The following is a 230686-nucleotide window of genomic DNA, read 5'->3' as shown; positions in this document are numbered from 1 at the left end:
CGCCGACTCGACAGAGAGGGCGGATATGCAGGAATCATTGTGGACCAGGGGCCCAACAATAATTAATTGACCGTCTTAACCTTAACGGCACAAGGGCCTTTTCGGCCTTCGCCAACTTCATACTCTACGGCATCGCCTTCATCAAGAGTATAACCTTCGGTTTCGGAGTGGTGAACGAATAAATCCTTACCCCCTTCATCAGGCTCAATAAACCCAAATCCTTTTTCATCATTAAACCACTTAATTTTTCCCGTAGGCATCTTATACTTTCTGTTATTGTATTACTGTTAGTTAAAATTCTGACCTATGTTCATCAGGTATCTCACAAACCTCAAGAAGCAATTACGTGAATTTTTGTTAGGCTCCAAACTCTGATTAGCTGGTGATTTCTCCATATTTCAACTGTTCCACTGGATCGCGAAATGCCTCGGCAAGGATCTCATTTGGCTCCTCAAAGCTATGACCCCCTTTAGACATATTAAGATTCCGAATCGCTTTTCCAGCGGCCCCTTCCATTCGATTCATTGAAAATAGTTAAAAGCGCCCACCTTACTGTAAAAATTCCACTAGTAACTGAACCGTCTTTTCGGGTTGCTCCTGCTGAACCCAGTGACCAGCTCCAGGAATCAGGTGAACGCCCCGCATATCCGTACAAGCATCCTCCTGCATCTGCTCAAGCGCACCAGGGTTTTGATAAGTCCCCCAATCACTGGCACCGGAAATAAAGATGGAAGGTTGTTCAATTTTTCGTCCGGCATAGAGCTGCATCTCTGGAGCCCCTAAACTTCCAGATCGGTACCAATTGAGCCCTCCTTGAAATCCATTGCGCTGATACTCATCGGTGTAGACTTGTAGTGCCTCATCAGGTAACCACTGATTGGATACTATTTCTTGTTGTGACGGGCTATACTTGGCCACCGTTTCAGCCATACCCTCTTCAAGGTCCATAATATAATAAGTAGGCATCTTAGCCATTTCGGGAGCCGTGCGCGATTTCAGGCGGTATGGTTTGTTTTCTTTCCAATCGGCACTCTTGTGGTGGTAATAGGCACGCATAAAAGCATGGAGCCCCTGCGGAGCCTGCCACATGTTTTCGTTGGCTTCACGTGTGCGATAATAAGCCTGGTAATGCTTTCGTGGTCTGGGAAGCTTGGCCAGCTCCTCAAAGAGATCATAGCCTGGTTCTTTCTCCTTCGGAGCATTCGCAGTATTAAAAGGAATTGAACCCGTTCCGCTGAACGGTGCACTCATCAAGGCAACCTTGGTAAATACGTCGGGTCGGGTCACCGCGCACCAGGCAGCGATAGGAGATCCAAAATCGTGGCCAACGACTGTCACTTGTCTATGCCCCATGGCATAGACCAAGCCCAGTGCATCTCGCACTACATTGAGGCGACGAAAAGAATAAAGATCCCCATCATAGTTCCTATCCCAACCGGTCGTTCGACCGTATCCTCGCTGATCAGGAGCAAATACGTGGTAACCGGCTTCAGCCAGAGGCACCATGATTTTTCTCCAACTGCAGGCCAGTTCAGGAAAGCCATGAAGCAGTAGAATGCCCGGCCTATTCTCTCCCTCATAGCCAGCTTCTAAAACATGCATTCGCAGACCATTGATATCCTCAACAAAGCGAGATCGAATTCCATCTGGAAGAAGCCCGGATTCGTAGGGCCCTATATCATCAGGAGTAGAGGGTGACGTTTGCGCTTCTGCTTTAGAGGTCGATTTCAAAGCAGCTCCAATCGTAACAACTGAGGGCAAGGATGCCATACTCAACATCGCTTTTCTACGTGTGATCTTTTCGGGCATGATTTCTTATACAAGATTCTAGCGCTTTCCCGCCATCGTATTTTCGTACCAAAGAATATTTCGCGACCAGTGACCAGCAATGAGCATGTCGAGGTCGCCATCGCCATCCATATCGACGGCACGCGTGTCATAAGAACCTTGGTTGGCTTCGATGAGGTGTTTCACAAAGAAGCCGCGTCCGTCGTTTTCGTACCAAACAGCGGTACTTTCTTCATGACGTCCACAGGTGCCAATGTCGATATCACCATCTTGATCCAGGTCTTCGACAAACAGGCTGTGCGGTCCGTAGTGTTCGGTATCGACTTCGACCTTCTTAAAATCCGGTCCCATAAATAATAGCACGCCATAACCATGCCCTCTCGATGCCACCAAGTCCATCACACCGTCCTTGTTCACATCCGCCGGTAGGATGTTACTGGCGCCTGGCTCGACGTCAGACAAGAGATGCTTCTTCCAGGGAACGCTGCCATAGGCCGGTTGCTCCCACCAGGCAAACCATTCACCGCCAGCAAAACCTTCACCACCCTTGGCGCCCGCCATAATATCGGGTCGGGCATCACCGTTCACGTCACCGAAACCCATGTAATGATTTCCTCCTGGTGCATCTTTATCGGCAAACACGTGACGTACCCACTCTCCGGATTCAGCTGGCGCTTCAAACCAGCAGATAGAATCGTGGATCGGCGTGGCGCCTTCCTTCTGAAAAGAGTTAGCGATCAAATCCAAAAACCCGTCCTGGTTTACGTCACCCGTGATCAAACAGTGAGTGCCAAGAATTTCGTCATCTATCGTATGGTATTTCCAGGGCTTTCCCGAGAAGGGATCGTCTGGACACTCCAACCAGAAGGTCGTATTGTTCGATCCTACAAAATCCTCGTCCCCATCTCCATCTACATCGAGCAAGCAGGAGTGAATGCATTGAGCGCGAGGCTTACGTGCAGCGAGCCCTTCCTCAAACGGATGAATTACCTGCTGCGTCCAATCTGGGCCCTTCATCAACACAACCTTCCCGTCAAAGGTACCAATAACATCCATCTGACCGTCGCCATCAAAGTCGTGCGCTACCACAGAGTCGGTTTGCTTACTTTTCACTTGATCCACGATGGTGTGTTTCTTCCAAGTATACCCTGATTCAGTATGCGAACGGTCTCCAGGTATCGCTTCCCACAACTTAACGTTGTCATAATAAATCGCACCCGTTTGTCCTCTCGCTTTCAGATTGACCGACGTCTTGGTCACATCGAAACGCCAGTGTTTAGCCACGAGCGGGGGCAGTCCATCCATGCGCGCCACCACGCGATCGCCGATTGCTTCTATCAATACCGTATACCACTGATCTTTTTCGATTTCCCATTCCGAATGATCCAAAGTCTCATCTTTGTCGCCTTCGATCTGCGAGTGTCGGTCTTTTTGTAAAAGGGTCCCCTTATTCGTAGAAGGAATCAGGCGAACTATGTGTCCGGTTCCTTCCGCGGTCGTACTGTTGTTAAACCCGATGTGAGCGGCTGTTAGACCGCCAGTGATTTTGAAATCGATTTGAAGTATACAATCTCGTGCCGGTACATTCAGGCGCATACTCGGGGTTGTGCCTTTGTGATGTTCCCGGCTAGCTTGAAACTCAGGCGTCGAGGACATTCCTTTATAATAACCATCCTCTACTTCCCACTGAGTGCCATGTAAGGCGGCCCATTCTGGCTTGGCAGATCCGGAGCTGAAATCGTCCGCAAAGAGAAGAGAACCTTTCCGAGCCAGAGCTGGTTCGAGTGCGAAGGAGCTGAGAGCGAAGAGCAGAGAGCTGAGAGTGCTGAAAAAGAAGAAAAAGGAGCGGAGAATTTGTAGTCTTTTCATTATTTAAATCATTGTCGTCCTCCTACTCTTCCTCGTCCTTAATTTCCATAGATGAAAGTAGGAGATCGCAAAGCGACAAGTAAGAGGACGAGGAGGAATTCTTATTAAACATCACGAAATGCATCACTGAGCACAACCAACTCTACAAGATCTTGCAGGCCGTTACCTCGATCTTTCAGCTCCTCGCAAATCTGATTAACGGTTGCGCGGTCACCAAAGTGAAGTTTGCGCCCCAGTGCATACGTGAGTAGTTTCTCAGTTAAACAATGGGCGAACTGATCCGTTCGATCCAGAAGGATGTCCTTAAGCTCAGCCATATTTGTAAATTGTTCGCCCGATGGAAGTTCACCAGAGGATTCGATCTTCTTCGTGCGACGACCGCTGTTGTCATGATACACCGTACGGTAGCGTCCAATCGGATCATAGTTCTCCATAGCAAAACCCAAAGGATCAATTTTGCGATGACACTCATAACAGGTCTCCACTTTGCGATGTTTTTGGAGTTGTTCACGAATGGTAGTTGCTCCCCGGATATCCGGCTCAAGGGGATCCACATCTGGTGGCGGTGGTGATGGAGGGGTTCCTAAAATGTTCTCCAGTATCCAAATACCTCGAATCACAGGTGATGTTTCAACCCCATTGGAAGTTGCAGTTAGAATACTGGCATGACCCAGAATGCCGCCTCTCATGTTTCGGTCATCAAATCGGACTTTTCGAAAATGATCTCCCTGAACGTCCTGAAACCCATAGAGCTCCGCAATATAGCGATTCACGAAGCCATAGTCAGAATCGAGGAATTCTTCAATCGGCCGATTATTGGACAGAACGTGATGAAAATAGAGGCGTGTTTCTTCCTTCATCAAAGGTTCAAGGTAGCGCTCGTGATAAACCTTAAACTTTCCGGTATCTGGAGGCATTTCACCAAGCTTATTTAAGTGCAGCCAACTATCGGTAAACTGATCAGCCATGGCTCGAGCCTTTGGATCTTTCAGCATGCGAGCAACCTGGTTTCTCAACTCATCCGGGTCGCTCAATACCCCTTTTGCAGCCGCCGCAAACAAAGCTTGGTCTGGCATGGAGCTCCATAAAAAATAAGACAAACGTGAGGCCAAAGAGAACGGATCCATCTTTTGCGCCAGATCCTGCTCTGCGAACTCCACCCCTTCTCCCACGGGTGCCTGGATATAAACAAAATTCGGCGATGCGAGGATCGCCGTAAGCATTGCTTTCAGTGCCTCTTCTGGCGACTTCCCTGCTTCAAGCTGCTGATTATGAAAGGAGACATAACGCTCACGCTCCCTGGCCAAAAGCGGTCTTCTAAATGCTCGTGACCCAAAACGCCTGACTACTTCCTCCGGATCAACTCGCTTGGGAGATATAGACTGTTTTCCAAAAATAGTTTGATGACTACGAGGTGGCCAAACCTCGGTCTCCGGACCATGGATCTCCATTCCATAGAAACGAATCCTCGGCCCTTCATAAACATCGGACAAATAAATCTCCTGATTCTCACTCGGCTGAGCAGCTACCCCATCCCGCCAATTGGAAGGCACAACATCCAAATGATGCTTTTCCGTGAGGTGCGAAAGAATCCGCTTAAAAGGCTGCGGTCCGTTTGGGTAGCGAATGATTGGGACAAACCCTTTATCCATCCACACACGGAATTCGCACGTTTCCACCTCGTGATCCTTCAATAGCACGGTCGCCAAAATACGATCTGAGCTATTGTACTTACGCCCGGGATACGCGACCCTCGGATCCGTAGCGAGCAACTGCATCTTAATAGGCTCCTCCGGATCATAATTCATCATAGTCGAGTCATAGCCATTGATCCGATTAACCCCCTCAGCGGTAATACGAATGGTGTAAAAGCCATCAGCAGGCACACCTTTAAACCTGGAAGCATAAAGCCGGTCTGATTTAGCATCCCCATGACCAAAGTCGATATACTCACCATCCACATTGACCATGAACCAGATTTGAGGACGGAAGTGATAGGTTCGGGCTGTAAAATCATCTGGCACGAGGTACACAGGATCCATCTCAGCAGACTTCCCAAAGTTAACGGCCTTTTCTACCGTCTTGGCGGCAGCATCCAAGTACCGCTCTAACAAGTAATCTGAAAGAACCAAGGTTCCACCCAGATTCTCAAATCCGTCTTCCCTCTCATCAACTGGGAATGTTTCAGTCGGATCAAAGGATTCTACGTTCACATTCATCAAATCTCTAATCGTATTCAGATACTCGTGACGATTCATGCGACGAAGCCCGGTGACTTCCTGGGCCTCCTTTAATACAATAGATTGCTCGAGCCTTTCGGTGATCCAGCTCACCATTTCTTTTACATGCTGAGAATCGGGCTGCGGCTGCTCCTCGGGTGGCATCTCGCCAAGATTGAGCATATCGAGCACCTCTTCCCAGCTCCAAACCGTGTCACGGTCTTCAAAATCGAGACCCAGCGCGTCGAAGCGACGATCGCCCTTCTGTTTCTTTTCACCATGACAGGAGACACAGTGTTCCTGGATGAAGTGGAGTGGTTCGAGAGCGGAGGAGCTCTGAGCGAAGAGGAAGGAGCTAAGAGCTAAGAGCAGAGAGCGGAGAGTAAGAGACATTATCTGGTGTGACCTACAGCAATACGGCTCCCTCGGCGATGGAGCCCTACCTTAACTATAAATTCGTGTAGATTCGTGTTCATTCGTGATTAATTCCTACTTTCTTTTAAAATCAACTCAACCCATCCAAGGTACCTGTGCTGGTTCCGAATTGGTCCAGCTCCATACCAAACTTCTGCAGCATGGAAACATAAAGATTGCAGGCCGGAGTTTGTTTGTCGCCTACCTTGGGATAGTCCTTGTGCTCACCATGAGTGAAACCTCCACCGGCAAGAATGAGTGGCAAGTCACGATTGGAGTGAGAACTTGCGTTCCCCATTCCACTTCCAAAAAGCACCATGGTTTTATCAAGAAGTGATGCTTCCCCTTCCACCTGAGTCTTTTTTAAGTCTGAAATGAATCGGGCCACCTGTTTCGCGTGGAAGGTCTCAATAATGGTCAGCTCCTTTAAGCGAGTGGGATCCATACCATGATGGGTAAGTGCGTGGTACCCTTGAGTAACTCCAGGAAGTCCCGAATCTCCACTCCATCCATTGATCGAATAACTTATCACCCGAGTGGAGTCGGTCATCAATGCGAGCTTCATCAGGTCATAGTAGAGAGGAACTTCTTCATAAAAATCATTCGGCATCGGATTCGGAAAACGATAGTCGACCTGAGGTTTGGGTTTGTTCAACCAGGCCTCAGACATCTGCAAACGTTTCTCAACATCCCGGACCGAAGTGAAATATTCATCGAGCTTTTCGACGTCATTTGCACTCAATCTTTTTTGGAGGTCTTTGGCGTCGTCGCGAACTACATCCAGAATACTACTATTGAGTCTGTAAGAACGAGCAAGGCGGCGTTTGTGAGCTTCATTCGTTTCCTGAAAGAGAGCGTCGAAAACTTGCTGAAGATCCTCCATCGATGGGATACTGACACCATTCCGTGTCCAGGAGAGTCCGTTATCACCTCCACCTACCTTGAGCTGCATTGAAGGGTAGCGGGTAGCCGAGCCGACAAACTCGGCCGCCTTCTGGTCCATTGAAATATTCCCCTCGGGCATCGACTTGGCCATGTCTGCTCGAATTCCAGACAAAAAGGTGTGGGTCGCTTCATGCCCACCTTTAATACCAGGATGATCCAGATGAGAGAACAGGGTAAAATCATTCCTTACTCCCTCCAGCGGTTTAAGCAGGTAGGGTAATTTGTAATTCCGCCCCACTTCGTCGGGAAAAAACCCTTGAGGATGCATGCCATAGTTCAGCCCGATGCAAACCATGCGCTTGGGCTCTACGGGGGTTCCTGAAGCGGCAAAAACAGCCCCAGGTTTAGCCAGCGACTCGAGAAAAGGCAGTGCGACCAGTGCACCCGAACCTCGCAAAAAGGCACGGCGACTGAATTGAGTCTCAGGAACGTTTGGGGATTTCATAGCAGGTAGACTGAAATTCTGACAAGAAAGCTATAGCCTTCAAAATCGGTTCGACAACTGAATAAATTAAAGTGACCCTCAAGAAGAGTTTCGCCTCTACCCCACATGTATCCTCGAATTCTTCATTATATTCCTCTAATCGTCTGCCTTTGGGTCTGTCCGCTCGGAGTAAGAGCCCAAGCAGGAGAACAGCCTAACGTACTCTTTATTGCTGTGGACGATCTAAACGACTGGGTCGGCTACATGGGTGGTTACCCCGGAAAGGCACATACGCCCAACTTCGATCGGCTGGCAGTACGAGGAACCGCATTTCACAATGCTCACACGGCTTCCCCGGTTTGTTGTCCAAGTCGGGCGGCAGTGATGAGTGGTCAACTACCAAGTACCAGCGGCATCTATGGAAACAAGCAATGGTGGAAACCCAATCCGCCAGATCTGGTAACCATACCTGGACATTTCAAGGCTCACGGATACACCACGGCCGGAGCAGGAAAAATATTTCACCACACTTACGGCAATAATCCTCCGGAGAACTGGGATGAGTTCCAACCATTGGCCTTTCATGACAATGCCTTCGCCTATGAAGACCTGGAGCGATACGGATTAGCAGAGGCAGTTCAGACACCCGATGAGTTTCCTTTCTCCGGCGTAACTCTCTACTCCAAAGAAGTGGATTGGGGAGCCTTGGAAAAGCCGGAAGCCGAATTCGATGACGCCAGAGCAGCTCAATTCTGCGTCGATTTTCTGAAAGAGAAACAAGAGAAACCCTTCTTTCTCGCCTGTGGTATTTTTCGTCCACACATGCCTTGGTATTTTCCGAAGGAATACCTGGATCTGTATCCCCTGGATGAGATCATCGTACCCGATGATCTTCCGGAAGATCTCGACGACCTTCCCGAGGCCGGTAAGAAACTGGCCCTACGCAAGTAAGTAGACATGAAAAAAACCCGTGACGCAGGACAATGGACCACCGCAATCCAACATTACCTGGCAAGCATCAGTTTCGCCGATGCCCAAGTAGGCAGAGTACTCGATGCATTGAACGAAAGTCCTCACGCTAATAACACTATCATCGTGTTGTGGTCGGATCATGGCTGGCATCTCGGAGAGAAACAACACTGGCACAAGAGAACCCTGTGGGAGGAGGGCACTCGGATCCCTATGATTGTAGCCGCGCCCCAAGTAGGCGATGCCGGACAGGTTTGCAAGCAACCAGCAAGCACCGTAGACCTCTTTCCCACGCTCATTGAGCTGTGCAACTTGAACACACCCGATCAAACCTTGGACGGTCTGAGTCTGGTTCCCTGTTTGAAAAACCCAAACAAACGTCGCGCCCAAGCCGCTATCACGGTCGATGAATTCAAGCACAAGTCAGCCAGAGACCAAAAGGTAGTGCTCGATCGCCGAGCGAGCAGGAATCTAGATTTGAGAAAGAGTTCCGAGGAACGCAGTGATGACTACCAAGGCAATGCCGCCACATCTACTAGCGCAGCGCTGAATAACAGACCGGGCACGCAGTGTTCACGAGCCTGCGAGAAGGCCTGACACCGGAACAAGACTAAGACGAAGAGTAAGAACCTCACCTACAGCCAAATAATTAAGTAGGAGGTTCAGCAGAGCTGAACAAGTAGGACGATGAGGACGATTATTTCCTACACCAGCACGTCCTTAATCACATGGCCGTGGACGTCTGTTATACGACGATCAAGTCCATTGTAATACCAGCTGAGTTGTTCGTAATCGAGGCCAAGGATATGGAGGACCGTTGAATAGTATTCCCAAATGGAAGTCGGATTAATTTCAGCTCTACGACCAAAGTCGTCAGTTGCACCATAACTGGTTCCTCCTTTAACACCGCCCCCCATCATCCAAAGGGTAAAGCCATCAGGATTGTGATCACGGCCAAGCGTTCCATTCTGGCGTGTTGGCATACGACCAAACTCGGTTGTCCAAAGCACTAAGGTATCTTCCATCATCCCACGTTGCTTGAGGTCCGATAACAACGCTGCCGTTGGTTGATCAAAAACCGGCATATGGCGTTGATAATCTGCCTCGAGGGTCTTGTGTGCATCCCAGTTGAGAAGTCCATCCACACCACTGGCCCTGGAGGCGCAATAGAGGTTCACATAACGAACCCCGCGCTCTAAAAGCCTTCTGGCCAACAAACAATTTTGCGCATACGAGGCCTTCAGGCTGTTTTGTGAATCGGTGCCATACAATTGATGAATGTGTTGAGGCTCACTTTTGAAATCACTCACCTCAGGTGCGGACAATTGCATACGTGCAGCCAACTCATAGGCATTCATTCGAGCCTGAAGATCACTCTCTTCGGGTCGCAAGTTGGCGTGTTGCTCATTTAGAAACTTGAGTGTCTCACGTGTTTGCTTTTCTTCAGCATCGCTCACCTGATCTGGTTGCCGAAGATTACGAATTGGCCGATGGGCAGCCATAGTAATTGCCTGATGTTTAGCGGGTAAAAAACCATTGCTCCAGTTGGCCTTTCCATTGGGTGGTTCGCCCCGAATATCAGGTATAGCCACATAGGTGGGCAAATCATCAGCCATACTCCCCAGCGCGTAACTGACCCAAGCCCCTGCACTAGGAAAGCCCTCCGTGGGATGTCCGGTATTTACGAATACACAACCAGGGCCGTGCGTATTGGTCTTAGAAGTCATTCCGTGAAAGAATGCAATGTCGTCCACATGCTCGGCCATGTGCGGCAACATGGTGGAAATCATTTTACCACTCTGGCCTGCAGGTTTGAAATCCCATGGACTTCTCATGAGTGGACCATTCTTACCTTGAAAGGAAACCATGTTTTCTTCACCGGGAAGTGGCTTACCATCGTATTTCTCCAGCACAGGTTTGTGTTCCCACAAATCCATATGCGAAGCAGCACCCGGACAAAATATTTGGAGCACTCGTTTCGCTCGTGGTTTTATGTGAGTCATACCCACACCAGGTTTCCAATCCGATTGTGCCTGTAAATTTTCACCCCCCAACAAATGACTTAAGCCGACGCCCATGAGCCCAGTGGTAACGTTTCCTAAAAAGCGCCGGCGAGAATATTCGTTCAGGTGTTGATGCATGGTGATTGTTTAATCCAAATAAATAAGTTCGCTCGAATTTAAAATGGCCCGCGAAAGGGAACGTAAACCGTGATCAGCCACGAGTTGCTTCAATTGTGATACTTCCTCCGATCGAGGAGCTCGCTGATAAACGATTTCATACAGCCCTTCAATTTGCGCTTCCGGAGTTTGCCCCATCGACGAAGCTCGGTCGGCTAGATCAACCGCCATATCCATCGTGAAGGAATGATTCATCATGGTCAGGGCCTGTAAAGGTGTAGTTGTCAGCACACGACGCGGAGTAGATAGCGTGCAATCTGCCTGATCAAAATCAGTCATCAAGTCGACAACGGATGCTCGAGCATTTTGATGATAAACGGCCCGGCGATAGGTTTCATCCGAATGTTGGTCCAACGGCTCGTAAGTGGATACGTTGTCACGCATATAGTAGTAGAGACGAAATCCTTCTCCTCCCATAGATGTATCCAGATTCCCCGACACTGCGAGAATCGTATCACGAATCTCCTCCGCAGAAAGTCGGCGTGGTGGAAAGCGCCACAAAAGCCGGCTATCAGCATCCAATGCGGCGCCATCTTCGCGCCAATCCGAAGTCTGCCTATAGACTTTAGAAGTCATAATCTCCTTATGTAGCTCCTTGAGTTGCCAATTGTTCTCTTTTAACGTGTTCGCCAAATAGTCGAGTAACTCTGGATGAGTCGGCCTTCCTCCCATATACCCGAAATCATTAGGTGTATCTACGATTCCGGTACCAAAATGATAGTGCCACAGGCGATTAACCAGAACGCGTGGCGTCAGGGGATTATCCGAGCTTGTAATCCATTCTGCCAAAGCGACTCGACGGTTCGCTTCATCTGTCTCCGTTTCCAGCTTAAAACCAGGCGTCACTTCGCTTAGCGTAGAGATACTTGCTGGTTGAACAGTGACACCCTGTTTCTGAGGACTACCCCCGATAAACACATGAAATGGACCCGCTGAGTCTTTTTTGTTACGTGTTCCCATCCAGGCCTTCGGAAGCGCAGGCACGTTCTTAATTTCACGATTTAGCCGTGATATTTCAGAATTTAATCCCGCTATTCGGGCTGACTCTACTTCTGACTTTCCCAGATCTATCAGCCGAACCTCCATATGATCTCGGAAAACTCGCTGAATAAAAGAAGAAGGATTGGACGGCATTTTAGGAACAGGTCTCCGGTCACGTCCATTTGCCACTTCCGTCCAGAATTCTCCGTCAACGGAAGTTTCAATCCTGTAATCCGCGACAAAGGCGAATTTGAAAATGGTTGGATCATCTTCTATCCGAGCACTGGAAAAAGTTATGCGATCAATCAAAGTGGGCTCGGCCAGCTCGATGGTAAATCTGTCATCCATCGATATAAAGCGCTGATCAAATTTTCCATCATTGGTATGCTGGGGTCCATAAGCATTGGGAAAGTCTTCAATTTCTCGCCCCTTTCCATGTGCCACTCCTCCACTGCTAGCGAGTGCCACATTGAGAGGCTTATCTTCAGAGGACCAAACTTCAAACTCATCAATACGCCAGTTAACATTCGAATCTGGATCCATATCCTGTGCTTCACAAATGAGTCGAATGAACTTGGCTTCGATAGGCGAGAATCGTTCTTCTGTGCCTGTTCGATTTGCATGAGGCCTTGACCATTGGCTTTCAAAAGCGGCCAAGTTTTTTAAAGAACGCTGAAATATCGTTTGATTTAAAGAGGAGAGTTCATCCTCTACCGCATCTTTCGCCTGATTCAACGGTTTTAGAGTTTGTGCTCGCTCCTGCTTGGCTTCCTGGCTGGCCCAGGGCACAACGCCATGACGAACGCCGGCGAATGTAGCATAGAGCTGATAGTAGTCTGCCTGAGAGATGGGATCAAACTTGTGATCGTGGCAGCGAGCACAGGTTAGAGTCATACCCAGAAAAGCTTCCCCTGTGGCATTGATAATTTCGTCCAAGGTGTTGGCGCGAATCTGGGCCGCCTGCGCAGCATCCTGATTGTTTACACTGTCGTAAGGACCGGCTACCAGAAAGGCACTTCCGATTTCTATGTCCGGATCTCCTTTCCCAATAATATCTCCCGCTATATGTTCACGGATCAACAGATCGAACGGTTTATCCTCATTCAGCGACCGAATCACATAATCACGGAAAGGCCACAGGTCGTCGATGATCCAATTCTGTTCATACCCAACACTTTCTCCAAATCGAACAATATCCAACCAATGCCTTCCCCAACGTTCTCCGTAATGCTTGGATGCCAACAATCGATCGATGAGTTTTTCGTAAGCTTCAGGATCGGAGTCGTTGACAAAACGATTCACCTCTTCGGGCATTGGCGGCAATCCTATCAAATCGTACGTCGCTCTTCGAATTAAAGTCCTTCGGTCGGCCTCTGCATTCATCACCAACCCATTTTCCTTCAGCCCAGCTTCAATGTATTCATCAATAGAATACTTAGAGGATTCCTTTAATGGCTGATAAGCCCACCAGGACTTATCTGCTTTGGAAGCTTCTTTAAGAACCAGACCTTCGGGCCATTCTGCACCTTCATTAATCCACTCAGCCAAAAGACTTGCCTCAGCTTCGGTCAGTGCTTCTCCATCCTCAGGCATCTCCGGCGGATCCCCTTCAAAGGGAACTGTAATCCAATAAAGCATACTTCCTTCAGCATCCCCTGGAATCAGTATATCATCCCCAACTGCCAGGATATCCTCTTTGGTCGTCATGGAAAAATCCCCCTTTAGAATATTGGGATTATGACAACCGAGGCATTTGGCTTCCAGAACGGGGACAACATCCTTCTCAAAATCAACGCCATTTAGACTGGATAGCCCAGCAGACAACACTACTACCAATGTAGCGAAAACGGAGAATCGATTGGGGTTAAACGAAGGCATAAAGAGATACGTCTCTAGTCCCCAATAGGTAACGCCTTAAATTCCCTTTCTACAAGGTCAATTCTGCAAGAGCTTAAACTCAGCGATATTTCTCGATCATTTGCTTCTGCGCTTTGACGGCAGCTTTTTCATATCGATCGAACGGAACTCCAGAAACTTCTTCGATCGTGCGCTTAAAGAGCTCTTGTCCCGTTTCACTTTTGCTCGCATTGGCGACGTTGGTTCTGAGCGCATTCAAAAACTTATCCGTGTAACGCATGTAGGCATCGAGCATGATAAAGCGTGCGCCGCCCGGGCTCTTATAGTTGATCCAAACCCGGGCATCCTTTCTTTTAGCCTCTCCTTCTCGTTTTTCACCCTTGTTCCAATTAAGAAGGTCCAGATCTTCACCCAGCACATTTCTAGTAAGATTGAATCGCTGAAGCACATACAAAGAGTAAATTTCCTTCGTTCCATGCCGCTTGGTCGTAATAACATCGGAAAGAAAGCGAGCAAGCACTTGGTCAAACCACTCACGGTCTTTTACTCTGAATCGATTCTTTATAACTGCCTCGTGCATCTCGCGGTAGAACCCACCACGAAAACGTGTGTCACGACGTGCAACCCAACTGAAGGGATCATAGATATGGACCAGGTTTTTAACGAAGGTCTGATTAAGACGTAGCACTTGCTCCTCCCGAGGCTCATCGGAACGAATCAAAACCGGATAGGTCAAATTCACATCCTTAAAGGCTCTAGAAGGGACATCATTACTCAAACCTTCGGAAAAATGATAACCTCTATTCGTATCCAGATTGAGGCCTTGAAACTTTTCTATATTTACGGGATTTCCGATAGTCCTATTCCCTGTAGGAGCTCTCATATAAGAGACTTTCCAATGGGTGGTTACACGGCGCTCCCAAATGCCTTTCTCTTCATTGAAATGAATATCCTTCGCATATTTATTCTGGGGCTTGTCAGGCAGCATGCGATTCAATTCGTCAACATCCCACACGATCATCGCATCGATTTTATAAAAGGGTTCTGTATGCAAACGGTGAAGAATCGATTTCTCTTTCACCATCCACCGCGTGTGATCGACGTCGAATTTCTTAATACCAAAAGATTTTGAGAGTTCATCCAACTCCTTCTCAAAGGCTAATCCATCTTCAAGGCGGAATTGCAAATGCTGTATCTCATGAATCAGCAACTTCTTATGGTAACCCAGTAACAGATCATTAAACGTATCGGCAAAATCCAACACCACGGGATTGTTTCCAATGTACTTTTCGCCTGTAAAACCATCAATTACATCAATCGGCGTTTCGTAGATCACGAAAGCTTCAAGCTCATAGGTTTGGCCATCAAACTCCAATCCTCCATCCTGCGCAAAGACAGACATCGCGGAGGAAAATATACAGAGCACAACAACAATTCTAAGGTAACGAGATAATAGCATAGCCCTCCAATTGAGGAAAAATACTCAGAAAGCTCAACTCAGAAAATCAATCCGGTTAAAATGCACTGCTTTTCAAGGAGTCATAATCCACTCTAAGCCGCTTGTTTACTGTACTTATAACCCGACTACATCAGGTTTAATCCAAAACCGGTATCATCCTTCCACGAACTGGCAATCCAACCACTTGTCGGCGACTGAGGTTTTCCTTGAGCATATCGGCAAAGGTAATCTGGCTACCTTTTGGGGTCAGTCGTTTGGCTTCGGTAAAAGCCGAAAACAGATCTCCACCCTGGGCTAAGATTTCGATCGTCGCTACCTTGTAAGTCTGGGAGAGCTTCAGAGAATACTTTTCCATCTCAACCGTATAAACACGATTTGCTGTGGAACGCTGTTTATGATAACGAACTTTAGGGCCTGACAACTGAAGTAACCCACGCTCCAAAGTCAGCGATTGTTCCAGTACATCCATGATCTGTGCTCCGGTCATTTCCAAGACCACCACCTCATCCTGAAAAGGAAAGGAATCCATCAAGTCCGCCAAAGGCACATCTCCCTGAGGCAAATCTTTCCTAAGCGCACCAGCATTGATAAAACCTATCTCAGCCTCCAATTCATCTCGCAGAATATCGGCGTAGAGATTTCCAAGATCGGACTCTTCGTTGTAAGCCCTAGATAATCGCTCCTGAGCATAAAATACGGTTTCCTCAAGCTCCGGAAACTGAGCTCTGTAGTGAGCTAGCTTTTCAACAATCACAGGATGCGGCTCAAGTTCGTTACTCACTACCGGAATCAGTCTGCCTTCGTGCGAAACAATCTCTTTAAATTCGGTATCAAATGACAGTTTAAGCTGTCCTAGCCTGGTTCCCTGCCCATAGGTCTGCATAATGAGCGTTCCCGTCTTCTTATGGACTACAGCTTCTTCGGTTCCCGCATCAGCATGGCCACCAAAGAGAACATCGATTCCCTTCACAGCACCTGCCATCCGATAATCGGCCTCGATCCCTCGGTGAATTTCTGGGTGCGCTTCATCATCCGTTTGCATAGGCGCGGTCTTCCCCTGGTGAGTAAGAGCTAACACGATGTCAACTTGAGGGCGCAATTCATCCACCCAAGCTTGCACGACGGGAATCGGATCACGAACATCCACCCCAGCTACATGAGAAGGAATGATCGCCGTCCCCGCATCCTGTCCCATAATTCCCACTACACCGATACGAAACCCGTCCCGTTCCACAATCGTGTAGGGCTGGGCATACCTTCGCCCCGTATCGGCATAAAACATATTGGCCCCCAGCACAGGGAAAGGAAGTCGGTTCTTCTGCTCTGCAAAACTCTCCCATCCATACTCAAACTCGTGATTGCCAATCGCCATGGCATCGTAGCCCATGGTGATCATCATTTCCATAGGCACCGCTCCCTCCGTCAATTTTGAGAGAATCCCGGTAAAAATGTCTCCTGAATCAAACAGGAATACTAATTCCTCTTCTTCCCGGATATTATTTACCAAGGTTGCAATTTGAGGAGCACCACCAATCAGTTCGATATCATCACGCCAATAGGCTGGTATTGGATCGAACGCACTTTCAAAGTCATTGGTGAACAGTAAGGTTACTTCTCGTTTTTCAGCTAACAACGTAGCGCCAAAACAAACCAAATACCCGAGTAGAAAAACCTTTAGTAGGCGAGAATTCATAGCCCACTTCTATTAGGGTGCCTTACAAAAGCTCAACCCTTATCAGGAAGCCTTCTCTACTCTTGGCTTTTCCGCAGCCTCCCGGTTCCCCTCCAGGACGAAGAACACATAGGCATCTTCCTTCGTTGGATCCATTTTCATGGGGTTAATGGAGTGAGGTCTCCAATGATGCGTCTTATAAAAGTAACACCCTTGAGCCATCCAATTCATGAATCTGTAGTACCAACTTCGATTTACATCCAGGATTTCAAAATCCCCCTTTTCGTTGGGACGGTGAGTCGCATAATTCAAATGCGCGTAGAATGTAATGTTTGTCAGATAGGATGGAATCCAAACGAAGAAAAAGACGGGTGGGGAAAATAGCAGTAACATAAACAAGGCCCGCAAATAGCGATTAATCGGAAGCGTAAGATCCACCATCGCCCAGATACGTTTGGTCTCTTTGGTTTTTCCCCAAAGATTGAAGAAATTATGGGTCATAGCTTTGCGCATCGTCACCTTCATATTACGAATAAAGCCACAATAAGTTACACCGTGAGACGGATGCGGATCCAAATCAGGATCATCCGGATACTGATGATGAATAATGTGTGTCACCCACCAACCTGCTACTCCTGGCAACTGTTGCAGCCCGCACAATTCCCCTACGAATCTGTTCAACCACTTGGGCTTGAGATTACCATGACAGGCGTTGTGCATCCACGCACCAGATTGAACTCCCAAGTAAGCACCCAACGGTATTCCCAGCAGATACCACCAATGGAAGGGCATAAAAAAGAAGAATAACCCGGTGCAAATAGCTCCTCCCAAAGCGATCACTTTAAAGTCGGGCAAAATGACCGGAACAATTGCCAGAAACCAAAGCCAGGCATAGGATCCAGAGAATAGGCCTGTATAGAAAGCCAGAGCCGTACAGGCGACCGAGTAAAAGATCAGGTTGATCACATAATACTTCAAAAAGAAGTATTTATCAGCACGAAATTGTTTATACATGTGAGTGTCTCCACATGACAACCTCTGCTAACGCGCCTGAAAGTTGCGCGTAGCATAAAAGCAAAGGCGGATGATTAAGTTGATAGGAATGAGCATTTTACGGAATATCCGTATCCAGAAAACACTAGTAATTAGCCTAAAATGCCAAGAATCGTCAGTCGGGAAAAACAGCCCGCATCTCTGCGTTGCCTTATCTTATGTCTTCCCATTGCCTTGATTACTTTGAAGTCTTGCCAGAAAGCCACAGTCCAGTAGACCCAAATACTGAAGCAGAAATCCGGATTCCTTACCAACTAGAAGTCATGAAATTGAGACAAGCCAACAACGAAGACGCGGATATAATTATCAGTCTCATTGATGAAACGTACCGGAAGCATGGAGACAAAATCTGGTTGGAAGGTTACGATAGCGACCTTTTGGATATTGAAGATAACTATTTTAATAATGGAGGACATTTTGTCGTCCTGGAAAAGGATGGCACAATCATTGGCACCCATGCGACTCAACCGATCAATCTGCCAGAGGGTCTGCTAACCTTTCGTCGATTGTATCTAAAGCCCGAATACCACGGAACAGAAGCAAGCCACACCCTGTTCAAGTGGGCAATGGATTGGGCCATCGAAACCCAATTCAAACGGGTTGAATTCTGGTCTGACACACGCTATAACCGTGCCCACAACTTCTTTAAAAAATATGGTTTTGCGAAAACGGGTGCCATTCAGCACTTGGAAGATGCCCCAGACCCTTATTCAGAGTATCAGTTTTTTCTCGATCTACCTTCAGGCAAATAACTCAAGCTGACGCTCATCCATTTTTCCTGGCTCCTCGAAACGAACCCCCACTCCCATTAAGCGAACGGATTCCGGATTTCGATCAAAGGCCTCTTCAATCATCGGAACCATAATGTCTCGAGACACCGCCCTGGCAGAACATTCCTTGGTAGTCGTTTTGAAGTCGGAGAACTTAAGCTTCACAAACGCTTTGGCGATGCGTTCCTTCCCGGACATTTTTTGCAGGTCACTTTCCAGTTCGTCAAGAAGACCCGCCAATTCATCAATACAAGCTTCCTTCGTAGTCAGATCCTCCGCAAAGGTGGTCTCCGTACTCATAGACTTGCGGATCCTCGATGCTTCAACCGGTCGATGATCCTCTCCCCGGCATAATCGATACAATTCCGTGCCCCAAGTCGGCCCAAAATGCCTGTGCAGTTCTCCAAGATCAACTTCCTGTAACTCTCCACACGTTTCAAAACCCAAGGCCTTCAATCGTTTAGCCGACTTTGGGCCCACGCCGTAAATCTTGCTCACCGGCAACGATTTCATGAACCCCTCAATTTCTTCCGGCAATACGGCAAATTGACCGTTTGGTTTTTTCCAATCACTGGCAATCTTGGCCAACATCTTATTGCAGGAGATACCCGCGCTCGCAGTCAGTTGAGTGGTTTCGTAAATCTTTTTTCGAATCTCCTTCGCAAGTGTCCAAGCATATTCTGTGCGATGACTCACATCTAGATAGGCCTCATCAAGTGACAGGGGTTCAATAAGTTCCGTGTATTCCCTGAAAATATCCCGAATTTTGGCCGACTCCTCACGATAGACGGAAAACCGGATTGGTTTAATCACTAAATGCGGACAAAGCTTCAGGGCCTTATAGACAGGCATCGCAGAACGGCACCCGAACTTTCGTGCTTCATAGTTACAGGTCGTCAGAACACTTCTTCCCCCACTACCTCCTACTCCGACTGGTTTATCGGCCACCGAAGGATTATCGCGGCACTCTACAGCCGCATAGAAACAATCCATATCGATATGGATTATTTTGCGATTCGACTCTGAAGATTCCTGATTCAAGTGGTTCTTGCTCTTTTCCATCAAGCCTGTCAGCCATCCAACTCTGCACAAGAAATTCCGAATCATCCATTCGACATGAATCCATTCCTAAATTTATCGGCACCCATGAAGACGGCTTCAGCTCTTTTCATTGGCTCCATCCTATTACTCGAGGTCGGCTGCGGTGGTTCCAAAGAAACCACGACTGAAGCAGCTGAAGTACCTGCTTCAACGACTCAACCTGTAACGGCCCCAGCAAAAAGTGCTGATACTGGAAAAATGGCGATTCCCTTTGAAATCGCTATTCAGGCAGCTCTCGAAGGACACGTGGAAACCGTTCAACAAGCTTTGGAAACAGGAACCGATCCCAATCAAGTAGACGAGACTGGTCGCAATTTACTCATGCTCGCAGCCTTCAACGGCCATACACCCATTGCCCAATATTTAATAGATCAAGGATCCAAGATCGACACGCAGGATTCAGCCGGACGAACAGCACTCATGTTTGCCTCTACTGGTCTTAATGTTCCGACCGTTCAACTATTATTGAATCACAAGGCCAAAGTAAACGAAGTAGATTCCGAGGAACATTGGTCCGCTCTCATGTTTGCAGCAGCTGAAGGACACAAGGAGGTGGTTGAATTGTTACTCCAACACGAAGCCGACCTTTCCCTGCAAGATATAGACGGATCGACTGCAGAATCATTTGCCCGCGATAATGGGCACCTGGAAGTCGCGGAATTACTAAAGGCAAGATCTGAAAATCCTTAAAATTCTGCACAAAAGAATTAGGGTTTAATACCTAGAACAAAAGACTGGCCACAAGGGGATGATTTCCCATGGTAGCTGTTTCCTTTTAACTTTTACAATGATCCTCTCAGTTCTACGCTCAACGCGCCGTTCTGTACAGCTTTCAAGCTACGTGCTTCTAGTCGGCATCTGACCTGCCAGTTGGTTATCCAGAGAATCTACGACGAACCCCTCCGCCCGGAGCCCCTTTTCTATAAAGCTGCGGATTTTGACTTCGTCTTCTACCAATAGGACTTTCATTCGCCCCAGTAAGAGTCATGAACCAATTATCTTCAAGTTTTGTTCCATGACGGTTTTGTCATCAATCCTATCCCATGAAGCTCATAGAAGGTTGGAAAACAATAATGCCCTATACGACCCAATTTCAACAACGGAGAAAAGGCGGGCTTAATTCAATTCCTATTGACCTTAATCAATGATCTTTTTCTGACGGATCCTAAATTCTCCGATCCGTTCAGGCCTTCGAATTAGCATTCATAATATTTCCCACACACAAACGGTTTAAGCTTAACAGCAGTCATAAGGATGATAACTGTTTACCATCATGACTACAAAACAACTGTTTAAGAGCGTCCTCATTTTCTCTTTCGCCCTTAGCGGATTCGCACAAAAAGAAAGCGTCAACTCGGGGATTAATACATCTTACCTTAAAAAGGACCTGGTTGTTGAAGAATGGGTAGAACGCCTGCAAGCGGAAGGTCGCGAGGTATTCGACAACCGAGAAGCAATCGTCAAACGTCTCAACCTCAAACCAGGCATGGACATTGTCGACATCGGCGCCGGCACCGGAGCCCACCTCCCTTACTTCTCCAAAGCGGTTGGCAAAAACGGGAAAGTCTTTGCTGTAGATATCGTCCAAAAATTTCTCGACCACATTAATGAACAGGCTGAACAGAACAACTGGAAGAATGTAGAATCTGTCCTGTGCGGCGAACGCTCGATCAAACTCCCGAAAAACTCGGTGGATGTAGCCTTCATCTGCAACGTCTACCACCACTTTGAATATCCACTCGATTCGATTACCTCCACCCACAAGGCACTTCGCAAAGGAGGCCGTTTAGTACTCATTGATTTTAAGCGCATTCCCGGAGAGAGCTCTGAATGGATACTCGGACACATGCGAGCGGGCCAAGAAGTCTTTGAAGAAGAAATTATTTCTGCGGGTTTTAAGAAATCCGAAGAAGTCACGGATTTCCTCGAGGACAACTACATGGTCATCTTCGAAAAGATCGATTAGCTTGGGCGGTATAGAAAAAAGCGATTATCATCTGGTAGTCATTGGCGGGGGTGCCGCTGGATATTTTGCCGCGATAAGAGCAGCGGAATTATGTGATCCGTCTGAGCCTGTGCTCATTCTGGAAAAGGCACCCCAGGTATTGGGCAAAGTTCGTATTTCTGGTGGTGGCCGTTGCAACGTTACACAAGCCTGTTTTGACCCTCGGACTTTCGCTACCCACTATCCTCGGGGAGAAAAAGCACTCATCGGGCCACTCCATCGATGGGATGCCCAGAAAACGATCGATTGGTTTGAGGACCACGGAGTTCATACCAAGACAGAAAAGGACGGGCGCATGTTTCCAACAAGCGATAACTCTCAAACCATTATAGATTGTCTGTGCGAAACTGCCGAACAGCTTGGCATTGAAACCAGGACTAGAACGAATGTTGCGGAGATTTCCTATCAGGCAGATGCCCCCTACTCATTCAGCATACGCTGCGCAGAAGGTACGTCCATTCGGTCAAAGAACTTACTGATTGCAACAGGAGGAACCCGATCTGCGGCTTCTGAGTCACTCCTCAAGTTTTCTGGTCATACCATCCACCCGGCGGTTCCATCCCTTTTCACCTTTAACATCCCAAAGAATAGCTTGAGCGAACTGGCAGGGATTTCTGTAAAGCATGCAAGTGTTACCATTCCCTCGGTTAAGCTAAACAGTCATGGCCCTCTGCTCATCACTCATTGGGGGTTAAGCGGGCCAGCCATTCTCAAACTGTCTGCCTGGGGCGCACGCAAACTTCACTCAGTCGATTATACCTTTACGGTTTTTGTAAATTGGCTACCGAATGAAGATCTTGAGGCTTCCTTTGCTAAACTTCGCACCTCTGCCGGAAAACGATCACTACTGTCTCGATCCCCCTTCCCCGAATTACCCAAGCGTTTATGGGAGAAACTGATTGAGCGAGGAGAGATAGACGGCACATCTACCTGGTCACAGATATCCAAAAACCAACTAACACGACTGCATGAAACCCTGACCCATTGCGCCTTCAATGTTTCTGGCAAAAGCATGAACAAGGAAGAGTTCGTTACCTGCGGTGGAGTGGAACTCAATGAAGTCAGCCTGAGGACGATGGAAAGCCGCCGGATTCCTGGCCTCTATTTTGCAGGGGAAGTCCTCAACATTGATGGCATCACCGGTGGATTCAATTTCCAGAATGCCTGGACTACCGGATATCTAGCAGGATCGGCTATCGGCGAAACAAGTAGCCAATTTTGATTGCTGCGCTCGGAAAGATTCCCTTATTTACAGCTATACACCCCAAAAGCCTTTCCTAACGTATCCCGTGATCTCTCACTCCCTAAGAAAATTGAGACTTCTAGCCGCGGTTATTTTGACCGTCCCTATAGCTTCGCTTTGCGCCAATAAAGCGATCCTGCAGTCATTTAATAATGATATAGCGCCCTTGCTCGACAACTATTGTTATGACTGCCATGGATTCGGGATCAGTGAAGGCAATGTAGTTCTGGATGAATTCACCGCCGATAGCATAAGAGACCACGATCTCTGGCTTCGTGTCCTGAAAAATACACGAGCCCATGTCATGCCGCCGTTAGAGGAAGCGCAACCGACCCAAGAGGAAAGGCAAAAGCTAGCCGATTGGATCAAAGCAAAACCATTCAATATCGATCCGCAAAACCAGGACCCCGGACAAATGACGGTCCAACGGCTCAACCGTATTGAATACCAGAATACAGTCAACGACCTCCTGAACATAGACTACAACACACTGGACATTTTCCCTACTGATGATTCAGGAGAAGGCTTCGACAACATTGGTGATGTCTTAACCATTTCTCCGATGCTCCTGGAAAAATACCTGGACGCCGCTAACAACATCATTACCGAAACAGTCCCGACCCAATCTACCATAACACCTGAGCAATCCTGGTCCGAAGAATCACTGGTTAAGCTATTCTCGCCAGGTCTTCCCGAAGATGAAGACGAAGATAACCTTCAACTATCATTCTATTCACCCTCCACCAGGACAGCGAACTTTGAGATAGAAAACGCCGGCGATTATCAATTGATCATACGAATCAAGCCCAAGAGTTTCTCCTCATTCCGAGGGTTCGATTACAATGAATGTCACTTTACTTTCTCAGTCGACGAGGAAGCAATCTTCGAGGAGAATTACGTTTATACTTCGGGCAAGATCCACGAGTTTGCTTTCGATAGTACCTTCGATCCAGGTACACACACTTTCAGCACTTCGGTAGAACCACTCACGGATCTAGAAAAAGTTAAATCCCTCAAAATGGAAATTGAGGAAATTATTCTGCGTGGCCCGAGTGACCCGAAATACCAGGTAAAGCCTCCCAACTACGATAAGTTTTTCGCAGAAGGCGTGCCCGAGAGCAGTTGGAAACGCAAAAGCTATACGCGAGATATTCTGAGTGATTTTGCGACGAGAGCCTTCAGAAAGAAAGTAGATAGCAGCACAGTCAGTCGCCTGGCGAAACTAGCTGAGTCGGTTTCTTCTCAAGAAGGTAAAAGTTACGAAGACGGAATAGCCCAAGCCATGGTGGCCATTATGGCGGCCCCGAGTTTCATTTTTAGAGAAGAAGGCACGCTCCGAAAGCGCCGTGGAGAAACCCACCCACTCATTGATGAATACGCCCTGGCATCTCGCCTCTCCTATTTCCTCTGGTCCACCATGCCAGACGAGGAGTTATTCGAGCTGGCCGAAAAAAAGGAACTCCGGAAAAACCTGGAGGCACAGGTTGAGCGAATGATGGCCGACGAAAGATTAAACCAATTCATAGAAAACTTTGGAGGTCAGTGGTTGCACTCTCGAGACATCATGGGAGTCAACATCAGCGATTATGACGTATGGTTAAGGGAGAAAAACGATCCTGAACTCAGGGCAGCACGAGCCGAGTATCAAATCGTTCGAAATGTGCCAGAAGCCAGACGAACAGCTGAAGAGCAAGCTAGCTATGACCGCACTCGGGCCATTATCGTCGCCAGCAACGATGAAGAGCGCCCCGATTGGAGTGGCGGTCTAAAACGGGCGATGCAAGCGGAGACAGAACAGTTTTTCGAATACATCATTAAAGAGGATCGCAGCGTTCTGGAGCTTCTCGACAGCGACTACACCTTCGTCAACGAGCTACTCGCAAAACACTATGGTATCGAAGGCGTAGAAGGCTCAAAAACCAGAAAAGTTCAATTACCTCCAGACAGTCCCCGTGGAGGGGTACTCACCCAAGGGACTATTCTTGCATTTACTTCCAATCCAACTCGGACATCGCCCGTTAAGCGCGGAGTATTTATTCTGGAGAACATTCTCGGCACACCGCCCGCACCTCCTCCACCCGACGTGCCTGCTTTAGAAGATGCGGAAAACGAAGGAGAAGGCTCAGAAAAGACGCTTAGAAATATCCTCGCCATCCACCGGGAAGAACCGCTCTGTAGTTCCTGCCACAACCGTATGGACCCACTTGGATTAGCTTTGGAGAACTTCAATGCGATGGGCATGTGGCGCGATCAGGAGCTGGCAATGCCCATTGATAGCGAAGGAATCCTCATCACAGGAGAGTCATTTTCCACCATTCAAGAACTAAAACACATCCTTGCCACGGAGCGAAAACGTGATTTTTATTACTGCATAAGTGAAAAGCTGCTGACATATGCATTAGGTCGTAGCACAGAATATTATGACACCGAAACTCTGGATCATTTAGTAAACGAATTAGAAAAAAATGACGGCCGCCCTTCTGCCCTGTTGATGGCGATCGTCAAATCTGTTCCCTTTCAAAAAAGAAGACACCCTAATTTCAAACCCGAGTAAGTTATGCCACGCTCATCTTCACAATCCTACAACCTTAGTCGCCGGCACTTTCTTAAAGGCCTAGGCGCTGCCATCGCTCTTCCCACTTTTCAATCGGCCCTACCCGGCAATTTGCTGGCCAGCAAAACAGCACACCCCATGGCCACCACCGCGACAGGCGCACCTCTGCGAACAGCCTTTGTTACCTTCCCGAATGGAGCCATTCCAGCCTCATGGTGGCCAGAAGACTCTGAGAATGATTTTCAACTGAGTTCTACTCTTTCACCTTTAGAGTCCCAGAAAAATTCCTTGCAGGTCATTCAGGGTCTCGACCACCAGCACGCTACCGGAGCCAAAGATGGCGCAGGAGATCATGCTCGTGGAAATAGTGTTTTCCTGACCGGCGTTCGATTGAAAAAGAGTTCTACCGATATAAGGGCGGGCGTATCCATCGATCAGGCTATTGCCAATGAAGTCGGAGGCGAAACGCGTTTTCCCTCCATGGAGCTATCCTGCGATAAAGCTCGAGCTTCAGGTAGCTGTGATTCCGGCTACTCTTGCGCCTATCAGTACAACGTTTCCTGGAAAACCCCAACGACTCCAATGGCTCCAGAATCAAATCCAAGAAAGGTATTTGAACGACTTTTCGGAGAAGGCTCCCACGGAGAACGTGCTGCCAACGCACAGCGGCGTATGATCAATCGCCGGTCTATCCTCGACTTTGTCATGGACGATGCCAGACGCATGCAAAAGCGCCTCGGCCACCACGATCAGGATAAACTCGACCAATACCTGACCGGAGTTCGAGAAGTAGAACAACGCATTGAGCAAATGGAGCGCCTGGGGCCCAATATTGACCCAGGGGTAGCCACTCCTGAAGGCGTCCCATACAGCCACGGTGAGCACATCAATATCATGTATGAAATGATGCTCCTGGCCTTCCAAACAGACTCTACCCGCATCGCTACCTTAATCCTGGCACACGATGGCGACAATCGATCCCACGAGGAAATCGGAATTACCGAGGGGCACCACGAACTGACTCACCACAGAAACAAACAAGACCGAATCGATAAGGTAGCCAAGATTGACCATTGGTATGTGGAGCAATTCGCAAATTTCCTGAGCCGCCTGAACGAAGCCAACGACGTCGACGGTAATTCCATCCTTCACAACTCAATGATTTTGTACGGAAGTGGAAATGCGGATGGCAATAGGCACACGCACCACAATCTTCCCATCATACTAGCCGGACAAGGTGGAGGTGAATTGACCCCAGGGCGCTATGTGAAGAACGGGTCCGTTCCCGCAACCAATATGTTTCTGGGAATGGCAGATAAAATGGGTGTTCAAAATTTGCCTTCCTTCGGAGATTCGACTGGACGCCTAAGCAACATCTAGCGATTTTTTGCCACCATGGCACTCGAATTAAAACTCAAAGAAGGAGATAAAGCTCCTAGCTTCAAAACAGCAACCAGTGGCGGTGGCTCCATTTCATTAAATAATCTAGCGGGCAAACCGGTCGTCCTTTACTTTTATCCGAAGGATGACACTCCAGGCTGCACTAAACAGGCCTGTGGGATTCGAGATGCTTGGAAAGACTTCCAGGCAAGCGGAGCAGAAATATTCGGCGTCAGCGTCGATTCAGTACAAAAGCACGATAAATTTATCAAAAAATACGAGTTGCCATTCACTCTTTTGTCAGATGGTGAGAAAAAGATCGTCGAAGCCTACGGTGTGTGGGGAGAGAAGAAATTCATGGGGCGTGAGTATATGGGCACTCATCGCGTAACCTTCCTCATCGATGGATCAGGCGTAATTCGCAAAATCTGGCCAAAAGTGAAGCCAGAAGCACACGCAGCTGAGGTACTGCAGGCCATCGCAGAATTATAGAAAATCCCCAAGGAGCCACGGCCATGAAGCCTACATGAAGGCCGCTGACAAGAATCAGTTCGAGCAACATAAAAATTCCTAAGGATTGTCAGCCGTGCTCGTATTTAGCACGTTGCCAAAATGCCCCAATTTTCTGATTGGCAAAATCCAGCCGACCCACACCCAGAACTTGTCTATGGTGACAATGTCATCGCCACTTCTGAGCCGCATGCAACGCAAGCAGGCTTAGAGGTATTTCGCAAAGGCGGAAATGCAATAGACGCTGCGCTGGCCGCAGCCATTACGCTCACGGTAACTGAACCTTGTTCCAATGGAATTGGAAGCGATGGATTCTCAATCATCGCCAAAGATGGAAAGCTTCATGGCCTCAATGCTTCAGGGAAGTCTCCCAAGAGTTGGGATCGTGACTATTTCAAACAATTCGACTCGATGCCTAAGCATGGCTGGGATACCGTGACCACACCCGGAGCAGTAAGTCAGTGGGTAGAACTTCACAAACGTTTTGGCAGTGGCTCTTTCCAGGGATTATTTGAATCGGCTATCGAGCATGCTCGAAATGGATTTCCTTTGGGCGCTAAAGTTGCCATAAGATTTTGTGCAGCTCGTAAAACCTTTGCCGTGTTCCCTGAATTCCAAAGCACATTTCTTCCTGAAGGATTTGAGCCGCAAGCTGGATCCGTATTCAAAAACCCCGCACAAGCAGATACGCTCCAAGAAATCGCTGATACATACGGTGAATCATTCTATCGCGGCTCCTTAGCAAAAAAAATCTCCGCTCATGCAAGTGCCACCGGTGGTTGGCTCAGCGAAGATGACCTTGAGTCCCATGAAGCATTCTGGACTGACCCGATATCGATTGATTACCGAGGATTCCGCATCCACGAAATCCCACCGAACGGACAAGGATTGGTTGCCCTAATCGCCTTTGGTATACTCCAGGAATTTCCTCTAGGAAAATGGGATCCCAATTCATCCGATTCGATCCATGTACAAATCGAAGCAATAAAGGTAGGCTTCGCCGAAGGCTTCCAACATATCTGCGATCCGGAATCGTGGAACCCCAATGCCTTCCAGGTGCTTGATTCAGACTACCTCAAGAACCGTGCCCAATCCATATCCATGAAATTTGCGAGCAGTCCGGAACCTACTCATTTCCAGGACCATGGTACGGTTTACCTGTCGGCGGCTGATAAAGACGGGACAATGATCTCACTCATCCAGTCCAACTACATGGGTTTCGGTTCTGGTATTGTGGTACCGGGTACAGGAATTTCCCTTCAGAACCGCGGCGGTGGATTTTCACTTACCCCTGGTCATCCTAACGAGCTGGCTCCAGGAAAACGCCCCTTCCACACCATCATTCCCGCCATGGTCACTAAAGGCAAGGATCCACTTTTTTCCTTCGGCGTAATGGGTGGACACATGCAACCTCAAGGTCATGTCCAGGTCCTGAGCCGTATCCTGGATAACGAATGGAATCCACAAGCTTCCTCAAATGCTCCGCGCTGGATAGTTACCCCCGATTTTGAGATCGTCTTCGAAGAAGGGTTCGATCCTCAGATCATTGAGGAGCTCAAACACCGGGGTCACCGAGTAACCAGCAGTGATGATCCAACCCTCTACGGAGGACACCAAGGTGTCTTCAAACTTTCATCCGGCTATTGTGGCAGCAGCGACCACCGAAAGGATGGGTACGCGGGAATAGTATAAATCTTCCTCTTACTTTATTTGTTTCGAGAACGAGGATGAGGAGGACCTTTAAGTTTCATTCTTCCTCTATCAGCCCCAAACTACGCCGTCTCCGGCATGAAGGTCGGCATTACAATGCCTTTGATCTCAGGAGCCTCGCCCAATACTTGCCCCACATGCATTTCACAATTTCTAGCTCCAAGTGCATACATGGCACCGACTAATTCACGATTGTTAGCCGGGAGAAGAAATACAGGGCTTTTTCCCTTATGGTTGTTCAACTCAGTTTGAATGAGCGCTGTGGCGATCTGAGGAGATTGAGCCAGGCCTGGTCCAAGCATATTACTCCCTGGATGGGCAACCGAGACCAAAGCTCCTACCACCGTGCCAGATGCATCCTCGGCCACCGTTGAGTGCCAGATACCTCGTTTGTTTTCGATAAAATAAGCCCAGTCACCCTGCCTGGAAGTTTGCCAGATTTCACCTTCCAGGGTATTAATTGTAGATTCATCCCCTGCTCTTGCCTCGCGAATTGAGATTCCTGGAACGGAATCCACTTCCACCCCTGATTCAGGTACCTTGATCATCACATCCTGATAAATAGCAAATGGAGCCATTCCCTGGCGCGTGTACAAAGAATAAGAGTCTAAATTGAATGCACTGGAAACTAAACGAACCGGTAGATCCCGATCTTTGGCAATATCCATTATGGCGATCAGCAATGCCTTCGCCACACCCTTCCGACCAATAGCTGGGTGCGTATTCATGATACCCAGCGAGACGTGGGTTTTCCTGGGATGGTAGAAACAGGACCCCAGGATGGTTTCATCGCCCGTGAGTGCGACCAGGCAACAGCCAGGATCAATATCCCCATAGACATCTGTAAAAATGCGGCAGTCTTTCCACTTTCCTCGAAAAATTCGATTATGCCCATGGGTCTCATACCAATGATTGGTGGATTCGTATATGAGCTCGGCCACCTTATCAGCTTCCTCGGGCTGCATAGCACGTATGGTAAAACCAGGTCCTGTTCTTTCGTTTTTCATGTAAATTGGGGAAAGTAACAGCGAAACCCTAGTCGAAGGCCCTGACAACTCTTTGTCATGGTTATTCTGTTACAATTTGGTGTATGATTAAAACTAAGGTCTTTTCCCTGGGGAAATTTTCTGATCTTATCATCTGGAATTAGTCTTCTTTCTACTATCGCGGTTCATAAAACGCTTTGTCTTATTACCCCAAGGCACCGTAGTTTTACCTAATTACCAACCTAATCGACTCAATCAAATGACTCTAACTACCAGATCGCAGCTCTCAGCCTTGATGTTCGTCCAATTTTTCATCTGGGGATGCTGGTATGCATTCATCGGAGCCTACATCAGTGCTATTGGTTTCACCCCGGGTCAACAGGGTGCCGTCTTTTCAACAGTCGCTCTAGGTGGCATCATTTCGCCATTTTTTATTGGTATGATCGCGGACCGGTTTTTCTCAGCCCAACGGGTGCTGGCGGTCCTTCATTTAGTGGGTGGTATTCTCCTCTGGATCGTCGCAGGCGTTACGGATCCTACAACGTTCTATTGGATTCTCCTCGCTCACACGATTTGCTTCATGCCTACCCTTGCCTTGGTTAATACGATCTCGTTCCACCAAATGACTGATACAGGGAAAGAGTTTCCAGGTATTCGCGTTCTAGGAACGATTGGCTGGATTGCCGCTGGAATTCTTATCGGAACGCTCGATATGGAAGTCTCCGCCAATATCTTCAAAATTGCTGCTGTAGTTTCAATTGCCTTGGCCATCTACTCTCTATTTCTTCCCAATACTCCACCGCAGGCGAAAGGAAAATCAGTATCCATTCGCGACGTGTTGGGACTCGACTCCCTTGTTTTACTGAAGGACCGCTCCTACGCCGTCTTCATCGTAAGTTCCCTCCTGATCTGCATCCCACTCACATTTTACTATGGGCAAACCTCTGCTTTCATGGAGGAACTGGCGATCAAAAACACGGGTACTAAAATGACATTTGGCCAAATGTCTGAAATTTTCTTCCTGCTCGTCATGCCCTTCTTTTTTGTCCGCTTGGGCATCAAAAAGATGCTACTCATCGGAATGCTAGCGTGGACGATTCGATATGTTCTCTTCGCCTATGCGGACGCAGGATCGATGGTATGGATGCTATACGCCGGTATCATTCTTCACGGCATTTGCTTCGATTTCTTTTTCGTATCGGGTCAAATCTATGTCGACAAGTGCGCTCCCGAGGAAATACGAGCTTCCGCACAGGGCTTCATAAGCTTTGTAACCTATGGAGTAGGTATGTTCATAGGCTCCTATGTGATGGGTGCAGCCTTGCAATCCAGCACGCTCGAAATCGGCGGAATCGACTGGAAAAAATTCTGGTTCATCCCAGCAGTGATGGCCTTAGTCGTAATGATCTTCTTCGCATTGGTGTTCAAGGAGCCAAAGGCTTCCGAGGAAGAAGCATCCGCTTAAGATTAGAATAGCATGACCAGGGCGTAATGCGCCTTGTAACAGTTACGCAATTTTTCGATCAGGAGATTTGCCAGGTTCGGGGTAGCTAATCTATAACCCTATCCCGTGAAACCCTGGAAATTTTATCTTCTCTTAGTTGTGTCTTTTGCTTCGTTGCTTTCTGGGCACGAAGAAGAGGCCTTCGAGTCCTCGGTAACTTCCGGTCCCACACCCTGGACGAACTTGGAGTTCCAAAACGATCCAGACAACTTTCAGTTTGCCATCGTAACTGACCGCACTGGAAGCCCGAGAGCCGGGATATTCGAAGATGCCGTCATGAAATTGAACTGGCTAATGCCTGAGTTTGTCATGTCGGTTGGAGACCTGATTCGTGGTGGTGGAGCGAACGAAGCAGAGATCGAACAAGAGTGGGTCGAATTCGATGAAATGGTCGAGCCACTTAAAATGCCGTTCTTCTACCTGGCTGGAAATCATGACATCCGAGCCAAGCATAAGGACAACGCCGCTACCTCCGAAGAAATGACCAGCCAGTGGAACAAGCGCCTAGGGCCCACCTATTATTACTATGTCTACAAGGATGTGCTATTCCTCGCCATATTTTCCAATGATGGATTGGAACAGCATATCGACCTGGAACAAATCGAATTCTTCAAGCAAGTGCTCGAAGAGCATCAAGACGTGCGTTGGACCATGGTTTTTATCCATCACCCGCTTTGGACTTATCCCCATAAGACGAACTTTGAAAAGGTGGAAAACATCCTCGAAAACCGAAAGCACACTATCTTTGCTGGCCATCAACATTTCTACCGTCACTTCGAGCGCAAAAACACAAACTATTACACCTTGGCTACTACCGGCGGCGGGAGCCCTTTACTGGGAAACAGCTTTGGTCAATTTGATCATGTAACCTGGGTCACGATGACGGACGAAGGTCCTGTTTTAGCCAACCTACGACTCGATGGTATCTTGCCACACGATGTGTCCAATACCGCCTCCGCTACTTGGGGTAGCCAATTGGTGCAAAGCTCGTTGGTTGAGAGCAGCGTATTTCTTAAAGGCAATAATCCGGTAAAGCAGGGAATTGCTTACCTGCGAATCAAAAACCCCTCAGAGCATGAATTAAAAGTCGATGGTCGCTTCTTCCACAATCATCTGGTTAATGTAAAACCGGAAACCATTTCTCGAGTCCTGGCTCCAGGTTCCGAAACAACCATCGAAATCGCACTCGAAGCTTCGCACCCATTTTCGGTATCCGATGGCGTAGTCCTGGAAATGGATAGCACCTTTCGCTACGACCTTGAAAAATTCCCTGAGCTGGAGATCTCAAAGACTATCGGCTTTAAAATCGAGAATAGCGTATTCAATGCCACCCAAATCAAGCAGGCCGTATTCTCAAACCAACAGAAGGTCACTTTTCAAGAACCACCGCCGAATACAGTTATTCGATACACTACAGATGGTTCCAAGCCATCCTCGAAATCCCCTATCTATAAAACTCCCATTCAGTTAAAGAAGTCGACCACGGTAAACGCGCAGCTGTTTACACCCGAAGGTTTCAAAAGCCAGATTGACTCGGCTGTATTCAAAAAGATCAAACCTGGTAAAGGATTGCTCTGCGATGTCTACGAATACGACGAATCAAAAGGCCGATGGAATGTGGTCCCGGACTACAGCTCCATGACTCCCCTGACAACCAAGGTCATACACGATCTTCATCCATTAAAGGCCGCCGACAAGAAAGAGGTATTTGGCTTGGTTTATCGGGGACAAATCAAACTGCCCGAATCTGGCAACTACACTTTCACCACCGTATCTGACGACGGCATCATATTATTCATAGATAACGAAGCGGTTGTTACCGATGAAGTGAAACACCCTGTTCGAGTCTCCTCGAGCGAGCCCGGGTGGTTCGACAAGGGAAAGCACGCTATCGAAATCCATTACTTCCAACACGCGCGAGAGTATGCTTTGGAACTGCACTATTCCGTCAATGGGAGTGAGAAAAAGCCGATCCCCTTCAAGTGGTTTAGCTTTGAGTGAGGAGATAGCTGAAGAATGAAGTCCTACTGCAAGAAATGAATTTAGAACAAATCGATCATCTAGCGATTAGCTGTCAGGATCCTGAACGATCGAAAGACTGGTACACGCAGGTGTTAGGATTTGAACACATTTATCAAGGTGAATGGAACGGCGTTCCCATTTTCCTCAAACTCGGTTCTACAGCCATAGCGCTTTTCCCAGAATCGCACACGTCACGACTCCAGCCCAACACCGCCAAGGGCATCAGTCACTTTGCACTGCGCGCAGAGAGTCAAAGTGATTTTAAGACGGCTCAAAAAGAACTCAGGGATCGCGACATTGCTTTCGATTTCCAGGATCACGATATCTCTCATTCCATCTATTTTAATGATCCGGATGGACATCGTTTGGAGATAAAGACTTACGACACGATGTAGCGAACTAGACGTGCTCCCATTACAGAAGCTCCGTCGTCTCTTCCAAGATCTGCCTGATCGCTACTTTTTCTTGCTTGGTAATGTGCTCGTAGCCTTCGTATTCAGAATCTGGATCCAGGATATTCCTTAATTCAGAAGCAAGGTATTCGAGCGCTTCAGCAGGCAGCTGTTGAAAGGCATCCGAGTAGACCATGTAACTGAAAGGGATCTCAAACAAACGTCCCGCCAAACGAAGATCGTAGAGCGAACGCCCTTTACTATCTTTAGGTCCATTCCCATCGAAGTATCGTGCATAGGGAGAATTCTTAATCGAGATACGTGGTAGCTCGGCTTCGTCTTTAAAAAACATATAGCGTAGCAACTTGTCACCCACGGATTTAATTTGCCGTTTAGTGGAGTCAGACAGACGTTCGGTCCGCCCCAGTAATTCATCAAACTTACGCTGACTATAGAGAGCGGTCTGAGTTTGCAGTGACAAGTGAGCCAAAAGACGATGAAGCTCTGATTGATGCTCGAGAATGAGCATAGGCACCAGATCGCTCCCCTCGCCCGGATAATCAATATCGCGAATATCTGACAGATCGAATACACGCCCTTCGTCCGCACCGCGATCGGTTTCATTGAAGATGAGATTGCCGCGATTGGTATCTTTGGTTCCGGTTATAAACCATCCGCCATGTCGATCTTCCAAAGGGGTCGTATGATCTACCACGGTAGTTCCGGCCTTGAAGATGGGTTGCCCTTCGCTGTCGGGGAAAACCGAGCGCACTAATGGCGCTGGAATATCGCGAGTAAAGGAGCCCCCATGACAGCGCAAACAACGATGCGTCTCATGAAGCAGCTCAGGCTTAGTGCCTGCACCAGAGATGGAGTAGAAATTATTCCCTGTGGTCGGACTGGAGGCACTGACTTCCAGAAAATCACCTCCGGGCACCCAACCTACATAGATATCTTTGTTGAAATAAATAGCCCGTGGGTTTTCCGGCCGAATTTTGCCAGTTTGAAAACTCGTCTTTGAATAAACCAGCACCTGCGACTCAGCTGGTATATCGAAGGTCTTAAGAAAGTCTTCCAGAAATCCGGATTGGCCTTTGTATTGCCAGCCTTCTGCTCCGCTCTCAAAAAACTTGGCCACCTCATCCACAAGAGGCGCGTCATAGTAATTAATCGGCTGCGATTCGTAGATTGGTCCCGCAAAGAGCACGGACTGCATCAATAGAACTAGAACAACAAGTAGGCGCATGAGGTATAAAAACTGGATAAATCAAAGGCGTTAGGCATTTCCTTCAAGCCGAATTGTGCTTTTAGGAACGCTTTCAAGTTTACGGATAAAACCCATGGGGTCTTTGATTTGAATCAAGGAGCCTTGCGATTAGTGCCCTCTAACTGGTTCAAAGCCCGGGTAATCACTCGGACCACGTATTTTCCCTTCGCATAGAGCTCTTCTCGAGGCTCTAAGGCTGCGTGCATAGCCGCCAGCGCTGGACGAGCCTGATCATCCATTTCGTCGAGCACGATAGCAGCATGCAGACGCTCCCATTGCTCACCGTTCTTTAATTCCTTTGCGAGCACAGGTAGAGCGCTCTTTTCCTGCCCCATCCTTCCTAGCGCACGGGCAGCTGCAATGCGTACCACCGAAGAATCATCTTTCAGCGCCTTTTTCATTAAAGAAGCTTTTGAGGATGCGGGTTTGCCAATGTTGCCAATACCTACAGCTCCCCAATAACGCACCGCAGCATCTTTATCCTTCATGGCTTCAACCAAATCTGGTAGCGCCTGCTCGCCGCTGGATGCAGCCGCGGCCGCATCAGCGACACGATTGGACAAAGTCGTATCCTTGGTTTCACGCAAAATCGCGTAGCGACTGCCGTATTCCTTTTCCCGTTCGACCAGGATCGGCTCAGCAAGCAAGCCGGTATCCTTAGTGTCCTTCACCCACTTCAGATGGGCTTTACGCATACGGGTCAATACCGACTCGTAGCGAGGATCATCGGCCAGATTTTCCATTTCATGCGGATCAACCCGAGTATCGTAGAGTTCCTCTACCGGTTTGGTAGGCGAAAAGAAATACTCGGCAGCTAGGGGGAGCGTTCCCGCTTCATGTCCCTTGCGAAGATCGGCCATCGTAGCCCCTTTCTCCGGCGTATTCATATACTGATAGAAAGTCTTTAATGGCTCGTAGTTTCGGATGTATTTGAAGTTGTGATCCCGAGCCATGCGAATGATGTCATAACGCTCATCCATACGATCACGGGCACCATAGACATAATCTCTGGGCTTCGTTGGATTATTTCCTAAAAATGGTTTTCCCTGCATCACATCTGGAACCGCTACGCCGGCCAGGTTCAAAACCGTGGGTCCAAAGTCAATGGAACTCACTAAGCGATCGATCACTGTCGATGGAGTCCCCTGCCCTCCAACGCGATATTTTTCCGGAATACGAACGATGAGCGGGATATGGGTACCCGAGTCGTAAAGCCAACGCTTAGCTCGTGGGAGCCCGACTCCATGATCCGTCCAATACATGATGATGGTGTCTTCGTAGAGACCATCTTCCTTAAGCTGATCCATGAGGTCACCAGCCCAGGCATCCATCGCGGTAATGAGCTCATAGTTGCGTTTCCAATCCTCACGTGCTGCGGGGGTTTCAGGATAATAGGGAGGAAATGTAGTCAGTTCGTAAGCGTCCTGACGTTGATCAGGAGTGAGATCCTTGGTGACTTCCTTGTATTTAGCTTCTCCAGCAATACCACTCTCGTGGCAGCCCGTAAAATTGAAGACCGCGAAAAAGGGCTGGTCTTTGTCTTTCCGGTTACGCCAGTGCGCACGGCTATTCGATTCATCCCAGGCATCTTTTGGGGTATCAAACTGGTAGTCTTGTTTGGAGTTGTTGGTAGTGTAATAACCAGCCTGACGCAGATAGGTAGGAAAAGGAACGATATCGTCCGGCATCATCGAAGGTGACCGCATATGCTGCGTACCAATCGAGGTCTGGTACATCCCCGTAATGATTCCACTGCGACAGGGAGCACAAACACCAGCTGTCGTAAATACATGCGTATAGCGCATACCTTCAGTTGCTAGCTTGTCGATTCGGGGCGTAATGGCATGCGGGTCTCCGTAACAACCAAAGTGAGCATTAATGTCCTCCGCACTGATCCAAATAATATTGGGGCGATCCGCCGCGCTCAGCAGCGACGACAGTGAAAGAAAAACCAGAGAAAGGGTAAGTAGCTGTTTCATAGTAATTAGGGTAGAATCTATAGTCCAATGGAGCCTTCATTCTGATACAAGTTCCAAAAAGCATAAGGAATCGTCCTCGTCCTCTTACTTACTTTACTAGAGATGGGTGAATACGCCACACGTTTTAAAGGACGAGGAGGAGGACGAGGACGATTTCGTGAGGTGTACTTTACTCTTTTAACTTTTCATTTATTGAGCCTACTCTCCCTCTATGAATCGCGGAACTCACGATAGTCTGGCAGACAGCAGGAACGACGAAATTTTAATCAGCGTCAATGGGGAGCTTTTCCCAAGGGATGAAGCTAAAATCTCTGTCTTCGATAGTGGCTACCTGGTGGGTGATGGCGTCTGGGAAGGCCTCCGACTGCACGAAGGAGTATTTGTATTTCTTGAGGAGCATTTAAACAGGCTCTTTGCAGGAGCCAAGATGTGTTTTCTCGATATCGGCAAAACGAAAGAGGAACTCACCCATTTGCTCCACGAAGTCATAGAGGCCAATAAGATGGATGACGGCATTCATGTGCGCCTGATGATCACACGAGGAAATAAGATAACGCCATCACAGGATCCAAGGCTCACGGTTTCACCTCCAAACATCGTTATCATTCCAGAGCACAAGACGGCGAATCCCGAAGTAAGCAAACAAGGCGTTCGGCTATTCACTTCAGCGATACGTCGCGGTTCCCCCGACTACCTTGATCCGCGATTGAATTGCCACAGCAAGCTTCACGAAGTCATTGCCTTGAGCCAGGCTCTCAAAGCAGGCGCAGACGAAGCTCTGATGCTCGACATCAATGGATTCGTTTCCACCTGCAACGCCACGAATTTTTTCATCGTGCGAAATAACGAGGTATGGACCTCAACCGGCAACTATTGCATGAATGGAATTACACGGAGCAAAGTCATTCAGGTCTGCAAAGAAAAAGGCATACCCATAAAGGAAAGAGATTTTTCCCTACACGATGTCTACAGTGCCGAGGAAGTCTTTGTCACAGGTACCTTCGGCGGTCTCACTCCAGTCACGGATGTGGATGGTCAAACCATAGAATCCGAATCGACTCCCGGCCCAATGACCCAAACGCTTTCTCTGCTGTATAAAGAGTGTATTCAGAATTACGTACAATCTGTAAAAGGATGACCACAACGACTCCCATACGCATTTCACTCTGGTCCGGACCGCGCAATGTATCCACCGCGCTCATGTATGCCTTTGCTCAACGCAATGACACACAGGTATTCGATGAACCTCTTTACGCTCACTACCTTTCCAAAACCGATGCGGATAGCTTTCATCCGGGAGCTACAGATATTCTTCAAGCTCAGGAGAATGACGGCACTAAGGTCGTCCATAATTTGCTCCTGGGTGAATCAGAATCTCCCGTCGTTTTTTTTAAAAACATGGCCCACCATTTGGTGAAGCTCGATTGGGATTTCTTGAAACACCTTTCCAACGTACTACTCATCCGGGATCCGCGGGACATGTTGCACTCCTACTCAAGAACAATTGAAGATTTCGACATCAAAGACACCGGCTATCCTCAGTTAAAAGAAGTTTGCGAAAAACTCCTTGAGAACGGAAAGGAACCTTTCGTGATTGATTCCTGTATTCTACTGGAAGATCCAGAAAAGGAGCTATCGCTGCTTTGCGAGTTCATCGGGATCGACTTCGACTCCCAAATGCTGTCCTGGGAGGTCGGCCCCAAAGCATTTGAAGGCGTTTGGGCACCTCATTGGTATGATAACATTCATCGATCTTCCTCATTTAAGCCCTATAAACCTAAGAAGGAACCTTTCCCAGAAAGGCTGGGTCCTCTGCTTGAACGCTGCCAGCCTTACTACGATTACTTGATGCAATTCGCCAGAAAGTGATTCGAAATCGATCGTCGACCTATTGGATCTTCCTCTTGTTCCGGTTCTGCTTCGAAGCCTGGTCTTTTTTTCATCGCTTCGCTTGTATATGTGTCACTACGTTCGGTAGTCGCTTCGCTCGGAACTCTTCCTCTAAAAGCGTATTCAACACAGCGCTTGTTGGTGTCGATACGCTCGAAACGGCGATAGCGCCCTACTATTCTCAGATATCAGTAGCCACGGTGGAGACACCGTGGATGGAGTTCGGTAAGTTCGCATTTCAACAGTAACTCCAACCAAATCTGCACGAGAATTCTCTCAGTTTCAAAAAAACAGGCTGGAAGCCTATTCTACTGTATTGGCAGCTGCGGTGAAAACACGGAGGAAAGTACAGAATTCACCTTGAGCTTTGAATGGGATAAGCCTTCACTCGCATTTAATACTATTCAATCCAACTATTTACCCAACTTCGTGTCCTCTAGTTTCCAAGATCAGGTCATTATCGTAACCGGCTCTACACGCGGCATCGGCCGTGGCATTGCCGAACTCCTTCTGGAACGAGGAGCCACCGTCGCGCTTCATGGCCGAGATCTGGATCAAGTCACGCAGTTGTGTTCTGAGCTCAATCCCGATCGTGCGCTCCCCTTCGCTGCCGACCTTTCTCAACCAGAACAGGCAGGAGAGCTGATACAAGCCGTCGTATCGGCTGCAGACAAATTGGATGGCCTGGTCAATAATGCAGGGGCAGGACGCGCTGTCGCCTTCCGAGGCATCAAGCTCGAGGATTGGCGTGCCACTCAGCAATTGAATTTAGAATCTGCCTTTGTCGCCTGCCAGGAAGCCTACAAGGTCATGCGGAAGGCCTGTTCTGGCAGCATCGTCAATATGGGCTCTCTCGCCGCGCACGGTCCGGGGCGTATGATGGGCGCAGACTACGCAGCCTCCAAGGCCGGCATCGTTAGTTTGACTCGCAGTTTTGCTCTGGAAGCCGCCCGTTTTGGAATTCGCTGCAATGCCGTATCTCCCGGGATTGTTGAAACCGAAATGTCTGAAGGTCTAACAGCCGAGAACGTGGCCAAGCTCGGCATTCCGCTCAATCGCCTGGCTACTCCGAATGATGTAGCTAAAGTCACCGCCTTTCTCTTATCAGACGACGCATCTTATTTAACCGGCCAAGTCATCCATGTGGATGGCGGCCAATTTATGTATGGCTGAAGAAAACAACAATCGCCGACGCGTCGTTGTGTCTGGCATGGGCATCGCTTCCTCGTTGGGAATCGACGAATCAACTGTCTGGGACAATCTGCTAAAAGGGAATACCGGTATCGGTCCTCTCAGAGCAATCGATACCACCGATTACAAAGTGGGTATAGGTGCAGAAGTTCCAGAAGGACTGGTTGAAGATAAACTCAAAGGCCTCAAACGACGTCCGATTGATCGGACCTTGGATTTGGGAATCGTGGCTTCACACACCGCTTTGATTCAAGCCGGTCTCCTTGAAGAAGAAGGCCCTTACGAAAACCAACAGGAAGTATCTGTCATTTTTGGGACCGGAGAAGGAAGCGCTCAAAGTCACCACACAGCCTTCAGCGCCTTTTTTGAAAAAGGCCCACGAGGATTACGCCCCACGACCGTTCCACGCTGCATGTATAACGCAGTATCGGCGGGGATTTCTCTGCAATTCAAACTGACCGGAACCAATTACATGGTGGTCTCCGCCTGCACCTCAGCAACCAATGCGATTGGAACAGCCTTTCGTATGATTCGGGATGGCTATGCCGACCGTGTGCTTTGTGGCGGATCCGATGGATTCTTTGACCCTTTCTTCTTTGGAGTCTGGAACAACATTCCAGCCCTTTCACGCATTGAAGATCCGAAGCAGGCTTGCCGCCCCTTTGCAGAAGACCGGGCGGGCACCGTTTTAGGTGAAGGCGCTGGAGCCTTGGTTCTAGAAGCACGGGATCTTGCCCTGGAGCGAGGCGCAAGTATCCGTGGAGAGATCTTAGGCTACGGGGAATCTTCAGATGCCACTCACTTGACGAGCCCCAATGCGGAGGGTCAGGCCAAAGCCATGCGTATGGCACTCAATGAAGCTGGAGTTAATCCGTCGGAACTCAGCCATATCAATGCCCACGGAACAGCCACTAACAGCAACGATGCCTGCGAGAGCAAGTCTATTGGCATGGTTTTGGGCGATTCAACAGACCGAGTGCCAGTGGTAGCCAACAAAAGCTTTTTCGGGCATACCCTGGGCGCATCAGGTGCACTTGAAACCATCGTTACGCTGATGGCACTGGAACAAGAAACCATTCCACCCAATTTAAATCTCGATAAAACGGACCCGGAATGTTCGGTCAACCTGGCCGGTCCTACTCCGACCAGCATCTCTAAAGGACCTGCCATGAAAAACAGTTTTGGATTTGGCGGAGGCAACGGAGTCCTTATAATCGGCCCCAAAAATTAAGTATTTATATGAGCGATTCAGAAAAAGAAGCTACCATCATTGGTAAACTAAAAGGCATCATGGAAGACACGGCGACGGAAGAGCGTGATCTGACTGACTTCGGTCGAAGTACTACTATCGAATCCCTGGGCCTTGACTCACTCACCATTTTGGACCTGCTCTACGATATCGAGCAAGAGACCGGAATCGAACTAGCAGCCAAAGATGTGGTCACCGTCACCAACATCGGTGAGATAACTGACCTGCTCGTCGAGAAAGGCGCTTGATCCGGCCTGATACTTTTGGCGTTTCTCAAACATATACGGCATTGCATCGAATTCGGACTCGCTCGAGTCCTGCTCTTCTTCTTCGACTACCTACCCATAAGTTTCACTCGTGGATTGGCTAGAGGAGCTGCCACGCTCTGGTGGTGGGTGGATGCAAGACGAAGAAAGGTAGCCGTCCAGAATATACTAAGAAGTGGAGTCGAAACCGACCCGGCCAAGGCCAGGAAGATCGCTAAGACTTCCATACAAACTTTCAGTATCCTCGTACTCGAATCACTCAAGTCATCAAACATTCTCGAGGACGACACCTGGCGCGACTACATCACACTAAAGATCGAACCCGATGTCATGGAGGTTCTGAAAAACCCAGACCAAGGCCTGATCCTTGCGGCTGGCCACTTCGGCAATTGGGAAATCGCAGCTCACCTGATCTCACAATTCAAACCGGTAGCTGGAATTACGCGTCCCATGAACAATCCACTCATGGAGAAACTCATCAAAAGTCGAAAAGGACGCTACCGCTTTCGCCCCATCCCTAAACGGGAAAGCAACCCTGGCAGGTTAATCGAAGTCTTGGACGATAAGGAAATTCTGGCACTTCTATTTGACCAACATGCCGGGAAACAAGGAGTCATGGTCGACTTCTTTGGTCACCCCGCTTCTACCCACAAGACCATTGCCATGATGCACCTGGTAACGAAGACCCCCGTAGTCTACGCCCATTGCATTCGAACCGGCCCCATGCAATTTGAAATCAAAACCTCCACCTTGATTCAGCAAGCACTTAGCGGGAACAAACAGGAAGATGTCATGGCCATTCTTAATCGCCTGAATAAAGAGCTAGAGAACAGTATACGCCAGGCTCCCGAACAATACCTGTGGGCACACCGGAGGTGGAGGGACGAGTAATCAGTCCAATAGCTGATTCGCATACCTTCCTCTTCCTCTTCCTCTTCCTCTTCCTCTAAAACCGTATTCAATTCGGCGCTTGTTGGTAACCCACAAGTAGCGACGGTGGTTCACAACCAAAGGGAAAAGGCCTAACAACACCGTCGAATATTCAAGAGGCTCAGACAACCCATCCACGGTGTATCCACCGCGGCTACTTTTTGCCTGGAGCTATTTGGGCAAAAGCCCCTAATAAAACTCCAATGCCTTCCGATACTCGGCCATCGCGTCTTCTTCCAATACGCCCGAGTGACGTGCAATTTCATCCTCCACGCGCTTCACTAAGTAATCCACTTCAGTAGGCTTTGGGTTTAGGGGCTTACCTTGGACCTTGAAATGCTTGGGCGCGCTATGGGCAAAGCGAGAGCGGCCTTCCTCAATCACTCGAACGGCAAACCAGCTCGTATTACTGAGCGGGAAACTTTTTTCGAATGAGCCATCTCTTCCTATATCGATGAAGGGTGTCACTTCGCCATTTTGAATCACCTCTACAGTTCCATGTTTAGAACTAGAAGTCTCATAACGTCCTGAAACAACCACCGAAGAGCCATTCCACTCAAAGCGACTTTCCAACATGGGCCCGGTGGTCACGAAGCTATTGCCTTCGGTCAGTCCTTGCAGCCATTTGTCATAACTAAATTCACCGGCCACCTTCACGTAGACCCGTCCATACCCCAAAGGAACTGGATGCACCCCGGAAGCAGTTCCCGCTGTCGGCTTCATATCAAACCCACAATTGAGTAAGGCGTAGTAGTTTTTAAAACCGAAATTAATCCAGCCATCTTCAGTGAATCCCCCTTCCTCCATTTCGATGTCCATGTATTCACCTGCATATTCCGAATACCAGTTCTTAAACTGAAACTGAGTACGCCAGATATGATTATTGGTAAGTTCAAATAAGCCGACCTTCATCACCGGCACCAACATCATTGACCAAGGCCAGTTGTGCTTATCGAGTTCGAGAATCCCTCCTTGTCGTCTTGCCTCTTCAGCCACAGGAGTCGCTGGAGGAACCGCCAGTTCAAACGCCTCTTTGTGATTTAAAATAAACACTGCGCCCAGGGGATGACGGGTGCCGCTTACAGTGAAGATTTCATACTCCGTGTTCACTGGCCATATGACATGAGTGGAATCCACTTTCATCAACTCTGGGGCTGGAATGGAATCTGGGTTCTTTATACTCTCGGCCGGAGTGCTTTGAGTGTCGGTTACCCAGGCAGTCAGCGGAAATGCCACATTAAGATCCTCAACCAACATCAGAGTCGGAAGTTCCTCAACCGTTCTATGAACATGAGTTTCACCACTATACCAACCACGTTCGGCCATATTAATCCATCGCTTGAGCCTCAGAGAAACAACCAACGGCTCGCCAGGTTCTACGGTAATAGTTTTAGAAACCGAACAGTATTCTTTACCACGCTCAGCGGTAAGGGTGTATTCACCAGGTACTAAATCCACGACAAAGGAATGGGGCGAAAGGCTTGTATGAACTTCGACACTCCCATTCGGTCGAATCTTGGAATAGGGAACTGCGTCTCCATTCCTATTTCTCGATTTTGCGTGAAAAAACTCACCCACCGCAGATTCGATGTACAATCGAGCGGGTAACATTTCACGCGTATCAGCGTCTACAATACGTCCTCGTACAGAAACCGTTTCCTGTGCCTGCAGGCAACAGAACAAACCATAGAACGAGAAAGTAGCGAACCAGGGGAATCTTCGCTTCATAAAAGCAATGTATGAAAATTCGCATTCCAAATGCGATACTAAAATAGAGTAGCACAGGCATCCTTGCCTGTGTTTTACCAACGACGTCTGGATAGAGTCCTAAAACTTCGCACCGCCATGCAAGTTCAATTACATTTAGATACTTTTCCAGCGGTACCATTTCAATACACAGGCAAGATGCCTGTGCTACCTTACTTCTTCACATCCATTAAATTGGGCAAATTCTTCAAGGGCCTTTTCCAAAGCAGAATCAAAGGCCGTTTGATCCTTCAAATGTGATTCATAATGCAACTGTTGGACCATCAAGGTCTTTGTCTTCCGGTCCGCTTTCATATCAATGCGGGCGACCAATTCGCTTCCCCAGAAAATTGGACATACGAAATAGCCGAATACACGCTTAGCTGCTGGCACGTAACATTCGATCGTGTATTCAAAATCAAAAAGCAACTTCATCCTTTCACGCTGAATCACCATATTATCAAAAGGAGACAGGATGCGGATCTGCTTGGAAACCCGAAGCTTCGATAATTGATTCAGAGTATCTGGCAGCGCGTAATAAACCTCATCTGGAATCCCTCTTACCTTCAAAGAAATGACCTCATCAGCCTCAAGCATATCTTGGATCACAAAATGGATAGTTTTTCGGTCTGCCAACTGAAGGTGCTTATTAATTTCTGACTCACGAGCTAATCCCATGGCAGTCAACGTTCGTCGGATCTGGTGTCTCGCACAGTCCTCAGGATCAGGCATCGAAAGATCCAGACCCTCCGGCAGTACCCGTTCGGTCAGATCAAAGACTCGTTGGAAATTTCGCCGAGAGGAGATCATGAGATCACCTTGGCTATACAAAATATCCAGGGCCAATTTGGCCGGCTTCAATGGTCCCCATCCTCCAGAGCTCTTCTTTCCATCATGGTCAAAATCCTTCGAAGAAAGCGGACCTTCCTTACGAATACGTTTCATGACATTTTTAATGTGAGTTTTAGCCAATTCGAAACGCTTTCGCTGCCACTTATTAGTCGGTGGCTTTCGCTCATCCTCCATCTTGGGGAGGTAGTATCGATAGTCCTCAATCGGCATATAGGCGACTGCATGTGCCCATTGTTCGAATACAGATCTATCTTTAGCCAATAGATCATTTAAATAATCCGTCTGGTAACTCTCCTGCCTGGACCAAAAAACATGGTGATGCGCCCGTTCAATCACCGAGATGGTATCGATTTGAACATAGCCCAGGTGCTTCACCGTTTTTAAGGCCGCCTGCCTACCTCGACCTTTACCATTACCGTTAAGAGAGCTGGCGATGGCTAGGCGACGAGCCTGAGCTTTGGTAATAGATTCCATCGCTTAATTAAAGTAGCACAGGCATCTTGCCTGTGTTTTTTCAAAGACACTCAACACAATTAAACGGTTCGATTCAATCTGTGACCATCGAGGAGCAATAAACAGGCGAGACGCCTGTTCTACTCTAACCCTCAAACTCAACTCCACTCCAGAACTCATAATCCATCTCCTTGTCATCATATTTCTCCATCAGCCGCTTTAACTCACTTTGCAGGTGTTTCAAGGTCTCAGCATACTCCTTATCCTCGATCAGATTATTCATCTCGTAGGGATCATTCTCCAGGTCATAAAGCTCATCGTAAAACGGTTCTTTGTAGTAGTGGATGTATTTCCAGCGATCGTTGCGAACCGCTTTCCACCAACAGGCTTGGCCAGGTAGATCGGTTTCCGACCAGAATTCAAAGAGCAAGGCCTCACGGGGTTCTTCCAATTGTCCGCCTTGAAACACGGGCAAGAAATCCTGCCCCTGCATGTCCTCCGGAACCGGGACGCCTGCCAATCTTAAAAAGGTCGGAGCCACATCTATATTTAGCACGCCTACCTCTGATCGAGTTCCCGCTTTGATCAAAGGCGGGTAACGAACCAGAAACGGCACACGAATCGATTCTTCATAGGCCAATCGCTTTTCGGTGAGTCCATGTTCTCCAAAGAAGAAACCATTGTCTCCCAAAAAGATAATCATGGTCTCATCCAATATGCCTTCCTCCTCCAGAGCCCGGTAGATCTCTCCCACTCCGTCGTCGATATCCACGGTCATGCGAGCAATGTTGCGAATGTCTTCATCCGTAGGCGGACGTTGAGCGAAGCCTTTGAGAGAAGGTTGAACCTCAAAACCAGGTTGTGCACTCAATCTACGTTGGATGGGTTGATCTTTGTAAAGCTCACGATTCCGCTCGGCAGCGAGTAAATCCTCATCGCCGTAACTGGTGTGCACGGATCGATGCCACAGTGAGATACTGAAGGCTTCGTCTTTGTTTTCACGAATGAAGCGAACTGCTTCCATCGAATCAATATCCGTGGCATGCCCCATATACTGAATCCACTCACCATCCACATTGACAGAGGGATTCATTTTATAATCCCGATTCACGCCCGAGCAAAACCACCGATCAAAGCCCGGATGCACCGATTTGTCTCCATTGCGACCCGTGGTCCATTTTCCAATAAACGCAGTTTTGTAACCAGCTTCCTGCAACAGCATCGGATAAGTTCTCAAAAGCTTGGTATGTCCCTTAGGAGCCTGGTTTTTATAACTCCCATTCGTATGGGCATACTGCCCTGTCATCAGACTCCCACGACTGGGACCACAGAGAGGTGTCACAACAAAGGCGTTGTCCATTAGCATACCCTCACGAGCCAAACGATCGATATGAGGGGTTTCGACAAAGGGGTGACCAGTAATGCCAAGGCCATCCCAACGAAGCTCATCGATAAAAATGACGATCATATTGGGGCGATCGTCTGCGAGAGCGTAATGACCACAGGTGAATGCCAGGATTAGGAACCAAGTATGAGAAGCGATTTTTCGAAACATAGGGGTAGTATTTTTTTTTAAACCGCAGATCTACACAGATTCACACAAATTTTCAAACACCAGAATGGAAGTATTCATGAATCTTTCTCTTCCTCCTACTCTTTCTCTTCCTCGAAAACACCCAGGTGAGACGTTTGTGCTACCTTATCTTCTTCCGCGTCTACCGTAGCCGCGACTTCTTCCCTTTTTCTTAGGTGCCCCGTCCTTTCCGGATCGAAGCAGGGAGATTTGGTCACGCAACAATGCAGCACGCTCAAATTCCAGACTATCGGCCGCCTCAAGCATTTCCTGCTCCATTTCCGCAATGACCTGTTTGCGTTCATCCCCACCCAATGCTTCTGCGACCAGCCCGGTATCTTCCTCTTTGGTTTGGTAAACCAAACTGGATTGCACAGGACGCACCACACTTTTGGGGGTGATGCCATGTTCCTCGTTGTAGGCTTCCTGTTTATCTCGTCGATAGGCCGTTACTGCGATCGTCTTCTTTAGAGAATCGTTCAGCTTATCGGCATAGAGCAATACCCGGCCCTTTTCATGACGGGCAGCCCGGCCAGCCGTTTGAACCAGACTGGTGAAGTTTCTCAAAAAGCCTTCTTTGTCTGCATCTAGAATCGCGACCAACGCTACCTCGGGTAAATCCAGTCCCTCGCGTAATAGGTTCACGCCAACCAGAACATCAAAATCTCCCGCACGCAGTCTGCGAAGGATTTCCACACGCTCAATCGCATCAATATCACTGTGCAGGTATTCTACACGGATTTCAGCCTCTCTAAGAAAGGTCGTCAGATCTTCGGACATGCGCTTGGTCAAGGTTGTCACGAGCACCCGTTCTTCCTGATCAACTGCATTCTTAATCTCCCCGATCAAATGCTCCACCTGCCCTTTGGTTGGTAGTATTTCCATCGTCGGATCCAACAGTCCGGTGGGCCGAATTATCTGTTCAGCGACTACCGCCGAATTTTCCATCTCGAAGGGTCGTGGTGTCGCGGAGACAAACATCACTTGCTTGGCCAACTCCATGAATTCCTCAATATTCATCGGGCGATTATCCAACGCAGAGGGTAAACGAAATCCATGCTCAACCAGGGTAGTTTTCCGAGAACGATCTCCCTGATACATTCCACCAATCTGTGGGAGCGTCGCGTGACTCTCGTCCAACATGATCAGCAGGTCATCCGGAAAGAAATCAATTAGACAGAAAGGTCGTTCTCCGGGCTTCCTACCACTGAACCAGCGAGAATAATTTTCAATTCCACTGCAAAACCCAAGTTCTTGTAATTGCTCCAGGTCGTAGTCGGTTCGCATGCGGACACGTTGCGCCTCCAGAAGCAGCCCACGAGATTCGAAGTAAGCAACCCGTTCTTCCAACTCCTGTTTAATACCGTCAATGGATCCCTCAACTTTTCCTTTGGTCGTCAGGTATTGATTGGCCGGGCACAAATCAAAGTGATTGAGCGAAGCCCCTGTGTCACCCGTCAAGGGATCTAGCTCCTTGATGCTATCGATCTCATCCCCCCAGAACTCAACACGAATGGATGTCTCCATGTAGGCTGGAAAGATATCCACTACATCGCCACGCACACGAAAATTCCCTCGAGACAAGTCTACGTCATTTCGATTATACTGAATGTCTACCAGGCGATGCAGGAGTGGATCACGCCCGATGTCTGAACCAATGCGCAATGGAATCATGAGCTCCTGATAATCTTCAGGTGATCCCAGGCCATAAATGCAAGACACACTGGCTACCACCAACACATCCCTCCGACTGATCAACGAGCTAGTCGCAGCAATCCGCAGGCGCTCGATCTCGTCGTTAATGGAGGAATCTTTCTCGATATAGGTATCAGTTGCCGGCACATAGGCCTCCGGCTGATAATAGTCGTAGTAGCTGACAAAGTACTCGACGGCATTGTCCGGGAAAAAGTTTTTAAACTCCGAGTAGAGCTGAGCCGCCAAGGTCTTATTATGCGACATGATGAGCGTCGGCCGCTGAATCTGCTCAATCACATTGGCCATCGTAAAGGTCTTCCCCGATCCCGTAACGCCCAACAAAGTCTGAAAACGGTTCCCGTCCTGAATCGACTTCACCAACTGATCGATTGCCTCTGGTTGGTCTCCACGAGGGGTGTATTCAGCTGCTAACTTAAACTTTTCGGAGGATGACATTTTTAACCCACGGAAGGCACTGATTTACACTGATACTGAGGAAGCGGAGTAATAAATGAACAACCAAATGCGCAGATGATACAATTTAGATACGCTCCTATAATTTATTCAGAGCAATTCACGAAGTTATAGATCAGTGCTTATCAGTGTTATCAGTGGTTTATTCAATTCCTTGTATAGTTCTCATCCTTCAGACGAAGACGTGTCATTATTAAAGATGTCTTTATCCAACTGCCCTTCCCACTTTCCAACGATCGTGGTTACCATGGCATCACCGGTGATATTGACGGAGGTTCTCAGCATATCGAGTAAGCGATCAATACCCCAAATGATGGCGATCGCATCGACTGGAAGGCCGATTTGTATAAGCACAATGGAAAGCATGATGAGTCCGGCACTGGGAACACCAGCCGTCCCGACTGAGGCCAGCGTGGCCGTTACAATCACGGTCATCAGATTTCCAAAGGTCAGGTCAATACCGTAGGCTTGAGCAATAAAGATGGTGGCAACTCCCTGCATGACAGCCGTGCCATCCATATTAATGGTGGCACCCAGTGGAACCGTAAACGAGGCAATTGAGTTATTCACTCCCAAATCCTTTTCCGCTGTTTCCAGAGTCACTGGAATCGTGGCATTGCTACTCGCAGTACTGAAGGCAAAGATCTGTGCTTCGCGCATCTTTTTCAGGAAGGTAAAAGGACTCAACCCAGTCAGGAATTTTAGTAGTAAAGGATAGGTCAATGAGGCGTGAATGAGCAGTACACCGACTACGAGGAAGAAATACTTAGCCAGCGGCCAAATCGCATCAAAGCCCTGAGTAGCGAAAGTACGGCTAACCAAACAAAAGACCCCATAAGGAGCCAGCTCGATCAGAATGAGAACCAGCTTCATCACCACCTCATTCAAATCCTTAAATATGGAAAGCACGCGTTGCCCTTTTTTCCCCGACATCGTCAGCGCGATCCCGAAGAGCACAGCGAATACAATGATCTGGAGCATATTGCCCTGAGCCATCGCTTGGAAGGGATTGCTGGGAAACAAATTAATAATCACCTCTTTGAGTGGAGGCGCTTTGGCAGGCGTGAAAGTGACTACTGATTCATCCTCGGCATTGTCCTCGAGCTGAAACGGCGGCACGACTTGCAATTGATTAGTCGCCACCTCATTGATCACCGCTTTTACCGCAACCAGTTCACTTTCCAGATCGTCGACTTGCAGCTCAACCGCAGATCTTACGGGCGCTTTCTTTTCGATGAACTTATCCGGATCGATCCCTTTACCAGGATTAACAATCAAGGAACAACACAGGGCCAAAGTAATGGCGACCGCTGTTGTAAACAGGTACAATCCGACCGCCTTAATTCCGACAGTCCCTACCCTTCGTGCATCGTCCAAGGCAGCCGTTCCGCAAATCAGCGATACCAGCACCAAGGGAACCACCAGCATCTTGAGCGCATTAATAAAGATGGTGCCGATGATGGCGAACAGCCCTTCCACCAGGTAGTTCTCCACCATAACATTCCCAGAGAGAAACGCATTGATAAGACTACCAAGAGCAATACCGGTAAACATCCCAATGAGGATTTTGGCAGTTAGACTAAGTTTCTTTTTATCGAACATAGAGGCGAGATTGATATGAAAGCTAAGGAGTTAACCACGAATGGACACCAATGAACACGAATAATTTGGAAAATCGGAATTCTTTTCTGTGTTAATCTGAGTGGATCTGCGTTTAAAAAGATGACTGAATTTCTCAAACTCAAATCCCAAGAAATTCTCCAGGATAAGATCGGGTGACTCAGCCTTTAACGCCTCTGCTGGATGGGTCGTGGAAAGTGCGATTGCTTTCATACCGCCTGCTTTAGCAGCTTGAAGTCCCGCATAGGCATCTTCGAAAACGGCACAGTTTCCAACCTCGAGACCAAGCTTGGAGGCACCAGTTAGAAAGACCTCGGGGTTTGGTTTCCCTTGGGTCACATCTTCCGCACAGACTATGGCTTGAAAGTAAGGACCAAACCCGACCATCTCGAGAATCGTCTCGACGTTCTTTCTCGGGGTCGACGAACCAACCGCGCAGCCAATACCTACTGCATTTAAATTTTGAAGGAACGCCTCAATTCCAGGAATACGGTCGACTCCCTTCTCGGCTACAATCTCCCGGTAAAGTGCTTCCTTCCGATTTCCCAGACGCTCGATCTCTTCAGAATCATTCGTCCATCCGAGAATCTCAGGAATGATCACTTGATTCTTACGACCAAACCCTTTTTTGAAATGCCCTTCTGGCAGTGGTTTCCCTACTTCGTCGCCCAGTAGGTCCCAGCTCTCTTCATGAGCCTTCGAAGAATCAATCACTACCCCATCCCAATCGAACAATGCACCTAGTTTCATTCCAACGAACGATTGGTCACCGAATTGGCAGGTCAACGTGAAAAGCCATCGATATACTTTTTGCCGAGCTGGTGCTCAGCGTTCCCAGGATACCAGTATCTATATGTAGGAAGGTAGCTTGCTGACGATTATTTACAGTAGACAAAGCAAAAGTCTAAGCTTTGTTCTGCAGAAAACCCTTAGTGCTTCGCGCCGTCTTTGAGTAGCTCTGGGAATTTTGCCTGGAAACGTTTCAGACGCGGAACGGAGACTCCACGAATATATGGATGGTTGGGGTGCTTTCTCTCGTAATCCTGATGGTAGTCTTCGCCAAGCCAGAATTTGCGGAAGGGATACACCTCAGCAGCCACCTTATTCCCACCGAGAGCCTTGTTTATCGCGGCGATCTTTTCCTCAATGATCTGCTTCTGTTCCTCATTCTGATAAAAGAGAATGGATCGATACTGAGAACCACGATCCGGACCCTGGCCATTGACCTGAGTCACGTTTTGAGAGCCAAAATAAACATCCACCAGCTGACTGAAACTGACCACTTCAGGGTCGTAGATAATCTCTACCGCTTCGGCATGTCCCGTGCGCCCCGTGTTACTGGATTCGTAAGTGGGGTTTTTCGTGTGTCCACCGCTATAGCCGGAAATGGATTCATCCACTCCTCGCACACTTTCGTAAACCGCTTCCACACACCAGAAACAACCACTGGCAAAATAAGCCCGGGCTTTTCCATTCTTATCAAGTGGCACTTCAATCGGATCCAGCTCCGTCTGCGGAACAATACTGGAATCGGCCGTCGTTTGATTCACGGGCTGACAAGCGGCCTGCAAGCTAAACAAGGATACGCAAAGAATAAAAAAGAGATATGGTTTCATAAATAAACTGAGCTGAAATTATGAGTATATAGGTTGAGACGTAGAACCCGGCTTGTCATTCCAAAATATTTTGAAACAACAAAATCTATATTTGTTCCTTTTCAAAGTGCTTCACCCTTGCTCTCCAGGTCCTACAAGCTCACATTGAATTAGTATCCGAGCGCGCCTCAACTTCATCCTATAACACCGGGAATTTGGAAGCCCATCCAGCTTTCTTGTCCCTCATTACAGAAAGGCGCCGTACATGCGTACTGCACTCATTGCTATTCTCTCCTTGGTCGGACTTCTAGGTTCTGCCCTTATTATCGCCAAACCTTGGGTGACCATCCGTCACGCCAAACCTATCATTGTAAAAGGCTATGCCGAAAAATTAGTCCACGCCGATGCTGGCAGCTTGATGGCTTTGGTCACCGCCACCGGACCCACCAATGCAGAAGCCTATGAAAAGGCAGGAGAGAAACTGCAAAAGGTAATCGCGGTTACTCACACAAACCTGGTCAACCAGGTCGAGATCGTCGAATTACAAACCTCCGTTCGCGAAATCCTTAAAACCAACGAGAAAGGACAGAAGATGAATGTCATCGATTACTATGCAGCCACTCGCAAGATTCGTATCAATACGGTCGATGTAGAAGCCCTTCAAAAACTGGGACGCGCGCTTTACGATCTTAATTCCGAAGGTATTCGAATCACTCTGGCGGGTCCTGACTTCTTTGTATCCAATCTAGATCCAATTAAACTCGACCTTGTTGAAAGCGCGACCACCAATGGCAAACAGCGGGCCAAGCTCATGGCCAAAAGTTCCGGCGAAACCCTTGGAGCCCTTACCTCCGCCCAGCAAGGAGTCATTCAAATCACCAAAAAGAATTCCAGCGCCACCTCCAGCTACGGCATCTACGAAACGGAGACGATCGAGAAGGTGGTTAAGATGGTCGTGACCCTGGAGTATGAGATCGGAGGGTAGAATTTTATAAAGTAACAACCAATAGACACGAATGTACACGAACATTAGGATCAGGAATAAAATTAGCTTAAGTTGTTTGGTTGTTATTGGTGTCAATTGTCCGGCCTTCTCATTTTATTCGTGAAGTGTCCATTGGCGGTGTGTCGAAAGCTCGGTAGTGGTTAATGCCTTTTCTAAAATACTGCTCCAACCATAAACACTGACTAGGTGACCAAATATAATCTTTAAGACGATATAGGAAATTCGGAAACTGCAAAAAAACCTTAACACTTGTAAGGACGGCTCGGAATCTGCTGAGTAGAGACTATGTCTCGATCTTCGTCTCCACCTACACTCATCCTGGGAGCAATGCCGTCGGAAGTACGGCTCATAAACGAGCGGCTGACCCGCCGCAGTGAGGGTAAGCTAGAGTGCTTCCCCTACTACCAAGGGAAGATTGGGAAGCAGAAAGTCGTAGTCGCCGTCACAGGCGTCGGTGTCACGAACGGAGCAATGGTTGCCGCCCTGTTCATCCATCACTTCCAACCGACCGAATTGATCGTCTCAGGCACCGGATCTCTCTTCAACCCGCGTATCCGAACCGGCGATACTCTTATTTCAAAAAAGACGATTCACCACGCGGCCGGCACACTGACTGCCAAGGGCATGATCTACCGTAAGGTTCGTGGGCCGCTACCCAACCAGATGACCCACTGGGCCTACCCACCCGATCCTAAACTTTTCAAATTAGCCAAAGCAGCGGTCAAAAGCTACGAGCCCGAGTCCGTCACCGTTGATGGCAAAACTTACACGCCTTCTGTATTTCCCGGTGTGGTTTCGGCCAGCGATCTATTTGGTGTGTCCCAGGCCAAGATCAACGACATGCGCAAGAAGCTGAATCCAGACATTATGGAAATGGAGAGCGCGGCGATCGCCCAGGTCTGCCATCAGCTAGGCACACCACACGTCGTATTTCGCGCCGGAAGCAATCGCACCCAGGTGAATCCTGGAGACGCCTATCGAAAAGTCGGACAAACCGCAGCCTCGGCAGCCGCACGCTGGACCATTCACTTTGTAAACTACCTCGGAGAACTTCGCTCGGCTAAATGAAGCTCTTCACTCGAGGAGATTGGGAGGGTTTCTTTGCCGCCTTCATTAATAACCTGGTACAGCTGCTCATCCTGGCTCCGCTTTGTATGGTGGTGCTTGGATTCTCACCCAAGCTCATCTTCGGCACTATCCTTCCGGGCGTAGCGATCTCGTTCCTGGTTGGGAATCTTTTTTACGCCTGGCAGGCGTTGAAATTGGCTCAAAAGGAAGGACGCGATGACGTGTGTGCCCTGCCCTACGGAATCAGCACACCGGGCCTGTTTGCCCATATCTTCCTCGTCATGCTACCGGCCAAGCTCCTGGCCATTGAACAAGGACTTCCCGATCCGGAGCGCGTGGCCTGGCAAGCAGGACTGGTCGCCACCTTTGCAGGCGGACTGGTTGAGTTCTCCATGTCATTCTTTGCCGCTCGTATCCGGAGCATCACTCCTCGAGCAGCCATGCTGGCCACACTCGGTGGGGTTGGACTTGGATTTCTGGGGCTCGGGTTTTTGTTTCAATCCTTTGCCTCACCCATTGTTGGCATGACGACCATCGCCCTCGTCTTCCTCGCCTACTTCGGAAAAGTTCAATTCATAGGAAGACTACCGGCCACTTTCATTGTCCTGGTGGTAGGGACTGCTCTTTGTTGGCTGACTGGACTGGCACCAGTCGTCAATTCCGATGTATCACCTTGGGCAGAGGTCGGTTTCCATTTTCCCAAGGCCGTGTTACTGGATCTGATACCAGCCCTGGCGGAAGGTCATATTCTCCCTTACCTGTCGGTCATCATTCCTATCAGCTTTCTGGGGGTGCTCGCTTCCCTGCAAAATATTGAGTCAGCGGCAGCGGCCGGAGACGACTATCCGGTACGACCGAGCTTGATCACCAATGGTCTTGGAACCATTGCAGCGTCATTTTGTGGATCCCCATTTCCCACCTCGATCTACATCGGCCATCCCGCCTGGAAATCACTCGGCGCTCGAGCGGGTTACTCCGTTCTCAATGGAGTTTTTCTGACCCTGGTTTGCCTGACTGGCACCATGTCGGTTTTGACCTGGGCGATTCCTGCTGAAGCGGGTCTGGCGATCATACTCTGGATCGGCATCATCATAACAAGTCAGGCTTTTGAAGTCACCGATCGGAAACATATGGTTGCCGTTGTGATGGGGTTGATGCCCGGATTGGCCGCCTGGACGATGTTGGTGATAAAGGCATCGATGAATTCCGTATCGGCAGTCGTTGAAAAAGGGCCGGCCATCACCGAAGTCATTCTGAATCAAACGCGCAGCTCTGGAGCATTCATCGGAGGTGGCTTTGCTCTCGAACAGGGGTTTCTTTACTCGGCCATGATCTGGGCGGCCATAGTGGTCTATATCGTAGATCGCGAATTTAAGCGGGCCGCATTCTGGAGCCTGACAGGAGCCGTCCTCTCCATTCTAGGCCTCATGCATTCCTACCAATTAACTGGGAATGATTCCATTATCCATCTTCCACTTATTCAGTTGCTTTCAGGAGACGCTCCAGAGTTATCCACTTTGTTCCCTGCCTGGGAGTATGCCGTCGGTTACTCACTGGTCAGTTTTATTCTGCTCCTGACTCCTTGGCTAACAAGGGCGGAACTTCAGGCAGATCAATGAAACAGAGTCGCTGAATCCCAGTTGAAGGTATTTTTCTATAACTGAACATTATTTTTTACCAATAACGTAACCACTGCCGAATAAATGACACCCCGACAATGGACACTACCGAGCAACGCGACACCCCTCCAATGAACACGAATGAAAACGGGAATACAGGTATGCGAGGGCTTAAGGAATTCGTGTCTATTCGTGTCCATTCGTGGTTAATTTCTATCCTCTAAGTTTCCTCAATGACTGAACCCGAACCCACCAAGAACGCCGCTCCCAGAACAATCCTATTTGGACTGAATGATGTGCTACCGGCACCGAAGGCATTCCTCGCTGCCATGCAGCAGGTGCTTGCCATGTTCGTTGGAACTATCACGCCCCCCACCATCGTGGCATCCGCTTTGGAGATGCCGTTTGAGCAGAAGGCTTATTTAATTAGTATGTCTCTGCTTTGCAGCGGGCTCGGAACACTGGTGCAAGTCGCTGCGTTTGGACGAATCGGCTCGGGACTCCTTTCAATGACTGGAACCAGCTTCGCCTTTGTCACTCCGCTGATTCACGCAGGCGAGATAGGTGGACTGCCGTTGATGTTTGGTATGGCTCTGCTCTTGTCACCGGTCGAAGTCATCCTGGCTATCTTTTTACCCAAACTGAAAAAGATCATCACACCGTTGGTCACAGGTATAGTGGTACTGCTCATCGGGCTCTTGCTGATACCAACGACCATTTACGGTCTGATTCCATCTGATGGCAGTTCCTTCCACCCAATCACCAATTTAGCCATCGCAGCTGGCGTGTTATTGGTCGTCTTGGGCTTCAGCTCTATTCAAATTCCATGGGCCCGTATGTCAGCGGCGTTATTGGCTCTGCTTTCTGGATACCTCATTTGCATGTTCCTGGGCCTGGTTCAAATCCCTGAAACACACTCCAGCTGGATTGCGATACCCGTTCCCTTCAAATACGGCCTAGCCTTTGATTGGACGCTCATCCTGCCTTTCGCATTTATTTACATGGTCACGACCATTGAGAGTGTGGGTGACTTTACCGCCTGTTCAGAAATCTCAGGAGAACCCACCAGTGGCCCGCTCTATTGGAAACGCATTCGTGGGGGAGTTATGGCCGACGGGATCAACAGCGCGGTGGCGGCGTGCCTGAATTGTTTCCCTAATACCACTTTTTCCCAAAACAATGGTATCATCCAACTCACGGGTATCGCCTCCCGTCAGGTAGGATTTTACGCAGGCGGTATACTCATCTTTTTTGGGTTAGTACCTGGGATAGGCAATTGGCTAGCCAGCGTGCCCCCTCCGGTCATGAGCGGATTAACCATTCTACTATTTGGACTCATCGCTACCGCAGGGATCCGCATCCTGGTTCGCACTCCACTCGACAACCGAAGCATAACCATCCTCGCCGTTTCCTTAGGGGTAGGTGTCATTGTCGGATTTGATTCCAATGTGCTGGCCCCATTGCCCGATGCAGTGGAACGAATTTTCTCTTCTGGAATCACCAGCGGCGGTGTGACCGCGATTGTCTTAAACGCTGTTTTGACAAAACCGAAATAAATGGGCATCTACAAAACAGAATATAAACAACGAAGCTTCCTCCCTTCAACATTGTTCGGCATGTTTTTCTCACTTCGTTCGTTGAGGTGTCGTCACTTTCGTTCCTTGGTAGTGAGGACGCAATTGCCCTACCACACTCGAACGATCAATGATGGTAGGGCAAGAGCTTCCAGCTCTGCCGCCTCGGAATACTCAAAATCGTAGGAGATACTTGCCAGCCAAGACCAAGGCTCCGAATATAAATCACATGGAACTAAGTTCTCTAAACGAATTGGATCAAACGGCTCTCACCAAAGCCCTCGCCGATATCTTTGAACACTCACCCTGGATTCCCAAGGAAACATGGTCTGCGCGCCCATTTGACTCCATCGAGGATTTGCATGATAAGCTCTGCAAGACCTTGGATGCCTCCGATTCCCCCCACAAACTGGACCTCATTCGGGCTCACCCGGACTTGGCTGGAAAGCTGGCTATATCGGGCGAGCTGACCGATTTCTCCACCGCCGAACAAGCCTCCGCTCAACTGGACCAGCTAACAGTCGAGCAATTTGAACGCATGTCCAGACTCAACCAGCAGTATAAAGACAAATTTGGATTCCCGTTTATCATCTGCGTTAAAGAGCACACTCAGTCTAGCATCTTCGAACACTTTGAAGAACGCGTAGACAATGATGCCAATGCGGAACAGGAAGCCGCCCTTTACCAAATCAAGCGGATAGCCTGGCACCGTTTGAATGATTTAATCCAATAACCCACATTCACTGTGAGCGGAAAATTAAGTACCCACGTATTAGATACAAAAAACGGGACTCCAGCTGAAGGAGTTATAATCGATCTATTTGAACTGATTGAAGGAAAAGAAGTTCATATCAAATCGACCCAAACCAACGCCGATGGAAGAACCGACGAACTCTTGCTGGATGGAGAAGCGATGCGCGCAGGTGATTTCAAACTCATCTTCCATATTGGTGATTATTTCTACGATTCAGCCGATGAGGCACCGTTCTTAAGTTCCGTCCCCGTTCAGTTTCGCATCAACGATGCCGGAGCCGGCTATCACGTCCCCCTACTCGCGTCACCCTGGAGCTATAGCATGTATCGAGGCAGTTGATTGCCCCAATTGATTCAAAAAATCGAGATGTGATGAGAAACAAGGTGCAGTTCTCAAGCAAGTGCGGGAGCGTAGATAACTACGTGACCAAGCGGCTGAGGACCGGAACGCAGTTTATCGCGCATGTCGATTTTAGCCTACAAAAGTGCTCATCTAAAAAGTTCACTACGGGAGGGAATATGAAAAACAATAACAGATTTGGTATCTCATTGTATTTAAACATTATACCTCTTGCACTTTTGAAGGCGTTTGAAACGGTTGGGTGATGGCAGAATTCGACACAGTCATTCTCAGCGGTAAACTCGTAACGCCCGACGGAGAGATTGAAAAGGATCTAGGCATTCTCGATGGCAAGATTGCTACCATAGAATCAGGACTGTCTGGCCAAGGTGCCACGGAGATCGATGCAAGCGCTGACATTGTCATACCAGGAATCATCGATAGCCATGTCCACATCAACGAACCAGGCAATACAGATTGGGAGGGTTTTGATACGGGCTCGAAAGCAGCCTTGGCTGGCGGAGTTACCTGTCTTTTCGACATGCCCCTCAATTCGATTCCGACAACGGTCGACTTGGATGGCTTGCAGAAAAAGTTGGAAAGAGCTCAGGCTAACTGTCGCTGTGACTTCGCGCTCTATGGAGGATTAATTCCGGGCAACCAGGATCAACTCGAAGCCCTGTACAAGGCAGGTGTCATCGCATTCAAAGGATTCATGTCAAACAGCGGACTGGAAGAATTTCCCTGTGTTGATGCGGAGGAACTGAAGAAAGGTATGGAGACAATCGCCAAGCTTCCTGGCATGCGATTGGCGCTACATGCGGAAGATAATGAGCTCACCGGACGACTGGGTCAGCAGTGTGTCGATTCAGGTCAAACAAGCTACCAGGACTTCCTCGACTCACGCCCTATCGAAGCTGAGCTCTTAGCTATTCAGTGCGCCATTGAGATTTCAAAAGAAACAAATTGCCCCATTCATATTGTCCACGTCAGTTGTGCAGAAGGAATTGACCTGATTACCGAGGCGAAAGAACAAGACGTAGATATCACGGTAGAAACCTGCCCTCATTACTTTGCCTTGAATAGTTCCATCTTAGAAACCGTTGGACCTCTGGCCAAGTGTGCACCTCCCTTGCGTAATGCATCTGCCGTGGAGGCTTTACGCTTCAAGTTGCGTAAGGGTGAGTTCGATACCATTGGTTCAGATCACTCTCCGTGTCCTGAAAGCATGAAAAACGGGAATACCTTTTTTGATGCCTGGGGCGGAATTTCCAGCCTACAGCATGCAGCTGTGATCAGCTATAGTATATTAAAGGATGACCTGAACCTAAGCCTGAGCGACATCTCTAAACTTCTAAGTTCAAATCCAGCCGCACGATTCAATCTCCCCAACAAAGGAAGCATCGCCCTTGGCAAGGATGCCGACTTAGCGATCATTGATTTCAATGATAGCCAAGCCATCAGAAGAGAACAGCTTCACTATAAAAATCCGCACTCCCCTTACCTGGGAATGACTTTCCCCATGCAAGTGAAGCAGACAATGGTTAGAGGGCGATCGGTATACGACCAAGGGACTTTCAGCGAAGAGCTCAGAGGGCAATTTACACGTTCTGAGAAATAAATGTACCTGGGTTTCTTCAGTCATTCTTTCACCAGGAGATCCTAGGGAAATTAAATATAAACTCTATATCTGAGCAATAAAAGGTTGGGCAAGAGCGTCCCCGCTCTGCCGTTACGTAAGCCACAGATATGCGGCGGAGCAAGGATGCTCCTGCCCTACCCATCCTAGTTAAACGACACTTCTCGAATGCATTTGATATTGAACAGATTCTCAAAGCTCATGAAGGCTGTATTAAGTTAAGAACCCTCTCCCATACTTGAGAAGTGACAAGTCATCACCTTCGTGTCAGATTCAGTGATATGGATAGGCGACAATTTCTTAAAGCAAGTAGTCTTGGACTAGCTGCAAGTGCGATCAACCCTTTGCCAGGATTCTCTAAAGGTCCCAATGAGAAGCGCATCTACAACGCAGTGAAGTGGACCATGATCAAAGGCGACATGCCAGTCCTCGACAAATTTCAGATGTCCATAGAAGCTGGCTTCGACGGCATGTCTCTTATGGGGCATGACTGGGTCACCGCGAAAGAGGTCTTAAAAGCTCAGGACAAAACGGGGCTACCCGTGCACAACGTCAATGACGCCTACCACTGGAAGGTTCGTCTCAGCGATCCAGACCCAAGTGTGCGCAAACAAGCCAAACAAGATATGCAAGACACCATCCGTTTTGCGAATGATGTGGGGGCCGATTCCATTCTACTGGTGGTTGGAAAGGTGACCGATCCAGTAAATGAAAACCATGACCAGGTATGGGAGCGATCCACTGAAGCGATCAGCGATACCTTACCCCTAGCCTCTCGATTGGGCGTACGCATTCTTTTCGAAAACGTAGGCAATGATTTCTGTTACCAGCCAGATCTTTGGAATAAATACATCGATCAATTTGAAAGCCCTTGGGTGGGAGCCTTCTACGATATTGGAAACCACCACAGTCGCGGAGGTGCCGCCGAATGGCTTAGAGCGGTGGGTCATCGCATTGTGAAGCTCGACGTGAAAGGTCACTCCACCGAACGAAAGAAGAATTGTGATCTATTTGATGGCAATGTCCCCTGGGATAAGGTCCGAGAAGAGATCCAGCGCATCAACTTTACCGGCTGGGCAACAGCAGAGGTATCCGGTGGAGGACTTGACCGGTTAACCCAAGTGGTTGAGCGCATGAATAAGGCGCTGGGGATTAGCTAACTCTTCCTCCTGATCTTACTCTCGTTGCCAATGTAAAGTGGAACAGGCTTCCAGCCTGTTTGTTTTCAAGGAAACACCCCGCACAGCACAGCTACTCCTTATCCATCGATCTCAATCGAAATACACAGGCAAGATGCCTATGCTACTCGTCCTTCTTCTTGTTCAGAAATCCACCTAGCAAACCTTCAGCTGCTTTCTTGAGCCCTTCACTACTGGTATCATCGCCCAGATCGATTCCCAATTCTTCTCCGGCTTTTTCAAGCAACTTCTTCTTTCCCGCTTGCTTGAGAGCGTTTTGCAGGAAGTCGGTATCCATCTTGATACTCGGTGAATCAATCGGACCACGAATATGGATGGGTAATTCCATTCCATTGAGATTTACCTGAGAACCAGCCACCATCAGATTGACATCTTTGAAAGTCGCTTCCCCGAGTAAGTCGGAATCCACGGCATTGAGATCGCCCGTAATTTTGAAATCAATCGATCCACCTCCTAGAAGCGGCTTTCCATCGGCTTGCACCGTTTCGGCTAGTGCGCTGGTGGGAATGTTTTTGTACGCAAAATCGAGGTCGTTTTTATCGCGCCCCGCAGCCAAGCCAAGTGACAGGGCAGCTTTGATAATACCATCTTGTGAATTAATAGAAATAGACGGGCTATCTTGCACCAAATGCGGGTGTGTCGACAGATTGTTGCCTTCAATATCGATAAGACGACCCTCAAGTTGCTTGGCTTCCACACCAAAAGCTTCAAAATTCCGAATGAGAACCAAAGGGCTATCCTGAGTGAGCATGTCCGCTTTTACATTGGCATGACCGACCGCACGAATACGACTCGCCAGCTCCTCTTCCCATTTGCCAGGCGTTTTTAGAATGTCTTGCTTGGCCGATGAAATACGATCAAGCCAACGACGGACTTGAGCCAAGCGTTCTTTCCAGACTTTTCCATTCTCGATCACACTATCCAGATCTTTGAAGTCCGGCATTTCCAACACTGGTTTCTGATCACTGTCGTAGCGTGGGCCTACATGTTTTCCAGGTGATGACCTTGATTCTCCAGAGGTCGCAGTATCCACCACCAACTTATCCATTGAAAAGCGCTTACGAAGAATATCAGCCGCGCTGACATCGGCCACGATCCGTTTGGCCCGCATGATATCTGTTTCCAAATTATTGGGGTCAGCAAAGGCAATCCCCAGGAGCTCGAGCTTTCCTTCGTCGAGGTTCAGATTAACGCTCTCCAGGTCCACAGTAGCTCCATTCGCATTAGACAATCCGTCCCGAGCCATGGATGCGATCACTGCATCGGAAAATAGTATGGTTGCACCGTAAAGAATACAGCCAAACACCACGACGATAATGAGACCGAGCACCCGAATCGGGTACCCAACCTTACGTGCCAAGAAATCGTCATAGCTCTTCTTACTTTTCTTTCCGACAAAGATAAACTCCATGGTTTTGACCCAGGCCTTTTTCTGGGAAGGCCCTTCACGCTCACTTTCGCGCTTGGCCATCTTGTTGCGATACCCCTTGAGCCCACGGGAGAATAGATAGCCAAAGGCGATACCCACAAATAGCCCCAATAATTGACCTCCTGGTACGACGTAGTAATCCAACCCGAAATACGCCGTGACGGGTCCGTTGTACAAGGAACTGAAGAGACCTTGAGTTGGCCCCTCGATCAGAAAACGCCCCAGACTAAAGGCGACGGGCAAAGTCAGGAGGTAAATCAGCTTACTGAGCAACCCAATCAATCCAGCAAGGAACAAGTTGGCATTTAAGATCAATAGCAGGAATGACCAGAAGAGGATGAGTCCAGGCGAGTGATCTAACCCAGGGGTAAACCCAATAAAGGCCCCTAACGATGCAGCTGCATACACCTGAAAAGGTGTGGTGTTACCACGGACTAGTTTACCGATTTTGCGCGTAAAAATCAGAGACCCGTCGAAGCGAGCTTTGTTCGAAAATTGAAAGCCCTCTTACAAATCAATACCGGGCGTGGCTTCTTAAGGAAATAATTTGGCCAATTCCTCCCGGCTGGCCTGACGCCCATATTCGCAGAGTTCAAAGGCGATGGCGTGCTTGATGGCTTTGCCTTTCTTCTCACCGAAGCGTTCGACGAGTTCACTACGCCATTTATTCGCTACGCGAGAATAGCGTCTCTTGAAATTGGATTTCATCTCCTTGACCTTCTCCTGCTTTTCAGCTTCGGAGTCCCACAGATTTTCTTCCGAACCCAAGGCCCCTCCTTCAAGAAACTGCGACTCCATAATAGACAAGGCATCTACGGTCTGATCGATGACCGGATCCAGATTCACCACGACATCTGCCGTTGACGGATTCGGTTTCTGAAAGCGATCTGTGTAGTAGAGAAAAATCGGGTTCTTATCGAGCGGTTTCACATTCGGCACGATAAATGGAACGGCAACCATGAAAGCGGCATCCTGCACGAGCACCGCCGTATACCGGTGGTCTGGGTGATAGTCGTTGGGGCGGTGACTCAAAACAATATCGGCATCCCACTCACGGATCAGGCGAATGATGGTTTTGCGATTTTCCAAAGTCGGCATCAGCTCGCCATCATGAATGTCAAGCACCTCGGACGATGCTCCTACGGCCTCAGCGACCTTGCTTACTTCGTGGGTGCGTCGAATAGCCAAAGGACCACCTGCTTCTCTCCAGTGTCCGATATCACCATTAGTCAAAGATACAAATTTGACCTCGGCCTTGTCTCCCCAGAGAGCGGAGACACCCGCCATGCGGAGTTCAGGATCATCCGGGTGAGCACCGAAACAGATGACACGGAGTGGTTTGTCCGATTGGGCAAAGAGTCCGACTGAAAACGTTAAACCAACAAGAAGAACGAAACGAAGAGTTTTAGGGTAGATCATAACAGAATAAAGGATTTTGAATCTTCATCCTGGGCCTCCTATTTCTCGCTAGCGAACCAAAAATTGGCAATAATACTAATATAAGTTAACCACGAATGGACACTAATGTACACGAATAATTCCTAAAGTAGTTCTGCGCTTTATTTCCTATAATTCGTGTCCATTAGTGGTTAACTTCTTTAAAATCTTACTCTAAAGAATACGGTTACCGCTGATATGTTTTTATAGCTTTCTTCGCTTTTGATTTCAGGAGCTTATCAGCGGATCGATCGGCACTATAGGTTTTCAAAGCATCCAGGGTGCGCTTAGAAGGAGGTAGGTTTAGAATATCCCCCTCTTCCAAGTAATTAATCAACCAGGTCAAGGCAGCGTTATGGTTGCAGGGATTGGTTTTATCTCTGAGTAGCTTTTCGATCTGTTGTTCTTCTTCGGCGTTCATTCACCTTCACCGTTGAAACTTTGCAGCTATCTGTAAAGTGTCTTCGAACATGCACATCTTTGCCTGCCAATTTGACATCCTCTGGGAAAACCGTCCGGGAAACCTGGACAAGGTTCGCGCGCTTCTATCTGAACACACGATTCCAGAAGGTTCATTGATTGTCCTACCTGAAATGTTCGCCAGTGGATTCAGCATGAATGTGGACCGGGTGAAGGAAAACGAACCTTCAGATGCAGAAACTTTCATGGCCAATCTGGCTGCCCATTACAAAAGCTGTGTTATCGGCGGACTAGTATTCAAACACGAATCTGGGAAAGGCCTGAATTGCCTATCCGTGTTCGGACCTGATGGAAACAAGATCGGCGGCTATCAAAAAAACCACTGCTTCAGTTACTCTGGAGAAACGGATCATTATATTTCCGGCGAGGAGATCTTCACCTTCGAGTGGCAGGGATTTACCATCTGCCCCACCATCTGTTACGACCTGCGCTTCCCCGAGCTCTACCGCCGTGGAGTCAAAGCAGGAGCCAACCTCTTCACCGTCATCGCCAGCTGGCCATCCACGCGCACCCATCATTGGGATACTCTACTCCAAGCAAGAGCCATTGAAAACCAGGCGATTGTGGTGGGGAACAATCGCGTCGGAGCTGACCCCAAGTTTCAATATATCGGCCACAGTCAAATCATTGACCACCAGGGAGAAATTCTTGAAATAAATGAAGGCGATGAAACCTGCGTTTCAGCCGAAGTATCCATCGATTCCCTACAAGCCTGGCGAGATGACTTCCGCGCGTTGGATGATATGAAGACTTAAGAAGCAATCATTGCCTATGACTACCCAAAACTCCTTTTTCGCCATCCTAGTCCTGCTCATTCTACAAGGGTGTGCAGATCAGGACACCTGGTACCGCGGCAACACCCATGCGCACACTGAGCTTTGTGGTCATGCAGACTCTACTCCAGAGCATGTCACGAAAACCTATCACGATTTAGGTTATCATTTCCTCATCTTAAGCGAGCACAACAAGTTCATTGATCCAGCCACGGTGGCAATGCCGGCAAATAAACGGAAAGACTTCATTCTTATTCCCGGACAGGAAATCACAGGTGAACGTGTCCATACGACGGCCATGAATATCGACGGACTGGTCGCTTGGAAAGATGAAGGAGTGTCAGTCTCGGAAGTTATTGAAAATCACATCCAACGAACCGAAGCTGCCGGAGGAACCGCCATTCTCAATCACCCACATGGAGGATCCAACCTCAAGGCACCTGACATTCTACCAGCGAAGAATGTCCATATGATGGAGGTATACAATGCCAGCACCCGGCGGAACAACATCTACAAACGAAAAGGCATGGGCTACCCCCGGACTGCGGAACCGCTGTGGGATGAGCTACTTACTAAAGGTATGCATATCTATGGCGTGGGATCTGACGATGCACACATCCTTCAAACCATTGGTCCCAATCAATCCAATCCAGGATTAGGCTGGGTTATGGTGCGCGCTAAGGACCTGACTCCAGATGCCATCACCGAAGCAATGCGCTCGGGGGATTTCTATGCCAGCAATGGAGTCTATCTAAAAACCTATGAGAAAACCCCCGACTCTTATACGATCGAGGTCGATGAGGAGAAGACGCAAATCATGCTCGCGAATCTACCCGCCTGGAGTGGTCTAAAAACGGACAATGGAACGGAAGGCTACCGCATTGATTTCTTCGGACCCAATCGCCAGGTATTGCAGACGGAACACGGAACCCAGAGCAGCTATCAGATCGATTGGAAACAAGCTTATGTTCGCGCCCGCGTCACCTTGACTCAAAAGAACGCCGATGATGGCTATGAAGAACACTACGCCTGGGGCCAACCCGTGTTTATCCGTTCGTTCAGCATGCCAGTAGAGACCGCCAATTAATCAGGTCCATCCCAACGATGGCAAGGTATCAGCGAAGCATCCTTTGATGCTCTTACAAGGTTAGAGAGAGCTGTTCCGGACTTTAGATGATATGAGGCTTAGTAGATCTGATGAGAGTTACTGGGTACCACTCAAAATCATTACGAAGATCAATTCACTTCGCTGATCGCCAAGCTTTGATAGGTATCGTCGAGGGCGTAGCGTAGGACCCATGCTTTTTGTGCCTGAGAGGAAATTCCCGATATTTCATTAAGCGCCCGACGCAGTCGATTGATGGACGCATCAGAAACCCCGGGCATAGTAAGGAGGGCCGTACAGGCAATTTCGTACACAGCCGCACAGGCCGCTTCATTGCCATCGTTAAACAGCGGCACACCTTTAGCGATGGCGAGTTCGATGAGGACTCGTGGTTGATCAGATGGATTAAATTCTTGCAACTGAGAGACATCTAACGATCCGGCATCAGCGTGTTTGACCGATTCAACCTCCAAGCGAAAAGCCCCCGGCGTCTTATCCGAAAGAGTAAATCCGATGGAACTAATCGAGCTTGGATCAAGCAAGACGCTGCGCAACACGCGACCAAAGGATTGCGCATAGAAATCAGAGAGCGGAATAAATACGTCGGTCCATTCATTCCTGAGCGTGGTAAAGGGGGCCCGAAAGGAGCCTCCTCGCATTTGGTCGCCCGCCCTTAGATCAAGATAGTAAGTACGTCCGTCTCCTCGCACACAGAGTGCAATGCCACCCGCGTTTTGTAGAGAAAGCCGGCTGGGGCGACTGCGTATTGATACGAAGCCGCCATTGTTTCGCAGAGACAGCTCGCCTGTAAAAAGTAGATTCCCCGTATCTGTTTGATCGATACGACTCCGGGAGACACCGCCCATTACCGTATCATTCACTACGGCCCAGTCTTCAATAAACCTGGGGTCTTCAAAGGAAGCAATCGTGTCAGCAGCAACCATATATGAAAGCGGATTAAAGATGGCTAAGAGAGCGAGCACAAACGCCATATCGAGTCGCCAACCAGCAATGCCACTGACGCTCGCGGTAAAAGGCTTATCGTTTCGGCTTGCAGTTAATAGATTCATCATGCAATAAAAACTACCTCATCTTACACCCAAAAACCTGTAAATCAAGGGGCGAAGAAACTAGAACAGAAAAAATCGAACTTCCGATGATTTAAAAATTGTTCACTAGCATCCTATCACACTAACAGCAGAACAATTAAACGAGATACAACAGTCGCTTGCGCTCAAGGTAACCAAGGAAACAAAGGTTTATTCTTCTTTTTGTGATTTTTGTGTTCTTTTGCGGCTGCCTCTTTTCTGTTTTTAGTTTTCTAGTTCATACTCCACTACCGCGAGGATTTCTTGGTTCATCTTCATAATATGCTGACAAGCCGTAAGCTCTAAACTTACATTAACGGATAAAAAACCCAGAGGCTCTATGAGGGCAGCCTTGAACTCCGGATCGTGGATATCCTTCGTAATCCACTTTCCGAGCGCTGGATCCCAGTTGAAATATTTTATGGCATTGGGCCTGACGAATTCCTCATTTAAATTTTTGTGTATCCTTAAGCGTTCCACTAATAACACCTTTTCTACAGCATAATACTCAACGAGCCTTGCTTTCAATTCACGATTGGAAAAACCCAGGTCCGTGTTTTTCATCGTCTCGTAAGCTTAGGTATTAGGATTAAAAGCAAAATGACTACCCCACAACCTCAGCTGTTCTTGAAGCTGATCTTGTATTACTGAATCGGCCTCAAAGAAGGCATGTATTCCCGAAAAGGCTTCGAGTTGCTTTTCGATCATTTCAATGCCAAACTCCAGTGGCTCGGCTTCCTGGTTCAGGTTGTCGACGAGTTCTTATAAGAGGTAGCGCTCTTCGATGCGGTCCAAACGGCCCTAGTTCCAATTCTGAATCTGCAGTGCAATCAGGATACCGATGACGATCAGGAGGATCTCACCAATGGCATAAGCGATGTAAGTTCTAAACTTTCCTGGTTGAAAGAAGGAGCGGCGGAGTTTTCTAAAAATAAAGAGCATTAGTTCGAGACCAGGGGCGAGAGGACTAGAGTTCGTTGAGGAGGTTTAGAATTTTCACGGTTTTGCCTTTGGCATCTTGGAGACGGTTACGCTGATTGTCCTGCAAAGCGTATACGGTCCGGAAATAAGCATACACATCTTTTTCGGCAATCAAGGCAGGGAATTCTTCGTCGTTCAGACGATACGATTCTGGTGTTTTAAGAATAGGATGGTCTCCTCTGAGAACTGCCATCGTGCCAAGACGCCTACGGATATTCATCACTTCCCCAGTTATATTAGCATCTTGCTGCAGATCTTGATTGATGACGTAGTAGCTGACATGTTTCTCAAAATCAATAAACAGCTCCATCAATGTTCCATCTTGCAGCAAGCTGATTGAGCCATCATCCGTTGCACTGTTATAAGTACCCATGGCCGGCCGAGACGTGATGGGAGTCCACGTTTTTGAGGCCAAGTCTTGTAACGCTTCTAGGGACAAATGACTGCTATCGGCAGCAGCCACATCAAGAAATAGACCGAGGTCTTCCATACTGGAATCAACGACCGCAAGGGTTCCGTCCAACCGTTCTAAATTGGTTTTAAAATCGGCTTTTAAGTTCTCGATTAACTCCAGTCGTTGTCGGTCCAACTTCCGCGCTTCCTTCCAATCCCCGATCTGCACAGCGATTAGAATACCGATCACAATGAGCAATATCTCGCCGACGGCATAAGCGATGTAGGTTTTTAACTTCCCTGGCTGGAAAAATGAACGGCGGAGTTGGCGGAGGATAAAGAGCATGAGTCTTAGTGTTCAGTAATCGGTGATCATCGGTAGGTTAAATCAGAATTTGAACAGTCGCTTGCGCTCAATGAAACGGAGGTAACAAAGATTACAGGGTGAAGTTTTTGGCGTCTTAAAAATTTAGGATTCATTAGCGTGATTACGTGTCCATCGTAGCTTTAGCGTAGTTGGAGCGGTTAAGAAATAATCATTGCGTTTTGCTCATAGAGTTCTCTTGATCCAACTGTTTAAGGTGAGCCAGGATGGCTTTCCTCCAAAAGGAAAAATCTTCCTGGTCCGGGTTTAATATTCTTCTGTATTTGAGAATGCGCATTTCACGCGCTTCCCAAACTCTCCGTGCGCCAGGATTCTCATGGAGAAAACCAGCAAAATCGACTACCGAAATATTACTTTGCATGTCATCATTCGACATTTGTTCCGCGATGGAATATCCAAAGAAAGTGGGATCATTCAGCAAAACAAAGAGCTGCAAATATTAACTTTGGTTTACAAATGCTCACGAACAGTAAACTTAAAAACGCCCAACTTCGAAGGCTTAAATCGTTCAAGGTATCGACATTAAATAAAACGAGATTCTTTATACTCGCCGTGTCTTAGAAAAATCTTTTCAACCACATATCTACCAGCCGAGAAACCATTCTGTTTACATCGGATCTGACAAACCTGCTAGAAATGTCTTCTCAGGAGAACCAATAAACACTTCCGTAGCACAACCCTTTTAATCAATCACATCGATTAACCCCACAACGCAAATGCAACAGATCCTAAGTCGCAGACAATTTACTAAAACCGCAGCCGCATCCATGGCGGCCCCATTCATTTTGCCAAATCTCGGAATCGGTGCTTCCCATGCAGCCCAAAAGCCCAACCTGGCCTGGGTCGGACTCGGAGGACAAGGCATCGGTAATCTTCGAAACTTTATTGGTGCCTGCAATATCGTAGGGCTCTGCGATGTGGATCTTCGCAATGACCCTAGCCGCACTCCTATACATATCGATGGCAAACCGGTGAATTTCATCGATGGATGCAAACAACTTTATCCAGGTGCAAAAATTTATCAGGACTTCCGCAAGATGTTCATTGAGATGGGTGACAAAATCGATGCGGTGGGTATCGCCACTCACGACAGCTCTCACTTTGCCGCCGCTCACCTGGCCATGTCGATGGGCAAGCATGTATTTATTCAAAAGCCACTTGCTCATTCGGTGACGGAATTGCGCACGCTACAACAACTGACCAATCAGAATAACCTGATTACCCAAATGGGTAATCAAGGCCACTCCTTCGAAGGAGCCCGCCTGATTAAGGAATGGTATCAAGCCGGACTGATTGGTGATGTAGAAGAAGTCATTTGTTGGACCAATCGTCCGGAAAAAGGTTTTGGCTTTAAGGGACTCACTTCAAAGAGCTTTCCTCCCAAAGTGAAAGTCCCCAAGGACATCGACTGGGACGCCTGGAAAGGACCCGTTGAAAAAGAAGTAGGCTATAGCGACGACCTGCATCCTTTCACCTGGCGTGCCTGGTGGGACTTCGGTTGCGGTGGCCTAGGCGACATTGGCTGCCACACGATTGATACACCTTACTGGGCACTGGATTTAGGCTACCCAACTCGGATTGATGTCGATGTGGAGCGAGTCGATCCACTGGTAACTCCTAACGGCTCCATCGTTTCATACGAATTCCCCAAACGCGGTAGTCAGCCTCCAGTAAGACTTCGCTGGTTCGAAGGCCCTACGGTACCTATCAAGCCTCAGTTACTCGGCGAAAAGAAGATGCCGGTGGATGGCATGATCATGATCGGAAACAAAGGAGCCATCTACCATCCTGGAATGCGCCCCAACAGCCCGCAACTTCTCCCCGACTCCATGTGGCAGGAATACCGGAAGAATCCGAGTAAGCGGGTTCCCAAAACCATTCCGCGTGTGGATGGAATTTTTGCAGATTGGGTGAATGGCCTAAACACGGGTGAACAACCGTGTTCAAATTTCAACTACGCGGCACCATTGACCGAAGTTATTGTTCTGGGAACGATGGCGATTCGCACCGGCCAGTCAGTTGTTTGGGATCCGATGAAAATGAAGATCACCAATGACAATTCTGAAGCCGCTAAGTTGGTCGATGTAAAAGCTCGCAAAGGATGGCGAGCACAGGATTTGACTGCAAAGACAGCTGGGAAATTTGTGAAATCATAACAGGAAGCTTTGACTAGTTTGACTAGTCCATTCACATTTCTTGCTTCTACACATGGACCCCACGAATAAGCATCTCACCACGGAAGGATCCCAAAAGAATCGTTCCATCTGGTTTCATCTGCATTTCTGGATTGGATGGATTGCTGCTATCCCTATTGCGCTCATTTGTTTAACTGGAGGCATCTTAATTTTTGAACAGGAAATTTTCCAGTTGGAACAAAAAGAATTGTTCCAACTGGAAGTTACTGAAGATCCGCTCTCGGTTGCGGAAGTTATAGATGCCTATCGAACAGCTGATCCTCCGTTGCGGGTCAACCACCTAGGGATTCCCAGATCTCCAGAACATGCTTATAGTGCCTATACCTCAGGTGGACGTGTGTTCTTGAACCCTTACACAGGAGAACTCATCCGCTTAAATGATGGGTTTTCGATCAGTCATCTAATGATTGATATTCACAGACATTTGGCCGCAGGAAAAATCGGTCAGCAATTAGCAGCGATCAGCTCCTTAATCCTCGCCTTAACCTGTATAATTGGCCTGGTCCTTTGGTGGCCACTACGAGGACGCACGTTCGTCCGTGCCTGGAAACGAGGCCAGGCCCTCGACTGGCACAATGCCTTGGGATTAGTCGCACTGGTTCCGCTCATCATCATGGGGATAACGGGCCTCACTTTTACCTAGGGTCGCCATGTCTGGCCGTTATTAGACAAGATGCAGGATACTCCTAGCCAACCCCCACGGCCCACCGTGACCGCACCGGCAGGGGTCGAGAAACTCCCGATCGATCCTTTAGTTGAAAAAGTAAAATCACTGATGGCCGATGTTCGGTGGACGGGTTTCCAACCTTCCAACCGTGAAAGCGCCGCTCATGCCTTCTTCTTCAGCGAGGGTTCGAACAACAACATACAACTCTACATGAACCCTTACACGGGTGAAGAATTGGAACGTCGAGACGGCAGCATAAAAGCGAAAGGCATGGTTGCCTGGTATCGACGCAACTTTGGGAGACTACATACCTTTGGAACCTATGGAACGATTCCTCAATTCATCTGGGGATTATTGTCCATTGGCGGAACCGTGTTGGTGGTTACCGGTTTGTGGGTTTCAGTGAAGCGTTGGAGGCGGGTAAAACGAAGAGCCAGTTAGCCTCCAGGTTTAGGAGCTGGTCCAATTCACTGATTAAAATCCTAGGATCAAACAAGTCTTCTGGACGTTCTTCAAACAATCGACTATTCGGTTATTAATGAATCGCAGATCTTTTCTTCAATCTTCCCTGGCTGCCCTACCCCTTGCCGGATTGGCTACCGTCGGAAATGCCGCCTCCCATGCTTCATCGAGGCGCTCCAATCCGATAGCACTTTCCACCTATTCACTCTGGCGGTTCCGCAATGACGAACTGCGAGACCTTCATAAGTGTATCGATATCGCAGCCGAGTATGGATTTGATGGTGTAGAACTTCTCCTTTACCAATTTGAGCAAAACGATCTGCTCTCCAATTCCTACATGCAGTCGCTCAAACGGCATGCCTTTCGTCAAGGCCTTCCGTTGTGCGCCATGTCCACACACCAGGGGTTTGTTTCCCCGGACAAGGAAGAGCGACAACGCAATATAGATCTGACCATTGGACAGATCGAGATTTGTGGACGACTCGGTATACCAGCCATGCGAGTAAACACCGGCCGCTGGGGTACATCTGGAAGTTTCAACGAACTGATGGCCGATAAGGGTATCGAGCCTCCGTTACCAGGTTACACTGAGGACGATGCATTTCCCTGGGTCATTGAAGCTTTTGAAAAATGTCTACCCACTGCAGAAAAACACGGCGTAGTCATGGGACTGGAAAATCACTGGGGACTCGGCCTGACAGCCAAAGGTGTATTGCGCATAGTCGACGCCATCGATTCTCCCTGGCTGCAAGTCACCCTCGATACCGGAAACTTTTTGGAAAATCGAACCGCACAACTCGAGGTCATGGCCGAACGCGCATTCTTCGTTCAGGCCAAGACCTACTACGGTGGTGGTCAATGGTATGAGTTGGATATCGATTATCCGGCAGTCGCCAAGATGTTACATAAAAACAATTACCATGGCTGGATCTCCCTGGAATTTGAAGGCATGGAAGATTACCGCACGGCCATTCCTAAAAGTTTGAAGCTATTACGAGATGCGTTTACGTACTAAGAAGATCAGAATGGCAGAGCGAGGACGCTCTTGCCCTACCTTTCTCATACAAGATGGTAGGGAGACGGCATCCCTGCCGCGCCGAACGAATACCCAAATATTTAACCCCGAAACTTTGTTACCCTAGGAAAAACAACATGAATAACCTCAACAGAAGAAACTTCATGAAAGGAGCTGCCGTAGTGGCGGCTTCTGTCAGTCTCCCCAAATTCGCCATTGGCAGTGCAGGTGCATCGGCCAACAGCAAACTCAATGTTGCCGTGATCGGAGCTGGCGGACGCGGACGTGCCTCAATCAATGCTCTGGTCGATGAGAACCTCGTCGCATTTTGCGATGTGGATGAGAAAAATGGTGCCAGCACTTATAAGGATTTTCCTATGATTCCTCAGTATCAGGATTTCCGCGAAATGTTGGACAAGCAGGACAAAGAAATCGATGCCGTTGTAATTGCCACCCCAGACCATACTCATTTCGTGGCCACTTATTCGGCGATGGCCATGGGGAAACATGTCCTAACAGAAAAGCCCCTCGTTCACAACGTCTGGCAGGCTCGCACCCTTCGTAAAGCAGCCAACTACTACGATGTCGTCACCCAAATGGGAAACCAGGGGCATGCCACAGAAGGCATCCGCTACGTCAAAGAATGGTATCAGGCCGGGGCTATTGGAGACATTGAGGAAGTGATCATTTACAACCGAGGTCCGTTGTTTGGTCCGGACAAGTCCTTTCGTCTACCTTCCACATTACCTCCTGAACCAGAAGCAGAACCAACACACCTGAATTGGGATCTTTGGAAAGGTCCCACAGCAAGCGACATCAAATACAATAATATTTACCTGCCCAAATCCTGGCGCAGCTTTTTCCAATTCGGCAACGGTCAGTTAGGAGATTGGATCTGCCATACCTTCGATGCCCCCTTCTGGGCACTGGAGCTCGGGATGCCCAGCTCAATCAAGGTCAGGGACATAGAAAACCCCTATCCTGGGATCGTAGCGCAGAGCTCTGTTGTGGAATGGACTTTTCCTCGCAAGGGCAAGTCCCCGCTCAAAGTGTCCTGGTATGAAGGCCGCAAGCCACTCACCAATCCCACCAATGGCGAACGAGAATGGGACGACGACTTCAACATGGCGATGGTCGGTAATAAAGGAGTCATTGCTCACAATAACCGCCCCAACAGCCCCCGCCTGTATCCAGAAGAATATTGGCAAGATTTCCGCAAAAACCTGCCGCCCAAGACATTCGAACGTATCAAGGGCAATCAGGTGGACGAATGGGTTCGGGCGATCAAGCACGAAGGCCCTAAACCGGGATCCAATTTTGATTACGCCAGCCGCCTGACAGAAGTTGGCCTACTGGGCGTTCTCGCTCAGAAAACAGGCAAAAGCTTCGAATGGGATGCCGAGAAAATGGAGGTGTCCGATCAGCCGGAGCTCAACACATTTATCAAGGAACCGGTGCGTCGAGGCTGGGAGATGGGTGACGAGCTTTGGAAACAAAGCTAATTTAGCTAAACCAAACTCAATTTTGTCCTGTGTTCACAGGATATCCATCATCCGGTCATAGCTATTAAGATATCCCGAAAAAATCCTCTTTCCCAATCCAAGCACTTTACATACACCTCTTATCTATGAAGTTAAAAAGCCTCGCGCTCATTACCCTAACCACGCTGGTAAGCACTTTTGCATTCGCCGATTCATTGCCACTCAAATTCAAAAAAGGCGAACACCTCGTCCTTCTTGGAAATGGCCTCGGCGAGCGGATGATTCACTTTCCCTATTTTGAAACCGATTTGCAGCGTCGTTTCCCTAAGGACGAACTCATCGTTCGGAACCTCTGCTTCCCCGGGGATACACCGGGATTTCGAGCACACTCCTCACGCGAGACCCAATGGGCCTTCCCCGGTGCTGAGAAATTTCACCCAGACAAAACTTTCCACGACGGTCGTGGGTTCTATCCCATGCCAGACGAGTGGCTAACTACGGTGGCTGCGGACACGATACTGGCATTCTTTGGCTACAATGAGTCGTTCGATGGCTTTGAAGGACTCGACAATTTCTACAACGAGTTGGACGCTTGGATTACCCATACCAACGAGCAGGCATACAATGGAAAGTCGGCGCCACGCATCATTCTGGTTTCGCCTATCGCATTTGAGGATCGCTCGGCCGATTTCGACCTACCCACGGGCAATCAAGAAAACCGACGCCTAGCGGCTTACACCGAGACCATGCGTCAGGTAGCTCATGACCGAGGCATAGGATTCATTGATCTCTATGGGCCATCCAGTGAGTGGTATCGTTATTCCGATGAACCACTCACCATCAACGGCTTTCTACTAAATGACCGAGGACACCAGCTCCTCGCTGAAGAATTACTGGCTGCATTGTCCGGCGAAAGGGATTCCAAAACCTTGTCTCGCACCGCTCGCGAAAAAGCATACGAAGCAGTCCAAGAGAAGAACTGGTACTGGTATAACGATTACCGCATGCTCAACGATGTGCACGTGCACGGTCGACGCCACAAACCTTACGGTAACGTTAATTACCCAGAGGAAATCCTCAAACTCCGCGAGATGACCTCTCTGCGGGATCAGAAGATTCACGCCGTCGTTCAAGGTAACGAACGCGACCTGGTCATTGACGACAAAAAGACCAGAGACCTGGTCAATGTAGAAACCAACTACACCCTGCCGATTGAATTTCTCGATGATGTGGCAGTGATGGATGAATTTACAGTCGCCGACGGATATAAGATCTCCCAGTTCGCCTCCCACTCAAGTTTCCCTGACCTGAAGAACCCGGTCCAAATGGCGTTCGATAATAAAGGACGTCTCTGGGTATCTGTCATGCCCTCCTACCCGCACTGGGAACCCGGTGACCCTCTTCCGAACGACAAAATCCTGATATTTGAAGATACAAACAACGACGGCGTAGCCGACAAACAAATCGTATTTGCAGAAAACCTACACTTGCCGATGGGATTTGAAATCGCCCAAGACGGCGTTTACGTCACGCAGGAACCCAACTTAATCAAACTCATCGATGATGACGGAGATGACAGAGCCGACCGCTCAGAGATTATGGTTGCGGGTTTCGATTCCGCTGACACCCATCACGCCATCTCAGCCTACACCAGTGATCCTTCCGGCGCATTCTATATGTGCGAAGGTCGTTTCCTTCACTCACAGGTAGAAACTCCCTACGGTCCTGAACGCATGACCGATGGTGGCGCCTGGCGCTTCGATCCTCACTCCTGGAAACTTGATCGGTTCATGCAGACAGATGTAAACAACCCCTGGGGAATCGCCTACGATGAATGGGGTCAAAATTACCTGGCAGACGCCTCTGGCGGCAATAACTGGTGGTCACTTCCCCTTTCGGCTAAAGTGCCTCACGGATACGAAATCGCAAAGGTTGACGAATTCACCACCCACCGCGTTCGACCCACCTCGGGTGCAGAGTTTGTTTACTCACGCCATTTCCCAGAAGAACACCAGGGAGACTTTTTGATAAACAATACGATTGGTTTCCTTGGCACCAAACAGCACAAAGTCTGGGAGGATGACGAAGGCGGATTCACAGGAGAAATAAGACAGGACTTAATCTATTCCAAAGATCCTAACTTCCGCCCCGTCGACCTGGAGTTTGCGCCCGATGGATCCCTTTATATTGTCGACTGGCACAACCCATTGATCGGCCACATGCAGCACTCGGCCCGCGACCCCAATCGCGACCATGACCACGGCCGCATCTACCGCATAACCTATCCAGACCGCCCACTCGTAAAGCCAGCCAAGGTAGCTGGAGCCAAGATCCCCGATCTATTGGAAAACTTGAAACTCCCCGAGTATCGCACTCGCTACCGGACACAGCGTGAACTACAAGCACGTGACACAGAAGACGTCCTTCCCGCCGTCCGTAAATGGGCAGCCGGCCTTGACCGTAGCGACCCTTATTATGAGCGCCACTTACTGGAAGCACTGTGGGTCACCTGGGGACACCACCAAGTGGATGAAGGACTGCTTCGCCAATGCTTGAACGAAACGAAACACCAAACTCGTTCGGGCGCTGTTCGCGTGCTTCGTTACACGTATCAAAAAATCGAGGACTACATGGAGCTATTCCTCAAAGCCGCCAACGACAGTCACCCCCGAGTGCGTCTGGAAGCCATTGTGGCTTCGTCTTGGATGGATAACAAAGAAGGTGCTCTTATCACTATCGAAGGGCTTCGGAACCCAATCACAAAATGGATGGGCCACACGATAACGGCGATCATGGAAACCTTGGGTGATGACATTCGCTCTCTGCACCAAAGCGGCAGTATCGATCTTTCCAATAATCCATTGGCACTAAGCTACGCATCGGGTGAGGAGTTTACACCCTACGTATACGAAAATAAATACGAACGCCCTCCTCAAACGAATATGCCTGCTGCAGCTTTGAAGGTTTTCGAAATGGGTCGCGAAGTCTATTCGCGAGATGCCCACTGCATTACCTGTCACGGCGAAGATGGCAAAGGCACCGTAGCCAACATCTATCCACCACTCAATAACAACAAATGGATTCGTGGAGACGATGAACGCTTAATCAAAGTCATCATGAAAGGCCTTTGGGGCCCTATTGATGTCAACGGCAAGACTTATGACCCATCCACCGGGGTTCCGCCCATGACTGGCTTCCAGGATATGCTGACCGACGAGGAAATAGCAGCGGTGATTTTCTATGTGCGCGAAAACTTTGCCTCTATCAAAGGGCGGCCTGCAACTTTGATTGATCCTGATGTTGTGACCCGCATTCGTGGCGAAGTAAAAGATCGTCAGGGTTTCTACATGGTGGAGGAAATCCTGAAGGAACACCCTATGGGTGAGTAACCCCCCACTTCACATATGAACGCACACCTTATACTCTTTGCTTGCCTCCTAACAGCGTCCACCTGGGCACAAGCCAAGCAACCCGTAGTTGTTTCCACATGGAAGTTTGGCATGCAAGCCAATGAGGCTGCATGGGAAGTGCTTTCCAAAGGCGGACGTGCATTAGATGCAGTGGAAACTGGAGTGCGCGTAACTGAAGCCGACCCGAACAATGCATCCGTTGGAATAGGAGGCACACCCGATGAGCACGGGAATGTTACTTTGGATGCCTGTATCATGGACGAAACAGGTGACTGTGGGTCCGTCGCCTTTCTACAGAACATCCTACACCCGATATCCGTGGCACGAAAGGTCATGGAAGAAACCCGCCACGTTATGTTGGTGGGAAAAGGTGCCGAGGAGTTTGCCTATGAACAGGGGTTTGAAAAAGCTGACCTACTGACTGCCAAGGCAGAGGCCCGCTGGAAAAAATGGCGGGCAGAGAACGAGGAAGGCAAGAAGCAGGAAATCAATGCCGAAAATCACGATACCATTGGTATGATCGCTTTAGACAAAGATGGCAATCTATCAGGAGCCTGCACGACCAGTGGGGCTGGATTTAAAATCCATGGCCGCGTGGGAGATTCACCCATCATCGGAGCCGGCATGTTTGTCGACAATGAAGTCGGCGGCGCCGTTGCTACAGGCTGGGGAGAAGCCGTTATTCGAATAAGCGGCTCACACCTGGTTGTGGAACTCATGAGACAGGGACACTCACCTACAGAAGCTTGTCGCCTGGCCGTCGAAAGACTCATATCTAAAAACTCTGACTGGAAAGATATCCAGGTCGGTTTTCTTGCATTGAATAAAAACGGCGAATATGGAGCCTACTGTATTCAACCCGGATTTCAATATGCCGCATACGATCCGGATAACGGCAATCAGTTGTTTGACGGGGATAGCAGGCTGATGAAAAAAGAGAAATAATCAGCCTGAATCAATATGACACGGCTCAGTCTTATTCTATTGTTTTCACTAATCGTAGCTACATCGGCTTCCGCAAGTCTCCGTATCCACAGAACGGATAAACTCGGAGCAGATTCGGAAAGCTCACCCCGCTTTGATCATACTGAGGCAAGGGAGGAAGCCCAGCGCGTGTTTCCAGAACTGGCTAAAAAGCATGGCTGGGATTTCACACAATCCAGTGACAGCGAGATTTTCACCGATGAAGGCTTAAAGGGCATCGATGTCATTATCCTTGATAACAATACAGGCATCCTCTTCAACGAGGAGGAGAGAATGGCCTTCGAGAAGTGGGCGCGAAATGATGGAGGCGTAGTCGGGATTCACGGAGCTACTCACGCACATAAAGGTATCGAAGAGAACAACGAAGCCGAGTGGCCATTCTGGTATGGTCTCTGGGGAGTACTCCACAAATCAGGCCCCAAAGAAGGACCTCAAGATCGACGAGGTTATGCTGACCGAATCATGTCAGTTAACGCTTCGGATGATTGGACACAAAGCCTCCCAGAGGAATGGATACTTTATAAGGTCGAATGGTATTTCTGGAATTATCATCCAAATTTCAGCAGCAAAGAGATTATCGCTGCAGCTGATGTAAAAACCAATCAACCCCTTCTGCCCGAATATTACCCAGTTACTTGGACCCAGGAATATGAAGGGCGGACGTGTCTGGTATACGAACATGGGCCATTACGCTGAAAATTTTCGCCAAAAGGAATTCATCCAACACTTGCTTGATGGAATCAACTGGGCTGCGGGCAAAGAACACAAAGATTGATCCAACGATTTTACGACAAGCTATGACGACACTCCACCATATCGCTATCCAGGCTAAGGACTTTGAACGCTCTGTTCACTTCTACACAGAAGTGCTCGGACTTAAAGAAGTCGCCTCGGTCAAATTCCCGGTTCGAGACGGACTGTTTCTCGATCTAGGAAACGGCAGCCTTATAGAGCTCTTCTCACCTAACCATGATGGCAGCTCCAAGATTATTGATCACAACCAGGAAGAGTTGCCCATCTGGCATTTTGCCTTGGCGGTCGATGATGTACCTGCTGCGATTGAGCGTTGTCGTGAAGCGGGCTATAAAATTAAGGTGGAGCCGAAGACTGTGAAGTTAGACGACGGCTTTCATGCGACCCTGGCATTCGTCTGGGGACCCAACGGAGAAGAGATCGAGTTCTTTAACCAGCACCACAACTGGGAGGACATCGGACAATGATTCTAGAAGTTTGCATCGAATCGGCCGAGTCAGCCATCAACGCTGAAGCCGGCGGAGCCGATCGCGTCGAACTCTGTGACAACCTGATGGAAGGCGGCACGACACCGAGCCTAGGTGCCGTTGCCCTTACCCTGGAAAGAGTCTCCATTCCAGTCATGATGATGATTCGCCCTCGCGGCGGAGATTTCCTGTATACAGATCTTGAATACGAGATCATGCTTAGAGATGTCGAGGAAGCGAAAAAACTGGGAGTCTACGGTGTCGTATTTGGCCTACTCACACCCAATGGCCGAGTCGACAAAGCACGCACTGCGAAACTTATTGAAGCGTCCCGCCCATTAAGCGTCACCTTTCATCGCGCATTCGATATGACCATTGATCCCTTCGAGGCTTTTGAGGATCTCATTGAACTTGGCGTAGACAGGATACTCACCTCGGGCCAGGAACCTTCGACCGATAAAGGGATCGATCTAATAAAGCAGTTGATAGAACGAGCTGATGACCGAATTATTATCCTTCCTGGCTGTGGCATAAAAGAGGACAATATTGGAGAACTGGTTTCCAAAACCAAAGCTGTAGAATGCCATGTCACGGGGAAACACCAAATCCCCAGCGAAATGACCTACACAAATCCAAGAGTTTTCATGGGAGTCCCAGGCGCCCCTGAGTACGAAAAGACCGTTGTGAAACCAGAACGGATTCGTGCCTACCGCACAGCGGCCGAAACTACTGTATGCTAATTGGCCCAGATTTCAGTAATTAATAACCAACACGACCATATCTGTAAAAACTCTCCTACCTATTATCGTTCTATTCCAATGGGTCTTTACCGGATGGTTAATCGCTGAAAAAGTGCCGGATCCCCTCGAACTGCATTACATTCCCGAATCTCATACAGCACCCTATTACACCGTCAGTTATCAAAGGCCCGATCAGCCAGAGCCTGGACAACTTTTAATCCCCGTCCAATACACGCTATGGATACCGGAGGGGCTAGATGTGGTGCGTGGTATAATCATCCATCAACATGGCTGTGGAGAAGGAGCCAACTCAAAGAGCGTTACCGCTGCACATGATCTGCACTGGCAAGAACTCGCGAGAAGGAATGACTGCGCGTTGCTCGGTCCCAGTTTTCGGCAACGACAAGAACAGGATTGCCGTCTCTGGTGTGATGCGCGAAACGGTTCCGCAGAAGTGTTAGTTCATTCTCTGGGAAAACTGGCGACCGCATCCGGCCATCCGGAAGTGGCCGACGCACCTTGGTGCGTGTGGGGGCATTCGGGAGGTGGATATTGGGCAAGTACCTTAAAACTGCTTTATCCTGAACGTATTGTCGCCATTTGGTATCAATCAGGCACAGCCTATGGCAGAGAGGGTGGCTTCACTCTTCAGGATCTTCCGGCCGCCGCCTACCACATCCCCATGATTGCCAATCCAGGAATTGAGGAGAAAACTCACGAAAGGTTTCATACAGCCTGGGATGGAAGCCTGGAGATGACCCGCGACTATCGGGCGAAGGGTATCCCTATCGCTTTTACGCCAGATCCAAAATCCGGACACCAAAATGGTGATTCCCGACATCTGTCTATTCCGTTTTTTGAGGCCAGCCTCAAATTGCGATTACCAGACCAACCGGGCGATCCGCTGAAAACGATTGATGAATCCCAAGGTTGGTTGGTCCTCCTCGAGAGCGATACCATGCCCATACCATTTGATGATTACTCAGGAGACAAGAAACAGGCCAACTGGTTACCTAATCAATGGATCGCAGAAGCCTGGCAAGATTTTGTCCAAACCGGAACTGTTCGCGATACAACACCTCCCCCTGCTCCAACCGACCTCAGAGTAAACAAGATCAATGGTAGACTTAACTTGCAGGCTCAGATAGATTTCGAAAGCGACATACAAGCCTTTGAAATCTTACGGGACGGCAAAGTTATCGGACGCATTCCCGAAATCCTGAACAATCCCTACGGGAGTCCCCTGCTTCAAGGAATCAGCTACGGGGACACACCGGAACGACTACCGTCCTTCGAGTTCGTTGATTCTCAAGCCTTGTTCAACAAAGAATACCAATACGAGGTAATCGCCATCAACAGCGTTGGCTTACGCTCAAAGTAAGGCGGTCATTTCCAGAGGCAGGTTTCAAGAGAACTTTTTCTCCCGCATACAAAGCTGCAATGCGATTCCGAAAGGATCTCGAAGCATTACAAGGCGGGTCTTATCTCCGTCGCCTAACTCCTCGACAAAGGTACATCCAGCAGCCATGAGGCGCTCCTTCTTAGCCTCCACATCCGATACTTCGAAAGCGAGATGGTAAAGGAAATGGCTCATTTCCGAATAATCAGGGAACGGAGCTGCAGGATTGGAATAGATCTCAATAAATACGCGACCGGTATCATCTGCCAAGAAGTGGGTAAATGGCTCCTTTTCTAGCGCTACACGGGCTGTTAAGCCGCAGTTTTTAATATACCAGTGGGATACAGCTGCTGCGTCCGCTACGTTAATCGCGTAATGCTCAAATTTCACTCGAGCTAACTTGCACCATTCTAAGCCCCAATTCAATCAGCCATTTGAAATATGGAGTTGAACAGTTGACCTCGTGAATTCTTGATGGAGCCATGAGATACCTCAGTTTATTCTTTACCCTATATTTCGCACTCTCCGCTCAATCAGCTGAGCGAAATATTATTTTCATCATTACGGACGATCAGAGTCCAACCCTCGGGTGCTACGGCGATACGACGGCTTACTCGCCTGCGGTTGATAGTTTGGCGGCCGATGGCACGATGTTTAGACGAGCATACGCCACGACTGCCAGTTGCTCGGCCAGCCGCTCGGTTGTTATGTCCGGCCTACATAATCACCACAACGGCCAATACGGTCACACCCACAACTACCACAAATTTGAGTCTTACCGCAACGTAGTGAGTCTCTCACTGCCACGAGTGCTTTCCAATGAAGGCTACCGCACCGCGCAAATTGGCAAATACCACGTAGCGCCTGAAGAGGTCTTCCACTACCAACATTACTTAAAGGGTGAAGGTCGCAACGCGGTCCAAATGGCCAATGCTTCTGAGGATTTCATTACCGCCGATGACTCAAAGCCTTTCTTCCTCTATTTCGCAACGACCGACCCTCACCGGGGCGGCGGAGATGATGAAAGCTGGGACGGTAAGTTTAAACCTAACCTGTTTGGCAATAAACCCAACCGCGGATCCTTCCCAGGAGTAGATGAGAAATTCTACGGCCCAGACGACGTCATCATTCCACCGTTTCTGCCCGATACACGAGAATCGCGAAGCGAGCTTGCCCAATACTACCAGAGCACCGCACGCATCGACCAGGGAGTCGCACGCCTGATTGAAATCCTTAAGGAAAACGATCTCTACGATAAAACGATGATCGTATTCACCGCCGATCACGGTATGGCTTTCGCCGGAGCAAAGACGACCATCTTTGAAGGTGGCCTTCGAGTCCCCTTCGTCGTTCGCAACCCCTACGAAGAAAACCGTGGCGTCGTTAGTGAGGCGATGATCAGCCACATCGACATCACCCCCTCTCTACTTGATTTCGCCGGTGGGTTAAACAAACAGAAAAATGCCCCAAAGAAATTGGTCAAAGCGGGTGACTACTGGAAAGACAAGGACTACGTATTCATGGAGAATATGGGCAAGAACGACTACAACAGCTATCATGGCAAATCGTGGATCGGAATCCTGGGCAAGCCCCAGGCCAACCACTGGGAAGTCGTCTTCGGCTCGCACACCTTCCACGAAATCCAGATGTATTATCCGATGCGTTCGGTCAACGATGGCCAATACAAGTTGATATGGAATATCGCGGCTGGCCTCCCCTATCCCTTTGCTTCGGACCTCTGGGCCAGCTCAACTTGGCAAGCGCAACTAGCCAAAGGCCCTGATACCGAGTACGGAATGATGACTGTCGACAAATACGTAAATCGTCCGGCCTGGGAACTCTACGACATCAGCAAACTTGAATACGAAGATGAGAATCTGGCAGAGAACCCCAAGTACGCAAAAGTCCTAGAGCGGCTACAAGCTAAACTAAAAGAATATCAAGAAGTCATGGATGATCCGTGGATCATTAAATGGCGTTACGAGTAATCGCAGTCCTGATCGGATAGGTATAACAGTAAAGGTATTACCTAAGGCCCTAAGCTTTAACACAGATTAATTCTCTCGGGCAAACGAGTTCCACCTATCCTCGGGCCGATTTGTTGCGTGTTCCTTCACTCTCAGCTCAGTCACGCACCATGTGCGCTCCATCGCCTATCGCTCGTCAAGCCCAACACTTCTACTCCGTCAAAACTGCGATTCCATCGTGATCGGCGAGCACCTACATCAAAACGTTTAATCAAAAGCTTATCCATTGACCGTTTTCGATCAATCTCCATAAATTGATCGGCTATGAAATCCAGTATCTTCATTTCAATCGGACTGCTTTCCGTTTCACTTCAAGCTGCCCATCATCAGGTGACCATTCAAAATGAAGAGCTCTCTGTAACTCTCGCTACCAAAGGTGCTGAACTCCAAAGCATCAAACACCTGCCCTCGGACATTGAGTATCTATGGCAGGGCGATCCAGAATATTGGGCTAACCGGTCCCCCAATATGTTTCCGGTGAATGTTCGTTTTAAAGACAACCGATTCACGTATCAGGGCAAAGAATACGAAATGCCTCGGATGGGACTCGCGGTCATTGCCGAATTTGAGACTTTGGCTAAGGAAGGCGATAAAAAGAAAGACGCGAAAGTCGTCCAAGTTCTAAGGTCGTCAGAAGACACGCTTAAATACTACCCCTTCCCCTTCGAATTGAGAGTCGTCTCCCGGTTAAAAGGGCTCAAGCTTCTTCAAAAATACAAAGTGATAAATAAAGGTACCGATACGATGTATTTTGCTTTAGGCGGTCACCCTGGATTTAATGCGCCACTCACAAAAAAGCGCAAACGGTCTAATTACCAATACGTCTTCGCAGAAAAGATGCACGTAAAGCGAAACGAGATCATCGACAGCCTCATCCAAGAAAACAAACTCGACTTCCTCAAAAACGAAGACCGACTGGCTTTGGGTGACGAACGCATTCCAAATGGTGGCATGTTTCTCTACGACAACACATCACGACAAATCGGCATCGCTTTGAAAGGCCGCAAACCCTATATCACGGTAGATCTTGGCGATTTCCCCAACAGCAACCTTTGGTCACCCCCTGGAATGCCTTACGCGGCTATAGAACCGATGGTCGCTCACCACGACTTGCAAGAAACTTCGTTGGCCATAGAAGATAAAGACTTCCTCATTGCGTTACCAGCAGGCCAGTCACGGACCTATCAATATTCGATTACGATAAACCCCAAGGAAGGTACTCGAGCGTTGAAGGAGTAAATGATCCTTCGTTTCAGGTAGGGCAATTGCGTCCCCGCAATGCCGCCTCGAAGTTCATCGGAAGAATACAGGCAAGACGCTAGAGCCTTATACATATCTATTCTGAGCCATTATAAGGGCTATAGAACGTTAGGCTTCTCTGGATTCCGTTATAGGTAGGGCCTCCTCGCCGAGGGCGCTGTGTTTAGTTAGGTCCATGATCAGAAGGCTCACTCGGCGATCGAGCCCTACCATCCAAGAGTATGCGCGCCTTATTGGTTATACTAAACTGTGTTAGTTTTCTTTGCGCGAATGCTTGTGTATAAGGTTCTAGCAAGATGCCTATGCTACTTCAAAGACTCCCTCAAAACCTTCTTCACTTGCCTAAGCGCTTTCTCAGAAAAGCGAAAGTCCGGCCAGGTAACAGCAATCATCGGAGTCAAAGGAGACGGTTCTCCCAACCAGGTTCCCCAAGCAATGATTCCATTTTCTGAATCTCCTCGATTCCAGGCATGACCCTCTTTCGTGGCAGCATTTATTTCCTTCTTTAAGCGAGGTGAAACCTCATCGGGAATGAGATCAGGCCGGACGGTTAATGCCAGTTTGCCCATAGCCATGGTGTGTAATTGAAAATTTCGACCTACCGGTGGAATAACACGCACACGGATTTCGGGCTCTACACAATGTATGTGCTCAATACGACGCCCCACCAATCGACCAAGCACCGTCATCTCTCCGACCTCGTTTGTGATTTTTTTCATCAAAGGATCGAAGTGCCGTTTCAATTGTGCTCCAGCATCCTCCGCCTTCCAGTCATAGAATTTGGTTGTGACCGCATAGCGACGATCCGGCAGCCGTTCCACCAATCCGTAGTGGATTAAACTGTCCAATATTCGGATAAGGCTACTCCGAGGCAGTGACATTCCATCAATCACTTCAGCAATCAACACGCCCGAGGGGCTCTTCGAGCTGACAAGAGTAAGGACATCCAGAGCTTTGAATAAAGAGGTAGCTAGGTGCTTGGTTTCCATTGACAATACTATGCGAGCTTTCAAGCTGTCGACTATTCAATCTTTTTTGTCAACTATACTGACAAATAATCCAAATAAAATCATGTTTCCCGCAGAACTTCATACCAAAATCAAAGAATCCAAAGTTGTGGCTGTGCTCGTGATCGACAATGCCGATCACGCCGTGCCCGTAGCCCAAGCCATACTCCGAGGTGGAATAGGAGCTATGGAGCTCACCTTGCGCACAGAGGCAGCCTTACCTGCCCTGAGAGCGATTAAAGCTGAAGTGCCTGAGATGCTTGCAGGAATAGGCACCATTCTGACTACCGAGCAAGTAGACCAGGTGGTAGAAGCAGGCGCAGCATTTGGAGTAGCTCCGGGTATGAATGCTAAGATCGTTAAATACGCACAAGATCGCGGCCTTCCGTTTGGACCCGGAATCATGACCCCCAGCGATATTGAGGCAGCGATTGAGTTGGGTTGCAGAACGATTAAATTCTTCCCCGCCGAAACATCCGGAGGATTGAAACACCTTCAAAGCATGGTTGCTCCCTATCAACACCTCGGCCTGGATTTCATTCCACTTGGTGGATTGAATGCTACCAATATGGTGGACTACTTGAAGTCTCCGCTCATCTCAGCCATTGGCGGATCCTGGATTGCCAAAAAGGACTTTATTAACGCTGAAGACTGGGACACGATTGAAGCCAACGCTCGAGAAGCCCGCACCATTGCTGATTCCATTTAACCTTTATTTTTTAGACCTATGAAAACGATCGTAACTTTTGGTGAAATTATGGGCCGCTTGTGCCCTTTCGGTTTCAAACGCTTCCGCCAGACTCTACCTGGGGATATTAATCTTACTTTTGCAGGAGCAGAAGCCAATGTCGCTGCCTCGATAAGTATGCTGGGTGGCAAAGCTCGTTTTGTCACAGCTCTTCCAAAACACGATGTTACGGAAGCTTGCCTGGCAAACCTTCGTGGACTGGGTGTGGATTCAGATAGCATCGTGCTCACGGACGAAGGCCGCCTGGGACTTTATTGGGTAGAAGCTGGCGCCAACCAGCGCCCTAGCCGAGTCATTTACGATCGCGATTACTCATCCGTTAGCATGACTCCAGCCGATGCCTATGATTGGGATGCGATCACAGACGGAGCCGGCTGGCTTCACACCACAGGCATTACTCCTGCCCTCTCAGAGCAATCCGCAGAGGCAACCCTGGAAGCAGTAAAACGCGCCAAAGCAGCAGGCCTTACCGTTTCCTGTGACCTGAATTTCCGCAAGAAACTCTGGCGCTGGGAACCAGGAACTTCAGCCAACGATCTGGCCCAAAAAACAATTCGCCGCATACTTCCTCACGTAGATGTGGTAATCGCCAATGAAGAGGATGCCTCAGATGTGCTTAGTATCCACGCTGAGAATACAGACGTACATTCCGGAAAGATCGATGCGACCAAATACAAGCAAGTTGCTGAAATAATCGTAAGCCAATTTCCTAACGTAAAAAAGGTAGCGATCACCTTGCGCGAAAGTATTTCTGCCTCGCATAACAATTGGGGAGCCATGCTTTACGATGCCGAAAGCAAGCAAAGCGTTTTCTCGCCCGATAATGGCGCTGACTATGAGCCCTTTGAAATTCGCAATATTGTAGACCGTGTGGGTGGCGGCGACTCCTTTGGCGCTGGACTCATATTCGCACTCAATACACCGGAGCTTTCTGAGCCAGGAGCAGCCATTGATTTCGCAGTAGCCTCCTCCTGCTTGGCCCACTCGATTTATGGAGACTACAACTTCTCCACCCAAGAGGAAGTCGAAGCGCTGATCAAGTCTGGCGGATCAGGCCGCGTAGTCCGGTAGATTCTGCCTGGGGCGGATGGGGCCAATTATTGGACTCATTTGGTGATTGCACCAAAGCAAAATACTTGAAGCTCACAGATATCCGGATTGCCCCCATCCTCGGGCCAACATGCCGGTTGTTCCTCACTCCCGGCTCAGTCACGCACCCATGTGCGCTCCTTCACCTATCGATCGTGAGACCGATGAAGGTTATACTCCCCGCCCTTTTTTTAGCCGCAAAAGAACGCAAAGATCGCAAAAAATGATCTAGGGTTGGCTGAGTACGAATTTCTTGATCTGGAATTCGAAGGAACCAAAGTTGATCAGTAATCCATGTTCGACGCGGCTAGATTTGAGGTAGCCAATTAACTGAGCTTCATGCTCACTAGCTAGGGCTCGGACGGCTTTGATCTCGACGATTAGTTTCTTCTCTACAAATAGGTCCGTAAAATATTCACCGAGCACAGTGCCATCTTCATCAAAAACTTCGAGGGGATGTTGCTGAATAACATTAAGATCCATCCTCGAGAGCCGATTTTTGAGTGCATTTTCATAAACTTTTTCGAGGTGCCCATGTCCATGGTATTCATGAATGGCATATGAAGTTTCCCTTATTGTATCACACAGTATTTTTATTTCATCAGTCATAAATGCATTCTAGGAATTTAGCATCATTAAGAAATAGAAATTTTGTGCTCTTTGCGTTCTTTTGCGGCTAATTAAGAATTACGGTTGCTAATGCGGAATGCATGAAATCAAATCTATAAAAAACAAAATAACTACCCCATGAAAGTATCTAGACGCGTATTTCTTCAAAAAAGTACCCTCGCTTCAGCCTTTTTGGCTGGTGGCGCTACACTCCCACTTTCCTTGTCTGGCGGGGAAGCCTTTATTCGCCCCGGACAGCCGCGCTTTAAGCTGTCGCTAGCTGCCTATTCGTTTCGCAAGCAGTTTAGCTGGTTCAAGGGCAATCCACAATCACCTGCCGATGCCTCAAAGCCCATGGACATGTTTAAGTTCATCGACTTCTGCGCAGATCACAATTGCGACGGAGCAGAGCTCACCTCCTACTTCTTTCCCGTGGATGCCGACCTAGCCTATTACAACCAGCTCAAGCATCACGCCTATGTTCGTGGAGTAACCATACATGGCACCGCGATTGGCAACGATTTCTCCCTCCCTAAAGGAATTAAACTGGATTACCAGATTGAGGCCGCTAAGGCGGGACTCGATCAAGCCGCCGCATTGGGGGCTGGCCACGTCCGCTTTTTTGCTGGAACCGGAAAGGGCTTCAGCCAGGGACGCGACCGTATCAACAACGCCGTCGAATCATTAAAGGTCTGTTGCGATTATGCAGGAGAGCGAGGCGTTTTTGTAGGTGTCGAAAATCATGGAGATATTACGCCGGACCTGCTGCTTGAAATCATTGAGAAAGTCGACAGTCCATGGATTGGCATCAACTTGGACACCGGAAACTTCTTTTCCGATACTCCCTACATTGATCTCGAGCGTTGTGCGCTCCACACCGTAAATGTGCAGGTGAAAGTGAATATGCAAACACCCGCTCCGGAGCGAAAACGCTACCCGGCCGATTTTGATCGCATTGCGGACATCCTCAAACGAGCCAATTACCAAGGATACGTGGTTCTTGAGTTTGAAGAAGATGATGCCTTTAAGGAAATCCCTCCGTATTTGAAGAAATTGGATTCTGCCTTAGACTCTTAACCCCATTCTTATTATGCGCCTTCGACTCTGTCTCGTTCTGTGTACGGTGGTCTTTGTCCCCCTTCTTTCTTCAGCAGACCATCATAAAAAACTTAACGCAGACGACATTAAGGACATGGCCGCCGAGCTCTCAAACTGGGGTCGCTGGGGAGCGGACGATCAGAAGGGAGCTCTTAACTTAATAACCCCCGCCAAACGCGTTGAAGCAGCTGGACTCGTTAAAAAAGGTATTTCGGTTTCACTCGCCAGGGACGTCATCAAAACCATAGAGCCAGATAACCCCCGTCCCTTCATGCATACCATGGTAGGATATGGTAAGCAGTGGAATTCAGATAATTACTCAGTCTCATACCACGGATTCGCACACTCTCATTTAGATGCCCTCTGCCACTACATGCACAATGGGAAATTGTACAATGGATTTTCCGCTGATGAGGTAACCGAAAAGGGAGCTGCTAAGCTGGATGTCCGCAATGCCAAGGAAGGCATATTCACCCGCGGTGTGCTCATCGATGCCGCCAAACTAAAAGGCGTGAAGTACCTGGAACCCGGAACTCCCTTGTATCCAGAAGACCTGGACGCCTGGGAGAAAATGTCGGGAGTCAAAATTCGCTCCGGCGACGCAGTACTGCTCTACACAGGTCGCTGGGCTCGCCGCGATGAACTAGGACCCTGGTCATCTGGAGCAGCCGGACTTCATGCTTCCTGCGCACCCTGGTTAAAAGAGCGAGATATCGCCGTGATGGGTAGCGATGGAGGAAGCGATGTAAGCCCTTCGCAAGTGGAAGGTGTCGGCTCACCTATTCACATGATGATGCTCTACGTGATGGGCGTGCCTATCCTGGACAATCTCGAGCTTGAGCGACTCGCAAAGCAATGCGAAGAGCTAGGCAGTTACGAATTTCTGCTGACAACGGCTCCAATTCCTGTGGAAGGTGGAACGGGTTCACCTTTGAATCCGATTGCAACTTTTTAATCAAAAGAGATTTACATAAGCCCCAATCGAAGAAAAACCGCATCCAACCCCGGGTTTCTGCTCAGAAAAATTAATATAAAGCCAAGCACATAAAGTGCCGTCCATAAGAAATTAGAGGTACACTTGACTTGACTCATTCCCATAGCTGTTAAGGCCCAGCCAAAACCTACGACCGGAGCTAAAAGGTAGGTGCTAAAAATAAATCCTAAAAAGCAGCCATGGCGGCATCCCAGCTTCACTCTCTTATCGGGAAGCAAAAATACTAGAGCAACCGCGAATTCAATTAAGATGGTCCACCAACTCAACCATAGGGATACTGCCCTAATCCCTTCAACTGCTGTCAACTGGACGTCTCCCATCACATCACCTGCTTGGGTATAGTGACTCAACCATTGCCGATTCTGCATTACGGTTTCGATATCAATACCAAACATACCAGCTAAGGGAGCTAACCGAAAGTCTGTAAGAATTGAGAACTCCAGAAATCTCCCATCGATAAACTCAGGTGTACGCAGCTTCCAAATGACGGCATACAGAAAAACCAACCCAGCTAACCATCGGGCCGACTTTGCAAGCAGCTCTTCTTTATTCTCAAATCGTAAACAGATAGCTATCGCCAAACACCAATAAGCTTGGAGGTAAATATGATTGGGCACGGCGTACCATGGCTGCCAGGAAACCACGATAAAAAAGAATGGTTAACAATGACCAATATATCCAGCTATACAACAGCAGTCGTGCAATTATCCCAATAGCACTAAATAATACCACTGATTGAACATGCGGTCTCTCAATGACCAATATAACCAAAGTAAGATAGAGAGCACAATCGAAAGGCTTTAGCTTTCGAGCGGTATTAAGAAAACGATCCAAGAGCTTCATGACCATTTTATGAATGGGTAGGTCCACGCTTGTTCTTGCATCATTTGAAGGGCTCCTGATCGCATCCTACTCTCTCGAAGCTCCATTCAATAACCTAGTACTAAATCGCCCATCACCGTTATAAACAAGCCGTCGCAATTCAAGGCGAAGACCCGTAACCCCTGGAATATTATTCGATTCACATTCCGAATCTCCATACTCTATCAGCATTTTCGGATAACGAGGATATGGAAGTTGCTCTGTTTTGGCATCCGAAGTTAAAACCTTGAGCACATCAGCTTGCTTGAAGGAGGTTCTATCTATTGCTTCTAAACAGTGAAGCTCTGTTTCACATAGGCACCATAGCTTGTTAGCAATTCGCTCAAGCTCTCGCTCCAGTAAGCGGGTGTTAGGCAGAGTCACGAGTCGCTTTCGATCAGCTTCGAGATCAACCAACAAAGCAGGCAACTCTCCTTCATCTGTCTGCACAAACAGCCGGTGCGATCTAAGAGCCTCACGATCAACAGAAGCAAACATCCCGAATCCTCCACCCTCCCATCGATCGAAATTTTTATAATGAACTAAAAGAAGCTGCAGTGTTGCCACCAACACAAGAAGAGCTGGAGGCAATATCCAAAGTTTGCGCCAAGTAGCCTTCATCACCCTATCTCATTCAATGACTCATACTTCGATTATTATATCAGAATCGGTTTCACAACCTTACCATGGACATCCGTAAGCCGATAGTGACGCCCCTGAAACTTGTAGGTGAGCTTTTTATGATTCACGCCCATTTGATTCAAAATGGTGGCATGTAAATCGTGAACGCTAACTGGATTCTCCGTAATATTATAACTGAACTCGTCAGTTTCACCGTAAGTCATTCCCGGCTTAATACCACCTCCGGCCATAAACATGGAGAAACAGCGCGGATGGTGATCCCGGCCATACTTAACCGGTGTTAATTCTCCTTGGCAATAAACTGTGCGTCCAAATTCTCCGCCCCAAACAATCAAAGTGTCATCCAGCATTCCACGTTGCTTCAGATCCTGAATGAGGCCTGCCGTAGGCTGATCAGTATCGTCAGATTGTCTAGACTCTACTCTGGGAAGATTGTTGTGCGCATCCCAACCACGGTGAAAGAGCTGCACAAACCGAACGCCGCGTTCCACGAGACGCCGAGCAAGCAAACAGTTATTCGCGTAGCTACCAGGCTTCTTCGCATCCTCTCCATACAAATCGAAAGTGCTATCGGGCTCGCTTTTAACATCGGTCAACTCAGGGACCGATGTCTGCATGCGAAAAGCCATTTCATATTGAGAGATACGCGTTTCAATTTCCGGATCGCCATAGTCATCGAACTTCATTCGGTTCATGGCGGCAATGTGATCGAGTGTCTTGCGACGAACCTCGCTACTCATCCCGTCAGGGTTATTCAAATACAGGACGGGATCTTTCCCTCCGGCAAATTTCACACCTTGGTGCTTCGAAGGCAAAAATCCTGCACCCCAAAGACGATCGTATAAGGGCTGCCCACCACCCCCGGATCCGCTTGAAGTCATCGCAACGAATGCAGGAAGGTTTTCATTTTCACTTCCTAGCCCGTAAGACATCCAGGCTCCAATGCTAGGCCGGCCGGCGATTTGAAAACCGGTTTGAAAAAAGGTAATAGCCGGATCGTGGTTAATCGCCTCGGTGTGCATGGATTTGATCACACACAAATCATCAGCGACCTTTGCCAAGTGAGGCAGGAGCTCGGTGTTCATCCATATCCCGCTTTCACCCACTTGCTTGAAATCATAGACTGAGCGAGCAACAGGAAACGAAGATTGTCCGGCAGTCATGCCCGTCAATCGCTGACCATTAAATACCGAAGCTGGCACCTCCTGGCCATGAAGCTTATTCAACTGCGGTTTGTAATCGAATAGCTCCAGCTGAGATGGGCCACCTGACTGAAAGAGATAAATGACTCGTTTCGCTTTGGGAGCAAAGTGAGGCAGCCCGGGCAATCCATTACCATCCGAAGAAGCCCCCAATAAATTTTCATTCAACAAAGATGCTAATGCCACACCCCCTAATCCCTTAGCCGCCTTACCGAAAAAATACCGGCGAGTCATCGTCAACGGGTTTTGCGAAAGCTGAGTGTAGTTGTGACACTCGCTATTACCTGAATGAGAATTATGATTTGAATCGGTGTTCATGATCTTACTCCTTGGTTACAACCTCATCTAAATTAAGCAGCATATTGGCAAACGTAGTCGCTGCAGCAAGCTGAATTGGATTCAGGTCAGCGGTAGGCTTGGATTCGCCGACCGAAATTAATTTCTTAGCGGACTCCATGTCCTCAGCATATAACGCGCGGTAATCGCGGTAAGCAGTCTCCAACAATGATTGCTCCGCTGACTTCGGACGCCTTCCGGCTACGGTTCTGAAGGCAAATAAAACCTGATCGCGAACCGAGCTTCCTCCTTCGGTTAAAATGCGCTCACCTAAATTACGGGCAGCCTCAACAAAGGCCTTTTCATTTAGCAGCGTCAGAGCCTGCAAGGGTGTATTGGTACGTTTCGGAGAAACGATGCAGGACTCCCGATCTGCTGCATCCATGACAGCCATGGAAGGTGGAGGAAGGGTGCGTTTCCAAATGGTATACAGGCTACGACGGTAAAGGTCATCCCCCTTCGACTGCTCATACTTCATGTTGCTCAAGTCTTCCCATAGTTTATCCGGCTGATACGGACTCACCGATGGGCCACCAATGGTTTCCACCAACAAACCGCTCAATGCCAAGGCCTGATCTCGAGTCGTATGCGCAGAGAGGCGCTGACGAGGCCCACGAGCATAAAGAACATTCTCAGGATCCGTCTCCAGTAATTTACCCGTAATGCGCGACGACTGTCGATAGGTCGCACTCATAACAATGAGTTTCTGCATCGCTTTCACATCCCAATCCATACGAAAAAATTCATCGGCCAACCAATCCAACAGCTCTGGGTGGCTGGGCCTTTCTCCTTGTATACCAAAATCCTCAGCGGTCTTAACCAAACCTCGACCAAAATACTTCAACCAGTACCGGTTAGCCGCCACCCTACCCGTCAAAGGATGCGTTCCACTTACGAGCCATTTAGCCAGGCCTAAACGATTTGGGTCAAAGTTAGCGCCTTCAGGCGTTAGAAACTCGGGAAGTACACGCCCTACTTTCTCTCCAAAATCATGATAAACCCCACGCCTTCGGACATGCGTCTCTCTTGGAGCAGCCAGCTCCTCCATAATCATAGTGGTAGGGAGGGAGTCGTGGTATTTCAAGCGCTCGAGTCGTGCGTCAAAGAAGGCACTCGCTAATGCTCGATAGGACTCTGGGGCCACATTTTCCAGAAAGTAAGCGCTTAGCTTTGCCGAAGCCCCAGGAGATCGATGCTTCGGTTTCAAGCTTTGGATTTCACCAATAGAACCAGATGCAGCTAGCAGGACTATTTCATCATCCCAGAGCGTCCGATCATAGACCCTTAACTCATCCACCATACCTTTGTAATTGTTTCCAACTACACCGCCACCCACCCGGAATTTGGCATTTTTGGCAGATACGCCCTTATTGCTATTAGTGTTATGTAACACACGAGTAGGAACAGCTTTTCCATCAAGATAAATCTTCAACCCTTTGGCCCGATAAGATCCATCGTTGGAAACTGTCACATGTATCCATTCTCCTGGAGTTAGGTCTTGAATGGTTTCAACAGCACTTACGCCGGCGATCCACCGCGTCATCACATAAAACTGCAAACGACCGTCCTTCAACTCCAGGGTAACTCCAGGACGGGCTGTACTGACTTCCTGACGCGACATGATAACCGAATCTTCAAGCGAATCAGGTTTCATCCAAAACGAAATGCTCCAGCGCTTTTCAGTCACCAAGATCGGATCACTCTCGACCATAAACTGGCTATCGCCATCCAAGTAAGCTGCCGTCCCCATGACACCGCTACTAAACAGAGGTTGTCCTTGCAGAACACTGACTCCCGCATCGTTGCCATTAAACGAGTAATACCGAACCAAACCCTGCTTCCCAAAATGCTTCTCCGATAAATGACCAGGCTTGGCTGACTCCCATTGCACCTGCGCCTGCTGAATCGCTGACCGCTGGGACTCCAATGCACGCTGTGCGCGAGCAATTCCTTGATCCTTCTTTTTCAGAATTGATTGCTGCTGCTTTGTCGGTGTCGTGATGAATGGCTCCGAGTTTGCAAATTTTACTGCCCTGCCCGACTCGGTGATGCTATTAAAATAGGAAATAAGCTGGTAGTATTCCTTGGTCGAAAAGGGATCGTATTTGTGATCGTGGCAACGGGCGCACGCCATGGTTAATCCCATCCATACCGTAGAAGTGGTATCTACCCGATCGACGGCATTTTCTAATCTGAACTCCTCTGGAACCAATCCCGATTCCGAATTATAGCGATGGTTTCGGTTAAACCCCGTTGCAATGATCTGATCGAGGGTTGGGTTTAGCAACAGGTCTCCAGCCAACTGCTCCACCGTAAATTGATCGAAGGGCATATTGTTGTTGTAGGCATCAATCACCCAGTCACGCCAACGCCACATATCTCTAGGACCATCGTTCTGGTAGCCATCTGTATCGGCATAGCGTGCGGCGTCCAACCACGGCAAAGCCATACTCTCTCCATACCGTGGAGAATCGAGCAGACGATCGACCAAGCGCTCATAGGCATTCTCTCTTTTGTCGGCCAGAAAAGCATCTACTTCGCCAGGAGTCGGAGGTAATCCGGTGAGGTCCAAGGTCACCCGCCTTATTAAAGTTACTTTATCCGCTTGTTCAATGGGTGAAAGTCCTTCTTCCTCCAGTCGAGCAAGTATAAAGCGATCAATCCCGTTACGCGGCCATTTCTTCTGATACACGTCCGGCAACACTGGGCGTGCGACAGGTTCAAATGACCAATGTCTCTCCCATTCCGCCCCTTCTTCAATCCACTGACGCAGTAATTGCTTGTCTGCCTCAGAAAGCGTGAGTTCAGAATCGGGCGGCGGCATTAAATCTTCTTCATCCTCAGCAGAAATATGCCAGATGAGCTCACTCTCTTCAGGTTTCCCTGGAACGACAGGAAAATAACCACCTCCCAGGTCGCCAAAGGCTCCTTCAGGCGTATCGAGCCGTAAATCAGCTTCACGCGTATTCGAGTCCGGTCCGTGGCACTTGAAACAGTTGTCCGAGAGCAATGGCAGAATTTCCCGAGTAAAATCGACTTTTGCCCAGGAAATAGAGACCACGCACAACCAGGATACAGTAATAAAGAAGACTTTTAGGGTAGTTTTCACTTGGGATTGGAAAATAGGTGTAATCACCCTCTAAGGGCTGATCAACAACAGTATCTGCTTCCAACAAATCAAATCAATCCAAATTCATAGTATTGCCTTTAGGGACCTCCCCTACTAACTTCGTTACAACTCCTTCAGGATTACTATCATGAACATCTACCCTATTCTTCTGGTTTCTCTAATTCTAACCACCACTACCTGGGCACAATCAGAGCAACAGCTGGAACGCTATCTCAAACAAAACCCCGCCGCAGATACCAATGATGATGGTAAACTCAGCCGTGAAGAAGCGCGATCTCACCGACAATCGGATCCATCTAGAGGAGACAACCTGGCATCCCGATCCCATATCGAAGGGATTCAAATCCCGGAATCCATTTCGCCCGTCAAAACAGTTAAGCTCGAGTCTTCCGATGGCGTAGACCTGAGTTTTGCCTATCGCGCTCCTCAAGGAAAAGGCCCCTTCCCAACCATCTTATTTTTTCATGGAGGCGGAGGACAATCGAACCTCAATGGCTTAAAAAGCAATCTCCTGAATCAACCAATCCAAACGCGTTTCCTCGAAGCCGGTTACCTCACCATCGCATCTACCCGCAGACCGTATTGGAAAACGAAGGACGGTAGTCCAAGTGGGTTTTACGATGCAGTTGACGATGCCGCCTTGGTGGTAGAGAAAGCCAAGTCACTACCTGGTGTCGACTCGAACCAAGTGGTCCTCTACGGTGGAAGCGGTGGAGCCATTCTCGCGATTGCCACGGCCTCCAAAAAAGATCTCGCCTGGGTCATCGCTGGAGAGCCCGCAACCATCGTGCCTCTCGATCCAAAAACCGGTAAGGAAGCCAGTCCCAGAGACTACAATGAACTCATGAAAAACCCAGCTCTTCTATTTACTCCCGACCGGAGGAACGAAATGCATGCCTGGATGAAAAAGATCAACTGCCCCGTCTTGGTCCTTCAAGGTAAACACATCGGTCTTTATAAAACCAACTTTGAAATCCTGATCCCCGAAATGAAACGACTCGGCAAAGAAATCTCAAGTATCTCCTATCCTGACGTAACTCATGGTTTCTACTGGGGAACCATACGAACCGGAGCCACCTTACAAACGGTGGAAAAAATAATGGCGGATGTGACTCATTACATTGAAGGCCACAGCGGCGAAGGCTGAAAACTACTAAACATCGATAACTAACCGGCGATAATCGTGCAGACTGGCAATCTCATTGATATCCCTGACCTCAAGCACCTGGTAATTTTCCTTGCTGGCCGCATCAGAGGAAACCTTGAATTGCCTCTTTTCGAGGAGGCATTGTCGACCTCCAACACTTTGCCATAATCGCCCACTTTATCGTAGTTATAAAACGAATACACAGATGTATCTACGACTCCTTGTCCGGATCGTTGCCCATGTCCGCAAGAATGATTAAATGAGACTTGGGCGTTTTGTGAGAATCATGCGTTTCATAGAACCAGGAAACGACGCTGATGGGGCTATTAAAACGGGTATAAATGGCGGCTGCTACTGAATGCAGTAGGCAGTATAAACGAATCGAAGGAGCCTTAACGTTTCGTAGGCCAAAGCATGGCACCGGAATCATCAAAGCTAGCAGGTCTGGCGTCGCCAATAACCTCCATGTCCTCACGCCCTTCAATTTCCGCAAGAAACGCAGTGGAGAGCCAAATAGTTTCGAGGGCTTTGGTGCTTGGAATATGCACGATGCGTTTTTCCGAAGACGTGGAACCAATAATCGCCCGTAAGGCTATGGAGATAGCATCCCGATCGGAAGCAGCTACAAGCGGGAGCTTAGACCCCAGAAAGAGACCTGCCGTAATGGCATTGGTGTAAACGCTAGTTAATTCAATCTTGTCCACGGCTCTTTTGCAGATGATATCCGCCATTCCCATACCAAGGGAGTTTCCAGCCGTTTTCTTGGATAGATCCCTAAGAACAATGGTGCCGATAATGGGATCTGTTTCTCGCGAAATACCACTGGCCGAGCGTCCAATGACATTGGGATCCATTCCGGCACCACTGACATCTTTTCCAAGTTCATCAATCACCAAAATATCCATCTCTGGAACGAGGATGCGCCCCATGATAGATTTCGCGTATTTAAGCAATTCGCGCTCTCTTTCAAAAATCGATTCGGGCGAAATGGCTTCGACGCGTGCGACTTGATTATAGGCATTTTCCACCAAACCAACCCCACACAGAATAGGTGCCTTGTTGAGTATCACTGAGGCCGCTTCAGGAATGACTTCGGAAAACCTTTTAAAGCCTAAACGATGGATACCATTGGTACCGACATGCTTTCCGAGACCGATCACCATCATCTTGGCGAGTCCACTTTCATGCTCACCCACGAAACTCGTGTGTGCTTTGATGCGATTACAAACAATAATACCATCCGACTCATAAGCCAATCGATCACAGCATACGGGTGTATCCCCATGGATCTGACCCAGTTCAACTACGTCCATGGAAGATCGGATGGGTGCACCCATTGATTCTTCTGTAATTCCAAGATTTTCCAATACGGCCAATTGCCCCTCAGCAGTAGCTCCACCATGACTTCCCATAGCAGGAACCAGAAATGGAGTCGCTCCCCACTCAATCAATTGATCGACAATGGCTCGAAGTGTTTCCGCCATGCCAGAAATCCCGCGACTTCCAGCTGTGATCGCAATCGACTTACCCTTCAATTTCAATTCGGAAAGTTGAGCCAGTTCCTTCATCACGGTGGCACGAATATCGGCTACCTTATCATCCGGGAAGGATTGTTTCACCTCCACCATATCAGGAATGCTTACTTCCCCTTTGTCGGCTATCGTTGGGGCAAAGTTCTGGACGGTGAAACTGGGATTATTTGTCTTCACAATTCAAGAGCCTATCCTGTCCGGGAGCTGGCGATCAACAACATCTTCACGATATCCGTAACCCTTTTCTCCCAAAGTAGACCAATCCAGGATGCCGTCATTACGCTTATAAATCCCTGGGTGAATGACTGCTTCCGGGGCCGAGGCTTCCGGGTAGAATTGCATGCCATTACTTTCTACACCCATGATAGTGCCAGCGTGCGCAGCGAGCAAGACGTGCGGAACCTGAGCAAGCATGGGATTTGTCAAGTCCTGCACCATCAAACCCATTCCGTGGGCCTTGGCCCAGCATAGACTGAGAATGGCTCCGGTTTGGGTCTTGCAGGTTTTGAGCGCAACGCCGTTCCAACCAAGTTCACGACCCATCTTCACAAAACGCCAATCGTGAGCACTTTCATCCATGTAGAGGGGTTTGCGAGCGCTCAGACTATGGACGTCTATAGGGTTTGCTTCGAGATCGTAAGGAAAGGGTTGTTCGACGTACAAGATTCGTTGATACGTCCGAGGATACTCGTCACGCAATTGGTCCAGGATGTCATTCACATAATCAACATCCGTGACCGTGCAATTAAAGTCAGTGGTTAACCAATCGACGTTTTCTTCTTCACAGATTTGGCCAATGGCTACCAAACGATCATAATCCCAAGGGGCATCATTTCCACGGAGTTTAATCTTAAGACAATTTAGACCATCCGCCTTAATCCAATCGCGTAGCAACACCGGATACCCATCGTCGGGTTCATTACCTGTAAGCTCTTCCTCTAAGATGGGATCCAGACCACCTACCAAATGCCAGACGGGGAGTTTTTTACTCTCAGGCTTAACCAGGTAATCAGCAGGATATTGGCCGGAAAATTTCTCGTCTTCAAAAAACTGTGACAAATCACGGGACATATATTCGGCAGTATATAAATCATAGACCCCTACTCCCTTGGCCTTGGCATAGGCATCGTGCACAGCAATATCAAATAAGGAAAAGCAAACTAACGCTGCCAAATGAGGCATATGCGCCTCCGCCTCGCGATCGGCATTCACCGAATTCAGCATTGCGTGCAGTGGCCCCTCTATAAAGACATACCCGATTTCCATGGGATGCCCGGATAAGCCGGCATCGGGAAGTTCCTTGGCCAGTTGAATGCAAAAACCTTTGAGAACCTCTTCGCGCTCAGAGTAACTGATTTCGGAGGGCCACACCCAGGGAACCGACAAGGGCGTTTCTCCCCAGCCTTCGGAGCTTGAGCCATCTTCGGCTGTTAAGGTGACCCTTGCTCGGGCACAGGTGACGTTCTCAAGGACCTGTGCGCCAAACTTGAGTGGTACACGGAGCGTTACAGGAAGAAAGTAGAGTTGGACGTTGGAAATTTTCATAAAAACTGTTAGAGCTGGCCTGCTGCCAAAAACATTACTTCTTAGATTTTATATAAGCTCTTAAACGAGGGGCATATTCGGGTCTCTTAGCCCACTCATCGAAATAAGGCTCATACGCTTCCATCTCCCACCAGAATATGCGCGGAGGCTGATTGGGATCCACTCGACCTTCCGGGTAGTCCTCACCTCGAATGCTTCCTTGGACCGAGTTGTTGAAAGCGGCGTATTTTTGCATCATATCAGAGGCCACTTCCGGTTCCTCGTAAAAGAGGTTTTTCGATTCTTTGGGATCCTGTATCAGATCAAAGAGCTGAGGAATTCCATCTTCGATATTTTCGACGACCAGTTTGTAGTCGTTGTCTACAATAGCCGCACGACCATCGGAGTGAAATCCCAAGGGCCTCGGTCGCACCTCAGTGTCATCCCCCTGAATAATATGATAAATACTCATGCCGTCATTGGGCTGAAGCATAGGAGTCAAGTCATGCCCCAAGATGTCCAATACGGTGGGAAACATATCTACTACCCCAGCCGGGTGCTTAATCACACGGCCTTTCTTGATAACAGCAGGCCATTCGATGATACCAGGAACGCGTAAACCGCCTTCCCACATGGATCCTTTAAATCCACGAAGTCCTCCTACCGTAGCCGGGCCAAAAGGAGGCAGGCCTCCATTATCCGAGCAGTACCAGATCAGCGTATTGTCAGCGATGCCCATGTCACGAAGCCCCTTCCTTAGAGTGCCAATACTGCGATCGAGCGCGACTAGCTCTCCATAGTGATGTTGCTCCTTATCTGTAAGGTGAGCAAAGGGAGCTCGATCCTCGTCGCTCGCCACCATGGGGTCGTGGGGAGAGCCATACCAGATCACCGTAAAGAATGGGCCCTCCTTCTGTCTCTTCATATAATTCAATGCTTCTCCTACAATGACCTCAGAAGAGTCGCCTTTAAATTCTTCAAACTTACCCATGCGACTCATAACCGGATCGATATCGAAGAAGTTGGTCACGGTTAACCAATGCTCGAATCCGAGTGCACCGGGACTGGTCCTATCATCACCCAGCACAGGTACTCCAGGACCGCGAATACCGTTCAAATGCCATTTGCCGAAATGGCCAGTAGCATAGCCCAATTCCTTGAGCGCGTGGGCGATGGTTGTTTCCTGCAGACGAAAGGGAGCACCGTGATTCCAAACTCCAGTCCGATTGTGCGTGCGACCACTCAATACGGATGCGCGCGTGGGTGAGCAAACGGGTCCACCGGCATAGAAACGATCGAAGCGCAGGCCGGCTGCGGCCATGGCGTCGAGGTTCGGCGTTTTAAGGTATGGATGGTTATAATACCCCACTTGCCCCCACCCCTGGTCATCGGCCATGACGAAGACGATGTTAGGGCGGTCATCCGCTGAAAGAACGGACCACGCTAAAAGGAAAATCAGGAAAGTAGTAAACGTGTTTTTGAGAGCCATAGTATGTTGGTAAATTAGTTAGCGATCCAGGTGAGATCCTGCCACCACGGTACATCATTCTTTTGTTTGGATCCTGGTGTCGTGCGACCGTTTTGCACCATCGTGGTGATTCGTTTCTCGAGGCGGTTTTGAATTTTGGAATGCTTACCGTATAGATTGTTATCTTCACCGGGATCGCGTTTCAGGTTGTAGAGCTCGTAGTCGAGCTTGCCGTGAGGCATAATCAACTTCCATTCCCCATCGCTGATAGCAAACCGCCCATTCGAGGCATGACTGATAATCGCGGATCGATCCAAGTCCTGGGAAGGATTTTTCAAAGCCGAAAACAAACTCACCGAGTCTTCGCCTTCATCGTCCTTGAGTTGAGCACCTACGATATCAGCAAACGTTGCGAGGAGATCAGTTTGACTGGCTACACCGTCATAGGAAGAACCAGCTGGAATTTTCGCCGGCCAACGCATGAAAAATGGCACCCGATGACCGCCTTCGTAGATGGAGCGTTTTCCTTCTTTATAAATGTGAGAGCTGTCGTGACCAAACTCCTCAATCCGTTGCTCCCAGGTTCGTTCAGGACCATTGTCACTGGAGAAAATCACCAAGGTATTTTCGGCGATGCCTTTTCGATCAAGAAAGTCCAACACGCGCCCAACGTGAAAATCTGTTTCGATCATAAACTCTCCATAACCGCCGGCTTCACCTTCACCCCAGAAACGAGGAAGCGGTGCCACTGGGTAGTGGGGAGACGTGAAGGGTAAGTAGACGAAGAAGGGTTTCTCAGGATTTTCCTGAGTCTGTTGCCCCATCCAATCAATCGCCTTGTCTGTAAAACGGGTCAGGCATTCGCTGTCGACAAAGTCCGGAGCAATTTCAATCGGTTTGGTTTTTTGCGGAGCCGGGACGATGTCGGGTGAGGTCTGATAGGGAGGCATGATCCGGTAGTCCGGATGCCTGTCATTGTTTTTCTTAGCCGTGAAGAGTGTGGGTGGTACGGCGGCATAACGACCATCAAACCAGGCAAGAATTCCATAATTCAAGGAAGCCGGAATACCCCAGAAGTAATCAAAGCCCTTATCGAGAGGCATATCGGTTACCGGTTGGCTCCAATCTCGTTTCCCAAAAGTACCCGGAAACTCCATACCAAGGTGCCACTTACCGACCATGGCGGTGGCATAACCATTATCCCGCAGCAAAGATGCCAAGGTCATACGTCCGTCTTCAATGAGACAGGCGCGTTCCGCTCCAAAGACGCCTCGCTTTAAATGCGTGCGCCAGCTGTAGCGTCCCGTGAGCAATCCATAGCGGGAAGGAGTGCAAACCGTATCCGAACAATGCCCATCGGTAAAAGTGAGCCCTTCTGCGGCGAGCCGGTCGAGGGCCGGTGTTTTGAATTTGGCATCCGGATTGAGATTGCTCGCATCACCATAGCCTTGGTCATCGGTGTAGATGAGGATGATATTCGGATGCGAGTCTGCTTGTAGCAAGACCTGAGAGAGCAATCCCAGGACGAGTAATATACGTAAGAATGAATTCATAGGAGTAGATCGGAAAGCTGACACTGATTTTTGAACAGAAGCAATTAAAGATTCCATTCGTCATTCTTAGAGAAGTCTATTTCAAAGAAAGCATGCTTAGAATTGCCATCGGAACCGACCACGCCGGATATGAGCTTAAAGAAATATTGAAGGCTCACCTGATTGAAAAAGGCTATGAACTTGATGATTTTGGTACGAGCAGCCCTGAGTCGGTCGATTATCCGGACTTCATTCGACCAGCAGCCAAAAGCGTGGCTGCTGGCGAGAATGACGTAGGCATCGTCCTCGGTGGTAGCGGTAATGGGGAGGCGATTGTGGCAAACAAGGTCGCTGGCATTCGATGCGGCCTTTGCTGGAACGAGGTCAGTGCTCGGCTGACCAAGGAGCATAACAATGCCAATGTCATTTCCATCGGAGCCAGGATGGTAACCCCTGAGCTGGCGTTATGTATTGTAGATAGCTGGTTGAGTGCCGTTTACGAAGGAGGACGCCATCAGGCACGGCTGGATAAGATTGAGTAGCACAAAGTGCCGGGTGGAACCAGATTTCGGGTGTCAGGTGCCAGAATTGCTTTTTGTCCTCCTACTCGTCGTCCCACTTTTCATTTTTCAAGGACGAGGATGAGTAGGAGGGCGAGGAAGACTAAAATCTCTGACACCTGCCCAATCAGAATTCGGGCAATATATTCTTTTTTTGCCAAACGGTGTAATATTTCTCATCTTCTGGCTATATACCCTTTATAGATCTGTTACCTTTTGAACGAAAACGAACAAGCTATCCCGTTTCACAAAGAGTTGCTCGTGCAGCTGCAGCCACGCTTGCACGGCTACATAATTGGCCTTCTGGCAAGCCCGAGGGATGCCCAAGATGTGCTACAGGAGACTAATAAAGCTATCCTCGCGAAGCTCGACAACTTCCAGCAGCCCGGCAGCTTCAGTGCCTGGGCTCACAAATTTGCATACTTTCAATGCCTCGCATTCCGAAAGCAGAACCAACGCAACAAACTGAATTTCGAGACGGAATTGATCGAGGAGCTGGCCGAGGTAGCCAAACCCGTCGATGAGATGGCAGAGAAAAACCTTCCGTTACTCTCAGCCTGTCTCGAGCGACTGCAACCCAAGTCCCGCTCTATTGTTGCCGACTATTACTACGATAGCCTATCCATTAAGGAGATTGCTGCAGATAGAAATTTGAAGACCAACCACGTTGCCCAAATTCTATTTCGCGCCCGCAAGGCGCTGTTTGAATGTATTCAAAAAGAAGCCACCGCCCATCATCCCCCTACAACTCCCTAAGACAAACGGCCCATAATCTTTAGTCATGAACGAACTGGAAATCCTTATTCAACGCATGCTCGACGGCGAACTTAGCCCGAGCGAGCACACCCAACTTTCGTCCCTTTTAAAGGACAATCCTGAAGGCCAGGCCTACTACGCTCAGCAATGCCAGATCCATGCTGAACTTCTACTCAACGAAGAACTGCGTACCTCCCTTCCCGCGGAACCACCTATTGATGAGGAGGTACATGAATTAACAACACCTTCAGAAAGCAAACCCAGATGGCTACCGTTTGTTGCCATGGTGGCTGCCTCGGTCGTGATTACTTTATCGGCAGTCATTGCCTATCAATCATTGAAAGACTCACCACCTCAAGTCGTGGGGTCTGAGACATTGGGCTCCACCGAAACCGCCACTCCTCAGGAGGTTTACGACCAAACCGAATTTAAAGGAGTCGGCTCACAGCAGCGTCCACCCACTCCGTTTATCAATGTGAGTGCCGAGCATGGAAAAGGTCCCATTAGCTTCAACCAGGATATCCGCCCCATTCTTTCTGAAAATTGCTATGCCTGTCATGGCCCCGATGCTGAGGCTCGGGAAGCCGATTTGAGATTGGATGTAGAAGAATGGGCCTTCCGCAAGCGGGAAGATGGCCCTCCCGCTATTATTAAGGGAGATCCCGATGGAAGCCCGGTTTACCAACGGATCATGAATCCGCTGAAAAGCGAGATCATGCCCCCTGAAGATTCTCATAAAGTGCTTACTGCCGAGCAAAAGCAGCTCATTGGCCAATGGATTTCTGAAGGTGCCGAATGGGAAGGTCATTGGGCATTTATAAAACCCACCAAACCCGAGCCACCCGAAGTGTCCTGGGGCAGCAACAAGATCGACAAGTTCACTTTCGCCAGGATGCAGGAACAAGGCTTGAGCCCGAATGAAGAAGCGGATCGCCCCACCCTGGCTCGGCGTTTGTCGCTGGATCTGACCGGATTGCCGCCCACCCCAGAATTGGTAAGCGGCTTTGTAAACGATCGTTCTGACAATGCCTACGAAAACCTGGTGGACAAACTTTTAGCCTCCTCAACTTATGGGGAACACCAAGCGCGATTCTGGCTGGATGCCGCTCGTTATGCCGACACGCATGGACTTCATCTGGACAACTACCGTGAGATTTGGCCCTATCGTGATTGGGTGGTAAAAGCCTTTAATGATAACAAGCCATTCGATGAATTCACCGTCGAACAGATTGCAGGTGACCTACTTCCTCAACCCTCACTCGATCAACGACTGGCCACCGGATTCAATCGTTGCAATCCGACCACCAGCGAAGGCGGCGCCATCGACGCTGAATACCGGGCCATTTATGCCAAAGACCGCGTGGAAACAACAGCCACCGTATTCATGGGACTCACCATGGGTTGTGCTTCATGCCACGATCACAAGTTCGACCCGTTTACCATGAAGGACTTCTACAAGTTCTCCGCCTTCTTTAATAACTTCGATGGTCCCGTCATGGATGGAAACGCTTATGACACACGCCCCATCGTTGCCATTCCCAAGCCAGACCAAAAATCAGAATGGGAAGTGGTTAAAGCAAAACGCGATGAGCTAAACGACGCCATGGCTGCGCTTAAAAAAGAGAACAAAGAGGCTTACCAAGCTTGGCAGTCGCAGGAGGAAGTTCCTTTTGAAAAATTTGAGCACGACTTGCAGCTCGCACTAGAATTGAAATTCCAAAAGGAAGACAACCAGGACAACACGGAACGGAAGATTGCTAATAATCCCGTCAAAGAAGCTTCTATGGGCGACACGATCGACCTCTCAGAAGCCGGATTAGATTTTGATGCCAGCAAGCCGTTTACCATAACCGCTGAAATAAAGCTGCCAGCCGAGGGATCAGAGAAGTTGGTACGAATCCCAATTCTGGAGCAATTCGACGGAGATCGTGGTTGGAGACTGTCTGTCGCGAATTCTGATCCCACATTCCCGAACCGTTATCAAATCATCTTCCAACTCATCCACTCTCTTAAGAACAATGACCTCATTTCGGTTACGACCAAAAGTGAGCGCGTAAATCCCAGAGAGTTTAGTACGCCGACGATCAATATTACTTACGATGGTTCAGGAACGATTGCCGGGCTCACCGTGAGCAGTGGCTCACGTCAACCCTATGACTACTCCAAAGTTATCGATAACTTGAGTGGTTCAGTCGCGACCGTTGCCCCTCTCCGAGCAGGAAGCTATACCGACGGCCTGATACCGGGTGATCATGCATCTTCAAATTATAAGACCGGATACTATGACAAATCGAATGATGAACCCAAAACCGGTTTTATAAAGTCCGTCAAATTCTACGAGCGCCAGATTTACAGTTACGAGCTGACAAACATGACTGCCAAACGGCTAGAGGAACTATTGAAAGTACCTTCTGAACGCAGGCGTCCAAGCAATGAATCCCAAGTCGAGGATTACTATTACACCATCAAGGTTCCGGGGTATCTCGACCTGAAAGAGCAACAGGCAATCAACGATGTTCGCTACAACCACATTTATGACCAGGCTATAGTCTCTCTTGTCATGGAGGAAAAAGATGCGCTTCCATCCGCTCACATGCTGGCACGAGGAGAGTATGACAAACCAGGCGAAGAAGTCTTTGCAAACATACCAGAATCTTTGGGCCAACTTCCGGAAGATGCGCCCAAAAATCGCTTGGGCTTAGCAAACTGGCTCATAGATCCCGACAATCCACTTACCGCACGCGTCACGGTTAATCGATTCTGGCAAAATTATTTCGGTATTGGAATTGTAGCCACTTCAGAGGACTTCGGTCTCATGGGAGAAAACCCAACCCACCCAGAGTTGCTGGACTGGTTGGCCATCAACTTCCAGGAAACAGGCTGGAACGTAAAAGGCCTGATCAAGACCCTGGTCATGTCAGCTACCTACAGACAAAACTCGAAGGTAGAACCCGATGAACTGGCGATTGACCGCAATAACCGCTACCTTGCTCGCGGGCCCCGCTACCGTCTGGACGGCGAAGTCTTACGCGACAAGGCGCTGTTTGTCAGCGGAAGCCTCAACCCCAGAGTCGGTGGACCTCCAGTAAAACCCTATCAGCCTGAAGGCATCTGGAACGCAGTGGCCTACTCCGACTCCAACACGGCTCACTTTAGTCAGGACCATGGAGAAGCCCTGTATCGCAGAAGCTTATACACTTTCTGGAAACGTACGGCGCCTCCGCCAAACATGGTGGTGTTCGATGTGCCGTCTCGCGAAAACTGCAACGTACGTCGCGAAAGAACCAACACACCCCTGCAGGCCCTCACTCTGATGAACGATCCTCAATTCGTGGAAGCGGCCCGACAGCTAGCAGAACGTACTTTGACCGAGCACACAGGGTCCGCTTCAGAAAAGATCCGCCAAATATATACCTATGCCTTTGGAAGCGCCCCGATCGAAAAACACCATGAAATCTTAAAACGGTCCTACGAAACCTTTCACGATTCATTCAAGGACAGCCCGAAGGATGCACGCAGCTTAATTGAAACGGGAGACTCCTTCCCGAATCAAGATCTCGATCCCGTGGAACTGGCTTCCTTAACCATGGTGGCCAATCAAATCATGAACCTGGATTCCTTCATTAATAAATACTAAATTGAGCGTTTCAGCAGCAATGAACTCGCAGACACAAAACAACCAAAGCTTAGCCTAACTGTAGGAGGAGCTTTACGGCCCGATCCTTAGATAAACATCACGGCAAGGAAAATTATCCCAAACAAGAGTCACATTATAATACGAATCCATATTTCAGTTCTTCACTCATCTATAAGCAATCGGGGCATAAAGCCCCTCCTACAATTCTTTTCCAATGAACCCACTCGATCAATATGTCACCTACGAAACACGCCGGCAATTCCTTGGTAAGGCCGCCAAGGGACTCGGCATTGCTGCCCTGTCATCGATTCTAGGACCGCAAGCCCAAGGAGCCTCAACCGGCCAGCCGGCCCTGGGAACCGGGTTCCTGGGATCACCCCATTTTCCAGCGAAAGCCAAACGAGGCATTTACCTGTTTATGTCGGGAGCGCCTTCCCAGCTAGACATGTATGACTACAAGCCTGAGATGAAGGCGATGTTCGACAAGGATCTTCCAGATTCTATTCGACGCGGACAACGCCTAACCACGATGACCTCAGGGCAAGTCCGCTTTCCAGTAGCACCCTCTATTTACGAGTTTGAACAGGTGGGAAAGGGAGGTGCCTGGATGAGTGAACTCCTACCTTACACCAAAAAAGTTGCAGACGATATCGCGATCATCAAATCGATGTACACCGAGGCGATTAATCACGACCCAGCTATCACCTACATTCAAACCGGCAATCAAATCCCAGGCCGTCCGAGCATGGGAGCCTGGTTGAGTTATGGATTGGGGAGTTTAAACGAAAACTTACCCACCTTTGTCATTCTCAATTCCACCTGGACAGGTCGCAAGGAAGCTCAGGCGCTCTATTCCAGACTGTGGGGAGCGGGACCACTTCCTTCGGAGCACCAAGGAGTAGCCATGCGTTCCAAAGGAGATCCAGTACTCTATTTGACTGATCCCCATGGAGTCAGTCGAGATCTGCGCAGAAAGATGCTGGACGGAGTAAACGAGATCAACGAGGACCTGTACCATGAATTTGGGGACCCGGAGACACATGCTCGAATCTCACAATACGAAATGGCATTTCGTATGCAGAGCTCCGTTCCAGAACTCACGGATCTCTCAGATGAACCAGATTACATTTTTGATCTATACGGTCCCGATGCTAAAATACCAGGGACCTTTGCTTACAACTGCCTGATGGCTCGCCGATTGGCTGAGAAAGGCGTTCGTTTTTCTCAGATCTTTCACCGTGGCTGGGATCAACATGGCGTATTACCCAAGGATTTACCCAACCAGTGTAAGGATATCGACCAAGCGACCTATGCACTCATTACCGATCTAAAGCAGCGTGGAATGTTTGACGATACACTCGTTGTATGGGGCGGAGAATTCGGAAGAACTATTTACTGCCAGGGAACCTTGACGGAAACAAACTACGGTCGTGACCACCACCCACGTTGTTTCACGAAGTGGATTGCTGGAGCTGGCATCAAAGGAGGAACCGTCTACGGAGACACCGATGAATTCAGCTATAATATTACAGAAAACCCTGTTCATATCCGGGACTTGAATGCGACCATACTCAACCAGTTTGGCATCAACCACGAGACGCTAAACTTCCGTCATCAGGGTCTCGACCTGCGATTGACCGGAGTTGAAGAAGCCCGAGTGGTGAAGGAAATACTAACCTGATCCATAAGTATATCTGCCGACCACTCAGAATCAGCTGCCTCTAAACACTAAATGACTAAAAAGATCCTCACAGTCGCGAGTGCATTTCTTGCTATCGTATTCTTTGCCTTCCTGATATCCAACCCTCTAACAGGCGAAGAGCATGCCGGCATGCTTACTTTCATAGGACGCTTTCATCCAGTTGTGTTGCATCTGCCCATTGGATTTTTTGTGCTCTTAGCCATATTTGAGTCGATAACCCCCGTTTACGGAAAGTTCAAAGAGGCCGCCACATTCATCCTCATCCTCACCATTGGAGTCACCATTCTAGCCGTTTCCACTGGCATCCTACTCGCCTACGCAGGTGGAGCCAACGAACCACTGGTAGTATACCACATGCGGGTGAGTTTGATCCTTGGGATTCTAACCCTGGGATTAGGAGTATTGAAGCTGTACGGCGGGAAAGCTATTACGACTTTGGCCTATAAGCTAACCTTGGCAGCATGCCTTCTCATGCTATTCGTTTCCAGCCACAATGGAGGCTCTATCACCCACGGCGAAGACTACCTAACCAAACACATGCCGAACTCCCTTCGCACGATGTTCGGATTAGAGATAGAGGAAGTCAAAGTGGTTGCCTCAGTAGATGACCTGGAGGTTTACACGGATGTCGTTCACACCATTTTCGAGCAAAACTGCAACACCTGCCACAATCCAAATAAGAAAAAAGGCGACTTGGACATGGAAAGCTATGAAGGGCTTTTGAAAGGTGGCGAGATGGGATACTCGATAGCAGCGGGAGATTTAGAAGACAGTGAACTCTATTTCCGCATTACCCTGCCACATGATGATGAGGACTTCATGCCTACGGACGGAAAGCCACCGCTAAGCGACACAGAAGTCGAAGTCATTGGCTGGTGGATACAAGAAGGTGCTGATCCTTTAAAAACGGTAGGAGCCCACGACGATGTCCCTGCCAATATTTATGCCTATTTCCAATCCATCTTCGACTCCATGGTATCAGAAGAAGAGTTAGAAAGACGACGCATCGAACGAGAGGACCTGTACCTGGGTCTAACCCAACTACATGAAGAGATTGGACTCATCGTCATACCCATTGAATCGAAAGCCTCCGAATTCTCCATTGAAACCTTCGCCATTCAAAAAACGTTCGACGATTCGACGTTGGCCAAACTGGTGCCGTATGCGGACAAAGTAGTAGAAGCGAATTTCTCGAGCACGCAGTTAACCGACGAGGCGCTGGATTCCATCTTGAAGTTTGAGAACCTGCGTAGCCTAAACCTTAGCAAGACAAAGATCCAAGGGCAGCAGCTTAACAAACTGGTAGCTCTTAAAAACCTGGAGTCGCTCAACCTTTACGGCACGGAGCTCAGTTCTGAGCGAGTGAGTGAGCTATCTCAACTGACGCAGCTTAAGAACCTGTATCTGTTCCAGACAGAACTCTACGAAGAATCCGTCTTGGCCCAGCTAAAGGAATCACTCCCCAACTGTAACTTTGTCCTGAACTGATTACTGCTAAATCAGTCTAGAATCTTCAGCTTAATATTGCGGTAGTGAACTTCGCTATCTGGATCGTGAGCTTGAAGAGCAATCGTTCCACTTCCAAGTACGCGACCAGGCATATTCTTTGGACCTTCCCAGCCTTCTGGCTGTGTCCACTGAACCATGGTCTCTCCGTTAATTTTGAGCGTTACGGTGTCGTCAACAACGATGATATGGTAATCGAACCATTCCCCATCCGTAGAGGGTGCTTGGTCCTGCCAGATTTGGGCACCTGACTTGTCGACGCGCACTGTAAATTCGGGTTCTGGCTTCATCGCTACATAGATATTGGCGACTGCGTAAAGGCTTCCGGTTTTCTTGGGATCTTTGTGGGAGGTATTAACCTGAGCCTCAAAGCCTTGGTCGGGCCATCCAGCATCCTGATATTTAGTATGAAAATAAACGCCAGAGTTGGCATTCGCCATCGTCTTGGCCTGAAGCTTCAACTCGAAATTCTTAAAATTGGATCCACCGACTGATCCCGAATAAAACAGGTGTGAGCGTCCGCCTTTCAGGATCAGGTTGCCATTCTTTACGGTATAGGAATTGGGATTCTCTTTACTGGCAGTCCATCCTTCCAGGTTTTTGCCGTTGAAGACAGATTTCCAGCCTTCGTCATTTTTATGACCGGCGCCAAAAGCCAAAGTGGCTCCCGCCAGCGTTAGGGTAATAAGAGGTAGAAGTATAGACATTTTCATTGTGACCGAGGTCTAGAAGATCCGGTTACGTATTCCAATAGAAAAATCGACTGGTTCAACAGGACCTGCCCAAGGACTCATTGACAGTGATACCTTGGCCCGAAATACATTAACAGAGATGAAGGACTGGATTGAAGAACTGGGATTACAGCATTTGGACCATGAGTCAGGTCTTTATGTGGTGGAAAAGACCTCACATATCCAGGTCGATTCCAAACTCGGTTCTTCAGCGGCGAGTAATTGCATCTACTATGCACTGACTCGCGATCATCCCCAAAACCACCTTCATTGGTTAGAGCCAGACGATCACCACATTCTCATCTCAGGAGGACCGGCAGACTACTATCTATTCCACGAGGATGGCTCTGTTGAAAAGAAAACTCTAGGTTTGGACCTGAAAGCAGGACAACGCCCCATAATCGTCGCACCCGGGGCTTGTGGGAAAGCACTACGCCTGCACGACCCAGCGGATTTCCTTCTCGTTGGGTCGGTAGTAACTCCCGCGTGGAAACCGGAGCGAGTTCGTCTTGGAGGTGGTCAGGCATTTATAGATAAATACGCTGGTAAAGCTGAATGGGCCACCCGTGATCACTTGCGATCGCTTATAGGCCCCAACTGGAAAGCGGATTCCTAACCTGAACTCACAGCCGACCTCTTCGGAATAAACTGTGCAAACACGAGCGATACTAAGGCAAAGAATGCTCCCGCAAAGAAGATCGCTTGATATCCGAAATAGTGCCAGGCAAAGCCACCCATTAAAGGTGCAGCAACGGAGGATATGTGATTAAAGGTCACCCCCATTGAGAGACTTGGCTTCAAGTCTTCGGGCGGAGCAATACGATTCAAGTAAGTCGTCAATGCAATCCCACCAAAGAAGACCAAATTATCCACACAGTAGAGGACATAGAGCGTCGGGCGGTGTTCGATGAATCCGTATCCGAGGAAGACCAAAGTCAAAACGACATAGCTGATACTGAGCATCCTTCGTTCACCATGGACATCAATTAAGCGGCCGAACCAGGAGCCCGTCAGAAAAATCAGGAGCTGATTGATGAACATTAGAATAATGGTCGAGTGAATGGGCATGCCATGCACTTTGACCAACGCAAAGACAGCAAAAGTAATAAAAATCTGTTTCCGACAGCCCTGCAGAAATTGCAAGGTGTAGTAGAGCCAATATTTTTTCCTTAAAAGGAAGCTGCGGTCGACTACAGAGACTTTCTTTCGAGTAGCCCCAGAAATCACATAGCTACCGATCAAGCAAGCTACGCCCGCCAAGACAAACAAGCCTGCGTAGTTAATGTAATCGAAAGCAAACTTACACACGACAATGATGAGCAACCAAGCCAGGCCTTCAACCGCACGCAATTGTCCCAACGCTTTTCCTTTTCCATCTTCAGGGGAATACAGAATCCCCATACTCTGGCTCAATGGAGCCCAGGCATGAAAACCAATACTCCACACCACCGAAAACAGGGTAAACGCAACCACGGTTTCCACTTGCGAGAACATAGCTATTCCCAGCCCCATCAGCACCAGACAGATAGCTGCGGCAAGAGGAGGTGACAGCGCAATCATGATAGCCAGGAACACAAAGTTGAAAAAACCCGGCATTTCGCGGAACGCTTCAACGATTCCCAGCTCGTGCACCTCAATGCCCAATTCCTCAACCATGAAGTTGTGCTGCAAGGTCATGAGCACGCCAAAAAAGACACCCAACGAAGCAGTCGCTACTGCGAGTCGCTTAAAGTCGCTATTCCATCCAGCTATGGCTGTCCTAAAATCGAACATTCGGGGAATTAGGAACCAAAGCTTATTCCTGCACAAGCCCGGGTTCAAAAAGATCATGACCTCACAGATTATCCTTTTCCTCCCCGGAGGTTTAAGAAAACTTTGAAAGGCTCAAAGGGAACCTTGAAGCACGATAACACGTCATCGAGACCTACGTTTACCAAATGACCGAACAGGAAGATAATCAATCAGCCGCATTCAAGGCTGTTGAATCCCTCTACGAGGATCTCGGAAAAAACCAGGCCTTTTGGACAGTCATGACCTATCCCGAATACTTGGACGATAAAAACGAGGATGCCTTCTTCGATTCAGGAAAGGAAGAAGTACAGGCCCAGATCAATCGTCTGGCAAAACTGGACTTTCAGATTCAAAAAGGTCGGTGCCTTGATTTCGGCTGTGGAGTGGGTCGACTAACCAATGCCTTAGCAGAACACTTTGATTCAGCCGTTGGAGTCGATGTGTCTTCAACCATGATCGACCGAGCTAACAAAATCAAACGACAAGCCAACGCTGAGTTCGTCCTGAACAAGCGAGAGGATCTAGCTCAGCTCGAGGAGGCCACATTCGACTTTTTTTACAGCAATAAAACAATACAGCACATCCCCTACCCAGCCTCCAAGAATTACATCAAAGATTTCTTTCGTCTTCTAAAACCAGGCGGTTTAACCGTGTTTCTAGTGCACGATTGCTACCACCATGAGGAAGGCTCCCCTGGCTTCAACCTGGTCAAATGGCACCGGGAAAAAGTGCGTCCCTTTTTCAAACAACTGAGAGGTAAACCCCCAGTACAAATCCATCCCATCTCCAAACAAAACATTGAGAAATTCGTGACGGATGCCGGAGGTGAAATCTTGCACAACGAGACCGACACGCCCTATACTCGAAGAAAGAGTGGCAATCTGAGGACCTGGTATTGGGCTCGCAGAAAAACCTAATCCATAAACGCTACCATCCACACCGTCATGTTCCCCAATAAAGCTGCCTCTATTCGCACTGTTATTAGCCTTGTTTGCTTACTATTAATTGCTCCGTTCATGGCTGAGGCGAAAAATCCTTCCATCAAAGTCATGAGTTTCAACATACGAAACGGCGTGGCCAAGGACGGTGAGAATGCCTGGCCACTCAGGCAGGACTTTGTTGTCGAAACTATCCGTATGTTCGATCCCGACCTGCTCGGCCTGCAGGAAGTTCATGGCTTTCAAGCTGATTTTTTGAGAGAACAACTCCCTGAATACGGCTACTTTGGCGTTGCTCGGGAAGCCGACTTAACATCGGGAGAGTATGTCCCTGTCATGTATAAACGCGATCGATTCGAACCAGTAGACGAAGGGTACTTTTGGCTCAGCGAGACTCCGGAAGTACCGGGCAGCAAGAGTTGGGACTCGGCGCTGCCTCGACTTGCAACCTGGATTATGATCAAGGATCGAAAAAGCGGAGGCAACAGCATGATATTCGGAAACACGCACTTCGACCACCGTGGCACAGAGGCCAGACTGGAATCAGCCAAGCTGATCCGCAAACGCATTGACAGCGTGCTACCCGATATTCCCGTTATCGTAACCGGAGATTTCAATACCGATGAGCAACTCGATCCTTACGCAGCGCTCGTTACCTCAAACGGAGACAGCGGGGCTCCACTGATCGATACTTACCGAGTCATTCATCCTCAAGTGCGAGATCTGGAGGGAACTTTCAGTGCTTTTACGGGAGAACGTGCCCGTAATAGGATCGATTGGATCCTGACCAGTCAGGGTTTTGTCACACTCAACGCCACCATCAATTATACCCAGGAAAATGGCCGATACCCTTCAGATCACTACCCTGTGGAAGCAACGGTTCGCTTAAAATAGATCACGATAAATCTCCGCATCCTGTTTGTCGGCTGGACTTTTTTGTCAGTCGCCAACTGAATAGCTCTTACAAATTGGTTTACCCTAAATCCTATTTATTATGAACAAACTCGTTTCTTACCTAATAACCGCATGTCTCATCCCTGCCCTCGCCCACGCACAAAGCCGTATCGGCACGGGTGAGATGATGGATCTCTACAAACAATACTGTGCTACTTGCCACGGACAGAACATGGAGGGAGGTCAAGGAAGCTCTCTGATCGATGGTGTGTGGAAATACGGTGGATCAGATGCCGACATCGCCAAAATCATTCGCAACGGCGTTCCAGAAATGGGCATGATTCCCTGGAAGGACGTCCTAGACGAAGAGCAGATTCGAGGACTCATCATTCTTATACGAGAACAAAAATTGCTCGCTGAAACCACCGGTTTACTCGAAAAGGTAAAACCCCTGGGAGGTGTCTACTCGACAGAACTTCACAACTTTAAGATGGAGAAGATCCTGGAACTTGAAGGCATCCTTTGGTCTATCAACTTCCTCCCGGACAACTCCACTTTGTTAACTCAAAGAAGCGGTATTCTGTGGCACCTGAATGATGGTGTAAAAACTGAGGTCAAAGGAACTCCCAAGGTACATGCGGTCGGCCAGGGAGGTCTACTGGAAGTTACCCCCCACCCTGACTACGAAAACAACGGATGGATCTACCTCTCATTCAGCGAACACGTAGGTGCTAAAATTAACGACAAGGACGCTTCCATGACCGCGGTCGTTCGAGGACGCATCAAAAACAACAAGTGGGTAGATGAAGAAGAGATTTTTAGAGCTCCTCCACAATTTCATACGATTAAGGGAGGTCACTACGGCTCTCGATTTGTATTCAAGGACGGATACCTTTTCTTTGGCATTGGAGACAGACAAGAAGGAGATCCAGCACAAGACCTCACAGTGCCTCATGGAAAAATCCATCGTATTCATGACGACGGCCGTGTGCCTGAAGGAAATCCTTTCTACAATGACAAGGGCGCTTACAAAACAATTTGGACCTATGGAAATCGTAATCCGCAGGGCTTGGACCTTCATCCGCTCACAGGAGAGATTTGGGAAACCGAACATGGCCCGCGGGGAGGCGATGAACTCAATCTAATAAAACCGGGAGTAAACTACGGTTGGCCAGTCATCACTTACGGCATGAACTACGACGGCACCCCATGGACCGACAAGACACACATGGAAGGCATGGAACAACCCGTGCACTACTGGCTCCCCTCTATCGCCACTTGCGGAATTGATTTTTACGAAGGAGACAAATTCCCTGGCTGGAAAAACAACATACTGGCAACCGGAATGTCTGCAGAAGAGTTGCAACGCATCGTGATCGAAGATGGCAAGGTAACGCACATCGAAACACTGCTCAAAAAACAAGGCCGCGTTCGTGAAGTTACTTCAGCCCCAGATGGCTCCATCTATATCGCTCTCAATACTCGCACCCCCAATACCGGCGCACTTTGGCGTATGGTGCCATTGCCAGAGCCACAATGGACCAGCCTGTTCAATGGACGTGATCTTAGTGGCTGGGAAGCTCGCGATGGCAACTCCACAGTCCTGGTGGACGACGGAGCAATCGTTGCTCTCCAACAAGACACCGAAGCATTCACCTACCTGGCGACCAAGAAAACCTACTCCGACTTCATCCTCGAAGTGGATGTGAAAGTCATAGGTGATTTGAACTCCGGCATTATGCTGCGTGGTCAAAGTAATCCTAATTTCAAAGGAGGAAATCTGCACGGTTACCAAATGGAAATCGACCAGTCCGAACGACAATGGACGGGTGGGATCTACGAAGAAGGCGGCAGAGGTTGGCTCTACTCACTTGAAGGAAAAGTAGACGCTCAAAAGGCGTACCGCAAATCAGAGTGGAACCACTACCGGATAGAAGCTATCGGAGATCATTTTCGCACCTGGGTCAATGGGGTGCCTACACTCAACATGATTGATGGAAAAACAGCCGAAGGTGTTATTGCTTTTCAAATACACAAACTTTCAAAATCTGGAGGCGGAGGCGCAGTGTACATTCGGAATGCGAGAATTGTATCCGAAGATGCCGGAAATGGAATTCAAGGAATTGAGATTCCAGCAGTAGCCATGGACGCTGAAAATACATCGACCGGCGCAGAATGAGTTTAAAGATCTGCAGGTTCCTGGCCCTATTCCTTTCCCTTGCCACGGCCATCGCTTACGGAAAAGACAAAACAGTTCTCTTCCTCGCCGGTGAACCCAGTCATGGTTGGAATGCCCACGAATTTGTCGCAGGTAGCGAATTACTAGCTTCATGCCTCAACGAGGCCGACATCGGAGTTCAGGCAACAGTGAGCCAAGGATGGCCTACAGATTCAACCCTACTAGAAGATGTAGATGCCATCGTAATTTATACAGATGGTGAAGATCTTCACGTAGCCAAAGGCCAGACCGAAGAGCTGGAAAAGCTGCATAAAGCTGGCACCGGCATTGTCGTGCTTCATTACGCTCTGGAAGGAGCCGATCAAGAGATGAACGAATTCTACCTGGATTCAATAGGTGGCTATTTTGAAGTCGATTGGTCCGTTAACCCACAATGGGAACTTCGAGAAGTAACACTAGGGGATCATCCAGTGAATAATGGAGTGAGCCCCTACCTGACTGAAGACGAATGGTATTTTAACATGCGATTCCGCAAGGGCATGAAGGGAATCACACCCGTGCTTTCCACTCAAGCTACCGAAAATGAACTGGGTCAGGATGGCCCTCGTTCCGGCAACGCTGCCTTGCGCAAAGCACTTCAAGATCAAGTTCCTCAGCATCTGGCTTGGGTATCGGAAAACCGAGGTAAAGGAAGAGGCTTTGCCCTCACAGGTGGGAACTTTCATCATAATTGGTCACAAGATGATTTCAGAAAACAGGTGCTGAATGGCATAAGCTGGGCTGCCGGAGTTAAGATTCCAACTGAGGGCGTGTCCTCCTCTGTCTCAGGGCTCATTCGCTATAAAGCCATTAGCGAAGCTATCGCTCGGAACGACATCGAGGATGTAAAACGCCATCTGGAAAAAACACCGGATATTGTGAATACACCGGGTCGTTCCAAAATGACACCTCTTCACGAGGCCATCATGCGCAAGCGTCCCGAAGCGGCTTTGATGCTTCTGAAAGCAGGTGGTGATCCCAACGTTCTGACTTCCCGTAGCCAAACAGCAATGCACCTGGCTATCGATCGCGACTTACCCGTGGTCGCAGCCGCCATCATCAAGGTAGGCGTCGATTACGGAGTGCGCGATAGCCAAGGTTGGACAACCCTCCATTTGGCAGGGGCGAAAAATCGAAATACGATTACCAAATTACTCATCGATGGAGGTGCCGATGTGAAGCGACTAAGCGCAGCTGGAGGCACGCCCTTGCACGAAGCAGCAGTCGGAGGAGATGCTGAACTCATCAACATGCTTCTCGATGCAGGAGTCGACCCCTCTGTGGTTTCAGATCACAAAACAACCGCGCTGGACATCGCCAAAGAATACGAGAACGAAGTAGCCGTTAAAATTCTCAGTGAAATTTCTGAATAGTACTACGGGCCACCGGTTTAAGTGAGAGATTAAACCTACCGATGATAGAGATTAAAGAAACCGATCAGAAAACATTTCACGAATATTCCAAAAGCAAAGCAGCCCAGTCCGAAAGAGACCAGTAGTAGAGCAGCCAGGGCTCCCCATATGATCTTCTTCACCAAATGAATGGAGAAAATGATCAAGGCCAGTCCGATGGTAAATATACCTAAAGAACACATCAGGATCTTTAGATAGGACAGTTGATTCTCAGAATCTACCAGATCCATTAGGTAAGTAGTTCCAAACAAGGAAAGTAAAACAATGGATAGGCCGACAAGTCCAACAGCTGCACTAATCGCGGTTTCTCTATAATCCAGATGCCGAAGATCGAAGTTGGAGAGATTAAGTTTTCTAAAGGTAACAAACATACAATTACTAATTTTCAAACCGGTGTAGATGAATTCTATACCATCCGGAATTTCGAAGTAAGATCTCTTTAAGAATTAGCAACCGCTTAACAAATACCCTTAGTTTCAGAGAACGACCGCAAAGATGAGCCTCCGGATTGGTAACAAAGCGTAAAGAAAGGCACTCCCGCTTCGAATTGAAAACGATGGGGCCACTGAATTTCTGAAGTCTATTACAGTGCTTTGATGGAATCTATCTCAACCAACACACCCGGCTCACCCTGAAAAGATAATTTCAGTGATTGGATCGATCCTTTCCAATTTGGATTGCCAGTGAGGTCGATGCCATAGTCTTTAAATCCCTTGCTCTTTTTAAGGGTTATAGGGCCTGCGATACGATTAACTTCCCCAGCCTCGTTCTCAGCCGATAACCATGCCAGTACAGGGAAAGAAGCTTTTGCTTTAATTTCAAGCTGACCACTATTCTTGGCAGCATCTACATTGAGTCCCCCGCGAACAATAGAGCCCTCCCCATCGGGCAGATTAAAATCAAGATAGCCGAGGTAACCGGCTATGTTTGGCACATTGCCTTCGCCTTTCCAACCTTCAGTCTGCCAACCACCATTATCAAAAAGGAACTGAAGCTTACCATCGTTAGGGTCACGTCCAACTGCCTCTTCCCATTCACTCGATAGCCCATCACCATCGTGGTCGGTGCGCACTAACTCATACTCGGGATTTACGGCTGCCCACCTGCTCGTCGACTGTTCAAGCAACTCCTGAAGCTTCTCTTCACCTTCACCATGATCACCTTTAGCAATCCAGGAATCGAGTAACTCGCGGTGACGTTGAACTTCATCCGCAAGCTTTGGATCGTTTATTAGGTTCACCATTTGAGCGGGATCCTTTTCCACGTCATAGAGTTCTTCCGCTGGTCGCTCTCCAAAATAGATCTCAGCGTGACGCTCTGAAAGCTTACCTGCCTGATAGAGGTCATGAAAATCCTGATTGTATGGCTGACCATCCCGATACTGAGGTTGTAGAAAGATTCGATCGGTTTTGTAATTTCGCGTATAACGATAGCGCTCTGTTCGGATAGTACGAACCCGATCAATAGTATGGTCCAAGCGATCTTTTGCGGAGGCCACGAATTCGCGCGCCTTGAACCCCTTGCAAAAAAGATGCTGCCCTTCCCAATTTCCAGGTATCGGAATACCTGCCCAGGCCAAGGTCGTGGCAGAGAGGTCCAGCATGTCCACTAAATCATTTCGTATCTTTTTCCTGGGTACGTATTTTTCAGGACCATAGACGGCAAACGGAACGTGTAGTCCTCCCTCTGTTGGCATCTGCTTGTGTCTAAGCAGTTGATTGGCTCCGTGGTCACCAAAATAAACCACAATGGTATTCTCCCAAAGACCATTCTCTTTGAGGCCTTTTATCACGCCTCCGATAAAATCATCATCCTTCCGAATGGAATCGTAGTGCTCCGCAACCACTTCGCGCTGCGCGGGCGTATCTGGATAATCAGCAGGAACAACCACCGAGTCGCGATCAGTTCTGCGGTCCGCCGGCCAATTCCTTGTATTCTGTTTTCCACCTGCGGTTTGAATCTGTCCATAAAACGGTTGGCTCGCTTTGATTTTGTCCCAAGGAATCGGTTCACGACGTTTTTCGTCGAAGGTAAAGATCTCTTCAGTAGCCAACACGAAGTTGTAGTCGGTTTTACCCAGATTGAAGGTTGAATAGCCGTTCTCATTCATGATTTGAGGCAACAGCTTCATTCCATCTGGCAGGAACAGGGGTGCCTTTCCGCGAGAACTCCGGTGCTCATGTGCATTGAATCGGATCTGGTTCATCCCGCCCATAAGCGCCGAGCGACAAGCCGAACAAACCGGAGCAGGTACATAAGCCCGCTTGAACAATACGCCCTGATTCGCCAACGAATCGATATGCGGGGTGTGGCCTTTATTCACCTCGTGACCATAACAGCCCATCCAAGGCGATGTATCCTCGGCAAAAAGCCACAGAATATTGGGTTTATCTTGCGCCTGAAGGCCTACTATAAAACCGAAGAGAAGAACGAAGAGCTTAGGGTAGAGTGAGAACTTCATACCCAAACCTCGAATTTGGATAACAAATTGTCGATAACGAATCTCTTATTGCTGAAGCATTGACGCTTACCTGAAGATATTTCATTTGTATAAGCTTCATCAATCAGAACCACCCTATGAACCGAAGAGATTTTATTCGCACCTCAGCAATCACTGGACTCGCTGCCTCCACTTCACTCGACCCACAACTCATGGCCGCTCATCACAAGTCGAAGCGCAAATTCACGATTAACTTCGTCGGAGGCGCCCTGGGCATCAAAGCCGACCAAAAGCGCTCAATTGAATTAGCTTCAAAATACGGATTCGAATCCGTGGAAGCACAGTCGAGTTACCTCGCTGGATTGAGTAAAGGTCAGCTCAGCGACCTGAAGGGCGACATGAAGGACAAGAATCTGGTTTGGGGCAGCTCAGGTCTACCGGTTGATTTCCGCAAAGACCGAGCCAAATTCGAAGAGGGATTAAAGGAGCTACCACGGCTGGCAGCAGGATTGAAGCGTGCAGGTCTAACTCGGGTAAACACCTGGCTTATGCCCAGTCATACCGACCTTACCTACAATGAAAACTTTAAACAGCATACACGTCGCCTTTGGGAAGTGGCTAAGATCCTTCAAGACAACGATCTTCGCCTCGGCTTTGAATACGTCGGAACCACTACCCTGCTCATCCGGGCCAAGTATCCATTCGTCCATACTCTGGCGGAAACCCAAGAACTTTGCGCCGCCATCGGCACCACCAATGTCGGTTATGTCTTGGATTCATGGCACTGGTGGCAAGCAGGTGATAGCGCCGATGCGATCAAAAAGCTCGACCCAGCCAGTATAACGCTCGTCGACCTGAACGACGCTCCCAAAGGAGTTGAGAAACAGCAGCAACAAGATGGACAACGCGAGTTGCCCATGGCGACTGGAGTCATCGACCTCAAACCCTTTATGGAAGCTCTTATCCACATTGGCTACGAAGGCCCGGCTCGTGCCGAGCCTTTCAATCAACCCCTTCGCGACCTGGATGACGACGACGCAAGCAAGGCGACTATCAAGGCCTTGAAGAAGGCTGTGGCGTTGGTGGAGTAAGCAGCCGCAGAGGTCAGGTTTCAGCGGTCAGGTGTCAGTAATAGTTGCGACTTAGAGTATCACAGGCGTCTCACCGGTGTAATTGGGATCGGTGAAATATGTCTTTACATCCTGACTCCCGACACCTGAACACTGACCTCTATTTACCCAGCGCCGCTCTAACATACCGAGCGACTTCTTTCCCCTGAGCGGTGTAGCCTACTTCATTGAAGTGCACATTGCCGGGCTTGGTCCACCACTCTGGTTGGTTAGGTAGAGTAAACGCGTAAAGGTCATTCACTTCAATTTCCGGGTAGTCTTTCAATACTCGTAATGCTACCCGGTTGTAGCGACCAGCATCGATCACGTGACGACCCGGCTCTCCCTTTGGAACAGGAGTCGTGGTTGCGAAAATCAGCTTTGCATCGGGAGCGATCCGCACGAAGTAACCAATGGCATTTCGAAGATTAGCTTCATACTCGACCATCGAGGTAACCTGCTCCCCTTTTGCCTTATCCAGCTTATTCCCCTCTACATATTTCAAATCGTGCAATCCCACATTAAACTGAATCACGTCCCACTCAAAACCCCAATGATCCTTCATCGTCCTTCGAAGCGTATCCACTTTTTGGATTATCGAAGATGAGTCGCCCCCATTCACATGCAAGCGATAGACATTGGCCTCACCTGCTAATTCAGACCGCACCGTAGGCGTGTAAGCAATGGAGATCGAATCCCCATAAATAAAAACATTCGGCAAACTTGGGTCATTTTCGACGAATGCAAACGCCCCACGCTTTTTAAAGTTTTCACTCAGGAGACTATTCCAGGCTTCTTCAGCCGTTTCAGCAGATACTCCAAGGGTAGACACAAACAAAAGAAGGGTGAAGATTCTCATGATTTAATTTATTAGAGATGTCTGGAGACCAGCCCAAGCAAAACTTGTTCAAATATTTGAAGATTGCGGTGCCATCGCGGCCACTAAATAGTGATCTAAGCTACACTAAGGACCTTCAATGAAATTCATCTACCCCACCCTCCTTGCTCTTATTATCAGCGTTCAAATAATTGCCCAGAGCAATGGCGCAAACCAAGTAAACATCAAGACCACGCATATCGCCGGCTCTGTTCATATGCTTGAAGGTCGAGGTGGGAATATCGGGATTTGCATAGGAGAAGATGGCGTATTTATGGTCGACGACCAATTTTCTACACTCACAGAGAAAGTCGTTACGGCCATCCGAGGCATTTCAGGAAAACCGATAGAGTTTGTCGTCAATACGCATTTGCACGGTGACCATGTAGGAGGGAACGAAAATCTGGCAGCCATGGGAGTGAAAATAATTGCCCATGATCTGGTTCGGGATCGCTTGAAACACCGGACTGTTAATCGGCAAACAGGAGAACTGGGACGAGGAGCTCCGGATGCAGCCCTTCCCCATATTACTTACGATCGAAAGCTCACCTTCCACTACAATGGCGAGGAGATACACATCATTAAAATGTACCCTGCTCATACCGATGGGGATAGCATTGTTCATTTTACAGGTTCCAACGTCATTCATGCAGGAGACGTATTTCGCACCACCACCTACCCTGTGGTTGATTTAAATCACGGCGGAACCTTTCGCGGAACCCTTTCTACGCTCGCTTATATAATCGATATCGCTGATGACGATACGATCATCATACCTGGGCACGGAGTACCATCCTCCAAGGCAGACATCATCAAATGGCGCAAAATGCTCATGACCATCGCTAGTCGCATTCAACAAAGCGTAGATACCGGCGACAAATTGGAAGAAGCACTCGCCAGAAATCCAGGGCTTGAGTTCAACGACCGCTGGGCTGCGGAGCAAGGCTGGGCTTCGACGAGGACGTTTATGACGACGATCTATACTGAATTAAGCCAATAGAATTCTCTTTCAACGGATGTATCAATATATTCTTAAATTTACTAAAAGCACGAAAACAACCAGTAGTATTCGATCATCATGGAACTACGTTTTGATACATCCTCGGATCGACATGCTGAGTGTTCCTCCTTCAAAACTCAGTCACGCACACAAGTGCGCTCCCTCGTCTATCAGTCATCAAGCTCAACATCTCAATCCCGTGAAACAAGAATTCTAAATCGAAGAAAAATCGGACTCAAACAATGATTCGCCTAGTAATTTTTTACCTCTTAGCCAGTTCAACAATTTTTGGTGCCCGTGGCCTCATCGTAAACGAGCCAGAAGCATTTCAAGGGTATACGCTCTATACCCCGCTCAGATCGACTGAGACCATCCTGTTAAACATGGAAGGCGAAGTGGTTCACAAGTGGACGAGTAAACACTGGCCGTCCAATTCTGCCTATTTATTGGCCAATGGAAATCTTCTCCGATCAGCTAAAGTAAAAGGCAACCCGGTGTTTGGTGACCGAGGTCCCAGTGGAGGCCGTGTAGAGTTATTTGATTGGAGCGGAAATCTCATCTGGGACTACGTCTACTCCAATGATCATCACCATCAACACCACGATATCGAACCATTGCCCAATGGCAATGTGCTGATCTTAGCCTGGGAACACATCTCCAAAGAAGAAGCCATAGCTGCCGGTAGGGATCCCCAAACAATCTCCGACGCTGGGATTCATCCCGATACCGTCGTCGAGGTAAAACGCACCGGAAGAACTACTGGGGAAATCGTCTGGCGATGGAGCGCCTGGGATCACCTCGTCCAGGACATTGATCCTTCAAAGGACAACTACGGGACCGTGGCCGATCACCCTGAATTGATAAACGTCAATCTAAACAGTCGACCAAGAACCGACTGGATGCACACCAACAGCGTTGATTACAACCCAGTCCTTGATCAGATCGTGATTAGCCCACGCAGCTTCAACGAACTCCTTGTCATTGACCACAGCACAACAACCGAGGAGGCCCGAGGGCACACAGGCGGGAACGCCGGTAAAGGAGGCGACATACTCTATCGCTGGGGTAACCCGATGAACTACGGAGCAGGAACCAAAGCGGACCAACAGCTCTTCCAGCAACATGATCCACGTTGGGTTCAACCGGGACAACCAGGCGCTGGCAACATCACCATATTCAACAACCAGAGGGGACAATCCACAGGTGATTACTCCGCCATCGACGAAATCAAACCGCCTGTTCAGCGATCAGGAAGCTACCAGATTCAAAAAGGAAAACCATTCGGTCCCAAGTCACCGGAATGGACCTACATCGCTAACCCAGCCACCGATTTCTACTCCTCATTTATCTCCGGAGCCGAACGCCTTCCCAACGGCAACACCTTAATCTGTTCAGGCGCTGAGGGCATCTTCTTCGAAGTGACGCCAGAAGGCAAAACGGTATGGGAATACCACAACCCGGTCACCCTGCCACCAGTTGGACCTGAGGGACCCCACAGTACCTTCCGAGTCGTGCGCTATCGCTTAGGATATCCGGGAGTGAAGCTTAGATAGTCATCCGCCTCTTAGATCCCAAAAAATCTACCTCCACATCCTGCTCATGCCTTCCAACCAAAATAACAATCAGGATCGTGGCTGGCTAAGCTTCATCGGCCCAGGAATTCTTGTGGCTGCGATCGGAGTAGGCGCAGGTGATCTTACCGCGGCAGGCTTTGCGGGAGGAAAATTAGGTACCGCCATTCTTTGGGCGGTCATTATCGGCGCGTTCTTTAAGTTCGTGCTCAATGAAGGACTGACTCGTTGGCAACTGGTCACTGGACAAACTCTATTGGAAGGAATGGCCAGATGCCTCGGTAAATGGCCAGGCAGAATTTTCCTCCCCTATTTCTTACTCTGGTCATTTTTTGTCTGCGCCAATCTTATGGGTGGAACGGGCGTCACCTTGCACGCCATCTTTCCGTTTTTCGAAGATGCGTCCCAGGGCAAGGTGGTATTTGGAATCATCGCTAGTATCGTCGGCTTAATCCTCGTGCGTCGTGGGGGATTCAAACTCTTTGAGAAAGTGATGGGCGTTTGCGTCCTTCTCATGTTCGTCACCGTCGTCGTGAGCGCAATCATGCTCGCCCCTGATTTAGGTGAAATTTTTAAAGGCCTCTTTGTTCCGAGCATTCCGGATGCCAAGGATGGCGGAATTGCCTGGACCATGGCTCTCATCGGAGGTGTAGGCGGGACAGTAACCATACTGAGTTACGGTTACTGGATAGCGGAAGAAAAGCGCCATGGGATAAACCAACTTCGACTATGCCGATGGGACTTGGGTGCCGGTTACCTGGTCATCACCATTTTTGGCTTAGCCATGATCATTATCGGAAGCACCGTTGAAGTCACTGGCACTGGCGCACGGTTGATTATAGAAATCGCAGATTCCTTGGAAACTTCATTAGGCAAGATAGGCAGATGGGCGTTCCTTATTGGAGCACTGGGAGCCACCTTCAGCAGCGTACTCGGCGTATGGCAATCGGCCCCCTACTTATTTGCCGACCTATGGCGGTTGTTTGTGCAAAAGGACACCGACAAGGCATCCCTTACAGATGGCGTTCTTATCGACACGAATTCTAAACCCTATGTCATTTACCAATATTCGATAGCCATCATTCCCATCTTCGGTCTCTTGTTCGAATTCCGTGAAGTCCAAAAAGCCTACGGTGTCGTTGGTGCAGCTTTCCTACCACTACTCACGCTTGTATTACTTATTCTTAATGGCCGAAAAAAGTGGATGGGCAAACACACCAATCATCCCGTCACGGTCGTAGTCCTTTTGTCCATACTCGCATTCTTCGGCTATATGGCATGGTCGAGATGGATGTCATGAATACAAAATGGTTCATCGTAATTTTTAGTCCGTTAGTATTCTTATTCGGCTGCACTCAGTCCTCTCCACCACTCAAGCTTCATTGGGAGGAAGAGATACTGACCATCAGTGGCGACCAGCTTCCTGGACAGGAAATGAAAATCTGGTATCTTGAGGCTTACTGCCGTGACAATTCTCGAACAACCCACTGGGGTGAACACACCGTTATTGATCATGAGACTTATCTGATCTCAAGCAACGAAGCAGGCACTGAGATTCGACTTCAATGCAAGGTGGCCGATGGGCTCATTGTAGATCATGTCATTACGCCCACTCATGACGAAGTGGACATTCGCATCACAGCACACAATCCAACCAACGTTCGGAAGCTCACTGGGTTCAGCCTTGTGTTCGTGTGGGAGAATTTACCGGAACCGGCCCAGACCAAACCGAAGACAAATATGCTTATCTGGCCAAGAGCTTTGTATTTCTCGATGGGCAGTTATCTCGCATGCCCACGCGAGATTGGGCAACTGAGGCACGCTACACTCCTGGCCAAGTATGGGCTGGCCCCGGAGTCCCCAGAGAAGATGTAAATCCACGTCCCCTCCACCCTGATGTACCCAACAATGGCTTGATCGGCTGTTTTAGTTCCGATGAATCCATGATCTTTGCCATTGCCTTTAAGCCCTACCAAGAGCTCTTCCAAGGCGTCATCCGTTGCCTGCACAGTGACTTCCGACTAGGCGGCATTGAGGCGGGAGAAACATTGGAAATAAAAGGAAAACTCTACTTCGTTGAAAACGACCTAAATACTCTCCTCGAGCGATACCAAAAAGATTTTACAGATCAGTTCCTAAATCACTGATTTACACTTATAAAACTTTGTATCTGTGTTCATCTGCGTCAATCCGTGGTTAGGTTTAAGTTCTTTTTTCGAAAACGCAGATGAAAACAAACTAACACAGATATAATTGAATAATTAAAATAAGCTTCTCGTGAATCATAGCCTCTCTATCCGCCCCAATCAATCTGAGGACGAAGAACAACTCATCGCCTTATGGGATTCCTGCGGATTGGTAGTACCTCAAAACGATCCCCTCAAAGACATAACCCGAAAATGCGCAGTCAACCCAGAGTGGTTTCTGGTGGGTGAATACGACGGATCCATCGTCGCTAGCTGCATGGCTGGTTATGAAGGACACCGTGGATGGATCAATTACCTGGCGGCTTCGCCCCACCATCAAAGACAAGGGTGGGCGCGCACCATGATGGAACACGCGGAACATCTCCTCAAACAAGCTGGTTGCCCAAAAATCAACTTACAAGTCCGTTAAAACAATTCGACGGTCATCGAGTTTTACAAGAGCATCGGCTATTCAATCGATCCGGTCGTTAGTCTGGGAAAACGTCTCGAAGAGGACTCCCAGAGTTCTTCAAAGCAGGTCCCAAGAAAGGATTCTTAGGTGCAAACGACTAATTTTAAACGATGAACAAACCAACCATGATTATTGGAGCGAGCCCCAAGCGGATCGCTATGCCAACAAAGCGCAACAACTCCTCAAGGAGCACGGCCACACAACGGTGCCCATAAACCCGATACAGGAAGAAATCCTTGGAGATCTTGTTTTAAAATCTCCATCCGACTATCAAGGCGAGCTCGACACCGTCACTCTTTACGTTCGCCCCGAACGACACGAACCGATCCTGGACGAGATCATCGCTCTTAAACCCAAGCGCATTTTATTTAATCCAGGAACCAAGGATGCTGGTATCCAGGAAAAAGTAAGTAAGGCCGGCATTGAAGCCCTCGAAGGATGCACCCTGGTCTTGTTGAATACCGGCCAGTACTAATCGAGGGGTTTATTTAGCAGATTCGTATTCAAAAATCCCCCGGTCAATCATCCGGGACGCATACACCATCACCGGGATTAAGAACGAAAGCAGCCACCCCAAATCCGGACCCATTTCAACCAGCCATTGAAGGGACTTGGACTGGACTACTGCTTTCACATAATCGAGCACCACAGGAGTCAGCACATCCAGTTGACGCATGCAGAAACAAAATCTTATCGAACAACTTCCTCACTCAGGCCCATATCTCCACAAATAGAATAAGCTACACCACAGGCGGCAGATTTGTGACGATTAACCAATTCTGTAAACGCCTCTCTCTGCCCATCTATAGACCGTTCAACGAGGTCTGCATCCACCATTTTAGATATGTATCCGACTTCACCCATACTCCCTAGTGGTCATGAGAGAAAGAAATGTGACAACATATCCTTCGAATTCACTTAATAATCACTTTTCGGCAAACGACTTTATACTCCAATGGTCGGCTGAGATACTTCGAAACTCACCAGGCAAGAACCTGAAATGTGCCTTCGACATCCCGATAACAGATCCAATGAATATAAAAGCACTCATTATAGCCAGCGCCACTCCAGTTATGCCAACCAGGGGAATCATTGCAGAGCTCAGTCCAAACATCCACATGGCAACACCGGCAAAAATAGTGGACAGATTCTCAAGCTCTACAGTGCGTTCTCTTTCTGAATCCAACTCTTGCACCTGCCTGGTATTCAACGTGTGAAGAGACTTAAAACTGAATGGCTTGAGGGTAGGCTTTGGAGCCTTGGTAAAAGCCCTGGCGAGGGAGAGTAGCATTTTCTCAATGCCACGACCTCTTGAAGATTTCACCGTCCAAACAACCTCGTGAGTCGCATCCTCCACGTGTGTCGAATTAAACTTTTCCTCAACAAGGTTTGCATAAGCGGCATAAGCCTCCTCCACCGTTGACTCCTCTTTAAGAAATACCTGGAACGCTTGTTTAAAATCCTCAGCAATCATATGAGATAAAAGGTATTTAGCTTTTCGTTCGTTAGGCCAGCAAATTGCACGCACTTAATTCGAAGAGATGAGTCGTTGCCAGTCCCCATTCAACTCTCCACTATTACATCAATGGAAAAAATCATTTGGGGAATCATTGGCGTTGGTGACGTATGCGAAGTTAAGAGTGGACCCGCGTTTCAGAAGGCATCCAATTCGGAACTACGCTCTGTTATGCGCCGCAACGGAGAAAAAGCCAAAGATTTCGCAGAACGGCATGGTGTTCCGCGATGGTCCGACGATGCCGATGTTTTGTTAAATGACCCTGAGATCACCGCCATCTATATCGCTACTCCACCCGATTATCATTTGGAGTATACTCAACGCGCTTTAGCAGCCGGCAAAAACATCTACGTGGAAAAACCAATGGCCCGCAGTGGTGCCGAGGCACAGCAGATACTCGACCTGACAGAAGGCTCAAAACAGAAAGTGGTCGTGGCCCACTACCGGCGACGTTTGCCTTTGTTTGTGCGTGTCGATGAACTGCTCATATCAGGCGAGCTAGGCAAACCACGCCACGTTTCCTTACAAACGATCCAACCGGAGCTAGACCCACTCATTGCACTCAGTGAGGTCAATTGGAGAATGCAGCCTGAAATTTCCGGCGGAGGCATATTTCACGACCTGGCGCCGCACCAACTGGACCTCATCCTACAATACTTCGGTCCAGCTGAAGTCATTCAAGGTTTCTCTTTGATGCGAAATACCGACGGCAGTTGCGACGATTGTGTAAGTGGCCAGATGCGGTTCAAAGATGACGTACTTTTCCAGGGACACTGGGATTTTGCATCCGTCGATGGCACGATCAAAGACAGCTGCAAAATTATGTGCGACAATGGAAGCATCGATTTTAGTTTCTTTCGCAGCCCCACCCTGGTCGTAAAAAGCAACCATGGAATTGAAACCTCAAACTACGATCCACCACCACACATCCAACAACCGATGATCGAAGCCGTGAATGACTATTTCCTTGGTAAGGGTGAGAATCCATGCAGTGCAAAAACAGGCGTGCAAGTGATGGAGATGATAGATGCCTTCGTAACCAAGAGGTAATACAGAACAAAAAGACTGAAACCCTATGCAGCTCGTCTACTTCATCACCCATCCGGAAGTTGTTATCGATCCCGAGGTCCCCGTCCCCCAATGGCCATTGTCAGAAAAAGGTCGCATAAGAATGCAGCTCCTCGTCACCAAGCCATGGATACCGGCCATAACCTCGATCTATTCTAGTTCAGAAAAAAAAGCCATCGATGGCGCTGAAATTCTGGGCACAGCTTTATCCCTAGAACCCATTCAACTCGAAGCCCTCGGTGAAAACGATCGTTCCTCAACAGGCTTCCTCGCCAAAGAGGCATTTGAAGCCATGGCAACCCGCTTCTTTAATAACCCAAATGAATCGATCGAAGGCTGGGAACCAGCCGCGGATGCACAATCCAGGATATTCAACGCTGTCGAAAACCTCATAGAAGGAGACCAGTCGAATGGAGATATCGCCATCGTGTCTCATGGCGGAGTGGGCACCCTCCTACTCTGTCGACTTACAGGCGCCCCCATAAACAGATCGATGGATCAGCCAGGAGGTGGAGGCGGAAACGTGTTTTGCTTTGAGAAGGATTCTCATCGTCTCGTTCATGGCTGGCAGTCGATTGAAAGCTGTTAGATAGAGTAGCACAGGCATCTTGCCTGTGCATGCCTTTGAAACGAAAACAGGCAAGATGCCTGCCCTACTATAATTCTCTTACCCGATCGTAAGTATAATAACAGATAAACTTGCCTGCTAAACTCAATTCCGCCGGAATGACTTCATGAAAAACAAATTCAATCTCTGCGCCACCGCCCTTGCCTGCGTGGCCTTCCTCACTTTCCAATCAGCCTGCACGAAGACAGAAGTTGTCGCATTTGAAGTCATCGATGTTCAAGCCAGCGAAGCGGCCCAAAAACTCGAAAGTAAATCGATAGTCGCACTCGATGTCCGAAGTCCCGAAGAAGCGGCTGCCGGACACATTCCCGGATCCATCAATATCAATATTGCCGATCCAGAATTCGCAGCCCAAGTCGCAAAACTCGATTCGAGCAAGACCTACATGGTTCATTGTCAAGCCGGCTCTCCAGGCGGAAGAAGTCGCCAGTCACTGGAAGCGCTGGAAACACTCGGCGTTGGCAAAGTATATCACCTCGAAGGAGGTTTTATGGGCTGGTCAAATGCAGGCAATGAAGTCGCAACCAAGTAATACATTTTCAATGAGTGATTCTCCTACCGTAAATCTCGTCGAACAGGCCATCCGCGAACGCAAAACCTTAAAGGTCTTATCTGAAAAACAATACCCATTCGCATTAGCAGAGGAAGTGGTCGAGGCCTTACTCGAAGCAGCAAGCTGGGCACCCTTCCACCGTCCTGCCGCCAAAGAACATTGCGAATCCGACCTGTGTTCAAAAGTACCTTGGCGTTTCTATGTTTTGGACCGAGACAATTGCCGAAACCTTCGGCAAAAGCTGATCGACAAGGGTGACACCACCAAGATTCCCGCAATGCTATTGTCGGCCACCAATTTGATACAGGTGACCTGGCTTCCCAATCCAAAGAAGGAACCAAGCGATCAACTCTTCGATCCTACATTGGAAAACATGGAGCACATCGCAGCTGCATCTTCCGCCATTCAAAATCTTTTAGTCGCAGCCACCGCACGAGAAATTCAAACCTATTGGTCAAGCGGTGGTGGACTTAGAAAACCCGAGACGATGGAATTACTCGGCATACCTGAAGGTGAGATATTGCTGGGTTCCATTTTCCTGTATGGCCCCACCACAAAGTTCAGCAAAATCTCACCCGGTAAACTGCGCGATCAACGCGGAGATCTCAGAAGCTGGTCCAAGTGGGTGGAGTTATAGGTTTCACTTCTTCCTCTTGGTCTTCCTCTTGGCCCCCAATACCCTGGAATTACACAATTAGAAATGCCTCTGCAACTTTTGCGGCGCCTGCGGAGTTATTCATGTAACACAATTTCGATCATGAATACGTTGCTTCGCACCGCCTGCCTCTTTAGTTTATTAGCTGCCTCCCCCCTTTCCATAGCTGAAGAGAATAGTTACGACCCGTTACATACAGATAATGACATATCGATTGAGACGCTGGACTTCGTAATCAATGACCAGGATCGCGATCGCGATATCCCCATAAAGATCTACTTACCCAACAGCGATGAAGCCTCTACTGTGGTTCTGTTTAGTCACGGTCTTGGCGGTTCCAAAAACAACAATTCTTACCTTGGCAACCATTGGGCCAAGCGAGGTTATGTAGCTGTTTTTATGCAACACAAAGGCAGCGACGAATCAGTTTGGAAAGATGAGAAGCTGCGCAATCGAATGAAAGCCATGCGACAGGCCGCCAGTCTCAAAAACAGCAAGTTACGGTTTGAAGATGTACCCGTCGTTATCGATGCTCTTGAAAATTGGAACGAAAACAAAGATCATTCACTTCACGCCAAACTCGATTTAAAACACCTGGGTATGTCCGGGCACTCATACGGTGCTGTAACCACTCAAGCGGTAAGTGGCCAAACTGCATGGGGCGGCCGGGTCAATTACACAGACGAACGCATTAAGGCTGCAGTCGCTTTTAGTCCCAGCAGCCCACGCGGTCGTAATATCAAAGGAGCCTTTGAAAAGGTTAAAGTCCCCTGGATGCTCATGACCGGCACCGAGGATCACTCTCCCATAGGCAACAGCACTGTTGAGTCCCGACTCGCTGTATTTCCGGCACTTCCTAAAGGCGATAAATACGAACTCGTTCTCTTTAATGCGGAACACAGTGCCTTTAGTGAGCGTCGCCTTCCAGGAGATAAGGAAAAACGAAACCCGAATCACCACCAGGCCATCCTCGCTCTTAGCACTGCATTTTGGGATGCCTATCTCAAGAACGACAAAGAAGCGCTCGCGTGGCTGAAAAGTGATGAGGCTCGATCTGTTCTGGAAGAAAAGGATCGTTGGCAAAGGAAGTAACTATCAGCAAAGAGTTTGGAGCTTAGAGCGAAGATTTAAAGCTTCGTCCTCATGCTCCTACTCTTCCTCTTACTTCAATCTTCCTCTTCCTCTTACTCTAAGCACTTGCCAGCTGCGCTTCCAGCGCTACAGCTACATTCTCTCCTAAAATACCTGAACAGTCCGCTCGGCGATCGGACCCTAGAGCTAGTGGGAGATACACAGGCAAGATGCCTGTGCTACTTTATAAAGTCCTTCGATTACGCGTACAAACTATATTTTCCACGACCGGGACTGGCCAGCAATAGATTCGCCGCTGGATCATTATCAAAACGCTCGCGGCGTGCATTCCACTCAATGGGCCGCTCCAACTTGTAAGCCATATTCGCGAGTATACACATACTGGCCACACGATGGCCGGACTCGATGTCCATAATCGGTGTTTTGCGTGAGCGGATACAATCGAACCAGTTTTCAAGATTGATTTCATGGGCACGAACACCGCGATCGATCTCAAAGGGCATCCCGTTATCCTGAGCAAAAGCGGTGACCTGTTCATCCGGAAATACACGTCCATCACCACCACGCACAATCGTCTTTCCACGCGTACCATGGTAGACCGCACCAAACTCAAAATCGGCCGCCCGTATACCGGGTTGCTTCCAAGTGATCGTGACGTCGGGTTTTTCAAACGTATAGGCAACTTCGAAGTTCGTGGGGCAATCCCAGATACCTTCGGTCGGACGTTTACCGGTCGCTTCAATCCTACTGGGACCTGTGCGATCCAAACCCATAAACCAGGAAATCAGATTAAATACATGAGCGCCCCGATCCCGAATCTGGCCTCCGCCAAGATCCAGAACCCATCGGAAAGTCCGATGACAAATATCCGTATTGTAAGAACGGCTTGTAGCCGGCCCCAACCACATATCCCAATCGATATTCGGAGGAGGACTTCCCGTCTTAGAACTGTCACCCCCGACCGGATTATCATTATGCCAACACTCGACGTGAGCGATACGACCGATCTCCCCGGATTGTAAAAATGCACGCAGCGTTCCAGCCACCGGATGGCAACGTCCTTGGGATCCAACCATTACAATACGCTTGGTCTTTTTAGCCGCATCCACCATGGCTCGGCCTTCCTGGATGTATTTGCAGGCCGGTTTTTCAACGTAAACATCTTTGCCAGCTTCACAGGCGTGAATCATTTGCAAGGCATGCCAATGATCGGGGGAAGCAATCACCACCGCATCAATGTCCTTTCGTTCCAGCATATGGCGATAGTCGGAATAGATGTAGATATCATCCCTTCCAACGAGCTTGGCCGCTTTCTCGGCTTGAAGCGAATCCACATCACAGATGGCACCTACGTGTCCAGGAATGCTGCGGATATGCCCATTGCCTTTTCCACCAACACCGATATGACCGGTTACGATTCGATCATTCGCGCCAGGTTTTCCGTTGGCTGCCAACACTCCACTTGGAAGTATCATGGGAGCAACAGCAGCACTTGCGAGGAAGGCTCGTCTAGAAATGGATTTAGGGGCTACTGAAGAGGATGAACTTAGGGATTCTGACATGATCGTATTATAGGCAAACCGAATTCGATCCGTCCAGTATGTTTGTCAGTCTCTGGCAACTTCCGAGCTTGGAATTCAACACGCTCCTTGTTTCACTTCCAATCACCCTATGAACAGGCTCTAGACGTACACCCATCTTCCAGGCGTTATTGCTTTTCTCCTGATAGGCCTGAGTGGATTTTTAGGCCCCTTGAAGGCAGAGCACCACGCCCATACATTGGAATCAGGCAGCATCCAAGTCGGTGTGGGTCGAGTAAATATAACTCCTGATGAATCGATTCGTCTCAGTGGTTATGGAGGACGAACCAGTCTTCCTACAGGAGCAGCAGGTCAGCTCTGGGCCAAAGCAATCGCCATAGGTCAAGGAGAGGAAACCGTTTTGTTTGTCACGCTCGACCTGATTGGCGTTCCAGCTTGGTTAAAGAAGGAGGTCATTGAAAAGCTGGACATGCCGGAGGCTCAAATCGCTATGTGCGCTAAACACACGCACTCCGGTCCCCATTTAAAAAATGTATTGGGCCCCATTTTCATGGCCGACATTCCACCCGACGATTGGGCTGGGATCGAACGTTACTCAGCGGCCCTCGGAGCCAAAGTGGTTCGTGCTTGTCGAGATGCTTTGGCCAATCGCGAGAAAGGCCAACTTCACTGGGCTCAAGGAGAAGCCGGCTTTGCAGGCAACCGAAGAGTTCTTGAAAACGGGACCTGGACCGGGTTTGGAATTCAGGCCGATGGCCCCGTCGGCCATTCCCTTCCGGTTTTAAAAGTAAGTAACCAGGAGGACGAGCTATTGGCTCTGCTGACCAACTACGCATGCCATTGCACCACCCTGGGAGGAGACATGAATCAGTATCATGGGGATTGGGCCGGCGAAGTACAGCGCCTATTGGAAGAACGTCACCCAGGAACAACGGCAATGATCGCCATCGGTTGTGGAGCGGATGCCAATCCCAACCCACGAGGAAGCATGAACGAAGTTCTCCAACACGGAAAATCTCTGGCCGATGAAGTAGACCGAATCATTGGCAATGAAATAGTACCGAGTCCATTAGATATGCTGGGCTAATAGGGAAGCCGAGTTGCGAGTAACTGGTCCTACATATAGAGGGTAAGGATTGGTAGACTCAATAATCCAGCTCCTCATTACTCGCCTCACAGGAGATCTGCCAAGCAATGAGCTGAGACTTCATCTTCTTGACGACTTCAGGGTGTTGGTCCGCGAGGTTGTTTGATTCAGCAGGGTCGGCCAATAGATCGTAGAGTTCCCATTCCACCATGGGGGCAGTACCGTTGTCTGACCGTAGACGTTTTTCATTGGGGTTATGAACGAGCTTGAAACGGTTGTCGCTTAGGGAAGCCAGGCCATGTCCTTGAAAAGCGATGGGGCGTGGGCGCTCTTGGATATCGTCTTCAATAAGTGGCACGAGCGAAACACCATCGTAGGGGCGGGCATCCATTTCAGGTATCCGGAATCCGAGTACGTCCAGCACAGTAGGAAAGTAATCACTGGTAACCGCCGGAAAATCCGTTTCACGACCGGCCGAGACTTTGGCTGGCCATTCAAGAATACCAGCTACACGAACACCGCCTTCATAGAGTGAGCGTTTGCGTCCACGGAAAGGACCGGCACTCCCTTGATTGCGACCCTTGGCTTCCGGGTTTCCTTCGGGGCCATTGTCGGAGCAAAACCACACCATGGTATTGTCGGCAACGCCCCACTCTTTCAATGAAGCCCGCAATCGACCCATTTGATCGTCGAGTGCAGTTACCACGCCATAGTAGTGTTGTTCCCCTTCTTCTTCATTCGGATACATGGCCAGATACTCCGGACCTGCCACAACAGGCGTATGGGGAGCATGGAACCAGATGACGGTAAAAAACGGGGTATCGGCCTTCACCTGTTTTTCAATAAACGGAAGCGCCTTGTCCATGATGATACGGCTGTCACAACCGACCAGGCCTTCAGCAACGCCATCGACGATGTTTTTCCCATTCTCATAGTAAAGGACACGCGAATCAACCACCCCACCATGGGCATTGGCCGGATCGTAAGGATCCCAAGTGGATACCGCATATTCCGTGGCAAACCATTCGTCTGAGCCGGATGTACCAGGCGTGGAGTAATTTTCCTCGGGCTTACGGTTTTTCTTTCCGGAGTAGTCCTTGGTCATCGTTCCCAAATGCCATTTACCGAAATGACCGGTGGCATACCCTTGGGACTTCATGACCTCAGCCAAGGAGACTTCAGCATCCTTTAAGTGCCCCTGATTCGCCGTTGCGATACCGTAGCGGCTAGGATGACGTCCACTAAGGACAGAACCCCGTGTAGGGCTACACACGGGCGCGCCGGCATAGAAGCGATTCATCTTAAGACCGTTCGCGGCCATGGCATCGAGATGGGGCGTTTTAATAACCGGATGTCCGTTGTAGGCAACATCGCCCCACCCCAGATCATCGGCCATGACCAGAATGACATTGGGCTTACCAGCGGGCTTTGAAGCCTTTTCCAGGCCATCTGCGGCGTTTTGAGCGGATGATCCGCAACCAATGAGAAATAGAGTGAGTAATAGGCAGAGTAGACGAAACATAGCCTATTAAATGGCAGGATCGATTATAAATTCAACTGCCATTTGGAGAGAAGTGACCGTAAACCAAGATCGTGCATTCACCTCAGTGGTAGGGCGACCTCGCCGAGGGCGCTGTCTGAGAGTTTGCCTATGCTACTAAATCGGCTCGTGTTGGTGTCGCTGCGCTCGAAACGGCGATCGAGCCCTACCTCCTTCGAAAATTCGCCTCCCTCAAACGCTATCCACTAATCCTTCAGCTGCTTATCAAAGAAGTCGATGGCGCGCGCGGCTAACGATTCAGGACTTTCATCCGCACCACGAAATCCGTGGCCGCCATTTTTGACTTTATACAATTCAGAGTCTACGCCCGCCTTTTGTAGGGCTCGGTAAAGTAATTCACTTTGGTTATAGATCACCGACTGATCATTATCACCATGCATCAGGAGCATGGGCGGATCTGATGGGGATACGTAGGTAATGGGATTCGCTCGTTGCACTTTTTCCGGATGATCCTGGATGGGGAATCCCATAAACAACGACTCCGGTGAATCTGCGGCGTCGTGATCGATGCCACCTGTCACATCATTCATTCTGAGAAAGTCAGTGGGACCAAACCAATTGCAAACAGCCTGCACGGTGGGTGAAGCCATCTTGGTTACTGAATGGGTATCAAATTCCAATACATCGTTGGTGGTGCCAAGCAGTGCGACCAAGTGCCCTCCTGCTGATGATCCCCACACACCGAAACGATCCGGATCAATCCCCAGTTTGGGAGCTTTCCAACGCAGGTAGCTGATAGCCGCTTTGCAATCCTCAATTGCCGCCGGGAAGATTGCCTCACCACTGAGACGGTACTCGACCGAGGCCAATGCGTAACCGTGCTTGAGAACCTCAGCACACCGTTGAATGCCGTTCTTACTTCCACCTCTCCAGCCTCCACCATGAATCCAGATAATCAGAGGCAGCGGTTCAGTCGCCCCTTCCGGGACATAGAGGTCCAATGGCAGTTCACGACCATTCACCGTCTGGTAAACATTGTCTTTGGTTACCTTGACCCCTTCCGGGATTGCCGGCCCACGGCTCCGCTGTGCCTGGAGTGAGGTGAATACAATTAAAGAAAGAAGAATGGGTAATAATCGTTTCATAACTGATGGGAGTAGAATCAAAAACTCTGACCAAGGAAAGATGCAATGCCAACCTCATTGTTTTGTCCCGTCTCCTTGACTCACAATCGGGATATCCGTGGAATGCTTCGCTTTACCCCCATTCTTCAATTATGCGTTTAATTAGTCTCCTTCTTATCACCACGCTATCTGCTTCACTGACGAAAGCAAGGAATGAAATCTCTTCCACTTCATTTGAGATTGGACGTCCCACCATGGATGATAAATGCTTCGGTCATTACCCTAGCAATGAATCGATTACTCCTAAGCCTGACGCTATTACTGATTAGCACCGTTCTTGCAGCTCAGAACAGCCCTATTCGACAAGCTCAGGACAAGCCTAACATCATCCTTATCCTCACGGACGATCAGGATTACTATGACCTTGGTTTCCAGGGAAATCCGGAAGTAGACACCCCGAACCTGGATCAATTGTCGACGGAGTCTCTTGAGATGGGACGGTTTTATGTAAGCCCTCTTTGTTCCCCTACCCGCGCCAGTCTGCTAACCGGCCGATCTCACCAGCGTACTGGAATCCTACATACTTCTCGTGGAGCTACCCGTTTAGCTGATGACGAAACGACCATTGCAGAGTTATTGAGTGAGACAGGTTATAGAACAGGCATTTTTGGAAAATGGCACTTAGGAGATAATTATCCAAGTCGACCACAGGATCAGGGATTTGAAGAAACATTTAATCACAAATCGGGAGGCATCGGCCAACCACCGGATGAAGAAGGAACCTATTGGAAGCCGGTAGTTCATCACAACGGTAAGCGGGAGGTCCACGACCGATTCTGCACCGATCTCTTTTTCGATAAAGCGATCGACTATATGAATAAGGACGATAATCGGCCTTACTTCATTTATTTGCCGACCAATGTACCTCACTCACCCTTCGATGTAGACCCCGAGTATTACCAACCCTTCGTGGACCAAGGTATCGAAGAGAAAACAGCCCGCATCTATGGCATGGTTAAAAACCTGGATGAGAATGTGGGGCGACTGCTGGACAGTCTCGATCGTTCCGGTAAGGCCGAGAACACCCTGATCATATTCATGTCAGACAACGGGGGCGTAAGTCGTGCGGGATTCCAGGGAGCATTCCGTGGACACAAAGGAGATATTTATGAGGGCGGCATTCGAGCGCCGTTCATCGTTCGCTGGCCCGCAGGAATCCGAAGTACCGAAAAAATCGATACCATAGCTGCTCACTATGATTTACTACCGACCTTGGCGGCGGTCGCAGGCGCCGATCTTCCACCGAGCTTGGAACTCGATGGCAAGAACCTGCTACCCCTATGGCAAACGGGCGATGGCAACTACCTCGAGCAACGAACCCTATTCGTTCAGTTCGTAAAATCGATCGAGCAAGCACTCTACAAATGTGCTACCGCGATTCGCCAGGATTACAAACTGATCATCAATCCGGACTCAGCGTTCGACAGCGGTTTTGTGGCCGACCGATCAAAGAATCATTTGGAGCTCTACGACATCCGTAAGGATGCAGGAGAATCAGCAAACCTTAGCACCCCTAAACCTGAGATCGTGGAAGAGCTACTAAGCAGTTATGAATCCTGGTATGAATCCGTAAAAGGATCACGCAATATGCTACCAGGTCGCATCTTCCTGGATCCCCAAAAAGAAAACCCCGTCCATCTATCTCGCTACCAGGAAGGTTATCATTGGCACCACGATAGCTTACCCGAAGGCTGGATGCTCGACGTGAAAAAGGCGGGAACTTATCGCATCCATTTCACCGATAGCAAGAAATACCCTTTTTCGTTGGAGCTCTTCTGGCAACGCAACCGATCGGCGACCTTGATTGTAAAGTGGAAAGAGGCGCTACGTGCCATTCCCGTAACTATCGGTGATGCATTTGTAGATATTCCTCTAGAAGCGGGCGAAGGCAGGTTCGACATCTACTTTGTCCTGGGTGCGGATGATACGATGAAGAAAGACTGGAATTGCGATATCACCATCGAATACCTTTCCTATAAAAATCTATGACGTCCAAAACCTATCTAATTTTACTATCACTTCTCCTGAGCTCCCTTTTCAGTCAGGCAGCAGACCGCCCCAACATCATCCTAATGATGGCGGACGATCAAGGTTGGGGAGACACCGGCTACAACGGTCATCCCCATCTAAAAACGCCTCACTTGGATAAGATGTCCAAGGAGGGCATTACCTTTACGCGCTTCTACTCGGCTAATGCGATGTGCTCACCTACTCGTGCGAGCGTTTATACGGGCAGGCATCCCTATCGCACTGGAATTACCTTTGCCATGAAAGGCATGCTCGAGCCGGAGGAGATCACCCTGACCAAGGTGCTGAAGAAAGAAGGCTACACGACCGGACACTTTGGCAAATGGCATATGGGAACCTTGTCACCCAAGAAACCCGACCAAAATCGTTGGGGTGCTTTCATGGAAGATCCTGAACGCTATTACTGCCCACCCTGGGAACGGGACGTCGATGTGAGCTTTGTTACTGAGTCGAAGGTACCTACCTGGGATCCCATGGCTCATCCGGGAGGCATCAAGGAGAATTCCTCCGACGAAGAGAAGGCACTGAAAGGCACCAAATACGGAAACGAATATTTCACCGGCCCTGGACAGGTAGCGACCGAGAATGTCGATGGCGATGATTCGCGCGTGCTCATGGATCGGGCGATTCCGTTTATCGAGAGTGCAGTCAAGTCCGAAACACCCTTCCTTGCGGTCATTTGGTTTCATACACCTCACTCGCCGGTTGTGGCCGGCTCCAAATACAAGGAGATGTATTCCAACTATTCCGAGAACGAAAAGCATTACTACGGCTGCATTACTGCCATGGATGAGCAGATTGGCCGCCTTAGAAGCAAGCTCGATGAGCTGAACGTAGCGGAGGACACCATGGTCTGGTATTGCTCCGACAATGGCGCTGCCCGTCAAGGATCACCCCGGCACGTTGGAAGCGTCGGTGGTCTTACCGGATTCAAGCTATCTCTCCAGGAAGGTGGTATCCGAGTACCAGGACTCCTCGTATGGCCGGCCAAATACCCCAAACGAAAAACCATCACCACACCCTGCGTCACCACCGACTACTTCCCCACTATTCTGGCTGCCCTCGACATTCCTCTTCCCGATGATCGCCCTTACGATGGCATGAACATCTGGCCACTGATTGATGAACCCAATTGGACTCGCACCCAACCGATTGGCTTTCTTCACAACGGAAAGGTCTGGATGGATTACAAATACAAACTCATTTCCAAGAAGGAAGAAGAGTTTCGCCTCTACGATATCATCGCCGATCCAGCGGAGAAGCATGATCTCGCGGAAAAGCTACCAAACGTATTCCACCGCATGAAGGCGGAGTTCGAGCCCTGGCACCAGAGCGTCATGGCCGACCTGGAACGACTGGAAGCAAGGTAACGCCCTCCCTACAAAGCGCAGCTTTACATACTCGCTTTCATGACAAATCCATGACGGGAATATTTTCGAATTTTCCTTAATAAAAAACCACCAACTACTTCTTTGTCGGCACAAATTCGACTGACTCAGGCTGGAACGTCTCAAGATCCGGCAAGGTCGTCTTAACGCCTTCAGAAGGCACTTCTCTCTTTGTGCTCCATACAACGGTGTTAAGAATAAAGCGCCGGAGATCTTCGTTCAGCCAGTTTTTATAAAAATGGGGCATGGTAATTCCTGCACCGCGACCGGTATCCGATCGTTCGATACCCCAGGCAATAGTTTCATTCTTAGGCTCCTCGGGAGGGAGCATCGAAGTAGCCAAAGGAAATGCACCCTTCAGCATCTGATTATCCTCAGGCCCAAAGTATATATTGATATAAGGTTCTTCTCGCAGCGTGAAGGTGTCCCAACCACGGGCGGTCGGATGGGATGAGTTCGGCGCTTCGATCGAGGCATCGTAGTGGCGTGCAATCGATTGGTGATGATCGCACTTGGCAGCGAAGTAGCCACCCATCCAATGCAACAGCGGATGATCGCCATCCAGCCCCATATGCTCATTCTGCAATCCAACGCCATAGTGAACACAAACGATCCCACAACCTCGAGCCATCATACCAGCAATGTCATCCATCGCTTGATGAGATCCCTCTAGTAGCTCCCCAGGAAAGTTATCTCCGATGAACACGGTTGAGGAATAAGCATCCAGCGGTTGAGGAATCTCGGACCAGGCGTAAACGACATCCGCTTTAAACCCGGGGACATTTTCCATATTTTCCAGGCAGTATGCCATAAGACGTCCACCAGCAGCCACTTCATGAGTGCCGGGCTTATGGTTACTAGGGCCGACAACAATAAGTACCCGAGTTACCTCCTCAATTGATTCTTTACTGGAGCAACCAGCTATCAGGAATAACAAAACTCCGATTAGTATTAGTCTTAGTTTCATAAATTTATCGAGTTACGCTTCGTCCATTCTCGCGGATAGCATTTAATTCAGCGCGCATAGCAGCCACCTGTTCCGGATATTTGGAAATCAAGTTTGTTTTTTGGGCCAGATCGTCACTTAGGTTAAAAAGCCAAGCACCTTGAGGCGCTTCTCTCACATAGCCAGTGTGCTCATTGTACCATGTGGTAGGTTCACTGATTTCTCCAGTTTTTGCGTCCACCAAAAGCCAATCATCTTTCCGGAAAGCATATCCATTGGCATTCGTGTTGTGGACCGCGTGATCGCGGATCGGACCACTGGCAACACCAGTCCACAGAGGCAATTGGTTCAAGCTGTCATGCGCTACTTCGTTGGAAAGTTCAAATCCTGTAACTTCGGCCAAGGTGGCCAATAGATCCACCTGATGAATCAGAGAATCGGTAACGGCACCCGCTTCTACTTTACCAGGCCAACGAACGATAAAGGGCACGCGATGGCCTCCCTCCCAAATGTCGCGCTTTAATCCACGTAGTTCACCACTACTCCAGTGGTCATACTTTTCCAGCCGAGCATGGGCATATCTCTCGGGGCCGTTGTCGGCCGTGAAAATTACTATTGTGTTCTCAGCTAATCCATTTTCCTCAAGTGCTTTCATCACTTGCCCTGCAATCCAATCAACTTGATAAACAAAGTCGCCATAACCCCCGGCCTCGGATTTCCCAACAAACTCGTCGTTCGGAATAATAGGAGCATGCGGAGCTGTCAGTGGAAAGTAGACAAAGAACGGGGTATCCGCTTTTTGATGACTGATATACTCGACCGTTTTTTCAGTGATAGTGGGAAGCACATCTTTGGGATCCCAGCCATCCACCATCGGTCCTGGACGAAACTCCCAACTTCCTTCAGCCGTTTGCCGACCACCCATTTCCATTAGCGTGGTCGGAGCCTCGACGATCTTATCGTCCTGGACCCATGCATAGGGTGGGAAGTTAATGGTTCCATCGCCGAAGTAAGTATCAAAGCCCTGACTTAGGGGACCTCCTGAGACAGATTTATCCCAGTCAATATCTGACGGGTTATAAAGCTTACGCTTGCGTTCATAGATCTTCGGGTTGGCATCCGGTTTGATCGCGTCTTCCCAATTCCAACCCAAATGCCATTTTCCGAAACAGGCGGTCTTGTAGCCCTGAGCCTTAAACATGCGTGCCATAGTAAATTCACCTGCCTCAAAGGAGGGAGGTCCGAACGACTGGACAATGCCGTGCATACGTCGCCAGTGGTAACGTCCGGTCAGCAGCGCGTAGCGACTGGGAGTACAAATCCCCGAAGAGCTGTGCCCATCGGTAAATCGCATGCCTTGACTCGCCAATCGATCGAGATGGGGTGTGGGAATCTTTGAATCAGGATTTTGGACTCCTAAATCACCATGCCCCATGTCGTCAGCATAGATTATAACGACATTAGGGAGTTGAGGTTTTGCAGCCTCATCCTGATCAGAACAACCGACCAGAATAACAAATAAGATGGAAGGGATGCAAAAGGTCTTGGGCTTTATCATAGTATCTATTAAAAAAATGATACTACAGCCCGTTCAAGAGAATATAAAGGAATTAACCACGAATGGACACAAATAGACACGAATTTTTCCTTACTAATTGTTTTTAGTATTCGTGTTCATTTGTGTCCATTCGTGGTTTCATTTTAAATTATCACTTACCCATCCCAGTCATCCGTGCGGAACGAAGAAAGAGGAAATCCAAAGGTGTTAAACACGTTGCCTTGGACCCAATCAGTGAATCCGTAACGTACGGCCACTGGATTGGCGACCTTGTCGGAGGACACGATCATTTGCCCGTTGGGCGAAGGTTGCCCTTTCGCAGGATAAAAGACTTTGTCCTCTCCAGCGATTTCAAGACCGTTAATGGAATCGCCCTCAACGTAGAGACCATTTCCTACATTCTTAAACTGAAGGCGGACACGTCCTCGTTCGATCGTCATGGCCTCAAGACTTGGATTACCTTTTGGGAAACCTTAAACCCCATAAGTATTGGCCAAAGCAACAACAGCTAAACGTTCCCCCACAGGTAATTTGTATGGAGGGTGGATATCGTTTTCTAATCCGATATCCAGCGCGAAAATCATTTCCACATTGGGCATCTTATCAGAGACCTGTGACTGAGCCTCACGAACCAAGGCTGAGTTATCGCGTCCCGCAGGATAATCATAGGGTGCGATTTGCACAAAATAGAATGGGAAATTCCAATGCCCCAATAAGCACGCCAATCTTCAATCATTCCAGAGAAGAGATTTGCGTATTCGGCAAAGTTCACGGTATTGGCTTCACCTTGATACCAGATCGCCCCACGAATGGTATGAGGGATTAATGGGTGCAACATACCGTTGAACAGGTTGGACGGTTCGTGGTTTTCACGTGTCTCAACCGAAATCTCAGACGATTGTTTCATCTAATAATTGTTCTCCTTTGTGATTCCCATCGTCGCAAATTTTGATTTGGAGATCCAGGACTCTACATTGGAGCCACCCCAGGCATTTTGTATGAGCCCGATGGGCACATCTAAATAATCGTTTAATTCCTTACCGAACACATACCCCACCGCCGAGAAGGCAGCTGCTGTTTCATGATCGCTGGTGAGCCACTTGGAAGGATTATCTTTCGCTGGTAAAGACGCCGAAACACGAGGCAGCTGATAAAGGCTAATGTCAGGTCGCTTAGCTTGTTTAATTACTGAAAATCCATTTTCGACAGGCCCTCGAGCTTGGCCCCTGAGAGAGCGCTGCATATTGGACTGACCAGAACAAATCCAGACTTCTCCGAGACAGACATTTTTAAATTCCTTGGTTTCGTCAGCTTCGACGCGAACCCACTCCCCTGTGGAGGCATCACCGGTGGGCACATTGACACGCCACTTGCCAGCGCTATCGGCGCGGGTCCGGAATGTATCCTTTGTCCAAGTCACACGGACGGTGACTCGTTCGTCAGGTTCAGTGGTACCAAAGATTGCCACAGTAGCATTTCGCTGAAGCACCATATTGTCCCCAAATATTGCGGGCATGGTCAACTTAGCAGAGAGGGCTCCTGCAACCAATAAAGGTAGAAGTGCGAGGATGAGTTTTCTTGTATAAATAGGTCGGGACAAGTTTCCGTGTTTAAAATTCAGCAAGGTATTGGCAGTCAAAATCATATTCATCGAGTCCAAATACCCATTTTCACACAAAATTGAACCCTAAAAGAATGGGATATCCGACCTATTTCCATTGCACTGAAAGCTACCTGCGGCATAGACAAGCAATCATCCAATAAATGAACGAAATGCTCATCCTTATACCGATATTTCTAGTCGTATCGGCCATGTACGCTTCGGTCGGGCATGGAGGTGCATCCGGCTACCTGGCCATCATGGCTTTGGCGAGCGTTCCTGTGTTAGTGATGAAGCCAACTGCGCTTACTTTGAACCTGGTAGTTTCATTGATGGGAACCATATTGTTTCTCAGAGCCGGACACTTTGCCTGGAGACTATTCTGGATGTTTTCGATTGTATCGATTCCGTTCGCCTACCTGGGAGGACGAACAAGCCTGTCTCCCGGTATGTTCAAGCTTCTGGTAGCAGCGGCCCTGGTTTTTGCTACCGTGCGTTTGTTTATCATAGTTCAAGACCAGCAAAAGACAAAAGATCCACCCCTTTGGGCCATCATCGTTTCCGGCGCCATCATTGGGCTTTTCTCTGGCCTCATCGGTGTTGGAGGTGGGATTTTCCTGACCCCGCTCCTTCTTATTTGCGGATGGGCTAACATTAAGACGGCAGCGGCCGTTTCCGCACCTTTCATTTTCGTGAACTCGGCGGCAGGCTTACTGGGTCATCCTCAGGTCAGTGGCAATTTAATCGCACAATGGCCGTGGTTTGCAGGGACCGTGGTTGTTGGCGGATTTATCGGAGCACGCTGGGGAAGCAGTCTTGCCAATCCGAAACATCTGCGGCCGGTATTGGCGGCGGTATTGGTACTGGCGACCTTAAAGTTGGTGGTAAGCTGAAGCGGCACTGCGAGGACGCAGTTGCCCTACCTTTTCCCGCTCTTTGCTCCGTGCTCTCAGGCGATAAACGGTGCAAATACCTTGCGCGCTCTGGCGTGGGAAATCTTGTGGGCTTCCAAACCATTCATAGTGTGAGGCGTCTTTGCTTCCACAGCCTGCTCCATCGTAACCATGGGTGACAATCCTAGCTCGACTAGCTCTTTTGTCAGTCGCTCGTGATCAATATCCCCGTCACCGAAAGCCTCAGTCCAAACTCCGCCCTTGGATTGCCGAATATGGAGTTCAACGATGCGATCGCCGTAAAGTCTAACGATGTCATATAGGGCAACGTTCGAATCACCCGCACCTCGATAAGCCCAATGAGAATCCAAACACAGTTTGACATACCGTGGGTCGGTTGCCGCCAACATGTGATGCACCTCACGAGCACCCTCCCGGAACTCCGGATCGTGAAAATGATAAGCGAGGTGCATGCCTTCGGAATCGATGGCTTTTCCTAGTTCTTCTAGAGCATCCCGCTGAACCGCCAATTGTTCGTCGTTTTTGTTTTTAGGGCTTCCCCATTGAATGGGACTCGGATTGGTCACAACGACCTTGGTGCCCATTCGTTTCTTGGCCTTCTGAACCACCGACATCGCCCAATCCATAGATGCTTTCGATTTCTCCTTATCCCAGAGATCACTGTTCACATAAACGGACTGCATTCCAATCCCCTGCTTCTGCAGTTCATCGGAAAGCTCATCCACAAACTCCAAAGACTTGAGGTTCGGCTCAAAGTGATCCGCACCACTCTTCTTCACTTCTGAAATAGCTCGTGATAAATCAGACTCAAACTCACCGCCTTCACGGCGGTAGAAAGTCATCCAAGGATAAGTATTAGTGGAAAGAGGATGTTTTGTATCCATATTTTTGTGACTTGCTGCGCTCACATTTTGACTCGTTCCCGCTAACGCCATTCCGGCGGCCAAGCCACCAACGCCTTTTAGGAAACTGCGACGGTCAGATTTTGAAGAAGGTTCAGAACTCATAATCAATCATATTTACATACCTAACTATAAGAGCGAAAGATTTCTTTCAACTCTTTCTCATATGAGCCCTCTCACAATACTTGAATGGATAGTAGACCTCTGTCTGGAATTTAAAAAAAAACTGGCGGGCATGCTTAATTCTCCTACTAGCGCTATCAATAGTCCTGGTTATTCACTATTTTCTCGAAAACGAGAAAGCTGCATGGCCCTTGAGTATTGTAGTTTTCCTGGGGCTTAATTGGTACAGTTGGCTAGCCGAACGAATAATAAAAGAACAAGAGCGGCTCGAAGAAAAGGATCTTAATCCCTAAAATAACCAAGCATGCAGGGATCTTCCAATCTCGTCTATCCTGGTTCTTTAAAAAAATATTTGGTATTAAAGCGCTTGTTCCCAGGGAGGAAAAACCAAGCGGTAACCTTCCGGCACCCTTTTAAAATAGATACCTCCAGCTTCGTAGTACTCAATTTCTTTGTACCATACACTCGATGCCTGAGCCGGAAGAGATGCAGTAATAGATCCAACCGGTAATTCTGCCCAGACTAAACCGCTGCTTGTAATACAAAACAGCTCTCCTTCATCGATAAGGTATTCCTTACCAGACACCCATATTCTGGGGTAAGCGTCGTACTTGCTGCTTACTCGATGCGTCGTAACAGTCCTGGTTCTAGGTGCCACCACATAAGGATTTGAAACAACGACATATCCCGTATTCCGGGGACTATAATACCTTCCGCCGTGCGTGTAGTAAGTCAGCCCCCCGACGACACAGCCGGAGTACCCAATAGGTAAGGAGCTATAGTAACCGACGTAATGCCCACTACCGATACTTACACTAATCCTAGGTCGGGAGGAATAGCGGTGCCTCGAATAGCTATAGGATGGATACCGATGATAATTCGAATACCTGGAGTAACTTGGCCTGTAATAGCTGTGAGATCGGTAGCTATGGCTTCGATGACCGTAGTGTGAGCTACTTCGATTTCCATGAGAGGAATAACTCACACTCCAATGACTACGAGAAGCTGACGCATTTGAGGTAAACAAACTCATTGGGATCAGCAAGCCAGCGATTAAAACTACGGTTTTCAGGACAGGTGCTTTCATAATTCTACGGATTGAGGGTTATAATCTGAATATCCGTTAATCGGCCGAAATCAGAGGAAGTTTCAAATGAAACCCGAATTCCATCTTTTTTATGAGATTTCCTTATTTCTCAGGCTTTAGGCGTAACATAGAGATCGCCCGTTGAGGGTTGATCAGAAATCGTCGTCCATCCTCACTTTTATCCACACTTAGCTCAATCAGTTGCTTCACCTCCAAAGGACTTAAGTCCGGTTTGATCGCTAGTAATTTGCCTGCTAAGTTGGCCACGTTCGGAGCAGCCATAGACGTACCCGAAGATTTCATCCGCGTTCCCCCGGGCACATAGCTATCAACTTCAAAGCCACTCGCATGGGACTTCACATTCTTCCCATAGCTCGTGAAGCTGGTTTCATCTCCCGCCTGATCGACAGCTCCAGCCACCATAACATTGGGTAAATCGATCGAGGCTGGGATGTCCTTGGTAAAATCAACATCTACATCCGAATTTCCAGCGGCGGCTATAAACAAAATCTCCGGTGCGCCAGCCATCGCCTCTACCAGGCTGTCATAACCAATTTCAAATAAGATACGGGCAATCTTGGCACGCTGCTCCGGATTGTCCCCGACTCCATTTGCCTCCAAGGCTGCCTCAATGGCCGATTGGTTTCCTCCCCAACTCATATTAACCACGCGCACCCCGGATTCTCGAAAATACTGAACCGTCGAAAGCATGCTCTCTGACTCTCGTATAGCCAGTTCCAGAGTTGGTTTGTCAGGGATCATTTCATGCCCGAATGTAAGTCGAGCTGATAATATGCGCGCTGCTGGATTTCCCTCAGCTGCAATCCCGGCAACATGAGTACCATGCATATAATTACCAAACAAGCTGAGTGATTCGAAAAACGGTTTATAATCATCCTGACTCAAGTTGGAGATTATGTTTTTAATCTCCTTTGCTTCGTCCGAATCAATCGCCGCCTGCAAGTCACTCAACCCCTTTGAGTAAGCTCTATTCTTGGGGTAAATCTCCTCTTCGTCTCGCGTCAGTGGATATAACAAGGACCTTTCAGGATTCGCATATTTGTCCCAGGCGATGCCATGAAGATCATCGACCCACCCATTCTCATCATTGTCCTGACCGTCCAAGCTCTCACCGGTATTTATCCATGCTTGGCCAGTCGTCTTGAAAATCTCCATATCCACTCCGCTATCCCAGATGGCAATGACCACCGGACTCAAATTCTCTTCACCTGATAAATCGATATTCCGACGTTCCCAGATGTCTTCCTTTACCACACGATTCGCTTCAATGTAATTCCCTGAAACACTCACGATTTGCGGAGCATAAGGAAGCACATGATCCATCATGAGGACTATGCTGGCCAAACTCTGCACATCCCCCAAGGTCAACTCCTTGTTCTCATCGATGGTGACCTGCATTTGATTCTCCAGGCTCCCCAGATAGAGATTCCGGGTTAAGAACTGGAAGGTGCCGTTCATCTGCTCAATCGAGTCTTGAACCAGCTCCCAGGGAAGAGGATTCAACAATTCTCCAAACACTTGCTCAAATCGAGCGCTTGTCTCCTCCGAAGTTCTTTCCTCCGCCTCTGCCAAAACAGAGATAAGCGCTTCCACGATTAACCCAAAGGTCAGCTTATCCGCTGGCTTATCCTGCATTTCTCGAATGGACATGATTTTTTCCAAAGCTCCATCCAGGTTTGCATTGAGAAAATCCAAAGTACGGAGCGTTTGCATGTAAGCCTTCAAAGTACTATCATCTTGGATGTCGTATTTTAGGAGCTGGTCCGTGATCTCCTTTCCCAACTTCTCCAGATAAGGAGACAGTTGATTCGAGTCGTTGACTAAATCGACGGCCTTCCCCTCGAAGGGATACGATACACGCGGAAGCTGATCGGCTTCAGTTATGACGATTCTGTCTTTCGACTGAGCCTGTAACCCCAGGGTAAACAAGCACGCCGAACAGATGATAAGGAATTTGCGGATGAGAAAACAATTGCGGACAATCATTATGCGAAGGCTGTCGAGTCTAAGGTCGTATTTCAATCGGTTTCGACCGATCCGTTATTTTTCTCAGTTTAAGATGGGCCTGAATCAAATTTTGGCCCATACTGTGGTCATGAATGTGTTTTTGAGGCACACCCTTTTCACTGGGCTGTTTCTGCTCCTGTGCGTGCAGGCGTCCAATCATGCGGTTGCTCAAAAACCAAAAAAAGAACCCGACTGGAAAAACCTGCGTATGAAGATGGTTGAATTCCAAATCAAGGACCGCGGCATTAAAAACCCCGCAGTCATAAAAGCCTTACGTACGGTCCCGCGCCACGAATTGGTTCCTATCATTTATCGTTTGTCCGCTTACGAAGACCGCCCCCTGCCCATTGGGGAGAATCAGACGATCTCGCAACCTTACATCGTAGGTCTCATGTCTGAGTTATTGCAGGCCAAACCAGGTGACAAGATTCTCGAAATCGGAACGGGCTCCGGCTATCAGGCAGCGGTTTTGGCGGAAATGGGGCTGCAGGTCCACTCCATCGAAATCATCGAACCCCTCGCCAAGCGTGCCACCACCGATCTTAAGCGCATTGGTTACTTCGATGTTGAGGTGAGGCACGGCGATGGCTACCAAGGCTGGCCCGAAGAAGCCCCCTTTGACGGCATCATCATAACAGCCGCGCCACCGCAACTTCCCCAACCTTTGGTCGAACAATTGAAAACGGGTGGCCAAATTGTCGTTCCTGTTGGCCGCAACAATCAGGATCTCGTTGTCTACACCAAGCGCTCCAACGGAAAGGTGTCCAGAAAACGGATTATCCCCGTCCGTTTTGTCCCTATGACAGGACGTGCCCAGGAAGATCCGTAAAAAGATTGCTTGATAAAGTGATCATACGTTCACTTATTAGATCCTACTGCAATTTACTGCCTGAGCTGGCGGCCAACTCAACGCAGGGACATTTTAGGGTGCCTCGCGATCAATGGCTTTCGGGTAAACGGATCGCAGATTCCCACAATGACTCCCTTCGTCCACATAGATGCCGATGCTTTCTTTGCATCCGTTGAGCAAGCAGCTGATCCTCGCTTGCGAGGTATTCCTATGGCTGTAGGAGGACGCAAGCGAGGGATCATTGCCGCCGCTTCCTATGAAGCCAGACAACTGGGTGTCTACACTCCGATGCCCACACAACGAGCCCTACAAGTCTGCCCAGAGCTGGTCGTAGTATCCGGCAACTTTGAGATGTATGAGCAATTTTCCGATTGGATCTTCGGTATGTGCGAAGAGCTCACTCCGCTCGTCGAACGTAGCTCCATTGACGAAGGCTATATGGATTTCTCAGGCACCTGGAATTTGTCGCAGGATGGACTGATCACCAAAGTCCAGAAACTGGACAAAGAAATCCACGGGTGGTTGAAGATAACCATCTCCGAGGGAATGGCCACGAACAAGATTGTCTCTGCCGTGGCCAGCAAGCTCCACAAACCAAACGGATTTCTGGTTGTACCTGAGGGATCCGAGGCAGAGTTCATGGGTGCCCTCCCCCTTAGCCGCATGCCTGGTATTGGACCTAAGTCAGTAGAAGCCTTAAGATCGATCGGAGCCCAGCGTATCGAAGATCTCCTTACACTTGGAGCGGAACGACTACATCCTTTTCTTGGAAAAATGACAGATTCTTTCCTTCAACTGGCTCAGGGCATCGACGATCGACGAATCGTGCTAGAGCGTGAGCCCGCAAAGTCCTACTCTCAACAAAACACTTTCGCTCAGGACATGGGCGAAGAAGACAAGGTAATCAGTCATCTCATGACCATGATCGACGACGAGATGATACGCCTGCGCGATGAAGGCAAACAGGCGCGCACTTTCAGTGTCCGGATTCGCTACACCGACATGGAAGAATGCGAAACCTCACGAAGCCTCAACGAACCCAGCAGTCTGGAGAACGACTTCTACCCCTTTGTTTCGCCCATGCTCAAGAAGCTCTGGCAACGACGTGTTCACTTACGGCTGGTTGGCGTGCGATTCTCCCGCATCTATGACGCTTTCGAGCAATTGGAATTTTTCGACCGCAAACGTCAACGCCTTCGCCAACTCAGCCACACCATCGACCAAGTCAACGAGGCCTACGGGAAATACACGGTGCAGAGAGCCTACAGAATCGGCATGAATAGTCGCGGTGGAGGTAAACGACGGACCCCCTTCCATCCATAGACCTTTATTGCCATTCAAATGAAATAAGCCCAAGAACCGGGTGATTTAGCATTCACATTCTGCTCCACATATTTAGATTGGATACTCATGACTCCCAAACCGTTCAAATTAGCCATGATTCAAATGGAGGTGCGTGGCGGAGATCCAAAGTGGAACCTGGCACGTGCAAGAGAGCAGATCAGTGAGGCAGCATCTGAAGGAGCTCAGGTAATTCTATTGCCTGAATGCCTGGACCTGGGTTGGACCCACCCGAGTAGTCAGGTGATGGCAGAAGCCATTCCTGATGGACATCCCTGCACCGTTCTGGCGGCAGCCGCAAAGGAGCACCAGGTTTATGTCTGCGGAGGATTAACGGAGAAAGAGAACAAGCTGAATACTTTGGAATCTCAACCGAGGAGGTGATGCAAATTGGTCGTAAGGCCAAACTATTCACTCGCGAATTCCTCAAAGGACAAAGCCTCACACTTTACACGCAGTGGGAAGACGGACAAGGCACAGGCCAGCGATATTTCGCTATGGTTAACTCCCCGCAAGGCAGCCTGGTAGAGGTAGAGGCCCTAGTTCGGAATGGGTTGGCGCGTATCTACGGTTATTCGAAAGCGTGGCCGGAAGAGCCAGGCTTGGATACCTTTCGCCGTCGGCTTTGGCGTTTGGAAAAGGAGGCGAAACAAAGAGGTGTGGGTGCCTGGCGCTCCAACATCGAAGTCTGGGAATCCTTCGACTATCAAAAGAAACTGGCTGAACTCCCAGACCTGGAAGGAAAGCTAAATATCAATACCGCAACCAAGGAAGAACTCATACTGCTTCCAGGCATCGGGCCCACCTATTCCATCCGAATCATTGAAGCCCGCCCCTTCAATCTCATAGAAGACATCCAGACTATAAAAGGCATCGGCCCCAAAACGTTTGAGCGAATCAAGAATCGCATTTCAATAATCGACGAAAACTCTCAGTAAAGTCTTGGAATATAATCCCATTAAATCCGAGTTCTTGCTAGCCATTTGATTTGCATTCGAAGAGACAATGATCACTTTTCCTGATTCCCAATGAACATCGAAGAGATTAACCCATCACTAGCCACTTACTACTCCATTATTGTGGTGTTGGGATTCTTTTGCCTGGGCAAAGACTTGTTTTTCAAATCCAAGACACCCTCTCTTCATCCTGATGTTTCTCTTGAACCATGGAATATCAAGGGATTGGACATAGCCCTCATACCAACCTTCATATACCTCTTAGTATTTGGTACCGGGGCACTAACAGTAGAAGCCTACAAACTCCTATTGGGCACCGAAGAAATCGCAGACGCCCATTTCTTCATTTTCGGTTTCCCCATGCATCTAACCATCCTGGCTAGTCTGTTTGGGTTTTATAGATACTTTAATCTAGATAGTAATGTTCCGATAAATTCGATTAATTACGGCCCTATTCCTCTGATCGGAAAGTCCCTGTTCTACTTCATGGCAGTTATTCCAATACTACTAGGAGTAGGTTATGTGTGGCCGCTTCTATTGGAATTTTTTAATTTGCCCCAAGAACCACAGGATCTCGTCAACCAAGTAGCAGGCATGTCGATATCTCCCATGTTTTTGGCGATTGCATTCCTTGCCGTTGTATTGGCACCACTCTCGGAAGAGTTATTCTTTCGAGCCTTCCTATACCGCAGTCTCAAAGGCTATTTGAGCCCGACTATGGCGGCTTTAGTATCCAGCCTTTTATTTGCTGGAATGCACTTCAATTGGCACAGCTTTCTCCCTCTTTTTGTATTGGGATTCTGGTTATGCCGGACCTACCAAAAGACGGGCAACCTCTGCGTCCCCATTATTCTTCATGCTTTCTTTAACGGAAACACCTTGGTGACTTTGATGTTACTGGAATCATGAATCCATTCACAGATCAAGCAGATCAACAAGTTCAACACGTAGGCGAGCAAGCGCTGATCCGCCACATTGAGGAATGGCTGGGAGATAGCAACCCACCCTCCCCAGAAGGAATGGGAGATGATGCAGCCATCGTCCCCGCACATGTCGGTCAACGAATCCTAACCAAAGATTCCTTAGTCTACGGCAAACATTTCGATAAGACTGCATCAGCTGAGGCAGTGGGCGCGAAGTTATTAAAAAGAAATCTGAGCGACTTAGCTGCAATGGGAGCTTTGCCCGGTCAGGCTGTCCTCGCCTGCCTGCTGCCACCTACGACTTCCCTGCATTGGTTGAATGGTTTCTATAACGGGCTCAGAAATTGCGCTGAGCAATTCGAAGTAAAGATAGTGGGTGGCGATATTACTTCTACATTCCAGGACCTTGCATTTACCTTAACTCTTCTCGGTAACAGTGCGGAGAGAAACCTAACTCGGAAATCAGCAAAGAGCGATGATACTTTATGGGTAACGGGTTCCCTCGGAGGCAGCATACTGAAAAAGCATTTACAATTTACACCTCGACTGAAGGAAGGAGCATGGCTCATAAAGCAGGCGAGTGTCAGTTCCGGGATGGATCTATCAGACGGACTAGCAACCGACCTGCTTCACCTGTGTCCACCGAACTGTATCTTTGAAGTTGATACGGACACTATCCCGATAAGTGACGATGGCATCGCTTTAGCCAAAGAATCAGAAAAAGAAGCCATTGATCATGCACTTACAGACGGAGAGGATTACGAACTACTCTTCACGCTGAACTCTGCGGTAAACCCGAGTGATTTTATAAGGGATTGGAGTGATCAGTTTAACACGAAAATCACCTGTATTGGAAAAGTAATGACTCCAGAAACGGAAGAAAATCATCCTATCCGATACATAGGTTCTTATTCTCCCACAAGGGGACCAGGGCATGAGCATTTTAGATAAATTCAAATCGGGCATTACGACCCAGTCTCCAGAACAGACGCAGTCTTACGCAGCTGAGCTTGCCTCTGTATTGCCCATTAATCTCGCACTCAAACTGTCAGGAACTTTGGGTACGGGAAAAACAACCTTTGTGCAAGGATTGGCAAAAGCATGGGGCATCCAGGAGTCTGTAAAATCCCCCACCTTTAATCTGTATTCAATCTACCAAGGCAATCGGCAGCTAGTCCACTTGGACGCCTATCGACTCAATCATCCCTCCCAGGCAGAAGACCTACTTATCGACGAATTCTTAAAACCACCTTTTTGCCTGGCTATTGAATGGCCAGAGAAAGTCGATGGCTGGATGGATGAAAATACCTGGTTACTCGAGTTCGATATAGAGGATGACCATTCGCACACTATAAAACTGAGAACACCAGAATCGCTCTAACTCTTTGCAGACTTAGACTCACCTTCAGGTTCTTCGGAAGACTTATCTTCTTCAGAGTTGTCTTCACTCTCAGTATCGCCTTCTGAATTTGCTTCTGGCTCTTTCGAACTTTTGTCCTCAACCACTTCAGGAGCGTCAGAACTTTCGCTAGGCGCTTCAGTTTCTTCATCACTTTCGACTGTTTCAGTAACAGTCTCAGGAACAACCTCTTCAGCTGGAGCTTCAGATTCTGCAGGCACCTCAACAACGTCTGGTTCTGGAGCCTCAGCAACAGCTACTTCTTCCGCATTCTCTGTGTCCGATTCCTTGGCTTCATCCGGTTCAGCAGATGGAGCCGGTTCCTTGGATACCTCATCAACTGGCTCTGCATCCTCTTTGGGAGCTGAGTCAGAATCCTTTGATGGGGACTCATCAGGGGTAGCCACCTCAGCAGGAGATTCTATTACAGCGGCTTCGGGAGATGCTTCGGCTTTCGAAGGTTCTTTGGGTTTCGATTCCTTTGCTGCAGGTTTACCGGCCTTTGGAGGCACCACACCTTCTCCTGGAGCAGCAGGAGGATGTGCAAAAATAGTTCCATTAGAATATTCAGCAATGTACCCCTCCTTTAGAAGCCACTGAAAATCCATCGTCATGGCCTTGTGCTTCGCCTGCTGTTCATCCGTCAATACAACAGGCTCCTCTCCTTCTGCAGCCACCGTGGTAAATCTCAAATATTTTTCAGACAGGTCTTTCACAGCCATGCCACCATTCGCATCCAGGAATGTAAGCAATTCTTGGATCGCATCTGAGAATGATTCATTGGGTTCACGAAATCTACGCTTCACCGCACAGACATAGGATACACCCTTGGAGCCCTTCTTATAGAGAGCAAACTTCTTACGACGAAGGCGACCTCTTAAGAGATTCGCGGTATCCAAAGGAAATCGCTTTTGTCGTTCCCAGGAAAACTCAAGATTGGCCCTGAGTAAGCCATCTTTGACTTTGAAAATCTGAGAACCCTCAACTCTAGCGCTTTTCAATTCAAGTACCAGCTTATCAGCAAGGTTTGCTTTGATGAAAGCTCTGGCTGTTTCGCCGTCTTCAAAACCTCGTGCTTCCCCGAACTCCTCCTTCAAGGTGTAAGAGGTTTGGGTCTTCATTTTTTCCAGCCACTCAGCAATAACCTCCTCCTCAGTCACAGACTCGATCCGCGATTCGAATTTGGCGTATGGCATATTGGAAAGACGCGATGCATGGTGGTCAGCCATGATCTTCTGGATTCTATGAAAATTAGGAGGGCCTAACAACTCGCCCGTAAACCCGCATTTGCGAATAGCACTAAACGAACCGGACGGCGGCTCTACTTCCTTCATTTCAGAGGTAAAAAAGTGATCCAGGCAATTTGCGAGTGCATGCTGCAAAGCCGCATCTTTAAATTGGAATGGAATTCCATCTGCTTCGCTCACGTAGAGGCATGCTTCTTCATCTGGAGCACCTTTGGCATCAACAGGACGAATGATCATGTAGAATCGTTCGTCTTTCTCCAGAATCGTGCGGGCAATATCAAATAGTTCGTAGGTGATTGTAGAAATCCTAAGAGCCTTACAGAGTGCTTTGAACCCATTTTCCTCAGGATAAAAGGATACCTCGACCACCTTCTTTGGAATATCCGGACGTCCCTGGTGCCTACTACCTTGGCCCTGTCTGTCAGGTCGACCTCCCTGATCACGATCATCTCTCCGTGGTCCCTTCCGAAATCCACCGGGCTTAAAAGAACGTCTGTCTTTACGGTCAGAACGATCTCCTCGAGGAGGACGACTCCCACGGCCGGGACGCCGGTCGAAAGATTTTCCTCCGCCTCCTAAAGGTTTAGATTCACTCCAACTGGTTCCAAAATCAAATCCCTGCAGTGCACTCAGATCGATACCTGAGTCGCCTTCCGAAACAAAGGCTGGCTCTTCAGTCTTTTCCTCAACTTTCGGCTCAGCCTCAGCCTCCGCTTGTTTCGCAACGGGCTTCTTTGGGGCAGTTTCCTCTTCACTCTCTTCAGCTTTCACCGGCTTCTCAGGCGGTGAAGATGGAACCTCAGGTTCCTGCTTAGGTTCTTCAGCGGCGGCCGTTGAATCAGTTTCGGGTGGGAGTTCGTCAGAAGATGTGGGGTCCTTGTCCATAGGAATGAGGAAATTGTAGAGTAACCAAAAGGGGGATCTGCCTACTCGTACAACGCAAATATAAGGCCAGAATCAGTCGTTTGTTTGTAGTCGTTAAAAGAAGGCACCCATGAAAAGCGGGTCCTCTCCCAGGTTCGAGATTAAAAAGAAAAAACTTTTGTGACAATTTGGTTGCATGAGCTGAACGAATCTTACTTATTTCCCGTTCCTTTTTTTAGTATGCTCAGGTGGTGGAATTGGTAGACACGCACGCTTGAGGGGCGTGTGCCGCAAGGCGTGCGGGTTCAACTCCCGCTCTGAGCACCATCCGTCGCCGTAGTACCACCTAGGCGATGGATGCCCTTCGAAGCTTTAGCGAAGTAGGGCCAATGTTACTCCCGATCGGCTATGCATGGCACGCCATTTACCTCTCACTCTAAATGAAAAGGAGGCTTATCGATCCCAACTGTACGGCTACCTCGATCAAAGATAACTACTGCTCTAAACAACTGGTTCATAAGTAATTATAAATCCTCAATTTTTTCCCTCTCTAAATCATTGCGGGTAATTTGCTAATTTGAATTAGCAAATTGCATATAGAAAGTCGGAAGCAGGACTCCCTCAACATCTTCCCTACCCTTGTTTGATAACTCTGATTAATTGGCTCTTGGAGTAATGAAAGTCGTTTAGAACGAAGTGGGTAGTAACATTCAGTAATTGGGTGCGATTAAAAATCGCCCAATTAATCCTCACACTGCGATTCATCCACAGCTAGCAAATTATATCATCAGATAAGGTATTTTTTGGGTTCGTCAAAACCTTGCACTGAATTGCATATTTCTGCACCGTTTTTGGCAGGAATATGGCAGCCAAGTCGATGAGCTGGGCCGCTATCCCAAGCCCCTGACTCCATCGACGAAGTGAAGAAGTAAAAAAAAAGAGCCCAGCCATGATCCCTATATGAGGATCTGAGTGCTCATTTGTATGCTTAATAGACCAGTTAATATCCGTTTGTCCATTTTGCTTGTGAAGCCAATGATCTGTGAAATGAAAAGCATTGTATTTCTCTTGTTGCCCCTGTTGCTTACGACCTCGATGATCATCGCTTCCGACTTTACCGAGTACGAGGGCGATGTGACGGATGTCCAGCAGCTGCGCCATGTAGACCAACATCCCGATTCCTGGCGGGTTTGGCAGCCATTCATCACCCAATGGAAAAAGAACCACCTGATTGTGGCCTTTGGTGCGATGACCAATGGAAAAAAAGACATGGGCGATATTTTTGCCATGGTGTCGAGAAACGATGGCGATACCTGGGATGAACCGATCGCAGTATTCGATCACAACGAGAAACAAGGCGACATCCAATTTGGCTACGCGAATCCGGTGCTTTTCAAGCCGAGCGATCAGAATGTGGTTTGGTGTTTCGCTATGCGTTGCTCGATTAAGCAAGAGAACAGTGAGGAGTCCCATCTCGTCGGCGCATTTACTGCGGATGGCGGCCGCTCATGGACGCAAGTCGAATTGGCCGTGCATTACACGGGTCCACTGATCACGAATGCAGGCGTCGTGGAGACCGTCATTGACGGCAAGAAACGCTTTTTACTTCCCGCTCACCGCAACACGCTCGGATCCGATCCGCGCGGCAGCCGCGATCACTTCATACTGAGCAGCACCAGTCTCTTGGAATGGGAATTGGAAGCTTACATTCCTCAGCCCACCAAAGCCCGGGTTTTCCTACACGAAGGAAACCTCGCTCCATGGGGGAACGGGCTTAAGATTGTTATGCGCACCGCTAATTACGATGACACCAGTTTAACTACGGATCCCCCGAGAGCTTACTCGAGTGTCAGCACGGACGGCGGCCATACCTGGAGCGTAGCCAAAGCGGAACCTGAACTACACAATGCAAAGGCTAAGGGATTTTTCGATCAAGCGTCCGACGGGGGCCATATATATGTATACAGCGATGGACCTGCTCAGCGCGATTATACCTGGCCGGATTTTCCCCAAGGCGGTCGGACCTCACTTCGCTACAAAACAAAAGATACGGGATCTGAGTGGAGCGAGCAGAAGACGTTCTTCCACATGGGGGTCAAAAATTCATACCCCACGCTTTGCGAAGTGGCTCCTGGCGACTGGAGGGCTGTTTGGGACAGCGGCACGGCAACCCAGCCACGCACGCGGATTCTGTTTGGGAAACTCAAATTGCAGTAGATATGGCCTTTATACTCCGAATAACTTTGGGTTTCCTACTGGGCTTGACTGCGATCAGCCACGCGGGCAACTCCGACCGCCCCAATGTCCTCTTCATCGCCATCGACGACCTCCGGACCGCCCTTGGGTGTTACGGGGACGACCTGGCCATTTCCCCGAACATCGATCAGCTCGCCGCCAGCGGACGCGTGTTCACCGGGGCCTATACCCAGCAGGCGGTCTGCGGACCTTCGCGGGCTTCTATCCTGACTGGACGACTGCCCGATGAGACCCGCGTCTGGCACAATCGCAACAAGTTTCGCGACACCTTGCCGGACATCGTTACCCTGCCCCAAGCCTTTATGCGGCACGGCTATACCGCACTCAGCCTGGGCAAGATCATCAGCGGCAATGCCAAGGAGAAGGACGATGCATCCTGGACGACTCCGGCCATACTCCATAAGCCAGATTGGAAGAACTACTACCTGCCGGAAAACCAAGGTTATTCCGGCAAGGGCCCGTCCTACGAAAGAGCCGATGTGCCGGACGACGGCTATACGGACGGCAAGCTGGCCAATCTGGCCATCAAGACCCTGGAGGAGTTATCCCTGCAGGAAAAACCCTTCTTCCTCGCTGTGGGATTCTTCAAGCCGCACCTGCCCTTCAACGCCCCCAAGAAATATTGGGACTGGTATGACCCCGAGGCGTTTGCCCTTGAAGGCGAACCCAGGGAAGTGAAAGACGCCCCGGAATCAGCCTACCATTTTCACCGCGAACTGGGAGGCTATGTCGACATGCCCCGGGACGAGCAACTCAATGCCGAGCAAACCCGCATCCTTCGGCACGGTTACTACGCGTGTGTCAGCTATGTGGATACGCAAGTGGGGAAACTGCTCGAGAAGCTGGAAGAGTTGGGTGAGGCGGACAACACGATCGTAGTTCTGTGGGGAGACCATGGCTTTGCCCTGGGGGAAACACAACGCTGGTGTAAAGGGACCAACTTCGAGTTGGACACGCGGGTCCCCTTGATCGTCCGGATTCCCGGGATGGATCAACCGGGGATACCAACGGATTCCTTGGTCGAGCTTGTTGATCTTTATCCAACTCTGGCGGATCTGGCCGGATTGGAGACCCCCTGGCCGCTGGATGGCACGAGCTTTCGTCATCTCCTGGACAACCCTAATGCCCCCGGCCGCGACATCGTCCGCAGTCAGTTCGCCCGCCCCTTCAGCAAGAGCGAACCGGAAGTCATGGGCTATTCCATCCGCACGCCCACTCACCGCTATGGACGCTGGGTTGATTTCTCTTCCCGCGAGGTGATCGCGGAAGAACTTTACGACTATACCGATGTATCGAGCGTGACACCACGAGGAGACTACCGGATCGAAAACGCCAATGTTGTCGATGAACCTGCCAACTCCAGAGTCCTGGACGAGCTGCGGGCAAAAATGAATGAGCAGCAGGCCTTCGCCTCAGCAGCAAACGAAGAACCCTTCCTCAACAAACAAGTGCTGTTCGAGGAAAAAACAGACGGCTATTCCGTCTATCGAATTCCAGGCATCGTCGTCACCGCCAAAGGAACCATCCTCGCCTACTGCGAAGCCAGGAAATTAAGGGAAGCTGACCGGGGTGAAATTGAAATACATATGCGGCGCAGCACGGATGGTGGAAAGACGTTTTCACCGGCCAAGCAGGTAGCTCATATGGGTCCCAGGCTTCCGCGCAATCCTCATATGCCTGAAAGCAAACGAGGCAAGGACATGGGAGGTCCGGATGAGCAGACCGTCAACAACCCAATGGTCATCGCCGGTAAGGACGGTTTGGTGCATATGGTTTACTGCGTCGAATATGCCCGTGCATTTTACATGGTAAGCAAAGATGACGGACTCAGCTGGAGTAAACCGGTCGAGATTACCTATGCCATGGATCAGTTTCGGGATGAACTAGATTGGCAGGCAATTGCTTCCGGCCCGGGACACGCAATTCAGTTAGCGAATGGCCGATTAATAGTACCCTTTTGGCTGGCCACCTACGAAGAAAATGCTCCGCTGCGAAAAGCAACAAGCGTAATTTTCAGCGATGACAACGGAGCCAGCTGGCAGGCCGGAGACCTTGCAATCCGTGAAGGCGGAGAACCCAACGTAGCCCAGTTGGCCGATGGGCGGGTGATCATGACCGTGCGGAATTCACACGAACGCAACCGCCGTCTTGCCAGCTATAGCGACGATGGCGCTACGAACTGGTCGGAGCCTCAGATCGTGGAGGATCTTCTTGAACCCGGTTGCATGGCAGGAATCGTTGCCCACCAGGGCGCTGATGGTGTTCTTGGTTCGGTCCTTCTGTTTTCCAATCCTCACACCACCAAACGAAAGCACTCCGCACGACACGACGTTACCATCAAGCTCAGTCATGACGGTGGCCTCACCTGGCCAGTGCAAAAATTACTAGAGGACGGGCCCAGCGCATACAGCGACTTGGCAGTACTGCCAGACGGATCTATTCTTTGCTTTTATGAAAGCGGTGTGGACCCTCCCAAAATAAAACGCAATCGCGACTGGGCTTATGCCAATCTCACTCTAGCCCACTTCAACCTCGAGTGGCTGGGCCAACCCTAACACCGCTCCATGAAGTTAGACCTTATTCCCCGTTCTCTTCTCCTGTCAGCCATCAGCGCCTGTGTACTAGCCAGCTGCCTACTTGCGACCGAAGGAAGCGCTGAAGACAACCGTCCCAACATCCTGCTGATTGTCTCGGAGGACAATGGTCCCGAGCTCGGGTGCTATGGCGACCCCTATGCACGAACGCCTCACCTGGACCATTTGGCCACTGAAGGACTCCTCTTTCGTCGCGCCTATGTCGCCCAAGCTGGTTGCAGCCAAAGTCGCGCCAGTTTCCTCACCGGTCTCTATCCTCACCAGCACGGCCAGATCGGATTGGCGACTTGGAACTTCCGACTCTATCGCGAGGACACACCGAATCTACCCAAGAGCCTCCAGGCCGCAGGGTATCGCACGGGGCTCATCGGCAAGCTCCACATAAATCCAGCTTCCGCTTTTCCCTTTGATGTCCACCACATCACGAACGCTAATTTCGCCCGGGAGAATCTCGGAGATTATGCAAAACACGCGGAGACCTTTATAAACGGAGGGGATGCGCCCTTCTTCCTCAGCGTCAATTACCCCGACCCGCACGACCCCTGGATTCGCCAGGTCGACGGTTTGCCGGCAGATCCGCAAACCGGTGACGAGGTCAAACCCATGACTTACATGGGATTGGACGACCCGGCCATGCGGGAAATGATCGCCGACTATTACAATTGCCTCAGCCGAATGGACACCTTGATCGGCGATCTCCTTGCCGTTCTTGAGCGCTCCGGCAAGGCCGGCGATACCATCGTCATCTACCTTGGGGACCACGGCGCAGATATGCTTCGAGGCAAGCGCACCAGCTATGAAGGAGGCGTCCGCATTCCTTTGCTCCTTCGCTGGCCGGGACGAATCTCGCCCCAACAACGGGATGACCTAGTCTCTACCATCGACTTGATGCCTACCCTTTTGGAAGCAGCCGGGGCGATGCCGGTCCCTAACCTGCCGGGTCGTCCCCTTCAGCCCCTTTTCCAGCCTGGCACTCCCGCCTGGCGCACCTACCTGTTCACCGAGTATCACACTCACAGCGCGACCAGCTTCTTCCCTCAGCGGACCGTCCGTAACGATCGCTTCAAGCTGATCGAGAATCTCCTCTCCGGTGAGGTTCATCCTGACTACGAGTTCACGCTCACCAAGCTGGTCGGAGAGGCGAAGTTCAACGACCCTCACAAGTCCTTTGATCCTCAAGCCGTCATCGCGGCCGCCGCTGAGGAGGTCCGTCGTGCCTACGCTCTGATGCGACAGCCGCCCCGCTTCGAGCTTTATGATCTGAAATTGGATCCCTTTGAGTTTCACAATCTCGCCGACAAGCCCGCCCACGCCGAGGTTTTGAATGAGCTCCAACAGCAAATCCTCGCCTGGCGAGACCGTACGCACGACCCACTTCTCGATCCCCGAAACCTCAAACGGTTGACCACCGAAGTCCGTGCCATCTCCAGCAAACGCCAATCCCGAGAAAAACCTTGGAGCTATCCCGATTACTTTGATCACACCAACCTAACTAATAAAATAAATCGCTTAGAGGATTAATTCTTTGGGATTTACACAAAACATCCTTCCATAACGTCGTTTCTCATGCCTTTGACGGTTGATAGAGTTTCCGTAATTGATCAGACGGTAACCGTTATCAGGAATGGTATTCTTGATGGCGATTGGAGCGATTGGCTTCCTGGCGAGCGAAGACTGTCCAAGGACCTTGGGGTAGGTCGAAACAGCCTGAGGGCAGCTCTTAAGATCCTGGAAATGGAAGGGATGATTAAAATCATTAACAGACAAGGCGTTCGAATTACCAGGAATTCCTCCAAGCTAACCACGAAGAAAAGTCATGTCGTTGGAGTCCTTTCTCCCAGTCCAATCGAAACCGTTTATCCCAGAAAGATTCTCTATATTGACGCTTTGCGCGACCGGCTGGCAAAAGACGAGTATGTTCTGAAATATTACGATGGAAACCAATACTTCAAGACGGGTTCGGAAAAGGCTATTCAACGATTAGTTGAACAGGAGAGGTGCGATTGTTGGATGCTGGTGGCATCTAATAAAGCCGTCCAAAATTGGTTCTGTTTAAACAACATACCCTGCCTGATCGCTGGTTCCTGTCATCAGGGAATAGATTTGCCTTATGTAGACGTTGATTATCAGGCGCTTTGTCGCCATGCCGTAGCGACTTTGCGACGCTTGGGACATCGGAACATTGTTTACCTAACTCCTCCACCGCTACTGGCTGGAGACATTCGAAGTGAAACTGGATTTCTCGAAGGCATTAACGAACATTTTGAAGATAATCCAGCAGTAGGAAACATTGTGCATCTGGATTCCTCGGTTAATCGCATAATACACATAGTAAATCGGCTCATGAAACAGCGCTCCAAGCCCACCGCCATGCTGGTTAACAATGCATTCCAGTATTTGACGGTATTCAGCGCGCTCACCCAAAGGGGCTTGCGTGTTCCGAATGATGTTTCCCTGATATGCCGGGGATCAGAGTATTTTCAACGCTACCTTAGGCCCACTCCTGCCCGTTATGAGCAAAGCCCCATCCTGTTTGCCGGAAAGTTGTACCGCAACATCAAGAGACTGATCCACAATACCTCCACAAAGCCGAAATCCGTTTTGTTGATCCCCGATTTCGTGGAAGGAGACAGCATCTCGCATCGCGAAGCCTAACGGTTAAAGAATAGGGGGAGAATTAGCTTTTTCTTCTGGTTCCTTAATAGAACCACAGTGAAGCCCTTGAATCTGTGATTCGGAAACGCATGATTACGCTGGTAGATCGATTCAAATTGTCGCCAGACACTACCCCATGACATCGAAACAAGACTATTTATCGACATGAAGGTTATCCATTATTCATTAAGCGGACTCATTCTGGCCGCGGTTCTAGCCTGTGGTGAAAACATCCGGCCCAACATTCTGCTGATCACTTCCGAGGACAATGGCCCCGAACTGAGTTGTTATGGGGAACCTTATGTGCAGACACCGAATCTGGATAAGCTGGCGGAGACCGGCGTGCGTTTCGATCGAGCCTTTGTAACCCAAGCCGGTTGCAGCCAATCCCGTTCTTCGATTCTTACCGGACTTTATCCCCACCAGAATGGCCAGATCGGTTTGGCGACCTGGGACTTTCGGATGTATCAAAAAGATACGCCGAACGTCGTCCGCAGTCTTAAGGATGCGGGATATCGCACCGGGATCATCGGAAAGCTTCACATCAATCCCGCCTCCGCTTTTCCGTTCGACTTCAAAGAAATACCAACTGCCAACTTCGGTCGCAAGAAACTCGGTCGATACGCGAGTTTGGCAGGCGAATTTATGAAGGCTTCCGAGGATCCTTTCTTCCTCATGGTCAATTATCCGGATGCCCACCGGCCTTTTATCCCGCAAGTGGAGAACCTCCCAGAAAAACCGCTCACGGGAGCGGACGTAAAACCGCTCGCCTACATGGGAGTCGATCATCCCGACCTGCGGCAGCAAACAGCCGACCACTACAACTGTATGAATCGTTTGGATACGCTGATTGGAGATCTCCTGCAGAAGTTGAAGAGGAGCGGCAAATCAGACAATACGCTCGTCATCTATCTCGGCGATCACGGAGCCGACTTGCTTCGAGGCAAGCGAACCTGCCTGGAAAGTGGCCTGCGCATTCCGCTGATTGCTTCGTGGCCCGGCATAAGCAAAGCGGGTCAAGGAAGACGAGAGCTCGTCTCCACGATCGATTTGTTACCGACCATCCTCGAAGCGTCTAGAGTGGATGCGCCAAACTCTCTGCCAGGACGTTCACTGCTTCCTCTGCTAAAAGGTAAGAAGCCGGAATGGCGCCCCTACTTGTTTGCCGAGTGGCATTTGCACGGACTATTCAACTTCTTCCCGCAACGGTCGGTTCGGGGTGAGCGATACAAGCTGATTCACAACCTGGCGCCCCACTTGGAAAATCCCGAATTCGATTTCGTTATGGAACGTCACTTTCCAAAAGTAAGTACAAGCATCATCGAGTCCAATCCTGCCATTGCTGCCGGATATCGATCGATGAAACACGCTCCCGAATTCGAGTTATACGACCTGGAGAACGATCCCTACGAATTCAAGAACTTGTCAGGCGATAGAGACCATCAAGTCATCCTCGAGCGACTCAAGAAACAGCTTTTCGCCTGGCAGGATAAGACAAATGACCCCTTACGACATCCCGACGTGTTGCAACAGTACATCGATGAAATCATCACTGCCATTGGAGATGGAAATCCCAAAAAGAGTGCCGATTGGAAATGGCGGTATCCTGAGTACTTTTTCGAATCACACTAATACCTTCAACTTTACCCAAAGAATTAATCACCGAACTCGATGATCAAACGATACCCGCTACGATTCAGCCTCCTGATCTGCTCCGTTCTTGCACTTACTATTGCGAGCTTAACCCTTACGGCTACCGAACAACCTGTTGTGAGGTGGGCGATCCAGGACGAACCCGAATTTCGCTACCACTTTTTGGAGAAAACCAAGACCACCAACTTGTTGTACGCGACTCCGGAAACAGGAACCTTTAACCTTCACGGTTTCCTTCGCTATTATAAAGGCGTGCTCTTTGCTTCCTGGGATAACCAGGCGCGAGATGAAAATACGGCCGGGCAGCATGGTGTCTTTCGTTACTCAACCGATGAAGGAAAAACCTGGTCGAAACAAAAGCGATTATTTCCTCCACTCGCCGACTATGTCCCGGCCTCGGTAGCCAAGATACCCAAGCCATTTCAGACTTCCCAGGGCTTTGCCGAAGTAGATGGTAAATTGTATGCGGTGACCTGTGTCGACCGGGCTTTGAGAGAAAAAGTGTATCGCTTCAACGAAGTCTCACGCACCCGGATCGGCTTACTCGCTTGCGAGGTGCGTGTGGACGGAACAGTAGGGCCGGTCTTCTGGCTGTCCGACGAATCCCCAAAGCCGGAAACTGGCTATCCATCCATACCCGCCGGCAACCCTTCACTGGTTGCCAAGCTCAACGCCTATTTCAAGGAACCAGCCAACTTACCCCAGTTACTCTTTAGACCAAGACAGTGGCCTGATTCCGATGACGAACACCGCATGACTGAGCCTACCCAACCTTGGCGCCTTGACAACAGGACCTGGGTAAGACTTTATCGAAATCAGGGGACAGTTCACGCAACCACTCGCGCCGAGATCGAGGCCTCAAGGCCCCGTCGCCACTATGCCTCGTTCTCCTTTGATGACGGGAAAACATGGAGCGCGCCCACACGTACCAATTTTCCGGATACAGGGGCACGGGCCAATTCAGGGCAACTGCCGGACGGTCAATTCTATGTGATCAACAATCCGCTGCTCATGTCCGCAAGACAGGGCGGTAGGCAGATGCTGGCCATCTCCCTATCCAAGGATGGACTCATCTTCGATCGCATGGCGGTCATCAAGTTTGGTACACCTAGCCAGCGATACGAAGGCAAATCAAAAGGGGCTGGAGGTTTCCAGTATCCGCATTCCGAAGTGGTCGGAAAACACCTCTGGGTCATCTACTCGGTTAATAAGGAAGACGTCGAAGTGACTCGCATCCCATTGGCAGAACTTTATGCCATCGATAGCGCATCGCAAAGGCCCGTCTCCCATTAGCATGATTACCATCACCCTATATCCAGCTCTTGAGTATGCGACTAAGGAATAGACATGAGATCAGCTGCTGAGGTGTTAAAGACGAAAGAACTCCCTCCAGTGTACTTGGACGGCATAACCCTGGATCAGTCATGACGCCTGTCGACTGGATTATTGTATTTATCTACGCGACTTCGACGATCGTAGTTGGCTGGTATTTTGGTAGAAAGCAGAAAGACACAAAAGAGTATTTCATTGGATCAGGTAGCATGAATCCGATCCTGGTTGGCGTCTCTTTGTTCGCCACGCTTCTGAGTACGATCAGTTATCTGGCGATACCAGGAGAAGTCCTGGGTAAGGGTCCTGCCTATATGGCCGTCTACCTTTCCTATCCGTTCATATTCCTCACCCTGGCATTTGTGATTCTTCCGGTCTACATGAAGAATCGTGTCACAAGTGCCTACGAGTTACTGGAACAACGCCTTGGACTGAGTGTTCGCATGCTGGGCGCGGCGATGTTTCTCACGTTAAGATTAGTCTGGATGTCCTTGCTGATTTACATGACCGCCAAGGCCATTGCCATTATGATCGGCGCGGGCGATGAAATGATTCCCTGGATCGTTATAGTAACCGCGATCTTTGCCATTACCTATACCTCTGTCGGCGGGCTACGTGCCGTCGTCATAACCGACCTGATGCAATCCCTTCTTTTGTACGGCGGGGCATTAATCGTTATCGGCACAGTTACCTGGAAGATGGGTGGCTTCGCCTGGTTTCCAACTGAATGGCAATCGGATGTGTGGGACAAGCAACCATTGTTCAGTTTAGATCCGTCAACAAGAGTCACGGTCGCAGGCTCCATGCTGTGGATTTTCCTGTTTCTAGTATGCACTTCCATGGGTGATCAGGTCTCCGTCCAGCGGTACATGTCGACAAAGGATGTCAGAGCCGCGCGTAAAGCCATCGCCATGCAATTGACCACCGCCTTTGTTGTTGGATCGACATTGGGCGTTGTTGGTTTGGCACTGCTTGGATTCTTCCAAGTAAGTCCAGATTTATTACCGGCAGATGGCTCCGTAAAATCTCAAGCTGATCAGCTATTTCCGCACTTCATAGCGGCCCAACTGCCACCGGTGGTAACGGGCTTGGTGGTCTCGGGCCTCTTTGCAGCGGCCATGTCCAGCATCGACTCAGGCGTGAATTCGATCACGGCTGTCGTAATGACCGACTTCCTCGACCGGTTTGGACGGAAACCACAGTCGGAGAAACAGCATCTGCACGTGGCGCGCAGCCTGGCCATCGGAATCGGTGTCATCGTTGTCTTAATCAGCACACTTGTGAAGTATGTCCCTGGCAACTTCCTCGCAGTCACGAACAAGACGACCAATCTGCTAACAGGACCCATCGCACTGTTATTTATTTTTGCACTCTTTGTGCCCTTCGCTAACGCGCCTGGGGTTTGGATCGCAACCTTGGCCAGTGTCGCGGCCGCGGCAATTGCGGCGTTCTCCGGAGTCCTGTTTGGGCCTGATCCGATTACAGGTATGGATCCAATCAGCTTTCAATTAATACTTCCAACCGGACTGATTGTGGGCCTGTTGGTCGGCCTTGTAGCCTGCAAATTGTTTTCCTGGACTAAAAAAAGCTAACGGAATCTTGGAGTGGTCCTGGTATTCATCCTCTTTCATACATCAACACATTACGCAGAAAAAATTATCATGAGAAGAAGCAAAACTCTCGCCCGCATGCGCAAGGGTGAAATCATCCGCACATGCGTGCTTGGACATTATATACCCGCATTCGTCTGCAACGCAGCTCGAGCGGGTTACGATTGTATCTGGCTCGATCTGGAACACAGGCTTTTCTCACCTCGCGAGGTCCAGGCGCTCCTGGCCTACTCGCATCTTTATGATATCGATATCATGCTCCGGCCCCCGACGCTGGAAAAGATTGGCTTGTATCGATACCTTGAGGAAGGCGCCGCCGGATTGCTCGTTCCACAAGTGTCCACCGCCGAAATGGCGAAGGAGCTCGTTGATGCCGTCAAGTTTCCCCCCTTGGGTGAGCGGGGAATTGACAACAGCGGTTTGGACGCTGACTTCCAATATCACGATCCGGATGAATTTGCGGCCTGGGCAAATCGAGAAACATTTCTTTGCGTACAGATCGAGACGCCGCTTGCCGTTCGCAATGTTGAATCCATTGCCGCGGTCGAAGGAGTGGACATGATCTTCGTGGGACCCGCAGACCTCGGGTTGCGGTTACGGCAGAGCGGCGAGATGACGCTTGAGCAGGCGTGGGAAACCGTGGCTGCCTCCTGCCAGAAGCACGGAGTCGCTTTCGGAGGCCCCACGCTATTGCCGGAGGATTTAAAACGGCGTGCTCAGCAGGGAGCGCAACTGCTGGTTGCCAGCGCAGAATTTAAAAGTTGGTCGAACGGGTTGAAGGAGGATTTCCGGAAATTCGATGAAGCAACATGAACCTATAATAGGAGGAATCAGACTATGAAGATGATTATTGGGGGACAAAATGTCGAAGCGAGCGATGGCGCGGTTCAAGAGGTAATTAATCCCGCCACGCATACGGTGGTCGATACCGTACCCATGGCAACGACGGAGGACATAGACCACGCTTTGTTGAACGCGCGGAAAGGCTTCAAAACATGGGCACAAGTACCCCTGCATAAAAGAATAGAAACCCTGTACGCCTTCGAAGAGCTCTTTAAGGAAGCCAGAGAAGACCTCATCAAACTGGGCATGGAGGAAATGGGAAAAACCGAAACCCTGGCCGCTGGAGAAATCAACGTGGCCACGCTCCTAATCAGGAACTTTTGCGAAGCCGCCCGCTCGCTGGGCGGCGAAACATTCGCGCCAGGAAACCATCCCATCGCAGAGAACGATCTGGTCCTAACTGTTAGAGAACCCTGGGGAGTCGTCTTCTGTCTACTCCCGTTCAACAGCCCCATTTCGCTCTATGTTCAGAAAGCAATCCCTGCACTGCTGATGGGCAATGCCGTGATAGTAAAACCGGCCTCCGATACCCCGCTTTGTAATATCGTGATGACGGAACTGCTGTTGAAAAGCGGCGTTGAACCGAACGCTGTGCAAATCCTCACTGGCAGTGGCTCCAAAGTCGGCAAATACATTGTGGCGAGTAAAGATATCGATGTGGTCAGTTTAACCGGCAGCACGGAAGTCGGCATTCAAATTGCCAAGGATTGTGCTGAGCATTTACACCGGGTGTCATTGGAGCTGGGAGGAAATGATGCATTGATCATCCTGGAGGACGCCGAAATGGATCTGGCCATCCACGAATCTTTCTGTGGGCGGCACGTGCATGCAGGCCAGATATGCTGCGCAAGCAAACGCTTTATGGTGCAGAACTCGATCCGGGAGGAATTTACCAACCAGCTTCTGGAGAAAATCAAGGCCATCCAAGTCGGAGATCCGAATGACGAAAATACGACCTTCGGACCCGTTACTTCCGAAAAAGCGGCGATCGATATTGAGCGGCAAATTCAACATTCAGTCGAACAAGGAGCACGCCTGCTGTTTGGCGGCAAACGTTTCAACCGTACCTTTATTGAGCCGACTCTGCTGACGGATGTTACTCCCGATATGGATATCGCCCGGGATATGGAAATATTCGGACCGGTTTGGCCCATTATCGGCTTCGACACCATTGAAGAAGCCATTGAAATAGCGAACAACTCCATCTACGGGCTCTCCGGCGGCGTGATGACACGCGATCAGGGGAAGGCCATGCAAATTGCTCGAGCCCTGCAGACGGGATGCTGCGTATTCAATGGAAGCGGCCTTTACCGCTCTGCCGACCAACCCTTCGGCGGGTACAAAATGAGCGGCATCGGACGTGAGGGCGGACGATTCACACTCGAGGAGATGAGCCAGCTAAAAACACTCGTATTCAAAAACCAATACTAATGCTTCCATCGGCAAAAATCGTCCAGGCAGGTGACAAAACCTTCCTGTCATGCATTGCCCGCCAATAGCGCTCCTCATGAATGTCATCGACAAATTTTCTCTTGCTTTCTCGCTGATACTCCCGGTGACCGTGAGTCTGACAGAGGCGGTTGCCCAACCGGTTAGTATGCCAGTGGTCGAATGGACGGCTGGAGATGCGCCGGATCATCGATATCACTTTCTAGAAAACGTGAGAACCACAAAGCTTTGGCGTGGAACCCCGGAGAATGGAACGTTCAGCCACCACGGATTCCTCGCTTATTTCGAAGGAGTTCTCTTCGGCTGCTGGGACAGTCAGGCCCGCGACGAAAATACTTCGGGCCAGCACAGCATTCTCCGGTTTTCGCTAGACGACGGAGAAACATGGTCCGAACCGAAGGTCTTGTTTCCGCCGCTTGCCGACAACGTGCCCGCTTCCGAGACGGAAAGCCCCAAACCCTTTCAAACCTCGCAAGGATTCGCCGTGATCGACAATCGACTCTACGCCGTCACCTGCGCTGACAGGGAGTTGGAAGAAAAGGTTTATCGTTTCAATGAGGTATCGCGGGTCCGGATCGGATTCCTAGCTCGAGAGGTGCGAACGAATGGATCGCTCGGCGATATATTCTGGTTGTCTGATAAAGCTCCTAAAGCAGAGCCCGGCTATCCTGCTCGTCCAGTGGGAGATCCTTCTCTTGTTGAAAAGTTCAAGGCCTATTTCAAGGAGCCGGCCAACTTGCCACAGCTCCTCTTCGGCCCCAGACAATACCCGGATTCAGATGATGACCACCGCATGAATGAACCGAGTCCGCCTTGGCAGCTCGCCGACGGCACTTGGGCGCGGTTCTATCGTGACGGCGGCAGCATCCACGCTCAATCCCGCGCCGAGGTGGATGCATCGCGGCCTCGTTGTAATTACGTTTCCTTTTCCTTTGATGGGGGCAAAAAATGGACAATCCCTACAAGGACCAATTTCCCGGATTCCGTTGCCCGAACCAATGCCGGGAAGCTGCCGGATGGCCAGGTCTACGCGATCAACAACATCCTGCCCATGACGCCACGCCAGGGCGGTCGCTCCATGCTTGCCATCTCGTTGTCTCGGGACGGTCTCAATTTCGATCGAATGGCCGTCATCAAGTTCATAGCGCCGCCGCTAAGGCACAAGGGGAAATTCAAGGGGGCTGGGTACCAGTATCCACATTCGGTTGTGGTCGGCGATTCCCTGTGGGTAATCTATTCAGTAAACAAGGAAAATATGGAAGCAGTCCAAATTCCTCTGTCGGAGCTCTATTCCCTTAATAGATCCTCCCTGAGATCCTTCGACCCCGAACCTGGTTATTTCTTTCCCGCGTCCATCCCTTGAACAACTACCGGAGCGGATAAACACCGAACTAATTTTGTATCCACCCATTCGTTACAGCAATATTCTGCCAATGACAAAAGACACTACTGAACACGACACCGGCCCACCGCAAATGGTAACGCTGGAGAGGAGACAAGACGGGGTGGCTATCCTGACCCTGAACCGTCCTCCATTGAATTTATTTAACCGCGAAATGACCGAGATGTTCGATCAGGCATTGCGTGAAATCAAGGATGATCCCTCGATTCGAAGCTTGGTTGTAACCGGTGCATTAGGCGGTGCGTTTGGAGCTGGATCGGACATAAAAGAATTTCCTGAATATATCGAGACCGGAACGGTTATTGAGAGAAAGCTTCGCTATGAAAACGAAGTCTTTAATCGCCTCGACGACTTGCCTCAACCGACTGTCGCCGCAATGCAGGGAGTTGCTCTCGGCGGAGGATTTGAACTGGCTTTATGCTGTGACTTCAGGATTGGCGAAATGGATATGAAGATTGGCCTGCCTGAAATTAAGTTAGGGGTATACCCCGGCGCCGGTCTTATACGGCTTCCGCGTCTGATCGGTGAATCTCGCGCCAAGGAAATGCTTCTCCTTGGCGATTTTATACCTGCAGAACAGGCGCTGAGCTGGGGACTTCTCAATAGGCTGGTGCCGAAAGAAAAAGTCTTCGATACGGCGGTTGAGTTCGCGACCGAATTGGCAAACAGACCGGCAAAGTCCGTACAGATCATGAAAAAGGGAATACGAGATTTTGAGGGCAAGTCCCGGGATGAAGTGCTGGAGGCAAGCCTGGCTATGAGTGATGAAGTTTTCGCGACCGAAGATGCCAGAGAAGGCGTCGACGCTTTTTTCAATAAAAGAGCTCCGAATTACAAACACCGTTAAATACAGAAAGGACGAAAAGATGCTACTTGATGGGATGAAGGTTATCAGTTTCTGCCACTACTTACATGGACCGGCGGCAACACAGTATCTGGCGGATATGGGGGCAGACGTTATCAAGATTGAACCTCCAGGCGGACCGCTCGAGCGCAAGTGGTCGGGGGGCGATTCCTTTGTCGATGGCGTAAGCAGCTTCTTCCTTTCCGCCAACCGGAATAAGCGCAGCATTGCCATGAACCTGAAGCATCCGGATTCCAAGGAAGTCATTCACCGCATCATCAAGCAGTCGCATGTCCTGGTGGAAAACTTTCGCCCTGGGGTTTTAGATCGGCTCGGCTACGGTTTGGAGGAAGTGCGCAAGATCCGTCCCGATATCATTTACGTTTCGGCTACTGGCTATGGTTCATCCGGGCCGATGAAGGACGCACCCGGGCAGGACATGCTGGCTCAGGCGCGTAGTGGAATGATCGCCGCCATGGGCGACTACGGAGCGCGCCCGGTCCCGGCAGGCAACGCCCTTATCGATCAGCATGGTTCAACCCTCATAGCGATGGGAATTGCGGCGGCTTATGCTAAACAGCTTCAAACCGGTGAGGGCACGCATATCGAGGGAAATCTTTTAAATGCAGCCCTGGACTTGCAGACCGAGCCGCTTACCTCGTTCTTGAGTCGACCGGATCTGACGAGCGAAGTGTTCAAGCGAGATTCCCACTTGGCAACCTGGTATCATCCGGCGCCCTACGGCATCTATCAAATGGCCGACTGCTTTGTGGCTATTTCGATGAATAACACCGCCGGTTCATTGGCAGAAATCCTCAATAACGAATTGCTAAGGGAACTTTCGGAAAAAGATCTGCTCGAGGAACGGGATGCCTTTGCCCATGAGCTGGCAAAATCGTTAAAGGAATTGCCCCTGTCGGAGATGGCCGAAAAATTTGACCAAAAAGGCATCTGGTATGCACGGGTACAAGATTACAGTGACCTGCGCACCGATCCTCAAGTCGCGGCAAACCAAGTGCTGCGGGAAGTGCCTATTAAACAATCAAAGGCCACCTTGATCAACCACCCTTTGCGTTACGATGAAAAGGTCCCAGAGCTCAGGCACATTGCTCTCCGTTGTGGACAGGACGGCAGGGATATACTTAACGATCTGGGCTTCGCGGAGGATCAAATAGAGGAGTACTTTTCCAAGGGTGTATTATATGAGGACCCCGAGGAGTGAGGACTATTCAATTACGAAAACAGAATGAATCATGAAGCGGAAAAAGGCATGAAGACGAATCCTACAGCAGAAAACAGCAGTATTCTTGATAGAGCTCTTGACCTGGGAATAGCCAAATGCCTGCGCGATGCAGACCGCTTACCCACCTTTCCACATGTGACGAAAGACGGTGATTGGTTGCTCAGTGAACACGCGCGCTGGACGGGTGGATTCTTTGTGGGAATGCTCTGGCTTGCGGGAGCGCTGCGAGAGGATCCGGCCATCCTAAAGACAGCACGGTCCTGGGCTCTGCGCCTAGCTCCACGGGCTACGGACTGCTCGACTCACGATATGGGTTTCCTGTTCGAGCCTAGTTGCGTACGTGGCCACAATATCAAGGCCGACGAACAGTTGCGATCGCTGGCGATTACCGCCGGCCAGTCCCTGGCCTCTCGTTTCGTTCCGACAGGCGCGTACATTCCAGCCTGGGATCCGTCCGAAGGACAGGAGTACCTGGCGCTGGCGATTGTCGATACGATCATGAATCTGCCGATCGTCTGCTGGGCGGCAAAAGAGTCCGGCGACAACCACTTGCACGAAATCGCCGTGCAGACGGCCGAGACCATCCGCAAGCAGCACATCCGCCCGGACGGTGCGACTTATCATGTGGTCGATCATGATCCGGACACGGGTGAGGTCACACACAGAGGTACCCATCAGGGCGCGCATGACGAATCCTGCTGGACCCGCGGACAGGCTTGGACCCTCTACGGATTTACCCGTATGGGAGCCATTCTGGAGTCGGATGAATTGATGGTGACGGCACGAAAGACAGCAGATTACTTCCTCAACCAAATGGGTGAGAGAACCATCCCGCCCTGGGATTTCGACCGGAAGGATGCCAATGAGCCGGTGGACTCTGCTGCAGGCGCGATTGCGGCCAGTGGACTGATCGAACTGGGCCGCCGAACTGGAGAGCAGAGGTACACCCAGGCTGGTGAGCGAATGGTCCATGGTTTGATCGATACCTGCATTTATTTTGATCATCCGGATAAACCGGGTTTACTGATGCACGGAACCGTGGATTACCCACGCCGTTCCGGTGTGGATGAATCGATAATGTACGGCGACCATTATTTCATGGAAGCCCTCGTAAAGCTGCGCCGCCCCGAGCTTTGGGATATCCTTGGATGTTGCTGATTGATACCCGTTCATTAAGAACTAACCGCAATGGCTGAAAGCTAAATACAGAATGTCCAAGCAACCCAATATTCTTCTCATCATGGCAGACCAGGTGAATCCGGCTTTCCTGCCGGCCTATGGTCACCCGGTCGTAAAAATGCCCCACCTTGATAATATAGCCGATGAAGGGGTGGTTTTTGATACGGTTTATTGCACCAATCCCATTTGCGCGCCTTCGCGATTCTCGATGTTGACCGGAAGGATGGCTTCGGAAATGGGCGTATTCGATCACCAATGCGAAATGCCGGCCTCGGCGCCGACAATGATGCACTACCTCCGCCACCTCGGTTACCATACCGCGTTGTCGGGAAAGATGCATTTTCTCGGACCGGATCAGCTTCATGGATACGAAGAGCGGCTAACTACAGATATTTATCCCTCTGATTTCGGATGGGGGCCCGACTGGCGGGCCGGCACCCCGGAAATCCCCTGGGCGCCAACCGGGATCAGTCCGCGTACGGTAATCGAGGCCGGTCCCTGCGCGAGAAGCTTGCAGCTTGATTACGACGAGGAAGTAGCCCACCAAGCGGTACAGAAAATCTACGATCTTGCGCGCCAACCAGAGCCTCAACCCTTCTTCCTGACGGTCTCGTTTTCGCAGCCACACAGTCCATTCGTTGCCAGTCGCGAACACTGGGATCGTTACGAGGAGGATGAGATCGACATGCCTGATGTACCCCCACTTTCCCTGGAGGAAATGGATGCGCATTCACGGCGTCTGCATCACATGTTCCACATCGACGAATACACTGTCACCGAAGACAATGTGCGCAATGCCCGACGTGCTTACTACGGCATGTTAAGCTACATCGACGACAAGCTCGGGGAGCTTATGACTGCACTCGAGGACTCAGGCCTGAAGGAAGAGACGGTGGTCGTTTTCACCTCAGATCACGGCGAAATGCTGGGCGAGCGGGGACTCTGGTACAAACAGTCATTGCTGGAAGGTTCGGTTCGCGTACCCTTGATCGTGCGAATGCCGGGAAAATCGCCGTTGAAGGGGCGCCGCGTTTCGAAGACCGTTTCCTTGCTCGACCTGCTGCCTACTTTTGTTGAACTGGGAATCGAGGATGAGCCGGTCGACTACGTTGAGCCGATTTTAGGTCATAGCCTGCTGCCCCTGTTGTCGACGGAGAGTAATCCTTGGGAACATCCAGTGTTTGCTGAATATTCAGCTGAGGGGACCTATGCTCCCTGCCTGATGGTAAGGAAAGGAAAGTTTAAATACGTTTATTGTGAAACGGATCCGGCGCTGCTGTTCGACCTGGAAGCCGATCCCAGCGAGTTAAACAATCTCGCCGGTAACGAAACCTATGCCGAGGTGTTGTCCGGTATGCACGAGGAATTGCTGCGGGTCTGGAACCCGGATCAGTATCGGCGAGACGCCTTGGCATCGCAAAAACGTCAGTGGTTCATTCATCGCATACTGTCAAAGACCACCCCGAATCCATGGGTCTTTCAGCCTTCCTCAAACGCCAAGGACCAGTATGTGCGCAGCGGCGCAAACACGACTTTCGTCAAAGGAAAGGCCAGATTGCCCTATGTCGAACCGGCTCAACCGGACAAGCCACGGACCGAGTGACATTTTCATGAAATCAATGACCGTGCTTTCATCATCCACTTTTGTAAACTATTTGTGGGACTAGAGATGGCGGTTACCGAAGAATGAGAATGACGACAAAACGAAGTGCCCATCCTGTAAAACATAGTGGGTAGTATCACTCAGTATTCGGATACGGTTGAAAAGCACACGATTTATTCCAGTCCTATTCATTTACGTGTATTCAAATAATAACTACTAAAAAATCCTTAATTAGGTTTTCTTAACACGATACACATAATAGCATTGTGCTGCACGATTATTGGTTGGAATGGGACTTTGCTGCCCATTCACTACCTGATCCAAACATTCCAGAATTTGGAATGAAATCGCCACGCTCAGAAAGCCTTACCCCGTGGCAAGACCACGGGGTATCACCAGGCTTCCTGTCCTACCCTTCGGCCAGGACCGCAGGGCGATGTCAGGCCTTCTCAATTCATTCGTGAAGATCGAAAGTGAATTTGTAACCCTGTGGCAGAGACCACAGGGAAAGTTCTAGCAGATTCTACGCCTTCAAGAAGTCGTCTATATCGAACTCGATAAAGTTCACTGAGTCCGACCGTTTACTCGCGGTCCATTTATCAATGCACAATGGAATTGCGATAGGCCTTGGGAGACATGCCGGCCTTCTTTTTGAACAGGGCGGAGAAATGGTACTCGCTGTTGAAGCCGAGTTGGTAGGCAATTTCTTTGACGGACTTGACACTCCCAGTAAGCAGTACCCTTGCCTTCATAAGCTTTCGCTCAATGAGGAAGTGGTAGGGCGTTATGCCCCATTCACGTTTGAATATGCGTATCGTTTGGGAGGGTGATCGTCCTATGAGCTTTGCCATATCGTCCAAGCTGGGAGTCTCTTCAACACAACTTTCAAGATAATCGTGCAGTTTCTGGCTTCGCCTAAAAGCGTTCTGATGCCTTGAGCGGAGCACCGTTGAGATTTGCAGGAAAATATTATGGAGCGTAATGGCTACAACCTGTTCCGCTTGGTTGGGATCCTCAACACAGGCTTCGTAGCCCTCACGAAACAGGGGCTCAACGCTGACCGACGGAATGTGATTAACACCTCGAAGTCCGTAGATGTCTAGTAAAGCCAATGGTAGTGGGCCGGAGGTATTAAACCAGATCTTCGTCCAGGGATCGTTAGGATCTGCTCTGTACTCATGTTCGCTGCCTTCAGTCACGAAGTATACATCACCCTTTTGGGGATGATACACCTGGTCACCTACCTCCAGCGTTCCTTTCCCGCGAATGATGTACTCTATCACTGTGAACCTGGAGTTGTTGCGCCGCCTGCGATAGCTGCCGTCGCAATAGGATATGCCGCACAACTCGACCCGTAAGGGAGCTTCGGCGTGACAACGGCAAAGGGTCATTTCCTCATGCATGCGTATTTTCCGTATTTTTATGCCTCTAAATTGTATTCAAATGGGGATCTTTATCCCTTATAATACAAAAACTAATTGGAAGTGAAGCAAATACTCATTACTAAAATGCCTCACGCCCAATTGGTACCGGCAAATCCGTTTGCCAGTACCGGCACGTTTAAGAACTTCTCTACACACATGAATAAATATCTCCGCTTTTCCAGTGTTCTAATCATTTGCCACGTTCTCTGTTGCCTGTCATTTGCAGAAAGCCTGAAGAGTAATAGAGGGTCAGTTTACGAGGTTTATCCGCCGGCTCCACCCAACGACGGGATCCTCTTTGTGGACCATAACCCGGCCGGTCGGAGCGGACATTTGGGTCACGCGCTCGTCGAGTATGCGGACGGCAAGATCCTGGCCTTCTATCCGAATTGTTCGAACGACAATAAAGGTCACTCGGCCGTGGGTTGGATGGAATATAAACGCTCCGAAGACGGGGGCAAAACCTGGAGTGATCCGGAAGTACTATCCTATTCGAAACAACTCTTCGAGTCGGGACAAAACGGTGGACCCGAAGGCGAAAAGTTTTCCGCGTTTGCTGAAAAAGCCATTCTGACGGATGACGGGGACATAGTTCTTTTCTTTCTCGTCTGTAATATCACTTCGGATTCGGTTTGGAGACGATTCCAGATCCCGACCTACATCATTAGCAGGGACCAGGGCCAGACCTGGAGCGAGCCGCTCACCGTGGTGAATGAACGAGGACGTGTCTATGACGCCCGCTATGTCGATGGAGAAATCCTCGCACTGTATTTTGCCAACGATAACGAGATCAACTTCCTGGGCAACAAGCCGGAACATGTCTACGAGCTGTATGCCAGCAAGGATGGCGGCCGGTCCTTCACGAAGCGCAGCCAACTTCCTTTCGATACGGAAGGCAAATCCTACGGAACCATGGAGCAACTGGAATCCGGAAGCCTGGTCGCCTACATCTACAACCGTAACGACGAATTCAACATGGATTATGTGCTGAGCGACGATGGAGGCCGTACCTGGTCCGAGGTAGAGACCTCCCACTTTGCGAAAAAGATGCGGAATCCCCAGTTAACCAGGATGAACGGCTCCTATTTCCTCTATGGGCGGAGCGGAAGTCTGGGCAAAGAAAAGGGGCACATGGTTCTATATTCATCGAGTGATGGCCTTAACTGGGACGAAGGTGTTTTTTTGCGGATGCGTGAGCACGGGCTAGGGGCCTATTCCAATGGACTCGTGGTCGGAGCTTTGAATCCCGACCGCAAGAACCGGCTCCTGATCCAGGCCTCGCACGCCTATGAGTTGAGCAATACCAACGTATTACACTGGTGGATCGACACCCCATAGAAGGGGAGGGATCATGAGTAAAGCAATGTCCCGCATGACTGAAACACGCCTCCAGATGCAGGAACACCTGGAGACGGGCATCCTTCATTTCTGGCTGGAAAATGGAGTAGATAAGGAGCACGGAGGTTATTTGACCTCCTTCGATGCTGAAGGCAAGCCGACGGACGACACAGACAAGATGCTCGTCACGCAGACCCGGATGATCTGGGGCTTCTCTGCGGCCTTCACAATGTATCCGGAAAGTGAGGATTTCAAAGACGCTGCCCGGCAGGGCTTCGAGTTCCTGCTGGATCATTTCTGGGATTCAGAACAGGGCGGATGGTTCTGGAAAGTCAGACGCGACGGTCAGCTGATCGACGGGGCTAAACTTGTCTATGGACAAAGCTTCGCCATTTATTCCCTGGCCCAGTACACCTTGTCCACGGGCGATCCACGAGGTCTGGACTTTGCCCAGAAGACCTTCGATCTCCTCCAGACCTTTGCCGCCGATACCTGGCGGGGCGGCTATTACGAAAATCTGGAAGCCGACTGGAGCGTTTGTGCCCCGGGCTTTGCTGGCGGGGACCGAAAGTCTTTGGATATCCACATGCACCTGATGGAAGCGTTTACGACTCTCTCCCAGGCCAGCGGAAAGGAGATCCATCGCAGAAAGCTGGAAGAAGTGATCCAGGTCATCCTGTCAAGAATGGTCGATAAGAAGGCCGGATGCGGCCTGAACCACTTCAGTCTCGATTTCACACCGATCCCTCCGATCGACATCCAAAGGACCTGGAATGCAGAGCGGGCAACCGGGGAAGTTATAGAAGGTCCGGTCGACAGTACCTCCTACGGTCACAACGTTGAACTCGCCTGGCTTCTCCATCGGGCTATCGAGACGCTGGGCATGCCGAAAGATCCTTACGCGAAACTGACCCGAAGCCTGGTGGATCATTCCTTGAAATATGGCTTCGACCACACCCTGGGCGGAGTTTTTCGAGATGGACCTCACGAAGGCGAAGCTATCGTGAAAGATAAGGAATGGTGGCAAAATAGCGAGGCGCTGGTGGGCTATCTCGATGCGTATGAGAATTTCAACGACGAACAGTATCTAACCGCTTTTCAAAAGACCTGGGACTTTGCCAATCGCCACATGATCAACCACCGGATTGGGGAATGGCGGCAACTGCTCGACAGGGAGGGCAAGGTCTGGGTCGGAGATATCGGCAATCCCTGGAAAGCCTTCTATCACAGCGGGCGGTCGATCATGGAATGCCTGGTCCGGCTCGAGCAACTCGCGGAGAGCAGCCTCCCTGTTCAAAATCCCGATTAAAATGACTGAAGGAATTTTAATAACACAAAGGCGTTAGATCCGTCATCCGACACGATCAAGCCGCCGCAACTCGAAACAATATCAAAAGAAATAGCAACATATGCCAATGAATCCTCAAGAACTGAAAAAACGAATACGGGGTCCCGTGCACCTCTCCATGACGCCCTTCGATGAAAACGAAGCGCTTGATGAAAAGGCCCTGCGACACAACGTCCGCCACGCCGTTGAGAATATGCAGGGTGAAGGTGTTTTTCTTGTAAACGGAAGCACTGGCGAATTCTACGCAATGAACGATGACGAATGCAGAAGAACAACTGAAATTGTCATCGAAGAAGTGAATGGCCGCCTGCCCGTTATAGTCGGAACTGCCCGTGCCGGAACCAGATACACGATCGAAATGAGCAAACACGCGGAGGCAGCCGGCGCAGACGGCATCATGGTGGTTTCTCCGTATTATCATATTTGCAGCGGTGAAGAATTGTGTCGGCACTTCGAACAGATCGCCACCAGTATCGATATCGGCATCATGGTCTACAACAACCCGACGACGAGCAAACTGTGGATACCTCCTGCTCTCATGGCGCGCCTCTCCAAGGTCGACAACATCATTGCCAACAAGGAAAACACCACCAACGCATTGGCGTTCTATGCCATGCAGAAGGCGCTCGATCCGGAAGACATGATCATGGTTTGCGGCCCGGGGCAGATGCTCTTCCCGTTTGAGGTAATCTTCGATTGCCCGGCATTCGTGACTGAGCTTTGCAACTTTGCTCCAGAGATTCCATTGAAATTCTCACGGGCAGCCGAGGCGAAAGACTTTGATGAATTGAGAAGGCTCATGGACATGACAGCGCCTTATCATGAATTGATTTCAAAACTCGGTCAGGAAAAAGGACCATGCCCACATGTCCTCTCAGACTACATTGCTTCGAATGATACATTCACTTATCAAGCGGTATGCAAGGAAGCAATGAATGCCATTGGCCTTCCAGGCGGACGGATGAGATCTCCGATGTGCAACCTCAACGAGGCTGACAAAGAGCAGGTCAAGGATGTCCTTAGGAACTGGGGTGTTCTCTAGGGAGTGTTTGTAAATTCACTCATGTCGAGGCTGAGCGAGCTTTGTCCTCAAAATTCAGGGCTGCAAACTCGATGAATCTCGATTCACCTCGTTTTTGGACTATATTTTGAACTCCATATCTCATCTCATCCTCTCGTTCCAGAATTCACACACACTCCCTAGTTCGCAAGATTACGTTTTGAATTTAAATAACCAAGTAAGTATCGGAAGACCCATGTTATGGCCTTTATAGACTGGTGTGTTGTCCTTGCGTTTGCGCTGGGAATGCTAGCCGTAGGCTGGTACTATGCAAGACGCACCAGTACCACCGATGACTACCTCCTGGGCGGCCGAAACATGTCGCCCTGGAAGGTAGGGCTCTCGCTCTTTGCCTCGCTTCTGAGCACGGTTACGTACCTGGGAATCCCGGGCGAGATGATCAAATACGGGCCCATGGCCCTGGCCCAGTTGGTCGCCCTTCCTTTTATCGCGTTGGTCGTCGGATGGTTCTTGATTCCCTACATCATGCGCCTGCGCGTCACCAGCGCCTACGAAATCCTGGAAACCAGACTCGGGCTGAGCGTTCGCATGATGGGGTCCTGCTTCTTCCTGATCCTGCGGCTATGCTGGATGTCGCTGGTGATATTCGCCACGGCGGACGTCGTGCTGGCGCCGGTTATGGGGCTGGATTCGTCCTCAGTGCCCTGGATTTGTGTTGTCCTTGGTATGGTGACCGTGCTCTACACCTCGATGGGCGGTCTACGGGCGGTCGTGCTGACCGATGTCATTCAAACGGTCATTCTTCTGGGTGGCGCCATCCTGATAGTGATTTTCATATCGGTTGAGTTGGGAGGCGTGGACCCGTGGTGGCCAAAAGAGTGGCCCGAGCACTGGCAGAAACCAGTGTTCTGGTACGACCCTGCCGTGCGGTTCACTTTTGTTGGGGCGGCCCTTTCTTATTTTACCTGGTTTGTCTGCACCGCCGGATCCGATCAAATGGCCATTCAAAGATACCTGGCTACACGGGACGCCAAGGCAGCGCGCCGAACCTTTATCACGGCTTTGTTGGGCAACCTGTTGCTCTGGCCCTTCCTGGCAGCTGTGGGCCTGACCATTCTGGCCTATTTCCAATTAAGGCCGGAAATGCTGACTGCCGGACAGTCACCTCTGAATGACGCCGATAAGTTGCTCTCGATCTACATCGTAAAAGGATTGCCAAGGGGAATTAGCGGCATCGTCATCGCCGGCCTGCTGGCTGCCGCCATGTCCAGTCTCTCGTCGGGTTTGAATTCAGCCTGCTTGGTCATCACCTCCGACTTCTTTGACCGCTTGTCATCCAAGCAGAAAGGTTCCGAGGAAAGCCGCGTCCGGTTGGCCAAATACGTCTCCCTCGTTATTGGCGCAGTTGTGGTTTTGCTCGGCTCTTTGATCGGCCAGATCGAAGGTAACATCCTGGAACTCTGCTACAAGATCGGCACCCTTTTGGTCGCACCGTTATTCCTTCTGTTTTTCCTGGCTATGTTTGTGCCCTGGTCCAACTCTTTCGGCACGCATGTTGCCGTCCTGTGCAGTATCGCCATGGCGGTCGCCGTAGCCTATTTCAATATATTTGGGCTGACTTTTCAGTGGATGATGCCTGCCTCCTTCGTCACTGGAGCCACGGTCGGCGCTCTTGCCAGTCTACTACCGGTAGGCGGCCAACAGAACAAGGACACCGTTTAAAACCTGCCTAACCTGTAGTTTAACTGGAAGCTATGAACATCAATAGGATACCAACACTCACAATGATTGCCGTCGCGGCGATTCTGTCGTTTGTCAAAGCGGCGACGGCTGATAATCGACCCAATGTGGTTTTAATCCTCACCGACGACCAGGGTTATGGCGACCTGAGCTGCCACGGCAATCCGGTATTGAAGACCCCGCACCTCGATGAGCTTTACCAGGAGTCGGTCCGCCTGACCGACTACCATGTGGCCCCAACCTGCACGCCCACCCGCGCGGCGCTGATGACCGGTCATTGGCCCAACCGTATGGGAGCCTGGCACACCACCTTCGGCCGCTCACTGCTGCGGGAGGACGCGGTCACCTTGGGCCAGGTCTTTCAGGAGGCCGGCTACGCCACCGGCATGTTTGGCAAGTGGCACCTGGGCGACAACTATCCTTACCGCCCGGAAGATCGCGGCTTCGAGGAGGTGCTTCGCCATGGCGGTGGCACCATCGCCGAAACGTCCGACTACTGGAACAACGCTTACTTCGACGATACCTACTTTCACAATGGGAAGCCCGAACCGACTGAGGGTTACTGCACCGACGTCTGGTTCGACTACGCCCAGCGCTTTATCAAGGTCCAGATAAAAGCCGACAGGCCCTTCCTTGCCTACATCTCCACCAACGCTCCGCATTGGCCCATGCATGCTCCTCAGAAATTCGCGGATCCTTACGAAAAAGATTACGGTGTCTATGTCGGTCACTTCCTCGGCATGATCGCCAACATCGATTACAACGTCGGCCGATTCCGCAGCTTTCTCGAGGAAGAAGGACTGACGGACAATACGATCTTCATTTTTACCACCGACAACGGCACCAAGACAGGGGACAAAATTTTCAACGCCGGCATGCGTGGCCGAAAGACCAGCGAGTATGACGGAGGGCATCGAGTCCCATTCTTTGTCCATTGGCCTAAAGGAGGACTCACCGGCGGCCGGGATATTGAACCCATTACCGCGCACGTCGACCTGTTTCCCACCCTGATCGATTTATGCGGGATCGCTCCACCCAAAGGCGTTAACTTCGACGGCCGCAGTATTCGCCCCTTACTGGAGGGTAAGGCCCGTTTGGCCGACGGCACCTGGCCAGACCGGATCCTGATCACCGACTCTCAACGGGTAATCGATCCCGTCAAATGGCAGAAGAGTTCCGTCATGACCAACCGATGGCGACTGGTAAACGGCAAGAAACTTTACGACATGAAGCAGGACCCGGGACAGACGAACAACGTGGCGGATGCGCATCCCAAAGTAATGGCCCGGCTCAGAGCTTTCTACGATGACTGGTGGGCCGAACTGAAACCCACTTTCAAAAATATTCCTGCGATCCATCTGGGCCACCCTGCCGAAAATCCAACCCTGCTGACCAGCCATGATTGGATGGTCGAGGACACCAAGGTCAAGATCCCTTGGAACCAAGCCTTCGTACGTGAGGCCATGGACAATCCGGCGGTGATCGGCGACTGGAACGTCAAAGTGGTCGAGGCCGGCGACTACGAAATCCGTTTGCGCCGTTGGCCCGTGGAAGTCGACATCGCGATCGACGCCCCGCTTCCTCCCGGAGATGACGTGCCCGGCGAGACTCCCTTCCGAGCAAGTCCCGGCAACGCCGTTCCAGCCGTCAAGGCCACGGTCCGTATTGGCGATCAAGTCGTAGAAGCTCCGGTCAAACCCGGTGCCAAAGAGGTCGTATTCAGAGTTTACTTACTAGCAGGAAAGACTCGCATGTCTTCGTTTTTTACAACCAGAGAAGGCGTTGAAGTCGGAGCCTTTTATGCCTACGTCAGGAAGCGGTGAAAGCCATATTGTATTAGGAAACAACTACACATGAGATTAATCGAGAAATTGGCTCCCAATCTCATGGTACTTTTAGGCAGCGCATGATACCAGAGGTTTCCAATGATTTTGGCCGTCGTGCCTGTGAATAGATTTTTCATTCGGTACGTAACAATCCAGATAAACCGTTTTCTTTTGTATTTTGCAACTGTAGCAATCCATAATCCCGTAAATACATCGGAAAAAATGAGAGGTAGCAGAGGATGTGGTGTTTATGGTGACTTTATCCAGGATCTCGACCATTCTGTGGGAGAAATTTTGGACGCCTTGGCATCGCAAAAGGGTCAATGGTTCATTCATCGCGTATCATCAAAAACCACCCCGAATCCTTGGATGTTCCAGCCCCACGTTTACGCCAAGGACCAGTACGTGGGTAGCGGCGCAAACACAACATTTGTCAAGGGGCAGGCCAGATTGCCTTATTTACACCCGCTCAGCCGGACAAACTCCGAACCGAGTGGCTGGTTGTGAATCGACCTAAGGCAATTTCTACCTTTCTGATCGCTTTGTCGCTTTACGCCATTGGCCTTTTGGCAGCAGAAAGCGAAAAGCCGCCTGTGGTGTTTCGAGCAGAGCGACAATCAACCGAAGGGCGAAGCCACCTGTCAAAGCCAAACATCATCTTGCTCATGGCGGATGATCTGGGCTTTGGAGATGTCGCCTACAACGGGAATTCCACGGTTCACACCCCGCATCTCGATACGATGGCGCGGGAGGCCGTGCGCCTGGATCAGTTTTACGCGGCCTTCCCGGTATGTTCTCCTACCAGGGCCAGCTGCCTGACCGGAAGACATCCCTTTCGTTACGGAATTGAATGGGCGGGCGAAGCTCCCCTCAAACGGGAAGAGATCACGATTGCCGAAGTTTTGCGGGAACATGGTTACGCCAGCGGTCATTTCGGGAAGTGGCATGTGGGCGGACTGAGCAAAACTTTGAAACAAAGTGAATTTCCGGGTGCGATTGATCCTGCCAATTATTCACCTCCTTGGGAAAATGGTTTTGATGAATGCTTTTCGGCGGAATCCATGGTACCAACTTATAATCCCATCTACCATGTCGGTGGCGCGTATGGGGAAAACGACTACCGCCATCTACAAACCGTATCTGTTGCCTTTAACCAGCGAACGGGAGGTCATCGCTGGCGGGCCAGTTACTGGACTGGTTCGGGGCAAATGGTGGACGAATGGCTGGGTGGCTATGAATCGGAGTTGGCGATGGATCGGGCCATCGATTTTATGAGGCGGCAGGTTGAAGCTAATCGACCCTTCCTTTCACTGGTCTGGTTTCACACACCCCATACACCACTCGTCGCCTCCAACGAAGACCGGGAACGCTATAGCAATCAGCCCATGCCGGCCCAACATTGGTTTGGAGCCATCACGGCCATGGATCGACAAATAGGCCGATTACGCGCCTGGCTGCGAGAGCACGATCTTCAAGAAAATACAATTGTATGGTTCTGCTCAGACAACGGGCCAACCTACATCCACGATTTTAATTCAGCCGGCCCTTACCGAGGCAAGAAGGCCACGCTTTGGGAAGGTGGCATCCGAGTTCCAGCCATCGTCGAATGGCCGGATCAACTTGCAGAAGGGCGTGTAATCAAAGCTCCAATGAGCACCAGCGACTTTTATCCGACTTTGCTGAAAGCTGTCGGAGTGGAGTTACCAGAAAACCAGCCGCCCTTAGATGGAATGGATGTAATGCCACTCCTGACCGGACAGCGACAAAAACGCGGTGAACCCATTGCGTTCCAGGCACCGGTAAAGAGTGCCAAGGATGTCCTGGCAGAACCAGGCACCAAACAAATGGCGCTGGTAGACGAGCACTACAAACTCCTCTCAGTGAATGGCGGTAAACAATGGATGCTGTTCGACCTGAAGAAAGACACAGGAGAAGCAGCCGATATTGCTTCCCGGCAACCTGACCGCGTTAGTCGGATGCGCAAGACCTTGGAGTCCTGGATCGAATCCTGCACCAGAAGCGCTGCCGGGCACGACTATTAAGGTTATTCCTATTATGAAATCTGTATTCAAATATACGTTACAACATTCAATGGCTTTTATTTTCCCTCTCACACGTACTCTACTTTGCGCCTCTCTATTTCTGGCCACCTTCGCCACGGCGCAGAATAGGAAACTCATGGCAAGCGGACAACCTATCCTCGTTGGTGGCGAGGAGGGTATAGGTCCCTTAGCATCCATCGGGATCAGTTCAACGCCCCTCGGATTTGCCCATGTTTATAAGGGAGAGCGTCCGGATATCTTTGTCAGTTCCGATCGTTGGTATCCGGGCTTTCAACTGTATCGCTATGTTAATGATGCCCCGAACGGTGTGCCCGTATTTTCTCCGCCCATAGAAATCGATGCATCGGAGCTGCCCGAACTGGAGAATCATTCGCTTCAGGATCATGCGGTTGCGGGCTATGTGTTTCAGGCTTCAAATTCTGATGTCCTTGGAATCTGGGTACTGCACGAAGAAATTATCATTGCTCGCTTCGACAAGAACGGACTGCGCTTCATGGTCGAATCTAGAATCAGCCTTTCTGGAATCCCACGACTACCCAGTTCAGCCACAGCCTCAATCAGTGACGACGGGCAACTCACCCTGTTCCTAAGCGTAAGAGATGATGTTAGCTACAAACCGACCCTGGTGCACCACCGCAACATCACTTACCGACCCTTTGATGGATCCGGCATCTGGATGGGCGGCATTCCGAGGGGTGCGATCTATCGGGTGGAGTTTCCATTGAACGACCTTCCTTCAAAGGTGATGGCTAAGGAAATCCTAAGCCACGAGAATGGCGGGCAATTCGGCATCAATGGGATGGCCGTGTTGAATAATCAGGGAGACCCCAGACTGGTTTTGGGAACTCTGCTTGGCGGATTGCATTCCCTGACTGGCTTCATGCCACCTAATAGAAGTAAGGGCATTACTAAGAATCCGGTCGTCGATGAGCAAGGTATCTCACTACGCCATCCAGAAACCTGGACCAACGTCATGGCTTATCCTTCGGGTGACTCTTCGCGAATGGATATCCTGGCCTCAGGCGAAGGAGGCATGTACTACTATCAAAGACAGCCTGAAAAGGATCTTCCCGATCGAATCGCTTTCCAGCCGATGGGAGAAGTCCAGCAGGCGTCAGCCGAGTTATCTGGGGGCACCTTGGTCGTACCCAATGTCGTCGACTGGAACGGCGATGGAAACCTGGATATCGTGGCGGGGAATTCCCAAGGATTCTTTTTGTTTTTTGAGAACCTGGCTGACAACGAGCATCCGCAATTTGCTTCACCTCAACGTATAGCCGCCGCGGGAGAGTTGGTCCACATTCAGGGCCAATATGGGAGCATACAAGGTCCCGGTGAAGCCCGCTGGGGTTACACCTGCCCCAACGTCTACGATTGGAATGGAGACGGTCTTTTCGACATCCTCATGGGCGATGTGCGGGGCAAGCATTCTGTGTATTTGAATGTGGGCACGAAATCCAATCCCCAACTAGCTTCAGAAAAGCCACTCTACCTCGACGATCTGGACATGCATGGTAGTTGGCGTACCCGACCCGGCATCGATACCCTGAATGGTCGACGGGTCTACATCACACTCAATGATGACGATCAGTTTCACCTCTACTACCAAGTTGATGTCTACAACCTGGAAGATGGCGGTAAGTTGTTGTTGGAAGACGGCTCTCCCATTCATGCGAATTTTCTCAATGCCGGTGGTCGGGGTCGTACCAAGTTCGAATCCGTCGATTGGGACGGCGATGGAGATTTTGACCTCATCGTGGGTACCCCTCGGCACGGCACTGTGCCCGTGGCTGATGAAAGTGGCCTACCCTGGTCGCGCAATAAGGCTGGTGCCGCAGTGCTCCTGCTGGAAAACAAAGGAACCAACCAAAAGCCCGTATTCGCCTATCCCAAGCTCATGCACCACCGGGGAAAGCCGGTTCACCTAGGCCAACACTCCTGCTCACCTGCGACAGCCTTCTTCAGCGATGAACCCGACCTGATTGTCGGCACCGAGTACGGCCGTTTTATTTACTACCGTCGTGAACACATAAGCTGGAAGTAAACTATTTCTAATGCCTGTCTGGCCCGTATGACAATTGAACCAACAGAAACATGTCCAGGTGGTTCTAGAAAGATGTACCGATGAAATCCATACCCATACTCTTGTTACTCCTGTTATTCTCTTGCTACGGTGTGGGGGCCGATCCTGACCGATCGGACGCACCGCCTAATATTATTTTCATCATGGCCGACGATTTAGGCTATGGAGACCTTGGCTGTTTTGGTGGGGAAAAGATTTTAACTCCAAACGTAGACCAATTAGCTCTGGAGGGGACTCGCTTTACTCAGTTTTACTCGGGCTCTCCGGTATGTGCTCCGGCCCGTGGCGTGTTGATGACGGGATTGCATAGCGGACATGCGAGGATTCGGAATAATAGTCCGAAAAAAGGTGGAGAACTGGAACAGTTTGGCGAGGGAAGCAGACGCTTATCGCTTATCGGCAATGAACCCACGGTGGCGTCGGTGTTGAAACAGGCTGGATACGACACAGGAATATCAGGGAAATGGGGGATCGGAGAACCAACGTCTAATGCAACTCCTACACAAATGGGTTTCGATGAATGGCTTGGTTACCTGAACCAAAATCATGCTCCTTACTACTACACAGATTTCCTTTGGCGGAATCTTGAGAAAATGCCCATTCCTGAAAACCAGAACGGGAAACGAGAGATCTATTCCAATGATTTAATGCGGGACTTTGCCCTGGATTTCATTCGCTCACATAAGGAGGATCCGTTCTTTTTGTACCTCCCGCTTACCATCCCGCATTCCTTGATGGAAGTGCCCTACCTGGGTGTATACACTGAAAAGGATTGGCCGGAGGATGTGAAGATCTATGCGGCCATGGTCTCCCGTCTGGATAGCTACGTCGGGGAAATTGTTGAGGAACTCGAACAATGGAACCTCACGAAAAACACCCTGGTATTTTTTACTTCAGACAACGGTGCGGTCGGAAATGATCGGACCACCTTTCTTGATTCTGCAGCCGGTCAAAGAGGAAGCAAGGGAACGGTTTACGAAGGTGGCTTAAGGGTTCCTTTGGTTATGAAATGGCCAGGAGTCATTGAAGCAGGAGAAAGCAATGACACGCCATGGATGTTTGTGGACGTTTTGCCAACGCTTGCGAAGTTGTCGAATGCGCCACTGCCGGGAAATCTGGATGGGGTAAGTCTGCTACCTACGATACTCGGGGAGAAGCAAGACGAACTCTCAGAACGGTTTCTATATTGGGAATACCCAAAGCGACGACTTTGGCAGGCCGGGAGGTTGGGAAAATGGAAAGCAGTTCGCTACGGAATGGACGGCCAACTGGAATTGTATGATCTGGAAACAGATCCTCAGGAAAAAGTAGATGTTTCATCGCAATACCCAAAATTGGTTGAAAAATTTGAAATTCGGTTAACAGCAGAGCACACACCATCTCCTCACTGGCCTGTCCACTGAACATCACATATGCGTATCCAGAACTCTGTTACGAATGAAACTGCCCGCATTCCAGATCGACAGAATGATTTCATGCATAGTGCATGTCGCTTGTCAGCCCAAAGGTGGATAGATTGATGATTGAGAATTTACCTGATTATTTCACTAAAAAGGCTTTAGATACAGCACAAGTTTGTATCCGAATAAATTTAAAAACCTAAGCAAAGAAGGAGAAGCGATTGGTTCAATCAAAGAAGCACCAAGGCAATTGAAAGCACAGTTGTTAAAAGCGAATCCTTTAGAACTCTCTCACCTCAACACGGTCTCAGTAGAGGGCTTTTTGGCAGCGATTGAACCGATTCGTTGACATGGTCTTTGCCGTCGGGGATCAAGTGCGACGACCCATTTACGAGGTGACCAATCGGGACCCATATTTGGCTTCAAGCAGTATTTATTCTTGGTGATTTTGCTAGCTATACAACCGGAATACAAATATTAAGGAAATTATGAAAAAATCGACCCGTAAAGACCGGCGAGCCTTCATTCAGCAAAGTCTTCTATTTACCACAGGCAGCTATTTTGCTCTTCCGGCTTTGGCTAGAGCAGACAAACATTCTCCATCAACGATACAAGAGAATATCAAGTATGTTACGGCAGCAGCCAAACCAGATCGCTTCTTTGGATGGCCGGCAAACAACGGCATGTGGAAATGGGATAATGGCAGGGAAATTCTGGTCGGGTTTACAAATGGTAGTTATCAGGAACAGAGCGGGCACAATATTGGAAAAGAACAGCTGACGAACCTGGCTCGCAGCAAAGACGGAGGCAAAAGCTGGATCAGGGAAGATCCGAACAACTTTGTGGGTGACGATGGTGAAGTAAAACCTTCACCGGGTATTATTCGTTTTGGTCATCCAGAATTTGCACTACGTGTAGCTGCTACTGGTTATCACGGTACCAGAGATAAGAGGGGTCACTTTTACATCTCTTACGACCGAGGCAAAAAATGGGGTGGCCCTTACCGTTTCAACAAACTGAATGACGACAAAAACCTGAAGGGAATGGATATCACTGCCAGGACAAACTACCGGGTTACCGGAGAAAATTCCATTCAAATTTACATGTCGGCCCGAAGAAGGGATTTCAAATATGCAAACAGGCTCGACAAACCGTTTGTTGCTGAATCAACCGATGGAGGAAAATCATTTAAATTTGCCGGATGGGTGGTTCCTTGGACCGATCACTACCGAGCAGTGATGCCTTCAGTTGTTCAAGCCGGCAATGGAGATTTAGTGATGGCGCTTCGTCGTCGCAATCCTAGTAAGGAAGAGCAACCCTGCTGGATAGATGCGTATGCATCAAAAGACTCAGGTCGCTCCTGGACATTCTTAAGTAAGGTTGGGGAAACCGGCGTGGATAATGGCAATCCCCCAGGTCTGGCAATGCTGAAGGATGGTAGATTGGCATGTTGTTTCGCCAACCGTTCATCCAGTAAAATCTTTTTACGCATAAGCGAAAATAATGGCCGTTCATGGGACCAGGAAGTTGTTGTTCGAGATAATCCATTTTCCTATGACATGGGATATCCACAGCTACTGCAAAATCACACTGGTGAGCTGGTTGCGCTGTATTACATCGCTACCGAGGAATGCCAGCATTCTTACATCGAGGCCGCCATCATTACTGGTTTATAATTCATCCTCTCCCTTAGTAAGTGACATTAATCGCCTCTAGATTGTGTTATTGGCCAAGGGATGTCTTCTTCGAAGTTAATTTCCTGCACCTTTTCCGCCAAAATGCATGGGGTGTAAACTTTACAGGCATATGAGACTAGGTTGAGACCAACTCTTCACATGTTCTCCAATAAGCATCTTCGCTGAGAGGTTTGAATTCTGGGGAAGTATCCCGCCACCTAAATCAATATTAACAAGCGCCAAAAGCCATCCAACGTCCATTCCTGTCAATTTCCTGACAATATTTCTCAAGTTTCCCAATCCACGATTTGCTAGCTATTTGCTAGATTTCGTTCATTTCATTGCATCTAGCTGCACTTGGGCCAATTTTTCAAAATGCGTTAACGTGCTGTTAAAGAACGACAAGTGCAAAGAGATGAAAGTAGGTGAAATTCCTGCTCTTGTTCAACTCCCGCCGGGGGCACCATTTATAAACTTAAAATGCTGAATAACAAACACTTGTGATTCAGCATTTTTCTTTAAGACAGATCCCAGACAACTAGAACAGATTTGGATCAACAGATTCTTTCCGAATGAGATCCTGGTAGTAATTAATCGCATTTAGAAGCCGGTCACGAGCTTCATTAGAAATACATTTAATTCTCCTTATGTCTAAGTACCTTGGAAACTTCGAAGTAGTAGGATCATTAGAAGTAACGGCCATTGATTTGATCCCTTTTGAAATCTCCTCGCAGCTGAACAAGATGAAATCATCCTTCTCATGTTTAGTTACCTCCACTACGAGCAGATTTATAGTTAGAATATGCCTATAATATGTCTCGTCTGGAACACCGATGGTACTCGCACCAACACCGGACATCTCCAATCTGCTTACAAACCTCAAGTAAGGTCCCTCGAGGTCCATAAATTCATAATCACTATGGGACGTGAATTTCCCATAATCTTCTTTTTCGGCAGCAAGAAGCGCGTCGATATTTAGCTCGATCCATTCCTTTGTCTCGGCGAAGGAAGGTTCTGCTCCTTGGAGAGTGAATGCACAGAGTAAGATTAGGAGGCAGGTCGTAGTTTTCATAAGGGGGAAGTCACGCTTTACACAGAAGGCTGATCCAAAAACAAAATCGCAGCGAGAATAATTAGCAGGAAACACAGTTATCCATTCCGGTTTAAAACAAATACCAATTGTCACCCCAAGTGTGCCGAGCTTTCTCTGGAGTTGGGTGGCCAAATAAAGTCCATGGATTGATCGCCACGACGAGACTCGGTGATTCGTTAAGCATGAATCAGGTTAGCACGAGGATCGGCAGTTAGTCCCGCCAAATTATCAAATAATTCCAGCACTTCGTTGCTCCCTCCCCATTGACATATAGTAACATCTGTTACTATATATCACCTTCTCTATGAAAACCGAACATAAACCCAGTCTGGAAATGGGCACGGAGTCAGTTGGCTTCTACCTTAGTCGAGCCTCCATCGTTTTTCGCGAGCTTCTAAAACAGTCGCTTGAGGCGTCTTCGCTTCATGAACATATCAAGCCAGGTATGGGGAATTTGATGTTCGCTCTCTACGAACAAGACGGGCAGACGAAAACCGAATTGGCGCAAAATCTTCATCTCTCCAAAATGACCATAACCCGTTTGGTCAGGGATGTAGAAAAACAGAAACTCGTTGAAACGGTCGCAGACGACCGCGATGGACGAGCTACCCGGGCCCAACTAACGCCGTTGGCAAAACAACTGGAACCAGACTACAATCAACTGGCAAATCAACTGGAAGAACGCATTGCAGCTCATTTTACCCCGAAGCAACTAGCGGAATTCAGCGACACTTGAAAACCCTGGTTGAATCTCTGGAGGAAGGAAAAGCCTGAAGGCCTTCAAACATGGTGCTTAAAACACAGGTCGGTATTATTGGGAGTGGTCCTGCAGGTCTCCTTCTTTCCCAACTCCTTCATAAGCACGGAATTGATTCCATCATTCTGGAAAAACACTCCCGAGCTTACGTAGAAGGACGCATTCGTGCCGGGATTTTAGAACAGGGTACGGTCGATATGCTTGAAGAGGCTGGCGTAGCCGACCGTCTGCATAGAGAAGGACTCACCCACAACGGAATCGGCATTCAATTCAATGATATCAATCATCGCATTAGTTTCAATGCCCATGACACTGGTAAAACCGTAACCGTCTATGGACAAACAGAAGTCACCAAGGACTTGATGGATGCTCATGCCCAGCGAGACCAGGAACCTCTCTACGATGCGAAGGACGTAAGTATTTCCGGAATCGAGGAAGGCAGCCCACTCATAAGCGGCCAACACAAAGGCGAAACTGTCCAGGTAGCCTGTAATTTTATCGTGGGTTGCGACGGCTACCACGGTGTATCGAGGCAATCCATACCTTCAAATATTCTACAAACGTATGAACGTGCTTATCCTTTCGGTTGGCTGGGAGTATTAGCCGATGTAAAGCCTGTATCCGAAGAACTGATATACAACAACCACGAAGACGGCTTTGCCCTGGCCAGTCAGCGATCACCGACACGCAGTCGCTATTACATTCAATGCGATGCCAATGAAACAGTCGACACATGGTCAGATGATCGCTTCTGGGAAACCCTGATCCGCATGTTTGGTAAGGAGGTCGGTTCTCAGATTGAAATCGGTCCGTCTATTGAAAAAAGTATCGCCCCGCTGCGTAGCTTCGTTGCGGAACCGATGCGTTATAAATCTCTCTTCCTCGCTGGCGATGCCGCGCACGTCGTACCTCCCACGGGAGCCAAGGGGTTGAATCTTGCAGCTTCGGATGTTCATTACCTGGCCGAAGGCTTTGTCGATTACTTCTCAAACAACAACACCTGCGGACTCGACCAATATTCCGAACGTGCACTGACTCGCGTTTGGAAAGCCATTCGATTTTCCTGGTGGTTCACCCACCTCACTCACCGTTTTCCAGACGACGAAACCCACGGCATGGCTTACAAACTTCAAATTGCCGAACTGGAATACCTGGTGCATTCAGACTCGGCAAAAGCCAGCTTAGCTGAAAACTACGTGGGACTACCTTTTTGAAGCCACAGACCATGCACCATCAATCACCTTTAGAACAATGAAACCCTATACCCCGAAAGATAAAGAGAGTCACCCACCTCTCATTCATCCACCTTACAAATCGAGTACCACTCGAAGTCCGAGCAAGGATCCCATCATCGTTCCCCAAACCATCACTGAGCTGACCGGACCCCAATTTGATGCTTCGGCTTTGGGTAAATTTGATTACGACTTAACCAAGAACGGCTCTAGCGGGGGCGATCCGATCGGCGAACGATTGATTGTTACGGGTCGGGTGCTGGATGAAAACAGTAAGCCTGTCCCCCACGCTATGGTAGAAGTCTGGCAAGCAAACGCAGCTGGACGATACATTGACTCAGAGGACAATCATGAAGCACCGATAGATCCGAATTTCCTGGGAGCTGGCAGAATCATCACTGGCAAGGACGGTGAATACCGTTTTTTGACCCTTCGGCCTGGAGCCTACCCCTGGGGTAATCATCACAATGCCTGGCGCCCCCCTCACATACATTTCTCAATTTTTGGACCCAACATGATGACTCGCCTGGTCACGCAGATGTATTTTGAGGGAGATCCACTGCTGGAATTCGATCCCATCTATCGAGGTCCTCCGGATGAAGCCCGCAAACGCATGATAGCAGATTTTTCTCTGAACGATACAGAATCGGGATTCGCCCTGGCCTACCGTTGGGACATTGTCATTCGCGGCCCCAAAGCAACACCGACTGATCACTGATATGAAACAAACACCATCCCAGACCGTCGGTCCGTTTTTCTCTTACGGCCTAACGCCACAACAATATGGATACGACCATTCCGACCTCGGCACAGGCGATCTCGTCACTGAAGGAGCTGATGGAGAAGTGATCACGATCAGAGGGACACTTTATAACGGAGAAGGTGGAGAAATGAAACATGCTGTCGTTGAATGCTGGCAGGCAGACAGTTCTGGAAAGTATGCAGAGGTTGTAGTTCAGGACCGTTTCTCGGGCTTTGGTCGCGTCGGAACGGGTCGGGGTGAAGATGCCCGTTACCAGATTCACACCATCAAGCCTGGCTCCGTGGACGACCATCAGGCCCCGCACATAACCCTGACTATTTTCTCAAGAGGGCTCATGCATCATGTATTCACCCGACTCTACTTTTCCGATGAAGTAGAAGCCAATGCTCAAGATCCCTTGCTACAAAAACTACCAGCCGAACGGCGTCCGACCTTGATTGCTCAAAGAGTTGAAGAAGAGGGCGAGATCATCTACCAATTTGATATTCACATGCAAGGAGACCAGGAAACCGTATTCCTGGAATTTTAATAGTATGATCTTCTCACACACTCAATGAACACGCCTGCATTCATTTACGACTATATCCGAACACCCATTGGAAGATTCGGGGGCACTTTGTCGTCCATACGTCCCGATGATTTAGCAGCTCTTGCAATAAAAGCATTGATGGAGAAAAATCCGGGTGTCGATTGGAACACGATCGATGATGTCCTGGTTGGCTGCGCAAACCAGGCAGGCGAGGACAATCGCAATGTCGCTCGTATGTCACTGCTTTTAGCGGGTCTTCCAAAAGAAATCCCCGGTCTAACTGTAAATCGTCTGTGCGGATCCGGCATGGAAGCTGCGGGCTATGCAGCCCGCACCATTTGGACCGGCGAACACAATTTGGTAATCGCTGGAGGTCTCGAGTCCATGTCACGAGCCCCCTTGGTCATGGCCAAGTCAGAAAAAGAAAAGCTTCCCGATGCCACGATCTACGACACCACTTTGGGGTGGCGCTTTGTAAATCCTAAATTGAAGGACCTTTATGGCGTCGATTCGATGCCGGAAACAGGAGAAAACGTAGCCAAGGAATTTGGCATTAGCCGAGAAGATCAGGACACCTTCGCCCTTCGTTCCCACCAAAAAGCGGTCCAAGCTCAAGTGAGTGGTCGATTAGCCGAAGAGATAATTCCGGTAGCCACTTCCAACGAAGAAGGTGCAACCGTCATAGTCGACAAAGATGAACATCCTCGATCAGACACATCTCTGGAAAAACTGGCAGGACTAAAAACCCCATTCCGTGAAGAAGGTACGCTCACCGCGGGAAATTGCTCAGGTGTCAACGATGGAGCTGCCGCACTGCTGATTGGATCGGAGTCAGTCGGTGAAAAGTATGGTCTCTCTCCCATCGCAAAAATTTCAGCCATCACGGCCACTGGTCTTGAACCACGCATCATGGGCATGGGCCCCCACCCGGCCACAGAAAAACTCCTGCGCAAGACCGGACTCAGAATCTCGGACATAGATTTATTCGAGATCAATGAAGCATTCGCCTCGCAAGCCTTGGCAGTACTTCGCCAACTAGGTATCCCCGACGATGCCACCCATGTGAATGTCAATGGTGGCGCCATCGCATTGGGACATCCTTTAGGCATGTCAGGGGCACGTATCACCGGAACCCTGGCTCGAGAACTCAAGCGGCAAGGAAAGAAACGAGCCATCGCCACCATGTGCATCGGTGTAGGCCAGGGCATTTCCATTCTACTAGAAGCGGTATAAAGAAATGAGTTCCACAAACGAACAGTCGGATGCCTTATCTTCAGAGCAGAGACTCAAGGCTATACTTAAAGTTGAAGCAGCATTAGCCGGTGCGCTTGCAAAATCAGGCATTATCTCCCAGGAACAAGCCATCGCCATCACAGAGGCCTGCAGAACAGGCTTATTCAATGCTCAAGAGCTTGAGTCGCAGGGAGCAATAGCAGGCACACCAGTCATCCCGCTTGTCAAAGCACTGGTATCGCAAACTCACCCCCTATCAGAAAGCGCCTCTCACTTTGTCCACTTCGGGGCAACTAGTCAGGATATTTTGGATACAGCCACTGTTCTTCAACTCAGAGAAGTTCTTCAATCGATCTATCAGAACCTATCACAGATCGATTCAGAATTTACCAGTTTAGCCGTTTTGCACGAACGAACCCCACTTCTTGGTCGCACCCTATTACAAGCAGGTCCACCGATAAGTTTCGGACTGAAGGTGGCTGGTTGGGCGGCTGCTATAAGACGAGGAAAGATTCGAATTGAGGAAACCGCACAACAATCGCTTTGCCTGCAATTCGGCGGAGCTGTGGGAAACCTCTCGAGTTTGAGCTCAAAAGGACCGGAAGTATCACAGAATCTAGCGGATGAACTCGATCTACCTTTGGCAGACGCACCCTGGCATACTCATCGAGACAGGCTCGTGAATCTGGCTTCTTCGGTGGGTATATTAATGGGAAGTTTGGCAAAAATAGCACGAGACATTTCCCTCCACATGCAGGGAGAAATTGGCGAGCTGCGAGAACCAAGTAAACCCGGGAATGGCGGATCTTCAGCCATGCCTCATAAACGCAACCCGGTCGGATGCATGCATATTCTGGCAGCTGCCAACCGAACTCCCGCACTAGTATCCTCATTGCTTTCAGGCATGCCTCAGGAACACGAACGAGGACTCGGGGGATGGCAATCAGAATGGCCGAGTTTGAAAGAGCTATTCTCGACTGCCTTGGAAGCTTCTTCCGCTATGACTGAAATTGCTGAAGGTCTGGAAGTAGATGCAGGTAGAATGCGCACAAATTTAGATGCGACCCAAGAGGTGGTCTTTTCTGAACGACTGTCCGGAGCCCTCCTACCAAAGCTGGGACGCGTTGAAGCACAGGACCTGGTTGAAATTCTGGTAAATCAATCCATTGACCAGAACAGAACACTCTCTCAAGTAGTGGCAGAAAATACAGTCGTCCAATCCATATTGGACACCGATGCATTAGTAACCGTGTTTGATATCCAACAAGCGCTGGGCTCCAGCTCCGTATTTATGGAACGACTTCTAAACAAGGAGGATTCTTAAACGTGCCCGGCATAGCAACCAGTGACGGAATTCAGATAAGCTACCAATTGGAAGGCGATTCGTCCAAACCGACTCTGGCATTCTCAAACTCCCTCGGAACAAACCGGTCCATGTGGGACAAGCAGGCTCTGACCTTTGCTGATTCGTTTCAAATCCTTCGCTACGATACGCGCGGCCATGGGCAATCAGATGCGCCCGAAGGCCCCTACTCGCTTGAGCGTCTCGGTAACGACGTTGTTGATTTACTAGATGCCCTTGAGCTTGATTCCGTTCACTTCTGTGGATTGTCCCTAGGAGGCATGACCGGCATGTGGTTGGGAAGCCAATCAGCCGAACGTATCCAATCACTTACACTCTGCTGCACCTCTGCCTTTCTGCCACCCGCCGATCTTTGGAACTTACGCATACAACAAGTAGCTGATCATGGCATGGCATCCATTACTGAAGTTGTATTAAACCGCTGGTTTACACCTCCGTTTCTAGCGACCGAATCTGCAGACCAGACCTCGGTTCGTGAACAACTCCAATCGACGCCTATCAAGGGTTACACAGGTTGCTGTGGAGCCATAAGGGATATGGATTGCCGTCCCAGTCTTCCAAGTATCAACAAGCCTTGCCTGATAATTGCTGGGGCCGACGACCAAGCCACGCCCCCCGAACACGGGAAACTGATCGCGGCCGGAATCCCCGGAGCCTCATATTTGGAAATTGAAGACGCAGCCCACCTTTCAAATATTGAACAAGCAGAGACATTTAACTCTACCGTATTGAATTTTTTACTACAGCATTCTCAATGAGCCAGAAAGACAACACACAAGACATTCATGCCCGCGGCATGAAAAACCGAAGAGCCGTCCTAGGAAATGAGCACGTGAACCAAGCCGTCGAAAGCACGAACGAATTAAACGCAGACTTTCAGGAGTTTATCACTCGATATGCCTGGGGTGAAATCTGGGACCGGCCCGGATTAGACAAAAAGACACGCAGCCTGCTCACCCTATCCATCCTGGTAGCGGAAGGAAAAGACGAGGAACTTCAAATGCACGTGCGAGCGGCGATCACAAATGGAGTCAGCGTAGCAGAAATCAAAGAAGTCTTCATGCACACAGCCATCTACTGCGGACTTCCAGCGGCCAACCAGGCCTTCAAGCTGGCAACGCCTGTCCTAAAAGAGCTGGGGAAGCTCTAGTTAAGATAAGCAAGTCGTTTAATGAACAGGATTCCCGTTATAACAGCTCAAGAAGCCGCCCAAAAAGTAAGTAGCGGAGACACGCTTCTCGTAGGAGGTTTTGGTATGACCGGCAATCCCACAAGCCTGCTACATGCACTCGCTGAGACCGACATTCAAGACCTTACCTACGTGGGAAATAATGTGGGTGAATCCAACCTCGGCGGGGGTAAGTTACTCCTCAATGGGCAAATCAAAAAGATGATTGGTTCCTTCTTCACCAGCAACCGCGACGCAGTCAATGCAGCACAGTCTGGTGAAGTTGAATACGAACTCCTGCCTCAAGGTTCACTGGCCGAAGCGCTCAGAGCTGGTGGGGCTGGAATCGGCGGATTTTATACACCCACATCCACCGGTACGCCTCTCGCAGAAAACCGGGACAGACGAACCATCAATGGCACCGAGCAAGTCTTCATCAAAGGCATCCGCGGCAACGTAGCTTTCATCCGTGCCTGGAAGGCAGATACGGTTGGGAACCTGGTTTACCGCATGACTGAGCAAAATTTTAATAAGGCCATGGCGACTGCTGCAGACATCGTGGTAGCTGAAGTCGAAGAGATCGTTCCTGCCGGAGCGCTCGCACCTGAGGCGATCCATACCCCAGGCTGCCATGTTGACTATTTGATTGAATGTAAATTGTCAGAAAAAAATCTGGGCTCATCAGCAAGTATCGACAGCCAACGCAAGATTCCTGAAACACGAATGAATATGGCTCAACGCGCCTACCTCGAGCTGCGTTCAGGACATGTTGTTAATCTGGGAATTGGTATTCCCACCCTGGTGGCCGAGCTCATTAAGGAGGAAGATGGCATCACTCTACACACCGAAAACGGCATGCTGGGCATAGGGCCTTCTCCCACCGATGGCGGGGGTGCCATGGACTATCCAGTCAACGCCGGCAAGATCCCCGTCACAGCCCTCAATGGCACCAGCTATTTCGACAGCGCTGATTCATTTGGGATGATTCGCGGCGGTCATGTGGATGTGGCCATCATGGGTGGCCTCGAAGTCGATGAAAGTGGAAATCTAGCCAATTGGGCCGTACCAGGAAAGCCACTACTAGGAGTTGGCGGAGCTATGGACCTCGCATCCGGCGCCAAGAAGTTAGTAATTACACTCACTCATACGAGCCGGAATGGGACTTCAAAAATCGTACCTCAATGCACTTTGCCACTCACCGCCCAAAAGGCAGTCGCCATTATTATTACTGACCTGGCCGTATTCGACTACAGTGCAGGCCAACTTACCCTTAGAGAGATCATGCCCGGCTCGAGCCTGGAGGAAATTCGGGAAAAAACAGCAGCTTCGTTTGTCGAGCAATTGGATTAACAGAACAAGCAGCCTTTTGGAATTCAACGGCTGATCAATTTGATTCAAATCTACAGGTATGGATGGCTATCAAACACACTGTAATCCGAACCGAAGCCTCAGCCAAGCGATCCAATCCCAATAACGTCCGACCCATCCTCCGGGCGTCTGATAAAGACCTCGCTGCCCGTTACCTGGTCTCCAACAATTGCCGTGTTAATTTATCCTGGGGAGCCACCATTCAAATAGAGTCCATGAAACAGGCCAGATCGTAGGTAAGCTCACATGAAAACCGTATCCACTCTCCAAAAAGGGCGCTTTTGATCTAATGACAAAAGATGATAGTGCCACCGGCATCATATAGCGACTACCTGGGTCGAGATTCTCAGCCATTATTGGGGCAAGAACGGTGTGTTCGATATCGTGATCCAATCCAGCTACATGGCCAAGCTCGTGCAGCAGCACTGAGAGTAAATCGATGCGATCCCAGGCATCACTACCCTTTTCAGCGGATAACAAATTCGCATCAGTTTTTAACTCAGATTCCTCATTATGGAGCGGCGTTTCGTCCACAAAGCAACCGTAACCGGCAGCAGTGATATCAATGAAGATAGAATCGCCATTGACCTCTGCCAGTGTCGGGCCCTGCAAATCGACCAGGACAATCTCCAGTCCTTTAAGGCCGGCAAGCTGAGATCCTGACAGCAGTCCGGAGAGCTTCCAACTTTGTTGGGCTGCGATGAGCATTTGAGTCGCTTCTTAACTCGTGAGCGACACCACTTCACCCTAAGTTACAGTCTCAGAGGTTTGAAGCTTTTTGCAAACCCCCAATCGAATTAACTCCTGAGCCATCTGAAGACGTATATTCAAAAAATCAGGATTCATGGTCATTGCTGTTAGTATACTCGAATCGAAGGAGATCTCTACCGGCTTCGAAACAGGTGCGTCTGTCGCAACGTAACTAATCATATTTTCCTTTGGCATACCTCCAAAGAACATAGCTAAATTATTGAGCGCTTCTATTCGTTGCAAAGAAGCTTCCTTGCGCAATGCCTCTCGCTGAGCAAGGCCAGCTTCTGCTTCCAATACATCCAACTGTGAACCACGGCCTGCTTCAAAACTGGCGAGACTGTCTGACAATAGTGTGTTGGCTAACTCAACTGACTCAAGATTCAGCTCGTAGGCAACCTGCGAGTAGTACAATTCCCAATAAGCGATCTCGGCAGTAGCAACTATCTGAATTAATTCCCTTCTATATTCCTAAAAAGCAATTTCTGATTGTCGGGCAGCAAGACGTAATGAAGCTAAATTTGCTCCAAAGCCCATTCCTTTCAATAATGGCTGTTCAAGAGAAAATCCTACCTGAGTCGAAACCTCCTCACTTACATCGATGAATTCTGCGGGTCTAGGAACGTTATTACGAATCTCGCTAGCCGTTGCTCCCAATCGAAAACGCGTTCCAAAGGGTGTAGCCACTTCAATGGCTGAGGAATAATTCCAGTTTCGCTCAAGAAAAATGCTGGGATATCCTCCAGGGTCTTGGCCATTTAGTAAACCAAGACTACGTTCGAGTTGAAAGTTATTCGGCTGGTCACGGTCTACGAACTCAGTAGATGCAACAAAGGCAGGTTCAGATACACCTGTTTCAGCCTTCCGCAAGTGCCTGGCTGATTGAAAGCCAAGTAGCTGACCTTGTATGGTATCGTTGTAATCAACCACCCTCTGCATGAAAGCAGCCCAAGACAGCTCTTCGACTCTTTCAAAACGAGATTCAGCCGTAATTTCCGAGCCCAAAGTCACATGACATGGACTACTAAATAGTAAAGAATATACCAATGAGAGCATGGGGACAATACCCCACATATTAATTCGCATCCAATTGGATATTTTACTCCTGTCAAGATATCAAGTTCAGATAAAAAGTTAGTGTTTTCCTGTAAGAATGATAAGAGGCTATGCACTATAGACAGAAACCGAATTTCAATTCAATGAGAGGGATTCTATCCCATAATCCCAGATAACAAAATTTATCAAAGCTGAATAAGGGACTAACAACGCGAATCCAATAACCTAGGGCAACGGTTCTACAACTGCTGAGTGCTGCCAGTCTTCGTAAATTTCCAAAAGCTCTTCGGCTTTTTCCGGATAGTCATTAATGAGATTCCGGCTTTCGGAATGGTCCATCTCAAGATTGGCCAGAAAATAACGGTCTTTGCCTGCGGTATCCAGTTTCGGATACTCTTTGGTGTCATCACGTGGATTGAAGAGTAGTTTCCAGGGTCCGTGACGGACCGCCCAGCGATCTCCACGCATGTTCCAGCGCATGGTGTTGCGTAGTTGAGTGTCGTTGCCTTCGAGCATGGAGCGCAGGGTTGTGCCTTCGACACCTTCCGGCATTTCAGAGACTTCACAATAGTCAGCAATGGTGGGTAGAAAATCCATGCTCATAGCTGAATTATGAATCTCTGAACCTTTGGCTACACCTGGCCCCATCACGATAGCGGGGACGCGCAATCCACCTTCGAAAAACCCAAACTTGGATCCGCGGTAAGGCCCGGCGTATCCCCCACCCCACATGGTACGTTCCTCCACCGAGTGACCGTGGTCGGATTGAAAGATAACCAAGGTATTGTCCAGCACACCGGCTGATTCCAGGTGCGTGATGAGCAAGCCGACCTTTTCATCGACGGTGGAAACACAGGCTGCGTAGTTCTTTCGTGGAGACGGAAGATCTTTATAATGCTCGAGCCACTTGGCGTCTGGCTGTAGTGGATAGTGCGGCAGATTGATAGCAAGGAAGATAAAGAAGGGTTGGTCCCTATTGTCATAGATGAATCTACGCGATTTTTCGATCAGACTATCCTGAAAGAAGTAGCCGTCCTCATAGACCTCTTTCCCGTTTTCCCAGAGGTCATGGTAATTGGGTCCACTCCAGTAGAAGAAGTGTGAGTAGTTATCGATGCATCCCTCCATGTGACCGAAGGTGTAATCGAAGCCTTGGTTCTCCGGCCGACGCCCCTGGTCTTTACCCAAATGCCATTTCCCAATGTGCGCAGTGGCATAGCCTTCGGCTTGGAGCATTTCAGCGATCGTTACCTGCTCAGGAGGCAAGCCACCTACCCGACCCGAGTTACCGGTTAGTCCCGCTCCGGACGGTGACTTCCCGGTCAGCAGTGAAGCACGAGACGGAGAACATACTGAGGATCCTGCATAGAACTGCGTAAACCGAACCCCATTCTCCGCCATGCGATCGAAATTGGGTGTGTAGAGGTCCTTCGCACCGTAGCTATTCAGATCGAGCGTGCCCTGGTCGTCCGTCATGATGACAACGATGTTGGGTGGGGAAGCAAGGAGCGAAGAGCTAAGAGCTAAGAGAAATAATGGAATGAAAAGGAATTTATGACTTAGAGTGCGCATGGTGTTTGTATGGGTTGTTTTAAAGTTGTCGTCCTCGTCCTTTCGATGGTGTTGTCAGGCCTTCTCGCTAGAGCTCGTGAAACACCATCGCTACATTTCTTAATTTTAAATTCATTATGAAACGGCTCGCTCGGCGATCGAGCCCTCCCTTTTCTGTATTTTAGGTAGGGCGACCTCGCGGCGGCGAGAGCGCCGTTCATTCAATCTTCGGCAAATATTTGACTTTGTAATCTTTCGGTAACGGCGTCACGTGATTCTCTTCTGCCCAGGTGTCCCACTTGGAACTGAGTCGCGATACCACGTCGTGGTATTTTTCTGAGACATCTTTTCCTTCAGTGCGAAGGGTGGTCATATTGTAGAGTTCCCAAGGCTGATACTTCAATGCGACCAGCTTCCAGTTTCCTTCACGAATCGCTCGGTTGCTTTCGTGTTCGAAGTAAAGGGTTCGGAAAGCGGAAGGATCGGAATCCAGTTGTGCCACCAAGTCCTCCCCGGGCATGGGGAGTTGGCCTTCATATTTCACACCTGTTGCAGCGACGATGGTCGGCATTAGGTCAATGATGTGCGTCGGGCTATGAAACAATTGCCCTGCCCTTCCCGACAACTGAGCTGGCCAATGAATGATGCCGGGGGAGTTGATACCTCCCTCGTAGTTATAATGCTTGTACATCCGCCAAGGCGTGTTCGAGACATTCGACCAAGCGGAACCCACACTATGAAACGTTCCGGAACCACCCATGCTATCCAGGTCTTCATGCAGGTGGTTAATATTACTGGAGCGCTCGTCAAAGCCCCGCCAGTCCCACTCGGCACAGGCGCCGTTATCGGAGGTAAACACGATCAAGGTATTCTCAAACTCGCCATTGGCTTTAAGGTTTTCCAACACCCGGCCGATTTGTTGATCCATGCGATCGACCATGGCGGCATAGATGGCCATACGTCGGGCCAGATCTTCCTTTCGACCAGGTTCATCAATCGCATCCCAGGCCGGGTTGAAACCGGTTTCCGTTTCGCCGTAGTTCCACCACGGTGACCGAGGACTTAATTCGGTGGATCCATCGACAATCCCCAAATCCTTCATGCGGGACAAGCGCTCTTCACGAAGTACGTCCCACCCCTCTGAATAACGATCGGCATATTTGGCGATCTCCTCTTTCGGGGCGTGTAGGGGAAAGTGCGGGGCCGGGTGCGCTAAATATAAAAACCAAGGTTGATCCGGTGTCTCACGAGCGAGATCCAGAAAATCCAATGCATGATACGTAATGGCATCGGTGGCATAAAATTCACCTTCGGCGTATGGCCTGCCCGTTCGGCCTTCCGGCCTTCTCAGGATATGATCCGGATCAAAGAAACGTTTGGCACTGGTGAGGGTTCCGTAGAATTCTTCGAATCCATGTTGCGTCGGATCGTCCGTACCAAGATGCCACTTACCCGCAATAAAAGATCGGTAACCGGCTGGCTTTAACACCTCGGCTATAGTCTGGGCATCCTCTGATACACGCCCGCGATAACCAGGTCGCTCAAGATCGATTGTCATGTGCCCCAGGTCGACCTTATGCGGATACTGACCTGTCAGGATACTGGCACGAGATGGACAACAGCGGCCTGTATTATAGAATTGAGTCAGCCGAACGCCATTCGCAGCCAGACTGTCCAAGTTGGGCGTGTCGATTTCACCACCGAAGGAACCGAGGTCACTGTAGCCAAGGTCATCGGCGACGATAAGGAGGATGTTGGGCGAAGGCGGAGGCTCCGCAGCGAAGAGCGGAGAGCAGAGAGCCAATAGGCTGAACAACTGTAGGAGGGGCTTGATGCCCCGATTGTTTCGAGGCTTTACAAAGGGATCGCGGGATAAACCCGCTCCTACAGCAAAAGAATCTCCAGCCATACAATTCCCCATCAATACTCCCGAGTCTGTTGGACTTCGACGAGCTTATCGAGTTCTGCGGCTAAGCGCTTCACTACACTCTGATTTTTCTTCCAAAGATTGGTGGTCTCCTGGGGGTCTTTTTCCATGTCGTATAATTGGGCGGTGGGGTCGTTCGGACCTGGCTTTACTGCTTTGTAGGCAGCACTGAATCCATCTGAGAAACCACCGGAGCCAAGACCATTGATGTATTTCCATTTACCGGAGCGAATGGCAAAATGGCCACGAGCAGATTGGAGGACGAGAGGAGCGCGAGCATCGGTGTGCTTTACACCATTGCCTTTGAGCGCTTCGAGAAATGAAAAACTATCGGGACCTTCACCTTCTTTCAACGTTCGGCCCGTGACATCGGCGATGGTAGCGAGGACATCCGTAAAACAAATGGTCTGGTCTGTTACCGAACCCGCTTCCACTTCACCCGGCCAACGGACGATAAATGGCATACGGTGTCCACCTTCGTAAGCGTCCCCCTTCATTCCGCGCATACCACCGGTCGAAGCATGGTCGTAGCGCTCGGTATCTTTGTCATACCAAACGGGTCCATTATCAGAACTGAAGATGACCAAGGTCTCTTCTTTCATGCCGGATTGCTCAAGCGCAGTCAGCACACGGCCGATCATGTAGTCGACCATCGCGGTGAAGTCTCCATACATATTGTTGGTCAGTCCATGGAAAGCCGGTGATGGCAACCACGGCGTGTGCGGCGCCGGGTAAGCAAGGTAAAGAAATAGAGGTTTACCCGAATCTTCGCGAGCATGGTCACGAATCACGCCTACGGCTTCATCGGTGAAGCGTGGCAAGACATCCTCCAATTGTAAATTCGGTGAGATACCCCCTTCACGCCAGAATGCACCTTGGATCTTAGTCCATCCGTCATCACTATAGTTATTATCAATCCGATCGATGGGCGGAACTAGCGCTCGGTCTCCATCGATGTAAAAGTAAGGCGGAATATCCGTTGAAGCCCGAATACCGAAGAAGTTGTCAAACCCCACATCAACGGGTCCACCTGGTAGAGGGTTTTCGTAACCATTTTCTTCAAAACCCAAATGCCATTTCCCGACCATGGCTGTGCTATAACCCTGCCCCCTCAATAGAGAAGGAACCGTGGTTCGCTCAGGATCGATCAGGCCATGCTGAGGCCACTTCGAATAATCAATGCGGTAAGGCAGTTGCCCGGTCAATAAACCATAGCGTGACGGGTGACAGAGTGAGCCAGCCGAATGGGCATCGGTAAAGCGCATGCCTTCCGCGGCCAGTTGATCGAGGTGCGGCGTTGGGATCTTCGAGTCCGGATTGTAACTCTTAAGATCTCCGTAACCAAAATCATCCACCAGAATGATGAGGACGTTGGGGTCTTTTGCGAAAAGACCGCAGAAAGAAAAGATAGAAAACAGGGTAATCAGTATAATTCTAGTCATGGGTAGTTCTTTAGAAGGAATACGTTCTAGCATTCGAGTGAGACGAAGAACGATCCAAAGGCATGATTGAGAATCGGCAAAGACTAAAATGCATTTATCGGGCCAGAATTAAAAGTTTTGCCAGCCCTCGAATTTCTCCTAAGCAAAGAAGCCTATGCTAAGACATCTATCTACCCTGATTCATTTCCTAACCCTGCTCAGCCTAAGCTGGGCTGGAGTATCCCATGCAAAGACCCCCAATATCCTCTTTATTTTTGCCGATGACCATACCATCCAGGCCATCGGTGCCTACGAGTCCTGGCTGCAGGATTTTGCCCAAGCCCACGACCTAACCCCCAATCTCGACCGCTTGGCTGAGCAAGGAGCAATCTTCGACAACAGCTTTTGTGGCAATTCCATCTGCGGTCCCAGCCGAGCCACCATACTTACCGGCAAGCATAGTAACGCCAACGGGTTTTACGGAAACAATCCAGAGCTGAAGCCAAAGGACGGGTTTGACGGAAGCCAGTGGACCTTTCCCAAGGAGCTACAAAAGGCCGGATATAATACCGGGATTTTTGGCAAATGGCATTTGGGCAGTGAGCCGACCGGCTTCGATGAATGGAAAGTCATCCCGGGACAGGGCAGTTACTATAATCCCGATTTCAGAACACCCGATGGCATGATCCAAATTCCCGGTCATTCCACTCAGGCCATTACCAATTTGAGCATCGAGTTCCTAAAAAAGCAAAGTGATGACTCACCCTTTCTCCTCATGTGCCAATTCAAGGCGCCTCACCGTACCTGGATGCCCGATACGGATCAATTTGACTATCTGCGAGATGCAGTCATTCCCAAACCGGATACGCTCTACGATATTTACGAAACGCGCTCCTCTCCTCTCTGGCATCAGGAAATGGAGATCGGTCGACACATGCGATACGAGCATGACCTCAAAATCAATCCTCCACTCGTCACTTACGACATTCAAAATCCACACTACAAACGCCTGACTCCCGAACAGCGTAAAGCATTCGATGCATTTTATGGCCCACGCAACAGAAGCTTTGAAGCAGCCAACCTGACCGGCCTCGAACTGCTCGAATTTAAATACGAAGAATACATCAAGGACTACCTCCGCTGCATCAAAGAGATCGATGATCAGGTCGGTCGATTGCTTGCTGCGCTCGACGAATCAGGTACGGCCGATGATACGCTCGTCATTTATTCCGCCGACCAGGGATTCTACCTGGGAGAGCACGGCTGGTTCGACAAACGTTGGATGTATGAAGAATCACTCCGCATGCCCCTCATCGCTCGCTGGCCCGGTAAGATCAAACCGGGATCAAAACCTGAAGCCCTCGTTCAGAATATTGACTACGCCCCCACCTTCATGGAAGTAGCTGGACTTAAGTCACCCAAGAATCTCCACGGCGAATCCATCGTTTCAATCCTCAAAGGCAAGACGCCCTCCAACTGGCGTGAGAGTATCTATTACCGTTACTATGAATATCCAGGTCCGCACATGGTGGCCCGCCACCGCGGCGTACGTGACGATCGCTACAAACTCATGCATTTCTACATCACCGACGAGTGGGAGCTCTTCGACCTCGAGGAGGATCCTCAAGAGATCAACAACGTGTATGAGAACGCGGACTATCAGGGAATCGTCAAACGTTTGAAGAAGACTTTAGAACAACATGAGAAGAACTATGGAGTGCCGAAGGAGGATCCGGCGTGAATAAATAAAAGGTAGGGCCATAGCTTCCAGCTATGCCGACAACGATTTACTCTGAAAGGCGGCACCGCGAGGACGCGCTTGCCTTACCCGCTTACCTTTGAAAATTCTAAATTGGCCAAATTTGTTCCATCTATCTGAGCGACTAGTATACCAAGGACCGTCAGGTCGCGAATAAATTTGCTCCTACAATTTAAGTTCATTTTCATCTGAGCTAGTTTCCATTTTCACCCACATACCCCTGATGTTTGTCCACATACCCCGATATTCTGCATTTCTACTGATGTCCCTCCTGCCCTTCGGTCTGGGTGCGCAGGAAACATACGAATCAGAAACAGACTTACCATCGGGGATAAAGCCGTCGCTCTCCCCTCCTCGTTCGCCGGAGGTGGCCCTTCAAAGCTTTGTGCTCGTCGACGGCTTCAACATTGAGCTGGTGGCTTCGGAACCGACGATTGAGGATCCGGTACTTATAGATTGGGATATCCACGGACGCATGTGGGTCTGCGAAATGCGGGGATTCATGATGGATATCGATGCCACCGATCAATTTGAAAAAAACGGTCGTATTTCCATTTTGGAAGACACGGATAGAGATGGCCAGATGGACAAAGCAACTCGGTTCCTCGACGACTTGGTTTTGCCGCGTGCCATGCGCGTATTTCAAGAAGGCCTATTGGTGGCAGAGCATGACAAGCTTTGGTTCGTGTCAGACGCAGATGGAGATCTCGTTCCAGATGGTAAAGAGTTGATCGATGCCGAGTATGCGACTCATGGCAGCGTTGAACACCGACCCAACGGGCTACTTATCGGGTTAGATAATTGGATCTATAATTCCCGCTCGAACAAACGCTACAAACGTGTTGATGGAGCTTGGGTGACCGAGGCTACAGAGAACCGCGGACAATGGGGAATCACCCAGGACGACTACGGAAGACTCTTCTACAATTTTCACTGGTCGCAATTGCATGCCGATATAGCTCCTCCTAACACCCTGACTCGAAACCCCCATTTCAAACCCACCCTTTCGGCCAACGCCACGGTATCCACAGATCAGTTTGTTTATCCGATTCGCATGAACACTGCGATCAACCGTGGTTATCGACCTGGCGTTTTGGATACAGAAGGGAAACTGATTCGTTTCGCCTCAGCCTGCTCGCCCTGGATCTATCGAGGTGATGCATTCCCCAGTCATTTCAAGGGCGATGCCTTCGTCTGTGCCCCAGCAGCCAATACCATTAAGCATAATCTGATCGTCGATAAAGGGCTGACCGTTTCAGGCGTCAACGCCTACCCGGATCGCGATTTCCTGGCCTCGACTGATGAACGTTTTCGCCCGGTTTCACTCTCTGGCGGACCTGACGGGGCCCTTTACGTTGTGGATATGTATCGAGGTATTATCCAACAAGCGGACTTCATGACTCCTTTCCTTCGTCGCGAGAGTGAACGACGCAAACTGGAGCAACCTATCAACCTCGGGCGCATCTACCGGATCCAGTCGAATAGCCATGACGGAAATAGCCTTCCAGACTTTAACAAACTCGCTCCTGAGCAGTGGGTCGAACTACTCAAACACAACAACGGTTGGGTGAGAGATAAGGCTCAGCAGTGGCTCGTTTGGGAACGTCCTGAAAAAGCCATTGCACCTCTTAAAGCATTGGCAAATGGATCCGACTCACTGGCAGCCATTCACGCACTCTGGGCTTTGGACGGTATGGGTATTGATACCCTCGAGCTTTCACTAAATTTAATCAACCATTCCCACGATAAAATCGCCATCCACGCTCGTGCAGTGGCCGCTCGCCAAGCAAAGAGTGGTGCCAATGCCAAACAAATCTCGGCCGCCCTTTCGAAGATTAAAACGGAAAACGTCGAACGCACCTTTCATCGTGTGCTGGCATTGGACGAATTTGATCATCAGGCAAGCCATCAACCTCGATTACAGATTGCGACCCAACACCATGAGAATCCTCACATTCGTGAAGCATTACTGAGTGGTTTAGAAAAACAAGAGCTTCATTTCCTGGACCAGCTACTTCACCTCGAAGAATGGAGTCAGGAATCCTCTAGCAAAAAACTGCTTATCCAGGAACTGGCTGCAGCTGCCCTGCGTCGAGAAAACTCCATTGAGGTCGGTCATTTATTTCAACTGGCTCTCGGAAGCAGCTGGCAGGCTGCTGCGATTCGAGAAGGCCTACTCATCGCATTGCTCGAACGCGATAAGCCACTGCAGTTTCCCAAATCTCCGGGAATCAAAGACCCTCGTTTCCTGACTTACTTACAATGGCCGGGAAATCAGCCTTCCACTCGCAAAGAGAAATCCGCCACAGCACTCTCCTCCAAAGAGAAAGCACTTTTCGCCAAAGGACAGACGATCTACGGCAGCCTTTGCGCATCCTGCCACGGAGCCAACGGGGAAGGCATTATTATGTTAGCACCGCCTCTCGTAAACTCCGAATGGGTCACCGGCCATCCCGATCGTCTCGCCCGCATTTTATTACATGGGCTCGAAGGTTCCATCGATGTGAACGGGAAAACTTATCAGTCACCCAAGATCCTCCCTTCCATGCCGCCGATCGGCATGATGAGCAATGATGAGCTCGCCGCTACAATGACTTATATTCGCCGGGCGTGGAATCACAGCGCCTCTCCTGTTACGTCCCGCGACATTCAAAGAAACCGCGATCTGACCGCAGCTCAGACAGGCGCCTACCAGGTTTCGGAACTTATCGACTTTTCAGATAACTAAGTTATCAACGAATTTACCTTAAGAAAAAAACCTTACATTACATGCATACTTCATTCACGACCCTAAGAAAACTCATACAGTACCTGGCTATTGGCTTATTAACATCACCACTGGCTCAGGCTGATCTTCCCGTCTGGCGTGGCAATCACAACGGCACCTACGAGGTGCAATCCGCTCCAACGGATTGGAAGTCGGATCAAGTATTTAGCATTCCTCTAGACTCGAAAAGCAACGGGACTCCCATCCTGGTCGAAGGGAAACTTTTCTTCACCGCAGAACCGGATCAACTGATTTGCGCCGACGCCAAAACTGGAAAGGTCATTTGGCAAAAAAGCAATGACCTGTTCACCCTGCACGGCGTGAGCGGATCCAAGGAGGCCGAGCTGCAAGCTTACAAAGCGGATATCGACAATTACACGCAGGACGCCCGTAAACTGCGCAATGTTGTTCGTCGTCTGGAAGCCTCGGTAAAGAGAGATCCTGACAACAATCAAGCCGCACAAAACCTGAAAGACAAACAGGCAGAAATGGATGGCTTGAACAAGAAAGCAGCTGAGATGAGAAAGCAGCCCTTCTACAAGAATTTCGACATGCCACCGGCTCACACCACCAACGGTTATACGTCCTATAGCCCTCACTACGATGGAGAGCGCCTATATGTTCAGTATGGTTTTGGAGCCGTCGTGGCATACGACCTCAAGGGCAATCGCTTGTGGACCAGTTTCATCGATCACCCCGACCACAACTGGGGTGGATCCACCATGCCTCAAATCATCGATGGCAAACTCATCATCCGGGCTGACGATCACCACGCGCTGGATCCGATGACTGGAAAGATCCTCTGGAGCACACCTTCTGAAGTTGTATTCGGAACTCCGGTACCGTTCCAAATCGAAGGCCAATACTTTATGTTCGCGCCACGAGGAGAAGTGATTCGCGTCAGCGATGGAAAGATTCTCCACGACGGACTGGTTAAGATCAACCGCGACCGCAGCTGGGCCATCTTCAACACCCCTGCCCTGGTCAATGGAGTCATCTATGCTGCCAATGGCGTAGGTAAAGAAGACGGCAATGTTTATGCATACAAAATACCCAGCACAATAAAGAGCCTGGAAAAGAAGGGACTAGATCTACTCTGGAATACGGCCGTAGCAAAAGACAGGTACTACAGTTCACCACTCGTCCACGATGACCTCGTATATGTGGTCGGGCAGGAAAGTGTGATAACCGCCCTGGAAGCAGACACAGGCAAAGTTGTTTACGAAGAACACCTAAAAGGTGTTTCAGGAACCGCCTACCCGACTTTGGTCTGTGCGGATAATAAAATCTACCACGGTACGGAAGACGGAGATATGGTCATCTTTAAGCCAGGTCGCAGCTTTAAGGAAATCGCCCGCAACAAGCTGGGTGCCTATCGCGCAACCCCCTTGTTTTATAATGAGGTGGCTTACTTGAGAACCTACGAGAGTCTGATCGCGGTAGGTAATCTATGAGAAATAATCCTCTTCTCCTAACGATTGCCTTAAGTTGCTTCACACTCTTTGGCGGAGACACACTTTCAGCTGAGCTTGTTTTTACCGATTCCTTTGATCGTCCCGATGGATCGAAGACTGAAGATGCTCCCGGCAATGGTTGGACAACCAACAGTGCCTGGCGAGCGGATGGAAAGAAACAGGTCTACCTAAAGGGTGGTGCCTTGGAGATTCGTCGGCTTGAGCATGCCAACCATGCGGTCTCCTTTAAGCACAATATTGCCTTGGGCGACTGTACGATCTCAATGCGCTTCAAAATCGGTGAAGGAGATCGCCTGGGTGTGAACTTTAACGATAACGAGTTGAAGACTGCTCATGCGGGCCACGTATGCACGGTGCGCGTAACCAACAAGGAAGTGTCCGTGGCCGACCAGATGAACGGCTCGATGAACTTGGAACTTCGCAAACGTCGACAAGCTGGCGAAACCAGTCCAGAGCTTAAACAACTGATTGCGAAGACCGAAAAGAAGTCCCCCATCCATCTCAAACCGGACACCTGGCATGAGCTGATGTTCGAGCTGGACGGGGACATCGTACGCGTATTTATGAACGACACTTTTCAGTTAGAGCACCGCTCACCTGGATTCGCTCATCCGACTAAAAGCAACATCGCGATTTCCGTTCCCAAGAACCTCGTCATGGATGACTTCAAAGTTTGGAACCGAGCGGGGAAAAAATAATCCTCTCTCATCATGGACAAACTCATCCAATGCACCGTTCCGGTTCTCCCGGTTAAAAACTTAAAGGACAGCCTTGAGTTTTATACCAGCAAACTGGACTTCAACATTGAATGGCAAGGCGATGTCGCAGCCGCCGTGTCAAGAGACGGTTGCCAGATCATGCTCTCTCAAATTCATGGCGAGAAGAAGCCAACTTGGGTTTGGATTGGAGTTAGTAGCCATGACTGGTTCGTAGAGCTCCCGAAGAAAGGCGTAAGGGTTCGCCAGAAACCATTGAACCAAGAATGGGCCTACGAGATGAAGTTAGAGGATATCGATGGCAACATACTCTGGCTGGGTACAGCCGCGAGGAAAGATATCCCGTTTGTTGAATAATTTTGCAGCAGATTATCATGCGCCCCCAACGACCCTTCAAAATAGCGATCTTTTGCTCGTTTCTCCTTTTTCAATGCCTACTTCAGGCACAAACCAAATGGCCCGGTGACGCATCCGATTGGAATGGATACCAACGTTATGATTTTGAGGCCGATGGACGTCCGTGCTATGTCGTAGTCCCCAATCAAGCAGCCCCCGGAAAGCCCTGGGTATGGAGAGCACGTTTTACAGGTTTCCATACCGGCGAAGACCTTTTGTTAATGGAACAAGGATTTCACATCGCCTTCATGGATACGAATGGCATGTTGGGAAGCCCTGCTGCAACGAACCACTGGGATGCCTTTTACGAGGTCATGACAGGCACCTATGGACTAGCTGAAAAACCTGCTCTCGAAGCGGTGAGTCGCGGAGGATTGTTTGCCTATCGTTGGGCATCGCGCCACCCGGAACGAGTGAGCTGCATTTACGCCGATACTCCCGTCTGCGATTTCAAAAGTTGGCCTCTAGGACAAGGCGCAGGCATCGGTCATCCAAAGACCTGGGCAACCTTACTCGATCAATACGGTTTCACACAGGAGGAGGCACTGGCATTTGACAAAAATCCTATCGATGTAATGGCACCTATTGCCTACGCGCGGATCCCCCTGATGACCATTGTCTCTCTGAACGATCGAGTGGTCCCCCCGGAGGAAAACACATTTATCCTGGCTGATCGCTACCGTGAGCTGGGAGGCAGCATAGAAATCATTGAGGTCGAAGCAGGCACCGAAAAGTCAAATGGCCATCACTTCACACATCCAGATCCCGAACGCGTTGCTGTTTTCATTCATAAACACGCACGTGTGTTTGAGTGAATCTAAAATAAAAGATCGGCAAACTTCTCTCTATTGCCTTAATACCCGCACCAACCACTGACCTTTATGAACTCGTCCATACGCATCACTCGCTTCTACCTGGTTAAGATGTGAACCAGATTCAAGACCACCTGGTAGCGCACCTTTCCATAAATGCGCGGATGGTACTGGGCAAGGGAGAGCTCTTTTATCATCTGGATTCTTATCCATCTCGCGATTTCGAATGGCCACGTATTGCGGATCGAATTCGTCTACTTTTCTTAAGGTAATCCAATCAGCTCGATTTCCTGTTTTCATACGGACAACAGATTTTTCGGACCCATTAAATACATTTACATAGACTTCTGTTTGGGACAGCGCTTCTGAAGCCACTTCATCTGGAGCATACACACTCAACTGATAAGATACAGGCTGACGAGCGGCCTTAAAACCAAAGGTGTGCCCGGCCCCGTCAAAGGTAACGATGGCGTAACCATTGGGAGCGCCATCCCGCATCGTCGTGTGAGGAATCCCCTGTTCATCCTTAGCCCCCTTCCACCAACTTCCAGAAACCGTCACCGTAACAATGCGGTGATGTGGTTCATCACCCATCCAGCCATCATCTTTGCCAATATATTGATACGCCTGCCAATGAGTGTGCCCCGAGAGGGAAAGGGTATGAGGGCGGTGTTCGATCAGGCGATATAACTCGGCGCGATTCCCAATTTCTCCAAGTGGAATGTGCATCATCAGGACAACCAGCCTTTCCTCTGGCACCAGTTCTAGATCGTTCTTAACAAATTCGATTTGCTCGGGCTCTAGGCCACCGTGATATTTTCTGTTGCTGCCTTCCCGGTGACCCCATTCTACATCATCAAGCACGATGAAATGCACAGGACCATAATCAAATGAATAGTAGCTGGGACCAAAGTAACGCATAAAGGTTTCATCGGAATCAGAATCCACTTTCGCTTCCATGTTAATATCATGGTTTCCGATAACATTGTACCAGGGAATTCCTATCAGGGCGATGTTCGTATTGGACGAGTCAAACAGTTCCAAACGGTCAAACATGATGTCTCCCAAAGTGACGCCAAACTTCGCATCGGTACCTATCAGTTCAGCAATGACATCGTGGGCAACGTAATCCACCTGGTCTTGATTCCTTGGCTGCGGGTCACCGAAGAAGATGGTGCGAAAGTGATCGGGCTCGCTCTGCCTATGAAAGGGAAATTCAATCGACGAGGGCAGTGGACCCGTTGGATCGACCCCATGATATTTGAAATGGGTAGGAGAACCTCCAGGCTTATGAATATAATAAAATTGGGGCAGGTCATTATCGTCCAGCGGTGTAGCCCAACCAGAAGGTTTAATAACAAGAAAACGGTGTCCTCGCCGTATGGCAACGACCACTTTCCATCCGCATCCGTCAGGACCACGTCTCGCTGATTCGAAACTGCAATCGCAGGAAGACCTCGCTCACCAGAATCGCGAACACCGTTTTCATTGCGATCTTCGAAAACGATCCCATAAGCATTCTTAGCAAACACAGGATTCGCACCTAGCGAACATACCAAGAGAACAACGAGAGAAGTAGAAATAGGTAGGTAGGACGCTATCGCCGTTTCGAGCGCAGCAACACCAACAAGCGCCGAAATCACACACTCCTAATAAGGTACTGCACAACCTTCAACGCGCGCTTGACCGATAGTTGGCACCCGTGAAGAATACCACCCGGGAATTTCTTCCTGTTCTACCCTATCGTTTATGACTCGTCTCACTCGTTTCCTGGTCACATTGTTGGCATTCTCAATTGTTTCATCATTCCTTCAGGCTGCAAGGCCTGCTGACGATCGCCCCAATTTCATCATCATCTTCTGCGATGACATGGGTTACGCGGATATTGGGCCGTATGGGGCCGAGGGCTATGAAACTCCCAACCTAAACCGCATGGCCGCGGAAGGCATGGTCTTTAAGGATTTTCACGTAGGGTATGCGGTCTGCAGCCCTTCACGAGCAGCGATCAATACCGGCAGCTACCCCAAGCGAGTGAGTGTGAACAACAATTTCGGCCCTAATTCTAAGACGGGTCTGCATCCCGACGAATGGACCATTGCCGATGTGTTAAAACAAAAAGATTACGCCACAGCTTGTTTCGGAAAATGGCACCTGGGTCACGAGCCGGAATTCCTACCGACCAGCCAGGGCTACGATGAATTTTATGGAGTGCCCTATTCGCACGACATGTGGGAACTGCATCCTGAGATCGGAACGCGTTACAATTTCCCTATCCTTCCGCTTTACGAAGGCACGAAGGTCATCAAAAAACAGATCACCCCCGAAGACCAAAAGTATCACACCAAAAAAATCACAGAACGTACGGTCTCATTTATTGAGAAAAACAAAGACATGCCCTTCTTTGTTTACCTCCCCCACCCGATGCCTCACGTGCCACTCTACACCACCGATGAGTTTGAAGGTAAAACCAAGCGGGGAGAATACGGTGACGTGATCGAGGAAATCGATTGGAGTGTCGGCCAGATTCTCAATTCACTCGACGATCATGGCATTCGCAAAAACACCTTGGTAGTATTCACTTCCGACAATGGTCCCTGGTTACGTTATGGCGATCATGGTGGTAGTGCCGGTCCACTCCGCCAAGGTAAAGGAACGTTCTTCGAAGGCGGCTATCGTGTGCCAGGCGTGATGACTTGGCCGGGCAAAATCGAACAAGGGAAGATCAGCAATAAATTTGCCTCCACCATCGACCTGCTTCCGACCTTTGCCAAGCTAGCGGGCGCGCCCATGCCCAAAGGCCGTCCGGTAGACGGCATCGATATCAGTGATCTCCTCATGGGCAAGGAACCTTCGAATTATACACGCGGATTCCTCTATTGGTCGGGTCGCAAACTCAGCGCGGTCCGCGGCGGAAAATGGAAACTCATCTTTCCTGGAAACTACATTGTCTGGAGCGGAGGCGGAGGAGGACAACCCGGTCATGGGCAAGAAGTAAAAGAGATTGGCCTGAGCCTCTACAATCTGGAAACCGACGTTGGAGAAACCACCAACCTAGCCGACCAATACCCGAATATCGTGGCTCGTTTGAAACGTTTCGCGGATGAAGCCCGCAAGACCTTGGGCGACTCAGACAAAGAAGGAACAGAAATCCGTCCACTCGGAGGAAAATAGAAACGTCCCTATTTAAAGACATGAACCTCATGTATTACAATTCGGCGGCAAGCCACCTCCTACAGAGGAAAGTCCCGAATCGAAAGGTAGGGACACATCGCCGAGGTGTCCGATCACAGAACGATCGATGTCCACCGTCTCACAACGGCGGCTACATTAATACAATTTCCAGCGACAAGAGGTGGCTGTTATTCTGCGCTTTGCTTGTAGATGTGTCCTCTCTGTGTTCGTCGGCAACCGCCGATCTTACCGTATGCCTAAAATACAATCACTCATATACCATGACTAAGATCTAATAGATTTTGACCAAACAGCCCCAGACAAACCAGTCGCTCATCGTTATTATACTACTGATCTATTTACCCTACATACACTATGATGTTTCGCTCTCGATTCTTACTCCTAAACCTCCTCTTAATTGGTAGTAGCTGTGTTACGCTCTTTGCGGCTCCCGGTTGGAACTCTAAAGATCTGCACCATGACTTCTACACCGAGGGTGCCGCCTTTGGAGACATCGATGGTGATGGCAAAGGTGACCTGGTCAGTGGGCCATTCTGGTATAAGGGACCGGAGTTTGAAGAGAAGCATGAGTTTTACGAACCGAAACCCTTTAATATCCGCTCCTACTCTGACAATTTCTTCTGCTATGTTCACGACATCAATGGCGATGGTTTAAACGACATTCTCGTCTATGGCTTTCCAGCCAAGGAAGCTCGTCTCTATATCAATCCCGGAAATGCAGGGTCAGTCAATCGCTGGGCGATGAAGATCCTGGCTGATGACATCAGTAATGAGTCGCCACATTTTATTGATCTCATTCCGGGTGGCCTGCCAGAAATGGTTTCTGTAAGAGGAACGGCTTATGGATACTATGAAGCCGGTGATGATCCAACCGCACGCTGGAATTGGACGGCGGTTTCAGATGATGGCATGTCGCGAAAATTCGACCACGGTCTAGGCGTGATCGACATGGATGGCGATGGGCGATTGGATGTAGTGGGAAAACAACATTGGTTCAAACAGCCATCTGGCGAAGTTAAAAAAGTCTCTTCCGGTTCAGGTCGGGCAACAAACCGTCGCAGAGTTAGAAGTTCCACCACGGTTGCCGATACAGAATGGACTCAACACACCTGGCACGAAGGCCCCTCGCGTGGCGGAGCTCAGATTCTAGGCTACGATATCGACGGAGATGGCGATGGCGACCTGATCACCAGTCTTCACGCTCACGGTTATGGTCTGGCCTGGTATGAAAAGACTTCCTCCGGTGATTACGTGGAGCATCTCATCATGGGAAATAGTTCCACCGACAACCCTCAAGGCATTAGCTTCTCGCAACTGCATGCGCTGGCTCTGGAAGACATGGATGGCGATGGCGTAAAAGATGTCGTCACGGGTAAACGCTGGTATGCCCACCATGGCAAAGACGAAGGAGGATTGCAGGATCCTGTCGTTTATTGGTTTCGCCTGAAACGTGGTTTAGATGGCGTAGCGTTTGTCCCCCACTTTGTGGACGACAACTCGGGAGTTGGCGTTGAAGTGCTTGTCGACGATTTAAACAACGATGGCAGTCCTGACATCGTAAGTTCCAGCAAACACGGATTGACCATTCATATCCAGGATCCGGATACATTTATGATTGAGACTGAAGCCTGGAAAATTGCCGGGGGACGATCCCAAGATAAGTACAGAATCGATTTAACGCCTGAAGAGTCAGTATCGATCATGGAAGCCCCTGAAGGATTTGAGGTAGACCTCATCACCGCGGAACCGGATCTTGTACAACCGATTGCAATGTGTTTCGATGCCAGAGGTCGTATCTGGGTCATTGAAGGAACCACCTATCCTCGTCGTGCCCCTGAGGGTCAGGGTACCGACCGTATTCTTATTTTTGAAGACACCAATGCCGATGGCACCTTCGACTCACGCAAGGTATTTGCCGACAACATCAACTTAGCCAGTGGTCTAGAAGTAGGCTTTGGAGGAGTGTTCGTAGGAGCCGCTCCTTACTTCCTGTTTTATCCTGATGCCGACGGCGATGATGTGCCTGACAGCGAACCTCAGATTCTCTTAGACGGCTGGGGACTACAGGACACCCACGAAACATTGAATAGTTTTACCTGGGGCCCAGATGGCTGGCTCTACGGAACCCACGGAGTTTTCACCCATTCCAATGTGGGCAAACCAGGAACTACTGACGACGAACGCACGAAGCTCAATGCCGGTGTTTGGCGCTATCACCCGACCAAGGACGAGTTCGAAGTATTTGCCTACGGCACCAGTAATCCGTGGGGCGTGGATTTCAATGAACAGGGCGACTTCTTTATCAGTGCCTGTGTGATCCCCCACTTCTACAATATGGTACAAGGTGGACGCTACATTCGGCAGGGTTCAGCTTCGCATTTCAATCCCTACATTTTTGAGAGCATTGATACCATCGCCGATCACAGGCACTATGCCGGTGAGATCACGGAGCACGCATTCTGGCGTGAAAATAAAGCCCTTCGCCCCCCTGCCCCAGCTGATACCTCTGCAATGGGCGGAGGTCACGCTCACGCTGGCCTGGCGCTCTATCTGGCTGATACCTTCCCAGAGAACTATCGTGGCGAAGCCTACTTCCATAATCTCCATGGCCACCGGATTATTCGCGAAGCAATGAACCCCAATGGCTCAGGCTATACCGCTCAGCATCGTCCCGGATTTACGTTTACGAATGATCACGATTTTATCGGTGTCGGCGTGATGCTCGGTCCCGATGGAGCCCTTTATTTCTCCGACTGGCACGATGCCCAAACTTGCCACCACCGCAACGTAGAGATCTGGGATCGCACCAACGGCCGTATCTTTCGTGTGCGGTATGGTGATGTGAAACCAGTCAGTGTAGATATTGCAAAGCTCAGTGACTCAGAACTGCTCGAAACACTCACTGACGTAAACGCCTTTAACGCCCGCCAAGCTCAACGCATTCTGCAAGAACGGGCACACGCCGGAATTCTGGACACAGCTACTGTGGAAGTAGGCTTACAAGCCTTGGCCTCAGAAGAAGAACCCCAAGCCATCCGTCTCAAAGCCATCTGGTCTCTCTGGGTGTGCGGGCTAGTTGATGAGGTCGATTTACTGACACAGCTGCAGGATAAAGATCCATACGTCCGCGCCTGGGCGCTCCAATTCCTAGGAGAGGATAAACAAGCACTTAGCGCCTCAGCTCTATCCGTCGTTGAAGACCTGGCCAAAGAGGAAACCGAACTGGTAACCCTTCGTTACCTGGCTAGCTTATTACAACGCTTGCCCCTTGACCAACGTTGGAACATCGCAGCAGCTTTACTCAAACAACCCGATGGTTACTCGCATGACGTCAACCTACCCTACCTGCTTTGGTATGGCATGGAACCGCTCGTAGGTGAATATCCGGTACGCGCTATGGCTTTGGCTGAGAACACTCGCTGGACAAAGTTGAAAAACTTTATCTTCCGGCGTGCCGCCGTAAAGGAAGCAGGCCGCGATATTCTGGTATCCACACTGAAAGACGCTCCCAACGCACAAAGCTACAAAACACGAGCTGAGCAGTTAATCCTGGCCCTGAAAGAACTGCCACCAGTTGACCGCCCCGAAGGCTGGGAAGCAGCACGAAAGCGTGGTGAAACGCTCGCCAAGAAAGCCGAGATCCTCGAGGACGACATCTTCCAGCTCAGCACCCGCTTTGGAGATAAGAAAACATTCTCAACCTGGCGCAAGATCGCTACAGACAAAAAGGCTGACTACATGGACCGTGTAAACGCCATGGAACTACTCCTCGCAGGAGGTGATGAAGAACTGGCCAATATTTCGCGAAAACTCATCAACGAAAAGGAAATGCAGGACGCTGCGATTGTCACCCTTGCGTTTTTCCCAAGCAAGGAAACAGCTGAGGCTCTTATCATGAAAGTCAAAAAGCTCTTCCCAGTATTGCGTAACCAAACAATCAATACACTCGCCTCTTCTCCGGAGATGACCCTGGCATTGTTGCAGGCGGTAGATCGCGGTGATGTGGATGACTCTCTCATCTCTCCCGTACTGCTGGACCAAATGGAGCGTTATGAAGACGAGGAGATCCAATCACTCATCTCATCCAATTGGAGTCGCAATAACGTGAAAGACGTCGAGAATTTAGAAGCAGCCATTCACATGTGGAAGGAAGAAAAGCTAACGC

Annotated in this window: 186 protein-coding genes, 1 tRNA gene and 3 pseudogenes (1 of these 190 cut by a window edge); 122 read left to right on the top strand and 68 right to left on the bottom strand. The window is 49.4% G+C overall.

Going from position 1 to position 230686, the window contains the following annotated elements; all coding sequences use genetic code 11:
- Positions 1 to 62: 62 nt before the first annotated feature.
- From GA003_08160 to GA003_08140, 5 genes are all read right to left on the bottom strand, one after another.
- On the bottom strand, positions 63 to 260 hold the full coding sequence (locus GA003_08160) for a cold-shock protein (protein QXD29920.1): 198 nt from the start codon (positions 258 to 260) through the stop codon (positions 63 to 65).
- Between the two features lie 289 nt (positions 261 to 549).
- Positions 550 to 1770 (bottom strand): alpha/beta hydrolase, encoded by a 1221-nt coding sequence (locus GA003_08155; GenBank protein QXD30378.1) that lies wholly within the window; start codon positions 1768 to 1770, stop codon positions 550 to 552.
- A gap of 57 nt (positions 1771 to 1827) precedes the next feature.
- Complete coding sequence (locus tag GA003_08150) at positions 1828 to 2844, bottom strand: VCBS repeat-containing protein (GenBank protein ID QXD30377.1); 1017 nt, start codon at positions 2842 to 2844, stop codon at positions 1828 to 1830.
- 917 nt (positions 2845 to 3761) lie between these two features.
- A complete protein-coding gene (locus GA003_08145; GenBank protein QXD29919.1) occupies positions 3762 to 6269 on the bottom strand; it encodes a DUF1592 domain-containing protein in 2508 nt (835 codons plus the stop codon).
- Between the two features lie 112 nt (positions 6270 to 6381).
- The gene (locus GA003_08140) at positions 6382 to 7680 is read right to left on the bottom strand and encodes a DUF1552 domain-containing protein (protein ID QXD29918.1); all 1299 of its coding nucleotides are present in this window, start codon (positions 7678 to 7680) and stop codon (positions 6382 to 6384) included.
- Positions 7681 to 7785: 105 nt separating this feature from the next.
- Here GA003_08140 and GA003_08135 point away from each other — a divergent pair, with 105 nt between their 5' ends.
- Together GA003_08135 and GA003_08130 are read left to right on the top strand one after the other, a co-directional pair.
- Entirely contained in the window at positions 7786 to 8610 is an 825-nt protein-coding gene (locus tag GA003_08135; GenBank protein QXD29917.1) for a sulfatase-like hydrolase/transferase, read from the top strand.
- A 6-nt stretch (positions 8611 to 8616) separates the two neighbouring features.
- On the top strand, positions 8617 to 9225 hold the full coding sequence (locus GA003_08130; GenBank protein ID QXD29916.1) for a sulfatase-like hydrolase/transferase: 609 nt from the start codon (positions 8617 to 8619) through the stop codon (positions 9223 to 9225).
- Positions 9226 to 9332: 107 nt separating this feature from the next.
- On the opposite strand, the gene GA003_08125 is transcribed toward GA003_08130, so the two are convergent.
- From GA003_08125 to GA003_08105, 5 genes are all read right to left on the bottom strand, one after another.
- Positions 9333 to 10769 carry a DUF1501 domain-containing protein gene (locus GA003_08125; protein QXD29915.1) on the bottom strand — a complete coding sequence of 479 codons (1437 nt, stop codon included), beginning with the start codon at positions 10767 to 10769 and terminating at the stop codon, positions 9333 to 9335.
- Positions 10770 to 10778: 9 nt separating this feature from the next.
- Positions 10779 to 13667, bottom strand: coding sequence for a DUF1553 domain-containing protein (locus GA003_08120; protein ID QXD29914.1), 2889 nt, complete (start codon positions 13665 to 13667; stop codon positions 10779 to 10781).
- 79 nt (positions 13668 to 13746) lie between these two features.
- Entirely contained in the window at positions 13747 to 15105 is a 1359-nt protein-coding gene (locus GA003_08115; protein ID QXD29913.1) for a hypothetical protein, read from the bottom strand.
- 136 nt (positions 15106 to 15241) lie between these two features.
- Positions 15242 to 16798: a bifunctional metallophosphatase/5'-nucleotidase gene (locus tag GA003_08110; protein ID QXD29912.1), complete on the bottom strand. Its 1557-nt coding sequence runs from the start codon at positions 16796 to 16798 to the stop codon at positions 15242 to 15244.
- A gap of 42 nt (positions 16799 to 16840) precedes the next feature.
- Positions 16841 to 17791 carry a fatty acid desaturase gene (locus tag GA003_08105; GenBank protein ID QXD29911.1) on the bottom strand — a complete coding sequence of 317 codons (951 nt, stop codon included), beginning with the start codon at positions 17789 to 17791 and terminating at the stop codon, positions 16841 to 16843.
- Between the two features lie 302 nt (positions 17792 to 18093).
- Between GA003_08105 and GA003_08100 the strand changes: the two genes are divergently transcribed.
- The gene (locus GA003_08100; protein QXD29910.1) at positions 18094 to 18582 is read left to right on the top strand and encodes a GNAT family N-acetyltransferase; all 489 of its coding nucleotides are present in this window, start codon (positions 18094 to 18096) and stop codon (positions 18580 to 18582) included.
- Here GA003_08100 and dinB read toward each other — a convergent pair.
- A complete protein-coding gene (gene dinB / locus GA003_08095; GenBank protein ID QXD29909.1) occupies positions 18571 to 19662 on the bottom strand; it encodes a DNA polymerase IV in 1092 nt (363 codons plus the stop codon). The genes GA003_08100 and dinB overlap by 12 nt on opposite strands.
- 54 nt (positions 19663 to 19716) lie before the next feature.
- Between dinB and GA003_08090 the strand changes: the two genes are divergently transcribed.
- The 7 genes from GA003_08090 (at position 19717) to GA003_08060 (ending at position 29085) form a co-directional block, all read left to right on the top strand.
- The gene (locus tag GA003_08090) at positions 19717 to 20391 is read left to right on the top strand and encodes an ankyrin repeat domain-containing protein (protein ID QXD29908.1); all 675 of its coding nucleotides are present in this window, start codon (positions 19717 to 19719) and stop codon (positions 20389 to 20391) included.
- A 583-nt stretch (positions 20392 to 20974) separates the two neighbouring features.
- The gene (locus GA003_08085; protein QXD29907.1) at positions 20975 to 21667 is read left to right on the top strand and encodes a methyltransferase domain-containing protein; all 693 of its coding nucleotides are present in this window, start codon (positions 20975 to 20977) and stop codon (positions 21665 to 21667) included.
- A 10-nt stretch (positions 21668 to 21677) separates the two neighbouring features.
- Positions 21678 to 22928: an NAD(P)/FAD-dependent oxidoreductase gene (locus GA003_08080; protein QXD30376.1), complete on the top strand. Its 1251-nt coding sequence runs from the start codon at positions 21678 to 21680 to the stop codon at positions 22926 to 22928.
- A 115-nt stretch (positions 22929 to 23043) separates the two neighbouring features.
- Positions 23044 to 25503: a DUF1592 domain-containing protein gene (locus GA003_08075; protein ID QXD29906.1), complete on the top strand. Its 2460-nt coding sequence runs from the start codon at positions 23044 to 23046 to the stop codon at positions 25501 to 25503.
- 3 nt (positions 25504 to 25506) lie between these two features.
- Entirely contained in the window at positions 25507 to 26883 is a 1377-nt protein-coding gene (locus GA003_08070; protein ID QXD29905.1) for a DUF1552 domain-containing protein, read from the top strand.
- 15 nt (positions 26884 to 26898) lie between these two features.
- A complete protein-coding gene (bcp, locus tag GA003_08065) occupies positions 26899 to 27375 on the top strand; it encodes a thioredoxin-dependent thiol peroxidase (GenBank protein QXD29904.1) in 477 nt (158 codons plus the stop codon).
- A 120-nt stretch (positions 27376 to 27495) separates the two neighbouring features.
- Complete coding sequence (locus tag GA003_08060) at positions 27496 to 29085, top strand: gamma-glutamyltransferase family protein (GenBank protein QXD29903.1); 1590 nt, start codon at positions 27496 to 27498, stop codon at positions 29083 to 29085.
- A gap of 80 nt (positions 29086 to 29165) precedes the next feature.
- Here the strand turns inward: GA003_08060 and GA003_08055 are convergent, their stop codons facing one another.
- The gene (locus tag GA003_08055) at positions 29166 to 30110 is read right to left on the bottom strand and encodes a GNAT family N-acetyltransferase (protein ID QXD29902.1); all 945 of its coding nucleotides are present in this window, start codon (positions 30108 to 30110) and stop codon (positions 29166 to 29168) included.
- 238 nt (positions 30111 to 30348) lie between these two features.
- Between GA003_08055 and GA003_08050 the strand changes: the two genes are divergently transcribed.
- The 3 genes from GA003_08050 (at position 30349) to GA003_08040 (ending at position 34010) form a co-directional block, all read left to right on the top strand.
- Positions 30349 to 31554 (top strand): nucleoside permease, encoded by a 1206-nt coding sequence (locus GA003_08050; GenBank protein QXD29901.1) that lies wholly within the window; start codon positions 30349 to 30351, stop codon positions 31552 to 31554.
- 105 nt (positions 31555 to 31659) lie between these two features.
- The gene (locus tag GA003_08045; protein ID QXD29900.1) at positions 31660 to 33594 is read left to right on the top strand and encodes a chitobiase/beta-hexosaminidase C-terminal domain-containing protein; all 1935 of its coding nucleotides are present in this window, start codon (positions 31660 to 31662) and stop codon (positions 33592 to 33594) included.
- Between the two features lie 35 nt (positions 33595 to 33629).
- On the top strand, positions 33630 to 34010 hold the full coding sequence (locus GA003_08040) for a VOC family protein (GenBank protein ID QXD29899.1): 381 nt from the start codon (positions 33630 to 33632) through the stop codon (positions 34008 to 34010).
- A gap of 19 nt (positions 34011 to 34029) precedes the next feature.
- On the opposite strand, the gene GA003_08035 is transcribed toward GA003_08040, so the two are convergent.
- On the bottom strand, positions 34030 to 35253 hold the full coding sequence (locus GA003_08035; GenBank protein QXD29898.1) for a hypothetical protein: 1224 nt from the start codon (positions 35251 to 35253) through the stop codon (positions 34030 to 34032).
- Between the two features lie 113 nt (positions 35254 to 35366).
- The gene (locus tag GA003_08030) at positions 35367 to 37253 is read right to left on the bottom strand and encodes a sulfatase-like hydrolase/transferase (GenBank protein ID QXD29897.1); all 1887 of its coding nucleotides are present in this window, start codon (positions 37251 to 37253) and stop codon (positions 35367 to 35369) included.
- 211 nt (positions 37254 to 37464) lie between these two features.
- Here GA003_08030 and GA003_08025 point away from each other — a divergent pair, with 211 nt between their 5' ends.
- The 6 genes from GA003_08025 to GA003_08000 all read left to right on the top strand — a co-directional run bounded on the left by GA003_08025 (position 37465) and on the right by GA003_08000 (position 42740).
- Positions 37465 to 38391, top strand: coding sequence for an aminotransferase class IV (locus tag GA003_08025; protein ID QXD29896.1), 927 nt, complete (start codon positions 37465 to 37467; stop codon positions 38389 to 38391).
- Positions 38388 to 39122: a sulfotransferase family protein gene (locus GA003_08020; GenBank protein ID QXD29895.1), complete on the top strand. Its 735-nt coding sequence runs from the start codon at positions 38388 to 38390 to the stop codon at positions 39120 to 39122. Before GA003_08025 ends, GA003_08020 begins: the two co-directional genes overlap by 4 nt.
- Positions 39123 to 39572: 450 nt before the next feature.
- Positions 39573 to 40316, top strand: a complete 744-nt coding sequence (locus tag GA003_08015; GenBank protein ID QXD29894.1) for an SDR family oxidoreductase — start codon at positions 39573 to 39575, stop codon at positions 40314 to 40316.
- Positions 40309 to 41565, top strand: a complete 1257-nt coding sequence (locus GA003_08010) for a beta-ketoacyl-[acyl-carrier-protein] synthase family protein (GenBank protein ID QXD29893.1) — start codon at positions 40309 to 40311, stop codon at positions 41563 to 41565. Before GA003_08015 ends, GA003_08010 begins: the two co-directional genes overlap by 8 nt.
- Before the next feature lie 8 nt (positions 41566 to 41573).
- Positions 41574 to 41831, top strand: a complete 258-nt coding sequence (locus GA003_08005; GenBank protein QXD29892.1) for an acyl carrier protein — start codon at positions 41574 to 41576, stop codon at positions 41829 to 41831.
- Between the two features lie 15 nt (positions 41832 to 41846).
- The gene (locus GA003_08000) at positions 41847 to 42740 is read left to right on the top strand and encodes a hypothetical protein (protein ID QXD29891.1); all 894 of its coding nucleotides are present in this window, start codon (positions 41847 to 41849) and stop codon (positions 42738 to 42740) included.
- Between the two features lie 228 nt (positions 42741 to 42968).
- Here the strand turns inward: GA003_08000 and GA003_07995 are convergent, their stop codons facing one another.
- The 7 genes from GA003_07995 to msrA form a co-directional block, all read right to left on the bottom strand.
- Positions 42969 to 44507, bottom strand: coding sequence for a hypothetical protein (locus tag GA003_07995; protein ID QXD29890.1), 1539 nt, complete (start codon positions 44505 to 44507; stop codon positions 42969 to 42971).
- A gap of 186 nt (positions 44508 to 44693) precedes the next feature.
- The gene (locus tag GA003_07990; protein ID QXD29889.1) at positions 44694 to 45851 is read right to left on the bottom strand and encodes a winged helix DNA-binding domain-containing protein; all 1158 of its coding nucleotides are present in this window, start codon (positions 45849 to 45851) and stop codon (positions 44694 to 44696) included.
- A gap of 124 nt (positions 45852 to 45975) precedes the next feature.
- Positions 45976 to 47385: a sulfatase-like hydrolase/transferase gene (locus GA003_07985; protein ID QXD29888.1), complete on the bottom strand. Its 1410-nt coding sequence runs from the start codon at positions 47383 to 47385 to the stop codon at positions 45976 to 45978.
- A gap of 144 nt (positions 47386 to 47529) precedes the next feature.
- A complete protein-coding gene (gene uvrB, locus GA003_07980) occupies positions 47530 to 49554 on the bottom strand; it encodes an excinuclease ABC subunit UvrB (protein ID QXD29887.1) in 2025 nt (674 codons plus the stop codon).
- Between the two features lie 183 nt (positions 49555 to 49737).
- Complete coding sequence (locus GA003_07975) at positions 49738 to 51174, bottom strand: dicarboxylate/amino acid:cation symporter (protein ID QXD29886.1); 1437 nt, start codon at positions 51172 to 51174, stop codon at positions 49738 to 49740.
- Between the two features lie 30 nt (positions 51175 to 51204).
- Positions 51205 to 51942 (bottom strand): HAD family phosphatase, encoded by a 738-nt coding sequence (locus GA003_07970; protein ID QXD29885.1) that lies wholly within the window; start codon positions 51940 to 51942, stop codon positions 51205 to 51207.
- 179 nt (positions 51943 to 52121) lie between these two features.
- Positions 52122 to 52808 carry a peptide-methionine (S)-S-oxide reductase MsrA gene (msrA, locus tag GA003_07965; GenBank protein QXD29884.1) on the bottom strand — a complete coding sequence of 229 codons (687 nt, stop codon included), beginning with the start codon at positions 52806 to 52808 and terminating at the stop codon, positions 52122 to 52124.
- A gap of 244 nt (positions 52809 to 53052) precedes the next feature.
- On the opposite strand from msrA, the gene GA003_07960 reads away from it, so the two are divergent.
- From GA003_07960 to GA003_07925, 8 genes are all read left to right on the top strand, one after another.
- On the top strand, positions 53053 to 53772 hold the full coding sequence (locus tag GA003_07960) for an SIMPL domain-containing protein (protein ID QXD29883.1): 720 nt from the start codon (positions 53053 to 53055) through the stop codon (positions 53770 to 53772).
- A 306-nt stretch (positions 53773 to 54078) separates the two neighbouring features.
- Entirely contained in the window at positions 54079 to 54861 is a 783-nt protein-coding gene (gene mtnN, locus GA003_07955; GenBank protein QXD29882.1) for a 5'-methylthioadenosine/S-adenosylhomocysteine nucleosidase, read from the top strand.
- Positions 54858 to 56480, top strand: coding sequence for an NCS2 family permease (locus tag GA003_07950; GenBank protein ID QXD29881.1), 1623 nt, complete (start codon positions 54858 to 54860; stop codon positions 56478 to 56480). The genes mtnN and GA003_07950 overlap by 4 nt, the downstream gene beginning before the upstream one ends.
- Positions 56481 to 56713: 233 nt before the next feature.
- Positions 56714 to 58036, top strand: coding sequence for a uracil-xanthine permease family protein (locus GA003_07945; protein ID QXD29880.1), 1323 nt, complete (start codon positions 56714 to 56716; stop codon positions 58034 to 58036).
- A 247-nt stretch (positions 58037 to 58283) separates the two neighbouring features.
- Positions 58284 to 58787 (top strand): 2-oxo-4-hydroxy-4-carboxy-5-ureidoimidazoline decarboxylase, encoded by a 504-nt coding sequence (uraD, locus tag GA003_07940; protein ID QXD29879.1) that lies wholly within the window; start codon positions 58284 to 58286, stop codon positions 58785 to 58787.
- A 12-nt stretch (positions 58788 to 58799) separates the two neighbouring features.
- Positions 58800 to 59147, top strand: coding sequence for a hydroxyisourate hydrolase (gene uraH / locus GA003_07935; GenBank protein QXD29878.1), 348 nt, complete (start codon positions 58800 to 58802; stop codon positions 59145 to 59147).
- A 265-nt stretch (positions 59148 to 59412) separates the two neighbouring features.
- Positions 59413 to 60768: an allantoinase AllB gene (allB, locus tag GA003_07930; GenBank protein ID QXD29877.1), complete on the top strand. Its 1356-nt coding sequence runs from the start codon at positions 59413 to 59415 to the stop codon at positions 60766 to 60768.
- A 299-nt stretch (positions 60769 to 61067) separates the two neighbouring features.
- Entirely contained in the window at positions 61068 to 61946 is an 879-nt protein-coding gene (locus tag GA003_07925; protein QXD29876.1) for a sugar phosphate isomerase/epimerase, read from the top strand.
- Positions 61947 to 62088: 142 nt separating this feature from the next.
- Here GA003_07925 and GA003_07920 read toward each other — a convergent pair whose 3' ends face one another.
- The 3 genes from GA003_07920 to GA003_07910 form a co-directional block, all read right to left on the bottom strand.
- The gene (locus GA003_07920) at positions 62089 to 63822 is read right to left on the bottom strand and encodes a DUF2062 domain-containing protein (GenBank protein QXD29875.1); all 1734 of its coding nucleotides are present in this window, start codon (positions 63820 to 63822) and stop codon (positions 62089 to 62091) included.
- 126 nt (positions 63823 to 63948) lie between these two features.
- Complete coding sequence (locus GA003_07915; protein ID QXD29874.1) at positions 63949 to 64833, bottom strand: PIG-L family deacetylase; 885 nt, start codon at positions 64831 to 64833, stop codon at positions 63949 to 63951.
- 205 nt (positions 64834 to 65038) lie between these two features.
- Positions 65039 to 65272, bottom strand: a complete 234-nt coding sequence (locus GA003_07910; GenBank protein QXD29873.1) for a hypothetical protein — start codon at positions 65270 to 65272, stop codon at positions 65039 to 65041.
- 49 nt (positions 65273 to 65321) lie between these two features.
- Here GA003_07910 and GA003_07905 point away from each other — a divergent pair, with 49 nt between their 5' ends.
- Together GA003_07905 and GA003_07900 are read left to right on the top strand one after the other, a co-directional pair.
- Positions 65322 to 66086: a carbon-nitrogen family hydrolase gene (locus GA003_07905; GenBank protein QXD29872.1), complete on the top strand. Its 765-nt coding sequence runs from the start codon at positions 65322 to 65324 to the stop codon at positions 66084 to 66086.
- Positions 66087 to 66102: 16 nt separating this feature from the next.
- A complete protein-coding gene (locus GA003_07900) occupies positions 66103 to 67191 on the top strand; it encodes a CehA/McbA family metallohydrolase (GenBank protein QXD29871.1) in 1089 nt (362 codons plus the stop codon).
- Positions 67192 to 67340: 149 nt separating this feature from the next.
- On the opposite strand, the gene GA003_07895 is transcribed toward GA003_07900, so the two are convergent.
- From GA003_07895 to GA003_07880, 4 genes are all read right to left on the bottom strand, one after another.
- Positions 67341 to 68282: a CIA30 family protein gene (locus tag GA003_07895; GenBank protein QXD29870.1), complete on the bottom strand. Its 942-nt coding sequence runs from the start codon at positions 68280 to 68282 to the stop codon at positions 67341 to 67343.
- 240 nt (positions 68283 to 68522) lie between these two features.
- Positions 68523 to 68861 (bottom strand): hypothetical protein, encoded by a 339-nt coding sequence (locus tag GA003_07890; GenBank protein QXD29869.1) that lies wholly within the window; start codon positions 68859 to 68861, stop codon positions 68523 to 68525.
- Positions 68862 to 69098: 237 nt separating this feature from the next.
- Complete coding sequence (locus GA003_07885; GenBank protein QXD29868.1) at positions 69099 to 69239, bottom strand: hypothetical protein; 141 nt, start codon at positions 69237 to 69239, stop codon at positions 69099 to 69101.
- A gap of 25 nt (positions 69240 to 69264) precedes the next feature.
- Entirely contained in the window at positions 69265 to 70017 is a 753-nt protein-coding gene (locus GA003_07880) for a hypothetical protein (protein QXD29867.1), read from the bottom strand.
- Between the two features lie 755 nt (positions 70018 to 70772).
- On the opposite strand from GA003_07880, the gene GA003_07875 reads away from it, so the two are divergent.
- The 12 genes from GA003_07875 to GA003_07820 all read left to right on the top strand — a co-directional run bounded on the left by GA003_07875 (position 70773) and on the right by GA003_07820 (position 83611).
- Positions 70773 to 72212, top strand: coding sequence for a Gfo/Idh/MocA family oxidoreductase (locus tag GA003_07875; protein QXD29866.1), 1440 nt, complete (start codon positions 70773 to 70775; stop codon positions 72210 to 72212).
- Positions 72213 to 72264: 52 nt separating this feature from the next.
- Entirely contained in the window at positions 72265 to 72894 is a 630-nt protein-coding gene (locus GA003_07870) for a PepSY domain-containing protein (GenBank protein QXD29865.1), read from the top strand.
- Between the two features lie 30 nt (positions 72895 to 72924).
- On the top strand, positions 72925 to 73359 hold the full coding sequence (locus tag GA003_07865) for a PepSY domain-containing protein (protein ID QXD29864.1): 435 nt from the start codon (positions 72925 to 72927) through the stop codon (positions 73357 to 73359).
- Between the two features lie 97 nt (positions 73360 to 73456).
- Positions 73457 to 74395 (top strand): sugar phosphate isomerase/epimerase, encoded by a 939-nt coding sequence (locus GA003_07860; GenBank protein QXD29863.1) that lies wholly within the window; start codon positions 73457 to 73459, stop codon positions 74393 to 74395.
- A gap of 137 nt (positions 74396 to 74532) precedes the next feature.
- The gene (locus tag GA003_07855; GenBank protein ID QXD30375.1) at positions 74533 to 75897 is read left to right on the top strand and encodes a Gfo/Idh/MocA family oxidoreductase; all 1365 of its coding nucleotides are present in this window, start codon (positions 74533 to 74535) and stop codon (positions 75895 to 75897) included.
- Positions 75898 to 76022: 125 nt separating this feature from the next.
- On the top strand, positions 76023 to 79265 hold the full coding sequence (locus GA003_07850; protein ID QXD29862.1) for a c-type cytochrome: 3243 nt from the start codon (positions 76023 to 76025) through the stop codon (positions 79263 to 79265).
- A 15-nt stretch (positions 79266 to 79280) separates the two neighbouring features.
- Positions 79281 to 80231 (top strand): N(4)-(beta-N-acetylglucosaminyl)-L-asparaginase, encoded by a 951-nt coding sequence (locus tag GA003_07845; protein QXD29861.1) that lies wholly within the window; start codon positions 79281 to 79283, stop codon positions 80229 to 80231.
- 15 nt (positions 80232 to 80246) lie between these two features.
- Complete coding sequence (locus GA003_07840) at positions 80247 to 80966, top strand: ThuA domain-containing protein (GenBank protein QXD29860.1); 720 nt, start codon at positions 80247 to 80249, stop codon at positions 80964 to 80966.
- A complete protein-coding gene (locus tag GA003_07835) occupies positions 80950 to 81045 on the top strand; it encodes a ThuA domain-containing protein (GenBank protein ID QXD29859.1) in 96 nt (31 codons plus the stop codon). Before GA003_07840 ends, GA003_07835 begins: the two co-directional genes overlap by 17 nt.
- Before the next feature lie 22 nt (positions 81046 to 81067).
- Positions 81068 to 81490 (top strand): VOC family protein, encoded by a 423-nt coding sequence (locus GA003_07830; protein QXD29858.1) that lies wholly within the window; start codon positions 81068 to 81070, stop codon positions 81488 to 81490.
- The gene (locus GA003_07825) at positions 81487 to 82230 is read left to right on the top strand and encodes a copper homeostasis protein CutC (GenBank protein ID QXD29857.1); all 744 of its coding nucleotides are present in this window, start codon (positions 81487 to 81489) and stop codon (positions 82228 to 82230) included. The genes GA003_07830 and GA003_07825 overlap by 4 nt, the downstream gene beginning before the upstream one ends.
- Positions 82231 to 82267: 37 nt before the next feature.
- Positions 82268 to 83611, top strand: a complete 1344-nt coding sequence (locus GA003_07820; GenBank protein ID QXD30374.1) for a hypothetical protein — start codon at positions 82268 to 82270, stop codon at positions 83609 to 83611.
- 24 nt (positions 83612 to 83635) lie between these two features.
- On the opposite strand, the gene GA003_07815 is transcribed toward GA003_07820, so the two are convergent.
- Complete coding sequence (locus tag GA003_07815) at positions 83636 to 84019, bottom strand: VOC family protein (GenBank protein ID QXD29856.1); 384 nt, start codon at positions 84017 to 84019, stop codon at positions 83636 to 83638.
- Between the two features lie 92 nt (positions 84020 to 84111).
- On the opposite strand from GA003_07815, the gene GA003_07810 reads away from it, so the two are divergent.
- Positions 84112 to 85617 (top strand): sulfatase, encoded by a 1506-nt coding sequence (locus GA003_07810; protein QXD29855.1) that lies wholly within the window; start codon positions 84112 to 84114, stop codon positions 85615 to 85617.
- Positions 85618 to 85920: 303 nt separating this feature from the next.
- The gene (locus GA003_07805; protein ID QXD29854.1) at positions 85921 to 86895 is read left to right on the top strand and encodes an aldose 1-epimerase family protein; all 975 of its coding nucleotides are present in this window, start codon (positions 85921 to 85923) and stop codon (positions 86893 to 86895) included.
- A gap of 326 nt (positions 86896 to 87221) precedes the next feature.
- Here GA003_07805 and GA003_07800 read toward each other — a convergent pair whose 3' ends face one another.
- Positions 87222 to 87905, bottom strand: a complete 684-nt coding sequence (locus tag GA003_07800; GenBank protein QXD29853.1) for a helix-turn-helix domain-containing protein — start codon at positions 87903 to 87905, stop codon at positions 87222 to 87224.
- Between the two features lie 82 nt (positions 87906 to 87987).
- On the opposite strand from GA003_07800, the gene eda reads away from it, so the two are divergent.
- Positions 87988 to 88632 (top strand): bifunctional 4-hydroxy-2-oxoglutarate aldolase/2-dehydro-3-deoxy-phosphogluconate aldolase, encoded by a 645-nt coding sequence (eda, locus tag GA003_07795; protein QXD29852.1) that lies wholly within the window; start codon positions 87988 to 87990, stop codon positions 88630 to 88632.
- Positions 88633 to 88650: 18 nt separating this feature from the next.
- On the top strand, positions 88651 to 89742 hold the full coding sequence (locus GA003_07790; GenBank protein QXD29851.1) for a sugar kinase: 1092 nt from the start codon (positions 88651 to 88653) through the stop codon (positions 89740 to 89742).
- Positions 89743 to 89988: 246 nt separating this feature from the next.
- Here GA003_07790 and GA003_07785 read toward each other — a convergent pair whose 3' ends face one another.
- Positions 89989 to 90369 (bottom strand): GxxExxY protein, encoded by a 381-nt coding sequence (locus tag GA003_07785; protein QXD29850.1) that lies wholly within the window; start codon positions 90367 to 90369, stop codon positions 89989 to 89991.
- Between the two features lie 138 nt (positions 90370 to 90507).
- On the opposite strand from GA003_07785, the gene GA003_07780 reads away from it, so the two are divergent.
- Together GA003_07780 and GA003_07775 are read left to right on the top strand one after the other, a co-directional pair.
- Positions 90508 to 91446 (top strand): sugar phosphate isomerase/epimerase, encoded by a 939-nt coding sequence (locus GA003_07780; GenBank protein QXD29849.1) that lies wholly within the window; start codon positions 90508 to 90510, stop codon positions 91444 to 91446.
- A gap of 13 nt (positions 91447 to 91459) precedes the next feature.
- Complete coding sequence (locus tag GA003_07775) at positions 91460 to 92422, top strand: cyclase family protein (GenBank protein QXD29848.1); 963 nt, start codon at positions 91460 to 91462, stop codon at positions 92420 to 92422.
- Between the two features lie 11 nt (positions 92423 to 92433).
- On the opposite strand, the gene GA003_07770 is transcribed toward GA003_07775, so the two are convergent.
- From GA003_07770 to GA003_07760, 3 genes are all read right to left on the bottom strand, one after another.
- Positions 92434 to 93078, bottom strand: coding sequence for a hypothetical protein (locus GA003_07770; protein QXD29847.1), 645 nt, complete (start codon positions 93076 to 93078; stop codon positions 92434 to 92436).
- A 900-nt stretch (positions 93079 to 93978) separates the two neighbouring features.
- Positions 93979 to 95484 (bottom strand): DUF1501 domain-containing protein, encoded by a 1506-nt coding sequence (locus GA003_07765; GenBank protein QXD29846.1) that lies wholly within the window; start codon positions 95482 to 95484, stop codon positions 93979 to 93981.
- 4 nt (positions 95485 to 95488) lie between these two features.
- A complete protein-coding gene (locus GA003_07760; GenBank protein QXD29845.1) occupies positions 95489 to 98611 on the bottom strand; it encodes a DUF1553 domain-containing protein in 3123 nt (1040 codons plus the stop codon).
- A 148-nt stretch (positions 98612 to 98759) separates the two neighbouring features.
- On the opposite strand from GA003_07760, the gene GA003_07755 reads away from it, so the two are divergent.
- Entirely contained in the window at positions 98760 to 99779 is a 1020-nt protein-coding gene (locus GA003_07755; protein ID QXD29844.1) for a hypothetical protein, read from the top strand.
- A gap of 392 nt (positions 99780 to 100171) precedes the next feature.
- Here GA003_07755 and GA003_07750 read toward each other — a convergent pair whose 3' ends face one another.
- From GA003_07750 to GA003_07735, 4 genes are read right to left on the bottom strand one after another with little or no spacing between them, the layout of a single operon-like run.
- Entirely contained in the window at positions 100172 to 101488 is a 1317-nt protein-coding gene (locus GA003_07750; protein ID QXD29843.1) for a DUF362 domain-containing protein, read from the bottom strand.
- A 3-nt stretch (positions 101489 to 101491) separates the two neighbouring features.
- Positions 101492 to 102856 (bottom strand): hypothetical protein, encoded by a 1365-nt coding sequence (locus tag GA003_07745; protein ID QXD29842.1) that lies wholly within the window; start codon positions 102854 to 102856, stop codon positions 101492 to 101494.
- Positions 102857 to 102890: 34 nt separating this feature from the next.
- Positions 102891 to 104324: a sulfatase-like hydrolase/transferase gene (locus GA003_07740; protein ID QXD29841.1), complete on the bottom strand. Its 1434-nt coding sequence runs from the start codon at positions 104322 to 104324 to the stop codon at positions 102891 to 102893.
- Positions 104325 to 104338: 14 nt separating this feature from the next.
- A complete protein-coding gene (locus GA003_07735; GenBank protein ID QXD29840.1) occupies positions 104339 to 105856 on the bottom strand; it encodes an arylsulfatase in 1518 nt (505 codons plus the stop codon).
- Between the two features lie 92 nt (positions 105857 to 105948).
- Between GA003_07735 and rpiB the strand changes: the two genes are divergently transcribed.
- The 5 genes from rpiB to GA003_07710 all read left to right on the top strand — a co-directional run bounded on the left by rpiB (position 105949) and on the right by GA003_07710 (position 113978).
- Positions 105949 to 106377: a ribose 5-phosphate isomerase B gene (rpiB, locus tag GA003_07730; protein QXD29839.1), complete on the top strand. Its 429-nt coding sequence runs from the start codon at positions 105949 to 105951 to the stop codon at positions 106375 to 106377.
- Between the two features lie 234 nt (positions 106378 to 106611).
- Complete coding sequence (locus tag GA003_07725; GenBank protein QXD29838.1) at positions 106612 to 107151, top strand: sigma-70 family RNA polymerase sigma factor; 540 nt, start codon at positions 106612 to 106614, stop codon at positions 107149 to 107151.
- A 25-nt stretch (positions 107152 to 107176) separates the two neighbouring features.
- Positions 107177 to 110788, top strand: coding sequence for a DUF1553 domain-containing protein (locus tag GA003_07720; protein ID QXD29837.1), 3612 nt, complete (start codon positions 107177 to 107179; stop codon positions 110786 to 110788).
- 214 nt (positions 110789 to 111002) lie between these two features.
- Complete coding sequence (locus GA003_07715; GenBank protein QXD29836.1) at positions 111003 to 112469, top strand: DUF1501 domain-containing protein; 1467 nt, start codon at positions 111003 to 111005, stop codon at positions 112467 to 112469.
- A 51-nt stretch (positions 112470 to 112520) separates the two neighbouring features.
- A complete protein-coding gene (locus tag GA003_07710) occupies positions 112521 to 113978 on the top strand; it encodes a hypothetical protein (GenBank protein ID QXD29835.1) in 1458 nt (485 codons plus the stop codon).
- Positions 113979 to 113989: 11 nt separating this feature from the next.
- Here GA003_07710 and GA003_07705 read toward each other — a convergent pair whose 3' ends face one another.
- Entirely contained in the window at positions 113990 to 114709 is a 720-nt protein-coding gene (locus GA003_07705; GenBank protein QXD29834.1) for a DUF1080 domain-containing protein, read from the bottom strand.
- A gap of 118 nt (positions 114710 to 114827) precedes the next feature.
- Here GA003_07705 and GA003_07700 point away from each other — a divergent pair, with 118 nt between their 5' ends.
- Positions 114828 to 115343 (top strand): cupin domain-containing protein, encoded by a 516-nt coding sequence (locus GA003_07700; GenBank protein ID QXD29833.1) that lies wholly within the window; start codon positions 114828 to 114830, stop codon positions 115341 to 115343.
- On the opposite strand, the gene GA003_07695 is transcribed toward GA003_07700, so the two are convergent.
- The gene (locus tag GA003_07695) at positions 115340 to 116500 is read right to left on the bottom strand and encodes an MFS transporter (protein ID QXD29832.1); all 1161 of its coding nucleotides are present in this window, start codon (positions 116498 to 116500) and stop codon (positions 115340 to 115342) included. The two genes, GA003_07700 and GA003_07695, sit on opposite strands and share 4 nt — an antisense overlap.
- A gap of 164 nt (positions 116501 to 116664) precedes the next feature.
- Here GA003_07695 and GA003_07690 point away from each other — a divergent pair, with 164 nt between their 5' ends.
- The 4 genes from GA003_07690 (at position 116665) to GA003_07675 (ending at position 121941) form a co-directional block, all read left to right on the top strand.
- Positions 116665 to 117435, top strand: coding sequence for a class I SAM-dependent methyltransferase (locus tag GA003_07690; GenBank protein QXD29831.1), 771 nt, complete (start codon positions 116665 to 116667; stop codon positions 117433 to 117435).
- Positions 117436 to 117462: 27 nt separating this feature from the next.
- Positions 117463 to 118350, top strand: a complete 888-nt coding sequence (locus tag GA003_07685) for an endonuclease/exonuclease/phosphatase family protein (protein ID QXD29830.1) — start codon at positions 117463 to 117465, stop codon at positions 118348 to 118350.
- 100 nt (positions 118351 to 118450) lie between these two features.
- On the top strand, positions 118451 to 120529 hold the full coding sequence (locus tag GA003_07680; GenBank protein QXD29829.1) for a PQQ-dependent sugar dehydrogenase: 2079 nt from the start codon (positions 118451 to 118453) through the stop codon (positions 120527 to 120529).
- On the top strand, positions 120526 to 121941 hold the full coding sequence (locus tag GA003_07675; protein QXD29828.1) for a ThuA domain-containing protein: 1416 nt from the start codon (positions 120526 to 120528) through the stop codon (positions 121939 to 121941). The genes GA003_07680 and GA003_07675 overlap by 4 nt, the downstream gene beginning before the upstream one ends.
- A gap of 35 nt (positions 121942 to 121976) precedes the next feature.
- On the opposite strand, the gene GA003_07670 is transcribed toward GA003_07675, so the two are convergent.
- Together GA003_07670 and GA003_07665 are read right to left on the bottom strand one after the other, a co-directional pair.
- Positions 121977 to 122351, bottom strand: coding sequence for a hypothetical protein (locus GA003_07670; GenBank protein QXD29827.1), 375 nt, complete (start codon positions 122349 to 122351; stop codon positions 121977 to 121979).
- 212 nt (positions 122352 to 122563) lie between these two features.
- The gene (locus tag GA003_07665) at positions 122564 to 124441 is read right to left on the bottom strand and encodes a sulfatase (GenBank protein ID QXD29826.1); all 1878 of its coding nucleotides are present in this window, start codon (positions 124439 to 124441) and stop codon (positions 122564 to 122566) included.
- Positions 124442 to 124557: 116 nt separating this feature from the next.
- Here GA003_07665 and GA003_07660 point away from each other — a divergent pair, with 116 nt between their 5' ends.
- On the top strand, positions 124558 to 125511 hold the full coding sequence (locus GA003_07660; GenBank protein ID QXD29825.1) for a sugar phosphate isomerase/epimerase: 954 nt from the start codon (positions 124558 to 124560) through the stop codon (positions 125509 to 125511).
- Between the two features lie 139 nt (positions 125512 to 125650).
- Here GA003_07660 and GA003_07655 read toward each other — a convergent pair whose 3' ends face one another.
- A complete protein-coding gene (locus GA003_07655) occupies positions 125651 to 126388 on the bottom strand; it encodes an SGNH/GDSL hydrolase family protein (GenBank protein QXD29824.1) in 738 nt (245 codons plus the stop codon).
- 118 nt (positions 126389 to 126506) lie between these two features.
- Here GA003_07655 and GA003_07650 point away from each other — a divergent pair, with 118 nt between their 5' ends.
- The 6 genes and pseudogenes from GA003_07650 (at position 126507) to GA003_07625 (ending at position 132110) form a co-directional block, all read left to right on the top strand.
- Complete coding sequence (locus GA003_07650) at positions 126507 to 127406, top strand: MBL fold metallo-hydrolase (GenBank protein QXD29823.1); 900 nt, start codon at positions 126507 to 126509, stop codon at positions 127404 to 127406.
- Between the two features lie 242 nt (positions 127407 to 127648).
- Complete coding sequence (locus GA003_07645) at positions 127649 to 128959, top strand: aryl-sulfate sulfotransferase (GenBank protein ID QXD29822.1); 1311 nt, start codon at positions 127649 to 127651, stop codon at positions 128957 to 128959.
- Positions 128960 to 129005: 46 nt separating this feature from the next.
- Positions 129006 to 130277 carry an Nramp family divalent metal transporter gene (locus tag GA003_07640; GenBank protein QXD29821.1) on the top strand — a complete coding sequence of 424 codons (1272 nt, stop codon included), beginning with the start codon at positions 129006 to 129008 and terminating at the stop codon, positions 130275 to 130277.
- Positions 130265 to 131124: pseudogene (locus GA003_07635) on the top strand (hypothetical protein). Before GA003_07640 ends, GA003_07635 begins: the two are co-directional and overlap by 13 nt.
- 130 nt (positions 131125 to 131254) lie before the next feature.
- Positions 131255 to 131722: pseudogene (locus GA003_07630) on the top strand (GNAT family acetyltransferase).
- Between the two features lie 23 nt (positions 131723 to 131745).
- Positions 131746 to 132110 (top strand): annotated as a pseudogene (locus GA003_07625) (CoA-binding protein).
- A 9-nt stretch (positions 132111 to 132119) separates the two neighbouring features.
- Here the strand turns inward: GA003_07625 and GA003_07620 are convergent.
- The 3 genes from GA003_07620 to GA003_07610 form a co-directional block, all read right to left on the bottom strand.
- Positions 132120 to 132311: a hypothetical protein gene (locus GA003_07620; GenBank protein QXD29820.1), complete on the bottom strand. Its 192-nt coding sequence runs from the start codon at positions 132309 to 132311 to the stop codon at positions 132120 to 132122.
- Between the two features lie 14 nt (positions 132312 to 132325).
- On the bottom strand, positions 132326 to 132499 hold the full coding sequence (locus GA003_07615) for a hypothetical protein (protein ID QXD29819.1): 174 nt from the start codon (positions 132497 to 132499) through the stop codon (positions 132326 to 132328).
- 61 nt (positions 132500 to 132560) lie between these two features.
- Positions 132561 to 133109 (bottom strand): hypothetical protein, encoded by a 549-nt coding sequence (locus tag GA003_07610; GenBank protein ID QXD29818.1) that lies wholly within the window; start codon positions 133107 to 133109, stop codon positions 132561 to 132563.
- Between the two features lie 111 nt (positions 133110 to 133220).
- On the opposite strand from GA003_07610, the gene GA003_07605 reads away from it, so the two are divergent.
- The 5 genes from GA003_07605 (at position 133221) to GA003_07585 (ending at position 137147) form a co-directional block, all read left to right on the top strand.
- Positions 133221 to 134201, top strand: a complete 981-nt coding sequence (locus GA003_07605) for a Gfo/Idh/MocA family oxidoreductase (protein ID QXD29817.1) — start codon at positions 133221 to 133223, stop codon at positions 134199 to 134201.
- 25 nt (positions 134202 to 134226) lie between these two features.
- Positions 134227 to 134808, top strand: a complete 582-nt coding sequence (locus GA003_07600) for a phosphoglycerate mutase family protein (GenBank protein ID QXD29816.1) — start codon at positions 134227 to 134229, stop codon at positions 134806 to 134808.
- A 145-nt stretch (positions 134809 to 134953) separates the two neighbouring features.
- Complete coding sequence (locus tag GA003_07595; protein QXD29815.1) at positions 134954 to 135379, top strand: rhodanese-like domain-containing protein; 426 nt, start codon at positions 134954 to 134956, stop codon at positions 135377 to 135379.
- 10 nt (positions 135380 to 135389) lie between these two features.
- The gene (locus GA003_07590) at positions 135390 to 136037 is read left to right on the top strand and encodes a nitroreductase family protein (GenBank protein QXD29814.1); all 648 of its coding nucleotides are present in this window, start codon (positions 135390 to 135392) and stop codon (positions 136035 to 136037) included.
- Positions 136038 to 136157: 120 nt separating this feature from the next.
- A complete protein-coding gene (locus tag GA003_07585; protein QXD29813.1) occupies positions 136158 to 137147 on the top strand; it encodes a dienelactone hydrolase family protein in 990 nt (329 codons plus the stop codon).
- A gap of 239 nt (positions 137148 to 137386) precedes the next feature.
- On the opposite strand, the gene GA003_07580 is transcribed toward GA003_07585, so the two are convergent.
- Positions 137387 to 138709 (bottom strand): Gfo/Idh/MocA family oxidoreductase, encoded by a 1323-nt coding sequence (locus tag GA003_07580; protein ID QXD29812.1) that lies wholly within the window; start codon positions 138707 to 138709, stop codon positions 137387 to 137389.
- A gap of 190 nt (positions 138710 to 138899) precedes the next feature.
- On the opposite strand from GA003_07580, the gene GA003_07575 reads away from it, so the two are divergent.
- Positions 138900 to 139775, top strand: a complete 876-nt coding sequence (locus GA003_07575) for a neutral/alkaline non-lysosomal ceramidase N-terminal domain-containing protein (protein QXD29811.1) — start codon at positions 138900 to 138902, stop codon at positions 139773 to 139775.
- Between the two features lie 58 nt (positions 139776 to 139833).
- Here the strand turns inward: GA003_07575 and GA003_07570 are convergent, their stop codons facing one another.
- Both GA003_07570 and GA003_07565 read right to left on the bottom strand, forming a co-directional pair.
- Complete coding sequence (locus tag GA003_07570) at positions 139834 to 141297, bottom strand: sulfatase-like hydrolase/transferase (protein QXD29810.1); 1464 nt, start codon at positions 141295 to 141297, stop codon at positions 139834 to 139836.
- A gap of 224 nt (positions 141298 to 141521) precedes the next feature.
- Positions 141522 to 142421: an alpha/beta hydrolase gene (locus tag GA003_07565; protein QXD29809.1), complete on the bottom strand. Its 900-nt coding sequence runs from the start codon at positions 142419 to 142421 to the stop codon at positions 141522 to 141524.
- A gap of 192 nt (positions 142422 to 142613) precedes the next feature.
- Here GA003_07565 and GA003_07560 point away from each other — a divergent pair, with 192 nt between their 5' ends.
- Both GA003_07560 and GA003_07555 read left to right on the top strand, forming a co-directional pair.
- Complete coding sequence (locus tag GA003_07560; protein ID QXD29808.1) at positions 142614 to 144449, top strand: arylsulfatase; 1836 nt, start codon at positions 142614 to 142616, stop codon at positions 144447 to 144449.
- Positions 144446 to 145858: a sulfatase-like hydrolase/transferase gene (locus GA003_07555; protein ID QXD29807.1), complete on the top strand. Its 1413-nt coding sequence runs from the start codon at positions 144446 to 144448 to the stop codon at positions 145856 to 145858. Before GA003_07560 ends, GA003_07555 begins: the two co-directional genes overlap by 4 nt.
- A gap of 94 nt (positions 145859 to 145952) precedes the next feature.
- Here GA003_07555 and GA003_07550 read toward each other — a convergent pair whose 3' ends face one another.
- The 5 genes from GA003_07550 to GA003_07530 all read right to left on the bottom strand — a co-directional run bounded on the left by GA003_07550 (position 145953) and on the right by GA003_07530 (position 149896).
- A complete protein-coding gene (locus GA003_07550) occupies positions 145953 to 146774 on the bottom strand; it encodes a hypothetical protein (GenBank protein ID QXD30373.1) in 822 nt (273 codons plus the stop codon).
- A 73-nt stretch (positions 146775 to 146847) separates the two neighbouring features.
- Positions 146848 to 148380 carry an arylsulfatase gene (locus tag GA003_07545; GenBank protein QXD29806.1) on the bottom strand — a complete coding sequence of 511 codons (1533 nt, stop codon included), beginning with the start codon at positions 148378 to 148380 and terminating at the stop codon, positions 146848 to 146850.
- A 155-nt stretch (positions 148381 to 148535) separates the two neighbouring features.
- Positions 148536 to 148820: a hypothetical protein gene (locus tag GA003_07540; GenBank protein QXD29805.1), complete on the bottom strand. Its 285-nt coding sequence runs from the start codon at positions 148818 to 148820 to the stop codon at positions 148536 to 148538.
- Between the two features lie 33 nt (positions 148821 to 148853).
- Positions 148854 to 149063, bottom strand: coding sequence for a hypothetical protein (locus GA003_07535; protein QXD29804.1), 210 nt, complete (start codon positions 149061 to 149063; stop codon positions 148854 to 148856).
- Positions 149064 to 149287: 224 nt separating this feature from the next.
- A complete protein-coding gene (locus GA003_07530) occupies positions 149288 to 149896 on the bottom strand; it encodes a sialate O-acetylesterase (protein ID QXD29803.1) in 609 nt (202 codons plus the stop codon).
- Between the two features lie 248 nt (positions 149897 to 150144).
- Between GA003_07530 and GA003_07525 the strand changes: the two genes are divergently transcribed.
- A complete protein-coding gene (locus GA003_07525; protein ID QXD29802.1) occupies positions 150145 to 150873 on the top strand; it encodes a sulfite exporter TauE/SafE family protein in 729 nt (242 codons plus the stop codon).
- 56 nt (positions 150874 to 150929) lie between these two features.
- Here the strand turns inward: GA003_07525 and GA003_07520 are convergent, their stop codons facing one another.
- The 4 genes from GA003_07520 to GA003_07505 all read right to left on the bottom strand — a co-directional run bounded on the left by GA003_07520 (position 150930) and on the right by GA003_07505 (position 155049).
- On the bottom strand, positions 150930 to 151901 hold the full coding sequence (locus GA003_07520; protein QXD29801.1) for a TIM barrel protein: 972 nt from the start codon (positions 151899 to 151901) through the stop codon (positions 150930 to 150932).
- Between the two features lie 376 nt (positions 151902 to 152277).
- On the bottom strand, positions 152278 to 152577 hold the full coding sequence (locus GA003_07515) for a hypothetical protein (protein ID QXD29800.1): 300 nt from the start codon (positions 152575 to 152577) through the stop codon (positions 152278 to 152280).
- A gap of 152 nt (positions 152578 to 152729) precedes the next feature.
- On the bottom strand, positions 152730 to 152888 hold the full coding sequence (locus tag GA003_07510) for a hypothetical protein (GenBank protein QXD29799.1): 159 nt from the start codon (positions 152886 to 152888) through the stop codon (positions 152730 to 152732).
- Positions 152889 to 153108: 220 nt separating this feature from the next.
- Entirely contained in the window at positions 153109 to 155049 is a 1941-nt protein-coding gene (locus GA003_07505) for a S8 family serine peptidase (GenBank protein ID QXD29798.1), read from the bottom strand.
- Positions 155050 to 155122: 73 nt separating this feature from the next.
- Here GA003_07505 and GA003_07500 point away from each other — a divergent pair, with 73 nt between their 5' ends.
- From GA003_07500 to tsaE, 7 genes are all read left to right on the top strand, one after another.
- Entirely contained in the window at positions 155123 to 155863 is a 741-nt protein-coding gene (locus tag GA003_07500) for a protein-L-isoaspartate(D-aspartate) O-methyltransferase (protein QXD30372.1), read from the top strand.
- A 147-nt stretch (positions 155864 to 156010) separates the two neighbouring features.
- Positions 156011 to 157207, top strand: coding sequence for a DNA polymerase IV (locus GA003_07495; protein ID QXD29797.1), 1197 nt, complete (start codon positions 156011 to 156013; stop codon positions 157205 to 157207).
- A gap of 87 nt (positions 157208 to 157294) precedes the next feature.
- Positions 157295 to 157609: a hypothetical protein gene (locus GA003_07490; protein QXD29796.1), complete on the top strand. Its 315-nt coding sequence runs from the start codon at positions 157295 to 157297 to the stop codon at positions 157607 to 157609.
- 170 nt (positions 157610 to 157779) lie between these two features.
- Positions 157780 to 158163 carry a helix-hairpin-helix domain-containing protein gene (locus GA003_07485; GenBank protein QXD30371.1) on the top strand — a complete coding sequence of 128 codons (384 nt, stop codon included), beginning with the start codon at positions 157780 to 157782 and terminating at the stop codon, positions 158161 to 158163.
- 90 nt (positions 158164 to 158253) lie between these two features.
- Positions 158254 to 159090: a CPBP family intramembrane metalloprotease gene (locus GA003_07480; GenBank protein ID QXD29795.1), complete on the top strand. Its 837-nt coding sequence runs from the start codon at positions 158254 to 158256 to the stop codon at positions 159088 to 159090.
- Complete coding sequence (locus GA003_07475; GenBank protein ID QXD29794.1) at positions 159087 to 160055, top strand: thiamine-phosphate kinase; 969 nt, start codon at positions 159087 to 159089, stop codon at positions 160053 to 160055. Before GA003_07480 ends, GA003_07475 begins: the two co-directional genes overlap by 4 nt.
- The gene (gene tsaE, locus GA003_07470; GenBank protein ID QXD29793.1) at positions 160039 to 160485 is read left to right on the top strand and encodes a tRNA (adenosine(37)-N6)-threonylcarbamoyltransferase complex ATPase subunit type 1 TsaE; all 447 of its coding nucleotides are present in this window, start codon (positions 160039 to 160041) and stop codon (positions 160483 to 160485) included. The genes GA003_07475 and tsaE overlap by 17 nt, the downstream gene beginning before the upstream one ends.
- Here tsaE and GA003_07465 read toward each other — a convergent pair.
- On the bottom strand, positions 160482 to 162635 hold the full coding sequence (locus tag GA003_07465) for a hypothetical protein (GenBank protein QXD29792.1): 2154 nt from the start codon (positions 162633 to 162635) through the stop codon (positions 160482 to 160484). The genes tsaE and GA003_07465 overlap by 4 nt on opposite strands.
- A 221-nt stretch (positions 162636 to 162856) precedes the next feature.
- Here GA003_07465 and GA003_07460 point away from each other — a divergent pair.
- The 15 genes from GA003_07460 to betC all read left to right on the top strand — a co-directional run bounded on the left by GA003_07460 (position 162857) and on the right by betC (position 183274).
- A tRNA-Leu gene (locus GA003_07460) sits at positions 162857 to 162941 on the top strand.
- Positions 162942 to 163661: 720 nt separating this feature from the next.
- Positions 163662 to 164831 (top strand): glycoside hydrolase, encoded by a 1170-nt coding sequence (locus tag GA003_07455; protein QXD29791.1) that lies wholly within the window; start codon positions 163662 to 163664, stop codon positions 164829 to 164831.
- Positions 164732 to 167425, top strand: a complete 2694-nt coding sequence (locus tag GA003_07450) for a sulfatase-like hydrolase/transferase (GenBank protein QXD29790.1) — start codon at positions 164732 to 164734, stop codon at positions 167423 to 167425. Before GA003_07455 ends, GA003_07450 begins: the two co-directional genes overlap by 100 nt.
- A 9-nt stretch (positions 167426 to 167434) precedes the next feature.
- Positions 167435 to 168985, top strand: coding sequence for a sulfatase (locus GA003_07445; GenBank protein ID QXD29789.1), 1551 nt, complete (start codon positions 167435 to 167437; stop codon positions 168983 to 168985).
- 45 nt (positions 168986 to 169030) lie between these two features.
- Complete coding sequence (locus GA003_07440; GenBank protein ID QXD29788.1) at positions 169031 to 170119, top strand: substrate-binding domain-containing protein; 1089 nt, start codon at positions 169031 to 169033, stop codon at positions 170117 to 170119.
- A 165-nt stretch (positions 170120 to 170284) separates the two neighbouring features.
- Positions 170285 to 171751, top strand: coding sequence for a sulfatase (locus tag GA003_07435; protein ID QXD29787.1), 1467 nt, complete (start codon positions 170285 to 170287; stop codon positions 171749 to 171751).
- A gap of 39 nt (positions 171752 to 171790) precedes the next feature.
- Entirely contained in the window at positions 171791 to 173065 is a 1275-nt protein-coding gene (locus GA003_07430; protein ID QXD29786.1) for an exo-alpha-sialidase, read from the top strand.
- A 131-nt stretch (positions 173066 to 173196) separates the two neighbouring features.
- Positions 173197 to 174693, top strand: coding sequence for a sodium/solute symporter (locus tag GA003_07425; protein QXD29785.1), 1497 nt, complete (start codon positions 173197 to 173199; stop codon positions 174691 to 174693).
- Positions 174694 to 174762: 69 nt separating this feature from the next.
- A complete protein-coding gene (locus GA003_07420) occupies positions 174763 to 175524 on the top strand; it encodes a 4-hydroxy-2-oxovalerate aldolase (GenBank protein ID QXD30370.1) in 762 nt (253 codons plus the stop codon).
- Between the two features lie 24 nt (positions 175525 to 175548).
- Complete coding sequence (locus GA003_07415; protein QXD29784.1) at positions 175549 to 176985, top strand: aldehyde dehydrogenase family protein; 1437 nt, start codon at positions 175549 to 175551, stop codon at positions 176983 to 176985.
- Positions 176986 to 177034: 49 nt separating this feature from the next.
- Entirely contained in the window at positions 177035 to 178366 is a 1332-nt protein-coding gene (locus GA003_07410; protein ID QXD29783.1) for an exo-alpha-sialidase, read from the top strand.
- Positions 178367 to 178436: 70 nt separating this feature from the next.
- Positions 178437 to 179252: an enoyl-CoA hydratase/isomerase family protein gene (locus tag GA003_07405; protein QXD29782.1), complete on the top strand. Its 816-nt coding sequence runs from the start codon at positions 178437 to 178439 to the stop codon at positions 179250 to 179252.
- 19 nt (positions 179253 to 179271) lie between these two features.
- Positions 179272 to 180471, top strand: coding sequence for a CoA transferase (locus GA003_07400; protein ID QXD29781.1), 1200 nt, complete (start codon positions 179272 to 179274; stop codon positions 180469 to 180471).
- Between the two features lie 24 nt (positions 180472 to 180495).
- Positions 180496 to 181650 (top strand): glycoside hydrolase family 88 protein, encoded by a 1155-nt coding sequence (locus GA003_07395; GenBank protein ID QXD29780.1) that lies wholly within the window; start codon positions 180496 to 180498, stop codon positions 181648 to 181650.
- Between the two features lie 52 nt (positions 181651 to 181702).
- Positions 181703 to 183274 carry a choline-sulfatase gene (gene betC / locus GA003_07390; GenBank protein ID QXD29779.1) on the top strand — a complete coding sequence of 524 codons (1572 nt, stop codon included), beginning with the start codon at positions 181703 to 181705 and terminating at the stop codon, positions 183272 to 183274.
- A 599-nt stretch (positions 183275 to 183873) separates the two neighbouring features.
- Here betC and GA003_07385 read toward each other — a convergent pair.
- Positions 183874 to 184665 carry an AraC family transcriptional regulator gene (locus GA003_07385; GenBank protein ID QXD29778.1) on the bottom strand — a complete coding sequence of 264 codons (792 nt, stop codon included), beginning with the start codon at positions 184663 to 184665 and terminating at the stop codon, positions 183874 to 183876.
- Positions 184666 to 184854: 189 nt separating this feature from the next.
- Here GA003_07385 and GA003_07380 point away from each other — a divergent pair, with 189 nt between their 5' ends.
- The 9 genes from GA003_07380 (at position 184855) to GA003_07340 (ending at position 199193) form a co-directional block, all read left to right on the top strand.
- Entirely contained in the window at positions 184855 to 186036 is a 1182-nt protein-coding gene (locus tag GA003_07380; protein QXD29777.1) for a glycoside hydrolase, read from the top strand.
- Positions 186037 to 186061: 25 nt separating this feature from the next.
- A complete protein-coding gene (locus GA003_07375; protein QXD30369.1) occupies positions 186062 to 187345 on the top strand; it encodes an AGE family epimerase/isomerase in 1284 nt (427 codons plus the stop codon).
- A 106-nt stretch (positions 187346 to 187451) separates the two neighbouring features.
- Positions 187452 to 188426, top strand: a complete 975-nt coding sequence (locus GA003_07370; GenBank protein QXD29776.1) for a dihydrodipicolinate synthase family protein — start codon at positions 187452 to 187454, stop codon at positions 188424 to 188426.
- A gap of 219 nt (positions 188427 to 188645) precedes the next feature.
- A complete protein-coding gene (locus GA003_07365) occupies positions 188646 to 190127 on the top strand; it encodes a sodium/solute symporter (GenBank protein ID QXD29775.1) in 1482 nt (493 codons plus the stop codon).
- A gap of 62 nt (positions 190128 to 190189) precedes the next feature.
- The gene (locus GA003_07360; GenBank protein ID QXD30368.1) at positions 190190 to 191968 is read left to right on the top strand and encodes an arylsulfatase; all 1779 of its coding nucleotides are present in this window, start codon (positions 190190 to 190192) and stop codon (positions 191966 to 191968) included.
- Between the two features lie 506 nt (positions 191969 to 192474).
- Positions 192475 to 194013, top strand: a complete 1539-nt coding sequence (locus tag GA003_07355) for a sulfatase-like hydrolase/transferase (protein QXD29774.1) — start codon at positions 192475 to 192477, stop codon at positions 194011 to 194013.
- Between the two features lie 136 nt (positions 194014 to 194149).
- Positions 194150 to 196078 carry a VCBS repeat-containing protein gene (locus tag GA003_07350; GenBank protein QXD29773.1) on the top strand — a complete coding sequence of 643 codons (1929 nt, stop codon included), beginning with the start codon at positions 194150 to 194152 and terminating at the stop codon, positions 196076 to 196078.
- Positions 196079 to 196158: 80 nt separating this feature from the next.
- Positions 196159 to 197520 carry an arylsulfatase gene (locus GA003_07345; protein QXD29772.1) on the top strand — a complete coding sequence of 454 codons (1362 nt, stop codon included), beginning with the start codon at positions 196159 to 196161 and terminating at the stop codon, positions 197518 to 197520.
- A gap of 485 nt (positions 197521 to 198005) precedes the next feature.
- Positions 198006 to 199193: a glycoside hydrolase gene (locus tag GA003_07340; protein QXD29771.1), complete on the top strand. Its 1188-nt coding sequence runs from the start codon at positions 198006 to 198008 to the stop codon at positions 199191 to 199193.
- A gap of 538 nt (positions 199194 to 199731) precedes the next feature.
- Here GA003_07340 and GA003_07335 read toward each other — a convergent pair.
- Entirely contained in the window at positions 199732 to 200265 is a 534-nt protein-coding gene (locus GA003_07335; GenBank protein QXD29770.1) for a hypothetical protein, read from the bottom strand.
- A gap of 325 nt (positions 200266 to 200590) precedes the next feature.
- Between GA003_07335 and GA003_07330 the strand changes: the two genes are divergently transcribed.
- Genes GA003_07330 through GA003_07290 form a run of 9 tightly spaced genes read left to right on the top strand, consistent with a single transcriptional unit; the run spans position 200591 to position 208681 of the window.
- Positions 200591 to 201022 (top strand): MarR family winged helix-turn-helix transcriptional regulator, encoded by a 432-nt coding sequence (locus GA003_07330; protein ID QXD29769.1) that lies wholly within the window; start codon positions 200591 to 200593, stop codon positions 201020 to 201022.
- 50 nt (positions 201023 to 201072) lie between these two features.
- Positions 201073 to 202257, top strand: a complete 1185-nt coding sequence (gene pobA, locus GA003_07325; protein ID QXD29768.1) for a 4-hydroxybenzoate 3-monooxygenase — start codon at positions 201073 to 201075, stop codon at positions 202255 to 202257.
- Positions 202258 to 202294: 37 nt separating this feature from the next.
- Positions 202295 to 202993, top strand: a complete 699-nt coding sequence (gene pcaH / locus GA003_07320) for a protocatechuate 3,4-dioxygenase subunit beta (protein QXD29767.1) — start codon at positions 202295 to 202297, stop codon at positions 202991 to 202993.
- A 1-nt stretch (position 202994) separates the two neighbouring features.
- Complete coding sequence (gene pcaG, locus GA003_07315; protein ID QXD29766.1) at positions 202995 to 203567, top strand: protocatechuate 3,4-dioxygenase subunit alpha; 573 nt, start codon at positions 202995 to 202997, stop codon at positions 203565 to 203567.
- A gap of 24 nt (positions 203568 to 203591) precedes the next feature.
- Positions 203592 to 204800, top strand: coding sequence for a 3-oxoadipyl-CoA thiolase (pcaF, locus tag GA003_07310; GenBank protein QXD29765.1), 1209 nt, complete (start codon positions 203592 to 203594; stop codon positions 204798 to 204800).
- 4 nt (positions 204801 to 204804) lie between these two features.
- On the top strand, positions 204805 to 206124 hold the full coding sequence (locus GA003_07305) for a 3-carboxy-cis,cis-muconate cycloisomerase (GenBank protein QXD29764.1): 1320 nt from the start codon (positions 204805 to 204807) through the stop codon (positions 206122 to 206124).
- Between the two features lie 2 nt (positions 206125 to 206126).
- A complete protein-coding gene (gene pcaD, locus GA003_07300) occupies positions 206127 to 206921 on the top strand; it encodes a 3-oxoadipate enol-lactonase (protein ID QXD29763.1) in 795 nt (264 codons plus the stop codon).
- Positions 206918 to 207313 (top strand): 4-carboxymuconolactone decarboxylase, encoded by a 396-nt coding sequence (gene pcaC / locus GA003_07295; GenBank protein QXD29762.1) that lies wholly within the window; start codon positions 206918 to 206920, stop codon positions 207311 to 207313. Before pcaD ends, pcaC begins: the two co-directional genes overlap by 4 nt.
- Positions 207314 to 207334: 21 nt before the next feature.
- Complete coding sequence (locus GA003_07290; GenBank protein QXD29761.1) at positions 207335 to 208681, top strand: 3-oxoacid CoA-transferase; 1347 nt, start codon at positions 207335 to 207337, stop codon at positions 208679 to 208681.
- A 195-nt stretch (positions 208682 to 208876) separates the two neighbouring features.
- Here GA003_07290 and GA003_07285 read toward each other — a convergent pair whose 3' ends face one another.
- The 6 genes from GA003_07285 to GA003_07260 all read right to left on the bottom strand — a co-directional run bounded on the left by GA003_07285 (position 208877) and on the right by GA003_07260 (position 215425).
- Positions 208877 to 209407 carry a matrixin family metalloprotease gene (locus GA003_07285; protein ID QXD29760.1) on the bottom strand — a complete coding sequence of 177 codons (531 nt, stop codon included), beginning with the start codon at positions 209405 to 209407 and terminating at the stop codon, positions 208877 to 208879.
- Positions 209408 to 209446: 39 nt separating this feature from the next.
- Positions 209447 to 209902 (bottom strand): TolC family protein, encoded by a 456-nt coding sequence (locus tag GA003_07280; GenBank protein QXD30367.1) that lies wholly within the window; start codon positions 209900 to 209902, stop codon positions 209447 to 209449.
- Positions 209903 to 209920: 18 nt separating this feature from the next.
- A complete protein-coding gene (locus GA003_07275) occupies positions 209921 to 210460 on the bottom strand; it encodes a hypothetical protein (protein QXD29759.1) in 540 nt (179 codons plus the stop codon).
- Positions 210461 to 210730: 270 nt separating this feature from the next.
- Positions 210731 to 212077, bottom strand: a complete 1347-nt coding sequence (locus GA003_07270) for a sulfatase-like hydrolase/transferase (GenBank protein ID QXD29758.1) — start codon at positions 212075 to 212077, stop codon at positions 210731 to 210733.
- Positions 212078 to 212273: 196 nt separating this feature from the next.
- Positions 212274 to 213965 (bottom strand): arylsulfatase, encoded by a 1692-nt coding sequence (locus tag GA003_07265; GenBank protein ID QXD29757.1) that lies wholly within the window; start codon positions 213963 to 213965, stop codon positions 212274 to 212276.
- Positions 213966 to 213976: 11 nt separating this feature from the next.
- Complete coding sequence (locus GA003_07260) at positions 213977 to 215425, bottom strand: arylsulfatase (protein QXD29756.1); 1449 nt, start codon at positions 215423 to 215425, stop codon at positions 213977 to 213979.
- Positions 215426 to 215618: 193 nt separating this feature from the next.
- On the opposite strand from GA003_07260, the gene GA003_07255 reads away from it, so the two are divergent.
- The 6 genes from GA003_07255 to GA003_07230 all read left to right on the top strand — a co-directional run bounded on the left by GA003_07255 (position 215619) and on the right by GA003_07230 (position 223332).
- Positions 215619 to 217145, top strand: a complete 1527-nt coding sequence (locus tag GA003_07255) for a sulfatase (protein ID QXD30366.1) — start codon at positions 215619 to 215621, stop codon at positions 217143 to 217145.
- Positions 217146 to 217425: 280 nt separating this feature from the next.
- Positions 217426 to 219891, top strand: a complete 2466-nt coding sequence (locus GA003_07250; GenBank protein ID QXD29755.1) for a c-type cytochrome — start codon at positions 217426 to 217428, stop codon at positions 219889 to 219891.
- Between the two features lie 41 nt (positions 219892 to 219932).
- Positions 219933 to 221384 carry a PQQ-like beta-propeller repeat protein gene (locus GA003_07245; protein ID QXD29754.1) on the top strand — a complete coding sequence of 484 codons (1452 nt, stop codon included), beginning with the start codon at positions 219933 to 219935 and terminating at the stop codon, positions 221382 to 221384.
- The gene (locus tag GA003_07240; protein QXD29753.1) at positions 221381 to 222103 is read left to right on the top strand and encodes a hypothetical protein; all 723 of its coding nucleotides are present in this window, start codon (positions 221381 to 221383) and stop codon (positions 222101 to 222103) included. Before GA003_07245 ends, GA003_07240 begins: the two co-directional genes overlap by 4 nt.
- A 12-nt stretch (positions 222104 to 222115) precedes the next feature.
- The gene (locus GA003_07235; protein ID QXD29752.1) at positions 222116 to 222478 is read left to right on the top strand and encodes a hypothetical protein; all 363 of its coding nucleotides are present in this window, start codon (positions 222116 to 222118) and stop codon (positions 222476 to 222478) included.
- Between the two features lie 17 nt (positions 222479 to 222495).
- Positions 222496 to 223332, top strand: a complete 837-nt coding sequence (locus tag GA003_07230; GenBank protein ID QXD29751.1) for an alpha/beta hydrolase — start codon at positions 222496 to 222498, stop codon at positions 223330 to 223332.
- 30 nt (positions 223333 to 223362) lie between these two features.
- Here GA003_07230 and GA003_07225 read toward each other — a convergent pair whose 3' ends face one another.
- Positions 223363 to 224724, bottom strand: coding sequence for a calcineurin-like phosphoesterase C-terminal domain-containing protein (locus GA003_07225; protein ID QXD29750.1), 1362 nt, complete (start codon positions 224722 to 224724; stop codon positions 223363 to 223365).
- A gap of 354 nt (positions 224725 to 225078) precedes the next feature.
- Here GA003_07225 and GA003_07220 point away from each other — a divergent pair, with 354 nt between their 5' ends.
- Both GA003_07220 and GA003_07215 read left to right on the top strand, forming a co-directional pair.
- The gene (locus tag GA003_07220) at positions 225079 to 226500 is read left to right on the top strand and encodes a sulfatase (GenBank protein ID QXD29749.1); all 1422 of its coding nucleotides are present in this window, start codon (positions 225079 to 225081) and stop codon (positions 226498 to 226500) included.
- A gap of 375 nt (positions 226501 to 226875) precedes the next feature.
- On the top strand, positions 226876 to 230686 hold the 5' portion of the coding sequence (locus GA003_07215) for a c-type cytochrome (GenBank protein ID QXD29748.1). The gene runs 449 nt beyond the window's last position; 3811 of the gene's 4260 nt are visible here — the first part of the coding sequence; it begins with the start codon at positions 226876 to 226878; its stop codon lies off the right edge, out of view.

Source organism: Opitutia bacterium ISCC 52 (genome assembly GCA_014529675.2).
Lineage (GTDB): Bacteria > Verrucomicrobiota > Verrucomicrobiia > Opitutales > UBA2995 > UBA2995.
Note: the sequence above shows the minus strand (reverse complement) of the source record. Positions and strands in the feature narration are given on the sequence as shown.

Excerpts from the sequence above, each read along its gene's own strand:
- GA003_07745 (QXD29842.1), bottom strand. The coding sequence starts at position 102,856 with ATGAAAATTTCCAACGTCCAACTCTACTTTCTTCCTGTAACGCTCCGT.
- GA003_08110 (QXD29912.1), bottom strand. The coding sequence starts at position 16,798 with ATGAATTCTCGCCTACTAAAGGTTTTTCTACTCGGGTATTTGGTTTGT.
- GA003_08055 (QXD29902.1), bottom strand. The coding sequence starts at position 30,110 with ATGAAAAACGAAAGAACAGGACCTGGTTTTACCATACGTGCTATGCAG.
- GA003_07860 (QXD29863.1), top strand. The coding sequence starts at position 73,457 with ATGAATCGCAGATCTTTTCTTCAATCTTCCCTGGCTGCCCTACCCCTT.
- GA003_07800 (QXD29853.1), bottom strand. The coding sequence starts at position 87,905 with ATGGAAACCAAGCACCTAGCTACCTCTTTATTCAAAGCTCTGGATGTC.
- GA003_07415 (QXD29784.1), top strand. The coding sequence starts at position 175,549 with ATGAAGATGATTATTGGGGGACAAAATGTCGAAGCGAGCGATGGCGCG.
- betC (QXD29779.1), top strand. The coding sequence starts at position 181,703 with ATGTCCAAGCAACCCAATATTCTTCTCATCATGGCAGACCAGGTGAAT.
- GA003_07785 (QXD29850.1), bottom strand. The coding sequence starts at position 90,369 with ATGACTGATGAAATAAAAATACTGTGTGATACAATAAGGGAAACTTCA.
- GA003_07335 (QXD29770.1), bottom strand. The coding sequence starts at position 200,265 with ATGAAAACTACGACCTGCCTCCTAATCTTACTCTGTGCATTCACTCTC.
- GA003_08100 (QXD29910.1), top strand. The coding sequence starts at position 18,094 with ATGAAATTGAGACAAGCCAACAACGAAGACGCGGATATAATTATCAGT.
- GA003_07270 (QXD29758.1), bottom strand. The coding sequence starts at position 212,077 with ATGCGCACTCTAAGTCATAAATTCCTTTTCATTCCATTATTTCTCTTA.
- GA003_07340 (QXD29771.1), top strand. The coding sequence starts at position 198,006 with ATGAAAAAATCGACCCGTAAAGACCGGCGAGCCTTCATTCAGCAAAGT.
- GA003_07685 (QXD29830.1), top strand. The coding sequence starts at position 117,463 with ATGTTCCCCAATAAAGCTGCCTCTATTCGCACTGTTATTAGCCTTGTT.
- GA003_07490 (QXD29796.1), top strand. The coding sequence starts at position 157,295 with ATGACTCCCAAACCGTTCAAATTAGCCATGATTCAAATGGAGGTGCGT.
- GA003_07425 (QXD29785.1), top strand. The coding sequence starts at position 173,197 with ATGACGCCTGTCGACTGGATTATTGTATTTATCTACGCGACTTCGACG.
- GA003_07570 (QXD29810.1), bottom strand. The coding sequence starts at position 141,297 with ATGTTTCGTCTACTCTGCCTATTACTCACTCTATTTCTCATTGGTTGC.
- bcp (QXD29904.1), top strand. The coding sequence starts at position 26,899 with ATGGCACTCGAATTAAAACTCAAAGAAGGAGATAAAGCTCCTAGCTTC.
- GA003_07700 (QXD29833.1), top strand. The coding sequence starts at position 114,828 with ATGAAGGACTGGATTGAAGAACTGGGATTACAGCATTTGGACCATGAG.
- GA003_07540 (QXD29805.1), bottom strand. The coding sequence starts at position 148,820 with ATGACGATCGAACGAGGACGTGTCCGCCTTCAGTTTAAGAATGTAGGA.
- GA003_07480 (QXD29795.1), top strand. The coding sequence starts at position 158,254 with ATGAACATCGAAGAGATTAACCCATCACTAGCCACTTACTACTCCATT.
- GA003_08005 (QXD29892.1), top strand. The coding sequence starts at position 41,574 with ATGAGCGATTCAGAAAAAGAAGCTACCATCATTGGTAAACTAAAAGGC.
- GA003_07375 (QXD30369.1), top strand. The coding sequence starts at position 186,062 with ATGTCCCGCATGACTGAAACACGCCTCCAGATGCAGGAACACCTGGAG.
- GA003_08155 (QXD30378.1), bottom strand. The coding sequence starts at position 1,770 with ATGGCATCCTTGCCCTCAGTTGTTACGATTGGAGCTGCTTTGAAATCG.
- GA003_07350 (QXD29773.1), top strand. The coding sequence starts at position 194,150 with ATGGCAAGCGGACAACCTATCCTCGTTGGTGGCGAGGAGGGTATAGGT.
- GA003_07250 (QXD29755.1), top strand. The coding sequence starts at position 217,426 with ATGTCCCTCCTGCCCTTCGGTCTGGGTGCGCAGGAAACATACGAATCA.
- GA003_07705 (QXD29834.1), bottom strand. The coding sequence starts at position 114,709 with ATGAAAATGTCTATACTTCTACCTCTTATTACCCTAACGCTGGCGGGA.
- GA003_07870 (QXD29865.1), top strand. The coding sequence starts at position 72,265 with ATGGACCCCACGAATAAGCATCTCACCACGGAAGGATCCCAAAAGAAT.
- GA003_07230 (QXD29751.1), top strand. The coding sequence starts at position 222,496 with ATGCGCCCCCAACGACCCTTCAAAATAGCGATCTTTTGCTCGTTTCTC.
- GA003_07960 (QXD29883.1), top strand. The coding sequence starts at position 53,053 with ATGCGTACTGCACTCATTGCTATTCTCTCCTTGGTCGGACTTCTAGGT.
- GA003_07675 (QXD29828.1), top strand. The coding sequence starts at position 120,526 with ATGAGTTTAAAGATCTGCAGGTTCCTGGCCCTATTCCTTTCCCTTGCC.
- GA003_07735 (QXD29840.1), bottom strand. The coding sequence starts at position 105,856 with ATGAATTCATTCTTACGTATATTACTCGTCCTGGGATTGCTCTCTCAG.
- GA003_07790 (QXD29851.1), top strand. The coding sequence starts at position 88,651 with ATGAAAACGATCGTAACTTTTGGTGAAATTATGGGCCGCTTGTGCCCT.
- GA003_07950 (QXD29881.1), top strand. The coding sequence starts at position 54,858 with ATGAAGCTCTTCACTCGAGGAGATTGGGAGGGTTTCTTTGCCGCCTTC.
- GA003_07660 (QXD29825.1), top strand. The coding sequence starts at position 124,558 with ATGAACCGAAGAGATTTTATTCGCACCTCAGCAATCACTGGACTCGCT.
- GA003_07855 (QXD30375.1), top strand. The coding sequence starts at position 74,533 with ATGAATAACCTCAACAGAAGAAACTTCATGAAAGGAGCTGCCGTAGTG.
- GA003_07285 (QXD29760.1), bottom strand. The coding sequence starts at position 209,407 with ATGCTCATCGCAGCCCAACAAAGTTGGAAGCTCTCCGGACTGCTGTCA.
- GA003_07975 (QXD29886.1), bottom strand. The coding sequence starts at position 51,174 with ATGTTCGATAAAAAGAAACTTAGTCTAACTGCCAAAATCCTCATTGGG.
- GA003_08050 (QXD29901.1), top strand. The coding sequence starts at position 30,349 with ATGACTCTAACTACCAGATCGCAGCTCTCAGCCTTGATGTTCGTCCAA.
- GA003_08135 (QXD29917.1), top strand. The coding sequence starts at position 7,786 with ATGTATCCTCGAATTCTTCATTATATTCCTCTAATCGTCTGCCTTTGG.
- allB (QXD29877.1), top strand. The coding sequence starts at position 59,413 with ATGGCAGAATTCGACACAGTCATTCTCAGCGGTAAACTCGTAACGCCC.
- GA003_07830 (QXD29858.1), top strand. The coding sequence starts at position 81,068 with ATGACGACACTCCACCATATCGCTATCCAGGCTAAGGACTTTGAACGC.
- GA003_07455 (QXD29791.1), top strand. The coding sequence starts at position 163,662 with ATGAAAAGCATTGTATTTCTCTTGTTGCCCCTGTTGCTTACGACCTCG.
- GA003_07720 (QXD29837.1), top strand. The coding sequence starts at position 107,177 with ATGAACGAACTGGAAATCCTTATTCAACGCATGCTCGACGGCGAACTT.
- GA003_07520 (QXD29801.1), bottom strand. The coding sequence starts at position 151,901 with ATGAGTTCTGAACCTTCTTCAAAATCTGACCGTCGCAGTTTCCTAAAA.
- GA003_07495 (QXD29797.1), top strand. The coding sequence starts at position 156,011 with ATGACTCCCTTCGTCCACATAGATGCCGATGCTTTCTTTGCATCCGTT.
- GA003_07845 (QXD29861.1), top strand. The coding sequence starts at position 79,281 with ATGAACGCACACCTTATACTCTTTGCTTGCCTCCTAACAGCGTCCACC.
- GA003_07440 (QXD29788.1), top strand. The coding sequence starts at position 169,031 with ATGCCTTTGACGGTTGATAGAGTTTCCGTAATTGATCAGACGGTAACC.
- uraD (QXD29879.1), top strand. The coding sequence starts at position 58,284 with ATGGAACTAAGTTCTCTAAACGAATTGGATCAAACGGCTCTCACCAAA.
- GA003_07600 (QXD29816.1), top strand. The coding sequence starts at position 134,227 with ATGCAGCTCGTCTACTTCATCACCCATCCGGAAGTTGTTATCGATCCC.
- GA003_07985 (QXD29888.1), bottom strand. The coding sequence starts at position 47,385 with ATGTTTCGAAAAATCGCTTCTCATACTTGGTTCCTAATCCTGGCATTC.
- GA003_07330 (QXD29769.1), top strand. The coding sequence starts at position 200,591 with ATGAAAACCGAACATAAACCCAGTCTGGAAATGGGCACGGAGTCAGTT.
- GA003_08150 (QXD30377.1), bottom strand. The coding sequence starts at position 2,844 with ATGGATGTTATTGGTACCTTTGACGGGAAGGTTGTGTTGATGAAGGGC.
- GA003_07875 (QXD29866.1), top strand. The coding sequence starts at position 70,773 with ATGCAACAGATCCTAAGTCGCAGACAATTTACTAAAACCGCAGCCGCA.
- pcaG (QXD29766.1), top strand. The coding sequence starts at position 202,995 with ATGAAACAAACACCATCCCAGACCGTCGGTCCGTTTTTCTCTTACGGC.
- GA003_08070 (QXD29905.1), top strand. The coding sequence starts at position 25,507 with ATGCCACGCTCATCTTCACAATCCTACAACCTTAGTCGCCGGCACTTT.
- GA003_07580 (QXD29812.1), bottom strand. The coding sequence starts at position 138,709 with ATGTCAGAATCCCTAAGTTCATCCTCTTCAGTAGCCCCTAAATCCATT.
- GA003_07810 (QXD29855.1), top strand. The coding sequence starts at position 84,112 with ATGAGATACCTCAGTTTATTCTTTACCCTATATTTCGCACTCTCCGCT.
- GA003_07545 (QXD29806.1), bottom strand. The coding sequence starts at position 148,380 with ATGATAAAGCCCAAGACCTTTTGCATCCCTTCCATCTTATTTGTTATT.
- GA003_07990 (QXD29889.1), bottom strand. The coding sequence starts at position 45,851 with ATGGAATCTATTACCAAAGCTCAGGCTCGTCGCCTAGCCATCGCCAGC.
- GA003_07475 (QXD29794.1), top strand. The coding sequence starts at position 159,087 with ATGAATCCATTCACAGATCAAGCAGATCAACAAGTTCAACACGTAGGC.
- GA003_07245 (QXD29754.1), top strand. The coding sequence starts at position 219,933 with ATGCATACTTCATTCACGACCCTAAGAAAACTCATACAGTACCTGGCT.
- GA003_07690 (QXD29831.1), top strand. The coding sequence starts at position 116,665 with ATGACCGAACAGGAAGATAATCAATCAGCCGCATTCAAGGCTGTTGAA.
- pcaC (QXD29762.1), top strand. The coding sequence starts at position 206,918 with ATGAGCCAGAAAGACAACACACAAGACATTCATGCCCGCGGCATGAAA.
- GA003_07380 (QXD29777.1), top strand. The coding sequence starts at position 184,855 with ATGAATAAATATCTCCGCTTTTCCAGTGTTCTAATCATTTGCCACGTT.
- dinB (QXD29909.1), bottom strand. The coding sequence starts at position 19,662 with ATGGAAAAGAGCAAGAACCACTTGAATCAGGAATCTTCAGAGTCGAAT.
- GA003_07235 (QXD29752.1), top strand. The coding sequence starts at position 222,116 with ATGGACAAACTCATCCAATGCACCGTTCCGGTTCTCCCGGTTAAAAAC.
- GA003_07905 (QXD29872.1), top strand. The coding sequence starts at position 65,322 with ATGCACATCTTTGCCTGCCAATTTGACATCCTCTGGGAAAACCGTCCG.
- eda (QXD29852.1), top strand. The coding sequence starts at position 87,988 with ATGTTTCCCGCAGAACTTCATACCAAAATCAAAGAATCCAAAGTTGTG.
- GA003_07385 (QXD29778.1), bottom strand. The coding sequence starts at position 184,665 with ATGACCCTTTGCCGTTGTCACGCCGAAGCTCCCTTACGGGTCGAGTTG.
- GA003_08040 (QXD29899.1), top strand. The coding sequence starts at position 33,630 with ATGAATTTAGAACAAATCGATCATCTAGCGATTAGCTGTCAGGATCCT.
- GA003_07565 (QXD29809.1), bottom strand. The coding sequence starts at position 142,421 with ATGAAACGATTATTACCCATTCTTCTTTCTTTAATTGTATTCACCTCA.
- GA003_07420 (QXD30370.1), top strand. The coding sequence starts at position 174,763 with ATGAGAAGAAGCAAAACTCTCGCCCGCATGCGCAAGGGTGAAATCATC.
- GA003_07445 (QXD29789.1), top strand. The coding sequence starts at position 167,435 with ATGAAGTTAGACCTTATTCCCCGTTCTCTTCTCCTGTCAGCCATCAGC.
- GA003_07605 (QXD29817.1), top strand. The coding sequence starts at position 133,221 with ATGGAAAAAATCATTTGGGGAATCATTGGCGTTGGTGACGTATGCGAA.
- GA003_08130 (QXD29916.1), top strand. The coding sequence starts at position 8,617 with ATGAAAAAAACCCGTGACGCAGGACAATGGACCACCGCAATCCAACAT.
- GA003_08030 (QXD29897.1), bottom strand. The coding sequence starts at position 37,253 with ATGAAACAGCTACTTACCCTTTCTCTGGTTTTTCTTTCACTGTCGTCG.
- GA003_07850 (QXD29862.1), top strand. The coding sequence starts at position 76,023 with ATGAAGTTAAAAAGCCTCGCGCTCATTACCCTAACCACGCTGGTAAGC.
- GA003_07780 (QXD29849.1), top strand. The coding sequence starts at position 90,508 with ATGAAAGTATCTAGACGCGTATTTCTTCAAAAAAGTACCCTCGCTTCA.
- GA003_07890 (QXD29869.1), bottom strand. The coding sequence starts at position 68,861 with ATGAAAAACACGGACCTGGGTTTTTCCAATCGTGAATTGAAAGCAAGG.
- GA003_07585 (QXD29813.1), top strand. The coding sequence starts at position 136,158 with ATGAATACGTTGCTTCGCACCGCCTGCCTCTTTAGTTTATTAGCTGCC.
- GA003_08120 (QXD29914.1), bottom strand. The coding sequence starts at position 13,667 with ATGCCTTCGTTTAACCCCAATCGATTCTCCGTTTTCGCTACATTGGTA.
- GA003_07740 (QXD29841.1), bottom strand. The coding sequence starts at position 104,324 with ATGGCTCTCAAAAACACGTTTACTACTTTCCTGATTTTCCTTTTAGCG.
- GA003_07395 (QXD29780.1), top strand. The coding sequence starts at position 180,496 with ATGAATCATGAAGCGGAAAAAGGCATGAAGACGAATCCTACAGCAGAA.
- GA003_07995 (QXD29890.1), bottom strand. The coding sequence starts at position 44,507 with ATGAAGCGAAGATTCCCCTGGTTCGCTACTTTCTCGTTCTATGGTTTG.
- pcaH (QXD29767.1), top strand. The coding sequence starts at position 202,295 with ATGAAACCCTATACCCCGAAAGATAAAGAGAGTCACCCACCTCTCATT.
- tsaE (QXD29793.1), top strand. The coding sequence starts at position 160,039 with ATGAGCATTTTAGATAAATTCAAATCGGGCATTACGACCCAGTCTCCA.
- GA003_07680 (QXD29829.1), top strand. The coding sequence starts at position 118,451 with ATGAACAAACTCGTTTCTTACCTAATAACCGCATGTCTCATCCCTGCC.
- GA003_07715 (QXD29836.1), top strand. The coding sequence starts at position 111,003 with ATGAACCCACTCGATCAATATGTCACCTACGAAACACGCCGGCAATTC.
- GA003_07640 (QXD29821.1), top strand. The coding sequence starts at position 129,006 with ATGCCTTCCAACCAAAATAACAATCAGGATCGTGGCTGGCTAAGCTTC.
- GA003_07260 (QXD29756.1), bottom strand. The coding sequence starts at position 215,425 with ATGACTAGAATTATACTGATTACCCTGTTTTCTATCTTTTCTTTCTGC.
- GA003_07220 (QXD29749.1), top strand. The coding sequence starts at position 225,079 with ATGACTCGTCTCACTCGTTTCCTGGTCACATTGTTGGCATTCTCAATT.
- GA003_08020 (QXD29895.1), top strand. The coding sequence starts at position 38,388 with ATGACCACAACGACTCCCATACGCATTTCACTCTGGTCCGGACCGCGC.
- GA003_08025 (QXD29896.1), top strand. The coding sequence starts at position 37,465 with ATGAATCGCGGAACTCACGATAGTCTGGCAGACAGCAGGAACGACGAA.
- GA003_07240 (QXD29753.1), top strand. The coding sequence starts at position 221,381 with ATGAGAAATAATCCTCTTCTCCTAACGATTGCCTTAAGTTGCTTCACA.
- GA003_08140 (QXD29918.1), bottom strand. The coding sequence starts at position 7,680 with ATGAAATCCCCAAACGTTCCTGAGACTCAATTCAGTCGCCGTGCCTTT.
- GA003_07410 (QXD29783.1), top strand. The coding sequence starts at position 177,035 with ATGCATTGCCCGCCAATAGCGCTCCTCATGAATGTCATCGACAAATTT.
- GA003_07465 (QXD29792.1), bottom strand. The coding sequence starts at position 162,635 with ATGGACAAGGACCCCACATCTTCTGACGAACTCCCACCCGAAACTGAT.
- GA003_07590 (QXD29814.1), top strand. The coding sequence starts at position 135,390 with ATGAGTGATTCTCCTACCGTAAATCTCGTCGAACAGGCCATCCGCGAA.
- GA003_07435 (QXD29787.1), top strand. The coding sequence starts at position 170,285 with ATGAAGGTTATCCATTATTCATTAAGCGGACTCATTCTGGCCGCGGTT.
- GA003_07530 (QXD29803.1), bottom strand. The coding sequence starts at position 149,896 with ATGCCCGCAATATTTGGGGACAATATGGTGCTTCAGCGAAATGCTACT.
- GA003_07405 (QXD29782.1), top strand. The coding sequence starts at position 178,437 with ATGACAAAAGACACTACTGAACACGACACCGGCCCACCGCAAATGGTA.
- GA003_07400 (QXD29781.1), top strand. The coding sequence starts at position 179,272 with ATGCTACTTGATGGGATGAAGGTTATCAGTTTCTGCCACTACTTACAT.
- GA003_07755 (QXD29844.1), top strand. The coding sequence starts at position 98,760 with ATGAACATCTACCCTATTCTTCTGGTTTCTCTAATTCTAACCACCACT.
- GA003_07560 (QXD29808.1), top strand. The coding sequence starts at position 142,614 with ATGAAATCTCTTCCACTTCATTTGAGATTGGACGTCCCACCATGGATG.
- GA003_07430 (QXD29786.1), top strand. The coding sequence starts at position 171,791 with ATGATCAAACGATACCCGCTACGATTCAGCCTCCTGATCTGCTCCGTT.
- GA003_08145 (QXD29919.1), bottom strand. The coding sequence starts at position 6,269 with ATGTCTCTTACTCTCCGCTCTCTGCTCTTAGCTCTTAGCTCCTTCCTC.
- GA003_07360 (QXD30368.1), top strand. The coding sequence starts at position 190,190 with ATGATTGCCGTCGCGGCGATTCTGTCGTTTGTCAAAGCGGCGACGGCT.
- GA003_07915 (QXD29874.1), bottom strand. The coding sequence starts at position 64,833 with ATGATCTACCCTAAAACTCTTCGTTTCGTTCTTCTTGTTGGTTTAACG.
- GA003_07670 (QXD29827.1), bottom strand. The coding sequence starts at position 122,351 with ATGTTTGTTACCTTTAGAAAACTTAATCTCTCCAACTTCGATCTTCGG.
- GA003_07525 (QXD29802.1), top strand. The coding sequence starts at position 150,145 with ATGAACGAAATGCTCATCCTTATACCGATATTTCTAGTCGTATCGGCC.
- GA003_07620 (QXD29820.1), bottom strand. The coding sequence starts at position 132,311 with ATGCGTCAACTGGATGTGCTGACTCCTGTGGTGCTCGATTATGTGAAA.
- GA003_07510 (QXD29799.1), bottom strand. The coding sequence starts at position 152,888 with ATGGAAATCGAAGTAGCTCACACTACGGTCATCGAAGCCATAGCTACC.
- msrA (QXD29884.1), bottom strand. The coding sequence starts at position 52,808 with ATGAAACCATATCTCTTTTTTATTCTTTGCGTATCCTTGTTTAGCTTG.
- GA003_08035 (QXD29898.1), bottom strand. The coding sequence starts at position 35,253 with ATGCGCCTACTTGTTGTTCTAGTTCTATTGATGCAGTCCGTGCTCTTT.
- GA003_07645 (QXD29822.1), top strand. The coding sequence starts at position 127,649 with ATGATTCGCCTAGTAATTTTTTACCTCTTAGCCAGTTCAACAATTTTT.
- GA003_07345 (QXD29772.1), top strand. The coding sequence starts at position 196,159 with ATGAAATCCATACCCATACTCTTGTTACTCCTGTTATTCTCTTGCTAC.
- GA003_08010 (QXD29893.1), top strand. The coding sequence starts at position 40,309 with ATGGCTGAAGAAAACAACAATCGCCGACGCGTCGTTGTGTCTGGCATG.
- GA003_07655 (QXD29824.1), bottom strand. The coding sequence starts at position 126,388 with ATGAGAATCTTCACCCTTCTTTTGTTTGTGTCTACCCTTGGAGTATCT.
- GA003_07615 (QXD29819.1), bottom strand. The coding sequence starts at position 132,499 with ATGGGTGAAGTCGGATACATATCTAAAATGGTGGATGCAGACCTCGTT.
- GA003_07925 (QXD29876.1), top strand. The coding sequence starts at position 61,068 with ATGGATAGGCGACAATTTCTTAAAGCAAGTAGTCTTGGACTAGCTGCA.
- GA003_07840 (QXD29860.1), top strand. The coding sequence starts at position 80,247 with ATGACACGGCTCAGTCTTATTCTATTGTTTTCACTAATCGTAGCTACA.
- GA003_08115 (QXD29913.1), bottom strand. The coding sequence starts at position 15,105 with ATGCTATTATCTCGTTACCTTAGAATTGTTGTTGTGCTCTGTATATTT.
- GA003_07775 (QXD29848.1), top strand. The coding sequence starts at position 91,460 with ATGCGCCTTCGACTCTGTCTCGTTCTGTGTACGGTGGTCTTTGTCCCC.
- GA003_08090 (QXD29908.1), top strand. The coding sequence starts at position 19,717 with ATGAATCCATTCCTAAATTTATCGGCACCCATGAAGACGGCTTCAGCT.
- GA003_07500 (QXD30372.1), top strand. The coding sequence starts at position 155,123 with ATGAATGTGTTTTTGAGGCACACCCTTTTCACTGGGCTGTTTCTGCTC.
- GA003_07910 (QXD29873.1), bottom strand. The coding sequence starts at position 65,272 with ATGAACGCCGAAGAAGAACAACAGATCGAAAAGCTACTCAGAGATAAA.
- GA003_07885 (QXD29868.1), bottom strand. The coding sequence starts at position 69,239 with ATGCTCTTTATTTTTAGAAAACTCCGCCGCTCCTTCTTTCAACCAGGA.
- GA003_07895 (QXD29870.1), bottom strand. The coding sequence starts at position 68,282 with ATGATGAATCTATTAACTGCAAGCCGAAACGATAAGCCTTTTACCGCG.
- GA003_07610 (QXD29818.1), bottom strand. The coding sequence starts at position 133,109 with ATGATTGCTGAGGATTTTAAACAAGCGTTCCAGGTATTTCTTAAAGAG.
- GA003_07945 (QXD29880.1), top strand. The coding sequence starts at position 56,714 with ATGACTGAACCCGAACCCACCAAGAACGCCGCTCCCAGAACAATCCTA.
- mtnN (QXD29882.1), top strand. The coding sequence starts at position 54,079 with ATGTCTCGATCTTCGTCTCCACCTACACTCATCCTGGGAGCAATGCCG.
- GA003_07805 (QXD29854.1), top strand. The coding sequence starts at position 85,921 with ATGAAATCCAGTATCTTCATTTCAATCGGACTGCTTTCCGTTTCACTT.
- GA003_07900 (QXD29871.1), top strand. The coding sequence starts at position 66,103 with ATGACTACCCAAAACTCCTTTTTCGCCATCCTAGTCCTGCTCATTCTA.
- GA003_08160 (QXD29920.1), bottom strand. The coding sequence starts at position 260 with ATGCCTACGGGAAAAATTAAGTGGTTTAATGATGAAAAAGGATTTGGG.
- pcaF (QXD29765.1), top strand. The coding sequence starts at position 203,592 with ATGAACACGCCTGCATTCATTTACGACTATATCCGAACACCCATTGGA.
- GA003_07765 (QXD29846.1), bottom strand. The coding sequence starts at position 95,484 with ATGAACACCGATTCAAATCATAATTCTCATTCAGGTAATAGCGAGTGT.
- GA003_07970 (QXD29885.1), bottom strand. The coding sequence starts at position 51,942 with ATGAAACTAGGTGCATTGTTCGATTGGGATGGGGTAGTGATTGATTCT.
- GA003_08105 (QXD29911.1), bottom strand. The coding sequence starts at position 17,791 with ATGTATAAACAATTTCGTGCTGATAAATACTTCTTTTTGAAGTATTAT.
- GA003_07825 (QXD29857.1), top strand. The coding sequence starts at position 81,487 with ATGATTCTAGAAGTTTGCATCGAATCGGCCGAGTCAGCCATCAACGCT.
- GA003_07365 (QXD29775.1), top strand. The coding sequence starts at position 188,646 with ATGGCCTTTATAGACTGGTGTGTTGTCCTTGCGTTTGCGCTGGGAATG.
- uvrB (QXD29887.1), bottom strand. The coding sequence starts at position 49,554 with ATGTCATCCTCCGAAAAGTTTAAGTTAGCAGCTGAATACACCCCTCGT.
- GA003_07865 (QXD29864.1), top strand. The coding sequence starts at position 72,925 with ATGCAGGATACTCCTAGCCAACCCCCACGGCCCACCGTGACCGCACCG.
- GA003_07595 (QXD29815.1), top strand. The coding sequence starts at position 134,954 with ATGAAAAACAAATTCAATCTCTGCGCCACCGCCCTTGCCTGCGTGGCC.
- GA003_07290 (QXD29761.1), top strand. The coding sequence starts at position 207,335 with ATGAACAGGATTCCCGTTATAACAGCTCAAGAAGCCGCCCAAAAAGTA.
- GA003_08085 (QXD29907.1), top strand. The coding sequence starts at position 20,975 with ATGACTACAAAACAACTGTTTAAGAGCGTCCTCATTTTCTCTTTCGCC.
- GA003_07880 (QXD29867.1), bottom strand. The coding sequence starts at position 70,017 with ATGCTCTTTATCCTCCGCCAACTCCGCCGTTCATTTTTCCAGCCAGGG.
- GA003_07650 (QXD29823.1), top strand. The coding sequence starts at position 126,507 with ATGAAATTCATCTACCCCACCCTCCTTGCTCTTATTATCAGCGTTCAA.
- GA003_07835 (QXD29859.1), top strand. The coding sequence starts at position 80,950 with ATGGGCCATTACGCTGAAAATTTTCGCCAAAAGGAATTCATCCAACAC.
- pobA (QXD29768.1), top strand. The coding sequence starts at position 201,073 with ATGGTGCTTAAAACACAGGTCGGTATTATTGGGAGTGGTCCTGCAGGT.
- GA003_07710 (QXD29835.1), top strand. The coding sequence starts at position 112,521 with ATGACTAAAAAGATCCTCACAGTCGCGAGTGCATTTCTTGCTATCGTA.
- GA003_07265 (QXD29757.1), bottom strand. The coding sequence starts at position 213,965 with ATGGCTGGAGATTCTTTTGCTGTAGGAGCGGGTTTATCCCGCGATCCC.
- GA003_07665 (QXD29826.1), bottom strand. The coding sequence starts at position 124,441 with ATGAAGTTCTCACTCTACCCTAAGCTCTTCGTTCTTCTCTTCGGTTTT.
- GA003_07695 (QXD29832.1), bottom strand. The coding sequence starts at position 116,500 with ATGTTCGATTTTAGGACAGCCATAGCTGGATGGAATAGCGACTTTAAG.
- GA003_08125 (QXD29915.1), bottom strand. The coding sequence starts at position 10,769 with ATGCATCAACACCTGAACGAATATTCTCGCCGGCGCTTTTTAGGAAAC.
- GA003_08060 (QXD29903.1), top strand. The coding sequence starts at position 27,496 with ATGCCCCAATTTTCTGATTGGCAAAATCCAGCCGACCCACACCCAGAA.
- GA003_07305 (QXD29764.1), top strand. The coding sequence starts at position 204,805 with ATGAGTTCCACAAACGAACAGTCGGATGCCTTATCTTCAGAGCAGAGA.
- rpiB (QXD29839.1), top strand. The coding sequence starts at position 105,949 with ATGCTTAGAATTGCCATCGGAACCGACCACGCCGGATATGAGCTTAAA.
- GA003_07555 (QXD29807.1), top strand. The coding sequence starts at position 144,446 with ATGACGTCCAAAACCTATCTAATTTTACTATCACTTCTCCTGAGCTCC.
- GA003_07370 (QXD29776.1), top strand. The coding sequence starts at position 187,452 with ATGAATCCTCAAGAACTGAAAAAACGAATACGGGGTCCCGTGCACCTC.